This window comes from Cupriavidus sp. DF5525 (assembly GCF_040149425.2).
GTDB classification, from domain to species: Bacteria; Pseudomonadota; Gammaproteobacteria; order Burkholderiales; family Burkholderiaceae; genus Cupriavidus; species Cupriavidus pickettii_A.
The window spans coordinates 1255231-1485916 of record NZ_CP168267.1; the positions used below are offsets into that span (position 1 = coordinate 1255231).

Below are 230686 nucleotides of genomic sequence, written 5' to 3' on the forward strand. Positions count from 1 at the left end.
AGCTCAAACGTGCCGTGCTGACGCTGGGCAGCCGCGGAATGCTCGCAATAAGCTGGCGCGTATACTCATGTGACGGACGCAGAAAAATGTCACTCACATCCCCTTCCTCGACCACGCTCCCGTGTCGCAATACCACCGCTCGGGAACACAACTCAGCCATCAGATCGAGATTGTGGGTGATGAACACAAGCCCAAGGTTCAAGTCCGAGACGAGAGTTCTTAGCAAGTCTACGATCTGCTTCTGAACGGTCACGTCAAGTGCCGTCGTGGGCTCGTCCGCGATGAGCAGAGCTGGCTTGCACACGATCGCGGCAGCGATCATCGCTCTTTGCTTCATCCCTCCACTCAGCTCATGGGGATACGCCTTCATCGCTCGCCGTGGATCTCTGAATCCGACCTGCTCGAGAATTGACTCCACTTCCCTGTCGATTGCCGAGCCTCGCAACTGCCGATGGGCACGCACGACATCAGACAGCTGCGTGCCAATGGTAAACACAGGATTCAGCGCTGTTGCGGGATCCTGAAAGATCATCGACAGCCGACTGCCACGAAGCGTCCGCATACGCAGTTCATTGACCTGAGCTAGATCCTCTCCCTCGAAAGAAATCCTTCCGCCATTGATCCAGCCGGCATTGCCAAGCAGCTTCATCACTGCCAGGGATGCGACACTCTTTCCGGATCCAGATTCGCCGACAAGACCAATAGCTTCGCCGGCTCGGACGCTAAGATTGAGACCGTGCAGCACTTCCGCTGCATCTCGGCCTCGGCCATACGTCACCCGCAGATCTTCAATAGACAGAAGCGTCTTGCTCATTGTGCCCTCCCCGGTGCGTCGAAACCACGCTGGCGGCGACGCGGGTCCAGGATCGTCCGCAAGGAATCACCGACCAAATTGAACGCAAACACGCTCAGGAAGACTGCGGTGCCTGGAAAGATAAAAACCCACCACGCGTCCGAGAAAATCTGTGCGCGAGCGTCGGACAGCATCGCTCCCCAACTCGGCGTCGGCGGTTGTACGCCAAGGCCAATAAAGCTGAGAGACGCCTCAACGATGATCGTGACGCCAAGCAGTAGCGTCGCCTGGATCAGTACCGGTGAGATGACGTTTGGCAGAATGTCAGTCGCCATGATTCGCAGAGAACTCGCCCCTTGCAGCTGACGCGCAGCGACGTACTCTGCCTGGGCCTCAGCCTTGGCCAGGCTAAACGTCAGCCGCGCAAGGCCTGGCGCATACAGGACGCCGATCAGGAGCACGAGCTTTGCTTCATTCGTCAACGAAATGTTGCCTAGCTCCAGCGTGCCTGTTCCCGTGATACCAACCAGCGCGATCGCCCAGATCAACAGTGGAATGGATGCGAATACTTCCATCAGCTTCATCAGCAACTCTTCTACCCAAGTCCCTGCCTTGTAGCCCGCGATAATTCCAACCATTGCTCCCAGGACCAGTCCGATGGAGACTGCACAGACACCGATCGACAACGACGCCCGCGCCCCCCAGATTGTGCGGCTCAATATATCGCGGCCTACATGGTCCGTTCCGAACCAAAACTGAGCACTTGGCGCCTGCAAGCGGTGCTCGACGTAAAGTTGCAGCGGGTCCTGGAGCGGCAGAATGGGTGCGCAGATCGCCAACGCGAGCAGCAGCAAAATCAAGACCAGTCCCGCGAGCCCGGATGGCTCTCGTGCGAGCGTACGGGCTGCGTTGGTGACCCGCCGGACGATGCCAGGGGTAGCCCGGGGGCTTTCCGATGTCGTGGAGCAAGACGAATTGGCCATCATTTTCTATTTGTCCTCGGATCCAGATAACCTTGGAGAACGTCGGCGCAAGTGTTCGATACGATGAAGATGGTCGTGATGACGAGCACGATGGCTTGTACCGTTGGATAGTCGCGCTGAAAAATTGCCGTCAGCAGGGCCCGTGAAACGCCAGGGAGGTTAAAGATCTGCTCGACGATCAGCGCCCAACCAAACATGTAGCCGTAGCTCATCGCAGCGGTACTGACCAACGAGGGGAGCGCGTTCTTCAGTGCATAGGAGCGGATTCGGGATTGAGAAATCCCAAGCGCCCGTGCCGTTCTCACGTAGTCCTGTGAAAGGACATCGACCATGTTGGCCCGAACCAGCCTGCTGAGTACCGAGATATAGTAGACGGAAATTGTCAGCATTGGCAGAACAAGCGCAATCATGTGCTCAACTGCCCCATCGCTCCATGGGCCAATGCCTCCTACAGGAAACAGGGACGTTTTCAATGCGACATAGCGAATCAATATCAGGCCGAGCCAAAATGACGGTATCGATAGTCCGACGATCGCGACAATGCGCAAGATATGATCCGTCAAACTCTCCTCTTTCAATGCCGCGATAGTGCCGAGCGTAACGGATACGAGAACCGTGAATATGAATGATATCGTTACCAGCTCGACCGTCCGCGGAAGTGTTTCGGCGATCTGCGGCCCGATGCTCTCATTGGAAACATAGGACTTTCCAAAGTCGAGCTGCAATGCGCTGCCCAGCCAATTGGTAAACTGGACCACCACGGGCTTGTCAAGGCCATACTGCTGATTGAAGGCCGCAATTTGCTCGGAGGTGGCATCGCTGCCAAGCGTCAGTCGCGCCGGTGAAACAGGCGTTGCGCGACACATTGCAAAGAGCAAGGCGCTTACAATAAGCAGTAGCGCCGCGGACGAAAATAGTCGTGAAATCACTCTCATTTTTTAGCCCCGCACTTCTGCGTCCCGTAGAGCCAGCGAGAAGCCGGTATTGACCTTGAAGTTCTTCACCTCCCTGCGCAAGAGATTCTGGACCTCTAGCACACCAATCCAAACGGCGGGGCAGTCGCGAGCGATCACCTGCTGCAACTTCGCGAAGATTGACTTGAGCTCGTTCGGATCGTCGGCCAGGTAGCTTTCATCGATCAAGTCAAGGAACTGCTTGCTCTCGTATCCGCTTGACTTCCATAGGCTTTCCGTAGGGCGGAACAGCGCGTTGATAAGATAACTGGGTTCCGGAGGAGCGATGTAAGCGCTCAGAACAGCCTGGTGATTGCCCACCATCATTTGCGAAATCATCTGACCAAAATCAAGCGGTTTCAGATTCGCACGAACACCGATGGAAGCCAACTGCGCCTGTACAAACAATGCGGTCGATGATGTGTCAATCAGGTACGCCGGCTGAACATACATCAGATCGAACGAAGCCCCACTTGAGTACTTGGATGCCTTGACCGCGGCGCGGGCCTTTTCCATGTCGAAGTTGATGCTTGCCGCTGAGCCGGCGTCAAACCACGGTGAGTCCGAGGAGAACGGCATACTGCTGGGCTTAACCGCGTTGTAACAAAGGTCGCGGCAGATTTTTGTACGGTCGAGAACGTGCGCGATTGCCCGGCGGAACGAAGGATCGTCAAACGGCGCCTTGCGTGTATTCAGCGAGATCATCAAGGGACTTGTCGGCGAAGGACGGCTTTCCCCGACGATCCCTGGAGCGTTCCTGACCTGCTGGAAAGTTTGGGGCGGCGGTGCGGTGATGATCTGTGTCTGCGAAGACATCAGCGAAGCGAGCCGTGACGACTCTTCTGGGATGATGCGGAAAATGACCCTTTCCCAGTTCGGGAATCGCTTGTCCCAATACGCGGGATTGCGACGGAGCTCGACAAAATCGTTTGCCTTAGCCTGCACGAAGATTCCAGGCCCCGTGCCCACACCCACGGGCGACTGCTTGAAGTGCTCGGGGGAAAGCTTGTCACGACTACCCACCGGGAAGATCCCCATGTACTTCGACATATAGTCCAGCAAGGGCCGGTATGGGCGTTTGAGCTTGATGACCGCGGTTTCGGCGTTCGGGGTCGACACCGACTCGATGACCGTCCAGAAAGGGCGCCGAAAAGCCTTGTTTGCGGGGTCCCGCACGTAATCGAAGCTGTACTTCACATCTGCCGATGTGAATGGCTGGCCATTGTGGAAGGTAACCTCGCGTCGCAAGTCGAAAGTGTAGGTCAGCTTGTCAGGCGACGTTGACCACGCCCGGGCTAGCTGCGGAATACGCTGGCCGTTCACGTCTACGCCAACCAGATTCTCGAAGATGAGTTGGTTGATACCCATCACATCGTGGTTCGGCTGATTGATGGGGTCAAAGGTCTGAGGGTTGCTCGGAATCCCAACCGTCAGCACGCCACCCTTGGCGGCGATGGCCTGGTCTAGAAACGCAAACGGTAACGAGAGGCCTGCGGCGCTCGCGACGCCCGCACGTAAAACGTCTCGTCTCTTCTTGTCGATACTCATGGGGGATTTTCCTTAGCCATCGCGGTGAATCGATTCACCTAGAATAGTTGGACCGGCTGCGCGAGTCAACGGAGCGGGCGGTAGCGAAAACCCTAAGCTCCCCCGGATTTCTGGTGATCGCGGGGTCTCAGCTATCCTTCATGCATTGTTTTGATGCATGTACACGCTCGAAAACGTTCTCCAACGTGCCTAGCTAGTTCCTTTCGTGCATCGGACAACATCGCGCTGATCTAACCCCACTCTAGGTGCGCGCGCAGGAGGGCGAAAGGTCAAGGTCGACACGGTACGGCTATAATTTGGTGCATCGATTCACGCGCGTCGGGCGCTACGAAATCCTTCCCTCTGTCACATGACCAACACAAAAAGAACGAAATCCGAGCCTGCTGCTGTACGAAGCCGCAAGTCTCCGCAAGGTGCTCCTACAGTGCAGGACGTCGCAAGGCTAGCCAAAGTCTCGGTCGGTTCGGTGTCCCGTGTGCTGAACAGCCGAGACAATGTGGCGCCGGAGATTCAGGAAGCGGTGCGGGCTGCGATGGCACAGCTGAACTTCGTGCCTAACGTTGTCGCCCGCAGTATGCGCAAGGGAAGCTCAAGCACCATTGGGTGTCTGATCTCTGACATCGGCCAATACACGGCTGCGCAGATGGTGAGTGCGGCGGAGGAACGGCTACGGGAGCGTGGCTTCGAAGTGCTTATCGCGAACTCTCACTTCGACCTGCAGCGCGAAGGAGCGATTCTTGCTGGCCTGAAGCAACGGCGCCTCGATGGCTTCATTGCCGCAATCTCTGATGACGAAACGCCTGAGTATTACGGCATTCTCCATAAGCTGAATATTCCGGTTGTGCTATGGGAGCGCGATGCACACGGGGAGTTCAACTGTGTCTTGACGGATCATGCTGATGGCTGTCGCCAAGCCACTCGCTTCCTTGCATCCCTTGGACACCGACGAATCGCCCTTGTAGCTGGCCATACTAATACATGGGTGGGACGTGAGATGGTTCGCGGATTTTCGCGTGAGTGCGCCAACCATGGCATTGCCGCAGATCCTTCGCTGATACTGCGGACCGGGAAGTTCGATGCACAGGCATGTCACGATTTGCTAACCAGCTCCACTCGACCGACTGCGGTGATAGCGCCGCTCAATGACGCGGCTACCCTGCTCGCGGTAGCGCATGAGCTTGGGATATCTGTACCTGGCGATCTCTCTGTCATCTCGATTGGTGACCATCAGTACGCTAGAATTTCCTCACCCGCGCTGACAGTGGTTACGCAGGATCCGCGAGCGATTGGTCGGGAAGCTGCTGACATGCTCCTTTACCAACTCGACGGCACACCTCTTTCTGGAATTAAACGATCCATACATCCCATGCACATGATCGTGCGTGAATCATGCGGAGCCCCCCGCACCTCTCTACGGCGAAACCAAACGCATGCGGCATAGCCTTGCTCTTTTCCCGAATAGTTTCCCAATCAGGATTAAGGTCGGCGTAATCAACGCCATCCCGGAACAATGAGGTAAGCGGCGGTGAGTCTTGAGCCAGGTGCGGCTCTTGCGCATCCGCGTGCAGCGCCACTGCCGGCGCTCTCGTCGTGTGCAACGACCGCAAGCTCGTTCGCCTGTTGCAGCGTACCTGCCTCAAGTGCCCCCACGCCGCCGTCGAAGATCTCGATGCCCTCGCCAGATGAGGCATTGATCACAAGCAGATCACCAACTTTGCCCCGTCGGACTGGATCGCAACCGGACACCCCTTAATCGGTTCGCCGACCGGCGTCGGCGAGACCTGCTGGCCTGCAGACTAGCGCAGTACGCCGGCCGCCGCGGGCATTCGGTCGCCTACGTGGCCGGCAGTGTGGGCTGAGCAAACCAGCACTCCTGTGTACGTATTCCGTGCAGATCATCAAAGTTGTCCGATGGACGATGCGTAGCGGTTGGCGAGGTATTCACGCTCTTGGCTCTGGCGCATCACCACTGAAAAAAGGCCCGTACCGCGCGGCAGGGCCATGAATTCCCGGTGAGGTCACGATTGCGCCCCTCAGGGATGGAGACTCATCGGCACTCAGAACTTATGTCGAAGGCCAGCGGCTACGCCGACTTGGCTATTGTGCCCCGGCGACAGGAAGTAACCGTTCGCGAAGCCTGTTGCTGAGGTGTCGAAATTCAGCCCCGAATTCTTCACATAAGCCATTGTCAGATAAACATCCGTGCGTTTGGACAGGTTATAGTCCATCACGAAACTGACTTGCCACGGATTGGCGGGATTGACTGCCGGCGCGGCAGAACTGACCCGTAGTGTCTTCAAGTTGTCGTAGTAGTACCCCAGATTCAGAACTAGTGTCGAGGTCGCCTGGTAGCTCGCGCCAACCCAGTAATAGTCGTCCCGCACTAGCGTGGTGTCCGCTGAATTCTTGGTGTCGCCCCAGCGGTAACCTGCCATGAGCTTTGTCGGGCCAAGTGTATAGCTGATAGCGGCGCCAGCCTTCTTGGCTTTCCCCGCATTGCCGGTCGTCACCGCGGGATTCCATTGGTCATACGCAACAGTTACGCCGAATGGGCCTGAAAAGTACGACACACCCGCACCATAGCCGGTGTTATCGCGGAAATGTCCGGGGACTTCACCCCCGCCTCCTCCTGCCAGAGGGGTTGAAGCAATGGCACCGACACCGGTACCGAAGCTCCAGTGCGCTTCGGCAGTAAGGCCACCGAAGACACCGACATACTTGAGCATATTGTCTTCCCGGAACGCTGGGCCCAACTGCGCCACCGAGGGTTCATACAAGTTCGCGTAAGTGAGTGGTCCGAAATTCGCGAAAACGTCGAACATCGGCGTATATTGGCGGCCAAAGGTCAGAGTGCCGAAACCAGTTTTCTTAAATCCAACATAGGCCGCACGCCCGAACAGTCTTCCCCCTTGTTGCGAGACGCCGTTGTCAACACCGAAACCGCTCTCCAAAGTGAACAGCGCCTGCAGCCCGTTACCCAGATCCTCCACACCACGAAGGCCCCAACGCGGGCCAGCCATTGCGCCGCCGCTCACTATCGAAAAGCGATTGCCACCAGGTTGCTGCGTGACAGCTCCCGTCACGGCATTGACTGTCGGCGGGCTACTCGCCATGTGATTGACATACTCAATTGGTGTATCAAGCACACCATACAGTGTCACACTCGACTGCGCCTGTGCAGTCGCCGCGGAAACGGTACACAGCGCCGTCAGCGCGATCTTTGTTTTACTCATCTCTATGTTTCCTCCAGTGAAATGCCTTCACCGGACAAGACACTGACGTGTCATTCCGGTCCAGCCGCCGTCTTCGAGATTCCCCTCTTGCCCCCTCCTATCGCAGGGAATGGCGGCGGGACAGCGCCCTAGTCGCCGCCCTGGCGACAGGCGAGGCACCAGCCTCATAGAGGCTGGGCGGGGCGCAATTGGAGACTTAAGGGCTCGGCGCCCACGTCGGCCCTCCCTACCTGACTCCTAGTAAGAATTGCTATGAATCGATTCATCGCCGGAAAGATAGGAGGAAGCTGATCCCATGTCAAACGGTATTTTTCCTTAGGAAAGCGAAGTTGCGCGCTGGCACCCATGTCTTGCCCTGTCAATCGCGGCGGCAAGCCGCCCGATGAATGGCGATGGCCGATGGGGTGATGGTGTGAGCGTTTGGGGTGCACGCGGCTCCTTTTCTGTTGCCGTTTACCCGAATAGCTCCCTTGGACCTTCGCAGCTATAGTTTCGTGAATCGATTCACTGCGATGAATCTGATCTACCAGTCCTTGGGCGGTGCACGTCCAGGCGCGCGCAGTTGATTCCGTTCGAGAGCCTCTGACACCCCAGCGTTCCCGGACTCAACCACGAGTCCGGGAACGGAAGCGAAGGGCTGGGTGACGAGTTCCAAGATGTTTCGATCGTATTGCACACACTGGCAGTGTCGCTGCATTTACGACGCGCAGTACGATCATCCAGTCGAGTGAGCTTGATCGCTATTTCCGACAACAGCAGATGAGGACACAATCCACTCTACTACCGTCCCTCATCCGACTTGCTGCGTCTTTCGAGAGCGCTAAGGACGATGTGTAAGCGGTGATTGACATCCAATCCCACGGAAGAGGCGATCGGGATCGTTGGATGACGAATCTGGGTTTTTCCTCGAGGCCAACTTCGCAGTACGGAACTACTGTCTCTGCCTCAGGATATCTCGCAATTGGCACTTGCCGTACGACCGCGACTAACGGAGAAAAAATGAGTAATGATGGCGGGTCGAAATTCTCGATCGAAAGAAGTCTGACCCCAGTGGCGGCTGGTGAGCGTGCGCAGCTACTTAAAAACCCGATCTTCGGTCGGGTGTTCACGGACCACATGGCTACCGCGCGGTACAGCGCTGAGCGCGGCTGGCATGACGCCAAGATCGGGCCGCGTGGTCAATTCAGTCTTGATCCTGCGACGCTTGTGTTCCACTACGCACAAGAGATCTTTGAAGGCATGAAGGCCTATCGTCTGCCTGGTGGAGGTGCGGCGCTGTTTCGCCCGCACGCCAATGCAAGCCGCTTTCGCAATTCCGCGAATCGCCTCGCGATGACTCCGCTGCCTGAAGAACTCTTTCTCGACTCCGTCCGCGAGTTGGTCCGTCTTGACCGAGAGTGGATTCCTACTACGGAAGGCGCGGCCCTCTACCTGAGGCCATTCATGATCGCTACGGAAGTGCTCGTGGGCATGAAGCCCTCGGCCGACTACCTTTACTGTGTTGTGGCATCGCCTGTGGGCTCCTACTTCAAGGGCGGCGCGCCGGGAGTGACCCTGTGGGTATCTGAGCACTTCACGCGAGCAGCGCCTGGCGGTACCGGTGATGCCAAATGCGGCGGCAACTACGCGGCGAGCCTGGCCGCTCAGGCTGAAGCGGCCCGAGAAGACTGCGACCAGGCAATTTTCCTCGACGCTGTGGAGCGACGCTGGGTCGAGGAACTGGGTGGAATGAACGTGTTCTTTGTCTTCCAGGACGGATCGCTCCAGACCCCACCGCTGACAGGCACAATTCTGCCCGGCATCACGCGTGAGTCCCTGATCCTTCTCGCTCGAGACATGGGGTTAACTGTGCGCGAAGAACCGTACGCGATTGACCAATGGCAAGCCGACGCCGCGAGCGGGCGCTTGCGTGAGGCCTTTGCCTGCGGAACCGCTGCCGTTGTCGCTCCCGTTGGAAAAGTGAAAGGGCGAAACTACAACTTTACTGTTGGGGATGGGGGGGCTGGTCCTATCACTGATCGGTTGAAGGCGGCGCTACTGGATATTCAGCAAGGGCGGTCGCCGGACACTCGCGGCTGGATGGACCGGCTGTTCTGACGGCTTTGCCATTCTCCAACAGGTCGCAGCTTGTGCGTGAAGGAGAGCGTGCAAATGTTGGGGAGGCGAATTTAGTCAGGCACCCGGACTCTCCGCAAGCATGTCACGGCTTGCTTTGTTCGGCGACCGGTGCGAGTTCGGCGATGGTGGCCTGGTGGATTGGCTGTGACGCGAGACAGCGAGCTCAAGCGCCGAGATGCGGTTGGGTGAGAGTTCCCCGTTCAAAACCGCGACCCTGACCTGCACCAGGCAATGCGCTCCTTGGTCCGTCCAGCGCATCTGTCGCTTCTTAGCCATGCGATGGCTCACGACTTGGTTCACCGCGGACTCCGCGATGCTACTGATGATTGGCAGGCCCTTTCGATGCCGTGCGCCGTAGTTGACCAACGTAGTTGAGTTGTTCCTCAGGTAGTAGGAGATTTTATGTAGGTGCTCACACAGAGTGCTGGACTCATACCCTGTCCGCGTCAGCAGCTGAGCGTCCAGTGCCTTGATGCGCTCCAAGGCTTTGCGGCCCTTGCCATGCCAGACTAGAAACTTGGCGTGAGTTATTTCAGTCTCTATCGATTCTCGTTCCTCTCGCTCCAGTGCGTCCATCATCTTGCTGCCGAAGACGGAACGCTGCGCTGCGTTGAACTGCATGGCGATGTGGAACCAATCGAGAATCCTGCCGCGAGCAAGTCGACTACCCTGTACGGTCTTCTCAAATTCACCGGCGTCGTCGCTGATCACGGTCACGCATTCATCGGCCGCCACACCGTTTCGACTGAGGAAATGATCGAGTCGCGCTGCAGCCGAGGTGACTTCCCGATGCACATAGGCCTCGCCCTCGCTCGCCGCCGGCGCGCCCCCGCCCAGACGCGCATCACGCGCTATCTAAGCCACGACCTGTGGGAGTCAAAGACACGGTCGCAGCAATGCCGACCGAGACGGCGCGGGAACGCCTGCACGCGGCGCGCTGCCGCTGGGTGCTGACCGTGCTATATCTCGGCTAATTGCGGGCGTCTGAGCTGACGGCCAACCACCATGGGCGCGTTCTTCTGGCGGCGCGATGCCCAGGGAACCGAGCGCTGGTGGCTCGAGGTGACCGGCAAGGGCAACAAGACCCGGCTGGTGCCGGCAACCCGAATTGATCGCCGAACTGGCACGCTACCGCCGCGCCCAAGAGCTGCCGCCGACCCCGCAGTTCGGGGAGGCGCGTTCCCTGGTACTGCCAGTGACCGGAAGAGCGGGCAGCGAGAAACCGCTGTCACGCGGCGCGCTGCACCTGATCCTGAAAGAAGTCTTCGGCAAGGCGGCCGAGCGCCTGCGCGCGCGCGGCCCGAATGGGAAGCACAGGCCGCGATGCTGGCCAGTGCCTCGGCCCATTGGCTGCGCCACACCGCTGGCTCGCACATGACCGACCGGCAGGTTGACCTGCGCTTCGTGCGCGACAACTTCGGGCACAGCTCGCTGTCGACGACGAGCGGTTACCTGCACAGCGAGGCAAAAATCTTTGCGGCTCTGAGCTAGCGCTGCCGCCCGTCGCACGCCTCTTTCGTTCGTTGTTCGATTATAGAAGAATTGCCAACTAAATTCTTGAAATTGCGGCCGTCTCACGCTACTCGTAACATAATAGCTAATATACAGAATGATTACAGAAAACAACACGAAAACTCATTGAGATATAGGAATCCATATCCTATGCTCGAATCTCCGAGTGGGGCGGTGTATATGGAACAAAATTCTTCGATTAAGAACGGCGGAAATACGATCAAACGCCTCATCCGTACGCGAGACAGACAATGCTCGCTGGAAGATCTGGTCGTAAGGCTGCAAATCGAGGTGAGAGATCTGCAAGGTCGATTGCGTGCTGAGCGGAGGCTGATCCAAGAAATGGCCACGCGGTGCCGGACTTTACCTTCCATATTCCAAGGGAGAAGAGGCGAGTATCTAATTGCCGATACCACAAAATGGTCCCTTATGCCATATGCCGCGAAGTTTGATGTGCGAACGCCGGAAAGGGCTAGAATCGAAGTTAAATTTAGCCCAGCATATGATAAATCAAATGAAGATTACTCTGAATGCCGTGAGCGTTATAGTAAGACATTTGTATGGCTATGGCCCAACGTGCTCGGGTCAGCTGCGAGGCCGAAGAGGTATGACTTTCTCGTTCTGATTGGGGAAATGCCCGGCTCTGCCGGCGAAGACCTCCCCCCGCTAGTCTATTTCTTGCTGCATCGCAGTGAAGTTGAGCCCCTAACTACCGTCATTGGCGCAGGCGGGCGCTTGGGGATTCAACTAGGGACGAAATTCGATAAGGTGAAGTCAACAGCTCGCCCTCTCATCCAGCGTCAGGTGAAACTAACTGATTTGGAAGGCTTTGACTGGAAGAAGCTTCGCAGCTAAATGACCGCCGCACCACCACCAATTCGACGGTTTATTTGGCGCTAATGGGAACCGCAAGCGCAGTGCTGGCCAGCCGCCTCGGCGCACTGACTGCGCCACGCGGCTGGCTCGCACATGACCGACCGGCAGGTTGACCTGCGCTTCGTGCGCGACAACTTTGGCCACAGCTCGCTGTCGACAACGGGGCGGCTACCTGCAAAGTGAGATGGATACACGCCCATGAAGCCACGCTGGAGCGGCGCTGGAGCGGCTTGGGCAGCGAAAAAATCGCGAGCCGGCGGCTTATTTCACTATCGTGAAACTATGGAGGCCCCCATAGTTGGAAGCAATGTGTTCATGTTTGGGAACTGCTGGAATGAAAAGCGCAAACCGCGGTACTGGCCAGCGCCTCGGCGCACTGGCTGCGCCACACCGCTGGCTGCATGACCGACCAGCAGGTCGACCTGCGCTTCGTGCGCGACAACCTCGGCCACAGTTCGCTGTCGACGACGAGCGGTTGGGATCCGGCAGAACGGGCCGCCCGTCACTGGCGCGCCGATGCGCCCCACCTCCTTTGACGGCCGCCGCAACCGCCCGCGCCGCACCGCGTACTGACCAGGAACTCCATCTGTCTGACGGTGCGCGAAAGCCACACGATTTTCAGTCTCGCTCTCGTCGGTCATTTGCAAACCTCGGCGCGTCATATCCACGGATAGACTACGAAATCACACCGAGTAGTCGGGCCGCGATCTCGCTTACGCTACCAAGCCCCGCAACTCTCCGAAAAATGGGCGCCGACGTTTTGGACTGCACATCCCCGCTAGCTGCCCATTGCGAGTAGTAGTCGACCAACGGACGGGTCTGCTGCGAGTAGATGTCCAGGCGCTTGCGGACCGTGTCTTCCTGGTCGTCATCGCGCTGGATCAGCGCCTCGCCGGTTTCGTCATCAACGTTCTCCACCTTCGGCGGGTTGTACTTGACGTGGTAGGTGCGGCCCGACACCACGTGCACGCGGCGGCCGCTCATGCGCTCGATGATGGCATCGAACGGCACGTCAATCTCCACCACGTAGTCGATGGCCACGCCGGCTTCCTTCATGGCCTCGGCTTGGGGAAGCGTGCGCGGAAAACCGTCGAAAAAGTACCCCTTCTCGCAGTCTGGCTGCTTAAGACGGTCCTTTACTAGGTCAATAATGATGTCATCCGACACCAGTCCGCCCGCGTCCATCACCTTTTTGGCTTCGATGCCCAGAGGCGTGCCGGCTTTCACTGCGGCGCGCAGCATGTCGCCTGTGGAAATCTGCGGAATGCCGAAACTTTCGCAGAGGAACTTGGCTTGCGTGCCCTTACCAGCGCCAGGCGCTCCCAACAAAACAAAACGCATCACGGGTCCTTTTTATCGTCAAAAATGCGGGGCGGACTCCAAACTCGGTTGGCTCCGTGTCCTCAGCACATCGATGTCAAGCCGTCCATTGATCCACTCCCGCGGGCCTGTCAGTTTTGCCCCTTACTGAAGGGCAGTCGGACGCGGATCACTGGCTGTCGCAGTGACCGAGCCCGAATCGATCTCCCGATCGGCCGCCGATGCCGATCGGCCATGATTCACAAACGCGGTCGCCACCATTGCGATAATGGCAGGCACGGCAATCACCAGGAAGTTCTGTTGGAGGGGCAGCTTCATACTAACCAGTGTGCCGATCACGATCGGGGCGAGAATGGCGCCACTCCGTCCAATGCCGGAGGCCCAGCCAATCCCCGTGGAACGTACAGCCATCGGGTAGAACTGGCCAACGTATGCGTACGCCAGGATTTGAGTACCAATGGTGGTCGCGCCCGCCATCCCGACCAGGAAATAGAGGACCGTCGTTGGCACCGGTTGGCCAAGCATGGAAATGGACACAGCTGCCAGCGCAAAGAAGCCCATCAACACATATTTGATGGGGAAGCGATCAGACAGCCAACCACCACTGATCGCACCGATCACGGCACCGAAATTTAGCACCAGTACAAAGGTAAGAGCGGAACCGAGGCTGTAACCAGCGCTTGCCATCAGTTTAGCCAGCCATGAACTCAATGCGTAGATCATGAACAGGCACATGAAGAACGCAACCCAGAACATGAGGGTGCTGATGCTGCGTCCGTCCTGAAACAGGTGGCGGATAGGGGCATCGTCGGCGTTGTCTGCAACCGGCAACGCAAAGCGATCATCGGCCAGCGGCCGGTACGACGGCTCAAGCCTCGCGACCGTATGACGCAGCTCCTCAATCCGTCCCGATTTGATGAGGAACGGCATCGATTCTGGCATGGCCTTCGCGATCATCGGAATCAACACCACAGGCAAGCCGGCGGCGATAAAGACCGATTGCCACCCATACGATTCGATCAACCCTTTCCCAAGGATTGCCGCCAACATGCCCCCTACGGCGTAGCCACTGAACATCAACGTTACCATTGTGCTGCGGATACGCTTCGGGGAGAACTCTGTCATTTGGGCAACCACGTTCGGCATCACCCCTCCGATACCAAGGCCCGCCATGAACCTCGTCATGCTGAATAGAATCGGATCCTGGGTGAACCCTGCCATCGCTGTGAACACGCTGAACAGCCCGATACAAATCGCAATCGCCTTGCGACGTCCGATCCGATCCGCAATCGTCCCAAGGAAGATTGCCCCGATCATCATCCCGAACAGCGCGGAGCTAACCATGAAGCCGGCGCTTGTGGCGTCGACGCCCATTTCCTTCATGATCGAGGGCAGCGCGATGCCCGCCACGGCCAGGTCATAGCCATCGAACACGATAATGAGTGCGCACCAGAACAGTACGACCGCATGAAATCTATTGAAGCGGGCGTCATCCGCCAGCTTGTGAACATCGATGTGACGCATTGCGTGTCTCCTATGTATGTATGTTATGTATCGACCCGTGAGTCGAGCAAATTTCTCAAAACGATGAAGGGCTGATCGGAAGGACTCGCCACCCTCGGCATGATGGCAAGCAGCTCTCTCGCCAGGCGTGACCGCTTGCTCGACTTCACTGATCGCAGTGCACTGTCCCTGCGACCGCCTCCTCGGCAGACCTCAGGTATGCGGCTATCTGCCTGTGCTGCATGCCGGATCATCCTGATACAACCAAGGCATGAAACACTCCGCGACAGCGAGCCTTGCTCCTTTGCGACAGAAGACTGAGCGTCGCGCCCAGAGGCGCGAGGCGTGCATCTCTGGAACGATGCGACGCGCAAGTCGGAACAGGCGATGTTCACGACCAAGCAGCCCGTACTCAAAAGGCGAACGCTGTACGTTCACGTCGTGGTACAAGAGTGTTGCAAGAGGGCAGTCCCGTAGGCCCTTGATTGCCCGCCACACCCTTACACTGTCTTTGGCTTCAACCAAGGTCCGCGCCACAATGGCGGGTCGACCATCAACGCAAAGCGTGACATCCCGCGCCCACATCGTCGTTGCAATATGCCGGCCCATGACGCTCGCGCTTGCACCAAGTTCGATAAAGTCCTCGAAAAGGACCTCAACCCGGACATCTCCCAGTGTTCGAAGGTGAGCCGTGAGCGAACCCGGACGTCGCAACCAATGCCACGCCGCTCCGCGCCCGTGCCATGCACGCTCAGTACGCCATGCATGTGTTCGTTCCCTGCAGACTTCCAGCATTTGCTCTATTCCTATTCAACCACTGGGACGTTGCGCTCGACACGCGTACTTCCTCGCCTCCGTGTTGATGGCTCATCCCACGAGCAGCAAAGATCGATGACAGTCGGCCGCCAGCACCTGGTAGCGGCGTGTCGCCGCCGCCTTACTTTTAATCTCGACGTCGCTGAGTGCTCGGATCACCGTCGCAGGAAGTCCCCCTACTAGCGAATTCGGCGGAATCAGCATGCCAGCTTTGACAAATGCGGATGCAGCGACAATCGAGTTTTCACCAATGGCGACATCGTCCATCACCACGGCGTTCATCCCAATCAGGCAGTTCTGCTCAACCTTCGCGCCGTGAACGATCGCCCCATGACCGACGTGTGAGTTCGCGGCGAGCCGACAAGCTTCTCCAGGCTTTGCGTGCAAGGTGCACGATTCCTGAATATTGCTGCCCTCTCCCACTTCGATTCCACCAAAATCGCCACGTAGCGACGCAAACGGTGCGATGTAACAATTCGCCCCGACGATGACCTGACCGATCAAGCACGCCAACGGATGAACGAATGCTGTCGGGTGGACCTGCGGCCTGACGCCGTTAAACTCGTAGATCGCCACGTGCGGCTCCCAAGAACACTTACGGTGCGTCTGGAAGGGTTCAGCAGACGTGCGCGCGGAAAGGTCGTCATTGCAATATGGCGACCAATCCACCGGCCGGACGGTACCCAGACAGGCCATCGAGGACCTGCCTGGGACGGCCGTTAGACCCCGCCCATGCAGACGTACTTCACTTCGAGATAGTCTTCGATCCCATACTTGGACCCTTCTCGCCCGAGGCCGCTTTCCTTCACCCCGCCAAACGGAGCGACTTCTGTCGAGATCAAGCCTTCGTTGACGCCGACGATGCCGTATTCGAGCGCCTCGGCGACCCGCCAGACACGACCGATGTCACGGCCGTAGAAGTATGATGCGAGACCGAATGGCGTGTCGTTCGCCATCTCAATTGCCTCCTCCTCAGTCTCGAACCGAAAGATTGGAGCAACCGGCCCAAATGTCTCCTCGGCAAAGATGCGCATATCGCGAGTCGCATTGGCCAGCACAGTAGGAACGAAGAAACTACCGCCGCGCGCATGGTAGTCACCACCAACTACGACGCTCGCGCCGCGTGAGACGGCATCGGCGACGTGCTCCTTGACCTTCTGCGCTGCGGCGACGTCGATGAGTGGACCGATCGTTGTCTCGGAATCCCTTCCGTCGCCGACCACCATCTTGCTTACCTCTTCGGCCAGCCGAGCTACAAAGCGGTCATAGATGCCGTCCTGAACAAGAAGCCGGTTCGCACACACGCAGGTCTGGCCAGCGTTCCGGAACTTGGAGGCCAGCGCTCCCTTCACTGCGGCCTCAATGTCTGCGTCATCGAAGACGATGAACGGCGCATTGCCGCCCAACTCCATTGACGCCTTCTTGACAGTCGCCGCGCATTGCGCGAGCAAAACCTTGCCGATTTCGGTGGACCCGGTAAAGGACAGTTTCCGAACTATCGGGTTTCCCGTGAGCTCCCCGCCGATGGCACTCGCCGATCCGGTGATGCAGGACAGGACCCCGGGAGGCAAACCTGCTCGTTCGGCCAGTACGCAAAGGGCTAGCGCAGAGAACGGAGTCTGACTGGCAGGTTTCAGCACCATCGTGCAGCCGGCGGCAAGCGCTGGACCCACCTTGCGCGTAATCATCGCCGCGGGGAAGTTCCACGGAGTGATCGCTGCGCAGACGCCGATCGGCTGCTTCAGCACCACAATACGCTTGTCGGCCTGATGCCCGGGGATGGTGTCTCCATAAACGCGCTTTGCCTCTTCGGCAAACCACTCAAGAAAGCTCGCCGCATAGGCAATCTCGCCACGGCTTTCGGCCAGTGGTTTGCCTTGCTCCAAGGTCATCAGAAGGGCCAGATCGTCCTGGTGAGCCACCATGAGTTCATACCACCGACGCAGAATCTGCGCCCTTTCCTTGGCGGTCTTTCTGGACCAGGAGCGCAACGCCCGATTGGCTGATTGAATTGCCCGGGCGGTTTCGGCAGCCAACATCCGGGGCACGGTACCGACCAACTCGCCGGTCGCCGGATTGTTGACGCCGAGCACCGTGGCATCATCGGCATCGACCCACTCTCCGTTGAGATAGCACTGCTGCCGGAACAGATCCGGATCTCTTAGCCCCAGCACTTCGCCGGTAATGCTCTGTTGCATGCGTGACTCCTAACTGAAGTTGTTCGCTGGCATTTACACGCCAGCTCTCTTGCAATGCTTACTTGGCGGCACCCATAACAAGGTCCCGCAGCTTGAAGCGCATAATCTTTCCTGAGCCGGTGCGCGGAATGCCCTCAACGACCTGGATGCTAGCTGGCAGCTTGTATGCCGACAGACGACCGGCGCAGTGGTCTTTAAGCGCTTCGGCGTCAACGCGTTCCCCGGCACGGACAACGACGAACGCAACTGGCACCTCTCCAAGCATGGTGTGCGGGATTCCGACAACCGCGCAGTCCGCCACCCCGTCGTACCCCATGATCGCCTCCTCCACTTCCGCTGGTGCAATGTTTTGCCCTCCGCGGATGATGACCTCCTTGAGTCGACCGGTGATGATCAAGTAGCCGGCGGCATCGTGTTTTGCGAGGTCACCGGTGTGGTACCAACCGTCCTTCAGCGCCGCGGCGGTCTCTTCCGGCTTGTTCAGGTAACCCTTCATGACGTTGGGTCCTCGGACAATCAGTTCGCCCTCCTTGCCAACATCCACGTCCTTCCCATCCACCGGATCGACGATGCGCGTCTCCACCCCGGGGATGGGTAAGCCACAAGATCCCATGACACGCGTCCCAGAGTTCCAGTTCATCGTGACCATTGTGGAAGTCTCCGTGATGCCATATCCGTCGAGCAGTGGAGCGCCAAAGCGACGTTCAAATTGCTCGTTCACCGCACCAGGCAGGATGGCGCCCGCACTAAGGCAGACACGCAGACCTTCGAATCGCAAAGTGGGAAGTTCGCGGGTCGCCTCCAGAAGGTAATGGAACATCGTTGGCACACCTGGGAATACGGTGTACTCGCCCGTCTGGAGTAGCCGCAAGGCTTCCGCTGTGGAGTACTTCTCCCCGATGTATTCAGTGGCTCCCACCGCCAGGATGCCTAGGACGGTCAGATTGAGTGCGTACGAGTGAAACAGCGGCAGGAAGGATAGAACCTTGTCATTCTCGTTCAGACCCGCGATAGGGGCCCAGCAAGCAGCTACCACCCATAGCATGCTGCGCGAGGTCAGAAGTACGCCCTTGGCCTTCCCAGTCGTTCCGGACGTATAAACCACGAAAGCTGGCCCATCAATATCGACGGGGTCACGCGGCGCATATCCTGTCCCTTCATGAAGCAATTGCACAAAGGAATTCTCGGACGGTTGCTCGTTGGCGTCCTGCACTTCGATGATCAGTGGCCGAGTGGCGAGATCGCGGGACAGCGCCTCGAGTTGCCCCACCTTTGCAGATATTGCGATTGTCAAGACACATTGTGCGTCCGTCAGGCGATATCCGACCTCCGCGTCCGTGGCCTCAATGCTAATTGGCACTGCTACTGCGCCGGCCCGGAGAATCGCCAACACGCTCACCACCCAGTTGACCGAGTTGGGCAGCATGACCGCAATGCGATCTCCCTGGCTGACGCCGAGGCGTTCGAGGTGGCTCGCCAGATTGGCCGTAGCCGCGTTCAGTTCCGCGTAAGTTATCGCGCTTGCGGCGTCCTGAAACGCGATCTTGTTGCCCCGTTGGGCGGCATGCCGGCGCAGAAGTTCCGATACCGGAACAATCAGTTCTGTATGAATCATGGTTGTCTCCCCAATACTGGGACGGCCCAGCCAGCTTGCCAGCCGCTGAGCCACCCTCCGTCAGACCATGCTGAAGCCACCACTGACACTGACGACCTGGCCGGTGATCCAACTGCCACGTCCAGAAGCGAGCAGGACTACCAGGGGAGCCACATCTGCTGGCTGACCGAGACGACGCAGCGGATAGAGCTTCGTGAGTTTTTCCCGGTTCGCCTCGACGAACTCCGGATCATGAGCTGTCTCGATCAGACCAAGGGCAATCGAATTCGCCGTGGTCCCGGCTCGGGTCTCCCGAGCGACGGACTTCATGAGTGCAATGTTTGCAGCCCGGGCAGCCGCGCCGATAGCCAGGCCGGACTCGCCCACGCGAGAAGAATCTCCCATGATGCTGATAATCCGGCCTGCGCCCTTCTGCTCTTCGAGGTAAGGAAGCGCTGCATGCGTGCAGTTCAACGTCCCATACAGGCAGACGTCAATCTGCTTGCGCCATTCATCGGGATTGGTGTCGGCAAACCGCTTCCGAATCACGAGTCCCGCATTGTTGACGAGAATATTGAGCGCCCCAAAAGCGTCGACAGTCTGGGACACCATCGCATCCACTTGCTTCCGATCGGAGATGTCACAGCCAATTGCCAGTGCGCGGCCGCCAAATTCTTCGATTTCCTTTACCACTGCCTCAGCCGCGGCCTTCGAGCCGTGGTAGTTCACCACGACGCTAGCGCCTTCCTTCGCCAACCCCAAAGCGATCTCGCGACCAACGTCGCGGGCACCGCCCGTGACGAGGGCTACCTTTCCTTCTAGTTCGAACTGCATTTCTCTACTCCTCGTTGGATTCAAACCGGGATTGATGGATCAGCCGAAACATCCGCTCCGGCGTTATTGGTAATTCGGAAATCTCGATGCCGAGTGGGCTCAATGCGTCGGCAACTGCATTTGCAATTGCCGCCGGCGAGCCGATCGTGCCCCCCTCGCCCATGCCACGAAAGCCGCCCAGAGTATTGGGTGCCTCTGTCTTGAGGTGGACCATCTCAAGCGTCGGAACCTCGGGCGCGGAAGGCAACAGGTAATCGACAAGGCTAGCGGTGAGGAGCTGCCCATCGTCGTCATAGACCACCTCTTCGAGCAGTGCGGCACCCACACCTTGCGCGAGCGCGCCACGGGTCTGTCCCGTAACAATTAGCGGATTGATAATGCGACCGCAGTCCTCAGCAATGACGTATTTCTGGATATGAATCGCATAGGTCTGGGGGTCGACTTCAACCTGCACCAGATGCGTCGCCGAGCTGGTTGTTCCCACTACTGGGTCATACACGCGGCTCACACACATCTCTTCTCTTACGTCTGGGGGTACCCGCCCCATCTGTGAGTACAAGGCCCGCGCCAGCTCCACAAAGGACAGCTTGCCATCGCCCAGTCGGACCCGAACGATGCTATCGACAACTTCCAGCTCGTCCACCGTGACATCCAACAGATACGCTGCTACCCGGAGCATGCGCTGCCGCAACTCCCTGGCGGCCAGGATGCCGGCGCCGCTGCTGATCACAGCAGTACGGCTGGCGTAGCTGCCGGTACTATGGGGGACCGCTGCACTGTTGCCGGTCACCACGCGGAGGTCTTCGAGCTTCGCACCCAACTCGTCGGCAAGTACCTGCGCCAGCGTGGTTTCGTGTCCCTGCCCATGCGAAGCGCAGCCGAAAGACGCCGTGATCGCACCCGTGGAATCAAGCTGGATCACGCAGGTGTCGGTTCCCGTGTTGATCGGCATTCCAGGCGAAGCCGAGATGCGCGAGCCGATCCCAGAGAGCTCGGCATAACACGCCACACCGATGCCGACCCAGCGTCCTTCCGCGCGGGCCTGTGCCTGCGCTTGCCTGGCCTCAACGTACCCGAATCGCTCCATCGCCGAGGCCAAGCCTTCGGTAAACGCCGATTGGTCCCAGACAATGCCGACTGCCGTCTTATAGGGGAACTGGTCCGGTTGAACCAGATTCTTGCGCCGGATCTCGGCAGGGTCCATCGCAAGACGCCGGGCAGCCATGTCCATCAGGCGCTCCATGGCAAACGTGGACGTCGGCCGGCCCACACCTCGGTAGGGGCCGGTGGGCGACTTCGGCGTCGTCACCCCTCGGACATGACCGTGATAACAGGGGACTTGATAGGGCCCAGGCATGAAGCTGATGACCTGTACTGGCTCGATCCCGGCTGTCCATGGGTAGATCGAGTACGCCCCTACGTCGCCAATCACGTTGGCGCGCAGGCCCAGGATCGCTCCGTCAGCATCGAGCGCCAGCTCGGCTTCCACACGCTCGTCAAACGCCTGGCTGGTGGAAAGCAGGTCCTCCAGCCGATCGCCAGTCCACTTCACGGCGCGACCAATCTTCCGCGCCAGCGTGCAGACCAGGATCTCCTCCTGGTAGAGCGAGGTCTTTCCGCCAAATCCACCACCAACATCGGGGGCGATGACTGTCAGGCGGTTGCCAGGCATCCCCAGCAGATCTGCCATGGCATCGCGCACAATTCCCGGCACTTGACTCGACGTGTATAACGTCAACGCATCGCGCCCCGCGTCCACCTCCGCGAGATAGCAGCGTGGCTCCATGGCCGCGGACGTCTTGCGATGGAATCGGAATTTCCCTGAAACGACCAGCGCTGCGCTGTCGAAAGCGTTGTCAACTTCACCACGTACGAAGGCTCGCTCGACAAGTACATTGCTCGCGAATCCCTCATGCAGGAGCGGGGCGTCGGCCTGCGCGGCAGCCTCAGGATCGGTCTCGACAGGAAGAGGTTCATAGACAATTTCGATTCCGTCAATGGCGTCCTCGGCCTCATAGCGACTGCGCGCGAGAATCGCCACAACCGGCTCACCGACAAAGTGAACGACACCATTGGCCAGCGCATGGATCGGTGTCGGCTGGTAGCCGCTCATGCGTGAGGTTGCCACTGCGGGCTTGACCAGGGTCGCCAGGTCCGCCCATGTATAGACGCCATGAACGCCCGGCATTGTCCGGGCCGCATCTGCCCGGATCTCCACGATGCGCGCATGTGGCTGGTCGCTTCGGACAAGCGCCATGTGAAGGGCATGCCCTGCCGGCAAATCGTCGACATAGCGTCCGAGTCCTGTCAGCAGCCGCGCATCCTCGACGCGACGCACAGGCTGCCCCACCAGCTTGCGCCCGGGTCTCTCGTCGATATCCGTGCCGGGCACTTCCGGTTGAACGATGCGGCTGTCTTGGTCATTCATACGCGTCAACTCCCTTGCGGAGTTCCTCCCACTGGGCAGCATCATGGCCAAAAAGTACGGTGCTCCCTGCGCGCTCCAAACGCTGGATTTCCCGAATCGATCCCAGGGCCAGATCCGGATCCCACGTGTTGCGCGGCATCACTTCGCGATCGAGGTTCTCTCGCAGCGCGACCGCGTCGGCGGCCAGGAGGAAGCTGCCGTCCCGCGCCAGGTTCACCACGGCGCCGAGCGTACCTGGCGTATGGCCTGGCAAGGGCAGCAGCGTCAGCCGGCCGTCACCGAAAAAGTCGCGCTCCGTGTCAATCGTCACCGTGGGCATTGCGTGCTGCCAGTCCGCCGGGATGTAGCCCCTCTGTAGCGCATCACTGCCTTGCGCTGTTTCAAGCTCCTTGCTATGGCAGAAGATGGTTGCTCGTTTGAAGAACTCGTTGCAGCCACAATGATCGGAATGGAAATGCGAGTTAACGACAACGTCGATGTCCTCCGGTACCAGGCCAAGTGTCGCGAGGCCTGATACGACGTTGTCCTGGGGCCCTCCGATCGGCACCATGGCCTTGGCCATTGCGCCCCAGCGGGCCGCGCTGTCTTCGATCGTGCTAGGGTGACAACCTGTGTCGAACAGAACATTGCCCTGGCTATGACGCAGCAGCACACATGACACCGGTAGATCGATGGTGTCACCGCGCTCCGCCTCAGGCAGGTATACGTTTTTCCTCATGCGCAGCCGACCGCCGCTCAGAATATGCATCTTCATGGGTGGTCTCTTCACGTTTCCTGATTGGTATCTGCTGCCGCGTCGCGCAGTGCATTGCGGGCAGCAACGCACACCCGTACTGCGTCAACAATCCCCTGGTAGCCGGTACAGCGACAGAGGTTGCCGGAGAGGACATCACGGATCTCCTCGTCCGATTCGAGGGGGTACTTTCCGAGCGCATCGGCACAGGTGGCCAGCATTCCAGGCGTGCAGAACCCACACTGCAGGCCATGGTGTTCCCGGAAGGCTTCCTGCAATGGGCTCAAGGCATCGACACTGCCCATGCACTCCACCGTGCGCACGTCGCACCCGTTTGCCCGCACCGCCAGCATCAGGCAGGAGCGCACGCTGTCGCCGTCGACGATCACGGTGCAGGCCCCACACACGCCGTGCTCGCAGCCGACATGCGTGCCCGTCAGACCCAAGTTGTGCCGCAGGAAGTCGGATAGCAGCAGCCGTGGCTCGACCTGACGCTCGCAGACTTCGCCGTTGACCACCATCCAGACCGGCTTGAGGGGAATGTTCGATTCGCTCATGCTTTCACTCCAACTGCACGCTGCCACGCCTTGCGCAGCACGCGTTCCATGAGTACACCGGCAAGATGCCGGCGGAATTCCGGGGATGCATGCAAGTCGACGCTGGGCTCGAGCGTTGCGCAAGCGGCGCGCACGGCCTCGGCGATGACCTGATCAGACAAGGACTTCCCCGCCAGCACTGCTTCAGCCTCGGACCGCCGCAAAGGTGTGTCGCCGACCCCCATCATTGCCACGCGGGCTTCATGAATCGTGCCGTTGCGCACGTCCAGCAGAATGCCCACAGCGGCGAGTGCGAAATCCCCGGCGCGGCGGGCGAACTCTTGAAAGCACCAGCCCATGCCAGGAGGCAGGCCCGGTAACTCGACGCGTATCACCATTTCATCTTCCTCGAGTACGCTGGTTAGCGGTGCCAGGAAGAAGTCATTGGAAGCGATCGTTCGTTCGCCCCGCACGGATCGCGCGACGATCTGCGCGTCCAGCAATCGGGTGAGCATTGGGAGTTCCGCCGCCGGATCGGCATGCGACAGGCTGCCGCCAATCGTTCCGCGATTGCGTATCGCTAGGTGCGCCACATGCACCATCGTCTCTGGGACGATCGGAAACCTGCTCGCGACCAGCGCCGAGGTCTCCAACTCCCGATGGCGGGTCAACGCCCCGATGGTCAGGCCGCCATCCGCGCGCGCCCGCACATAGTCGAGCTCGATCAGCCTGCTGATATCCACGATCAGGCTCGGGCGCACCACCCGGAAATTGAGCATCGGGGTCAGGCTCTGCCCGCCGGCCATGATCTTGGCGTCGCCGCCGTGGGCGGCGAGCAGTTCAACTGCCTCGTCTATGGAGTCCGGCGCGCAATAGTCGAAGGGAGCAGGTTTCATCTCAGTTCTCGTCAGCGGCCCTGGAACTTCGGCTCGCGCCGCGCCGCAAATGCCTCACGGCCTTCACGGTAGTCATCACTGGCGGCGGCCGCTGCAATCAATGCCTCGGCCCGCCCAAGATCGAGTCCTCCGGTGCCCGTAACCATGCCGTTGAGCAGGTACTTGGCACCAGCGATGCTCAGCGGTGCATTTCCGGCCAGCGACGCGGCAAATGCCCTGGCCTCGGCCATCGGGTCACCGCCCTGGACCGGCCGTGCCTTGGCACCCAGCAGTCTTTCCCAGATGGAAAGGGCCGCTTGTTGATTCGCCAATCCAGCAACCCTGTCGACAAAGCCAATGCTCAGGGCCTTGGCAGCGTCGAAGCGCTGAGCGCCGTACAGGATCGTCTTCGCCTCTGAGACCCCAACGAGCGAAAGCAGCTTGCGTGTGCCCTTGACCCCATAGATGATTGACAGCTTGGCTGCCGGGATCCCGAACACGGCATCCGCAGCGGAAAAGCGAAAGTCGCAGGACATTGCGAGATGGGCCCCACCTCCCAGGCAATACCCGCGGAGCACTGCGATCGTCGGCTTAGACAGCCTGGTGATCGCATCGCAGCATGCATCCACGGCAACCTCGTAGGCCGTTGCCTGCGCGGCATCCGCGCGCACTTTCTCGAACTCAGCGATGTCGGCTCCAGCACAGAAATCTTTATCTGCTCCCGTCAGCAATACCGCTCTTACATCCGGATTCCGGTCCAGGGCAGCCAGGATCGCGGGAATCGCCAGCCACATCGCATAGGTCATCGCGTTGCGGCTGGCGGGCCGGTTCAGCGTAACCACGGCGATCTCGTCCGAGATCCAGACCTTGATCTTTTCGGACATCAGCACGTCCATGACTTCGGCCTGCTGCGTAGTGGGACTTGGCGCTGTCTGTGGCGGCGCAGGGGGCGTATCCGTGTGGACTCCGTGCACCGGTTCTGCCGCTGCCTGTCTGGCAGGCTCGGCCTTTTCGGTAGCGCTGCCCGACCCCAGCGGGTGGCTCGCGCCAGCGTGGGCGGTCTCCACCGTCTCCTTCGGCGCGGTGAGCGCTAGTGCGCTGAGATCGAACGTCGCTCCATTGGACACGGGCGCAGCCTTCTCCGCGCGATCATTGACCTGCTTGCCGAACAGTTCGAAGAAGTCATCTGCCGACTTGCGTGCCGCAGCGTCGATCATGCGCGAGCCGAGCTGGGCGAGCTTCCCGCCCACATTGGCTTTGACGCCATACCGCAACATTGTCACGGTAGGCTCCAGCGCATCAAGGGATACCTCGATATCAGCCTTGGCGAACCCTGCCGCTCCGCCGGAGCCTTCACCGGTCAAGGTATAGCTCCTGGGCGGCACCATGTTTGACAGAGTGACCTTGCCGGCAAACCGCGCCTTGATCGGCCCGACCTTTGACACCACTGTCGCTGTAAACTCATTGTCCGCAGTCCGCTCGAGCGATTCGCACCCAGGAATACTCGCCTGCAGCACATCCGGATCGTTGAGCGCCTCCCATACCAACTCGCGCGACGCTGTTAGGCGAGCCTCGCCAACCATTTCCATCTGTTGTCCCTCCTAGGGTTGCCTGTTCTTTCGCAATCAATCCGCCAATGACTGAAGCACCGCACGGACCGCCTCTGGTATCGGAGCCGGCCGGTTCGTGGCGCGGTCGACGTAGACATGGATAAACTGCCCTAACGCCGAGCATTCCTTCTCATCGTTCCGAAAGAGAGCGATCTCATAGCGGACACTGCTCTTTCCCAGGTGCGCGACCTTGAGGCCGACATTGACCATGTCGGGAAACCCCATCGACGAGAAAAAGGTGCAGCGCGTCTCAACGACCAGGCCAACGGTCTCGCTCTTGGCGATATCGAGGACACCATGCTCAATAAGATGCCGATTTACCGCGCTGTCAAAGAACGCGTAGTACACGACGTTATTGACATGCCCGTACGAATCGTTGTCACCCCAACGCGTAGGCATTGCGCAGAAGTGCCGGTACGATTCACGGCCAGTAGGTGCGGGCTTCTCGCTCACAGCGCCTCCTGATACAGGGAGACCGCATCGTCAAAACTGACTTCACGCGGATTGTTGATAAGCAGTCGTGTTTGTTTCATCGCGTCGTCCGCAAGCAGCGCCACATCCGAGGCGGCGATCCCCACATCGCGCAAGCGTGTAGGTAGTCCCAGATCCCCAGCCAGGTCGCCGAGGTACTTGGCGAGGGTGAGCGCCTTCCCCTGCTCCCCGCCCGTCGCGCCAGGTACGACGACAGATGCCAGTTCCGCGTACAAGCTAGCCGCATTCGGCAAGTTGAATCGGACTACCGGCGCAAGAACGAGTGAATTCGAGAGGCCGTGAGGCACGTGGAACCGTGCCCCGATCGGATACGCGAGTGCATGCACCGCGGCCACCGGCGCGTTTGCGAAGGCCATTCCCGCCAGACTAGCGCCGATCAGCATGTTTTCACGCGCCTGCAGGTTAGTCCCCTCGGCACACGCCCGGCTGATAGATCCTGAGAGCAGTCGAAGCGCTTCTCGCGCGAGACAGTCCGAGATTGGATTCTTCAGCCGCTTGCTTGTGTACGCCTCTACCGCATGGACCATGGCGTCGATACCGGTTGCCGCGGTGACATGCGATGGAAGACCCAGCGTCAGTTCAGCGTCAAGCAACGCGATATCCGGAAGCAGTAGCGGTGAAACCACCCCTTTCTTCTCGCCGACACCGGTGGTCACGATCGAGATCGGTGTGACCTCCGAGCCGGTCCCGGCAGTCGTCGGTACCAGAATCAGCGGAAGGCGCGGGCCTTTCGCCTGGTTGATGCCGTAAACCTCCTCGATCGCCTCGCCGCTGCAACCCAGCAAGGCAGCAAGCTTCGCGGCATCCATCGAGCTACCCCCGCCAAAGCCCACCACGCATTCCGCCGAGCAAGCTTGCGCAGCGGCCACGGCCGCCAGGATCACGGCCTCCGGCGGATCGGCCTGCACATCCGAGAACACCGTCGCACGCAGTCCGTGTTTCGCGAATCCATCCAAGGTCTTCTGAAGCATCCCGGCAGCAAGCAGGCCCGGGTCGGTAACGATCAGCACGCTTCTGCAGCCCAGCGCTGCAACGCGCTCATGCAGCTTTGCTGCGCCGCCACATTCAACGACCACTGACCGGGTGTTGTGAAATTCGAAGTTCTTCATGGTGGGATTAAGGTGCGAGTCAGATGCTTTTGTCACTTGCATTATTAGACTATTCGAGTCGGTATGCAAGAAATTTTGTCGCCTGCAGGCTGAGTCATGACCGAAGGTGCACTTGCATTACTACTGAATTCTGAAGTTGGTGCCGGGTCTGTCCCGCCTCACTTCATGGACGTAGGACCGCCCACGCATAGGGGGTACCGAGCATCTTGAGTGAGCGATCCGAGCGCCAGAAGTGAAATGCCGTGGCTAGACGGAGTTGCAGTGCGACCCGGACGTTCTTCAGCACGGTGAGATGCGGAAACACCGCGGATATTTGTAGGGACCGTATCAGGTCGCGCCGGGCAACCCTGGCCGGCGCGACCTGCGTGATATCGACGCCATCGAAGACAATGCTTCCCGCCCTGGGATCGAGGAACTTCGTCAGCAGATTGAAACATGTGGTTATTCCTGTGCCATTGGGGCCGATCAGCGCATGGATCGAACCGCGTTGCTCGAAGCTGACATTGTCGACAGCGGTGGAGCGCTTGAAGGTTCTGCTCAGGTTTCGCACCACCAGGATGGATGAGGACATCATGAATTGACGAAAAATGGGTGACTGGAGTCCCCGCCCGATTGCACATAAGCAATCAGCGTATGGGTCGGGAGCGGCAATTGCGCCGCTCTTGATCGGACAGCTAGGGAGTCGTTACTTCCGAACCAGCGGGCACTTGCTTTCAGCAAGCGGTCGAAAGGCTTGGTCGGCGGGAATGGTCTTCAGCAAGCTCAGGTAGTCCCATGCGTACTTGGACTCACCGGGCCTCTTGACCTGGTAGACATACATGTCATGAACCATGCGCCCATCCGCACGAATGCGGCCATTCGTCGCAAAGAAGTCGTTGATGGGCGTATCCCTCATTTTCGCCATGACAGCGCTTGCCTGGTCAGTACCCGCTGCCTGCACTGCCTTGAGATAGTGCATGGTCGAGGAATAGTCCCCGGCGTCGCCCATATGCGGCATGCGCTTCATTTTGTCGTAAAAGCGCTTCGACCAGGCACGCGTTGCCTCGTTGTAATCCCAATAGAACGCGGTGGTCAGGACAAGTCCCTGCGCTTGTTTCAGGCCAAGCGCGTGCACGTCCGTGTCCCATACCAGCAGCCCGGCAATCGTCTGCTTGCCTTGCGTCAGGCCAAACTCCGATGCCGCCTTCATCGCATTGACAAAGCCCTTGCCCGACCCCGCCAGCGCGACAACCTTTGCCTTGGAAGCCTGCGCCTGAAGCAGAAATGACGAATGATCGCTAGCGTCGACGGGGTAACGAATGGCACCGACAACGTTGCCGCCATCGGCTTTGACGACCTGCACCGCATCGGCCTCGAGCGAATGACCGAAGGCATAGTCCGCGGTGAGGAAATACCAGGAGTCGAGCTTCTGGCCAATCAAGGCCTTTGCCGTACCTGTTGCCAGCGCATAGGTGTCATATGCATAGTGGATGCTGTTTGGCGTGCACGCATCACCGGTAAGGCGGGACGATCCTGAGCCATTTATGATTGCGATTCGGTTCTTCTCCTTCGCGACACTCACAACAGACAAGGCGACGGCGGAATTGATCAGGTTCGCAACCATGTCGACGCCACGCGTATCAAACCATTCACGCGCGCGCGTAGCAGCCACGTCGGGCTTGTTCTGGTGATCGGCAACGACGACTTCGATAGGCTTTCCAAGCACTTTCCCCCCGAAATCCTGCACCGCCATCTTTACCGCGCTCACCGAACCGTCTCCAGATTCGTGCGAGAACTGGCCCGACATGTCCGTCAACACACCGATCCGCACGACGTCGTCTGACAGCTTGGCTTGGCCCAACGCATTGCCGCTTAACGCGCAGACGCACAATGGCACGATAGCGCCTCTAAAAGCACTTTTAATCACTGTTGTCCCCTCTTCTGAAATCCCTCAATGCAAGTAACTAACCTCTCGCAGATACCTATACGGGCCTATCTGTTGGCGTAGCGTAGTCATTTACATCCAGTTATGCAAGTAACATTTGCCCTAGACTCAAGGCCGGGGTGAAGGGTGACGAGGAGCCGTCGCACAGGGGGATTGGAGATCGAATCGTCTCGCTGCCCACGAAGTGGATTGGTTCTTCGGGGCCGGGAAGTCGAATGCGGGCGATTAGTGGTCGCGCGCTCTTCTGAGCGGACAAGTCCGGCAGGGGTGCCGGTGTTACGCAGCAGCGGGGACAGCGGTCTCCAGTTGATAGCGCAGCGTATAGGATGTGTCGCGAGGATCCAGTTCTTCGCCACACTGGTCGCAGACCACCTTCGCGTGGAAATCATGGTCGCAGTTGCCATGGCGCAGGGTCAGCGGAGGCTTACCCCCAGATAGCCATTTGTCCCCCCAATGCATCATCACCAGCATGGACCCGTAGAGGTCGAGCCCCATCTCGGTCATAACGTACTCGAATCGGGCAGGACGCTCCTGGTATTGGCGCTTGGTCGCGATGCCCTCTTCAGTCAGGCGTTGGAGCCTGTCCGCGAGGATATTCGTGGCGATCCCCAGGCGAGACTGAAATTCGTCAAAGCGCCGGACGCCGTAGAAAAATTCACGAATCACTAGGAAAGACCATCTGTCACCGATGATCTGCAACGTGCGGGCAACGGAGCACGGGCGCACACGCTCCAAGACGCCAGGATCCGAGGCCCGCCGCGAACGCTTCCGGGCTTCCGCGCGTACTTCGCTGCCAGCGCCAGGGCCATCGCGGTAACGTACACGCTTGGCTTCGATGTCCTGATTACAGTGGGAACACGCAATGCGTGGAGAGCATGCGGACCCGCAGGTCCTGTGTATGAGTTGCAGCGGCGGCGGCTCTCCGCCAGCGAGCCATTTGTCTCCGAACGCAAGCAGCGCAAGCATGGTCGGATACAGGTCACGGCCCTTGTCCGTAAAGCGGTACTCATGCCGTCCACCGACCGGTACCTTTCTCAGGATATCCAATTCAGTAAGCTTCGTAAGGCGCTGCACGAGCGTAGTGCGAGGGACCTGGAGCAGCGACTGAAACTGCTCGAACCTGCGAACGCCGAAGAAGCACTCCCGCAAAACCAGGAAGCCCCAGGCATCCGATAGGATTTCCACAGTGCGCGCAACCGAGGAATAACGCTCGATCGATGCAAACCTCTTATCACCTGCATGGTGCTCGCCACGCGTTTTTGCCGGTTTCGCCAGTTCCATGATCCTTTCCGCAATTCGCCGCCCAGACAAAGGCAGCAAGCCATCCTGCCATCATGGAAATTATAGTTCAGTTCTGCAAGTGTCTCTCAAGCATCGTGAACGCTACTCTTTTTGGCCTGCTGCCTCATGGCTCGCGATACGCGTCGTCTGACCGAAATGTCGGCAGTGCAGCCATTCGACCTGCCCAAGCCGAATAGCCGAGGGTCGGAAAATGCCGACGATGGCATACCAGGCGAAGGTTCCCCGGCCAGTTACAGCCGGTCGAGCGGCCGGCCCCGACCGGGGTTCGGCAAAAAGCAGAAGCTGAAAGCCTAACAGCAAGAGCGGCGCACGCGTGACTGGCTGCATGGGAAACGGGCTGCGCCACACCGCCGGTTCACACATGACCGACCAGCAGGTCGACCTAGACTATGTGCGGGACAATTTTGTCATGCCGCGATCGCGACCACTCGCGGTGCCTGCACAGCGAAGAGGATGCGCGACACGAGGCAACACAGGAGCGCCTCCTGCAAGCCGACTTCGAGGGGCCGTCCCTCATCTTCAGTAAAGCATCGCGAACATCGGTCATCTGATGCTCACGTTCTTGGCACACATTTCATGTTCGTGAAACTATATCGGGTCTGTTGATAGTCGCCTGCCGGCAGGACCGGAGGGCACTGGCGAGCATTCCACTGGCCGCGGCCCCATTGCTAACGCCCAAGGTTGTTGGCTTATGGCTCTGGCGATTAATTGCATTTAATTAAGCGTGTATGGCACGGCGGGGCAAGCAGTTTGGCAACTACAGCTCGATTTGAAGCGACTCCGGAGCCACGGCCCAAGAAATTCTGCGGTGCTGGGTGAAGCCAAATTACCGCATTCATCATCAATTTTCTCGCTTTGTCGCGCTTTTGTCCGCATTCTGCCGCCTATTTGCCCCCTGAGCGCTAACTTGCCGGACATGAGAAGGCCTCACTAACATCCACACTCCTATTCATACAGTGCTGGCCTTCCCATGAGGCGACCGAGCCGAGGATGATCGAAACAGGAGTTGACGTGGGAAATGCATCCACTTGGGGCCCGAGTGCCAGCATGCTGAAATGCACGCGACGTGCTGGCTGTGCTAACCGCGTAGCGCAGGAGTTCGGGAATTGCTAATTGACCAACTGAACCAGGCCGCGACCGAGCGCGCCGCAGGTGCATTGACGCGCAACCGCCGCACCGCGCACACCGGTTGCGCACCTCACCAGACGGTTAGCGTCAAAGACGGTGAAGCACGTCCTCTGCTGGGCTTTTGCAGCAACGACTACCTCGGGCTGGCAAGCCACCCGGCGGTGATCGCGGCTTTCGCGGAGGGGGCCCAGCGCTACGGCGCGGGTAGCGGCGCTTCCTCCCTCGTCAATGCGCCTTCGCTCGCCCACCACCAACTGGAAACCGAGCTGGCCCGGTGGTTCACGCCAAATATTCCCAAAGTGCAGGCGCTCTACTTCTGCACCGGATACATGGCCAACCTGGCGGTGCTGAGCGCGCTGGGAACGGCCGACGCCACCCTATTTTGCGACAAGCTCATCCATGCCTCGTTGATCGATGGCGCACTGCTGGCTCGCGCTACGATGAAAAGGTACCCACACTGCGACATCACCGCCCTCGCCAGGCAGCTTGCTGCCTGCAACAGCCCGCTAAAGCTGATCGTGACCGACAGCGTGTTCAGCATGGATGGCGACATGGCTCCGCTCGCCGAAATGCTGGCGTTGGCCGAGCACCATGACGCCTGGATCGTGGTGGACGATGCCCACGGCTTTGGCGTGCTGGGGGAGCGAGGCCGCGGTGCCCTGGAGCACCTGGGGCTGACCTCCGAGCGCCTGATCTATGTCGGCACGCTGGGCAAGGCAGCGGGCGTGGCGGGAGCGTTTGTCGCTGCGCACCGGCCGATTGTGGAGCATCTGGCCGACGAGGCCCGTCCTTACCTCCACAGCGCGGCTGCGCCGCCGGCCATCGTCCATGCGCTCCTGAGCAGCCTGGCGCTGATCGCAGGCCATGAAGGACGCGAGCGCCGCTGCCATTTGGTGCAATTGATCGGGCAGTTGCGCAACGGCCTTCAAACCCTTCAGGTCCGGCATCCGCATGCCGGCTGGCAACTCGCCGACAGCAGTACACCCATCCAGCCCCTGATCGTCGGCGACAACGAGGCCGCGCTGTCGCTGTCTCAAGCACTTGAGAACGACGGCATCCGCGTTACCGCGATCCGCCCGCCCACCGTGCCCAATGGGACGTCGCGCCTGCGCATCACACTGTCGGCGTCGCATACCGCAGCCGACGTGACACGCTTCCTGGACAGCCTGTCCGCCATCATGGCCCGGCGGGGAGAGGCATGAAAAATCTCTCGCCTCATTGCCAGCGCTTCCGAACTGAGCCAGACCGAAACCCGACAGTGTTTGGCTGCCAAGACAAGATCCCACGATGACCAGCATTGCCGATAGCACGACTGCTACCAAGCAGACCACCACTCTCACCTCGAGGTCTCTACACCGGTCCAATAGCCAGGCATCGATGGCCGGAGCGTTGAGCACCTGCGACCGCCTGGTCGACAGCGCCTTCCTGCGTGACCCCTACCCGACCTACCACGCGCTGCGCGCGCTTGGCCCTATTCATTGGAGTGAAGAGTTTTTCGGTGGTGCCTGGCTACTGACCCGGCACGAAGACGTAGAAGCCGTGCTGCGCGACCCCCGGTATTCGGCGCGGCGCACGGGAGGCTGGGTGATGCGTGGCAGCGAAGGCGAGCGCCAGGAGCTTTGCCCCTTCCAGCGCTTGTTCAGCCGGGCCATGCTGTTCCTGGACGCGCCCGATCATACGAGGCTGCGACAGGTGCTCAATGCCGGCTTCCGTCCGGCTGCCCTACGCGCTTTCGCCGGCACCATCGAGCAAATGACCGCCGGGCTGGTAGAGCGGCTGGCAGAGTTGGAGGCGTTCGATTTCATGGAATCGGTCGCCAGGCCGCTGCCGGCGATGGTCATTGCGAGGCTGCTCGGCATGGACGCCGAGAACCAGCCGGACTTCCTTGCCTGGTCCGAAGACCTGGCCGCCTTCATCGGCGCACCGGATCCGAACGCTGCGCTGAAACGACGCGCCCAGGTCAGCTTGCTCAAAATGGCGGCAGCATTTGAATCGATGCTGGCACGGCGCAAGGCACAGGACACGGATCTCTCGCAGCCACAACAGCGGGACCTGATCGGGCATCTGCTGTACGCCGAGGCCGAAGGCAAAATCGAGGCTGGTGCCGAATTACTTGCGCAATGCGCGATGCTGCTGTTTGCCGGTCATGAAACGACGCGCAATCTGCTCGGCAACGGACTTCATGCACTGCTGAGCCATCCCGAGCAATGGCAGCGCCTGCAGCAGACCCCGGAACTGCTGCCCAATGCCCTGCGCGAGTTGCTGCGCTACGAGAGCCCGGTCCAGTACACAGGACGTCGGGTTGCCATAGACATGATGCTGCACGGGCGGCAGCTGCGACGCGGCGATCTGGTCGTTGCCCTGATCGGCGCCGCCAATCGTGACCCGGCGCGCTTCCGCAACCCTGACGAGTTGGACATCACTCGACGCGACGGCTCCCACCTTTCGTTCGGGCATGGCCCACATGTCTGCATCGGCGCCGCGCTGACACTGATGGAGGCAGAGATCGTATTCCGGGCGATTCTGCGCCATTTGCCCGCGCTTTCGCTCATAGACGCCGAACCGCACTGGAACGGTAACCCGGTCTACCGGGGTTTGGCCAGACTTACGGTACAAGGGCGGAGCCAGCCTGCCCAACGGACGTAGGCAGCGTGCGCCAGGCGACGGTGATCCTGAACGCTCTGTTCGTTGGGCTGACCGAGGCGGGCTACCTGGCCGGCAACCCGCTCGCCCTCGCGCGCCGCAGGCGCGCCCCCAGCCAGGCGCACATCAGCCGCAATCTGAGCCTGGGAGACGGTCAAGAACGCCGTCGCGGCGATACCGGCCGAGGCGGGCCGGGAAAGGTTGCACACGGCCCGCTGACCTGACCCTGAAAGACCGATTTGGCATTGCGACGGCGCCGTTGGCGCCCCGAGGAAATCGTCGACACGCAGCCGTCGGCCCCGACCGCGACGCCCACCTCGCCTTGCATGGCGGTCAGCAAGCCGACGTAAGCGTTTTCTTTGGCTTTCGGGTTACGTACCGAAGCCGCTGGGTCCCACCGCGAACGGCTTCATGACATGCAGGCCGGCCCGTCAAACCCTGGCGGCCTTTGCCGCTTCCCCTAGCACGTCAGCCGCCGCGCGAATGAACTCGCCGGTGCGTTCGGTGCTCAGCTGGCCGCCGTTCCAGTTCAGCGTGAGGCAGAATGTCACCGGCACTGCGGCCACCAGCATCTGCCCGGCGAAGCACAGGCAATGGAAATTTTCCCAGTCAATGCTGCCGCCTTTGCCGAAGCCCTGCACACCGGCCGGGACAGCCATCCACACAGCATCGGCCATGGCCTGGATGCGCCTGTATTCAGTCAGCGTTGCCGGCTGCGTGAAGTACTTGCCCGCCAGCGACTGCCGGTACCAGTTCACCATCTCGGTCGCGGTGCTCAGCATCGCCTGCTTGTCGTTGATGACATCGGTGCGGGACTTCAGGCCTAGATCCTCGCCGTTGTCTATCCTGACCATACCGTCCCAGCCGAGGTCGACGCCGGATTCAGCCCCGGCCAGGTAGGAAAACAGCTTGCGGGTCGAATCCGGAATACGAGTCCGTGTCAGGCCCGCTTCGGCGATCAGCGTGCGCACACGATCAGGGCCGACGGCCGCGAGCGCGATATCGGTACCGGTGTTGTCGCTGTGCGCGATCATGGCTTCGAGCGCATTGCGGTACGGTGTCTTGCCTGTCAGGCCCACGAACACCGGACTGCCGGGAGAGCGGAACGTATCGCTAACGTCGCAGGCGAGGCTCTCACTCAGTCCGTCGCGGCCGGCTTCGGCGTCGCGCAGGAACTGCGCCAGGATGAAGGTCTTGACGGCACTGCCGACGAACAGCTGCCGGTCCGGATGATAGCCGGCCGACCACGCATTGGCGCCGCTTCCGGCCGGTTCGGCGCGCACCAGGCAGCTAGCCGTATCCGGGGCCAACGCAGCAAAGCGCGCAATCGCGGCCTCAACGTCCGCCGGCACCGCGGCTTCAGCGCTGCCACCGCAGGCGGCGATGGCAGGTAATACCAGGGACGTGGCGGCGAGCTTGAGCGTGCGCCGCTTGGCGAGGTGGAAGGCAGACATGCGAAGGTTCCCGTTCAAAAGACTGGCTGGCAACGCCGGCACGTTGATATGGCCTGTAGCGGCACGAAGTTCCCGCACCAGCACAGGCTGGATGATTTTGAATCAGCCATCCAAAGTAATCAACAGGTCTCGTATACCGAAGCAAGAGTGTCAACCAGTTCGCAAGCAAAAGTGCCACCTCAGTCCGGGAGCGTTAAGAACTTGGGGGGTTGGCTTCAGCCATCCGTCCTAACCGGTCGATCGATACTGCACCGCACCATCGAGTTACACTTCAGCCCATGCACCGGATGGGAGGAAGCGTTCGGCCTTACCGCCACTTGTCTCCTTTTATCCCGGGACTGTCTTGCATGTATTGCATCGGACATCTGGAATCACTAGCCAAAGACGAAGAGACACAGAAACATGAGCGCCGACAAACAATTGCAGTTCACTGTGGAGCGTCACCCCAACCCCACGCCGGCCGACAAGATCGCGGCCGCGCTGGTCGACCCCACCTTCGGACGCGTGTTCACCGACCACATGGTCACGATCCGCTGGACCGAGGGGCGCGGCTGGCATGACGCCAAGGTGGAAGCGCGCCGTCCGTTCCAGATCGACCCGGCCTGCGCCGTCCTGCACTATGCGCAGGAAATCTTCGAAGGCATGAAGGCCTATCGCGACGCAGACGGCAAGATTTCGCTGTTCCGCCCGCAGGAAAACGCCAAGCGCTTCCGCGCCTCCGCCGCCCGCATGTCGATGGCCGACCTGCCGGAAGCCGATTTCCTCCGCGCCGTCGAAGCGCTCGTAGACATCGACCGCGACTGGATCCCGGGCGGCGGCGACGGCAGCCTGTACCTGCGCCCGTTTATGTTTGCTACGGAGACTTTCCTGGGCGTGCGCGCCGCGGCCGAGTATGTGTTCTGCGTGATCGCCTGCCCGGTCGGCCCGTACTTCAAGGGCGGCAAGTCGGCGGTCACGGTGTGGGTGTCGGACCAGTACACGCGCGCTGCGCCTGGCGGCACCGGCGCAGCGAAGTGCGGCGGCAACTATGCGGCCAGCCTGATCGCGCAGACCGAGGCATCGCAGAAAGGCTGCGACCAGGTGGTCTTCCTTGACGCCGCTGAACACCGCTGGATCGAGGAACTAGGCGGCATGAACGTGTTCTTCGTCATGGACGACGGCTCGCTGCTGACGCCGCCGCTGTCCGGCACGATCCTGCCCGGCATCACGCGCGCATCCATCATCGAACTGGCCCGCCGCGAAGGCCTCAAGGTGTCGGAAACCCCATACGCGTTCGACGCATGGCAGGCTGATGCCAACAGCGGCCGCGTCAAGGAAACGTTCGCCTGCGGCACCGCCGCCGTGGTGACCGCCATCGGCAACGTACGCCATGCCGGCGGTGAATTCACGATCGGCAACGGCGGTGAAGGCGAAGTTACCCGCCGCCTCCGCACGCTGCTGACCGGCATCCAGCGCGGCAAGGAGCCAGACACCCTCGGCTGGGTCCACTACGTCGCCTGAGCCCGGCGCCCTGCCCCGGACTGACCGGGGCAGGGCCGGCCCGGCAGCGAGGACACCAGCAAGACCAGGCCTGACGGGCGCTATCATCAGCGAGGTGTTGCGATGGAGCGAAGCGTGCAGCAGATGCCGTTTCAGCGGGAAGTGTTGCCGAATCGCTTGAGGGCTTACTAGGCGCGCCCTGCATCCAAATGGATAGTCACCCCTTCGGGAGTCCGATCATTTCCAGAGACCCTCTGGGTGCTGACCGCTCTGCAGGCGCGGCATCCGCTCTGATCGCATAAAAGCTTCGTTCTTTACTACTTTCCGGCTTATGTGTCATTTCCGGCCTTATCCCGGCATGACCTCGGCTGAGCCCGTGCAATACGGAACTCAGCCCTCCGCTTTCTAGCTCGCCGAATAAATGTGCGACTTTCTGGGGTCACGAAGGCGGCCTAGCAATGAGCGGGAACGCCTCACAGGTCAGCGGGCTGCCGCGGGCGGATGATAAGCTCGCTGCCGCCGCGGATGACGTCGAAAAACTTGTCGGCGCCGGTGTCCGTGAAGATGCGCTTACGGCCATCAAAGGTCGAGACCTCAAGCTGGAGCGACTTGAAATCTTGCGGGATGGGCAAGCGCAGGTCCTCCGTCCAGGTCATCAGACCGGCTTGTGCAGGCAGCTTAGCCTTCACAGTAACCATTCGATAGATGGGCCCCGTCACCGCGCAGTTTTGCCATCCAGGACCCCATTTGATCTCAGGCGGGAAGCCTTTGACAGACTTGATCTCGTCCAGGTGAGCTGAGTGGACAATGCCATCTGCGGTGGATTCACTCTCTTTTACCCCATTGCAGCTGCCGGCCTCACCACCGCCACCGACTTGTTTGAAGGCGGCGACGCCCTGCTCCCAATCCCAACGCCAGCCGGCCTTCGGTGTGGCGACTTTCCTGACATTCTTATTCTTTCCTTCGAACTTCTGCTGCTGTGCGGTCCATATCGCGACTTCCTTCTGTTGCGCTTCAGTTTCGACTACGAAGGTAAATTTCCCTAAGTTTGAAGGCAATGTCACGATGGGTAGTTGCCGCTCCACGGCTTCGCGGGCACCCACGAGCTGATTCCAGAAGCCTTCCTTGGGCGCGGTATAGGTGAGCTTCAGCGGCACAATGGCCAGCTTGTCTGCGTCCCCCTGCAAAGCAGTGACAGGAACGGTGTACAGAACCTCCATCGGCCCCACCACCATGCGGGTTGCGGACCCTTGATTGAGCGCCAGCACTGGGTCTGCCTTGTCCAGATTGACGCCATTTACCCGCAACGTCACGGCATTCTTGGACTGAGCCGGTTTTACGCGTGGGGAATAGCGGGTGACGTAAGTATTGTTACTGAAGGGGATGCTCTCGACCAGTTGGTTAGCCTGATTGACCAGTAACTGGTCGTTTCCAGGCGGTTCGCTACGTCCTGGTTGGCACGCTCAGTCAGTTGCCGGGCATTATTGAAGGTCTGGCGTTGGGTCTCGCTAAGCTCCGAGAACGCTTTGTCCAGGAGTTCTTTGTTTGCCTCTTTCCAGGTTTCAATGACACCTTTCGCTTCAATGGCGGCGCGCATGGTTAGGTAGTCGCCGGCGTCCTGAGCGGAACTGATGAGCTGATCCAAACCACTGAAAATCTGGGAAATGGTTGCGCTCGTTGTCAGCCCCCCCACTGCTGCGGCGACCTGGGCATGAGCTGCCGGCATGGCCGTCAGTGCAAGCGCCAACGATACTGCGGCGCCAATTCGTTGATACCTCAAAATACCCGTCATGATTCTCCCTTCTTATTGATGTTTGAAAAATGCGCGCCTAATGTACCAAGGAGTTCTTTGAGTTGGGTAGCCGAGTGCGTTCTTACAACAATGCCGGTAATTGGAAAAGCGGGCAGCGAGAAAGCGCTGTCACGCGGCGCGCTGCACCTGGTCCTGAAAGAAGTATTCGGCATGGCCGCGGAGCGCTTGCGGGCGCGCGGGCCGAAATGGGAGCCGCAAGCCGCGGTGCTGGCCAGCGCCTCGGCCCATTGACTGCGCCACACCGCCGGCTCGCACATGACCGACCAGCAGGTCGACCTGCGTTTTGTGCGCGACAACTTTGGGCACAGCTCGCTGTCGACGACAAGCGGCTACCTGCACAGCGAAGAGGATGCGCGGCATGAAGCCACGCAGGAGCGGCACCGGATCGGCTGGACTGACAAGACGTGAGGCGCATTCGCCTGCTACGCCTCAGATTGACTTGCCGACCCAACCTCTAAGCGGAAGCACTTTGGGCTGCTAGCGTTGTACACTGCAAGTCCCGTAAGTTCGGCGTTTGAGCGGGATGCGAGCGCACCGGCAGGAACTCCCGCGGCGCGCGAGCACCATGCAGCTTATTCGACGAGCCTTTGCCCGTCCTGATAAGATTTACTTGTGATTCTTGCTGGCCGGAAACGGGGTTAAGCCCTATGCGCTGTGCAAGCTGTGGGTTCGAAAATCCGACAGGCGCCAAATTCTGCGAGGAATGTGGCGCCAAGCTTGTTCGCGTCTGCGCGGCCTGCGGGCAAGAGGCGGCGGCGAACGCCAAGTTCTGCAGCGAATGCGGCGCGGCGTTGAGCGCAACGCCGCCCGTCACGGCACCTGCACCCAGCACCCCCCATCGACTACACACCGCCTTATCTGGCAGAGCGCATCCGCGCGGCGCAGGCGGAGATGGAAGCCCGCGGCGCTGCGGACGGCGAGCGCAAAATGATCACGGCACTGTTCGCCGACATGGCCGGCTCGACCGCGCTGATCCATGATCTTGATCCCGAAGACGCGCGCCGCCTGATCGACCCGGTGCTGGCGTTGATGATGGAGGCCGTGCATCACTATGAAGGCTATGTGGCCAAGTCGATGGGCGACGGCATCCTGGCGCTGTTCGGCGCGCCCATCGCCAACGAAGACCATCCGCAGCGGGCCTTGTTGGCGGCGCTGCGCATGCAGGAGGCCATGCGCCAATACGCTGACGGCGTGCGTACCGCCCAGGGCATCGCACTGCAGATCCGCGTCGGCATCAACTCCGGCGAAGTGGTGGTGCGCACGATCCACATCAAGGATTTGCACACCGACTACGATCCGGTGGGCAATTCGATCCACATTGCTGCGCGCATGGAGGGCATCGCCGTGCCCGGCTCGATTATCGCGAGCGTACATACCCACAACCTGGCCGAAGGCTATTTCGCGTTCAGGCCGCTCGGCGCAATGCCGATCAAGGGGCTGCCCGAGCCGCTGGCGGTATTCGAAGTCTTCGGTCTCGGCCCGCTGCGCACCCGGCTGCAGGTGTCAGCCAGCCGCGGGCTGGCGCGCTTTGTCGGCCGCGCCAGTGAACTAGAGTTGTTGCGCGAAGCGCGGGCGCGGGCGCAGGCTGGACGTGGCCAGATCGTCGGCCTGGTCGGCGAGCCAGGGGTCGGCAAGTCGCGGCTATGCCATGAGTTTAAGCTGCTCGCGTCGCGCGATTGCCTGGTGCTCGAAACCTTCTCGGTTTCGCACGGCAAGGCCTATCCGTATCTACCGCTGATTGAGTTGCTACGGAACTACTGCCAGATCACGGCGCAGGACGATGAGCGCCGGCGGCGCGAGAAGCTTACCGGCAAGGTGCTAACCCTGGACCGCGCGCTGGAAGACAGCCTGCCTTATCTGTTCCACCTGCTGGGGGCCGCCGAACCGAGCTCGGCGCTGGCGCAGATGGACGCCCAAGTCCGCCGGCAACGCACGTTCGAGGCGATCAAGCGGCTGCTGGTGCGCGAGAGCCTGGCACAGCCGCTGGAATTGATCGTTGAGGATCTGCAGTGGCTCGACAGTGAGACCGAGGCCTTCCTCGGCGTTCTCGGCGAGAGCGTGGCCAGCGCCCGAATCCTGCTGCTGGTCAATTACCGGCCCGAGTACCGGCACGACTGGAGCCGCAAGAGCTACTATACCCAGCTGCGGCTGGACCCTCTGGGCGAAGCCGAAGCTCGGGAACTGCTGCGCGCCCTGCTGGGCGACGCCGCCGGACTCGCCCCGCTCGCGCACCGGATCCTGGCGCAGACCGAAGGCAATCCTTTCTTCATCGAGGAAGTGGTTCAGGAACTGGTCGAGGGGCAGGTGCTGCGCGGCGAGCGCGGGCATTACCGGCTCGAACAGGTCCCGGGCAAGCTGCAAATCCCGGCCACCGTGCAGGGGGTTCTCGCCGCCCGCATCGACCGCCTGCAGCCGGCCGAGAAAGTCCTGCTGCAGACCCTGGCGGTGATCGGCAAGGTATTTCCCTGGAGCCTGCTCGCGCGCGTCGTCGAGCAGCCAGAGGACACGACGAAGAGCCTGCTGGCGCGGCTGCAAGCCGGGGAATTCATCTACGAGCAGCCGGCGTTTCCGGAGGTGGAGTACAGCTTCAAGCATGCGCTGACCCAGGAGGTGACCTACGGCTCGTTGCTAAGCGAGCGGCGTCGTGCGCTGCATGAGCGCACGGCCCAGGCGATCGAGGCCCTGTTTGGCACCCAGATCGAGGAGCACTGCAGCGAGCTGGCGTATCACTTCAGCCGCAGCGGCAACGCGCCCAAGGCAGTGGAATACCTGCACTGCGCCGGCCGCCAGGCGGTGCAGCGCTCCGCCAATGCCGAAGCGGTCACCCACCTGACCACGGCCCTGGCCTTGCTCAAGACCTTGCCCGATGGTCCCGAGCGCACACGGCAGGAACTCGCACTGCAGATCACCCTCGGCCCGGCCTGGATGGTCGCCAAGGGATTTGCTGCCCCGGAAGTGGAGGCGACCTACACCCGCGCCCTGACGCTGTGTCGGCAGCTCGGGGAGGAGACGATCCAGGTTTTCCCCGCCTTGATGGGGCTGCGCAATTCTTTCTTAGCCCTTGGGGAGCTGCAGACCGCACGCGAGCTGGGGGAGCAACTCCTGACGATGGCCCAAAAGGCGCAGGACCCTGCGTTGCTGGTACAAGCGCATCGGGTGTTGGGAACCAGCTTGCTCGCTCTCGGCGAGCTGGGCGCTGCCCGTACGCAGCTGGAGCAGGCCTTGGTGCTCTATGCCCCTGGGCAGTACCAGTCGCCAGCCGTCTTCCTGGAGCCCAGCGTGCTGGCGCTGGCCATCGTAACCATGGATCTGTGGCTGCTCGGCTATCCGGATCAAGCTCTTAAGCGCAGCCAGGAGGCGCTCGCCCTAGCGCAGACCCTGTCCCACCCTCCTGCCTCGGCCACTGCCCTGATCTACGCCACCGAGCTTCGTCTGCACCGTGGCGAAACCCAACCAATGCGTGAGTTGGCGGAAGCGCTCCTCGCCCTCGCGACCGAGCACGGCTTCCCGTTCTGGCTAGCTTACGGAACCATCCTCTCGGGCTGGGCGCTGGTCGCGCAGGGACGCACGGCGGAAGGCATCGAACGGATGCAACAGGGCTTGAGCGCCTTCCGGGCCACCGGGGCGGAGATTTGGCGAACGCATTTCCTCGCGCTGCTGGCCGAAGCCTACGGGAAAGCTGGACAGGCCGACGCAGGGCTGCAGATGCTGGCCGAGGCGCTGGCCGTGGTAGAGCGAACGCAGGAGCGCGTGTTCGAGGCGGAGCTGAATCGGCTCAAGGGGGAACTGATGCTGCTGCAGCCGGGCGGCGGGGGCGAGGCGGGCGCTGGCCGGGACGAGGCAGAGGCCTGCTTCCAGCGGGCGATTGCGATCGCTCGCCGCCAGGACTCCCGATCGCTGGAGCTGCGCGCGGTGATGGCCTTAAGCCGACTATGGCGGCAGCAGGGCAAGGGGACCGATGCCCGCAAGCTGCTGGCCAAGAGCTACGGCCGGTTCACCGAAGGCTTCGACACTGCGGATCTACAGGAGGCTAAAGCGCTGCTCGCCGAGCTCGACTGAAGTGGTCCCAGCTGTGCAGGAGGTGTAGAGGATCGTTAATTCTGGGAGTGGAAAGAAGTTTGGGGGAGTCGGATGCAGAGGTCTAAGGTGACGGTACCGCCGAGGCCGCACGCGCGGTGGAAGAAGCGGTGGCAGGACTTGGCGGCATCGACATCTTGGTGACCTCCGCCGGCGCGGCCAAGCGCCGGCCGCCGGACGAGCTGACCCCACAGCTGTGGCAGGAAGCAATGACCGCCAAGTACTTCAGCTACATCAATGTGATTGACCCGGTGGTCAAGCGCATGGCGCAGCAAGGGCGCGGCACCATCGTCAACATCGTGGGCATGGGTGGCAAGATGGCCAACCCCGCCCACCTCGCGGGTGGCGCAGCTAACGCTGCACTGATGCTGGCCAGCGCCGGACTGGCCAATGCCTACGGCAAGCAGGGTGTGCGCGTGAACGCGATCAATCCGTCGGCTACGCATACCGAGCGCCTGCAGCAAGGCATGGAAGTGGATGCGCGTATCGGCGGCATGACAGTGGAGCAGGCGCTCGCGCGCGCCCACGCGCGCACCGGCCTGGGCCGCCTGGCCACGCCGGAAGAGGTGGCGGACGCCGTGCTGTTCCTCGCCTCGCCACGCGCCAGCTATATTTCGGGCTCCATCCTGTCGATCGATGGCGCTACCACGCCGATGGTAGTCTGAGGCTGCCACCCTATCGCGTAGGGGCGCGTGGCCGCGCAGGCCACGCAGGAGCGGCACCGGATCGGCTTGGGAACGCATCGCTAATTCAGGCTACCGCCTTCGATCGGAGCCTGCTCCATCCCAGAAACCCGCCTGATTTCCTCGGTCACGATGGCGATAAACGCCTCAGTGGCCGTGCTTAACGGCCGTTGCGGATGGCTCACGCAGACCAGATGCCGGACGATACGCGGCGCGACGATGGTATGCATGCGCAGCCGGCCATCTTCCACTGCGCGCTGCACCACGATGCGCGGCAGCACCGTGACAAAGCGCGTGGCTTGCACGAACCGCACGATGGTGCCGAGGATGTCGATCTCGAACTTCGGCGCAAGCGTTACGTCCTGCGCCTGCGTGGCCGTGTCCAGCACGACGCGCAGGCCATGGCGCTTGGTCGGCAGCACCAACTCCAGTGCCGGTAGCTTTGCCATCTCCACGGATTCCGGCAGGTCCGGGCCGTGCTCTGCGCTGGTCACCAGCACCATTTCCTCGTCGTGCATCGGCTGCACCTGCAGCGCCAGCCGGCCGCGCTGGCGATGGACCACCGCCGCGTCAAGCTGGCCGGCAGAAACCAGATCGATCAGAGCCGTACTGAAGCCGTCCGCGACCGATACCTCTACGTTCGGATAGCGCGCGTTGAAACGCGCCAGCGAATCCACCAGCACGCTCTCCGTCTCGGACGCCACCATGCCAAGCGTGATGCGGCCGGCCATCTGCTCTTCTCGCTGCATCATCTGCTGCCGAGCGCCGGCGATGTCACGCACGATGGGCAGGAACAGACGGTACATCATGCGACCTGCAGCAGTCGGCACCATGCCGTGCGGGATGCGCTCGAACAGCTTCTGACCGAATTCTTCTTCCAGCCGTGCGATCTGCATGCTGAGCGCCGGCTGCACGATGTTCAGCCGCTTGGCGGCGCGCGTGACGGAGCCGTCCTCGAACAGCGCGATGAAGTATTGGATTTGCTTGAGGTCCATGTGCAGGCAGATATCAATAGAAGTACGGCAACCACATCAATTTCCATGATGGCAGACGCAACCGTGGCGCTGCGCGAAATCAGTTCATTTTCTCGCTCTCCGGGGTCATCAGGCGGAAGTCTATTTATCTAGACATCATAATATTTGATTACGCGGATCAAAAAACAATATTAGTCGTTATATCGGAATCTCTCTAATCTCCGTTTGACGTTGAACGGTTCCGCTGGCCTCCCGGCCCGAGACCGTCTCGCAACACGGAGTCGCAAATGAAGAGATTCGATGCTGGCGAAACGACCGGCACGGTTCAGGAGACACAGGAGATCCGGCGTGCGCCCCACGTTGGCCGCCCGATGCAGCGCGTCGAGGACGCCGCCATCCTGACCGGTCGTGGACGCTATGCCGACGACCTGGGCGTGAGGCCCGGCACCCTGCACGCCGCCATCCTGCGCTCGCCGCACGCGCACGCTGAACTTGGCGCCATCGACTACGCCGCCGCGTTGAAGGCGCCGGGCGTGCATGCCGTGCTGACCGGGGCCGATCTGCCCGGCTGGTCGAGGCCCTTCGTGGTAGGCGTGAAGGCGCCGATGGAGCAGTGGGCACTGGCCATGGAGCGCGTGCGCTATGTGGGCGAGCCGGTAGCCGTGCTGGTGGCCGAGAGCCGCGCGCTGGCGGAGGATGCGCTCGACCTCGTGCGGGTGGAGTACCGCGTGTTGCCGCCGGTGGTGTCGATCGAAGCCGCCGTTGCCGACGACGCGAGCGTGCTGCATTCCGGCCTCGGCAGCAACGTGGCCAGCGACCGCCATTTCCGCTATGGCGACCCCGAGGCCGCCTTTGCCGCCGCGCCGCACCGCGTGGCGCTGACCGCCCATTACCCGCGCAACACCTGCACGCCGATCGAGTGCGGCGTGGTGATTGCCGAACACTTGCCGGCCAACGAGGGCTACCAGGTCACTTCCAACTTCATGGGGCCGTTCTCGCTGCACGCCGTCATGGCAATGGCGCTGCAGGTCCCGGCCAACCGCCTGCGCCATGTCGCGCCGCGCGACTCGGGCGGCAGCTTCGGCGTCAAGCAGGCGGTGTTTCCCTACGTGGTGCTGATGTGCCTCGCCTCGCGCAAGGCGGGCGCGCCGGTTAAGTGGGTGGAAGACCGGCTCGAGCACCTGAGCGCCGCCACTTCTGCTACCGCGCGGCTTTCTACCCTGGAAGCCGCGGTCGAGGCGGACGGTCGGATTGTCGCTCTCTCATATGACCAGCTTGAGGACTGCGGCGGCTACCTTCGTGCCCCGGAGCCCGCCACCTTCTACCGCATGCATGGCCTGCTGACCGGTGCCTACGCGATTCCGAACCTGCTGGTGCGCAACCGCGTGGTGCTGACCAACAAGACGCCTACCGGGCTCGTGCGCGGTTTCGGCGGGCCGCAGGTGTACTTCGCGCTGGAGCGGCTGGTGCAACGGATCGCGGTGGAGCTGGGCCTGGATCCGCTCGACGTCTACCGCCGCAACTTCGTGCCCGCCGATGCCTTTCCTTATCGCGCCGCGGCGGGCGCGCTGCTCGACTCCGGCAACTACCAGCTGGCGATGTCGCGTGCGCTGGACGCGGGTGGCTACGGCGAGCTGAAGCGCCGTCGCGACGCCGCGCGTGCCGAGGGACGGCTGTACGGCATCGGCTTTGCGGCCATCGTCGAGCCCTCGGTGTCAAACATGGGCTATATCACCACCGCCACGCCGGCCGAGGCGCGCCGCAGGGCGGGCCCGAAGAACGGCGCCATCGCCAGCGCCACGGTCAGCGTGGACCTGCTCGGCGGCGTGGTGGTGACCATCGCTTCCACGCCGGCGGGACAGGGCCACATGACCGTGTCGGCGCAGGTCGTAGCCGACGTGCTCGGCATCGATCCGGGCGAAGTCGTGGTCAACGTCGAATTCGACACGCACAAGGATGCCTGGTCCGTGGCCGCCGGCAACTATTCCAGCCGTTTCGCCGGTGCCGTGGCCGGCACCGTGCACCTGGCGGCCACGCGCGTACGCGACAAGCTGGCGCGCATCGTGGCCTCGCACCTGGGCTGCGACCCCGCCGAACTGGCCTTCGCGGATGGCCGCATCCAGCGCCGGGGCGCGCCCGATACCGCCCTGCCCTTTGCACGCGCGGCCAGCAATGCGCCGCACTGGTCGCCGCAGCTGCTGCCGGCCGGCGAGGAGCCCGGCCTGCGCGAAACCGTGTTCTGGTCGCCCCCCAACCTCGACGCCCCGGACGAACAGGACCGCGTCAACACCTCCGCCTGCTACGGCTTTGCTTTCGACCTGTGCGGCGTGGAGATCGACCGCGCTACCGGCCGCGTGCGCATCGACCGCTACGTGACCGCGCACGATGCCGGCAAGCTGCTCAACCCGGCGCTTGCCGACGGCCAGATCCGCGGCGCCTTCGCGCAGGGACTGGGCGCGGCGCTGATGGAGGAATTCCGCTACGGCCCGGACGGCAGCTTCCAGTCCGGCACGCTGGCGGACTACCTGATGCCGACTACGTGCGAGGTGCCCGACCCGCTCATCGTCCATCTGGAGACGCCGAGCCCGTTCACACCGCTCGGCGCCAAGGGGCTGGGCGAGGGCAACAACATGAGCACGCCGCCATGCGTCGCCAACGCGGTGGCCGATGCGCTCGGCGTGCGCGACATCCGCCTGCCGCTCACGCCCGCCAGGGTGATGGCGATGATCGGCTTCGACGACCCGCCGCCGTCGCGTCCTGAACTGGCCGAGGCAGCAAGTGCAGCCTCGGCGAGCGGTAAGGGTGGGGGCAAGAGCGGCAAGGCCCTGAGCGCGCGTGGCACGGTCGACCTGGACGCCACGCCCGCGGCCGTCTTCGCCGTCCTGCTCGACCCGCAGGCGCTGGCCAATGTCGTGCCGGGCTGCCACGCGCTCGTGCCCATCGGCGACAACCGCTACCGCGCCGATGTAACCGTGGGCGTGGGCATGATCAAGGCCCGCTACGAAGCCGAGATCGCGCTGTCCGACCTGGAGCCGCCGCACCGGCTGCGGCTGGCGGGCGCCGGCCTGTCGTCGCTCGGCAGCGCGCGCGGCGCGGGCCTGGTCGAGCTGGCCCCGCACGGCGCCGGCACCCGTCTCACGTACGACTACGAGGCCGAGGTGTCCGGCAAGGTCGCCGCGGTCGGCGGCCGCATGCTCGAAGGCGCGGCCAAGGTGGTGTTGCGCCAGTTGTTCGAATCGCTCGGCCGGCAGGCCGGGGGCAAGCCCGTGCGCAAGCCGGGGTGGATCGCGCGCCTGCTGGCGCTGCTGGGAGTCCGTCATTGAAACCCGCCGCCTTTGACTACCTGCGCGCCGAATCCGCGCAGCATGCGCTGGAAGCGCTGGCCCGTGCCGGCGAGGATGCCCGCGTGCTGGCCGGCGGCCAGTCGCTGATGGCCGTGCTGAACATGCGGCTCGCGCAGCCGCAATTGCTGGTCGACATCTCGCGCACCCGTGACCTGGATACCGTGCGCATGGAAGGCGGCCATCTGGTGGTGGGCGCCGCCGCCACGCAGGGCAGTGTGGAATGGCGCCCGTCATTGGCCGACGAGGTGCCGCTGCTCGCGCTCGCCTTCCCGCACATCTCGCATTTCCAGATCCGCAACCGCGGCACCGTGTGCGGCTCCATCGCCCACGCCGACCCCAGCGCCGAGCTGCCGCTGGTGCTGACCGCGCTCAGCGGCGAGGTGGTGCTGCGCTCGCTGCGCCGCCGCCGCGTGCTGCCGGCCGCCGAATTCTTCCGCGGCATGCTGATGACGGCGCGCGAGCCCGACGAGCTGGTGGAAGCTGTGCGCTTCCCCCTGAGCCGGCCCGGCGCGCGCTACGGCTTTACGGAGTTCTCCGCCCGCCATGGCGACTTCGCGCTGGTGGCCTGCGCCGCCATCGTCACGGACGACGCCATTGCGCTGGCCGTGGGCGGCGTGGCCGACCGGCCGGTGCTGGAGACCTGGCCACGCCTGAAGGGCAAGGCGCTGGCCGAGGCGATCAACGATTACAGCTGGAAGCTGGGCGCGCAGGACGACGCCCATGTCAGCGCGCAGTACCGCCGCCACCTGGTGCGGCAACTGGGCATGCGCGCAATCGAGGAGGCAAGATGAGCAAGACCCCCAATGGCGCACCTCAGGGTGCGCGCCCCGTGATGCAGCGCGACGAGCGCCACTGCATCACCCTGACCCTGAACGGCACCGAACGCAACGGCCTGTGCGCCCCCCGCGAGCTGCTGTCCGACTTCCTGCGCCATGAACTCGGCGCCACCGGCACCCACGTCGGCTGTGAGCACGGCGTCTGCGGCGCGTGTACGGTGCGTGTGGACGGCGTGGCTGCGCGTTCCTGCCTGATGCTGGCAGTGCAGGCCGATGGCCGCGCCATCAATACCGTCGAAGGCCTGGCCCCGCGCGAAGGCCTGGGCGACCTGCAGGAAGCCTTCCGCCGCCACCATGCGCTGCAGTGCGGCTTCTGCACGGCTGGCATCCTGATGTCGTGCGCGGACTACCTGGAGCGGGTGCCCGAGCCGACCGAGGCGCAGGTGCGCGACATGCTGTCCGGCCACCTGTGCCGCTGCACGGGCTACACGCCGATCGTCGCTGCCGTGCTCGACGTGGCTGCCAGCCGCGCGCGGACGCGCCGGCTCGCCGCCCCGGTTGCCGAGGAGCGCTGCCATGCTTGACCTCGGCCGCACCTTCCTGCAGAGCGTGGAGCGCAGCCCCCACGCCCCCGCCATCGTCGACGGTGACTTGCTGCTGACCTACGAGCAATGGCTCGCGCGCATCCGCAGCGTGGCCGCAGGCTTGCTCGACCTGGGCCTGCGGCCGGGCGACCGCGTGCTCGCCATCCTGCAGAACCGCTGGGAGATGGCCACACTGCACTGGGCCTGCCAGTTCGCCGGCGTGGTCATCGTCCCACTGAACTGGCGCGCCAAGCCGGACGAGCTGGACTACTGCGTGCGCGACGGTGGCGTGAAAGTGCTGGTGTTCGAGCCCGTCAGCGCCGACGCCGTGCTGGACAGCCCCGCCGCGCAGGACATCCCCTGCATCGCACTGGACGGCGCGCCGGGCGGCTCGCTCTCGTTCGACACCCTGCTCCACGCCACGCCCCGCCGGGACAGCACGCAGGCCGAAGCCGGCGACATCTCGCTCATGCTGTACACCTCCGGCACCACCGGCAGGCCGAAAGGTGTGCCACGCCGCCACCGGCAAGAACGCGCGGCCGCGCTGGCGCATGTCGCGCAGAACCTGTACCGGCGCGGCGAGCGGACGCTGGGGGTGATGCCGCTGTACCACACCATGGGCGTGCGGTCCCTGCTGGCCATGGCCCTGGTGGATGGCCTGTTCGTCTGCGTGCGGCGCTGGAGCGCGCCGCAGGCGCTGCAGGCCATCGTCAACCATCGCGTGAGCTGCCTCTATCTCGTGCCCACGCTCTACCATGACCTGCTGGCCGAGCCGGGTTTCGACAGCATGCACGTGCGCACCGTCACCAAGCTCGGCTTTGCCGGGGCCGCCATGAACGACGGGCTGCTCACCCGGCTCGAGCAGGCGTTCCGCCCGGAGCTGTTCGTCAACCACTACGGCTCGTCCGAGGTGTACACCTTCAGCGTCGACCAGCACGCGGCGCGCAAACCCGGCAGTGCGGGCCGCGCCGGCCTCAACACGCGGCTGCGCGTGGCGCGGCTTGACGCGGCCTCACCCGACGAGCTGGCCGCGCCCGGCGAGGAAGGCCAGATCATCGCCGACCTGCGCGGCGACGAGGCCTTCGAGGGCTACTGGAACCGCGACGACGCCAATGCCAGGTCTCTGCGCGACGGCTGGTACTTCACCGGCGACATCGGCTACCTCGACGCCGACGGCGACCTGTTTGTCACCGGGCGGGTCGACGACATGATCATCAGCGGCGGCGAAAACATCTCGCCCGCCGATATCGAATCGGTGCTGTCCCTGCACCCCGCCGTGGATGAGGTGGCCGTGGCCGGCGTGCCCGACCCCCGCTGGGGCCAGAAGGTGGTGGCCTTCGTCAAGCCGCGCGGCTGCGTCGATGCCGGGGCGCTGGACGATTACTGCCGCGGCTCCGACCTCGTCAACTTCAAACGCCCGCGCGACTACGTATTCGTCGCCGACATCCCGAAATCGCCGGTCGGCAAGATCCTGCGCCGGAAGCTGTCGGCGGGCGAATACGACGCGCTTTCCTCTCTTCCCCACAGCGACCCCATCAAGGAGTAACGACATGACCCAGCCCTTCGCATTGACCCATCCCGACCAGCAGCGTCTGCAGGATCTCGACGGCTTTTCCGTGGAGATTGATCCGGCCCGCGAGCGCGCGGACATCATCCTGCATCGTCCGCCCTACAACGTGATCTCGATGGCGGCCCGCGACCAGTTGCGCGCCGTGTTCGAGGCACTGGACGCCGATGACCGCGTGCGTGTCATCGTGCTGCGCGCGCAGGGCAAGCATTTCTCCAGCGGCGGCGACATCCGCGGCTTCCTGGAGGCGTCGCCGGAGCATGTGTCGAACCTGGCGTGGAACGTGGCAGCGCCGGCGCGCTGCAGCAAGCCGGTGATCGCGGCCAACCGGGGCTACTGCTTCGGCGTGGGCTTCGAACTGTCGCTGGCGTGCGACTTCCGCATCGCCACTGCCACCACGGAATACGCCCTGCCCGAGCAGAAGCTCGGCCAGATTCCAGGCTCGGGCGGCTCGGCGCGGCTGCAGAAGATGGTGGGCGTGGGCCGCACCAAGGACATCGTCATGCGCTCGCGCCGCATCGCCGGCCGCCAGGCCTACGAGTGGGGCATCGCCGTGGACTGCGTGGCCGACGCCGAGCTGGAAGCCGCCACCGACGCGCTGGCCGACGAGCTGCGCGCCTTCTCCCCGCTGGCCCAGCGCACCGCCAAGAAGCTGCTCAACGATACCGAGGACGCACCGCTGTCGATCGCCATCGAACTCGAGGGGCACTGCTACAGCCGCCTGCGCAGCTCAGATGACTTCCGCGAGGGCGTGGAAGCGTTCCACGCGAAGCGTAATCCCGAATTCCGCGGCAGCTGACCGCGGGCGCAGGCGGGGCTGACCCGCCTGCCGAGCCCGAGAGACGGACGCGTCGACGATGCCCCCGGTGGGCATCGCGGGGAGCCGTTCACTCAAAAAGATAAGGAGACAACGATGGAAGTGCTGGCAAATGACAAGGTGCCGACCAGCGGCGCCCCCGTGGCCGCGAACAACCGGCAGGTGCTGGGCGCGGTGACCGCTTCGTGCATGGGATGGGCGCTCGACCTGTTCGACCTGTTTATCCTGCTGTTCGTGGCGCCGGTGATCGGCAAGCTGTTCTTTCCGTCCAAGCATGCGATGCTGTCGCTGGCGGCGGTGTACGCGTCGTTCGCGGTGACGCTGCTGATGCGGCCGCTCGGCTCGGCGATCTTCGGGGCCTACGCGGACCGGCACGGGCGCAAGGGTGCCATGGTGGTGGCCGTGACCGGCGTCGGCCTGTCGACGGCGGCGTTCGGGCTGCTGCCGACGGTCGCCCAGATCGGCCTCTTCGCGCCGGCGCTGTTCATCCTGCTGCGGCTGGTGCAGGGCGTGTTCGTCGGCGGCGTGGTCGCTTCGACGCATACAATCGGCACGGAATCGGTGCCGCCGTCGTGGCGCGGCGCGGTGTCCGGCCTGGTGGGCGGCGGCGGCGCGGGCATCGGCGCGCTGCTGGCGTCGATCACGTACATGGCAATGACGGCGCTGTTCCCCGGCGACGCCTTCGAGGTCTGGGGATGGCGATGCATGTTCTTCGCCGGCATTGTCAGCTCGGTGCTGGGGCTGGTCATCTTCAACTCGCTGGAAGAGTCGCCGCTGTGGAAGCAGCTGCAGGCGGAAAAGGCCGCCAGCGGCCACGCCAAACCGCAAGCGCATCCGCTGCGCACGCTGTTCTCGCGCGAGTATCGTGGCATCCTGCTGGTCAACATCCTGCTGACCGTGGGCGCAGGCAGCACCTACTACCTGACTTCCGGCTACCTTCCCACCTTCCTCAAGGTCGTGGTCAAGGCGTCCCCCGGCGAGTCCTCGGCCATCCTGATGCTGAGCAGCCTCGGTGTGATCGTCGCGTCGGTGGCAGCAGGGCATTTCAGCACGCTGGTCGGCCGCAAGCGGGCCTTCCTGCTAATCGGCGCGGTCAGCCTGGTGCTGATGCCGTTGCTCTACCAATGGATGCCCGCCGCGCCAACCGCCACCCTGCGCGGCGTCTACGCGGTGGCGCTCAGCATGCTCGGGTGCGCCGGCTTCGCCCCGATCCTCATCTTCCTGAACGAGCGGTTTCCCACCAGCATCCGCGCCTCCGGCACGGGCTTGTCGTGGAACATCGGCTTCGCCATCGGCGGAATGATGCCGACGCTCGCCTCGCTCGCCGCAGGCACGCCCGCCGACCTTCCGGTGATCCTTGGTGTTTTCCTTGCGGTCGTCACGCTGGCCTATCTGGCAGGCGCCGCAATCGTGCCGGAGACACTGGGCCGTCTCGGCGAAAAGTAGACATGCCACGCTTGAGCGGGAATCTATGACGGCCGTGCTGGTGGTCTAGGCAACGCTGGACCGAAACCCGTTGGGGCGCTCGCGGGCGGTCGATCAAGGGATTGGCCGCGGAGTCAACCATCAACGTCAAATCCGCCACGTTGGGATCAGCAAACTGCCGAACGGTGCCGTAGAACAAAGGAAAGTTGGGTCTTCCGCAATTTGTGTGACGACGGCGAACTCGCGTGGAGGACCTTGCCGTCGTCCCCTCACTACCACCATTCTTCTGCTTGTTGAAAACGTCGGCGAGCCCGCCAGGGTTCGTCCTAGCCGTACGAGCTCACCCGCCCGCGATGGCGACCGGACTAGCGTGTCATGCAGGACAAGGCAGGTCTATCAGTTTGGCTTCAATACCCGCAGCCGCAGAAGCTCGATGTTCGCGCGCCCATACATCTGGCGCTTGAGGAACTTGAGCCGGTTGACGTGACCCTCGGTCTGGCCATTGCTGCCATGGCAGCTTGAAGGCCGCCCGCATAGCCGGTAAGTCGGCGCGCAGGCTTTGCGCGAACCTACGCATTTCCGCAGCGTCGCAGCACGACAGACGCTTCAACCATCGATCGAACTGCCGCGGACTTCGCCGGCGCATGAGCCCGAGAAACTCCCGCGCGAGGCTGCGGACCTCGCCCACCACGGGTTCGATCTTGCACAGCGCCTGCACGAAGCGCTCGGGTCCGCGCTCCTGGGCTCCGCGACCGCGAGCTCCTCCATCCTATAAGCCATCCGAATACGCGCCTGGCCGACGGGCACGGCATCGTGCGCACGGGTGCTGGGAAAAGAGCTTCTTGCCCTGCGGAAAAAGGAGGCGAATCACGCAATTCCGAACGGCGGCGCGACTGCCCGTATAGCCCCGCTGCTTGAGTTCCTGCCAGATCAGTTCAGGAAAGCGACAGCCCTGTGCGATTCGCTCCTCGATATAGCTGCGATAGGGATTTAAAGGCGTCGGACCCCGCGCCCTGGGTGCGCGCTCGGGGAATGCCCCCGCGGTGATGAAGTTGCGCACGGTTCGATGGTCGATTGAGAGCTCGTGCCCGATTCCTTTCATCGTGCCGCCCTGGGCGTGTAGCGCCATAACCCGCTCGTACAGCGCCACCCGCGAGGCGCGTCGCTGATCGCTCAGACGCTGCCATGACCACAGTGAGTTGCGGCTCAGCTCCCGCTGCCGTCCCAGGGTCACGCCACCGACCTCGACTTGCTGCGCGGCTTGGCGCAGTTGCGGTCCGAGTCGGCACAGCAGTCTCTCAACGTTGTCGCGCAAGTTGCACAGTAGATGCCAGCGATCCGAGATTTGCGTGGCTGCCGGCAGCGCGATGTCGACCGCCTCGCAGTAGGCCCCAGCCCGGTCCCTGGCGACGATCTCGATCGATGGGTGCGCACGCATCCACGCGGCCACCGCAGTTCCTTCCCTGCCGGCGAACACTTCGATAGGCTCACGCCGCTCCAGGTCGACGATGATCGTTCCGTACTGGTGACCGCGCGCGATCGCCCAGTCATCGATGCCGACGACCCGCGGTCGTGGTTTGCGCTTGCGCTCAGGAGCTCTGCGCAACTCCCACAGCACGGTGTCGGCACTGGTGCGCAAGCCCAGGACGTTAGCAAGCCTGGCTGCCGCCTCACCACCGAGGGCATGGCCCAGCGCGTGCAACGCCCGAGCCTGCGATCGCGTACGACGTTGATGCGGACCGGCTAAGGCGTGGATGTTCTCGGCAAAGGTACGACGCGGGCAGCCGGCGTTTGCACACTTGAAGCGACGCACCTCAACGGCGAGAACGACCCGCTGCTCGAGCATCGGACGTTCTTCCAGCCTGCGCACATAGCTGCCGTGGCGTCGATTACTCCAACGATGGCAGGCAGGACAAGGTGCCGCGCGAACCGTACTGCAGGCTTCGACGGTAATGGTCTCCCCTCGCGCATCGCTGGAGATGACGCGCTTACCCACACGGGCGAGAATACGATCGATCCCACCGAGAACGTGGCTCATGGTAACGATCAACGTAAAGCCAGATCGGCCCGAAATCAAGCCCTTGACGCGGTCGTCACACAAAGTGCGGGAGACCCATCTTTACTACACTTCACGGCAACACGACGGGAGTCAATTGCAAGGCGACCGTCGCCGCATTCGGGCGAGCTATCCCCACCTACACTCCCACGACGCATCGTGTAGTAACGTCGATCGCCGACTTAGCCATGGCCGACCGATTGGGCGCCGATATACGTCATCCACCACGATCGCATCGGCCTGAATGATCGACCTGGATGATGCCCATCGGACAACGCGCCACGACGTTGCCGGGAGGAATGCGCTGTTCCGCCTGCCGAAGCGCTTCCTCCTCTCAAAGAGATGCCCAGCGTCGCGAAATCGTGTCCTACGTCGGTGGCGCTAACGCCGGCCTCCGCACAGCGTTTATGAGGCATGCCACCGGCTGCGACATCCCGCCGGCTTGCACGTGAGCGACCAGCATGTCGACCTGCGCTATGTGTACGACAACTTTGGCCATGCCTCGATCGCCACCACCAGCGCCAACCTGCACAGCAAGAAGGGGTTGGAACCAGGGTTGATTTTGGCTTCCCGCTTACAAACGCGCTGTGCGGTCAAGCACGAAAGTCACTCCGCGATCGCGATAATCTGGTTTAGCTGCTCGCAAACGGCAGCAAAAACCTCCAAGGGCGCCTGCTTCCAGGGGTGAGCCCTTGCGTTTCGGGCTCGCCAGTCAAACGACTTGGGTTGATGGGCCAGAACGTAGCTGTCCTTTCCCTTCGGGCCCTGAAACTTGATCGCAAACGGATTGGTCTCGTTGTAGGCTGCCGTAGTCATCGGCAAGCCAATCACGATACTAGTCCTTTCATTAAACGGCCGCGGTGAAAGAACAAGCATCGGATGCATATCCTTCATCTCGCGGCCGGCTTGCGGATTGCAGTCGATCCAAATAATGTCTCGTCGTTCAGGCGCCCATAGCTTGCCCGCCATTACATGGCCTCCGCGCCGACACGCCGCGTGGCCATGGCTTCGCCGCCGTGCTTGATGGGGTCAAACAGGGCAAGCTTTTCCGCGAGAGTGAGGGCACGACGACCAACTGGTCGAACAGTTACGCCAATCTCATCGACGGATACCTCCACTTCCTGACCCTCGGCGAAATGTGCAGAACGAGCCACCGCAGTGGGGATTCGAACGGCCAAGCTGTTGCCCCACTTCTGAATCGTCAGGGTTGCGCTTTTTCGCATGAAGATGCCTCCAAACAATGTTGATACAAGTATAAACATAACATATCTATGTTTCAACGCGTATCTACTTCACTCCCTCGACGTTGCTCGCCATCGCTGCCAACCAATGATTTTCTCCGCCCTAAAATACACTTGGGCGGCGCCATACCGATGCTGCACTTACACTGCGATAGGCTGCGCGAGCCCCCGGTTTCACCCCAGGCCACGTCTGTATCCAGTATGCGCCCGGCCTGTCGAAGCAACCCACGAGCGCAGCACGCCCCCCCCTGCAATACGTCGACATGGGCGCCGAGCCGGTCGGCTCCGCAGGAGCGGCATCGAATCGGTTGGGGCACCCCGAAGAAGGAAGAACCGTGATTCAACGCAGATCTCGTTCGCGCTATTCCGGGCAGCGCCGGCTATGGCAGCATCCACGGCGACATCGTAGCCCGCTGGAAGCCACCGGACGCGCTGATGACTGCCACGACAGGGAAATCGGTCGCCGCATTGTCGAGCTTGAGCAAGGCAGGCCAGGACCGCACGGCATGGGCAAGCCTTGCTCAAGCGACGATCACTGATCTTTCGAGGAGGTTCCGGCGCGGCACCTCTAGGTCCGTCGACCACATTCCGCAGACACCGCCTGCGAAATTGCCTAGCCACGTGACTTCGCAGACATGCCGGTAACGAAAATTTCGAAGCCCCCCCCCCCGGAACACCGTCCACCGGTCCGCCCTAGGCAAAGCCTTCTCAGTGCCCTAGTCGGCTTTCGGCTGTCTGTGCTCCCAGTGCGCAACGAGATGGCGCGCAAGCAACAGACAGGATTCGTGCCCTTCTTGATTAGATGCTAGATTTGGTGCAAAATTACATCAATTTTGAGGCAAGGAACATGTTATGCGCACCACCGTCACCATCGACGATGCCCTCTATGAACAAGCGCTAGAGGTGGCCGACCCCGGCATGGACAAATCCGACCTTTTTCGTGAGGCCATCAAGACTTTCGTCCGGGTACAAGCGGCCAAGCGCCTCGCGGCACTGGGTGGCGCCGCTCCAGGCATGCAAGATGTGCCACGTCGCCGTATGGAGCCTGAAGCGAAATGAGCGTCCTCGTCGATACCTCTGTATGGGTCGATCATTTTAAGAACCGCAATGACGCACTGGTCAATTTGATCGTGTCGGATCAAGCACTGACCCACCCTATGGTCTTGGTTGAATTGGCTTGCGGGACGCCCCCAGCCCCACGTGCCCGGACACTCGGCGACATCGGACTGCTGCAGCCAGCCAAGCAGGCGAGCCTGGCAGAGGTAATGGCGTTCATCGAGCACGAGAAATTGTATGGGCTGGGTTGCGGCCTGGTGGACGTCTCATTGCTGGCTTCCACTTTGATCACACCAGGCGCACAGCTATGGACCCTCGACAAGCGTCTCGGCGATTTGTCAGTGCGTTTTGGTGTGGCGCATCGACCCAAGCTTCACTAGTCCAATGCGTCATTGAAAAAGCACCCCATTTATGGTTAGATCAGGTGCATGGGAAAAATGAATCTGACCGAGCTCGAGCGTGAACAATTGCTGTCTGCGACTCGCAGCCGAACCATTCGGGCAGCCGACGCGCGCCGGGCCAAGCTGATCCTGATGCTTGAAGACGGTGAATCGCGCGACGCGATCATTGAGCGGCTGGGGTGCGATTCGCGTTTCATCTCGCGTTGGTCGAGTCGGTTTCTGGCGGAGCGGCTGGCGGGCTTGTACGCGCGCCATCCTGGACGAGCGCCCATGCAGCCGCCTGAGAAACTCGAGGCGCGTGTTCTGAGCTACACGCTCAAGCGCAAGCCCTTGGACGGATCGACACACTGGAGCAGCTACAAGCTTGCCGCGGAGCTGGGTGACGTGTCCATCTCGACCGTGCAGCGCATCTGGCGCAAACATGGCGTGCGCCCGCACAGGTTGGAGCGGCACATGATTTCCAACGATCCCAACTTCGAAACGAAGGCTGCAGACGTGATCGGGCTGTATCTGAACCCGCCCGCGCATGCGGCGGTGTTCTGCGTGGATGAGAAGACCGCAATCCAGGCCCTGGATCGCAAGGATCGGATGCTGCCACTGTCGCCAGGACGTGCCGAGAGTCACGGCTTCGAGTACAAGCGTAACGGCACGCTCAGCCTGTTTGCCGCACTCAACACGGCAACCGGGGAGGTGATCGGCAAGACTGCGCCACGTCATACCAGTGAGCAGTTCGTGGCCTTCCTCACTGACGTTGTAGCCAGTCAGCGACCGGAGCAAGAAATCCACGTCATCTGCGATAACGTGAGCAGTCACAAGACCGAGCGCGTGCGCGACTTCCTCAGCGAACACCCCAACGTCCACATGCACCACACGCCGACCTACACGTCCTGGCTCAATCAGGTCGAGAACTGGTTTGCGCGCATTCAGCGCGATGTGATCGCACGAGGCGTCTTCACTTCGGTGAAGGACCTGGATCGCAAGTTGATGCGTTATATCCGTCAACACAACAAAAATCCCAAGCCAATCAAGTGGAAGTACGACGATCCATCGCGGCGAATTCGCCCGGTGCCAATTCAATGACGCGATGGACTAGGACGCGTGAAGCGCCACCACATGCAGCAACGAGGCCCACTCCGCGCGGGAGGGCCTGCCAACAAGGTGCTGGCCACGGAACTGACAGGACACGTGCGCGAACCGGTGTCCGTTCGCGCTACAACTGACGACGCTGGAGAGGGGGCCACAGTGGAGACATTCCGATGCATGTAATGAAGCCAAAAGCCGCGCGCAAAGCCTCGCCGTCTTGGAGCCATGTCAAAGCCAGGCTGACCGACTTCGAGCGTGCCGGCCTGCTGGGGCTAGTGCAGGCCCTGTACGAGGCAAGCAAAGATAACCAGGCCTTCCTGCACGCCCGGTTTGCGTTGGGCGGCGATGTACTCAAGCCATACAAGGTGACCATCGACCGCTGGCTGTGGCCGGATGTATTCAAGAACCAGGACACGTCGGTGGCCAAGGCGAAGAAGGCGATCTCGGACTACAAGTGGGCCATTGGCCGGCCTGATGGGTTAGCCGAACTGATGGTGTTCTATTGCGAACGGGCGTCCGGCTTCAGTGCTGACATTGGTTTCCAGGACGATGGCTATTTCGACGCCTTGGTACGGATGTTCGAGCAGTCGCTGAAAATGATCACTGCCTTGCCAACTACACAGCAGCCGGCACTTTGGGCACGCCTGACCAAGGTGCGATGCATCAGTGACGATTTCGGCTATGGTGTGAGCAATGACATGGACGAATTGCTGGCCGAGTATGGAGTCGATGGCTGACGATGCGCTCGCCGCGCTGCAAGTCGAAAACGCCCGCCTGATCGCGCTGCTGGAAGCGCATGGCATCGAATGGCGCATGCCACCGAAGCCGGCGTCTTGCGTTCAGGAGGCGGAACAGCGCCATCTTTCCACGGGCGAGAAGGTCGCGCTGTTCCGCCGGCTGTTTAGCGGGCGCACGGATGTCTACCCGATCCGCTGGGAGAGTAAATCCACGGGTAAGTCTGGTTACGCGCCAGCTTGCGCCAACGAATGGCACGCCGACGTTTGCGAGAAGCCGCGCATCAAGTGCGGCGACTGCGGCAACCGATTGCTGATTCCGCTCTCTGATCAGGTCATCTACGACCATTTGGCCGGTGAGCATACTGTGGGCGTCTATCCGCTGCTCGAAGACGACACCTGCTATTTCCTCGCCGTCGATTTCGACGAGGCCGAGTGGCAGGACGATGCCCGTGCCTTCGTGAAGTCCTGCGGTGAGCTGGGTGTGCCGGTCGCGCTGGAAATTTCTCGTTCCGGCCAGGGCGCGCATGCTTGGGTCTTCTTCGCGGGCAAGGTCTCGGCGCGCGATGCGCGCCGCCTGGGCACGGCCATCATCAGCCACACCTGCTCGCGTACCCGGCAACTCAAGCTGGCCTCCTATGACCGTCTGTTTCCCAACCAGGACACGATGCCAAAGGGCGGCTTCGGCAATCTGATTGCCCTGCCACTGCAGAAGCGATCGCGTGAGCACGGCTGCAGCGTGTTCGTCGATGCCGATCTTCATCCCTATCCCGACCAGTGGGCCTTCCTGGCCTCAATCCAGCCGATGGCGCCGCACGACATCGAGCCAACCATCTTTCGTGCCACGGGTAGCGTCCACCCGTTGGATGTCACCTTCATCGGCGATGAGGATTTGGTCACGCCATGGAAGCACGAAGCTTCGGCGGCAAAGAAGCTCACAGGCAAGATGCCGGAGTCGCTGACCGTGACGCTGGCCAACCTGATCTATTTTGAGAAGGCGCAACTGCCACAGCCGCTGGCCAACCGCCTGATTCGTCTGGCGGCATTCCAGAACCCCGAGTTCTATAAGGCGCAAGCGATGCGGATGTCGGTGTGGGACAAGCCACGCGTGATCGGCAATGCAGAAAACTATCCGCAGCACATCGCCCTGCCGCGCGGCTGTCTCGATGCCGCGCTGGAACTGCTGCGCGACCATGGCATCCGCTGTGATCTACGCGACGAGCGCTACTCGGGTGAGCCCATCGATGTTGGCTTCGTCGGCACGCTTCGCCTCGACCAGGAGGCCGCCATTGCCGGGATGTTGCAGCACGATGCCGGCGTGCTATGCGCACCGACCGCCTTCGGCAAAACGGTGACGGCGGCCGCCATGATCGCCCGTCGCGGGGTCAATACCTTGGTGCTGGTGCATCGCACGGAACTGCTCAAGCAATGGCAGGAGCGCCTGCAAGCCTTTCTGGGCGTCGGCAAAGGCGTGGTTGGCACCATCGGCGGCGGCAAGGCCAAGCCTTCCGGCCAGATCGACATCGCAGTGATGCAATCTCTGTCGCGGCAGGGCGAAGTCAACCCGCTGGTCGAGCACTACGGTCATGTCATCGTCGACGAATGCCACCATATCGGCGCCGTGTCGTTCGACGCGATCCTGAAACGGACCAAGGCAAAGTACGTGCTCGGCCTGACCGCCACGCCGCTTCGCCGGGATGGCCAGCAGCCCATCATCTTCATGCAGTGCGGGCCGATCCGGTACACGGCGGCGAAGCCGGCCAGCTCACCTCACGCCCTGGCGGTCGTACCGCACACCTGCCTTTCACCAATTGAGCTGCCGACCGAGTCGGGAATTCAGGACGTATTTCGGCATCTGGTCCACAACCAGGCCCGCACTGACGCCATCGCCGCGGAAGTGCTCGAGGCCTTCAGGCAAGGCCGTAAGATTTTGGTGCTGACAGAACGCACCGAACATCTCAACGCCATCCAGGCTGCGTTGGACGGGAAAATTTCCCCACTCTTCGTGCTGCACGGACGGATGTCGAAGCCGCAACGTACCGCAATGATCACGGCGCTCGACGCCCTGCCAGCCGACGCGCCTCGCGTCTTGCTGGCGATCGGCAAGCTAGTTGGTGAAGGCTTCGACCACCCGCCACTCGACACCCTGGTGCTGGCGATGCCTGTGTCGTGGCGGGGAACCCTGCAACAGTATGCGGGCCGGCTGCACCGGGAACATGCCGATAAGACCGACGTACGGATCATCGATTTTGTCGACACTGGTCACGCGGCCTTGCTGCGGATGTGGGACAAGCGCCAACGAGGGTACCGGGCAATGGGGTATCGGATGGTGGGAGGGGCCGGGACAGAGTGATTGTTTCCCAGCTGGGTTCCTACGAGCGCTTCTTCGCCGATTCCCCCACACGCATGGGTTGCCGCCCACGCCACAGCCTGGGGAAAGCCGGCCGCAGGAGCGGCACCGCTTCGTATGGACCAGCAAGCCATAAGGCGCGTCCGCACGCCAAGCGAATGGCATTGCCGCACCGATCAAGGACCGCATCCGAGAATGACGCCCGTCCTGATCGCGCCTCTACGCTTCCAGCCAGGCATGCTGTTCCCTGGCCGTATCCTCGCCGATCTTGGCCGCATGGGCCGCTGCCTGTTCGAGCCAAGGCGCATGCGCCTTGGGAACGACCAGCATCGTCAAACCCAGCCCGTCCATCACTCGCAGGGCGTGCTCAAGGTTGACGCCCTTCCCGTTCTCGAGCTTGGACAGTATGCCGACAGAGACACCGCAATGCCTCGCCGCCTGGTCAATTGGCATCCGTTCCCCTGCCCGGGTTGCTCGAATGCGGTCGCCCAGTTGGTGAATGGTGCGAATCGTCGCGCGCGTCGGTGGCGTCGGATCAGGTAGTGGTCGCGGCATGGAGGCCCGTCCCGTGAAGAAGGCAAGCCAGCGTCCAGGCTGCTGGCCAGATTATTTCATGATAGTGAAATAATATCCGAAACGGAATTGGTTGCCCTCTATGCCGAGGGAAACTGCCTCATGCCAGCCAGCGATTGACGGTTGTAGGCGAAGCTTGGCGATTAATTGCATTTAAACTCCGGCGTAACGGCTTCGGTTGGATCACCGATTGAGATTGCATCGCCGAGGAAGCCAAACATCGCCCTAGAGGGATCGGCAAGGCGCCCACTAGGCAAGCCGGATACATGCATGCAGGGCGTTTCGACATCACCGACAAGAAGCTTGCAAAAGGCGTCGGGTCGATACACGCACCAAAAGTGCGATCACCCCATAGCCGGTGCAGCGACTAAGGCAAGGCCTGTGAGGTTTGCTCGAGCGGATCTGCAGCAGTCGTGTCGATGCGCTGCATCTTGTTGCCCTCAGTGATGTCCTGACGCATCACCGCGCCAGTGACCGGGCAGAACCAGTCGGTGACTTCCATGTGCGAAGGCTCGGACAAGACTTGCTCGCCTGCGATGATCATCGGACCGATCGAAGCCACGCGTATGTAGTGAATCGGCACGCATTCCGAAGGGCCTAGCGCGGTCTGAATCACCTGGCGTTTGCCCACTCGGCGCGAGGCTACTGTGACAGTCGCATGTGGGGCAACTAGCTTGCCGACTTCAACGCCCGAGTCACGGGCATAGATAGTGAAGGAAACGCTGGATTCGACTGTGGCCCCACTAATGACGTCGCCCTCTTGTAGCGGCAAACCGCGGTATTGATAGTCCAGCAGGCCAAGACCATCAATGGTAGTCGTGCCATACAGGCGCGTGTAACGCGCCCAGGCGTTGACCGTGCCGCTGCCAGTTATACCCGGCGGCGCCCCATCTTCAGCTGGCCGCAAGAGTAAGCGCTGCCTCTGCTCCGTGATGACAGGCGGGCCCATCAGCGCCGCCAGTGCCGTCTTGGATTGGATTTCCAGGTCGGTCTGGCATCCTGAAGCTGTGGGCAAGGGAGCCATCTGCGTGGATCGGCGTGACATGGGCATTTCGCCATCGGCTTCCATTTGCAGTCGCATTCCTCGCGGGAACCAGCTCGAGCTACAGACGTTTGCATCCCCTGCCGCCTCCGGCTGGTCGCCCGATGCTGCCATGGCCGCAGTCGCCACGCCCAAAAAGAAACAGGCGATGAGCCAGCTAGCTCGCCACTGCCAATAGAAGGGATCGCGGACTAGCGAGCGACGTCCGCGCCCGGCGGCGCAAACAAGGCATGCAGGCTCTTTGGAACCCAACACGTAACGCAAGCCATGCTCGGACTGCATTGCCGCTCCAGAATGTCGAGATCTGGTGAAAAGCAGCAACGTTGGCTTGGCTGCTTTTCTCCTGGCACTATATCTTGTCAGTCTAGTCCGTCGTGGTCCTCTCGTTGACGACTTGGAGTGTAAAGCCAAGGTCCGGGCTCAGTTCCGTATAGAGATCAAAAACGGAAAGTGCGAAGTCCGTCGGAGTATGGATTGAACTTCTCGGGCGCGCCATCGGCACATGGGTTGAACTGGCCGCGGGCTCCGTCGGCGTAAGGGTCGGCAGGTAGATCGCAAGGGCCAATCCGCCCATGCCGCGCTGGAAATGGCGGCGGCTCTCGTTCTCAATATGAGACCCGTTATCTGAGCCACGACCTGTGGGAGACGGAACATCTAGCCAACGTGGCCCGTCCTTCCATCCACAGCGCGGCTGCGCCGCCGGCCATCGTCCATGCGCTCCTGAGCAGCCTGGCGCTGATCGCAGGCCGTGAAGGACGCGAGCGCCGCGACCACCTGATGCAATTAATCGGGCAGTTGCGCAACGGCCTTCAAACCCTGCAAGGCCGGCATCCGCATGCCCTTTGGCAGCTCGCCGACAGCAGTACACCCTGCAACTGGAAACGGCGAGGATCTCCTCGCCGTTTTTATGCTGCCTTGCCTTCCGCGCCGCGCCGGATGTCCTTCTCCAGCGCCGGACTCGCAATGTCCGAGAGGCTTCGGATGGCCTGCTCGAGCGTGCGGATCAGATCCGGCGTGGCTCCCAGGCCTTCAAAAATGTTCTTCCAGCCCCGTACGGCACCCCATACCCGGCGAATCACGTCGAGCGCCGTAGGCCGGTCCGCCACGAAGGCAGAGAACTCGCTCATCGCATTATCGAGGGTTGCAAGCTTCCCCTGCGTGCCCACGCTCAGGTGCAGGCGGCGCTCCATGGAAACGGACGCCCGCGGCACGACGTCATACAGCGGGCTCAGGCGCCAGCCCTGCAGCTGCGTGTCGTAGGCAAACGCGTGGTTGCGCAGGTGGTCATCGTCGTTGGTCAGGAAGATGTTGAGCACCATGCGGGCAAACAGCTCCTCGTTGTCGGCTCTCACGCACGACGCCACGACCTGCTCGCGAATCGTCTGGGCCAGATCCTTGTAGCCCTTGGCCATCGACTCCATCTCCGGGCATCCCATGAGGGTCAAGGCGCTGACCTGCGCAATGCGGCCCTCCGTATAGCCAGACATGGGCTCAGTGTCGTAGCCGCGCGCCATGGCCGCGAGCGGTTGCCCGGCCGGCGCCCAGTACCGGTCGAACCGACGGATCATCAGCACCGGCTTGCCCCCGACCGCGATCACCTTCACCGGCGGAACGGAAAGCCCAGCGGCACGCGCGATCTCCAGGGCGCCAGCCTCGAGGACTGCCATGTTGAGCGTGTCGGTCTTGGACGGGAACTTGGCCAGCCACAGGACGCCGTCGGCCTCCCGCACGGAAGCTTTCGGGCGGGCGCCGCCGGCCGACGGCACGCCGCCGAGGTATGGCAGCAGGTTCGCCGGAATGGGCTCGCCGTTCTCGACCGCGTCAGCCACCTGCAAGAGGTATGGCAGATCGATCAGACCCCCGGCCCCCTTGTGAGCGAGGCTCTTGGTGTCCTCCCGCACGTCCAGCGCACCAACGCGGTCGCTGCCGGCCTCCAGCAGGTAGGTGAATTCGTCGAGCGAGTTCGGCGCGGCGTTGAGCCCGGCCTCGATGACGCGGCGGCCCCAGGCGTCGGGCGCAGCATCGCGGATCCCCCCAAATTCGTTCACCTCGGGCAGCGGGTACCACACCGTGCCGGGCTCGGCCTGCCGCGCCTGCGCCAAGGTGAGCGCGCGAGGGTCTACCTCAATGGCGTTCGGCCGCTGCAGGTAACGCGTGCCATAGGCGAAGCTGACGGTTTCCCGACCCGCGGACGTCTCGCGACTGAGCAGTCCCGCGGGCACGAAGTGATGCCCTTCCGCCTGATCGGCGATGTGGGCGAATACCGCTACCTTGTTGGGAGCGCGACGAGGGGCCAAGGCTTTTCCTTAGAAATCGAGTTCACGCAGTTCCGCCTTGCTTGCCGAGCGAATGCGCTGTGGCAGCTTGCGCGCATGCAAGGCGATCAATGCCGGCACATCCCCTGCCAGGAGCGCCTGCAGGGTGACTTCCGGCGCCAGGGCATGAACATAGCGCAGGATCTGCGTAAGAGTCCGTCCCGGATCACCTTTTTCGATCAGGATCGCTGTTCCCCGGGAGACCCCGGCGCGCGCAGCTACATCCGCCTGGCGTAGCCTCAGGCCTTGGCGCAGCTGGGTGATACGCGCACCGAGTTGCTCGGCTTCGGTGAACCGGGAAAGAGGCAGAAGTGGAGATTCGTCTCGTTTCATGATGTCCGTAATCCTGAACTATAAGACGATTTAGGTCTGTGATTACGAACATGTTAGCGGTGGTGGCGCTGGTGGTCAAGACCGGCATATGTTCCCAAACTTAGACTTTATCCCGCTTAACGTCCATGATTGTAAACATCTTAGATCGTTTCGATCCTTCCGCCTCACTCAGCTTGACGGATATGACGCAAAAGGCATAAACCTTCTCATCGAGTTGGACCCGGGGAAGGCTTCCTGGACGGCGCTTGCCGAGGAAGTCATGCAGGGCGTTGAAGATGGCCATGCCCTTGCCTGCGTCGGGGAAGCGCGCCTGTTGGCGGTGTAGCCCATACGCCATCCCACCGGCATAGCGCTGGGGGGTTTCGGGTTCCTCAGTGGGCAACAAGACCTGGCTGGTGCCGGCGACCGACGAGCTGATCGCCGAACTGGCGCGCTACCGTCGCGCCCACGAGTTGCCACCTACCCCGCAGTTCGGGGAGACGCGCCCGCTGGTGCTGCCGGTGATTGGAAGCGAGGGTCGCGAGAAACCCCTGTCACGCGGCGCGCTGCACCGATCCTGAAAGAGGTATTCGGCATGGCCGCGGAGCGCCTGCGGGGCTTGCTCGAATGCGGTCGCCCAGTTGGTGAATGGTGCGAATCGTCGCGCGCGACGGTGGCGTCGGATCAGGTCGTGGTCGCGGCATGGAGGCCCGTCCCGTGAAGAAGGCAAGCCAGCGTGGAGGCAGCTGGTCCGACGGTTCAAGCGGCGGCCCTAGCCCCTCCCGCTGGCTACAGGCTGCCACACAGAGCAGTGGGGCCAGCCAGGGGAACACCGGCGCCCCTGCTCACCCGAGACCCAGTATCTCCGAGAATTTGGCCCTCTCGGTACCGTGAATGCGCCAACCGCCGAACTACTTTGCAGCTGCCGGAGACGCCTGCGCTGTACGATGCCGCGCGCCTTTCGAGGCTGCCGCCGCAGCCGTATTGAAACTGTTCTCGGCGACTTCCACGGCCTGCTTTGCCGTCGACTGCATCGACTCATAGAGCGTAGTGGTCGCCTTTACGGCCTCCTGCCAGGCGGCCAGCGGAGCCGTCGAGCCTGATGGGGCGTTGCTCACCGCGCTATCAATGAGACTCTGCAGTTGGCCCTTGCCTGTTGTGTATTGGACTTCGACGACCTTCTCGAACTCCGCCCGCGTTGCAGCAAGGATGTCCTGCAGTTGACGCCGATACGCCAAAACGTTGTCGGCTGCAGGTTGAAATAATTCGATTTGCAGTTCGACGAGCTCTTGTGGGTTCTGGACTGAGAGGGCTTTCATTACGCCCTCCCGGGTCTGCTCCATGGTCGTCTTCATTGTTTGGAGGTTCAACTCCATCACTCTTTCGAAGCCCTCAACCGCCTTGTTGGTTAGTCCGACCAGGGCTTCAAGGCCCGCCAATTGCGTTTTCGTGCATTGTTCTGCTGTCCACTGAGTCATTTTGCATCTCCTAAGTGCGGCCCGTCCCCCGAACTAACCGGTGGCAGGGCGTTATGGTGGGAATCGAGTGAATGACAATTGCAACGTCGCGACCCTTGCGGCGGAGGCCGACAGGGAAGCCCGTGAGAGCGCCAGCGCCGGCAGTCTCTACGGGTTAAAGGAATGAACTCATTGCGAGGCCCGGCATGGCCAAGAATCGCTTGCGCGAACACGCCCGACGGCTCGGAGAAAAGCGTAGCCTTCGATTGTGACCTGAGGTCGGCTGTGGTTGGACCCAAAGCTCTCAAGCCTAATCAGATGATGCGCGAGCAGCGCCTCCACATCCGCGCGGTCTAGCTCCGTTGGGCCAGAGTTGTCGTCTACCAGCATCAGCGTGGCAAACTCATGATGGCTCAGCACAGTCGTGTCGTCTCCTAAGCTGTAGGTCTATTTTTGCTACGGGACATTTCACTGCCGTCCGTGACAGCTGGCCTGGCGCATACAGACCGCTTCTTTCCTCTCGGACGCGAGGTTCTGGCTGGTGAGCGCTTGTATTCGCGCTCCGAAAGAACATCCTAGCTCCTCGCCACCGACAGTTCAATACGAATAGCGGTTATGTTCGGGATAATCCCTAGTGCTCTTTTTGTTCGCCTACCACGTGCGAATTGGTTCGAAATTGATATATCACAACTTGATATGAATTCAAATTTCATGTCGGATGTTTTTCCGACCGACCGGACGGCATGTTTTAGCGCGATGGGCGAAGTCCAGAGAGCGATTGCGCTACGAAATTCGTCGCAGCGGTTAGCCATGCCAATAGGCTACGGCGACCACTCGAGCTTCTGTAAAAAAAGCAGCTTCAAGGCCGCCAGGCCTCTACGAATCACTAGGACGCAGAGACGGTTTGCAGCTGTGGCCGCCGGGGAGAGAGCCCGCGTTGCCGGGTAGTCACGCGCAGGACTTCAGGGCCAACCCATATTGACTTAGAATTTTCTTACGTCAGAATTAAGAGACACTTTGACCAAAATCTTGGGCGAGACTGAACGCTCCCTGTGGTTGCATACGGGGTGGGCGAGGCTGGCATGGGCAACGGGCCTTGCCATTGGTCCAAGTGACCAGAATAACAATGAGTTGAACTCAGTGCGACATAGAAGCGAGCTGGCGGGCCGTGCGCCGGTAGACTTGAACTTGAACGGGGACAAAAATGACGACGGCTCGAGCTGGAACCAAAGACGAAGCGATTAGACTCCTGGAAGCAGCGGGGATAGCACTAGTCGAACTAGACTACGAATCAGGTTGGCAGGATGCCATCGAACTCGGGCGCTTGGGCCAGAAGGCAGGCATCCGCGTGGAGTATCGCGGACATGAGAGTATCGCCGTTAAGTCGCACGCGGCGCTCATCGCCGGCCTCAGTCGACCGAAGGTGTCCTTCCGGCAAAGGAATCTTTACTGCCAGTTCGCATTGGTCGAGCTGCCAGCCGCGGAGTTGGCAACCTTGGAGACTAGGGCGTTGAAGCTTGGAGACTACATCCTGGCCGGGCATCTACTGCGGGACGTCGATACAGTGTGGGGCTGACTAGCGCGCTCATCATCGGCGCGACCTTACGGCTTTCAGCTACTTTTCGCCGATCTTCACTGAGGTGACGGGCTTTTCGGTCAAGGCCATTCCCTGGCTGCTAATGGCTATGGCCTAGCCAACGTCGTCGGCAACCTCATCGTCGGGCGTCTGGCCGACCACGGTCCGCCAACTCATTGTGCTTGCGCTGCTCCTGGGCGATCGCCCCCTTGTACGACAGCCGCAAAGCCAGCATTAACGGCAGGATGGCAACGATGATGCCCGCTGCTACGGCACTTGCTATCAGTGGTCTTCGTCGCATGTACGGAATCTTAGGGCGATAGTGACCAGCAGCGGAATTTCGCTCTATCCTCCCTGTTGGGACGCCCGCCTGCAGGCCGCCATCTTGGCATTACTGCGTGCGTCGTGGGGTACATAATCTGACAACGGCGACACGCCACTAAAACAAAACCGGACCTCGGCGGGTGTCGATGTCCGGCTCCAGCGCACCGAACGCCAAACCACGCAGCAATCCGCTGCGATTCTGTTCTTCGGGATTGTTTAACTACTGCGCTTCCCGGACAATTTCGTCCGCCCGCGCGCAATGAAACACTGCAGTACATCCCCGTGGTAAATCCCCAAACAGTGCTCGCGGGAGCCCCTCTTTTCTGCCCTCTTTGAGCATCTACTCCAATCCGTCGAACCTGCCCTCCTCCCGTGCGTACCTCACCGCGATGGCACCAACAGAACAATTGTGGTAACGACCCTGCCGATGGCGCAAATGCAGGGTGGTGGATAGCGCAACCACAGCGGCGATTTGTGTGCGCCAAAAGGACGTTATCTTGCGCAAAGGACACACGCCACAAACCCGCACAAATGCTTCCAGAAGCGCTGGCATGAGTCGACGCTTGGCTTAGCCGAAGCGCCCCCCGCTCACATGCAGTACCTCGCCAGTGATAAAGCCCGCGCGCTCCGAGGCTAGGAAAGCGACCGCGTCGGCGATATCTTCCGGACGACCCACGCGCTTGACCGGCTGCATCTGCACTGCACGCTCCTTGATGGTCTCGTACGTCGGCAACGCCTGCACCATCTCCGTCTCGATGAAACCTGGTGCAACGCAGTTCACTGTGACACCATAGCGCCCTTCCTCGATTGCCAGCGCCTTCGCCATTCCGATAAGCCCCGCCTTGGCAGCTGAGTAGTTGGCCTGCGTAGGATTGCCCAGGTGCGCGCGCGAGCTGATGTTGATGACGCGGCCCCAGCCCTGTTCGATGAAATGCGGCATCACTGCCCGGGTCGCCAAGAACGCCCCTTTGAGCATAACCTCCATGACGAGGTCCCAATCTTCCTCGCTCATCTTCACCAGAAACTTGTCCCGCGGGAAACCGGCGTTGTTGACCAGGATATGTACCCCGCCGAACTGCGCAATCGTTTCTTTCACCAGACGGTCCACCTCTTCAGCCTTGGTGATGTCAGCGATCACGCAATGGGCTTGCAGGCCATCGGCACGCAGCGCCGCGGTGGTCTCTTCCGCTCGCTCGCGCAGTACGTCTGTCACTACCACTCGCGCGCCCTCTTCAGCCAGCCGGCGAGCCGTTGCTGCACCAAGGCCTCGCGCCGACCCGGTGACGATCGCGACGCGATCTTTGATTAGCAGATCCATTTCCATTCCTCTCGTTAAGCCGTAGCGGCGGATGCCGTCGCGGCGTGGTCGCTGTCTGCAACGCATTGATGGACCATTTCCATCATGCGGCGTCCGTAGATTTTTGAAGCACTGGTGTATCGGCCGCGAGGTCTATGCGCACAATGAAGTTCGCAAGATTGCGAGAGGCCCGATGCGGATACCGCCATGACGGTGCACGCTGCCTGGGCCACAGCTCCTCATCCGATCACGCCCAGCCGATGCGGGTGGAAAAAACACCAGCACCTGCCGGCCTTCGCCAGTCGCCTGTCAGAACGACCGCGGCAGGCCCAGGACGTGTTCGGCGACGAAGGAGTAGATCAGGTTGGTGGAGATCGGCGCCACCTGGTAAAGGCGCGTCTCCCGGAACTTGCGCTCCACGTCATATTCGCAGGCAAAGCCAAAGCCGCCGTGGAATTGGAGACACGCATTTCCGGCCTCCCAGCTCGCCTTGGCCGCAAGGTATTTGGCCATGTTGGCCTGGGCGCCCATGGGCTCGTGCTGGTCGAACAGCTCACAGGCCTTCCAGCGCATCAGGTTTGCCGCCTCCAGCTCGATGAAGGACTCGGCGATCGGGAACTGCACGCCCTGGTTCTGGCCGATGGGGCGCCCGAATACCTCGCGCTCCTTGACGTACTTGGTCACCCGGTCCATGAACCAGTAGCCGTCGCCGATGCACTCCGCCGCAATCAGCGTGCGCTCGGCGTTCAGGCCATCGAGGATGTACTTGAAGCCCTTGCCCTCTTCACCAATCAGGTTCTCCTCGGGGATCTCCAGGTCCTCGAAGAACAGTTCATTGGTCTCGTGGTTGACCATGTTGGGGATCGCTCGCACGGTCAGGCCTTTCTTCTACGCCTCGTGCAGGTCCACCATGAAGATGGACATCCCCTCGCTCTTCTTCTTCACCTCGGCCAGCGGCGTGGTGCGCGCCAGCAGGATCATGAAGTCGCTGTGCTGGACGCGGCTGATCCACACTTTCTGGCCGTTGACGACGTAGCGGCCGTCTTTCTTGATCGCAGAGGTCTTGATCTTGGTGGTGTCGGTGCCGGTGGTAGGTTCGGTCACGCCCATGGACTGCAGGCGCCATTCGCCCGAGGCGATCTTCGGCAGGTACTTGTCCTTCTGCGCCTTGGAGCCGTGCCGCAGCAGCGTGCCCATGTTGTACATCTGGCCGTGGCAGGCACCGGAATTGCCGCCGCAGCGGTTGATTTCCTCCATGATGGACTGAGGCCTCGGTCAGGCCCAGCCCGGAACCGCCGTACTCCTGCGGGATCAGCGCCGCGAGCCAGCCAGCGTCGGTGAGCGCATTGACGAACGCCTCGGGATAGGCGCGCTGCTCGTCCACCTTGCGGAAGTATTCGTCCGGAAACTCGGCGCAAAGCGCGCGCACGGCATCACGGATTTCCTGGAAGTTGTTCGATTGGGTCTGTTCGATCATCGGCGTCGTTGGCGGTCAATGTCATCAGCGCTTGCTGGCAGCAGCAGCGCTCGGTCGGCTATTGGACGGTGTTGCGGCGCAGTGGAATGCGGGTCCTCGCGCCGATCGGTGAGAGGCGCCCCCCGGCAATGTGGAACGCCCGCCTCCTTGTCATGGCCGCAATGGTCGCTGCGTCCGCCCCGCTCGGCAATCAGCCTTTTCCAAAGCGCGCCTTCGATTGAGGTTAAGCCCCCGCTTTCGCAATCGCTAAAGCCCACCATTAGCATTGTCAAATAGCGCAAAACCTGCTTTGGAGCCATGCTTTGCGCAATTTCCTGACGATGACATAGGGACAAAGGACATGGCAGTCAGCTACCACCACCTCAAGCAGCGTCCGTTCTCCCCGGTTCGCCAGCACTACACTGAGCGCGACACCATGCTGTATGCACTCAGCCTGGGGCTGGGCAACGATCCGCTGGACGCGGCTTCCCTGCCCTTTGTCTTCGAAGGCGCCGCCGGCGGCTTGCGCACCCTGCCTGCGCAAGCCGTAGTGCTGGGCTATCCAGGCTTCTGGGCGCGCGAGGCCGACACAGGCATCGACTGGGTCAAGCTGCTGCACGGCGAGCAGCGCATGCGCCTGCACCGCCCCCTGCCGGCCAGCGCCGACATCGTCGGTCACAATCGCATCACCCACCTGACCGACAAGGGCGAAGGCAAAGGCGCCATCATGGTCACCGAGCGACGCCTGGAAACGGGGCAAGGCGAGCTGCTGGCGACGGTGCAGCAGGTAACGTTCCTGCGCGGTGACGGCGGCTACAGCCAGCTGAATGGGGGCCAGCCCAGCGATGCGCCGCTGCCCGCGCTGCGTCCGAGCCCGGAGGACCGTGCGCCCGACTTCACCGACACACAGGCGATCCGCCCCGAGGCCGCGCTGCTGTATCGCCTGATGGGCGACTTCAACCCCCTCCACGCAGACCCGGCGGTGGCCCGGGCCGCGGGCTTCGGGCGCCCGATCCTGCACGGGCTGGCAAGTTACGGCCTGGTGGCGCACGCACTGGTACGCCAATGCGCCGATTACGACCCGACCAGGTTGCGCGCGCTGGACATCCGCTTTGCCGCGCCTGTGTTTCCCGGCGAAACCCTGGTCACCGAAATCTGGCGCATGCCGGAGAACCCGTCCCACTATCAGCTGCGGGCAAAGGTGCTGGAGCGCGACAAGATCGTGCTCAGCCACGGCTGGGCCGAGATCGCCTGAAACGAGAAAGCGCCGCCTGCTTGCCGACTGACTTTTGCCCCGTGGACATGCACACCCTCTCCTCCCGCCTGCAAACCCTGATCCGCCCCGGAGACCACCTCTGGTGGGGGCAAGCAACCGCCGAGCCGCTGACGCTGACGCGCGCGCTGGTCAAACACCGGCATGCGATCGCGCAGGGAGGACGGCTCAGTGTCTTTGTCGGCATCGGGCAGTCAGACACATTGCAGCCGGCCCAGGCCGACGTGCTCGATTTCTTCGGCTATGCCGCCAGCGGCCCGCACCGGCAGCTGGCCAGGGCCGGCGTACTGGACATCGTGCCCAGCCACTATTCGCACCTGCCCGGGCTGATTCGGCAGGGCACGCTGCGCGCGGACGTGGTGCTGGTGCAGGTGTCGCCCCCCGACGAACAGGGGCGCTACAGCCTTGGCTTGGTGCACGAGTACATCCCCGCTGCGCTCGACCGCGCCCGCGTCGTCATCGCGGAAGTGAACCCGGAGGTGCCATGGACCCACGGCAGCCACTACCTCACCGCGGACGATATCGACCTGCCGGTCGAAGCGCTGCACGCCCCGATCAGCCTTGACCGTAGCGCTCCCGGCCCGGCCGAACAGGCCATCGCAAGCCACATTGCCGGCTGGGTGGAGGACGGCGCCACCTTGCAGATGGGCATCGGCAACCTCCCGGAGGCCGTGGTGGCGGCGCTGCATGACCGCCGCGACCTGGGGCTGCACAGTGGCGCGGTCGGCGACGGCATTGCGGCATTGGCTGAAGCGGGCGTGCTGACCAACGCGCGCAAGAGCATCGATGCCGGCGTCGGCATCGCCGGCATCCTGATGGGCAGCGAACGGCTGCGGCGCTGGGCGCACCGCAATCCGCGGCTGCAGTTGCGCGAGACCAGCTATACCCATCACCCCGAGGTGCTCGCCAGCATCGACAAGCTGACCGCCATCAACTCCGCCATCGAGGTCGACCTCACCGGCCAGGTAAACGCCGAAGTCGCCGCTGGGGTCTATGTCGGCGCCGTGGGCGGTGCAGTGGACTTCCTGCGCGGCGCGGCGCGCAGCCGGGGGGGCTTGCCCATCGTCGCCCTGCCGGCAACCGCCAAGGGTGCGAGCCGCATCGTCGCGCAGTTGTCCGGGCCGGTGAGCACGCCCCGGTCCGACGCGGGCCTGATCGTCACCGAGCACGGCGTGGCCGACCTGCGCGGCCAGACACTGTCGCAGCGCGTGCGCCGCCTGCTGGACATCGCCGCGCCGGAACACCGCGAGGACCTGGAGCGCCAGGCCCATGCCTTGCTGCGCCAGTGCGGCGCGGCGTTTGTTGTGCATCCCGTGGCCCTTCCAGGCACGCATTGACCAATTGCCCTGCTTCGCCTACCCAAAATAAATTTCCAAGGAGACTTCCATGCGCCGAGCCGCTATCGTCACCCCCCTTCGCACCCCCGTCGGCACCTTCGGCGGCAGCCTGCGCCCCGTGCCTGTCGAGGAACTGGCCGCCACCGCAGTACGCGCCGTCGTGCAGCGCAGCGGCATCGACCCCGCGCGCATCGATGACGTGGTCTTTGCCCAGTCCTACGCCAACAGCGAAACACCCTGCGTGGGCCGCTGGGCCGCGCTGCAGGCCGGCCTGCCCGTCGAAGTGCCGGGCATGCAGCTGGACCGCCGCTGCGGCGGCGGCCTGCAGGCCATCGTCACGGCCTCGATGATGGTGCAAAGCGGCGCTGCCGACGTGGTCATCGCAGGTGGCGTCGAGAGCATGAGCAACATCGAGTACTACACCACCGACATGCGTTGGGGCGCGCGCTCGGGCAATGTGCGTTTCTACGACCGCCTTGACCGCGGCCGCGAACGTTCCCAGCCGGACGAACGCTTTGGCAAGATCTCCGGGATGATCGAAACGGCCGAGACCCTGGCGCGCGACTACGGCATTACCCGCGAGCAGGCCGACGCCTTCGCCGTGCGCAGCCACGCGCGCGCCGCGGCGGCCTGGGAGGCAGGCCGCTTCGATGCCGAGGTTATTCCCGTGCAGGTGCCCCAGCGCAAGGGCGATCCGCTGCAGTTCGCGCGCGACGAAGGTTTTCGCGCCGATGCTTCGCGCGAAAGCCTTGGCAAGCTGCGCGCCCTGATGCCCAACGGCACCGTCACCGCCGGCAACGCCAGCCAGCAGAACGACGCCTCGGCGGCCTGCCTGATCGTGGCCGAAGACAAGCTGGCCGAACTGGGCCTCACCCCCATGGCCACGCTGGTGGGCTGGGCCGCCGCGGGCTGCGAGCCATCGCACATGGGCATCGGCCCGGTGCCCGCGGTGAAGAAGCTGCTGGCGCGCCTGAGCCTGACGCTCGACCAGATGGACCTGGTGGAACTGAACGAAGCCTTTGCCTGCCAGGTGCTGGCCGTGCTCAAGGGCTGGGACTGGAACGACCAGGATGCAATCGAGCACAAGCTCAACGTGAACGGCTCGGGCATCTCGCTGGGCCACCCGATCGGCGCCACGGGCGTGCGCATCCTGGCCACGCTGCTGCACGAACTGCAGCGCCGCGGCGGTCGTTATGGTCTGGAAACCATGTGTATTGGCGGCGGCCAAGGCATTGCCGCGGTGTTTGAGCGCTGCTGATCCGGCGCAACGCTGTCAAGCCACCGTCGTCCCCGCGAAAGCGGGGATCCGGTGACTTCTAATGACGCCTGGCTCCGGCTCACGTGCCCCAAAGGGGTATTCGTGAGAATGAAGGTAGCGATTGAGCTACCGAACTGTAATTGGGCTGTGCCTGCATTTTCGCATTACGTAGGAGAGTATTATGATTTCCACCTCACGCCGCCACCTATTCTTGTCCGGACTGGCTCTGTGCGCCACAACGCTGGCCAGCGCTCCTGCCACCGCGCAGGGCAACGGCCAGCCGGTCCGCCTCGTGGTCGGCTACGCCGCGGGCGGCCCCGCCGACCAAGCCGCGCGGCTGTTCGCGGTGGCGCTGGGCAAGACGCTGAACGCCAATGTCATCGTCGACAACAAACCTGGTGCCAATGCCACGCTGGCCGGCTATGAAGTGGTACGCGCCAAGCCCGACGGCGCTACGTTGTGGTTCGCCGCCAGCGCGGCGCTGACGGTTGCGCCCAACATCATGAAAAGCTTGCCGTACGATCCGGCCAAGGACCTCACACCAGTGGCACCGGTGGCGCGCTACTACAACATGCTGGTGGCCAACAACAAGGAACCCTTCAAGAGTACGCAGGAACTGGTCGCCTACGCCAAGGCACACCCCGGCAAGCTCAGCTACGGCTCCTCCGGCGTGGGCAGCTCCAATCACGTCGCCATGGCGCTGTTCGCGCGGCAGGCGCAAGTGGAGTTGAACCACATTCCCTACAAGGGCAATGCGCCGGCCATGACCGACACCATCGGCGGCCAGATCGACATGATGTTCGACATCATCAGCACCGCCAGCGGCTATGTACAGAGCGGCAAGGTCAAGCCTATCGCCGTAGGTTCGCCCAAGCGCAACCCGTCGCTGCCCAACGTGCCGACCTTCCGCGAAGCGGGCATTCCTGCCCTGAAGGACTACGAGGCCGGCGGCTGGTACGCCATCTACGCGCCCAAGGGCGTGGCGCCGGAGCTGACGCAGAAGCTGGCGGCGGCGGTGCAAAAGGCCGTGGAAGACGCCGGGCTCAAGAAGCGCTATGCCGAACTCGGCTACGAACAGTGGAGCGGTACCACGCAGGACGTAGTGAACACCGCAGCGCGCGAGCGCACGCAGTGGGCTAGCGTGCTCAAGGGCGTCACGCTGGACTGAGCCCCTTCCCCGGACACCGACCAGATATTTAGGAAGACCTGACATGATCCGCGATAACGACACCCTGGAAGCCTTGCTCGACAGCGTGCGCCGCTTTGTGCGCGAGCGCCTGGTGCCCGCCGAGGCACTGGTCGCAGAAACCGACGAAATCCCGCAGGATATTGTGCAAGACATGCGCGAGATGGGACTGTTCGGCATGACCATCCCCGAGCGCTTTGGCGGCCTGGAACTGACGATGGAGGAAGAGGTACGCGTGGTCATGGAACTGTGCCAGACCTCGCCGGCCTTCCGCTCGCTGCTCGGCACGACCGTGGGCATTGGCTCGCAGGGCATCCTGATGGATGGCACGCCGGAACAGCAGGCCGCCTGGCTGCCGCGTCTGGCCACGGGCGAAATCCTGGCTTCGTTTGCGCTGACCGAACCCGACGCCGGCTCGGACGCCGGCTCGCTGCGCACCACCGCCATCAAGGATGGCGACCACTACGTGGTCAACGGTACCAAGCGCTTTATCACCAACGCGCCTCAGGCCGGCATGTTCACACTGATGGCGCGCACGAACCCCGACATCAAGGGCTCGGCGGGGGTCTCCGCATTCATCGTCGACGCCAAAACGCCGGGCATCAGCTTCGGCAAGCGCGACGCGAAGATGGGCCAGAAAGGCGCGCACACCTGTGACGTGATCTTCGAGAACGTGCGCGTGCCGGCCGCCAACCTGATCGGCCTGAAGGAAGGCCAGGGATTCAAGACGGCAATGAAGGTGCTCGACAAGGGCCGCTTGCATATCGCGGCGGTCAGCGTCGGGGTGGCCAAGCGCGTCCTGCGCGACGCGCTGAACTACGCGCTGGAGCGCCAGCAGTTCGGCCAGCCGATCTGCGAGTTTCAGTTGATCCAAGCCATGCTGGCCGACAGCCAGGCCGAGCTCTATGCGGCCGAATGCATGGTGATCGACGCCGCGCGCCGCCGCGACGACGGCAAGAACGTCTCCACCGAAGCCTCGTGCTGCAAGATGTTCGCCACCGAGATGGTGGGCCGCGTGGCCGACCGCGCGGTGCAGATCCTGGGCGGCTCTGGCTATATCTCCGAGTACGGCATCGAGCGTTTCTACCGCGACGTGCGCCTGTTCCGCCTGTATGAAGGCACCACCCAGATCCAGCAGGTCATCATCGCCCGCAACATGATCCGCGAGGCGCGCGGCGCCTAAGGGCCGCGCCAACATTCAGCAGTACCGCTACCCGTCCTCGTGACAGGGCAGCTAGAAGGAAACACCAGCATTCTCATGACCGATTCCGCCGCTACCCCCATCCCAGACCTGCCGTCCCCTTCGCCGCGCACCGGCGCGCTGAGCCACCTCCGGGTGCTCGATCTCTCGCGCGTGCTGGCCGGGCCATGGGCCACACAGAATCTCGCGGACATGGGCGCCGACGTGATCAAGATCGAGAAGCCCGGCGAAGGCGACGACACCCGCCACTGGGGTCCTCCGTTCTTGTCAGGCGAGGATGGCGCGCCCACCCGGCAAGCGAGCTATTTCACCGCGGCCAACCGCAACAAGCGCTCGGTCACCGTGGACATTTCCAAGCCCGAGGGGCAGGAACTGATCCGCGAACTGGCCCGCCACAGCGACGTGGTGGTGGAAAACTTCAAGACCGGCGGGCTCAAGCGCTACGGGCTGGACTATGACAGCCTGAGCGCGATCAACCCACGCCTGATCTACTGCTCGGTCACCGGCTTCGGCCATACCGGCCCCTACGCGGCCCGCCCCGGCTACGACCTGCTGATCCAGGCCATGAGCGGCCTAATGAGCATCACCGGCCAGGCCGACGGCGAATTGGGCGGTGGCCCGATGAAGGTGGGCGTGGCCGTGATCGATCTGTTCACCGGCATGTATGCCACCACCGCGATCCTGAGCGCACTCGAAGCGCGCCACTTCACCGGACGCGGCCAGCATATCGACATCGCTCTGCTGGATGTGGCCATGGCGGTGCTGGCCAACCAGGGTGCGGGCTTTCTCAACGCTGGCGACGTGCCCCAGCGCCAGGGCAATATCCACCCGAGCGTGGTGCCCTATCAGGACTTCCCCACAGCCGATGGCAATATGCTGCTGGCCATCGGCAACGACGGGCAGTTCGCGCGGTTCTGCGACGCAGCGGGGGTGAATTGGGCTGGCGACGAGCGCTATGCCACCAACACCGGCCGCGTCAACAATCGCAAGGTGCTGATCCCGATGCTGACTGAGCTCACGCGCACCCGGCCCACAGCGGAATGGATCACGCTGCTGGAATCCAATTCCGTGCCTTGCGGCCCGATCAACGACGTCGCCCAGGCCTATGCCGATCCGCATGTGCACTCCCGCGGGCTGCGCATCGAGCAGTCGCGCTATCCGGGCGCACAGCCGCCCACAGGCCAAAGCGTCAACAAGGTGATCACCGCGGCCAGCCCGCTGCGCCTGTCGGAGACGCCTCCCACGCTGCGCTACGCACCGCCGGCGCTGGGCCAGCACACCGAAGAGGTGCTGCGCGACTACCTGAAGCTCGACCCGCAGCAACTGGAAGCGCTGCGCGCCAAGGGCGTGGTCTAAGGCGCCACGCCGCCGCCCCGGGTTGCCACAAGCCATGCGCGTCCAACTGCAAGCCGCCTCGCACGTCCACCTGTCATGCCTGCTGCCGGCCTTCCCGCTGGTGATCGCGGCGACTCGGGGCAAGACCCTGGTGCGGCGGCGGGGATTCGAGCGCTTGGTCGTTCCCGGACAACCAGTGGTGGTGGCGCCGTTCGAGGCGGTCGACCTGCACTTGGACGGCGGCGCGGTGCAGCCGGCCTGTTGCAGCCTGGAAATCCAGCTGCAGCCCGCGGGCGCACCCAGCGTGTCTCTGCATCACCGACTATCGCAGCGTGTCTTTGTGCAGCCGCAGCACACGTGGAGCGCGGCCTTTATCGCCGACTTGCTGCGAGCTTCGCCCACCCAGGTGCGCCGCACGCTGTTCTCGGAAGGCGCGGCCCTGACCGAGCTATGCCGGACCCAGCGGCTGATGCGGGCGCTGTTCGAGGTCCTGCACGACAGTGCCGGCGCTGACGAACTGAAGCGCCGCATCGGCTGGCCGCAGCGCAGCGACCTGGAGGCCGCGTTCTACGACTGCGTCGGCCTGTCATTACACACCCTCAGGCGCTTGGGCTCGGGCTCGGGGCGGACGACCCTCGCCAGCGCACGGGCCGACGCGTTCGTGCCGCAGTGGCCCGAGCAGCAGCTGGCCTGACTCCGCTGGCACAGCCGCCGGCGCGTTCGGCAATCGAGAAATCTCCTTTGCCGATAAGCGATTGCAGCGCACCAGCGGCGCACATACACTGGCGTCGTTCGGCTTGCCGAACGGCTTTCTACCCCGCACAAGGATTTCCGCGAGATGCCCCCGGACCGAGACACCACCAAACGGATCAGCGACATCCCACGCCACTGGGCCGCCCAGACCCCCGACCATGCGGCCGTGTTCGAGGACGGCCGCACCGTTACCTTCGCGCAGTTGTGGGCAGGGATCGAGGACGCGCAACGCTATCTTGAAGCGCAGGGCGTCGGCACCGGCGACCGGGTGCTGGTCGCGGCCGAGAACTGCCTGGCCGTGATCACGCTGGTGTTCGCCTTGTCGGAGCTGGGCGCGTGGCCGGTGGTGGTCAACGCCCGCGTGTCGGAACGCGAGATCGAGGTGATCCGGGCGCATTGCCGACCGCGCCTGATGCTGTTTACCCATGCCGCCTCGCCTGACGCGCTGCGGCACGGCGTGCGCTACCGGGCACGGGAAATCGCCCCCGCCGGCCTTGGCCCGCTGATGGCCGGCGCCGTCGACGCGGCCAGCGAGCGTGAGCCGGAAGCGCTGGCGCGCGAGGTGGCCGCGCTGATCTACACCTCCGGCACCACCGGTCAGCCCAAGGGCGTGATGGTCACGCACCGGGGCCTGCTGCACTTTGCCCGCGTCACGGTGGAATCCCGCCGCATGCAGGCCGACGACTGCGCCTATGCGGTCATGCCGATGTCGCACGTGTTCGGGCTGGGCACGCTGCTGGTCTCGACCTTCCAGGCCGGTGCCAGCCTGTACCTGAGCGCGCGTTTCAATGCGGCCGACGTCACCGCGGCGATCCGTCAAGGTGCGATCACGCTGCTGCAGGGCGTGCCGACCATGTTTAACCGCATCGTCGCGCACGTACGCGCGAGCGGCTTGCCGCTGGCGCCGTCGCCAAGGCTGCGCTACCTGTACACCGGTGGCGGGCCGCTCGACCCGACGCTCAAGCAGGAAGCCGAGGCCATGTTCGGCCAGCCGCTGCACCATGGCTACGGCATGACCGAGTATGCCGGCTCGCTGTTCGTGACGCGCATGGACCGGCCGCGCAGCGATTGCTCGGCGGGAGAGATCGTCGAAGGCGCCCAACTTCAGGTGGTCGGCCCTGACGGCATGCCGGTGCCGGAGGGCGAACCGGGCGAACTGTGGGTCAGGGGACCGGGCGTGATGCGCGGCTACTATCGCGCACCGGAACTGACCGCCGAGGCGCTACGCCCCGACGGCTGGCTCAACACTGGCGACCTTGGCCGGCTGGGTCCTGACGGCGCGCTGTTTATCGTCGGCCGCACCAAGGACCTAATCATCCGTTCCGGCTTCAACGTCTATCCGATCGAGATCGAATCGGTCATCAACACCCATCCGTCCGTGCGCCTGTCCGCCGTGGTCGGCCAGCCGACCCCAGACGGCAACGAGGAAGTGATTGCCTTCGTCGAAATCAAGGATGGTGAGAAGTTTGACGCGGCGGCGCTGCACGAATATCTGATCGATCGCCTGTCGCCATACAAGCGTCCGGAGAAGATCCTGCGCGTGGCCACCATCCCCACCACGGCCAGCGGCAAGCTGCTCAAGCACCAGCTCAGGCAGCTGGTCGCGGAACAGAAGTAGCGGCTGCGGCTGAGGGGCGCCGTCAGTCCTGGCGCCCGAGGCCGTCCTCGACCAACAGGTCGACCAGCTTGCGCGCAAACAGCGGCAAGGCGCCAAGTTCGGCCACGCAGATCTGCAGCTTGCGCTCGGCCCATTCGTCGTTGAGCTTGACGATGCGCAGCGCCATCGTATTGGCGTGGCGCGCGGCGGTGCTCTCGGGCAGAACGCCGACACCGACATTTGCCTCGACCATCCGGCACGCGGTCTCGAAGTTGCTGACCTGGACGCGCCAACGCAGTTCGCGCTGCAGGTCCGCCGCAGCGCGCTTGAGGAAGTTGTGGATCGCGCTGGCTTCCGGCAGGCCGATGAAGTCATAGTCCAGCGTATCGATAAAATCGACGTCAGTGCTCTCGGCCAGCGGATTGCTCAATGCGGTGGCAAGCACTAGACGGTCGCGCCGGTAAGGCATCGCTTCCAGCCCTTCGGTACGTACATTGCCAGCAATGATGCCGATGTCGACCATCCCCTCCTGGACGGCGCGCACGATGTCCGGGCTCAGCCGTTCATGCATGTCGATGGTCACGTCGGGATGGTTGACAAGGTAGGTACGCAGCACGCAGGCAGGAACTCGCTCATCGCGGTCGTGTTGGCAAAAACGCGCACATGGCCCTTCACCCGCCACAAGGGGAATCCCTAATATGGCACTCATCGAATGCCGCGGTGCAACAAGCACTGAACCAAAGGAATGGCATTCACCAGTTTGAAGAAAGGGGTGAGCCATGAATACCAATCGCCGTGCCCTAGTCGCTGTCGCCGCACTCGCTGCCACCCTGGCGGCCGCTCCGGTATTTGCCAAGAGTGGCAAATTCGATACTTACACTGACGGCGCGCGATCTGGGAAGTACGATGTTTATACTGACGGCGCAAAAAGTGGCAAATTCCACACTTATACGGACGGCGCCAGGTACGACATTGCGTCCGACCGCGCCCCCTCTGAGGGCTGCAGATCCCGGTCGGGGACACCCTCCCCCAACCCGCTTCCGCTCTCCCGAACCCTACACTTCCCCAGAGTGCGGGGATTTTACTTTTCGGGAACCAGAACTTTCAGACACCCGACACGGGGGCGTGCCGGGAGAAAGCCTGGAAATGACACATATTCCCAGAAGTAATAAAGAACGTGGCTTTTATGCACGCGACGGCAGCTGCTCGGGCGCGCGCTTGGCGCAGCTAGCCGTACTGTCCCGGCTGCTGAAGCAATCGGAGTGACAGCGAGGCGCGCCCTGCATCCATCAATGGATACTCACCCTCTTGAGGCGTGCGATCATCTCCAGAGACCCACTGGTATTGGGTGCTGGTGCTGACCGCTCCGCAGGGCGCCCAATAGAGAAGGCGATTGATGGTCATCAACGGGCAGCGGCGACGTCGCCAAACGTGTCGGTCGGGGCCCTCGGCCAATCTGCATCCGTCCGATCCGGCATAATGCCCGGCGCACCATGGCGCTACGGGATTGAACTGGGTGATGCAAATGAAGCCGGACAGCTCTCGCGAAGAGACCTCACAAAGCACGGACGGGGGCAACGACTGCCCCTTGCGCTGGTTCGACGCGGATCGGGGTGCATTCGAATCGCTCGAGCGATTGATCGCCGAGCATCCGGCGGATTTCTTTGCGGGCGAGCGTTTTGATCCGGTTGGCGAGTGCGGCACACGCGAGGCGGTGTTCGCGTCGGTTGAGCTGCCCGAGACTCCGACATCGCCGCAAGCGCATGCCGATCATCTGCTCAACGACGTGTTTCGGCACGTGATGCCCGTGGCATCTCCAACTTTCGTCGGACACATGACGTCGTCGCTGCCGTCGTTCATGCCCTCGCTCGCCAAGGTGGTGGCAGCGCTGAACCAGAACGTCGTGAAGCTCGAGACTTCGGGCGCGCTGACAGGGCTCGAGCGCCAGGTCATCGGCATGCTGCACAAGCTGGTGTTTGGGCAGGACAGCACGTTCTATGCGAGATGGCTGCACGATGCCGACCACGCGCTCGGCGCGATCTGTTCTGGCGGCACGGTCGCCAACCTCACCGCGCTATGGGCGAGCCGCAACAACTTGCTGGGCGCGCGTGATGGCTTCGCCGGCATCCATCGCGCCGGACTGATGGCTGCACTACGCCATTACGGCCATGACGGGCTTGCAATCGTCGTCTCGGAGCGCGGACACTACTCGTTGCGAAAGGCAGCCGATGTCCTTGGCATCGGGCGCGACAATCTCGTGCCGGTCGGGGTCGATGCAGACGGTCGCATGCGCATCGACCTGCTGCGCGACACCCTGCGTGACCTGCAGCAGCGCAACATCCGGCCGATGGCGATCGTTGGCATAGCGGGGACGACGGAGACGGGCGCGGTCGATCCGCTCGATGCGATTGCGGATGTTGCTCATGAGGCCGGCTGCCATTTCCACGTGGATGCCGCATGGGGCGGCGCAACACTGCTGTCGGAGCGCGAGCGCTGGCGCTTCGCGGGCATCGAGCGCGCCGATTCCGTCGTCATCGATGCGCACAAACAGTTCTACGTGCCGATGGGTGCCGGCATGGTGCTGTTCCGGAGCCCGGCGTGGACGCAGGAAATCATCCAGCATGCGAACTACATCGTGCGCAAGGGCTCGGTGGACCTGGGGCGCCATACGCTCGAAGGATCGCGCGGCGCGGCGGCAGTCATGCTCTATGCGAACCTTCATCTGCTCGGTCGCAAGGGGTTGGCGCAGTTGATCGATCGTAGCATCGATAACGCCCACTACTTTGCATCCCTGATTGCGCAGCAGCCGGATTTCGAGCTCGACAGCCACCCGCAGCTTTGCATCCTGACCTATCGCCATGTGCCCGAGACCGTGCGTGCCGCGCTGGCAACGGCTTCGGCCGACAGGCGCGAGAAGATCCTGGACGCGCTGGATGCGCTGACCATCAACATTCAGGAAATGCAGCGCGATGCCGGCCGCTCGTTCGTATCGCGCACGCAGTTGATGTCGACTCAGTGGGGTGACCGCCCGATTGCCGTTTTCCGCGTGGTGCTGGCCAACCCGGATACGACGCATGCCATCCTGCAGGACATCCTCGACGAACAGCGCGCGCTGGCGGCGGCCAGCCCATGCATGGCGCCGCTGATGGCGCTGGTCGCGGCGCCGGAAGCCGAGTGAGGCATTTGCAGCTGGCGGGCGCCATTCGTCGACCGTGTGTCGCTGGTAACGGTCCGCCGAGTACCGTCATCGACTGACTCGTAGATTCGGTGGGCTCTTCGGTAGTTAGGCGAATGCAGTGTCAATGGGCGGCTGCAGTTCTGTAGCGACCGGCCAAGGCAGGAGTTCGTTGATCCGGTTGATGGTGAGCGGCGATTCGCACCAGAAATAGCTTTCTGGGTTGAACCCGTTGAGTGTTGCCGTACCAATGACCGTTTACATGACCATCATGACCACGCTCACCTTCACTATAAGCGTGAAGTGTAGATGGAATGGTCGCCTCCCGTCGCGCGTCGCTGGAGACGACGCGCTTACCCACACGGGCGAGAATACGTTGGTCCCACCGAGAACCTGGCTCATGGTAACGATCAACGTAAAGCCAGATCGGCCCGAAATCAAGCCCTCGACGCGGCCGTCACACAAAGTGCGGGAGACCCATTTTTACTTTTACTACACCTCACGTCAGCGATGCGGGAATGGGTGGTTCAGCACAAATTCAGGATCTCGCGAGCCTGGGCTGCGGTCGCGACGGGGCGACCGTACTCCTCGCAAAGCTCGGAAACCTGGCGCACAAGCGCGGCGTTGGACGGGGCGAGCGTATTCTTGTCCATCCGCACATTGTCCTCGAGCCCGGTGCGGCAGTGCCCCCCTAGTTCGAGAGACCAGCGAGCCATCGTCAGTTGATTTCGACCGATGCCTGCGCCGGTCCATGTCGCATCGGGCGAAAGGCGCTTAAGGGTACGAACGTAGAATTCAAGCACTTCGCGATCAACAGGCATTGCGTTCTTGATGCCCATGACAAATTGGATATGCAGGGGACCGACGATCGCGCCGGCTGCCTGCATAGCTGCGGCCTGGAAGATCATCGACAGGTCAAACGCCTCGACTTCGGGCTTGATGCCGTAGGTTTTCATTTCGGCGGCGAGCCAGTCGACCAGGTCGGGCGAATTGTCATAGACCCGGGTCGGGAAGTTGACGGAGCCGGTGGCCAAGGATGCCATGTCCGGTCGCAGGGATAGCATAGCGCCTCTTTCATTGCCGGCCCCGGAGCGGCCACCGGTGGACACTTGGGTGATCATGCCCGGCGCGTGCTTGCGAATGCCTTCTAGCACCAGGGCGAAACGATCGGGATTTGACGTGGGAGTTTCGTCATCGTTGCGTACGTGGAGATGAACCAGGGTCGCCCCGGCTTCGAATGCCGCCTGGGTCGACTCCACCTGCTCGCTCACCGTGATTGGTACAGCCGGATTGTCTTTTTTGCGAGGCAGTGATCCCGTGATCGCAACAGAAATGATGCAAGGCTTGTTCATGCTTGATCTCAGTAGATTAGGTAGCGCGGACGCGGTATTTTTAGGTGCCTTCAGGGTCACCGATAAGGCGACCTCTGCACTGGTTTGGCGCCGTCTAGAACGACCGTCCGTTCTGAATCCGCTGCGCCCTGGCTCGACCTGCTGTCGATCAGCGATGCCGACCGATTATGGTCGATCAGGAGCACAGCCAGCACGGCGATGACAGCAGGCACTGCCATTGCGGCGAAATTCTGCTGGAGTGGCAGGGACATGCTTACCAGCACGCCGATGACAATGGGCGCCAGGATTGCGCCGCTTCTGCCGACCCCGGATGCCCAGCCAATGCCCGTGCCCCGGACGGTAGCTGGGTAGAACTGCCCTGCATATGCGTACGTCACGATTTGCGTGCCGATCGTGGAGGCTCCGGCAAGCGCGACCACGACGAACAAGGCCCCGGTCGGCATCTTGTAGCCAAGCAGCGTGATCGATATCGCGGCGAGTGCGTACATGCCAACCAGCACGTATTTGATATTGAACTTGTCTGCCAGCCAACCACCTCCGATTGCGCCGGCCATCGCGCCAAAGTTCAACACCAGGACGAACGTCAATGCCGAGCCGAGGCTATAGCCCGCGCCAGCCATGAGTTTCGCGAGCCAGGAGCTCAATGCATAGACCATGAACAGGCACATGAAGAAGGCGACCCATAGCATCACGGTGCTGAAGCCCCGGCCATCACGGAACAGCATACTGATGGGAGCGCTGGCCCCTTTCTCGGCCTGCGGCAAGTCGAACCGGTCTGTCATCTGAGCGCGGTAGGTGGGGTCCATCTGGACCAGTACCGCTTTGAGAGTGTCCAGACGATTGCGCTGGATCAGGAAGGGCAGTGACTCCGGCATCAGCTTTAACACAGCAGGGATGATAAGTACGGGAACGCTCGCAGCCAGGAATACCGATTGCCAACCGTACGTCTCGATCAGTGATTTGCCCATGATTGCTGCGAGCATCCCCCCTACGGAATACCCGCTAAACATCAGCGTGACCATGGTTCCGCGGATCTTGCGCGGAGAGAACTCTGTCATCTGAGCGACGACATTGGGCATCACACCGCCGATTCCCAATCCGGCAAGGAAGCGTGTAATGCTGAACGTGATCGGATCATGCGTCATTCCCGCCGCAGCAGTAAAGACGCTGAAGAGTCCGATACAGACTGCGATGGCCTTGGGCCGGCCAATGCGATCGGCAATGGTTCCCATGATGACTGCGCCGAACATCATGCCGAACAGCGCGGAACTGATCATGAAGCCGGCGCTGGTCGCATCGACGCCCATGTCTTTCATGATGGATGGGAGCGCGATGCCCACGACGGCCAGGTCATAGCCGTCAAAGATGATGATGAGCGCGCACCAGAACAACAGGCCAGCATGGAATCTTTTGAAGCGCGCGTCGTCGGCGAACTTGTGAACATCAATATGACGCATGATTTGTCTCCTCCCTTATTCTAGGAATGGTCGCGGCATCCCTGCGGCGTCTGCGGTTCCCACAGGGTTGGCCTCCAGCTCTCTGAGCCTGAAGCGTTGGATCCTGCCGGTCGCCGTCTTGGGCAGCGTGAGCAAAATGTGAATGTGATGGTGCGCGGATACTTGTAGGGAGCGAGACGGTTCTTTACGAAAGCCTTTATGCTCGGATTAGCGCCACGATCAATCTGGCCAGAGACGGACACAGCGCTCCCGACCTTCACAGCAGGCGCGTACCGAATCTCTTTGTGAACCGCTTCCATCCCAGCAGGAACAATGGCTCTACGTTCGTTCACTGTCGCGTCCCCTACCGTCACCTCTTCGACGAGTTCTAGCCGTTGTCGCCGCCCGCAACCGGCAGCACGGCGCCTGTGATGTAGCCTGCTTCGTCAGACGCAAGAAAGAGAATCGGCGCGATTTGTTCGTCGAGTGTGCCGTAGCGTTTGAAGAAGGTGGACTCAGTAACTTGTGTCACCGCCTCGCTCATCCACGTCTTCTCCTGCTCGCTATCTCCAGCCGCGTTGCGAGGCACGCGCCGGGGAGGCGCCTCGGTTCCACCGGGTGCCGCAGCGACCACACGGATGTTGTGCTCGCCATACTCCATCGCAAGCGACTGGGTTAGCGCGTTGACGCCGCCCTTTGCAGCCGAATACGGCACGCGACGGATGCCGCGCGTTGCATTCGAGGAAACGTTGACGATGGTTCCGCGTCCTTGAGCGAGCATGTGCGGAAGCACCGCGTGGCAGCCGTACAAGGTCGGCATGAGCGAACGGCGGATTTCTGCATCAATCTGAGCCGGTTCGAACTCGGCATAAGGCCGCATACGAATGGCCCCGCCGACGCCGTTTATCAGAATGTCAATTCGACCAAACTTCTCCACAGCGAAGGCCATCGTGGAGGCTGCGCCTTCATAGGTCTCGAGGTCGGCAATGAAGCCGGCAGTGTCGGCCCCAACTGCTTCCGCTGCGACCTCGGAGACGAAATCGGCGCGGTCGACAAACAGAACCTTCGCACCTTCAGCCGCAGCGCGTAGAGCGACGCCGCGCCCGATACCTTGGGCGGCACCGGTGACCACCATCACCTTGCCTTCGAATCGCTTGGCGCTCATGGGGTCACCGGGGCTGCGTTGGGCGTGAACTTCTCGTAATGGAAGCTGTTGGGCTTCACACCGTTGTCGTCGAAATACTTGCGCACCGCGTCGACCATCGGCGGAGGTCCGCACAGGTACACGTCAACATCACCATCGTTCAGACATTCAGCCGGCATATGCTGGGTCACCCAGCCCTTGCGGGGATGGCTCGATTCCGCTTCTGCGACCACGGTGCTGAACGTAAAGTCCGGCAACTTCGCGACGTACGCCTCGATAGCCTCAACCTGGACAAGATCGAGGTCTCGTGTCACGCCGTAGATGAGATGCACCTTCTGCTCGGAGTTCGCGCGAACCAGGACTTCCAGCATCGACAGAAATGGGGCCAAGCCCGTGCCGCCAGCCAGGAACAACAAGGGACGCTCCACTGCCCGGAGGTAGAAGCTGCCCAGGGGGCCCGTCAGTTGCACCTTGTGGCCTGGCTGCGCCGATTCGAGCCAGGTGCTCATCACGCCGCCAGGGATTTTCTTGATCAGGAAACTGATTTTCGATGCGCCCGGCGCGGACGAAAATGAGTATGACCGATGCTTTCCGCTGCCGGGGACGTCGATGTTCACATACTGGCCAGCGAGGAAGACCGGAGGGATGCTGTCCACGTCCAACTCAAGGACCACTGCCGCATCATTGTGCTGTGCGACTTTCGTGACCGTCGCAGTGAATTTGCTTTGCTCGGTTTTGCACATCGTCGACGATGCCGGAACTGCGATGACGCAGTCACTCTGGGGAACCATCTGGCACGTGAGCACGAGACCGCCAGCTTTCTCGTCGTCGCTCAACGCGTCCTCAATGAAGTCGTCGCCCAAGTCGTAGCTGCCACTCTCGGCGCGGCACTTGCAGGTGCCACACACGCCGTCGGAGCAATCCATCGGCAGGTTAATCTTGGCGCGAAAAGCGGCATCGAGAACCTTTTCGCCGGCCTTACATTCGACAAAGCGGGTCACGCCGTCTTCAAAGTTCAGTGCGATGTTGTAGCTGGACATGTTACCTCCTGCGTCCTTTCTCATTCCAACCCGTGGCATCAGACGTGGTAGACGTCCAGCACCTGGCGGATATAGTCGTTCTTGAGCGCAATCTTCTTGCTCGAAATCAGCAAACGGTCGTCAACTTTGCGGAAGGTGACGTAGGCGGTGCCGAAATACTGATCCGTGACCTTGTAACGATGGCTCAACGTGTTGAAGTTGTATCGAACGTCGACTTCGTTATCCCGCTCCGCCAGCACTTCGATATTGGTAACGTGGTGGCTGGTGCGCGGCTCCGGCATCGACGCGCTGCTGCGCTCGGTTCTGATACGGAACACCCGGTCTTCCAGGCCGCCGCGGTCCGAGTAGTACATCAGAGAAATTTCGCTTTGCGGGTCTTCGGTGAGCTTGTCATCGTCATCCCAGGCCGGCATCCAGTAGGTGACGTCTTCGGTGTAGCACGCCAACCACTCGTCCCACTGACGATCATCCAGAAAGCGTGCCTCGTGAAAGAGCGCGCTACAGATCTTTTGATAGTCGATGCTCATACGGCTGCCTCCGCCTGTTCTTTCCGCAGGGCTTCGCGCATCACCTGCATCCAGTATTCGTGTTGAACCACAAAGAGACCTTCATCTTCGCTGCGCTCGCCCGAGATAAGCGGGTTCAAGCCCATGCCCTTCGCATTCGCGTCAGGTCCATGGACCCACAACGGCGCCCCGCGCGACATGTCGTTCCACATCGACGTCGTGCTGGCGTAACCCGCCTGGCACGCACGGAACTCTTCGAGGTCGTCGCTGGTGCCCATGCCCGAGACGTTGAAGAAGTCTTCGTATTGACGAATGCGGATCGCGCGGCTTTCTGCGCTTTCGCCCTTCGGTGCGAAGCAGAAGATGCTAACTTCCGTCTTGTCAACACTGATCGGACGGACGACGCGAATCTGGGTACTGAACTGATCCATCAGGAACACGTTCGGATACAAGCACAGGTTTCGTGTCTGATTCACGATGTACTTAGCCTTGTCTTCGCCGACACGAGCAGCGATTTCGTCGCGATTCTGATAGACAGGACGCACTTCAGGATTCATCGTGTTGGTCCAAAGCAGGATATGGCCATGCTCGAAGCCATACACGCCCGCAACCGATTTGCTCCAACCATTTGCATCGACGGCCTTGGTGCCTTCGACATGGCGGCGGCCCATCGTTGCGGCATAGTTCCAGTGCACGGTGCTGACGTGATAGCCGTCACAACCGTTTTCCATCTGCATCTTCCAGTTGCCGTCGTAGATGTACGAAGAGTTGCCTCGCAACACTTCGAGACCATCCGGCGCCTGCGAGACGATTTGGTCAATGATGACCTTCGTCTCGCCGAGATAGTCCTCGAGCGGCATCACGTCTTCGCTCAGGCTGCCAAACAGGAAACCGCGATAGTTCTGGAAACGCGCGACCTTCTTCAGGTCGTGCGAGCCCTGCTTGTTGAACTGCACCGGATACTCGGTGGTCTTCTCGTCCTTTACCTTCAGAAGCTTGCCGGCGTTCGAGAACGTCCAGCCATGGAACGGGCAAGTGAAGCTGCCCTTGTTGCCGTGCTTGCGACGGCACAGCATGGCGCCCTTGTGAGCACATGCGTTGATGACCGCGTGCAACTCACCGGCCTTGTCACGCGTGATGACAATCGGCTGACGACCAATCCACGTCGTGTAGTAATCGTTATTGTTCGGTACCTGGCTTTCGTGCGCGAGATAGACCCAGTTGCTCTCGAAGATGTGCTTCATCTCGAGTTCGTACAAATCGGCGTTCGTGAAGATGTCGCGGCGACAACGGAAGACGCCATTTTCCTTGTCATCCTGAACGGCGTTGCTCAGCAAGTCGTCCAGTTTCCGTGCTTTATCAATAGTTGCGGACATGAGTCGTCTCCCTATGCGGGCTTCGTGGTCAAGCCCTTTGGCATCGGTTCAGATAGTTCGTGCGGGGAAGTCGGCGGCCTGGCGAGAGAGGCCGCCGCGTGAGAGGTTATGCCGTGGCGGATGCGCGAGGGCGATTCACAAGCTGGTTGTCCTTGCCTTGCACCAGTGGAGTCAGCTCGATGTTGAATTCGATTTCCTTGTACGCGTCGCCCTTGAGGCCGAGCGCAGCGCCGCCCGTCTTCTCGACAACGTGCGGCACAAGCTCTTCGCGAGTCGCATAAGCGAAGTCGTCCCAGATCAGCGGATCGCCTTCGATGTTGATCTGCGTCGTGAGCTTGCGAGTCTTGTCGCTCGTTACGAAGAAGTGTACGTGCGCCGGGCGGTTGCCGTGGCGGGCAATCACGTCAAGCAACTGCTGCGTGGCGCCGTGCGGCGGACAGCCGTAGCCAACGGGCATCAGCGTGCGGAACTCGTACTTGCCGTCAGCCCCGGTCTTCACCGCGCCGCGAAGGTTGAAATCGTCTTGCGCGCCGGTCGGATCAAAGTGCGAGTAAAAGCCCTTGGAGTTGGCGTGCCAGCATTCGACGACCGCATCGGCCACGGGCTTGCCGTCCGGTCCGGTCACCGTGCCACGGATGATGAGCGGACCCGCGTCTTCGTCCGCATTGAGATCAATCTTAGAGACGCCATCGCGCACCGGGGCGCCAGCAACATACAGCGGGCCTTCGATAGTGCGCGGCGTGCCACCGTGGATGTCAGCTTCACGGTCCTCTGCATCCATGCGGATGTCGAGATACTTCTCGAGACCAAGGCCAGCGGCCAAGAGGGCCGCCTCACCATCTTGTCCGAGCTTGTTGAAGTAATTCACACCGTCCCAAATCTCGTCGGGCGTCATGTCCAAGTCGTCGATGGCCTTGAAGAGGTCGCTCAGCAGACGATGAGTAATCTGCTTGGTACGAGCGTTGCCATCCTGGCTTCCCAGATTAGCAGCGGCCTTCAGCAGGTCCTGCACTTCCTTCGAGTCGAACACTTTGACACTCATGTCTGCTCCTAAACTTTCTGTGTTTTGGTGGGGTAAACCCTTGTTTCAGGCCGGTCTGAGTGTACTCAGAAGGTATAATGCGGCGACGAAACAGAGCGTGATGGCAGAATAGAGGATGGCAAACAGGTCAGTCCAACACCGTTTTAGTATCGGATCATATCTCGGAGGTATTGTATGGAGCTGCGACATCTCCGCTATTTTGTAGCGGTTGCCGAAGAGCGAAACTTCACGCGCGCAGCAAAGCGGCTCCACATTGCGCAGCCGCCGTTAAGCCGCCAAATACAGCAGCTCGAAGAATCGCTGGGGGTGCAGCTATTCGAACGAAGCTCTCGTCCGCTCAAGCTCACCGAGACAGGCAAGTTTTTTTACTCGCACGCAGTGCATCTCATTGCGCAGACGAACGAGTTGGAATCAATGACAAGGCGCGTTGGCAGCATCGAGCGCAGTCTGTCCGTCGGCTTTGTGGGGTCCACGCTCTACGGCATGCTTCCAAAGATCATTCGGCGATTCCGGGACGAGAACAAGTCGGTCGAGCTCAGCCTCCACGAGATGTCGACGATGGACCAGATTCGCGCCCTCAAGGACGGACGCATCGATGTAGGGTTTGGTCGGATTCGACACGAGGATGCGAACATCCGCCGGGTGATTCTCCGCGAGGAGAAAATGATCGTTGCACTTCCCGTCGGTCATCCGCTCTCAACGTCGAAGCCGGTGCTCGCGCTTCGGGACCTCATCTACGAAACACTCATTGTTTTCCCCAAGGCACCGAGGCCAAGCTACGCGGACCAGGTTCTGTCGGCTTTCCAGGAGCGAGCCCTTACGCCTCGGCGCATCTATGACGTGCGCGAGTTGCAGATTGCATTGGGGCTTGTCGCGGCGGGAGAAGGGATTTCAGTCGTCCCCAGCAGCGTCTATGGGCTGAAGCGCGACGACGTGAGCTACATGGAACTGGACGACCCAACCCTCACCTCGCCCATTATCATGAGTATGCGTGCGATGGATGAGTCGCGTGACATCAAGGAAATGCTGGAACTGATTTATCAACTCTACGAGGAAGAGGCGATTCCCTATGTGCCTCGCACGGACAAGGGGTCATAGAAGGGTCATACCTCCGGGAGGTATGATGGTTTTGGACTGCCAAATATTGCCGGCGCAATACTGCAACCTTCAAATTCGTCGTTCCAGGCACGAACGCCTGAATCACCTCCGTCGAAGCACGGTTCTAGTCGACTTCATGGCGACAATGCAGCAACCAACCATTGGTCAACATCCGCCTGCTTTCGAGCAACGGCTTTGAGGGCATTTGCGAAGACCGGTCGAACAGCCTTTTTAGACCGATGTAGTGGTCAAGTTATTTCGGACAGGCAGATAGGTTCTTTCACTGTCGTTTCCGTCTCGTAGGCGGCGGGCGACAGATAGCCCAAAGTGGAGTGCAAGCGCACCGGATTGTAGAAAGCGATGATGTACTGGTTGATGTCGCGCCGTGCCTCATCGTGGTTGGCGTACTGCCGCTGCCACACGCGTTCCATCTTGAGGTTCAGGAAGAACCGTTCCATCACCGAATTGTCCCAGCAATTTCCCTTGCGGCTCATGCTGCAAACCACGTGATGCTGCTTGAGCAACGCCTGGTATTCATCGCTCGCGTACTGGCTGCCCCGGTCGGAATGCAGGACCAGTCCCGGCTCTGGCCGGCGCTGCTGCAACGCCATGGTCAGTGCCGACATGACCAGTCCGGCCGGCATGGTGGGAGCCATCGACCAGCCAACCACACGACGCGAGTACAGGTCCAGCACGACCGCCAGATACAACCAGCCCTGCGCCGTGCGGATATACGTGATGTCCGAAACCCACGCGCGATTGGGCTCGGCCACGTCAAACTGCCGGTCGAGCACGTTCTCTGCCACAGGTAGCGTATGCCTGCTGTCGGTCGTCGAGACGAACTTGCGCTTCCATCTCGCGCGCAATCCCGTTTCGCGCATCAGCGTGCGGACCCGATAGCGGCCAATACGTAGTCCTTGTGCCCTCAGCGCATGCATCACGCGCCGGCTGCCATAGTTCGCACCACTGGCAGCAAACGCTGCCTTGACGTGGGTCTGTTCCTGCAGGCTCTTTGCGCTCGGCTTGGCACGCCGGTGCGCATAGTAGCCAGAGCGGCTCACCTGCAAAACCCGGCAGGCATTACTGACCGATACGGCCTCCTGTTGCAAGTGAGTTACCACGCGATAACTCACTTCAGTTCTCGTGCAAAGAAGGCCGACGCTTTTTTTAACAGCGCATTGTCCTCGCGCAGTTGTCGGTTCTCCGCTTCGAGCTGCCGAATGCGCTGCTGTTCGGCCGTCAGCGGTTTGCCCTCGCCCGGGCCGCCGGCGCGCTCGGCGTCGTATTGCGCCACCCAGCGGCGAACGGCCGTCTCACCAAGTTCCATCGACCGGCAGACTTCGCTGACCGATAATCCCTGGTCTCGTACCATCCGTACCACTTCCAGCTTGAAGCTGGCGTCAAATTGTCGGCGCCTTCTTGTCATCTAGCTCTTTCCTCGTCGATTCCGGATTGTCCTCCTATCGACCTGTCCGAGGAAATTAGACCACTACACGATCGCGAGGATGCACGCGCCGGCCACGTAGAGGGCCCAACTGCGTCGCTGACATGCATCCCCGGGAAAGAGCGTCACAAGTAACGCCGTTCCCGGGTAGACCAAGCCGTGGTGATGAGTTGCTTCTGCCCAGCTAAGCGTCAGGTTGCGCAAAAAGTCGGCCTGTTCCCTGCAAGCAGCCGTATGATGAGGCGGCATTCCTATCTGCCGCCGACCCAGAACTAGGACACTATGCTTGAGGGGGCTCCGCGTGCTGCAACACCCATTCCACCGCCGTAGAACAAAGGAAAGTCGGGTCTTCCGCAATTTGTGTGACGACGGCGAACTCGCGTGGAGGACCTTGCCGTCGTCTCCCCCGCCCCACTACCACCATTCTTCTGCTTGTGACAAACGTGGGCGAGCCCGCCAGGCTCGTCCTGGCCGTACGAGCTCACCCGCCTGCGATGGCGACCGGACTAGCGGGTCCAGCAGGACAAGGCAGGCCGGTTTAGCGGTATAGCTTGGCTTCAATACCCGCAGCCGCAGAAGCTCGATGTTCGCGCGGCCATACATCTGGCGCTTGAGGAACTTGAGCCGGTTGACGTGACCCTCGGTCTGGCCGTTGCTCCATGCTTGGCTGCCGGCAGCGCGATGTCGACCGCTTCGGAATAGGCCCCGGCCCGGTCCCTGGCGACGATCTCGATCGATGGGTGCGCACGCATCCACGCAGCCACCGCAATGGCTTCCCTGCCGGCGAACACTTCGATCGGCTCACGTCGCTCCAGGTCGACGATGATCGTTCCGTACTGATGACCGCGCGCGATCGCCCAGTCATCGATGCCGACGACCCGCGGTCGTGGTTTGCGCTTGCGCCCAGGAGCTCTTCGCAACTCCCGCAGCACGGTGTCGGCACTGGTGCGCAAGCCCAAGACGTTAGCAAGCCGGGCCGCCGCCTCACCACCGAGGGCGTAGCCCAGCGCGTGCAACGCCCGAGCCTGCGATTGCGTACGACGTTGGTGCCGACCGGCCAAGGCGTGGATGTTCTCGGCAAACGTACGACGCGGGCAGCCGGCGTTCGCACACTTGAAGCGACGCACCTCAACGGCGAGAACAACCCGCTGCTCGAGCATCTGACGTTCTTCCAGCCTGCACACATAGCTGCCGTGGCGTCGGTGACTCCAACAGCGGCAAGCAGGACAAGTTGCCGCACGAACCTTACTGCAGGCTTCGACAGTGATGGTTTCCCCTCGCCCGTCGCTGGAGACGACGCGCTTACCCACACGGGCGAGAATACGATCGATCCCACCGAGAACCTGGCTCAGGGTAACGATTAACGTAGGGCCAGATCGGCCCGAAATCAAGCCCTCGACGCGGCCGTCACACAAAGTGCTGGAGAGCCATCTTTACTACACTTCACGACAGAAGGCCAGCTCTCAGCAGCGTCCGGGACTTAATCTGCACGAGTGCGAGGCGGCACGATGGGCGGAGCGCTAGGGTTGGCCGTCTGGCTGCCGTTTGCTCCGGCGACCAGAACAGGCTGTGCTGCCCTCTTCTTCCCCAATCAGCCAGACGTAGATTGTCGCTGGCACCGAAAGATCGCCGAGAGCCACGGAAAGGTTGGACTGTCTTCCATGCGGCGCTGAAATATGTCGATCTGGGCCGCGGTCGTCTTGAATCAGACTGAAATAGAGTATGCAAGTTCGCTCCAACACACGCGCCTCCAGCTTGGCCACCGGGCGCTTGGGCGCCCTGCCAAGATGGAACGACACCAGACCGGCCAGCCCTTGCGCCTCTTACGCCGACGTCCATCGCGAGATGAATCCGTCGTTGCAAGCAAGCTTGGAGCGAGTCTTACCCGGCGCTCTCCATCGGCCCAAAGTGCGCGTCACGCAAGGGCCGCATTGCCCGTGGCGCTCGCGCATGACGGCTTCCAGGTGTCCGCTCGTCCGCATCGTTCTTTGCATGCCCAAGCATATGGTCACGATACATCCAGTGATTCAATGGACTAGAAGATGCACGCCGCCAGCGCGATGCGCCGCGCTGCCCTCCGAGGTCTTCAGCGTCGGCGTCTGCCTCCGGGCATGAAGCTTCCTTCTAAATGTGCGGTTCATCAGATGGGCGACAGCATAACTGCGCCGAATGAGACCGGCAGCAAGAAGGCCGGACGGCATGGATACCGATTTATGATCGATGGAAAACGGTTGCCGCAGTGGTATGCGTCGATGGCGGCAGCCTGCGGGGCGGGAAACTCATCTCGGGAGGGCGGGTGGAACCCCGTGGACCGCAGTGGAACTATCCCCAGGGGATAGCCCAGGATACGCCGCAGGTGAATCGCCTCGGCCTGTGCCATGTTGCTAGCGCATTCCTTGGCGTGGCAGGCGACGCTGTGGGTCAGGCTGATCTGCATGTTCAGCGCGATGCGCTGCAGCTCCATCGCGTACAGGTCGTCGATCAGCGAGGCCGGTATTGCGGGGTGGCCGAGCAGCGATTCCCACAAGGCCACGCCCGAGGATGAGCGGTCAATATTGCGCCAGCGCAGGACGGTCGTCCCTGCGCCAGTGGTTTGCAGGGCCAGTTGCACATCGAGCAGGTTGAAGGGGTAGGCCCTCGCCTGGGGCAGCACGCGTCGCTGTGCCAGGACGATCAAGCTGTCGCGCAGCGCCAGGCACTGGCTGGCCCAATGCCTCCAGACTCCCCTTACCTTTAAAAGGTTGTAAAAGGCCTTTTAGGTAGGCTGCGTGTTCCAGTCGCTGGAAGTCCACCTGTTCCAGCGCCGTGAAGCGCGTCGGCTGGACGGGCATGGAAGGCTTGGTGTGCCAGCTATCCCGTGGGGATAGCACGGCAGTGTTCGGCTAGTTCATGTAGGGCTGTGGGCGCCATACCCTCTCGAGCTCTGTACCTGGCGGCCCGCTTACCATCCACGTTTCGGCAGCGAAGCTCGAACAGTCGAGCATCATGTACCGCCTGCCCGCTGGCTGCCGCATCCGTACTTGGCGGCCGTTGCGCGGGATGCCGTTTGGAGATTCAACTTACGGCCGCGGCAATGGGCGTCCATCCATCGTACGGCGAATCGCCAGGGCGGCTTAGAGCGGCGCTGGCAAGCGTGAATCTTCACCCTTCAGCCTTCTACAGACGAATATCAACGGAAGTTGGCGTGGCGAATAGCTTGGGTTCCTTGCCGAGCGGAAACCCGATCACGTACAGGACGTTAGCTGGCATTGGCCTGTCCGGGTCCGAGCCCCCCTTCAGCAGCACTTTGCGCTCGGCATAGCATAGCGAAACGCCAAGGGTCTTGAGCACATCGATGTTGGCTTGCATCGTGTCAGACGCCTCGCGCTTCTGCGCTTCGCTGTAGGCGTCCAGGCCATCCCGGTAGTTGCGGAAATATTCCATCAGCGCGGCGAAGCGTTTATCCGCTTCGCCGCCCATCTCGAAGGCCAGCTGCGACATATCCATCGTGCTAGTCTGCGCCAGCTCGGCCAACTGCTTACCCGTGGTCAGCCGAATCGCCGCGAAGGTGACGTGCTCGTGGTCGAACTGTTCCTGCGCAGCCTTGAGTTCGTCTTCGGGTGGAATCGCGAATGGCTTGTTGAGCGCGTCGATGTCCAAGAAATCGAACGCCCTGGCCAGCGCCCGGCAGGTGTCGGGGCCGGCGGGCCAGCCTTGCTCGACGCGCTGAACGGTTCGCACGTTGAGCCCGGCGATCACGGCCAACTGCTCCTGAGTCCATTGCCGGGCGTCGCGGAACACCTTGATGCAGACAGCCAGCTCGGCGGGGGTCAGCAGGCGTAATGGTGGCGTGTTTTCCGTCGCATTCATTTCGTGCTCCTTCGTTATCGACCGACGTGGCCAGCCGTGCTGGCCACGTCATTGCGCATGGCATGGCCGCACCTGGCGAGGGGCCAGAGCGCAAGCGAAAACCCGACAGCGGCCAGCACTGCCACATAGTGAGCAGGCGCCATGGTGTCGTGCTGCAGCCACAGCGTGAGAATCATCGGCGTGAGGCCGCCAAAGACTGCGTAAGACATGTTGTAGGCAAACGAGAGACCGGTGAACCGCACCGGTGCCGGAAAGGCGCGCACGCCGGCAATCGGCACGGTGGCGATGGTGCCGACGAACAGACCCAGCAGTCCGTAGTGCCAGAACAGCGTGCCAGGCGTGCCGGGCAGGCTGCCGTAGAAGAGGTAAGCGGTCATGAAGAGTCCGCCCCAGCCGATCAGCATGACGGCCCGGGTGCCGATGCGGTCGCATGCCCACCCGACAATCATGCAGCCGATGGTCAGCGTGAGGGTGGCGAACGCATTGGTCTCGAGCGCGAGCGCGGCGGGTATGTGGTGGGCCTTCTGCAGGTAGGCGGGTGTATACAGCACGACCACGACGATCGAGGTGGAAAGTACCCAGGTCAGCAGTGCGACGAACAGACTGGCCGAGCGGTGATCGCGCAGCACGGTGCGGATCGGCAGTTCGCGCGCCAGATTGCTGCGGTCAGCCAACTCGCGGAACACGGGGGTCTCATGCAGGAACCGGCGCAGGTACACGGACACAAGCCCGAAGACACCGCCCAGGAGGAAGGGAATGCGCCAGGCGAAGTCGCTCACCTGCTCAGGCGAGTAGTGGCCATTGATGGCGACAGCAACGAGCGAACCCAGCAGGATGCCGCCCGTGATGCCAGCGGTCAGCGTGCCGATGCCGAAACCGTAATGCCGGCTCGGCACGTGTTCGCCGACAAACACCCAGGCTCCGGGCATCTCGCCACCGATGGCCGCGCCCTGTAGCACGCGCATCGCCAGCAGCAGCAGCGGCGCCGCTACGCCGATGCTGGCGTAGGTGGGCAGCAGGCCGATAATCAGCGTGGGCGCGGCCATCAGCAAGATCGAGAGCGTGAACATGCGCTTGCGGCCGAGCCGGTCACCAAAGTGTGCGATCACGATGCCGCCCAGCGGCCGTGCCAGGTAGCCGGCGGCGAAAATGCCGAAGGTCTGCAGTTGTCGCAGCCAGTCAGGCATGGTGGCCGGGAAGAATAGCGCCCCCAGCACCGTGACGAAGAAGACGTAGATGACGAAGTCGTAGAATTCGAGCGTGCCGCCAAGGGCAGCCAGGGCCAAGGTCTTGTAGTCGCGAGCAGCCAGCGTGCGTGCCGGTGCGGGCAAGACGCCGCCCGGTGCGTTCAGAGGTTTCAACTGCGGTTCTTGTTGTGGATTCACGTTCAGTCCTCGTCGGGTAGTGATCAAACGGACTTCGATTAGGGCTCGCCTTCTGAGGCCAAGACCCGGACGGTCGCCCGAGAGCGATGCCGCCCCGGCATCGTCCGATGCGCCACGCCTGCATGGAAACGGCCAGCCGCTGAGACATCAAGCCGTATCTCAGGCGGGGGCTCTTCTCACAGCCGCTCTACCAGCTCGTCAACGAGATATCGCCTAGAGGCGTCAGGCTTTGGATCTTCCGAGGCTCGAGCAAGCGCCTCAGGTCCCGCCTTATCGGTCTTTCCATGTTCTTTGCTCTGAGCAGCAGCGGCGGCCCATGGTGCAACCAATGAGGCGGCGCAGGGCCTCTCGGGCCGGCCTACCAGGGTGGGCCAGCTGGTTCGGTCAGTCGGGGATCGAACCGTCGAGCTGCGCCAGCTGCGCATACGCCGATAGCGGTCGCGTAGGCCGGAAGTACAGGTCGCGAAGAATCGGCCTTTTAAGCGGCCCAACGATGGATGCGAGGTCGGACAGCTTCACATGGCCCAGTTCGGGCATGCCGATACCCACGTCGCACAGACCGTAGGCGGTGTCACCGTCGGCCGGGTCGAGCGCGGCCAGTAGCCAGGTCGCATGCGCATCCAGGGTAAAGAGCCGTACCACCGGCAGCGGGTCGCCAGCGTGGCCGGCTGCGTTTGCCTGGCCGTTTGCGAGCAATTGCGTGCGTTGCTCTGCGGTGATGAGGGTTGGGATCATGGTTACAGTCTCCTGACAGGTTCAGTCCACGGCGGAGCAAGGCGAGACATGGCGCACGCTCATCGCGCGGGCCGTCACACCCCAACCCGGTCCGGTGCGGGCCGGGATTACGGCAAGCGGCGTGCGCCCGCGTTGAGCACTTCCCCGCGGTGGCGTGAATCGCAGTGCGAGCAATCCGATGAGACGCATAAGTAGCACCAAGGGCGGCAAGCGTGCAAATAAACCATCCTCTTCGCTCATTTTATATGAATTAGTATATTTTTAGCAAATTCGAGTCTGGACGGAGGAGTTGCGCACCCGAAAACTGCAAATCTTTGGCAACGAAGTGCAGGATATGAAACTCGAGCAGGCATTCGGCGAAGCAGTAAGGTTCCGACGCAAGGCCATTGGCCTGAATCAGGAAGCCTTGGCCGAACGAGCAGGCTTGCAGACTGCAGCAGTGAGTCGCGTGGAGAGAGGCGACGGATCCCCGAATTTGCGCACGATCGAGCGAATTGCGACAGCGCTGAACGTCCGTGTCTCGCAACTGCTGCTGCAGGCCGAGACGCTGTTGCCGGTCATGGAAAAGGCTGCGCTCCCTGACAAAGAGCCCCCTAGCAAGGCTAAGTAGATGGTGGCTCTGCAAAACAGTGGTGCGAATGACGATATCGTCCGCCCCACTGAGTTGCTAGTGCTCCGCTCGCTCCGGGTTCGCGCCGGCGTGGCGTCGGGAGCGTCCCTGCTTGGCCGCTAACCCCAAAAAACAAAACGGGCCTGCCGACGAGAAATAATCGCCTGCAAGCCCGCGCCAATGCTGGTGGGTCGTGTGTGACTCGAACACGCGACCAACGGATTCAAAGGCCTCTGAATTCTCGAATACGCACTTTCCTGCCGTTGGCGGCTGCAAAAGCCGATCTGCCACCCAATGATTACAAACCGGGAAAAGTGATGTTAACGATACATCACGCCCCGCCAAATCGGTAGCGCTGTGCGCCAGTCCAGCTAATTCCGAATTTCTAGTTCAGCAAAAGCGCACGTGGTCCAGCTAATTCCGGTTTCCTACACTACAGTGGCTGTCGGCCCACAAAATAGTCGGCAAGAGGGGTCTTACAAATCAAAGACCTAGCCACCTTTTCTGTGAATCAAATCTTCACTATTTTCAAAAAAGATGGAAATTTCCTACCGAAGTCACAAAATAGATGACATCGCCCGTAGGAAGAGCTCCCGACGAACTCACTAGCAGGCTGCTGAAGTACTCCCCGCACAAACGGTATGCTTTCCGCCTGTGCAGGTAAGCCCTGCTTGATTTCACAATCCGGAAGCTACGCGCCCCTGAATCGAGTTTTTCGGCTGTTGGGCGCCCATGTCCGGCCTTCTTTGCCCGCTTACTGCAACTGCGGACGGATTTGTCCCAGCGAACGCATGCGCACGAGGTTGTAGGCGGCCATGCTCAGCACGAACATCTGGTCGACTCGCTTCAGTCCGCGCACCATCACCTGGCGCATGCGCCCAACCGTCTTGACCCAGCCGAAGCCTTGCTCGATCAGCTTGCGCTTTTGCTGCGAGATGGCATATCCCTCGCTGCGGGCAATGGCATCAGGAACCGCCGAGCGCCGACCCGAGGTGTTTTGCGCCACATGCGGCGTCACCTTCATCTCCAGGCAGGCCTCAATAAACTCCTGCGCGTCGTAGCCCTTGTCTGCGCCCACTGTGATTTCGGTGTCCGGATTGTCCGTCACCTGCCGGGCATCGTTGAGCATGACTTTGGCAGCCTCGCGCTCGGCGTGTCCATCAGCGGTGCTCACCAGGGCGCTGACCACCAGGCCGTGGCGGTTGTCACTCAACGTATGCCCCATGTAGCGCAGTTCACTGCCAGTCTTGCCTTTGCGATAAAGCTTCGCATCTGGATCGGTACTGGATTGATGCGTCTCGTTGCTGCGCTGGTGCCCCCTGAAGTTGCCGCTATCGTCGTCGCGTAAGCGCCTCACGAAGACCGTTCTGGCGCACTGATTGAGGTCTTGGGTAATTTGGTGCCCACCAAATTATTGCGGACACCAAAGTGGACAAGACGTTGAGTGGGCGCCGTGCTGGCGGCGTGTACAAGCGGCCGAACTTCCCGGCCGAGTTCAAACGGCGGCTGGTCGAACAATCATTTGAGCCAGGCGCGTCGGTGGCGCTGGTCGCGCGCAGCAACGATATCAACGCGAACCTGCTGTTCAAGTGGCGGCGGCATTATCTGGACGGAGCTTACGGGTTGCCGACGTCGGCTGAGGGCGTAGCGACGAAACAGGAGACAACGGTGCCGGCACTGTTGCCGGTGAGCATCGTCGCCGAGGCGGCCGCGCATACGCCGGCGGCGCCGCTCAGTGCAGCACAGCCGTCCGAGAATGTCTGCGAGATTGAATTCGACCGTGCGCGCTTGCGGATTCGCGGCGAGGTGGCGCCGGATATGCTGCGCCTGCTGATTCGCGAGCTGTCCCGATGATTGGCTTGCCGGCGGGCACGCGCATCTGGATGGCAGCGGGAGCGACCGACATGCGCTGCGGCTTCCATGGCCTGGCCGCGAAGGTGCAGACCGCGCTGCAGGAAAACCCGCTGGGTGGCCACGTGTTTATCTTCCGGGGCCGCCGAGGGGACCTGGTCAAGATTCTCTGGGCCACCAGTGACGGACTTTGGCTGCTCGCCAAGCGGCTCGAGCGCGGCCGTTTCGTCTGGCCTCAGGCCGACAGCGGCAAGATCCACCTGACACACGCGCAACTGTCGATGCTGCTCGAGGGGATCGACTGGCGGCAACCGCGCCGCACGGCCGAGCCGCTGTCGATGTTGTAAACGCTGTTGTAAACGGCGCGGCACCTGCGTAAACTGCGCGGCATGCCGGATGCCAACGACCTTCCTGACGACATCGATGCCCTCAAAGCCATGTTGCTCGAGGCCCAGGCGTCGCTGTCGCGAATGCGGCAGGATCTGGTCGAGCGCGATCTGGAAATCGAACAACTCAAGGCGCAGATCGAGAAGCTCAAGCGCATGCAGTTCGGTCGCAGATCTGAGCAACTGGACCGGGAGATTGCACGCCTGGAGACCCGGCTGGAGGACCTGACTGGCAGCCGCGGTGCGGCAGAGGTTCGCGAAGCGCCGGCAAGCGGCGAGAGCAAGGCGCCCAGCCATCAGCGCGCTTCGCGCGAAGCCCTGCCGGACCACCTGCCGCACGAGGAACAGGTGCTTGAGCCCGAGGCGAGTTGCCCCGAGTGCGGCGGCCAGATGCAACCGCTGGGCGAGGACGTGTCCGAACAGCTTGGCCGTATCGCGGCGGCGTTCAAGGTCATTCGCACCGTCCGGCGCAAGAAGATCTGCGCCTGCTGCCGGCACATCGCGCAGCCGGCGGCACCGAGCTTGCCGATCGAGCGCGGCATTGCCCACCCGAGCTTGCTCGCCGACATCCTCGTGGCCAAATATGCCGACCATCAACCGCTGTACCGACAGTCGGCCATCGCCGCACGCGAGAACGTCACGCTGGACCCGGCCAGCATGGGCCGATGGGTCGGCATGTGCGAGGCATTGCTCGATCCGCTGGTGCAGGCCTTGCGCCGCTACGTGATAGCCGGTACCAAGCTGCACGCCGACGACACGCCGATTCCCGTGCTTGCGCCTGGCAACAAGAAGACGCGAACTGGCCGGCTGTGGGTCTATGTGCGCGACGATACCCGGGCAGGCTCGGCAGAACCGCCTGCGGTATGGTTCGCATATTCGCCCAACCGCAGGGGGGAGCATCCTCAGCGCCATCTGAGCGGATTTGGCGGCATTCTGCAGGCGGACGCATACGCCGGCTTCAACGAGTTGTTTGCAGACGGCTCGGTTCGCGAAGCGGCATGCCATGCGCAGTATCCCGAGTACGGTTTTATGCCGAGCATCGATCGGTCGACGCTTTGTACGTGGACTTCGGATGCTCCCGCGTCACCACATAAATCTTATCGCTCACAGCGAACTCAGAAACGCGAGAAGGTCGGGTTTCGGTTTCCATGATCTCGCACGAGCAGGCTCGATCCCAGCATGCCGCCAGAACGTTTCCAGGGCATCGCGCTTCATCTGAAGGTTTGTCTCGATGTAGCGTCCGGTTGTCGCATGCTTGCATGACCAAGATAGTCGCGAATCACCGGCAAGGCGTTACCCGATTGCAGCAATCCGACAGCACAACTGTGCCTCAGTACATGTGGCGTGACCCGCTTATGAGCGAGCGCCGGCAGTTGCTGAGCCGCGGCTTGCACGTGCCGGCGCAGAATGTAGGCAATCCCGTCACGACTTAAACATGACGACATAAGTATTGCAGCATGTATGATTGCGTGGTTACTCTAATGGAGAGGCAGCCATGCGCAGACTCGAGATTGCAGACGCACAGATAATGCAGTTGGCGATTCGACAGGAGATCGAGCGAAGCGAGGAGTCGCGGTATGACCACCGCCTGCACGGGGTGCTGCTGGTCAGCAGCGGTTACTCGTGCACTGAAGTGGGCCAGATGTTCGGTCAAGCGGCCACGACAGTTCAGCGATGGGTCCGACGTTTCGAGCGGGGCGGTTTCGACGGATTGCGGGAAGGTGAACGGCCCGGTCGCCCGCGTGCGTTGAATGACTCGCAATGGCGTCGCATCGAGGCGGATCTGCGCAAGACACCACGCGACTTCGGATTTGAAGCGGGCCTGTGGGATGGGCCCGTTCTATCGGAGCACTTGCGTCAGCGCTATGGCATCAAACTGGGCGTGCGGCAGTGCCAGAGGCTGTTTCGCCAGATGGGTTTCCGGCTGCGCAAGCCGCGCCCGCAGGTCGCCCAGTCTGATCCCGTTCGCGTTGCGGCGGTAAAAAAAACTGCGGCGACTGTCAAAGCGCGACGACATTGAGTTATGGAGCCTGGACGAATGCCATTTCCAGCAACACGGATCGCGCTGTCGCATGTGGGTGGCCCCGGAGATCCGCGATCCGGTGTTGATGCATGCGCCGACGCGAAAGTCGGTGGCATGTTTTGGCGCCGTCAGTCTGAGCACGGGTCGCTTCGTCTGGCAGGTATGCCCTGTCTTCAACGCAGAAACGTTTGCATCCTTTCTTCGCCAACTACTCCGCCATCGACGTCGCGGCAAGCGCATCGTCGTGGTCCTGGACAACGCAAAGTACCACCATGCCGTCCTGCTCAAACCGTTACTGCACAAATACAGGCGGCACATGACGTTGTTGTTCCTGCCACCATACAGCCCGCAACTGGCGCCTATCGAACGCGTATGGAAACTGACACGGCGCCTGGGGTTACATAACCGGTACTTCGCCACCCTCGTAGAAGTTCTCTCGGCAGTCGACGCCTGCTTCCAGCAATGGAAGAGACCAAACGAGGTACTACGACGACTATGCTGCATTATTTAAGACGCTGTGTTTAGCGCCTCTCCATGGCGATTGAGAAAAACATGAGGCTGTGTGTCCGGATGGTTGATCGTTCCTAGCCGGCGAAGCGCATCGGCAGTCTCACGCCACAACGGCAGGAGTCGATCCTTTCGACCTTTACCGTGGAGCCGGACCTGCCGTGGAGAGGCTAGTTGCAGGTCGTTCCAACAAAGACCAGCCGCTTCACTGACACGCGCGCCGGTATTGTAGAGAAACAGAAGTAATGCGTAGTCGCGATGCCCACGAATCGTCTTTGTGTTGGGCGTTGCGAGAATCGCACGGACCTCGTCAGCTTCCAGATAGGTCGCCGGCTGATGTCGTGCCTTCTTTGCCGGAATTGCGAGCGCTCCGGCATACTGTTGCGAGTGGACGATGTCTGTGCGCAGCAGGTGCTTGAAGAAGCTTCGAATAGCGGTACGTCGACAGTTGCGCGTTGCCACCGAGTTTGAACGGTCCGTCTCGAGATGAAGTAGGAAACGGGAAACCGTTGCAGCATTCATGTCACCAAGATCAATAGCCGAAACGCTGCACCCCTTGTTCGTCGCGACGAACTCAAAGAAAAGCTTCAAGGCGTCGCGATAGGCGCGCACCGTATGGATGCTAGCACCGCGCGCGCGTTGCAGGTAATCGGCAAAGAACGACTCAACCCGAATGAACAAGGCTGCGGACGGTGCATTCTTCATTCTGGAGTATGCGCATGGCGCAGATGATTCTCGAGCTGTCTGCTGGCGAGATCCAGCAGTTGTGGGGTCGCCTTCAGGTAGACCTCTGTACCGAGCACGTCCTGGTGACCCAGATAGGCCGATAGCCAGGGTAGCTTTGCGTGGACATCCATTCCGGCAGATGCCCATGCCGTGAGGCGATGCACCGCGAAGGCATGGCGGAATTCGTACGGTCTCGGTCCGATCCTGCCGGCAGGTGGTTTGATCGCCAATTGCCGAAGCAACCGCCGAATTGCCTCGGATGCGGACTTCACCGTAAGTGGTGTGCCATCCAGACGAATGAACAACGCTTGCGGATCCTGGGCGCGACAATTCCGAAGGAGTTGTCGACGTGCCTCCAGGTATTGATGCAGTTCCCTGGCCAGATCCGGTCGAAATGCCACGATGCGGGATCGCCCTTTACTGTGCGACACCAGGAACGTGTTGCGGCGGAGATCTACGTCCTCCATTTGCAGGTGGACCGCTTCTCCCAGTCGCAGGCCAGTGCAGTAAAGCACCAGCATCAATGCGCGAAACATTGGCCCCCAGATCCAGCGACCGCGATGGCTACTCGCTGCATGCAGGAGCCGAAGCACTTCTTCATGCGAGAAGATGTACGGGAGAAACGGCGATTCCTTGACTGGCGCGAGCGCATGTTCGGGAACATATCCCCATGGATCGGTGCGGCGCCTGTAAAGGCACAACTGGCGGACCACCCCGAATTCCTGGCTCACCGTGACGGCCTTGCGTCCGGCGACACGCGACGACCATCTCCGGATAGCCTCATCAAGAGCCACGGTCTGCTCGCCCCATTGTTCGGCAATGAACAGCACGAAGCCTTTGAGCACAAACTCGCCGCGGTGATATTGCACGCCCATGGCGCGCCGGAAGTTCAGAAAGTCCGCTGCGTCACGGGCCAGACCTCTCGCTGTCACAAGTGTCCTCATGATGGCACCGGCAGTGAAACGTCCCGCAACGACTCCGTTGCAATGCGTATGTATGCAGAAATTGAATCCGGGTCACGATGACCAAGAATATCGGAGACTACCTGCGGGTCCGCACCAAGGTCGATTTGACGTGATGCGTTGGAGTGTCGTAGCACATGGCTGCCGAGGTAAGTAGCTGTCAAGCCGGCCACGGTGGCATGCTTGACCACGATGTGCCGCACCGCGGATGCGCAAGTCAGAGGGGCGAATGGCAACTTGCACTGAAGAAATAGATAGCGGGTCGTTGCGTGTGGTGGTCTTCCGTCGCGAAGATAGAGAGCCAGTGCCCTCGCGACGGCCGGCAGCAGCGGTAACGTGAAGGCCGTTCCGGTCTTCGGTCGAATCACCCGAAACGTGGCGGCGCTCCAGTTGATATCGTCAAGTCGCAGCCCGATCACTTCGCCGGCGCCGAAGCCATAGGTGCTCATCATTAGCAGTATCGCGTAGTCGCGCAGACCACATGGATTTGACCGGCTAACGGCATGGAGCAACCGCTGCACATCCTCCCACGGCAGCGCCCGACGTGGACGCTCATACTTTGGCTGTACGGGCGCTATTACTGAATCGGCGAGATTGCGCCGGCTGCGACCCGTGGCAATCAGAAAGCGCGCGAAAGACCGGATGCTGCCAGCGATGTCGGCCGTCGTGGTACGGGCGTATCGATGACTGCAGTCAACGAGAAACGTATCGATATCAACCAGAGTCATGGAGCGCCAGGTCTGACCGCACTTGCGAAGATGCTCCAGAAAATAGCCCATGTGGATCAGCCTCTTGTGCACAGTCGTCTGCGGGCTGCCGCGATGTGCTATGAGGTGATCCGTGTATGCGCGCAGTACCCCCGTCGCAGGGCAACTGGCAACCGGCGCAACCCGCCAGGGCGGCGCTTCCCTTCCGAGCGCGCAATAAACACGATTCAATTCGTGAACCGCAGTCCTAGCGTTCGCCGCTGCGTCGGGACCTATATCATGCCGTCGGGAATACCAATCGACGAAGCGACGTGCACCATAGAGAGTCAACTGGGCTTGCTCATGCAGTCCGCGCTGGTCGCAATATGCCCTGAAGCGCCTGATCCACCGGAGATACACGTAGGCACTGCCGTCCTTTACGGAGCGGTCGTCACGCCACACATGGATGATCTCGCTCGTCGTCGGGGACGGTCTGGATCGGCGTGTATCGCTCGGATCGAGCTGCATAATGTTTGCTCACAGTTGACCGCTGCAGCGTAAATCGTCTCGTGCTTGCCGTCAGGCCCCGTGTCTTGTTGGTCAAGCGCACGACGGATCCATGCGCTTCGCTGCAATCTCAGAAAACCCAGCGGGGCCGGTAGTTCGCTGAGCATCTGTGCTGGGAGAGCATGCCTCAATTCCAGTAGCGTCCAGTACGGGCTGGCTTCGCCGGGCATGCAGCCCCTTTGCGGTACACCCGGCGTTGGCAGTCGCAGGGAAGCTACCGCATGCAGTGCCGCGTCAACCGCGCGTACCCTGCGGCGCAACCAACGTACAGCGGCAGGCAAACTCACGTCGTCCCGTCGTAGAGCATCGGCAGCCGCCTCCATGCTGTGCATACGCGGCAAGCTTGCGACTGCAGCGTCGATCGAGGCAAGCAGCCCAGGCAGCCTTGCGGCGAGAAAGTCAGGCAGGAGACTGAAAGTTCGGTGTCCCTGAGGACAGTACCACCTAGGCGCATCCCTGATGGTGCCGCGCGCCGATAGGTGCCATGGCGAGCAAACGAGCAACCGCCAGAGGGATGCAACGGACAACGGTCCAGACGTGCGATCAGCCATTCGCGATTCGCGACGTAGCTCTCGGCACTTGATTCCGTTCGCAGTGGGATCTGCATGTTCACCGCCCAGACGCCGTACACGCATAGCGTCCAGACAGATAATATGCCGAGTCGCTTGGCCCTTCAAACTCGTCCGTTGGCGCCCGAACGGCGCTCACCCCACATAAAACCGTACTCGGGATACTGCGCAGTATCTGGAGCTCCAGATACTGCGCATGCGCGACGCAAGTTCTACGACATTCACGTGCGCACGCCGTCCGAAACGACTGCCGAGGCACTGCGTTGTATCGGTGAGCTTTACGCCATCGAGGCCGGCATCCGCGGCAAACCGCCGGCTGAGCGGCTGCGGGTGCGCCAGGAGAAAGCCCGCCCTCTGCTTGAGCGCTACGGCGCCTGGCTCAGGGCGAAACTGCAGACGTTGTCGGCAAAATCCGAGACGGCCAAGGCGATCCAATACACGCTCAACCAGTGGGATGCGCTGACGTTGTACTGCGACGACGGGACCGCCGAGATTGACAACAACATCGCCGAGAACGCGCTGCGCTGTGTCGCCCTGGGCCGCAAGAACTTCTTGTTTGCCGGTTCCGACAGCGGCGGCGAACGGGCGGCGGCCATGTATTCGCTGGTCGCCTCGTGCAAGCTCAATGGCATCGACCCGCGCGCCTACCTGTGCCATGTGCTGACCGGCATTGCCGATCACCCGATCAACCGCGTTGAAGAATTGCTGCCCTGGCGTGCCCACGCACACCTGCGGAACCTGCCCACCGCGCCGCCAGGCGCCTGACCAACTGCTGCCGTCTGAATGACCCCGCTTCACGGCTCACGGCGTGGAAGCGCCCCCACTCGCCTGCACAAAACACTCCGTTACCCGGTAACGTGGCTGGGCGCCCGGCGAGCGAAGAAGTACGTGTCCCAATCAGGCGAGTCCGGATCGAGTCTGCGGACAATCGCGTCGTCAGCCCGCACGATCAACCGCTCCAGCATCTCTCGCTTCGTTACCGAGTAACGGCGCGCCAGGCGAGCAAGGGCAAAGTCCGCCTCCGTGGTCACCCACATGCTCAACCGACGCTCTCCGTTACCATCGTTGCCTGTCGTCACGCGCCTTGCTCGGTAGGCGGCTTGCCGCTGTGCCGTCGTTTGTGCCATCTCGCTTCTCCTTTGGCCGTTACCCAGTAACGACCTCGCTGTGCGTTACTGGGTAACGGAACATCCTCAAAGCAGACAGCATCTCGTGATCTATGGGACAGGGGCAAGAACGGTCTTCGTGAGGCGCTTACGTCGTCGCCGTCGCTTCCATCCTTGCGGACAAAGCTCTTGTGGCCTGCCCACGCCTGAATCAGCGTGCCGTCCACGCTGAAGTGCTCGCCCGACAGCCAGTTCTTCTTCTGCGCAAGGGCCAGCACCTCGTTGAAGAATTCGATTACCGCGTCGTGTTGGATCAGACGCGCGCGGTTCTTGGTGAATACCGTGGCCACCCAGACTGCGTCGTCCATCGACAACCCGATGAACCAGCGAAACAGCAGGTTGTACTGCGTCTGCTCCATAAGTTGGCGCTCGGACCGAATGCTGTAGAGCACCTGCAGCAACATCGCTCGCAGCAGCTTCTCCGGCGCGATGCTCGGGCGACCGCCCTTGATGTCGGCCTCATACATCCCCGCGAACAGCCGATCCATCTTCGCCAAGGCCTGATTGACCATGGTGCGGATCGGGCGCAGTGGATGGGACTTGGGCACGAAATCGTCCAGCCGCCGCATGGTGAACAAGCTTTCGGTGAAGGTGTCTGCGCCGCGCATGCGATGTCGGAGAGTGAATCGTGTTGAGTTCTCAGATCAACGTTTCGACCTGTCGATGCGCTGACTCGGGGTCGAGGTACTTCAGCAGCCTGCTAGACTAGGGTGCCGGCGCGATGCTCAGGGCATCGAGCGCTGGTGGCTGGAGGTGACCGGCAAGGGCAACAAGACCCGGCTGGTGCCGGCCACCGACGAGCTGGTTGCCGAACTGGCGCGCTACCGCCGCGCCCACGCGTTGCCGCCTGCCCCGCAGTTCGGAGAGACGCGTCCCTTGGTGCTGCCGGTGATTGGCAGCGAGGAATACAAGAAACCCCTGTCACGCGGCGCGCTGCACCTGATCCTGAAAGAGGTGTTTGGCATGGCCGCGGAGCGCCTGCGGGGGCGCGGGCCGGAATGGGAACCGCAAGCCGCGGTGCTGGCCAGCGCCTCGGCGCACTGGCTGCGCCCACACCGCTGGCTCGCACATGACCGACCAGCAGGTCGACCTTCGCTTTGTGCGCGACAACTTCGGGCACAGCTCGCTGTCGACGACGAGCGGTTACCTGCATAGCGAGGAGGATGCGCGACACGAGGCCACGCAGGAGCGGCACCGGATCGGCTGGACCAGTAAGTCGTAGGCGCGCTAGGCAGTCAGGTCGCAGTTCATCACCACGATGTAGGATATTGTAGAAAGCTCGACCAAGATCGCCGACAGCATCACAACGATCGAAAGCTTCGGTGGACTCGGCGAGTGTCGCGGAGTTATCGGCGTTCTGTTTGACCGTATCGCTGAGTCGCTTAAAGGCGTAAACGTGGGCCAGGCGACCGATCCATTGCCTGGCGCTCTGGCCCTACACGGCCGTTGCCGCTCGGCCTTGCCTCACTTTCGCCCCGATCAAAGGCGGTGCGGTCACGATAGACGTTAGCGCAGGCACGGCCGGCTCGAGCATGGCCAGGTCCGGCAGCGGTCGGCGCAGCGTGGGAATGCCAGCGAATGCCTGCTCCATCGCGTAGGAAATGCCGAGCGTCTCGCGATCCTTGCGGAAGCCGCCTACGGTCTGCAGGCCGAACGGCATGCCCGCATGGTCTCGGCCGCACGGCAGCGACAGCGCCGGATGCGTGGTCAGCGTGACCACATAGGTCAGCGACAGCCAGCGGTAGTAGTTCTCCTGCTTCACGCCGTTGATCGATTCTGCATAGAGCGACGTCCACGGGAACGGCGACAGAGGCGTGGTCGGCGACAGGATCACGTCGTAGTCGCGATACAGTTTCTGGAAGCGCTGCAGGATGCGCGTCTGTTCGGCCTGGGCCCAGGCGCTGTCCACCAGCGACATGCGCGCGCCCATTTCGTAGTTGGCGCGCGTATTGGGGCCGAGCTTCGACGGATCGCGTTCATAGGCATCGTGCATGCCGGCAACGAAGCTCTCCGCGCGCAGCACGTCGAAGCAGCGGTGCGTATCGCCAAGATCGATGTCGATGGCATCGCAGCTGCGGAACAGGTGGCGCATTGCGGCGATCTTCTCGCGGAACGTGCGCCGGATGCCGTCGTCGACATCGCAGCAGCCGAAGTCCTCCGTATAAGCCACGCGCAGGCTGCCCAGGTCCACCGGCATCGGCGTCAGGAACGACAGCGGGTCCAGCGGGTACGTCAGCGGGTCGCCGGCCGAGACACCGGCCGATGCGGCAAGCTGCAGGCAGGCATCGGCAACCGTACGGCCCATCGGGCCAACTACCGAGATCGGCGTCCAGCCCAGGGGCTTGCGCGAACTCGGCACCACGCCTGGTGACGGGCGGAATCCCACAACGCCGCACTTGGCCGCGGGAATGCGCAGCGAACCGCCAGTATCCGATCCGGTACACACGGGCAACAGATCGGCCGCAAGCGCGGCGGCGGAGCCGCCCGACGATCCACCCGCATTGAGATTCGGGTTGAACGGATTGCCCGTGGCGCCCCAGACATCGTTGCGCGAATTGGCGCCTGCGCCCATCTCGGGGATATTGGTCTTGCCCGTGACAATGGCGCCGGCGGCGCGCAGGCGCGCCACCAGTACATTGTCTTCGTCCGGCACGTTGTCGCGATACAGCGGCGATCCGTATGTGGTCAGTAGACCGGTCGTGGCCTCGAGGTCTTTCACGCCCAATGGCAGGCCGTGCAACAGCCCGAGCGGCTGACCATCGAGCACCGCGCGTTCGGCGGCACGCGCTTCCTCGCGCGCGCGATCGAAACACGTAGCCGTGACCGCGTTCAGGAACGGATTCACCTGTTCGATCTGTGCGATGCACGCATCGAGTAGTTCAACCGGAGAGATTTCCTTGCTCCCGATCATGCGCCGCAGCTCGGTGGCCGGGCGCGCTACCAGCTTCCTTTGTTCTTCCATGCCGCTGTCTCCAGGTAAGACGATGGAAACCATTAATTCGCCGTGATGCTCGCACGCTGTGCGGTGGCGCGCATCAGCGGCAGTTCCTTGCTGATCATGGCGCTGACCTGCCCCGGGCCCGCGTAGTTCGGCTCCAGCCCGTTAGCCAGCAGCTTTTGCTGGACCTCGTGGTCTTTCATCGCCTGCGCTACCGCTTTTTCCAGCCGGGCCTTGACGTCGGCCGGCAAGCCGCGCGGCGCCGCGATGGCTACCCACGAGTCGGCGTCGAAGCCGGGATAGCCAGCTTCCGCGACAGTGGGCACGTCAGGCAGCAGCGTGGCGCGGCGGGCGCCCGTGACCGCGATCGGCTTGATCTTGCCGCTGCGGATATGGGGCAACGACGCGGCGACCGTATCGACCGAGAACGGAATCTGCCCGCCGATCAGGTCGGCCACAGCCGGCGCACTGCCCTTGTACGGGATGTGCTGCAGCTTCATGCCCGTGGCGCCCAGCAGCATCTCGCCTGCGAAATGCCCGGTGGTGCCGGTACCGAAAGACCCATAGACATACTTGCCCGGCGCAGCGTTGACCGCTGCAACCATCTGCGGCAGCGTATCCACCGGCACCGCCTTGTTCGCCAGCACAATCAGCGGTACGCGCGCCACCAGCCCGACGGGCTCGAAGCTCTTCACGGGGTCATACGGCAGGCTCGCGTTGATGGCCGGACTGACGGTGAATGTCGAGCCCGAACTGATAAGCAGCGTGTAGCCATCGGCCGCGGCCTTGGCCACGTAGCCGGCACCTACGATGGTGCCGGCACCGGCGCGGTTCTCGATCACCACCGGCTGGCCCAGCGCATCGCCGAGGCTCTTGCCGACGAGCCGGCCGATCATGTCGACCGCCCCGCCGGCCGGGAACGGCACCACGAGCGTGACGGGCCGGACCGGATACGCCGATGCCGCGTGGGCCCCGACGGCGGCAACCGCCAGCGCTGGCAGCGCCAGCGCCCGGGCCGCCACGAAGGCTCTGCGCAGGGACGAATGTAGAGTGGGATTCATCGCAGCACCTCCGTGCGTCGGTCAGCCGTTGCGGAACAGGAAGCTGTAGGCGTTCAGCGCCGGTGCGCCGCCGAGATGGGCATACAGCACGCGCGAGCCTTCGGGGAATTCGCCGCGCCGGACCATGTCGATCATGCCCTGCATCGATTTCCCCTCGTAGACCGGGTCGGTCATCATGCCTTCGTACTTGGCGCTCAGGCGGATGGCCTCGAGCGTGCCTTCGGACGGCAGGCCATATTCGGGGCCGCCATAGCGCTCGTCGAGCACCACGTCGGCGTCGACGATGTCGCGGTCCAGCTCCACCAGCCCCGCCGTGTGCTTGGCGATGCGCAGGATCTGCGCGCGGGTCTGGGCGGGCTTGGCGGAGGCATCGATGCCGATCACGCGATCAGCCCGGCCGTCGGCGGCAAACCCCACCACCATGCCCGCCTGCGTGCTGCCCGTGACCGAGCATACGACGATGTAGTCGAACTTGAAGCCCAGTTCGGCCTCCTGCGCGCGCACTTCCTCGGCAAAGCCGACGAAGCCCAGGCCGCCCAGCGGATGCTCCGAGCAGCCGGCCGGGATCGGATACGGCTTGCCACCCTCCTTGTGCACGCTCTCCATGGCCTCTTCCCAGCTCTTGCGGATGCCGATGTCGAAGCCGTCAGCCACCAGGCGCACGTCGGCGCCCATCATCCGGGACATCTGGATGTTGCCGACCCGGTCATAGACCGCATCGGAGTAATTGACCCAGTTTTCCTGGACGAGCACGCACTTGAGTCCCAGGTGCGCGGCCACGGCGGCCACCTGGCGCGTCTGGTTCGACTGGATGCCGCCGATCGAGACCAGCGTGTCGCAGCCTTGCGCGAGCGCGTCCGGGATCAGGTATTCGAGCTTGCGGGTCTTGTTGCCACCGAAGGCCAGGCCACTGTTGCAGTCCTCACGCTTGGCGTACAGCTCGACTTTGCCGCCAAGGTGGGCAGAGAGGCGCTTTAGCGGCTGGATGGGCGTGGGGCCGAATGTCAGGGGGTAACGCGCGAAACGCTTGAGATTCATGGTGGCAACTCCAGGGTTAGGGTGTTATCCCGTCATCGGTGTGCCTCTCAGCAAGGCCAAACGATGCGGCGACGGACTCTATCCTAGGAAAAAAGCCACGAAACGTGCTTGCAAAGAAGCGTGCTTTTGAACACTATTAATAAGTCTACAAAAATGAAAGCCGTCTAAAATTCTTTGGTAGACCAAATGAAAGAAATAAAATTTCGCACCAAATCCGCCCGCGATGCACCAGTTCAGGCCGCGTCGCAAACGCTGCCATCCACACCCCATGTGGAATCGGCTCGATCGCGCCGACAAGGCGATCCTGCGAGCCCTGCAGCAGGACGCATCGATCTCCAACGTGGCCTTGGCCGCAAAGGTCAACCTGAGCCCGCCCGCCTGTCTGCGGCGCGTGGAACGGCTCAAGGAATTGGGGCTGATCCGCGGCATCGTGGCGCTGCTCAACCCCTCAGCGCTGGATGCGGGAATGCTTGTGATGATCGGCGTGGTGTTGGATCGCTCCACGCCAGAATCCTTCGCGCTGTTCGAGTCTGCCGCGCAAAAGGTATCCGGCTGCATGGAGTGCCATGTCGTGACCGGCGAATTCGATTACTTCATGCTGGTGCGCACAAGAGATAGCGAGAGCTTCAACCGCCTCCACGCGGAATAATTGCTCTACCTGCCGGGTGTCAGGCAGATCCGGTCGTTCATGGTGCTCAAGCAGGTGCTATCGACGACGCAGTTTCCAATCTGATGGACTTGCCGCAGCGGAGTGGCAAGTCAACGACATGTCGGTAGTCCCGCTGGCACGACCCGAGCCCGTGGTCGAAATCAAGGTCACCGCAGCCACGCGCCACGCGTAAGCCTCGCGCGTGAGCGCGAGGCCTTCCGCAACGACTGATCAAGCGGCAACGCGTTGGTCGTAGAACGGATAGTCGACATAGCCGATGTCCGTACCGCCGAAGAACGTCTCACGATCGTACGGATTCAGCGGCGCCTTGCGGCGCAGTCGTTCGGGCAGGTCAGGGTTCGAGATAAAGTCGCGGCCAAATGCAACCAGGTTGGCGTCGCCTGCCGCGATGATCGCTTCCGCGGTGTCGCCCTTGAAACCGCCTGCAGCGATGATCGTGCCGGGGTAAACCGAGCGGATCAGCTTCGCGGCCACAGGGTTCGGGTCCCTGGTGTCGTCCTCGACATTGCCCCGCACGCGCGGTTCGATCAGATGCAGGTAGGCGAGATCGAGCTTGCCCAGCTCAGTGGCAACGTAGGTGAACAGGCCTTCCGGATTGCTGTCGGCCATGTCCCCGAACGAACCGCTCGGGCCCAGGCGCACCGCAACCTTGTCGCTTCCCCAGACAGAAATCACCGCGCGTGTGGCTTCAAGCAGGACGCGCGCGCGGTTCTCGAACGAACCTCCGTAGCTGTCCGTGCGCTTGTTGCTGCCGTCCTGCAGGAACTGGTCGAACAGGTAGCCATTGGCAGCGTGCAGTTCGACGCCGTCGAATCCGGCTGCAAGGCCACGTTCAGCGGCACGCCGGAAGCTCTCAACCAGTTCCGCGATTTCCTGGGTCTCCAGTGCGCGATTCGGCGTGTTGGCAACCCAGCCCGCCTTCGTATATGCCACACCGCCGTGGGCAATCGCCGACGGGCCTACCGGCTGGCTGCCCTCTGGCTGAACTTCCGAATTCGACTGGCGACCGGCGTGGTACAGCTGCAGGAAAATCCTGCCGCCCCTTGCATGCACGGCATCGGTGACCAGACGCCAGCCCGCGATCTGACTGTCGTCATAAAGCCCGGGTGCGCCAAGGTAGCCATTGCCATTGGGCGCAGCGATGGTGGCTTCACTGATCAGCAGCGCACCGGGCGAGGTGCGCTGTGCGTAGTACTCGGCCATCAGCGGGCCGGGGATCGCACCTTCACCGGCACGCATGCGTGTCAGCGGCGCCAGCACAACACGGTGCATGAACTCGTAGGCGCCAACCTTGATCGGAGTGAACAACGTGGACATCAATAACTCCTGCTTATGATTGAATTGACGTGCGCACCATGGAGTGCGCGACAAGGACAAGGTACGAAAGGATGGGATCGCCCGACTCCGGGCGATCCCGTGATCAACCGGCAGCCATCGAGTCGTTGAACTCGTTGACCCAGGCGTGCTCGTTTGGTCCCGGATTGGCGCGCATGTCCACGGCCGGACCCACCAGGATCTCGTTGGCGTCCGTGCCCAGTTGCTCGATCGCGCCCGCGATGAATGTTTCGAGAGGTATCGCGCGCTCCTCCTCGCTGCTGTTCAACAGCTCGGTGCGGACCCATGGTGGCGCGATCTCGATGACGGAGACCTTGCTGTCGCGAAGCAGAAAGCGCTGGGACAGCGTGTATGAGTGCAAGGCCGCCTTGGTCGCGCTGTACACGGCCGTGATGGCCAGGGGCACGAAGCCAAGTACCGAGCTGACATTGGCCACGACGGCGCCTTCCCGCGTATTCAGGTGCTCGATCAGCGCCGAGGTCATGCGGATCGGCCCGAGCAGATTGGTCTCGACGGTGGAGGTCAGCAGCTCGTCGTCGACCGGGCCGGCAGCGCCATCCGGCAACATGATGCCCGCGTTGTTGATCAGCACATTGTGCCCGGGATGCTCGGCAATCAGCCTGGCGGCGACCTTCTGGATATCCGCCGGATCGGTGATGTCGAGCGCTACCGCCTGCATGCCGGGATTAGCATCGATCGTCGCTTGCAAACGCTCCGCGCGGCGGCCGGAGATGATGACCTGGTTGCCAAGCTTGTGCAGCGCTTCGGCAAGACCGCGGCCGATGCCAGAACCGCCGCCCGTGATGAATATGGTGTTACCGGTGAGTTTCATGATGACTCCGATGGAAACAAGGGGGGTGGAATCAGCGCGGAAAGCTGTTACCGAACATGGGCAGGCCGCTCTGCGAATCGGCCTCGGTGGCCTCGTCCTGCAGCACGTCCCAGTGCTCGGCGAGCACGCCGTCCGCAATGCGCAGGATGTCGGCAGCGATCCATGCCGCGGGACGCCCATGGCCTGAAAAGCGCCCGTGCACGATCACGTAATCGCCATCCGCCACGATCACGCCGGGCTCATAGCGCAAGGTCGGCGGCAGCGTCTTGATGAGGTTGAACAGGCCGTCGCGCCCCGGTGCGATATGCGCGCTGTGCTGGAGGTAGTCAGGCGACCAGAAGCGCTCGGCGGCGGCGTAGTCGCGTTGATTGAAGAGCGTGTCGAACGCTTCGAGCACGAGGGTTTTGTTCGCGGCTTCGGTGGGGGTGGTCAAGTTGATGCTCTGGACGGGTGACTTCCGATGTACTTGCCTGGCTTCTGCGAGATGGGCGCGGCCAAAACACGATGGTGATTGACATTGAGTTTTGGCGATCGGCGCCGGAAAGTCAAGGTCGATCACCATCGTGTTTGCGGGGGGCAGCTATAATTGCACTGTCAACGGCTGGGAGGAGTGAGCGATGGGCGTCTCAAAGCAGCAGGCGGAAGAGAATCGGAAGGCCATCCTTGCCGCCTCGGAAAAGCTGTTCCGCGAGCACGGAATCGATGGTGTCGGGCTGAGTGCACTAATGAAGGCCGCCGGCTTTACCCAGGGTGGCTTCTATAACCATTTCGAATCGAAGGAGGCGCTCGCCGCTGAAGTCGTGGCCACCGCGATGGACAAGGTCAACCACGACCTGAAGGAAGCCATCGCGGCGCCGATTGCACCGGGTGGCAACCGCATGAAGCGGCAGGTCGACTATTACCTGTCCGGCGTGCACTGCAGCGATATCGAGCAAGGCTGCGCCGTGGCCGGCCTCACAGCGGACGTGCGGCGGCTTGGCAATGCGGCGCAGTCGCACTTCGCAAGCGGCCTGGAGGTGATGATCGAAACCCTGACAGCGCTGGTTGCGCAACAGCGCCCCGATGCCGACCAGGATGAGGCACGCCGCGCGGCAATTGCGTTCTACAACCAAATGGTGGGGGCGCTCATGCTGTCCCGGGCGATAGCCGGCGCCGATCGCCGGCTGGCGGAAGAAATCCTGGACGCGAGCCGCAAGATGCTGATCAGTAATTTCGCGCTGGACGAGGGGCCGGCGTGAAGTGTAGGCCCAGTTTTACACTTCACGCCAGGCGCACGCCCGCGAAAGTGCGCATCACCCGGTATCTGAGCCACGACCTGTGGGAGACGGTCAAGGACGCCGTCGCGGCATGCCGGCGGAGGCGGCCCGGGAACGGCTGCACGCGGCGCGCTGCCGGTGGGTGCTGACCGTGCTCTATCTGGGCGGCTTGCGGGCGTCGGAGTTGACGGCCACCACGATGGGCGCGTTCTTCTGCCGACGCGATGTCCAGGGCATCGAGCGCTGGTGGCTGGAGGTGACCGGCAAGGGCAACAAGACCCGGCTGTTGCCGGCGACCGACGAACTGATTGCCGAACTGGCGCGCTACCGCCGCGCCCACGAATTGCCGCCTACCCCGCAGTTCGGGGAGACGCGTCCCCTGGTGCTGCCAGTGATTGGCAGCGAGGGTCGCGAGAAGCCGCTGTCACGCGGCGCGCTGCACCTGATCCTGAAAGAGGTGTTCGGCATGGCCGCGGCGCGCCTGCGGGGGCGCGGGCCGGAATGGGAGGCGCAAGCCGCGGTGCTGGCGAGCGCCTCGGCGCACTGGCTGCGCCACACCGCCGGCTCGCACATGACCGACCGACAGGTCGACCTGCGCGTTGTGCGCGACAACTTTGGGCACAGCTCGCTGTCGACGACAAGCGGCTATCTGCATAGCGAGGAGGATGCGCGCCACGAGGCCACCCAGGCGCGGCATCGGATCGGCTGGACCAGCAAGCCGTAGGCGCGCGGAGCATGCCAATCCATGGCCTTTGCACCCGGATATGAGCCGCACCTGCGGCTCAGCGCAGGATACGCGGTTGCTAAAATCGCTCCACGCGATCCACCACTAAATACAATGGGCTTCGAACAACTTGCGGCTCCTAGATCTCGCACACTCTCCTTCACGGTCGACGATTCGCCGAGGCGGGAGGCGACCATTCGATCGACACTTTACGCCAAGCAAGCGCACCTCCTACGACAACGACGCCAACAACTCTTCTGCCTGACGCGCATCCACGGTGTCTGCCCCGTCCGTGAATGCTGCCCGGATCTCGAGGAGTAATTGCCGCGCAGCGGCATCCTTGCCTTGGCGTAGCCATAGCCGCACGAGGCTCAGCACGCATTGCAACTCGATAGACTTGGCTTCGTGGCGACGTGCGAGCGCAATGGCCGTCTGGAACCGCGCCTCGGCATTCTCGTCTACGGCGGACGCGGCCGAAGTGCCCGCATTCTGGCCAGGCAACTGCAGCATCAATTCGCCTTGTAGGCGAATCAGCGTCGCTTCATCGAAGCGCTCTTCCGTCTTGCCCACTAGCGCCAGCGCGTCATCCAGGACGCGAAGCGCGGCTTCAGGCTGCTCTGCCCTGCCATAGGCGTCGGCGAGTAGTCCCAAGAGGGATGGTCGTCCCAATGCGGCACCGGTCGCTTCATGTGCGCCAAGTCCTTGGTGGATATGTGCGATGCCCTCCGCGTGGCTGCCTTGCCTGGCCAGTGCCCAACCCCTCAGGATCGTTGCCCATGCCAAGTACATTGAGAACCCCTGCTCGCTCGATAGTTGGAGCGCGGCATTGGCGAACTCCAGCGTCGCTTCAGGCTCGCCGCGTCGCTGATGCAGTTCGGCCGCAAAGATCAGGGCTAGCGCAAGGCCGAACGGGTCGGACGCATTTCTGGCCATCTCCAGTGCCTCTTCGCTTCTGGACAGCGACTGATCGGGCAAGCCCAGATACCAGAGGACCCAGCTCAGGCTGCTACGCATATGAACCGCGGGATTTCGCACATAGCGCAGCAGATGCCCGTAAGACTGTCGCTCAGGGCGGTGCAAGGTCAGCGCCTGCTCCATGTGGGTACGGGCCTGCCGGAACTCGCCCAGGCGGAATACAGTAGAGCCAAGCACGCGGTGCGCCTCTGCAAGCTGTTCCGGATCCTGTGCATCCTGCGCGAGTCCGAGCAGCCGCTCGGCCAGCGTCTGCGCCGTCTCGAGTTCGGAGCGCAACAGATAGAACGACCACAAGCCGAGCTGTGCAGAGAAGAGCTGCGAGGTTTCCCCGCCTTGCTCGCTGAGGACTAGGGCCCGGGTATAGTTCGCTTGCACCTCCGGTGAACCATAGCCTCGCACGGCCATCCAGGCCGGACCAAGGGTCAGCCGCAACGTGAGTTCCTCGCGACTGCGTTCGGGGGTATCAGGCTGGATTTTCAGGAGATTGAGGGCGGCGCTGAGATGTGTAATAGCCTCGGACTGGGCGGAGCGCTGCAGCGCCTGCTTTCCCGCCAGTTGCAGGTACTCGACCGCCTTCGGCACATTGCCGCTCTGACTGTAGTGGTGCGCCAGCTCGCTGCAATATTCGCTCAGCCTGTCGGGAAACAGCGCCTCAATAGCTTGGGCGGTACGCTCATGTAAAAAGCTTCGCTGTTCCGAGAGCAAGGAGTTGCTCGCTACCTCTTGGGTCAGCGCATGCTTGAACGCGTACTCCACCTCAGGGAAGGTGGGGCGCTCATAGATAAAATCGCCGATCTGTAGGTCAGCCAGCAGCGGGTGAAGCGATGCTTCAGACTGGCCCGTGACATGCCGGATCAAACTGGACGGGAACTCCGCGCCGATGACCGCCAGCGTCTGCAGCAGTTCCTTCTGTGGCAGCGGCAGCCGGTCAATACGCGCCGCCAACACGCCTTGCACAGTCGTCGGAATATGGAGTGCCAACGGCGCGTTCTCGACCCTGTAGTTTCCGGGCGGGCCGAGCAGCGCGTTTTCCTCGGCCAGGGTATGGACAACTTCCTCCATGAAGAACGGGTTCCCCTCGGTCTTTGACAGGATCAGCTGCTTCAGTGGCGCAAGGGACGGGTCTGCGCCCAGCAGTGCAGTAAGCAAGCCCTGCGCCTCCGTCTGGCCCAGCGGTTCCAGATGCAACTGGGTGTAGAAGGTGTGTTGAGCCCAGTCATGCCGGTACTCGGGGCGGTAGTTGACCAGCAGCAGGATCTTGGCGCGCGGCACCTCGGCGATGAGCACATTCAGGAAAGCTTCCGTCTCGCTATCCAGCCATTGGAGATCCTCGAATAGGACCATGAGCGGCTGGTTCTGGCTCTCGCGCACCAGCAAGCGCGCGATCGCCTCGAAGGTGCGCTGACGCCGGATGGCCGGATCCATCGTCGGCAATGCCGAGCCCGGCTCAACGATACCCAGCAGGTAGAGCAAGTAAGGCAGTTGATCCTCCAGGGCGCGGTCCAGAATTAGGAGTCTGCCAGTGGCCTTCTCGCGATAGCGGCGCTCGTCATCCTGTGCCGTAATCTGGAAATAGTTGCGCAGCAAGTCGATTAGCGGCAAGTAAGGAAACGCCTTGCCATGCGACACCGAGAAGGTCTCGAGCACCATGCAGCCTTGCTGCGCGCGTGCCTTGAATTCATGGAACAGGCGCGACTTGCCCACGCCCGCCTCGCCCACCACGCCGACGATCTGCCCCTGCCCTGCCCGGGCCAGTTCGAGCGCCTCGCCCAGGCGCTTCAGTTCGGCCTCGCGACCGACAAACCGGGCCAGGCCACGTTGCGCGCCCACCTGCAGCCGCGTGCGCAAGGCGCCCAGCCCGAGCACCTCATACACGGCCAGCGGCTCGCGCAGGCCCTTGATCTGTGTGCGCCCCAAGGCCTTGAACTCGAAATACCCCTCGGCCAGTTTGTGGGTCGATTCGCTCACGAGGATCGATGACGGGGTCGCGACCCCTTCCATCCGCGCGGCGATATGGATTGTGTGGCCGACCGGGTCGTAGTCCGTGCGCAAGTCATCCTTGCGGATCGAGCGCACCACCACTTCGCCGGTATGGACGCCAACCCGGATCTGTAGCGGGATGCCCTGCTCCAACCGGATCTTGTCGCTATGGTGGCGCATGGCCTGCTGCATGCGCAGCGCCGCAAACAGCGCCCGCAGCGCATGGTCCTCGTGGGCGATTGGCGCGCCAAACAGGGCGAGGATTCCGTCGCCGAGGGATTTGGCCACGTATCCCTCATAGTGATGCACGGCTTCCATCATCAGCGCCACGACCGGATCGATCAGGCTGCGGGCTTCCTCAGGGTCCAGGTCTTGGATCAATGCCGTCGAGCCGGCCATGTCCGCGAACAGGGCGGTGATGGTCTTGCGCTCGCCACCAGCCTCCCCACCCTTCGCCTCCATGGCGGCCTGCTCGGCGCGGATCCGTTCGGCCAGATGGGGCGGTGTGTAGAGAATCGGTGCCGGCAAAGGCGACACCGTGGGCGACAGGCGCGGGGAGGCTGCCGCCGTGTCCGCCAGCAGCGCGCCGCACGCGCCGCAGAATTTTTCAGTGGGACTGGATGCGTGGCCGCATTGCGAGCAGATTAGCGCAAGCCTTTGCCCGCACTCCTGGCAGAACTTGGCTGCCGAGGGGTTCTCGAACTGGCAATTTGTGCAGCGCATCTCGTCTCCCAACTGCCTGTGCCTGCCACGCAGCCATTACAGGCGCATTCCCGGCGGTTGGCAAGGCGGCGGGCAGCCGAAACTGCCCTCTAAGAAGATCATCACCGATTGGGGCGAATACGACACCCAGGATAGACAATATCCGCTGAATGGGCCGACGGTTCGAGCGTCCCCTGGTGGCACATTCGCTTCGCTCTATGGCAACCGGCTGAGCGCTGGGTGCTGGCCGGGGACAAGAAGCTCGCGCGCGGCCATCCGGACTGGCGCCCGTTTGCCGGGCCGCGCCGCTGTCACCCGGCAGCGTCCGCCAGGCGCTCGTGATCCTGAATGCATTGCTCGCCGGGTTGACGAGGCGGGCTACCTGGCCGGCAACCCGCTCGCCCGCCGCCGGCGCGCCCCCACCCAGGCGCGCATCACCCGCTATCTGAGCCACGACCTGTGGGAGACGGTCAAAGACACCGTCGCGGCAATGCCGACCGAGACGGCCCGGGAACGCCTGCATGCGGCCCGCTGCCGCTGGGTGCTGACGGTGCTCTATCTGGGCGGCTTGCGCGCCGCCGAATTGACGGCCACCACCATGGGCGCGTTTTTCTGCCGGCGCGATGCCGAAGGATCGAGCGTTGGTGGCTGGGGGTGACCGGCAAGGGCAACAAGACCCGGCTGGTGCCGGCGACCGACGAACTGATTGCCGAACTGGCGCGCTCCGCCGCGCCCACGCGTTGCCCCTGGCTCGACGCCTTTGCGCGTCGATGACTTGATCTGGAATGAGCGCGGCACTTACAACCTGCTGCCCCCGAATCCAAGGCTGGGACAGAACGGCGGCACGGTGTATCGCGCTGACACGCTCGAGGAGTTGGCCACCAAAGCGGGATTGGACCCTGCGGGCTTCGTGGCCCAGGTACAGGCGTACAACGCCGTAGTAAAGGCCGGCACGCTGTCGGACCTGGTGCCTCGCGCTCGACGCACAAGTTCCGCGCCTATCCGATCGAGAAGCGGCCGTTCTACGCATTTCCAGCCGTGGCGGGCATCACCTACACGATGGGCGGCATTGCCATCGATGCCGACGCGCGCGTGCTCAAGCCCGATGGCGACGTCTTCCCTGGACTGTACGCGGTGGGCTGCGCAACCGGTGGACTCGAAGGGGGCCCCAACAAGGGCTACGTCGGCGGTCTGGTCAAGTCCAGCGTCACAGGCCTGCGCGCGGCCGAAGCCATTCTGGCCTCTGCGTAGCCTGAAGCGGCGAAGCCGGTCCCGTCGGACCGGCCTTATTTGCGCTTGCACAAGGCGATACGTATTTCCGGAATCCGTTAAAAAGCCTTGGACGCCGGGGTGGGTCGGACCGTCCCGGGCTTTTTAACGGCTTACCTCAACACAAGCTGATCGAACAAGGCTGGCTGGGCCAAGACCACCGCTGGCCAGTGCAATGCCGTGCGGCGTGGCACCCTCACGCACCCCGCGTCGGGTGCGGGTACGGGTGGATGTATGCCGAACACATCTTGCAAGCGAACGAAGGCTGTGATCTGGATTTTTCCTCCAGACGCAGTTTGGCGAGAGTTCTGGTGAGCCGCAGATTTTTTAAGGGCAGCAACCGGGGCCGAGAGATCCGCGAACTCTGCGAGACAAGGCCCCTCTAGCTAGCCACCTCGGCAACCGCCCGATTGAACGCGCCTGGGTTGGCAATATTCATGCCGTGAGAGGCTCCGGCAATTGTCTGACGCTTAGCTTGCACGATCCATTCTTGTAGCTTCTCGACCGTGCTACGGAACATGCGCGGACTCTTTTGCCCATCGATCAGCAACGTTCGACACTGGATTTCATCGGCCGCTTCGCGTGTATAGGCGGGCAACGGGTCACGCAGCTGCTTCGGCAGTGTGAGCGCATTATCGAGCGCCATCCTGCGGAAGCTCTGGGAACTCTTGCTCCAAAAACCAGGCATGGTTACCGAGTCTACAAACAGATTCAGACCGGCATCAAATTCGCCTTGCTCAATCAGTGCAGCGGCCTTCTCTCTCAACGCATGGGTGGCCGGCGGCAATTTGCCGGCCTCTGCTTGCGGCGTTGCCTGAAGTGGGCCGCCTGGATCAGCGAGCGTGAGCGTGTTCACCAAGTGAGGGTATTCACACGCCAGATGAAACGCAATGCAACCGCCACGCGAGTGGCCGACCAGATGGACCGGCCCCAGACCTAGCGCGTCGATGAACTCCGCAATCTCCGCGACGTGCGCCTCCCAACTGAAGTCGCCGCGTCCGAACGCACTGGTTTGCGGCCAATAGTGGCCCAGGCTCGGAGCGAAACAGTGGAAGTCCTTCGACAGAGAAGCGAGCTGCGGCTCCCAATAGCGGTAGTCGCACAGCGACCCGTGCACGAATACCATTGGCTCGCCGCTCCCAGCTTCCACATATGGAACGGAGGTGCCGGAGGCAGTGGAAACAAAAGAAGGTTGTGGCCAGGCACCGGCAAGAGCCAGCGTAGTCAGGGGCGCTCGTGCATTCATGTTTAACTCCTTGCCCAGACTTTGCTGCACCGCACTCAAAAAGAAAATCGAATAATATTGATGGAATCTTTCAGATTTTCTGATAGCTCCACATGTCGCGGAGGCACACAGTCTCATGCAAGTGCGCGTCGCCCTCTTTTTTCACAAACTCGCTCAACGAGATTTTCCCCTTGGATCGGCCAGCGACCTGTGTCATGGCCCCTGGCAGAAACCGTTTCGGGCTTGTTAACGGCTTCCGGCAACAGAAACCGAAGCCGGCGAGATCGTCGGGCATGGATGTGCTAGCATTGCAGTCAATGCAAGCATGAGGCTGAGGAGGCTGTCATGGCAACGTTGACTATCCGCAACCTGGATGAAGAGGTGAAGGCACGGCTGCGGCTCCAGGCGGCACAGCACGGCCGCTCCATGGAAGAGGAGGTGCGCGAGATTTTGCGGCGCGCGCTCAGCAAACCGTCTGGCCGTGGCGGCCTGGGCAGCCGTTTGCAACAGCGCTTTGCCACGCTGGCCGATCCGGGGCTGGATCTGCCCTCGCGCGCCGAGCGACCGCGGTCCGCGGATTTGCTCGAATGATCGTGCTCGACACCAAAGTCTTGTCGGAGTTGATGCGGGGCCAGCCTAAGCCGGCCGTCGTCGACTGGCTCGATCGACAGGCACAGGATTCCCTGGTCATCACCGCCGTGACGGTTGCCGAGCTGTTGTATGGCATTGCCCGTCTGCCTGACGGGCGCCGCAAAACCGGGTTACAGGAAGCCGCGCTACAGATGCTCGACCAGGAATTCGAGGACCGGGTGCTGCCTTTCGACGAGGATGCCGCCGTGCACTACGCCGCGTTAGTGGCCCAGCGCGAACGCGCGGGCTGCCCGATTAGCATGGCGGACGCGCAGATTGCAGCCATCTGTCGGCACCACGCCGCCGCTCTGGCCACGCGCAACACAAAGGACTTCGAAGGGGTCGGCATCGTGTTGGCCAATCCCTGGCTGGATTGATACCCGCTGCCTTTGACAGGTATGGCGTTGTCACGCTGGCGAACCCCTCGAATCTGACATGGCAGGACAACGCAGGCCAAGGCTCATATGTTTCGGATCGGCCGGGAAGCGCTGCTGATTCGCAAATCCCAACATCGCCGAACTTGCGCGGCGGCAAAATTATGCTATTGCCACCGTTTCGCCGTTGTCCCACGCCCGCCGGCACGCAGATCGCTGCAGTCGACGATGTCAAGAGCCGAGTCGCTTGGGCGCATCGGTGACCAGCCCGCGGAATTGGAGGTAAGTGGAGGGGCTGCCCCCTCGCCAGGGCGCCTTCGTGCATGTGAACTCAAAAGAAATGGCGAATCGCTGCTCGGATAAGGAGTTGATTCCGATTCGAGGAGACATTGGCCGCCCCGGGGACAAATGCAACGTCAAGCACCGAGCCGGTGGAATCCCCGGCGACGCGTTGGTAGAGGGTCTGAATATAGACATCAGTCCTCTTGGAAAAAGCATAGTCAGCCATCATCCCGAACGAGTGGTAGACAGGATGCTGTTTGCCGGCCGTGGAGTCGAAGCGACCGCGCGTGTAGGTGTACATGGCACCAAGCCAGAACGCTGAGGTGAACTTGTACTTCCCGTTGACCTCGAAGTTCTGGAACCGGAGAGATGACAGCGTACCGGTTGGCGGCACAATCGGCCCTACGTAGCCTGAACTCTGCGGATCATTAACCCGAAGTTCACCAGCCGCCTGGGCGAGTTTCCCCTTTTGCGACAGGCACTTGTCGTGATTCCCGGGTTCCAGTTTCTGTCTACACGCGGATTTGCTGAAGCAATTCCAGAGCCTGCTTCTGTTTCGCGTTTGCCGTGGTGACGAGTTCGAACGTCGGCACTTCAGCGCCAGCGCTGGGTGTGCGGCAGGTGTTACGCACGATCGTGGCGAGTTCGGCCATCAAGCTCGAGAAGCTGTGCACGGGCGTGCCGTCGTCAAGTGTGTGGCGCGCCGCCTTGGCCAGCGCTGCCGCAGAGCGCACGGCAGGCGCCACCGGATCACGCGTGGCCTTGGCGGCCTGATCCGGGTCGGCGAACATCAGTTCGCGCCAAGCCTCACGCATGTGCCATTCGACGTAGTAGGCCAGCATGCACAGCAGGATATGCGCACGCACCCGATCGGCCGTGCGGTGATGGATTGGCCGCACCTTCAGGTCCACCGTTTTTAGCGAACGGAACGCGCGCTCCACGTTGGCCAGCGCCTTGTAGTTGCGCACGCACTCGGCCGAGTCCATCTGCGCCGCACTCACCGAAGTGCGGATGATGTAGAGGCCGTCGAGCGCCGCCTCGCGGGCGATGCCCTCGCTGTTGCGGCTGAACGTGAAGGCCGCGTCGTCGATACTCAGCGCAAAGTGCTTGGCCACCTTGTACTTGTCGATCACCTTGCCCACGCGCAGGCCGATCTGATCGCGCCCGGCAAGCTTGCCCGCCTGCACGCGGGCAACGATCGGCTGCAGGCACGCCTCGGTGGCCGCCAGCAACTCTTCTCGCTTGTGGGCACGTAGCCTGGCCAGTTCCGGATTGCGGCACGCCACCAGCCGCTCGCCCGGATAGTCCGGTGAACTCAGCTCCAGCAGATTGCGCTCGTCGAACAGGCCAAGCTGCAGTTGCCCTTGCTCGAGCAGCGGGCGGATCGAGGCGCTCTTGAGCGCGGTGATCCAGCCCAGGTCACCGCCTTCACGCATCTGGTCGATGGCCTTGCTGGAGATCATGCCGCGATCGCCCACCATGACCAATCGGGAGAGACCAAATTCCTCTTGCAGGCGCCGCACCTCGGGCATGAAGGTCTGGCTGTCGGCCACGTTGCCCTCATGCACCGACACCGCCACTGGGCAGCCGCGCGCATCGGTGAGCAAGCCGTAGTTGACCTGTAGCAGCCCCTTCTTGCCATCGCGGCTGTAGCCAAGCTTGGCCAGCGGGCAGGTGCTGCCCTCGAAGTAGCTGGAGCTCAGGTCATACAGCACCAGGCCACCGGCGCTCAAGTGGCGCGCGGCGAGCTTCTTCTGGATTGTGCCCTGGCGCGCGAGCAGCCAGTCCATTGCCGCGTACAGGTCGTTCTCGTTGGCCTCGGTCACGCCGAAGTCCTCCGCCAGGGTGCTGGTGTGCCACCAGCGCGTGGTGGCCAGCTTCGTGTGCGGCGCCGCGATGCGCGCGGCCACCATCGCCAGCACCAGGTCGCGCTCGCGCGAAGGCTTGGAGGCGATCAGCGAGGCAAAGCCCAGACGCTGCATGGCCGTGGCCACCGCCTGCACGTGGCCGTGAGCGCGCGAGCGTGTCACCTCGAACGCCTCGCCCAGCGGCACGAAGGTCTCGCCCTTGAGTGAGCGGCGGATGATCTCGATCAGTGCCTCGGGCAAGTGGGACAGGTTGCCCAGCGTCTCGTTCTTGACCACGCCGTCCTCGCGGTAACTGCGCCGCAACAGGTGGGTGCGATAGATCTGGTCCTTGTACTTGCGGGTCGTCGTAACGACGTGAGCGGTTCCGTTTCGTGCTGGCATAGCCAGAAGAATAGGAGAAAACCCGCCAATGTCAAGAACTTTTAGTGACTACAAAATGAGGGCATCGAACGCCCCCCGATGAGCCGATTCCTCAATCAGGAAAAGGGCTTCGCGACGCCGCAGCGGCGGCGTCACCATGGAACTTCGGATTAACGTTGGTGTTCGAGTAAGTAAATCCCACATCCACCGGACCCGCTTCGTAAATGACCCCCGCGCCGAAGATTCGCAGCTTGCTGCCCAGGAGGTTCTGGTCACCACTGTTGTTGATGGCGCCATACGACGTCGACGATGGATTGTCGGCCTGCAGGTAGGCCGTAGAAACTAGGACGCTACCGGCCTTGTACTGCGCGCCGAAGCTGAACTGCCGATTCTTCGCAAAGTTCGTATCGTCGCTGAAGCTGTACGTCCCGCCAAACTTGAAGCCGCCCAGAGCGGGACTCGTGTACTTCACGGTGTTGTTGACGCGGAAAGTGTTGATCAGGTTGTCATTGTCGTACGGGTGAGCAAACGCATATCCACCCCATGTTCCCCCGACCGACGTCTGCGCCAGGAAATCAACCACCGCGTCATACTGGCGGCCCATCGTAAGCGAGCCCAGTGCTTGGTCCGAGAGACCAATATACGCCTGACGTCCGAACAACAGACCGCCTTGAAACGCCCGGCCCGTATCCACGTCGAAGCCGTTCTCCAGCTGGAACAAGGCCTTGACGCCGCCGCCGAGGTCCTCCGTACCCTTCAGCCCCCAACGACTACCGTGCGGAAAACCACTCGCCATCTCGACTTGCCGGTGCCCGCCAACATTGTTGGTGTAGTTGATGCCCTCGTCAAGCACGCCATACAGCGTCACCGTGCTCTGTGCAGATGCGGTACCGGACATCGCCACGAGAGCAGCCACCAGCGATAAACGAACTTTCATGTCTCTCTCCTGAATCCTTGTCGCGCTCGACCGTGGCAAGAAGGCGAGCGCGTGCCAGCTGGCCAGTCGAATCTGGCCAGGCTGACCTTTTCAGTGTTGGAATTGGAGCACTGCCGCGGGCAGCGCCGGCCTACTGTTTTTGCAAGCGCTCGTCCGGTTGAGACTGTTTCGACAATGGCGACGGTCTCGTACCCTGCCCTCGTGTTGCAAACCAGCAAAGAATGGAGCCTGCGCAAACCATGGCAGCCCCCTTCCAGAAGGCAAACGAAAGCGGTGCTTGCAGCAGCGCAGCCGCCAAGGCTGCGGACAACACGGGAATGAAGTACGAGGCGCCCGCAAGGATAGTCACGTTCCCGTGCAGAATGCCGACATTCCATGCGGCGTAGCCGAATCCCATGGCTGCCGCCGCCATCGCGAGGTAGAAAATCCCGTGGTAGGTAACCTCTATCCCGCCGCTTTCTGTCGTGAAGTACTTCAGCCACAACGCCAGCGCCGTCAGCGCGAAAAACAGCGTGATGCCATTTTTCCCACCAGCCATCCTGGTTGTCACGGTGCAATAGGCCGCCCAGATCAGCGCACCAGAAAATGCCAGCCCATAGCTGAGGGGATTGGTCTTGATGTTCTCGACCATGCCAACGATGTCCAGCCCCTGATCTCCGCCCAGTACCAGGCAGATGCCGAGAATCGCTACAGCGAAGCCTGGCACGATCAGCCAATTGGACTTCTGTTTGTTGAACGCAATGGCGGCCAGCATCGTGAAGCTCGGCCAGAGATAGTTGACCATCCCGACCTCGATGGCTTGTCTACCGCTGTTTGCATAGCCGATAGACAGCGACAGGCAAAGCTCGTACGCAACGAAAAGGATGCTGCCCCAGAACAGATATCGCCCGGAGAATTGCCGGACCTTTGTGATTCCGACAGTGAAAGACAGCAATATGGCGCCGACTGTATAGATGAGAGCAGCACCGCCGGTAGCGCCGAAGCTTTCACTCACGCCACGAATCAAACCAACAATCGAGCTCCATAGCAGAACTGCGATCAGCCCAATCAACGTTGCTTTTCTCTTACCTTGCATGACAGCACTTACAGTTGTTCATCGAACGAGAACGCAACATCTGCTTCCTCGACGAGGATAGTTGACGACTGATTAACAAGTCTCGACCAGTATTGCGCCCTGGTTGCCCAGCGTGGCGTCGAGGGCAGCGCCATGGCATTGATCCATAACGCCCTCCTCCGACTGCCGCCACCTACTATGCCGGCACATCGATCCAGATGGCTTTCATCTCGGTGTATTGGTCATGAGCCCAAATCGACTTGTCCCGCCCGCCGAATCCCGACTCCTTGTAGCCGCCAAAAGGCGTGGTGATATCGCCTTCCCCAAAACAGTTCACCGTTACAACGCCGGCGCGGATTTCCCGCGACAGTCGAATGGCACTGTTCAGATTGCTCGTGTAGACCGAGGCAGCCAGGCCGTAGACCGAATCGTTCGCCAGCGCAATGGCTTCCTCAGTGCTGTCAAACGTCGTCACAGACAGGATCGGCCCGAAGATTTCCTCCTTGAACAGGCGACTATCCTTGCCCACGCCATCCACCACCGTCGGCTCGACGAAGTTTCCTGCTTGCGTACTTCCGCCAAATGCAACAGACAGATTTTCGTCTGCAGCCTGCTCGATGTAGGAGCGAACCTTCTCGAAGTGCGCTTCGCTTACCAGCGAACCGATGCGGAATTCCGGATCGAGCGGATTGCCCATCTTCCATTCGCGCATATGAACGCCAATGCGGGTCAGCAGTTCGTCCTTGATATCGGCATGAACAATCAGGCGCGAGGAAGCCGAGCAGTTCTCGCCCATGTTCCAGAACGCACCGTTGACGACATGCTGTGCCACGACATCGATGTCCTCGATGTCCTTCATCACGACCGCGGGATTCTTCCCCCCGCATTCGAGAACAATGCGCTTCAGGTTCGATTCTGCGGCGTACTTGAGGAAGAGCCGGCCGGTGGCCGTCGAACCCGTAAAGCTGACCATGGAAACGTCCATGTGCATGCCCAACGGTTCCCCTACTTCCTTCCCACCGCCTGGCAGGACGTTGAACACGCCTGCAGGGACGCCAGCCTCATAGGCGAGCTCTGCCACCCGAAGGGCCGTCAACGTGGTTTCCTTGGCCGGTTTGACAACAATGGAGCATCCGGCCGCCAGGGAAGGACCAATCTTCCAGGCGAGCATCAGCAGCGGAAAATTCCACGGCAAAACGAGACCGACTACGCCAATAGGTTCGCGCACGACCAGTGACAGCGCATTCGAACCGACAGGCGCCGTGCTGTCATAGATCTTGTCGATGAGTTCGGCATGCCACCGGACGGTATGGATGGTCTCCGGGACGTCGGTGTTCTGGCACTCTCGGATCGGCTTACCACTGTCCAGGCTTTCCATGACCGCCAATTCGTGCGCGTGCGCCTCGAGCAGGTCGGCGAACCGCAGCAGCACGGCCTTGCGCTCGCCCGGCGAGCGGCGGTGCCAGCGACCATCCTCGAACGCAGCCTTGGCCTTCGCTACAGCGATGTCGACGTCGCGCGCATCGCAGGCGGAGATTTCCGTCAGGACTTCTCCGGTTGCCGGATTGGTGGTCTGGAACGTTTTACCCGACACCGAACGAACAAAGGCTCCGTCGACAAATGCCTGCGTCGGCAATTTCAACTTCTCCGCCAGCGCGGCATATTCGGAAGCAGTGAGAAGTTTTGCCATCAGAACTTCTCCCCGACGATCGCGGCGACTTGCCGCTTGAGTTCGACGACGATTGCCTGCAGCCGGCGCTTCTCGGCATCATCGAGGTCCTGCAGCGGGGCCCTCACCCCACCCGGGCGCAGGCCTGTCAGCGCGCAGCCATGCTTGATCGACTGCACGAATTTTCCACCTTCCAGGAAGTCCATGAGCGGCATCAGGGCAGACATGATGCGGCGCCCCTTGTCGAAGTTCTTTTCAATTACACAGGCTTCGTACAACGCAATATGCTCACGGGAAATGAAGTTCGAGCCGGCGCAAACCCAGCTGCTCGCGCCCCAGGCAAAGAACTCCAGAGCCTGGTCGTCCCAGCCGCACGAGATATCGATGTCGTGGAACTCCGTAGCCAGCATGTGCAGTTGCGACGTCTGGCCGGAGCTTTCCTTGATGGCCACAAAGTTCTTCGACGCAGACGTAACGGTACGGAAGTACTCGCGCCCCATCGACACGCTCATTCGCCCGGGGTAGTTGTAGAGCATGATGGGCAAACCCGCGGCTTTGTCGATAGCGAGTGCGTGGGCGGCATTCTCCGCTTCGGTAGGCAGCGCATAGGGCGGCGAGCCAACGAGAATGGCGTCGGCCTTGATGGCCTTGGCTGCGGTGGCGTATTGAATCGACTCTTCCGTACGCACAGCACCGGTCCCGACGATGAGTTGGGCCCGCGAACCGATGACCTCCTTGGCGTGCGCGGCGAGCGCCAGGCGCTCTTCCGTCGTGTGCGCATAGTACTCGCCCGTCGAGCCGGCAACGATGATGCCGTGCACGCCTGCCTCGATCAGCGATTCCAGCACTTCTGCGTAGGCAGTATGGTCGATATTGCCTTCCGAAGTCAGCGGCGCGATAGCCGGGGTGTAGATGCCTTGAAATTTCATGGTTGCTCCGTAAAACGGGAAGATGTGTGATGGAATGTTCGGACTAGCGGCTCAGGGAGGCGGCTTCCTGAAGACTCAGCGAGCGGGTCTCGGGAGCAAGTGCCACGGACACGAGCAAGCCAACCAGCGTGACGCCTGCAGCGGCGTACATCGTGAAGCCGATGCCGTAGCTTTGCAGCGCGATGGGTACCAGCCAGGTCCCGATGGCGGCGCCGATCCGAGACAGCGATGCCCCCAAACCTACGGCGGCGGAACGGATTTCAGTGGGGAAGAGTTCGTTGGGATAGACCAGTTGCAGCACCTGCGCTCCGCCAATGAAGACGGCGTAGGCACCGAACAGGACCAGCACGAGCATTTCCGTGCCATCGGAGAAGGCTCCGAGCCCCAGCAGTGCCAGACCGGACCACAGGAAGCTGTGAATCAGCATGCTGCGCCGGCCGATGACATTGATGAGCTTCGTAGCGATATAGCAGCCGACAACGAAGAGCATGGTGATGGCGACTGATCCGTAGGAAGCCCAGGCACCTTTGAGATGCAGCGCTGCCAGCACCGTCGGTGCGAATGCATACACCGCAAACACCGGAATCACGGAGCAGCTCCAGAAGACTGAAACGAAGAGCATGCGTTTGCCGTATCCGGAATGCAGCAGACTGAGAAGAGGTACTTTTTTCTCCGCGGGCTGCTCGGGAAGGTTCTTCAGCGAGAACGAGGACCCATAGACCTTCTTGATGACCCGCTCCGCCTCCGCAGTACGGCCCTTGCTGAGGAGCCAGCGCGGCGACTCAGGTGTACCGAGGCGAACCAAGAGCAGGACAACCCCAATGGCCGCCGGGCTAGCCAGGACCAGGCGCCAGGCGTCGGCTCGACCGGTATCCAGAAGCGCATTACCGACAACGTAAGCCAACGCCGCCCCTGCGAACCACAGGATAGTCAGCATGGCTAGCCGTGGACCGCGATACTTTTTGGGCATGAACTCCACCAGCAGGGAGCCGGCGACGGGATATTCGAATCCCACGCCAATCCCAATTAGGAACCGGAGCGCGAAAAGCTCGATGCCGGAACTCGCCCAGAATTGCGCCAACGAGCACAGGACGAAAATCGTCGGGCCGAAGAAATACAGCTTCTGGCGTCCAAGGCGACCGGTCAGAAGCCCGCCGAGAAAGCCACCGAAGAAGATGCCGATGAGCGCCGACGCCGCAATCATGCCCTGCCAGAAACTTGTCAATTCCAGGGCGGCGGCCAGCGGCACCATGGCGACACCAATGATGCTCAGCACGTAGCCGTCCAGGACCCAACCACCGCCTGAGCGCACGCAGAGCAACTGATGAAAAGCATTGAGAGGAACGTCCTCGACCGACTGATGATTCGCCACGCTTTGTCTCCTGCTAGTGCCCGGAAATCGCGTTGCGCGCGAATCCGAGTCTCGTCAATGAAATAACTGGTTATCCGGTTCCATGAACCGAACGCTATGCGGCTTGGTTTCAAGCCTAGTGAGCCTGGTGCTAGACCTCCCTCCCTGCTCGATGCTGGCCGAGCCAAAGATTGGCGTTCACCCCCAAGGAAAGGAGTGGCTCGGGAGGGTTCTTGTTAGGTTTCGGTGAGGCAAGAAGGAAGTCGATCAGCGGGTCTCGCTTCCCAGCCAGGTGGTCAGCCAGCAGCTTGCCCGTTACGGTTCCGCGGGTCACTCCCAGACCGTTGCAGCAGAGCGCGCCATAGACATTCGGGGCGAGCTGGCCAAAGTGGCCCATGTGATTGCGCGACATCGCCAGTGAACCGCCCCACGTGTACTCAAATGCGACATCCGGCAGCATCGGAAAGCGCCGTTCAAACGAAGTCCGATGGCATTGGACAAACCGGTCCAGGTACTCCTGTTTGCTACGCCCGTCGCGATTGAAGCTGAAGCTGTTGCGGACCAGGATGCGGTTGTCGTGGGTGCGGCGCAGCGTGGTCCCGAACGGGTCGGCAGGAATCAGCCCCCAGAATTCCTTCCCCCCCAGGCGTTCCTGCTCGGCCGTCGTCAGCGGACGGGTAAGGCTGGCGTAGGTGAAGATAGGCAGCATCGTGCCCTGCAAGAAGCCGAAGCGCTGGCCAAAAGCATTGTTTGCGAGCACCAGTGTGTCAGCAATGACGCGGCCATTCGCATGGGACAGAGCGATCTTGTCGCCGTACCCCACGTCCGTGATGGGCGTGTGTTCGTACAGGCTGACATTCGGAGGCAGGCAGTTCGCCAGTCCTTTCACCAGCGCCGACGGCTGGACGAGCGCCGTTCCCGGTGTGAACAAGGCCTTCTTGTAGAACGAAATCCCAATGTGGTCGGGCAAGTCTGCGCCCTCGATCATTTCGTAGGGCTGACCCAGCTTGTCCAGGCCTCGGCGATACGCGTCCAACACCGCGATACCCCTGTCTTCGACCGCTGCCTGGTACTTGCCGGACGGCCGGAGATGGCAATCGATCTGGAATTCCTCGACCAGCGACTTCAGGATCTTCTGCCCAGTCAGATTGAGGCTCAGGCTCTTCTGCGCGGTTGCGATGTCGCCGATGTAGTCGTCAGCCCCAATGTCGTGGGGCAGGTCAATTGCAAAGCCTGCGTTTCGTCCGGACGCGCCATATCCGACTTCTTGCGCTTCCACCAGGACGATTTCGTCGTGCGGGAAGTTGAGGGCCAGCTGCCGGGCCGACGCGAGCCCCGTGAACCCTGCACCGACCACCACCCATCGCGCCTCGGTCGTCCCCGTATGGGACGGCATGGGCTTGCGCGGAGGGCTCAAATGAAACCAACCGCAGGTCGAATCGTCGGCTGGAAGGGCTGTAACTCGCATGGTCTTTCGTCTCGCTCGGATCGCCTTGATGCCCGTCAGACATCCTATCGGCGTTGTGTCTATCATTTGTAGACAGAGAATAGTTCAACGATAGACCAACTCATATCCGGGTTTACGCGCGCAATCTCGTCTCAAATAGTGATGCATTAGCTACTAATTAGATGGATTGCCGGTGAATGCGTGAGGCAGCAGGCAGGTAGCGAAAAGGGCAGCAAGCGCGGCCGGCCACACGGGAGGGACACGGAAGCGGCGTATGGGCCGGGCCGGGCCGCCGCCTCGAATTTGGGTCAGGAGTTGGGCGTCACCCGAACAACCCCGGATTTTTTATATACTGTCTACGATTGATAGACATTGAGCCTCGAATGCCCAAGATCCGAGAACCCTCAGAAGGCGACCCGCAAACGGCGGATAGCTCTGTTGACCGTAAAGCGCTCCTAAGCGAAGCGCTGCGGCGGCGCATTGTCAGCATGGAGCTGGCGCCCGGCGCCGTTGTGGACGAACTGGCACTAAGCGAGGAATTCGGACTATCCAGGCCGCCGGTACGCGAACTCATGCGGCAGATGGCGGCCGAGGGATACATTGAGCTCGAAGCCAATCGGGCTGCTCGCGTGTCCTCGATGAACCATCAGTCGCTGCGGAATTTCTTTCTCGCTGCACCGCTGATCTACGTTGCGACAACGCAGCTCGCGGCCTCAAATGCCACGGCCAAGGAAATCGACGAGCTGAAAGCTATCCAGGCCAAGTTCCGCGAAGCCATTGAGAACAACGATGTCGACAATCGCGTCTTATTCAACGACCAGTTTCACCTGCAGATCGGGAAGATGGCGCACAACCCCTATCTGATGCCCAGCTTGCGCCGCGTCCTGATAGACCACGCCCGGCTGGGGAAACTCTTCTATCGGCATCCAACTTCGACAGACCTGCACCCGGAGATGAACAAGGCTGCGGACCAGCATGACGAAATCATCAGCGCCATCGAACGACATGATGCCGGGGCAGCGGGGGAAATCGTGCGAGCTCATATGGATTTGTCGCGCCGACGAATGACTGAATATGTCGCACCGCCCGCCATGGACGTACCGTTGACGGTCTAGCTCAGGTGTAGTGCTGTTGCAGATCGCCATTTCCGCCAATGGCGGTCACAATTCCCGCCAGTATCGAGATCTGAACGCTTTTACCTACCCGTTGCGCTGACGCTTGCTAATCGCACGTGAGCACCGCAGTGAGGTGGCGGCAGAACCGTAGCGTGCATGGCGGGAGCGTATTCAGTCTATGGCCAGGGACATGGCAGACAGCCGGGGGAGTGTTAAAAACCTTGCCATCCGGAATGGCGCCTGTTTGCCGGGCCACTGTCGCCCGGCAGCGTGCGTCAGGCGATGGTGATCCTGAACGCGCTGTTCGCCTGGCTGACCGAGGCGGGCTACCTGCACAGTGAAGAGGATGCGCGGCATGAGGCCACGCAGGATCGGCACCGGATCGGCCGGACCCGCAAGACGTAAGGCGCATCAGCATGGCATTCCCGCACCAATCGAAGATCGCATCCGAGAATGGCGCACTTCCTGATCAGGCCCAACTCCCCCTACCAGGTAAGTTGTCCGCCGGCCACACCCTCGCAGATTTTAGCCGCATGGGCCGCTGCCTGTTCGAGCCAAGATGCATGCGACTTGGGAACGCCTAGCATCGTCAAACCCAGCCGTCCATTGCACGCAGGGCGTGCTCGAGATTGACGCCCTTACCGTACTCTAGTTTGGAAAGCATGCCGATGGCGACACCGCAGTGCCTCGCCGCCTGGTCAATGGGCATCCCGTCCCCTGCGCGGGTTGTGCGGTCGTCCAGTTGATGAATAGTGCGAATCGTGGCGCGCGATGGCGGCGTCGTTGATCAAAGACGTTGGAAAATGTGCCGCTTTGCAGACCTTATGGGTTCTGCTAGCAAAATTGCTCAGCACAGACGATGGCAGAGCATATTCTCCTCAATAGTCCCTCCAGGATGCGCGGTGTGGTTAGCCCATCCGACAAACCTGAGGCAAGGATCCTGATCGCCGACGATCTGGAGGCCGATGTCCGTTTGCTCGCGCAGATACTGCGCGGGCCGGCTACGTTTGCGTCGTCTTAAAATGGATCTGCGTGTGGTTTGCGAGCTTTGAAGCCAGAACCGCTACGATCTGATCGAGCTAGATCTCCCGATGTCCGGCAGGGATGGGGTCCAGGTGATGGAAGACCTAAAGGAAGTCGAGGCAGACCGCTACCTTGCTGTGATCGTGCTCACCGCCCTACTTGATCGCAAGTTGCCCGCACTACCAGGTGCGAAGGACATTTTCCCCTTGGTACGTCATTTCATGCCGATGCACCAGGCCCGCAAGGAATTCGTGCGGATCGTCGAACCGGCCGCCTTGGCGGTATTCCTCGCCTCCGACCACTCGGCCTCGATGACCGCGACGGCGCTGGCCATGAACGGCGGCTGGATCTGGCACTGAGGGAACGAGACATGTCTACCAACCCCGGAACACGCCACGCAGGCGGCGCCAAGGCCCCCGTAAAGCCCATCACGCTCGCATTGCAGGGCGGGGGTGCCCATGGCGCCTTTGCCTGGGGCGTACTTGACCGCCTGCTCGAGGACGAACGGCTCGCCATTGAAGGCATCAGCGCCACCAGCGCCGGTGCAATGAATGCCGCGGTACTCGCCTACGGTTTGCTCAAGGGTGGGCCGCCTTGCGCTCGCACCGCGCTGCACAACTTCTGGCGAGACGTTTCCAGCACCGCGCAGATCTGCAGCCCGTTCCGCAAACTGCCGTGGGAGACTTGGCTGCGTAGTGGTTACGGACTCGACAGCTCGCCGATGTACCTGCTGACGGACCTGTTGCTGCGCGTACTCTCACCCTACGATTTCAATCCTTTCAACTTCAACCCACTGCGCGACGTTCTTGCCCGCCATGTCGATTTCGACGCCCTGAGCCGACATTGCCCGATCCAGCTCTATCTGTGCGCGACCAATGTCGAAACCGGCAGTTTGCGCGTGTTCTCGCGCGAGGAAGTCTGTCTGAAGGCGGTGCTGGCCTCGGCTTGCCTGCCGTCCCTGTTCCGGGCCGTGGAGATTGACGGCCAACACTATTGGGACGGGGGCTACGTCGGCAACCCCGCCATCTTCCCGCTGATCTATAACTGCGGCACGCGGGATGTGGTGATCGTTCATATCAACCCGATCGTTCGCAAGGGCGTCCCGAAGACCGCGATGGAGATTCTCAATCGCATTAACGAAGTCAGCTTCAATTCCTCGTTGATCCGCGAGCTGCGTGCGATCAGCTTCATCACCACCCTGATCCAGGACGGCAAGGTGGACATGAAGGAAATGCTTATCCATTCGATCGGCTCGGACCAGACCATGACGGCGCTCGGCGTTTCCAGCAAGTTGAATGCGGACTGGGACTTTCTCTGCTACCTACGCACCCAAGGGCGCGATCAGGCCGAGCACTGGCTGGCACAGAACTTCAGTGCGATCGGCGAACGGTGCAGCATCGATTTGCGCAAGGAATTCCTTTAACGCCGCGGTGCGCCCCTGTTCGAGCGACACTGGGCGTACGCGTGTGCCAGCACATTCTCACGATAGCATCACCGAGATTGGGTGCATTCGAGGCCCTGTTGTTCGGCAAACGAGTGTCGATAAAATTGACAATTCAATTTCCCCCACCTTTGGGCGACAAGGGTTCCAGCCGGATACCCCAGTGACAAATTTATTTTGAGATACGCCTGTACGATGGCATCCGTCTGGTATGGACCTGATGCCCCCGCGTCGTTCATCGGGAACCACAATTAGAGCGCACATCGATGTCAGGACAAGTCCTCCAACAGCTCCCTTGCCTGACGCTAATCCACGGTATCAAACCCCTCCGTGAAGGAGCCATGAATCTCGGCCAACCCCTGCCGCGCCGCGCCGCTCTTGCCTTGGCGGTGCCAGAGCCGGGCCAGGCTCAGTGCGCCTTGCAACTCGACTGACCTGGCCCCTCGATCACGGGCGAGAGCAGTTGCCTTCTGAAAACAGGCCTCGGCTTCTTTGGTCCGAGCGGACGCGCAGGCCTCCTCTCCCGGCATCTGCAGCATCAAGTCCCCCTTGAGCCGAAGCAGTCTCGGTTCATCGAACCGCTCGCCGATCCTGCTCACCAGCGCCAGCGCCTCGCTCAGCACGCGAAGCGCCGCTTCAGGTTGCCCTGCCCTGCCATAAGCGTCGGCGAGCAGCCCCAGAAGTGATGGCTGGCCCAGTACCGCTCCGGTTGCTTCGCGGGCGTCAAGATCCTGGTGCATTTGCGCGATGCCCTCCTCATGACTCCCCTGCCTGGCGAACGCCCAGCCGCGCAGAATCGTTCCCCACGCCAGATAGAGTGGGAACCCCTGGTCGCTCGAGAGTGCGATCGCAGCGTTGGCATACCCCAGCGCCGGTTGCACTTCGCACCGGCGCTGATGCAGTTCGGCCGCGAAGATCAGGGTCAGGGCAAGGCCGAACGGGTCAGAGACTTTTCTGGCCAGCTCCAGTGCCTCCTCGCAGCGGGCGCGGGACTGATCCGGCAAGCCCAGATACCAAAGGAACCAGCTCAAGGTGCTCCGCATATGAACGGCGGGGTTTCGCGCATAACGCAGAAGATGACCGTATGACTGCCGGTCGGGCCGGTGCAGCTCCAACGCCCGCTCCATGTGGGTCCGGGCCAGCCTGACCTCGCCCAGGCGGAACACCGTCGTTCCAAGAACACGGTGCGCCGCCGCGAGTTGCTCCGGGTCTTGTGTGTCCCGCGCGAGACCGAGCATCCGCTCCACCAGGCTCAACGCTGTCTTGAGTTGGGAACGCAACAGGTAGAACGACCACAGGCCTAGCTGCGCGGAGAAAGACTGCGGAGTTTCCCCGCCCTGTTCGCTCAGGGCGAGGGCACGCGTGTAGGTCGCCTCCACCTCTGACGCCCCAAAACCTCGCGCGGCCATCCAGGCTGGACCAAGGGTCAGCAGCAGGGTGAGTTCCTCGCGCAGGCGCTCCGGGGCATCAGGCAGGGATTTGAGCAGATCGAGGGCTGCACTGAGATGCCCGATCGCCTCGAGCTGAGCTGAACGTTGCAGCGCCTCCGCCTGGTCCAGCGGCTCCAGGCACAAATGGGTGTAGTAGCGCCTGTGTGACCAGTCATGCCGGTACTCGGAGCGGTAGTTGACGAGCAGAAGCATCCTGGCACCCGGCACGTCCTCGATGAGGACATTGAGGAAAGCCTCCGTCTCACTATCCAGCCATTGCAGGTCTTCGATCAGAAGTATGAGTGTCTGATTCTGACTCTCGCGCACCAGCAAGCGCGCGATCGCCTCGAAGGTGCGCTGACGCCGGATGGCCGGATCCATCGTCGGCAATGCCGAGCCCGGCTCAACGATACCCAGCAGGTAGAGCAAGTAAGGCAGTTGATCCTCCAGGGCGCGGTCCAGAATTAGGAGTCTGCCAGTGGCCTTCTCGCGATAGCGGCGCTCGTCATCCTGTGCCGTAATCTGGAAATAGTTGCGCAGCAAGTCGATTAGCGGCAAGTAAGGAAACGCCTTGCCATGCGACACCGAGAAGGTCTCGAGCACCATGCAGCCTTGCTGCGCGCGTGCCTTGAATTCATGGAACAGGCGCGACTTGCCCACGCCCGCCTCGCCCACCACGCCGACGATCTGCCCCTGCCCTGCCCGGGCCAGTTCGAGCGCCTCGCCCAGGCGCTTCAGTTCGGCCTCGCGACCGACAAACCGGGCCAGGCCACGTTGCGCGCCCACCTGCAGCCGCGTGCGCAAGGCGCCCAGCCCGAGCACCTCATACACGGCCAGCGGCTCGCGCAGGCCCTTGATCTGTGTGCGCCCCAAGGCCTTGAACTCGAAATACCCCTCGGCCAGTTTGTGGGTCGATTCGCTCACGAGGATCGATGACGGGGTCGCGACCCCTTCCATCCGCGCGGCGATATGGATTGTGTGGCCGACCGGGTCGTAGTCCGTGCGCAAGTCATCCTTGCGGATCGAGCGCACCACCACTTCGCCGGTATGGACGCCAACCCGGATCTGTAGCGGGATGCCCTGCTCCAACCGGATCTTGTCGCTATGGTGGCGCATGGCCTGCTGCATGCGCAGCGCCGCAAACAGCGCCCGCAGCGCATGGTCCTCGTGGGCGATTGGCGCGCCAAACAGGGCGAGGATTCCGTCGCCGAGGGATTTGGCCACGTATCCCTCATAGTGATGCACGGCTTCCATCATCAGCGCCACGACCGGATCGATCAGGCTGCGGGCTTCCTCAGGGTCCAGGTCTTGGATCAATGCCGTCGAGCCGGCCATGTCCGCGAACAGGGCGGTGATGGTCTTGCGCTCGCCACCAGCCTCCCCACCCTTCGCCTCCATGGCGGCCTGCTCGGCGCGGATCCGTTCGGCCAGATGGGGCGGTGTGTAGAGAATCGGTGCCGGCAAAGGTGGCCCAACAACGCGCCGCCGGGCCTGAGCCCTGACATCGTCAAGAAGGCCAACGGCGCCCTGAATACGGCGCTGAAGGACCTGAGCGTCGTCAAGAGCATCGTCGATCGTGGCGATGAGCCCGGCGGCGGTACGCCCGAGCAGTTCGCAACGCTGACCCGCACCCACTACAAGATGTGGGGCGATGTGGTGAAGGCAAACAACATCACGGCTGATTAAGACAGCAAAGGCGCTGCACCTCCACGTGGCCAGGAAAATCGGTTTGCCCGGCCACGTGACGCGCCTTGTCCAGCCAGCCTACTTGACGCACGCGAGGTTGACGGCGAGTCCGCCCCAGTCGGTGGCCTGGTTGCTGTCCACCTGGACCTGCAGCTTGTCGTTGTGGAGAATGGTTCCGGAAGGCACCTCACGGGTGCAGTTCTGCAGACCGTTGGTCACCTTGCAGCCCAGGCTGCCGACCTCCGCCAGCTTCACCGCTGCGCCCGCCCCTGTCACCTTGTACACCGAGATGTCCAGTGATCCGTGCACCTTACCGAGCGTGCTGGCCGTGAGCTTGACGCTGCTGCAGTCATAGGGAATCACGACACCGAAATCCGACGGCAGAGGCACCGCGCCGCCCGAGCCGGTCATGGCATAGTGGCCGCGGCTAAGCGTATCCGGCACGTTGAAGTTGCCGTTGTAGACCGTCGCAGTCGTCATTTTCGCGCCGGAGGTTGGCCACTTGCCGTCCTGCTTCGGGCCGTACAGCGTCGATGTCGAGGTATCGAAATAGAAATCGCCATCGACACCGATGCTGTCCGTCGGCGCGCCGCTGCCGTACAGGATGTGGCCGCCATTCCCAACCGTGCTCCCACCGGTTCCACCGGTCCCGCCGGTACCACCAGTGCCACCCGTACCGCCTGTACCGCCAGTGCCGCCAGTCCCGGACTGGCCGGCCAGCGAGACCCCCTGCGGCCACTGGTCGTTGGCCTTGGGCCCGTACAGCGTCCAGGTGTTAGTATCCAGGTAGTAATCGCCGTTGTTTCCGACGCTGTTGTCCGGCGCGCCCGCGCCCGTCAGCACGGTGCCGCCGCCGGGGCCCGACGAGCCGGACCCGCCACCCAACGGGACACCCGGCGGCCAGGTGCCATCCGCCTTGGGCCCGAACAGTGTCGAGGTGGTGGTGTTGATGTAGTAGTCGCCATTGTTGCCGACGCCGCTGGTCGGATCGCCCGAGCCGGACAGCATGGTGCTACCGGCCAGACCCGTATTGCCGCCGGCCCCGGTGTTGCCTTGGGTGCCGCTCCCGCCCACCGGCCCTGCTATCGACACCCCAGCTGGCCACACGCCGTTTGCCTTGGGCCCGAAGAGCATCCAGGTCGCGGTATTGAGGTAGAAATCCCCGTCCTTGCCGATATCGGGCCCCGGGTCACTGGTACCGGACAGCATGGTGCTGCCAGCCGTGGCGGGAGTTGGCGCCGTCGTGGATGTGGACGTGGCCGATCCCGGGTTACCTGTCGTATCCGATCCCGGGTTGCCTGTCGTGGTCGCGGCTGACGTGGCGCTGGCAGGCGCCGAGTCGCCTCCGCCTCCCCCGCAACCGGCGACCGTGACGATCAGACAGGCGAGCGGCACGGCAGCCAGCCTCATGTGGATGCGTTTCATAGAGTCCCCCCTTTCCCGGCTTTTTTAGCCACTTTGAAATCCGATGGCTTGCGCTAGCGCCAACGATGCGTTCAATCTAGGTGGCGGGATTGGAAAGAAAAATCGCCTCTATGGACGAGCGCCGGGTATGCGGCAAGCGCGATCGGACGCCAAAAGGATGCTTAAGAAATGAAACATCGGGCCATCAAAGCGGCGCCCCTCTTGCCATGCATTTACCCCAGCAGAGATGTCAACTGCCCGCAGCCGCCATGCACACGTGAAATGCGCCCGCTTGCAGTGAAGGCCAGCCGACGCACACGACCCTGGCAGTTGTTTCAAAGTCGAATCAGCCTGCATTCCCCTGTTTGAAGGTAGGCGGTCGCCGCCTTACTTTCGAATCTGGACGTCGGCTACGGACTGGGGCAGCTTCGCGATATCACGCTCGATGTCAGCGTCGAGTTGCTTTCCGATAGCGCGAATCCGATTCCGGGTGCCGCTGAACGAAATGCCCTTGTCCAGCGGCAGTACTTCCTTCAGCATAGCCGTGGCCTGCCGGTACGGCAGATGGCTTGCCCACTTCGCCTGGAGGCATTTCAGCTCCGGCGTGGCGCGATTAGTCAGAGCTTTAGACAAGGGATGGACCATGGACCGCGGCGCCCGTTGGCAAGCACACGACCACAGGCGCGGACTATTCACCGTCACCTTGCCGTACACAGTGCGCACCACCGTCGAGCGCCTGTCCTTGTGGCGCAACGCCGCGCCGCAGCACCGACAATGGATCTGGTCCGAGAGCCACTCATCGACTTGCTTCGAAACCAGCTCGACCTGCACCTTGGCCAACAGCGACCGCCCCTCCGCTAGGGAATCGCTGATCAACGAGGTCCTTCGTATGACGCTGCCAACGTCTTTAGCTTTGGCGTCTCACAATGAGGGAGAACTGGCCAGCTTCGCCATGCTTTTCGCTCATTTCGGGCCATTCCTGGCGCGCTTTGCGCGCTCAGGGCGGATTGCTCCCCTGTGAGGCCAACAACAGCTTCCCGGCGAGCACCAGATTCGCCAGACCCAACAGGCTGAACAACTGCGCTGTGTTCTTAACCAGGCCCTTTGATGACGTGGAACGGATGCTCGACCCGCGCCCGGATCTGGGCCTTGGCCCGCTCGACGGCGATCAGCAAGTCCTTGACAGCGCCGTCACGCATCGCCCTGATGTTGCCGCGCTTGACAGGGGAGGCGCAAGCCGCGGTGCTGGCCAGCGCCTCGGCGCACTGGCTGCGCCACACCGCCGGTTCGCACATGACCGACCAGCAGGTGGACCTGCGCTTTGTGCGCGACAACTTCCCTACACCCGCGGGTGCTCGACCCGGACCTGAACCTGATCGAGATTTCAGAACTGATCGACTGAGGGCGCGCTGCCCGCTTGCTGCGCCATAGGCATGATGATGGGGCGCTGATGCCCGTCGCGCTATCGGGCCGGACGGCGCGAGCGCCGTCCCCCCAACCACTCACTTCAAATCACCAAACCGCTTCCCCTGCGCCACCAGATCCGCCAGCAACTGCGCCGGCCGGAAATCCGCCCCGAGCGTTTCCTCATACTGCCGCAACGTCCGCAGCACCTTGTCCAGCCCGATCGAATCGGCATAGCACATCGGGCCGCCACGGTAGACCGGCCAGCCGTAGCCATTGACCCAGATGACGTCGATATCGGACGCGCGCAGCGCCTTGCCCTCCTCCAGGATTTTGGCGCCCTCGTTGATCATCGGGTAGATGCAGCGCTCCAGGATCTCTTGGTCCGATACCACGCGGCTCGCCCTGCCCTGCCGCGCGGCGAAGTCGCGGATGACCTGTTCCACCACCGGCGACGGGCGTGCGTTGCGCTTGTCGTCGTAGTCGTAGTAGCCGGCGCCGGTCTTCTGGCCGCGGCGGTCCATTTCGCAGAGGATTTCGCGCAGGGTCGAGCTGGTGGATTTCTCCTTCACCCAGCCAAGGTCCAGGCCGGCCAGGTCGCTCATCGCGAACGGGCCCATCGGGAAGCCGAAGTCGTACAGCACGCGGTCGATGTCCCACGGCAGCGCGCCGTCGAGCGCCAGTTTCTGGGCTTCGCGCTGCCGTTGCGCCAGCATCCGGTTGCCGACGAAGCCCGGGCACACGCCGACCAGCGCCGCGACCTTGCCGATCCGGCGCGCCAGCTCCATCGAGGTGCGGATCACCGGCTTCGAAGTCTTGTCGCCCCGCACCACTTCCAGCAGCTTCATCACGTTGGCCGGCGAGAAGAAATGCAGCCCGATCACAGTCTCCGGGCGCGAGGTGGCCGCGGCGATCTCGTTGACGTCCAGCGCCGAAGTGTTGGTGGCCAGGATGGCGCCCGGCTTAACAATGCGGTCGAGCTTGCCGAATACCTCCTTCTTGACGTCCATGGTTTCGAACACGGCTTCGATCACCAGATCGGCGTCGGCCAGTTGCTGCAGTTCGAGGGCGGGCGTCAGCAGCGCCATGCGCGCGTCCACCTCAGCGGCGCTGAGACGCCCCTTCTTCATCGTGTTTTCGTAGTTGGCGCGGATGGTGCGCAGCCCGCGGTCCAGCGCCTGCTGCGTCGTTTCGACGATGGTGACCGGCAGCCCAGCGTTGAGGAAGTTCATCGCGATGCCGCCGCCCATGGTGCCGGCGCCGACGATGCCGACCCTGGCGACTGGGATCGCCGGCACGTCGGCGCCGATGTCGGGTACGTTCCAGACCTGCCGCGAGGCGAAGAAGTAGTAGCGCTGCGCCGCCGACTGCTTGCCGGCCATGAGTTCCTGGAACAGTTCGCGCTCGCGCCGCAGGCCCTCGTCGAACGGGAGTTCGACCGCCGCCTCGATGCAGCGGATATTGGCTTCCGGCGCCTCAAAGCCACGGAAGCGGCGCGCGTTGGCCTTGCGGAAGGCGGCGAACAGTTCAATGTTGCCCCGTGCCGGAGCGATCTTGTCATCGAGTTCGCGCACCTTGCGCAGCGGCCGCTGCTCGGCGACCACCTGGCGCGCGAACGCGATGGCATCAGCGCGTAGCGTGGCGTCGTCGGCGAGTGCGTCGAGAAGCCCCATTTCAGCGGCCTCGCCGGCGGGCACATGGGTGCCGTAGGCGACCATCCCCAAGGCCTTCTCCGGGCCGACCAGTCGGGGCAGCCGCTGCGTACCGCCGGCGCCGGGCAGCAGGCCGAGGTGGACTTCGGGCAGGCCGCATTTCGCGCTGCGTGTGGCGATGCGGTAGTGACACACCAGCGCCACTTCCAGCCCGCCGCCGAGCGCGGTGCCGTGGATGGCCGCAATCACCGGCTTGGGGCTGTCCTCGATGACCGCCTGAACGTCCGGCAGGCCAGGCGGCACGAACGGCTTGCCGAACTCGGTGATGTCCGCGCCGGCGATAAACGTCTTGCCAGCGCAGATCAGCACGATTCCCTGCACCGCAGAATCGGCGATGCAACGTTCGATGCCGTCGCGGATGCCGGCGCGCACGCCGGCGGACAGCGCGTTGACGGGCGGCGAATCGATGGTCAGCACGGCGATATTGCCGTCCACGGCCAGGCTGGCCACTGCGTTGATGGCGGTCATGCAAGCTCCTTGAACGCTGTGTTGATGTGGTTTCAACCGGTCAGTCATGCCGGTCCGTCACGTCCCTGGCGATGGCCAGGAAACGGTCGAGTTCTTCGCGGATCTGCTTCTTGTTGTATTTGCCGACGCTGGTCTTGGGGATCTCGCCGGTCATTGCGACCAGCGCCGGCAGCATCCACTTGGTGATCTTGCCGGTGTCGACCCCATGCGTCTTCAGGAATGCGATCACATCGCCCTCGTCGGCCTCGAAGCCGGGCCGCAGTTTGACCAACGCCAGCGGGCGCTCGCCCCAGACGGCATCGGGCACGCCAACCACGGTGGCTTCCAGCACGAAATCGGCCATCGCGATCAGGTTTTCCAGTAGCACCGTCGGCACCATCTCTGCACCGCTGCGAATCACGTCCTTGACGCGGTCGGCGATGGTGATATAGCCATGGCGGTCGACCCTGGCTATATCGCCGGTATGTAGCCAGCCGCCGCGCCACAGCTCGGTGCTGCGTTCCGGTTCCCGGTAATAGGCACAGGTGGCCCACGGCGCGCGCACGACGATTTCGCCCACGGTCTGGTCGTCCCGCGGCACCGGCTTGCCGTCATCGTCCACTACCTCCACGTCGACACCCAGCACCGGCAGGCCGGCCTTGACTAGCAGCCCGTCGGTCTGCGCGCGGTCCAGCCCGGTCAGGTCCTTGCGGATAAACGACGTGACAATGGTCGGCGCGGTCTCGGTCATGCCATAGCCCGAACTCATCCGGAACGACGGCAGCAGTGCCTCCAGCTTGATTTTCAGCCCCAGCGGCAGCGCGCCGCCACCCACGCTGACGCGCACCAGGCTGCTCAGGTCGTATTTGTGCAGGTCCGGGTAGGCCAGCAGCATCGCGGCAATGGTGCTGACGATGCCGACCGAGGTCACCTTCTCGCGCTCCACCAGCTCGCAGAAGCCCTGTACCGTGAAAGTGCCGTGCAGCACGATCTTCTGCGCGCAATAGACCGCCACGAATGGCGCGCCCCATGCGTGGATGTGGTACATCGGCGTATTGAGCAGCAGCACCGCGTTCTCGCCCAGGCGTGCGGCATCGGCGGGGCTGGCGTCGGGCGTATTGGCGATGGCCTGCTGCGCCATCACGTGCACGGTCATCAGGTAGAGCTGCCGGTGCGTGAAGGTGGCGCCCTTAGGTTGGCCCGTCGTGCCGGTGGTGTAGCACAGCGTGGCGTTGACATCCTCATGCAGCATCGGCCAGTCCATCGCGTCCGGCTGGCCGGCGATCAGGTCTTCATAGTGGATCAGGCCGGCGATGCGCGTATCCGGCAGCCCTGGCCGGTCGGACATGTAAACAAAGCGCTCGACCACATCGCTGATCTGGTCGTAGATGCTTTCCACCAGCGGCAGCAGCGTGTCGTCGAAGAACACGATGCGGTCTTGCGCATGCCGGATGGTGAAGATGACATGCTCGCGCGACAGGCGCACATTGACGGGGTGCAGTGTGGCGCCGATGCCGGGCACCGCGTAGTAGAGCTCCAGGTGCCGGTGCGTGTTGAGCGCGAGCGTGGCGATGCGGTCGCCCGGCTCGCCCGGCACGCCAGGCACCACGCCCAGGCCGTTCAGCGCATGGGCAAGCTGGCAGACGCGGCGGTACCACGCAAGCCAGGTGAACCGCGCATACTCGCCGCTGCTCGGGTTGCGGTAGACCACGCCAGGCAGGTCCGGGTACAGGCGGACCGGCCGCTGCATGATGGTGGTCAGCAGCAAGGGGTAGTGGGTGCTGAACTCCGGGTACGTCCTCGCTTCCATCTCTTCTCCTGGTGCCGGGGTTGGAAAGGGCAGCCTGCGCGGCCAGCGTGGGCCGCTGGCATGGCAGCAAATCAGGGAATGTCTCCGGCTTCCAGGCGCCGCTGCAGCCGTGGGTCGGCAATGCGCAGCGCCAGTACGAATGCGGCCGACTTGACTGCGATGGCGGCAACGAACACCAGCGGGAAATACAGCGACTGCGCCAGCAGCCCGCCGATCACCGGCCCGATGGCCATCATGCTGTAGGTAGCGGTGTCGGACACGGCCAGCAGCATCGGCCGGTCCTTGCGTGCGCCGAACTCCATCACCAGGTTGTCCGCGGAAACAAAGAAGCCGCCGAAGCCCGTCCCCAGTCCGCAGAACGCCAGCAGGAAGCCAGGCAAGGTGGCGCACGACAGCAGCCACGCCGTGGCCGCGATCCATGTGGCGATGCTGGCAAGGAACACCAGCCGGTAGCCGCACCGGTCAGCGATGCGGCCCCACACCAGGTTGCTGCCGGTCTGGGCCAGCAGGTACGCCAGGCTGAGGTAGCCGAGGATGGCGCCGTCCAGCCCCAGCAGCCGGCCGGCGTAGATCGCATAGAACGGCATCGCCATCATGCCGAAGGCCACCAGCGCGCGGGCAATGAAAAACCGCACGAAATCCCGGTCGGCAGCCAGCAGTGCCGGCAGCTCGCGCACGCGCCGCCGGAAGCCGGCGGGCATGCGCACATCGTGCAACGCGGGTTCGCGCATGCCGGCCAGCACCGAAATGCCCAGGCTGGTCAGCACAAAGGCCGCCAGGAAGGTGGCGGCATAGCCATTGCCGAACACGTCGTTGCCCACCAGGTAGCGTCCGCCCAGCCACGCCACGGCGGCCGCCGTCAGCCCGCCGAAGAAGTTGCGCAGCGCCGTCAGCCGCCCCCGCCGCGCCAGCGGGATGATCTTGGAGGTCAGGTAGTTGAAGCTGACGTTCTGCACGCCGTTCAGCAGCCCGAACAGCAGCAGGAACGCCGCTGCGGCCGCCAGTGCGCCGCGGCCGCTCAGCAGCAGCGCGGACAAGGCGAGCCCCAGGATCTGGCCGCGCACCAGCCAGCCCACCAGGTAGATCAGCGGCATCACGCGCTGGCGATGCTCGATCAGCGTCGCCCCCCAGATCGACGAGGCCGCCATCCCCGCGTACTGCGCCGCCAGCACCAGCCCCACGGTCAACTTGGAGCCGGACAGCAGGTAGAGGTAGGCCGGCACGAAGGTCGGCGCGGTCACCAGCCGGAAGCCCGTCATGCCGAGCATGCCGTGGACCAGGAACGCTTTGGCGTTGCGCGGCAGGTGCCGGGCGACGTGATCGCGAAAGTGTTGTTCGGCCTGTTCTTGCTCCGCCTCCCCGGTGCCGCGCAGCAGCGTGCCGCTCATACCGGCACGCGCGGCGTAGCGCCCTGCCCCGCCTGGACTGCGCCGTGCGGCGCGCAATTGACCTGCGTTGTCACGTTGTCTCCCACTTTGCGCCAGGTCACGCGGGGGTGCCGGCCGCTTCTTGGTCTCTGCCTGCCCATGGCGCCGCACTGGCTCACGCGCGGTGATTTTGTGGGCGCTGAATAGCTTTTCGTATTTTCGGTATGTCTGCGATGGATGCTAGCACAACCGTTCGTTTTTCAAATGGATCGATGTCATGCCTTTTCGAAATTTAGGATCGGAACCTACGGATCGACCAGGCATGCACGGTCAACGAGCGCCCGGGATGTGGGGCCCGCGCCTTTGTTACTCGCTTATTCCGATATAAATCATGAAATCGCTGCATGTTTCGCTATTTTTTCTGCACTGCATCACTCGCAGAACCACGTACACGGGGGCCGCCGGTTGGTCTTCAGACGCCTTGGGAAGCCGACCGGCTCTGTTACCCGACCCGCTCGCTTTCGGTTTTGGAGTATTGACGTTGCCAGATGCGGCTTGTATAAAAGATCATGCCGCTGCGCTGCCGTCACCGTTTTTAGAAATACTAGACTGCTGCGTCGTGCCCGTGATTCTGGCGCCCCCGGCCCAAGCACAGAACACGGGACTGAAGGCGTACAACCAAGGAGACAAGCTTGGACGAACTGGAGACGTTCCGGCAGCAGGCGCGCGCCTGGCTGGAAGCCAATTGCCCCCCTGAAATGCGCCAGCCGGTGCAGGACGAGGACGACATCTGCTGGGGCGGGCGCAAGTTCCGCTTTCAATCCGATGCGCAGCGGCTGTGGCTGCAGCGCATGGCCGACAAGGGCTGGACCGTGCCGGAATGGCCGCAGCAGTATGGCGGCGGCGGGCTCAGCGCGGCCGAGGCCCGGGTGGTGCGAGCGGAAATGCAGCGCCTCAACTGTCGGGTACCGCTGCAGAGCTTCGGCATCTCCATGCTCGGCCCGGCCTTGCTGAAGTACGGCACCGAGGCACAGAAGCAGGAACACCTGCCCAGAATCGCCCGTGGCGAGATCCGCTGGTGCCAGGGCTACTCCGAGCCTAATGCCGGCTCCGACCTGGCCGCGCTGCAGACGCGCGCGGAAGAGCGCGACGGGCATTTTGTCGTCAACGGCCAGAAGATCTGGACCTCGTATGCCGACAGGGCCGACTGGATCTTCTGCCTGGTGCGCACCGATCTTGCCGCGCAGAAGCACACCGGCATCAGCTTCCTGCTGTTCGACATGGAAACGCCGGGCGTGTCCACCCGCCCCATCGTGCTGATCTCCGGCAAGTCGCCCTTCTGCGAGACCTTCTTCGACGATGTGGTGGTGCCGCGCCACCAGTTGGTCGGCGAGCCCAACGGTGGCTGGGAAATCGCCAAATACCTGCTGACGCATGAACGCGAGATGATCAGCGCGATCGGCAGCCGCGGCTTCCGCCAGCCCGTGGGGCGGCATGCCGCCAAGATCATCGGTGTCGATGCCGGCCATCGCCTGGACGATCCGATGCTGCGCACACAGATCGCCCAGTTCGAGGTCGATGAGGCCGCCTTCGCCGCGGCCGGCGAACGCGCCCGCGACCTGGCCAAGCAGGGCGAAGGCATGGCGGCATTCTCTTCTGTCCTGAAGTACTACGGCGCGGAACTGAACAAGCGCCGCTATGAACTGCTGATGTCGGTGGGTGGCACCGACGCCATCGAATGGGAAGGCCCGCGCAGCCAGGAAGGCGCGCTGGCGCGTGCATGGCTGCGCACCAAGGCGAATTCGATCGAGGGCGGCACCAGCGAGGTCCAGCTCAATATCGTTGCCAAGCGCCTGCTCGGCCTGCCCGGCGCCTGAGGCGCCCTGACTTCCGCCCCGACACCAGACCCGCCGAAGCCACCATGCCCATCGTATTCAATGACACGCAGGAGATGCTGCGCGACAGTGCCATGACGTTCCTGCGCGAGAACGCCCTCATCTCCACCCTGCGCACGCTGCGCGATACCCATGACCCGACCGGCTTCTCGCGCGAGCTGTGGCAGCGTTGCGCCGCGCTGGGCTTCGCCGGCGTGCTGATCGACGAACAATATGGCGGCAGCGGCCTCGGTACGGTCGAGGCAGGGGTGATCGCGGAAGCCATCGGCACCACGCTGGCGCCGTTGCCCTTCATGTCCACTGCCGTGCTCGGTGCCTCGCTGGTCGGCCTGTTTGGCAACGACAGCCAGCGGCGCACGCTGCTGCCGGAAATCGCCGCCGGGCGGCACCTGACGGCCCTGGCGCTTGACGAGGCCGCCAAGCATCGGCCGGACCGCATCGCCACCACGGCGCGGCGCGAGGCTGACGACTATGTGCTGGACGGCAGCAAGGTCTTCGTGGTCGATGGCCACGTGGCCGATACGCTGATCGTCGCGGCGAGAACGACCGGCGCAGGCGAGGCGGACGGCGTCGCGCTGTTCCTGGTGCCGCGCGACAGCGCCGGTGTACGCGTGGAGCGCTGCGTGCTGGCCGACGCCACCAATGCGGCGCGCGTCGCCCTCGACGCGGCCAGGGTGCCGGCCGACGCCCTGCTTGGCACCGCCGGCAACGGTGCAGAGATGCTCGAACTCGTGCTCGACACCGCCCGCGCGGTGCTGTCGTCCGAGTTGCTGGGCATTGCCGATGCCACCTTCGCACACACCCTCGCCTACCTGAAGGAGCGCCGGCAGTTCGGCAAGGCCATCGGCGAATTCCAGGCGCTGCAGCACCGCGCGGCGCACCTGTTTGCCGAGATCGAACTCACGCGCGCCGCCGTGCTGCGCTGCCAGCAACGGCTGGATGAGCGCCAGCCGGACGGGCCCGAGCCGCTGGTCTGCATGGCCAAGGCCAAGGCCGGCGCCACGGCAACCCTGGCGGTGCAGGAAGGCGTGCAGATGCACGGCGGCATGGGCATGACCGACGAGCTGGACATCGGCTTCTTCATGAAGCGCGCCCGTACCGCGCAGGAGTGGCTGGGCGACGCCAACTGGCAGCTCGACCGCTGGGCGGCGCTGCGCGGCTACTGACGCAGGCGGCCCCGGCGGCGGGGCCTGGCAGGACATCACGCAACACCGAGGCGGCAACCGGCGCCCCGGCAAAGGCGCCACGCGCCCATGCCGGCCCGGCCGCCAGGAAGGAGGCAGCATGTCGGCAAGACCCTGGGCACCCGCAACACCGGCAACAGCCGGATCTCAACGACGTTTGTGCGGAGGCCGGCCATGAGCGCCTACCTGTTGCGCCGCCTGCTGGCGCTGGTGCCGACGCTGATGTTCGCCAGCATCATCGTGTTTGCGATCGTGCGGCTGGTGCCCGGCGACGTGGTCGACCTGATGCTGAGCCAGAACGACATCAGCGCCGATACCCGTACCCGCGAAGACCTGGTCCGCGCGCTGGGCCTGGACCGGCCGATCTGGGAACAGTACCTGCACTGGGTTGCCAATATCGTGCTGCATGGCGATCTCGGCCAGTCCCTGTGGCAAGGCGAGCCGGTGCTGACGATGGTGATGGCGCGCATCCCCGCCACCTTCTCGCTGGGCATGCTGGCCCTGACGGTGGCGCTGACGGTGGCACTGCCCATCGGCGTGCTGTCGGCGATCCGCCAGGACAGCGCCGCTGACTACGTGGCGCGTTCATTCTCGATCCTGATGCTGGCGGTGCCAAGTTTCTGGCTCGGCACTATGGTGATGGTCTTTCCGTCCGTGTGGTGGGGCTGGTCGCCGGAAGTGCGCTACGTCCCCTTCCTGGAAGACCCGGTGCAGCACGTGCGCCAGATGCTGGTGCCGGCCATCGTGCTCGGCATGGCGCTGTCCGCGATCACGATGCGCATGACGCGGACCATGATGCTGGAAGTGCTGCGTCAGGACTATATCCGCACCGCCTGGGCCAAGGGCCTGAACGAGCCGCTGGTGATCCTGCGCCACGCGCTGCGCAACGCGCTGATCCCGGTGGTCACGCTGATCGGCCTGCAGGCGCCGCTGCTGATCGGCGGCGCGGTAGTGATCGAGCAGATCTTCGTGGTTCCGGGCATGGGCCTGCTGCTGCTCGATGCCGTGCACCAGCGCGACTACCCGCTGATCACCGGCGTCTTCCTCGTGGTCGGCGTCGCGGTGATGCTGATCAACCTGCTCGTAGACCTGAGCTACGGCCTGTTCGACCCCAAAGTGAGGCACCGCTGATGGCACATCAGACCGTCGATCCGCAAGGCGTTTCCACGTCGCTGCCCGGCGCCCTGCCCCGCGCAACACCGCGGCGGCGGCCGCGGTTCCCGCTGCTGCGGCGCCTGTTCCGCGACAAGCCGCTCGGAGCGGCCGGCGCGGTGATCTGCGCAGTGTTCCTGTTCTGCGGCGTGTTTGCCGACCTGCTGGCGCCGTATGGCATGAACGAGATCAACATGATCGCGCGCATGCAGGCGCCGTCGTGGGCGCATCCCTTCGGCACCGACAACCTCGGACGCGACATGTTCTCGCGCTGCCTGTACGGCGCGCAGCTTTCCGTGGTGATCGGCCTGTCGGCGGCGACGCTGGCGACGGTGATCTCGCTGGTGTTGGGCATCCTGACCGGCTACCTGGGCGGCAAGTTCGACCTGGTGGTGCAGCGCATGGTCGATGCCTGGATGAGCTTCCCCGACCTGGTGATCCTGATCGTGGTGGTGTCGGTGCTGGGCCCGGGCAGCTGGCAGATCGTCTGCACACTGGGCCTGCTGCTGGGCATCGGCGGCTCGCGCATCGTGCGCAGCGCCGTGGTGTCGGTGCGCGAGAACATGTACGTCCATGCCGCACAGTCGATGGGCGCTTCCACCGGCCGGATCCTGTGGCGCCACATCCTGCCCAACGTGCTGCCGCCAGTGATCGTGCTGTTCACCACGCGCGTGGGCACCGCGATCCTGGCGGAGTCGGGCCTGTCCTTCCTCGGCCTCGGCGTGCCGCCGCCCGCGCCCACCTGGGGCGGCATGCTGTCCGGCGACGGGCGCACCTTTATGTTCCAGGGTCCGTGGCTGGCGCTGGCGCCTGGCGCCTGCCTGACGGTGGTGGTCTATGCGATCAACGTGTACGGGGATGCGCTGCGCGACCTGCTGGATCCGCGCATGCGCGGCAGCCGCTGAGCCGCGGCGCCCAAAGGAAACAGGAGCAGCGATACGGCAAGCGGCCAGCATAGGCCGCCATCGGCAGCATGACAGCGAACACGGCCGGCACGGTGAACCGTGCCCCTCATGATCCCCAAAGGAGCAAGCGATGGTGCGCAGCGTGAAGGTGGACGGCAGGACGACGAGGCGGGCTTCGGTCGCGATGGTGGTAGCGGCAGTGGCCGCTGCGCTCGCCTGCGGCACGGTGGCCGCGCAGGCGGAAGCGCCCAGGTACGGCGGCACTATCGAAGTCGGCTCGGTCTATCCCACGATCTCCGCGTTGTCGTGGGACCTGGCGGACTGGAACTGGAAGCAGAACTACGACACCGGCCAGGTCTATGAGCAGCTCTTTGTCGCAGATCTCTCCAAGGCCCGCCGCAACGGCGGCAAGTACGCCTTCCAGGCCGACGCCTGGCTGCCTGAGGACGCCATCCGCGGCGAGCTGGCCGAAAGCTGGAAATGGACCGATCCGCTGACACTGGAGGTCAAGCTGCGCAAAAACGTGCGCTTTCCGGCCAAGCCGGGCGTGATGGACGAGCGCGACCTGACCGCCGAAGACGTGGTGTTCAGCTATGGGCGCCAGGGCGCCAGCGCCAAGAAGATCCCGACTTATTTCGACCACCTGAGCAAGGTCGAGGCGGTCGACAAGCACACGGTGGTGTTCCGCTTCAAGGAGTTCAACGCGGAGTGGGACTACCGCTTCGGCTGGGGCTACTACTCCGGCATCATGCCCAAGGAGGTGGCCACTGCAGGCGCTTCCAACTGGAAGAACGTCACCGGCACGGGCCCGTTCACGCTGAGCCAGTTCGTGCAGGGAAATTCAAGCACCTACGCGAAGAACCCGCAGTACTGGGATACCGAGAAGATCGGCGGCAAGGACTACAAACTGCCCTTTGCCGACAAGGTGGTGCTGCGCACCGTCAAGGATGAGGCCACCCGCAACACCATGCTGCGCACCGGCAGGCTCGACGTGCTGGAACTGGTGCGCTGGACGGCCGTCGACGAACTCAAGAAAAGCGCGCCGCAGCTGAAGTGGTCGAGGTGGCTGTCATACACCGGGCAGTACCTGGCGCTGCGCGTCGACACCAAGCCGTTCAACGATATCCGCGTGCGCCGCGCACTCAACATGGCGGTCAACAAGCAGGAGATCGTCAAGCAGTACTACGGCGGCAATGCGGAGCTGTTCGCCTATCCGCAGCACCCGGACTACACCGGCTACTTCGAGCCGCTGAGCGCGATGCCGGAGTCGGTCAAGGAACTGTTCACCTACAACCCTGAGAAAGCGAAGAAGCTGCTTGCCGAGGCCGGCTATCCCAAGGGCTTCAAGTTCAAAGTCCAGGTGTGCGCCTGCAGCCAGGACCATATGGAGATGCTGCCGCTGATCGGAGCCTACCTGGAACAGGTCGGCGTGCGCATCGAGATCCAGCCGATGGAGTACGGCGCCTTCCTGTCGGCGATGACCACCAAGACCAATGCGCCGGGCTACATGATGAACAACGGCCATACCAACCCCACCACGACGATCCGCAAGAGCTTTGTCGCCGGCCAGGTATGGAACGCCTCGCAGTGGAACGATCCCAAGTTCGACGCCCGCGTCAACCAGGCCTTCCAGATGCGCGACCTGGGCAAGCGCCAGGAAGCGCTGCGCGCCCTGACCCGCGACATCCTGGCGGAAGCCCCATACATCTGGCTGCCGACGCCTTACCTGTTCACCGCCTGGTGGCCGTGGGTCAAGAACTACGACGGCGAGCTGCGCGCCGGTGCCGTGCGCAACGGACCCATCCACGCGCGGGTGTGGATCGACCAGGAGATGAAGAAGAAGCTCGGCTTCTGACCACGCCTGACCACGCCTGACCACCCCTGACCGCCCCTGACCGCCCCATTGCCGTCAACCAGGACGCAACCATGACAGAGCCAATCCTCCAGGTGAGGAACCTGACCACGCGCTTCCGTACTGACCGGGGCGTGGTCACCGCGGTGGACCGGGTCTCGTTCGACGTGGCCGCCGGCGAAACGCTGGCGATCGTAGGCGAATCGGGCTCTGGCAAGAGCGTGACCGCGCTGTCGATCCTCGGCCTGATCCCGCAGCCGCCCGGCGCCATCGAGTCCGGCGAGATTGTGTTCGAAGGACAGGACCTGCTCAAGCTCCGTCCCGCCGCGATGCGCGCCATTCGTGGCAACCGGATCGCGATGGTGTTCCAGGAGCCGATGTCATCAATGAACCCGGCGCTCACGGTCGGCAAGCAGATTGCCGAGCCGATCCACGTGCACCAGCGGCGCTCGTGGCGGGACGCCTACGAAGAGGCGGCGGACCTGCTGGCGCAGGTGCAGATACCGGAGCCGCGCAGCCGCGTCCATGCCTATCCGCACCAGTTCTCGGGCGGGATGCGCCAGCGGGCCATGATCGCGATGGCGCTCGCGTGCAAGCCGAAACTGATCATTGCCGACGAGCCGACCACCGCGCTGGACGTCACCGTGCAGGCCCAGATCCTGGACCTGCTCAAGGGGCTGGCGCAGCGGATGGGCACGGCGCTGATCCTGATCACGCACGACCTGGGCGTGGTGGCGCGCTATGCCGACCGCGTCGCGGTGATGTACGGCGGCCGGCTGGTGGAGATGGCGTCGGCGGAGGCGGTGTACCGCCATCCCGCCCACCCCTACACGCGCGGCCTGATGGCCTGCGTGCCGCGCCTGGACGGCGACACCAGCCAGCCGCTGGTGCCGATCGAGGGGCAGCCGCCGGACCTGACCGCCCTCGGGCCCGGCTGCGCCTTCCTGCCGCGCTGCAAGCTGGCCCATGACCGGTGCCGGCAGACTTCGCCGGAACTGCGCGCGGTTTCCCACCAACACCTCAAGGCTTGCTTCCTCCATGACGCACATTGACACGCCCCTGGCGCGCAGCGTCGCGCCGCCGGACCGGCAGTATGGCAGCGCACGCCCCGACGCGTCCACCACTGGCCGGCCGCCCCACGCCAGCGACGCGATCCTGCGCGTTGAAGACCTGAAGGTCCATTTCCCCGTCACGCGCGGCGTGATGTTCAAGCGCCAGTTCGGCTCGGTCAAGGCCGTCGATGGCGTGTCGTTCACGCTGCGCCGCGGCGAGACGCTGGGCCTGGTGGGCGAAAGTGGCTGCGGCAAATCCACCACCGGGCTCGCCATCATGAAGATGCTGCCCGCCACCGCAGGCCGGATCGCCTTCGACGGCGAAGACCTGGCCGGCTTCAGCGGCGCGCGCGAAAAGCGCTTCCGCCGCAGCGTGCAGATGGTCTACCAGGACCCGTTCGCCTCCCTGAACCCGCGCATGAAGGTGCGCGATATCGTTGCCGAACCGCTGCAGGTGCACGGCATGGCGGGCGGCCGCGGCAACCTGCAGGCACGCGTGGGCGAACTGCTGGAAATGGTCGGCTTGCTGCCCTACATGGCCGACCGCTATCCGCACGAGTTCTCGGGCGGACAGCGCCAGCGCATCGGCATCGCCCGCGCACTGGCCTTGAAGCCGAGCCTGATCGTCTGCGACGAGCCGGTGTCGGCGCTCGACGTGTCGATCCAGGCGCAGGTGGTCAATGTGTTCATGGAGCTGCAGCGCAGCCTGGGCCTGTCCTACCTGTTCATCGCCCATGACCTGGCCGTGGTGCGCCATATCAGCGACCGCATCGCGGTGATGTACCTCGGCCGGATCGTAGAGATCGCCAGCCGTCACCAGCTCTATGCCGAGCCGCGCCACCCGTACACCAAGGCGCTGCTGTCCGCCGTGCCGGTGGCCGACGTGCGCGCGGAACGCCAGCGCCGGCGCATCGTGCTGCAAGGCGAAGTGCCCAGCCCGATGCATCCGCCGTCGGGCTGCCGCTTCCATACGCGCTGCCCTTCGGCAATGCCCCAGTGCAGCCGCGTCGATCCGGTGCTGCGCGACCAGGGCGATGGCCAGATGGTGGCCTGCCACCTGTACGACTGAGGTACGACTGAGCCGCCTGATCCGGCGCCGCGGCCAACGGGGCCGGATCAGGACAGCAGCCCCATCATCATCGGGCGTACGAACAGGTCCGCGGCATTGTCGGAAGACGCGTCGCGGGCCCAGCGGCGCAGTTCCACCGCCGCATTGATCATGCCGTGAACCTGCAGCGCGGCGATCAACTGGTCCAGCGGCCGGATCGAGCCGTCCTGCATGCCTTGCACCAGAAAACGGACAAAGCGTGTGGACAGCCGGCCCATGTCTTTCATCTTGGTCTCGCGCATGGCTTCCGGCAGCGCCCCGTAGATGGTCAGCCGCAGCAGCGGCCCCTGGCTGGAGAACTGGTAATGCACCAGCGCGCGCGACACCGCGCACAGCTTGTCCCAGCCGGTGCCGGGCATCTCGTCGACTAGCGTCTGCGTATCGCGGATCACCGCCGACATGCGGTCGAAACACGCGGAAATCAGATCGTCCTTGTTCTCGTTGTGGTGGTAGAAGGCGCCCTTGGTCAGGTTCAGCCGCGCTGAGATCCGGTCCGCCGATGCGCCCCGGTAGCCCTGTTCGTTCAGCAACTCGGTGGCGGCCCGCAGGAAGGCCTGCTGCGTGGTTTCCGGCTGGCCGAACGCAGGCAGCAGCGCGGCAACGTCCAGTTCCGGCTGCCAGGCGGTGCCCGGCGCGGCGATGCCGTTGAGCAGGAGGTCCACCAGCGATTGCGCCACCTTGGGGTAGTCTTCGGGCTCGTAGCGATCGATCCAGCTCATCGCGCCGCTCGCTAGCGACAGCAGCAGGTGGGCGCGCGCGCTCAGCGCGCTGCGCTGCACCGGGTCACTGGGCACGGACTCGCGCAGCAGGCCGCGGATCTGCCGGAACATGTCGTTGTAGGCAGAGAACGCCACATCGGAATGGCTGGCCGGCAACGCGCGGATCTCGCGGAAGCTCATCAGTTCTGGCCGTTCGCCCACCGCCGTGCGCGCCAGACGTGCGACAAAGAGCGTAATGAAGGCCTCTACGCGTTCGGTCGCGCTGCCGTGCCGCGAGGCCGCGTCGGCAAGGCCGCGCATCTCGTCGATGGTGCGCATCAGGCAGGCCAGTATCAGGTCTTCCTTCTTGCGATAGTAGTAGGTGATGCTGTTGGTGCTCAGGCCGACGTGCTGGCCCACGTCAGACAAGGTCGCGCCGCGCACGCCCTTGCGGTTGAACAGCGCCGCGGCGGCGTCGAGGATGCCCTCGCGCTTTTCGACATAACGGCGGGTCTGCCTGGCTTCCGATTGTTCCGTGAGCATGAGAGGTCGAGTTGCGCCCTGGTGGAGCGAACCCATTTTTCTAATCTTGGGTATGGCGCATTATAGGGAAATGTTGGGATTTTCCCGTTTTGCCGCGCATACCACAAGACCGAGCCCGGTGACCTGGCGCCGAATCGAGCTGGCTGCCAGCACATGATCGAGCGGCAACACCTCTTGCAGGACGTTGACGGTCAGACCATACGACATCAGCGCTGCGAACTTGACCTCGAGATACTGCAGTTCTGGACTGACCCGCTCAGGCAAGCAGTTGGTGACCGGACTGAAGGTGGGGGCGTCGCCCTGGCATTGCCGACAGGGATACAGCCTGGGACTGTCAATTGACAGCCGCCCGAACGCGCTACAGAAGACCAAGTGATGGTGGCCCTTGCAAGCCAACTGTGCACCACACGTGGGACAAACGCTGGTCCGGGCAACTGCCTGGGCAACCTGTGCTGCGACCATCTTGCGCTGCAGTCGACCCAACAAGGATTTCGCCTCCTTGCAGGCCCAGCGAGCCCACATCAAGGCCGTCTCTCTCGAACTGGGCAATTTCGGTGACGGTGGCTGGCACGCCCCGCCATGCGGCAACGACTTCCCAGCCTTTCTAGCCTGCATGCATTCGAAGCGGCCGCGCTGCACCTGAACCTGCGCCGTGCGGCCGCCGACCTGTTCATCACGGAAAGCGCGGTGTCGTGCCAGATTGCATCGCTGGAAAGCCTGCTCGGCGTGCAACTCGACACGCGCCCGATGAGCGAGGCGATGTAGCGTCTGCGCGCCTGGTTGCTGGAGGCGACCCTGACATTCGCGGAAAGACAGGCGTGAAGTGCTGCGCTTCGAAGCAAACCGCGCCGGCCGGCTCACCCAGGCGCCGTGCGAAGGCTTCCGCCCCCCTGCGCGATCCGAGGCGCTTAGCGCCACATTGATCTGCGTCAGACTCAAATCGTGCAGGGCAACTATTGTGTCAATGAGGGCCCCGCGAGTCCCGATATCGCATCGGACTCAACGGTCTGCTTGCCCAGCTTCCCAGGAGGGCGCCATGGCCACCCCGCTCGTCACCTCGCTTCCGACTTCACCTTCCGCCGCGCTTTCCACCCCCAGCCCGACGCCGCTTGCCGCCTGGCATACCGACCATATCCATTTCGCCTCACTGCTCGATCTGCTGGAAAAGCAGGTCAGCACCTTCCATCAGGGCGAGCAGCCCGACTACGGCCTGATGGCCACGATCATCCGTGACATGCGCAACTATGGCGATTGCGTGCACCATCCCCGCGAGGATGTTGCGTACGCGCTGCTCGTGGAACGGGATCCCGGCACGCGGATCATCATCAGCCGGTTACTGCAGGAACATCGCGTGATCGCCACGGTCGGCGCGGAATTGCTCGACCGCCTGCGTGAAGCCCAGAGCGAAGTGGTCACCTCGCGAGCGGCACTGGAAGCGGCCGCCGCCATGTACCTGGTGTACTACCGCAACCATCTGTCCACCGAGGAGAAACAGGTCATGCCGCGCGCCGCCCGGTTCCTGACCGAAGCGGACTGGGCGGAGGTCGCCGCCATCGATCGGGCCAGTGCCGATCCGCTATTCGGCGCCAATGTGGAGAAGCGCGTCGCGACCTTGCGCAAGCAGATCGACAGCGAAGCGAACGCGTCCATGCACTGAACGTCGGTCGCTTCGCGGCACTGCCGGGCCTCGGCTCAGAACTTATGCCGCATATTGGCCTGCGGCGAGTGTCTTGGCCCTGGCAGAAACCGTCCCGGGCCTTTTAACGGCATCCGGCAACAGCAAGGCGCCGCAGTCTCGGGCGGCCAAGGAAGGCAAGGACGCGCTGCAACTGAGCAAACGAAGGACCGGTACGCGCCATGAGCGCGCCCGGTTTCAGCGCGGCCATCATTCCATTTTGAGCCCTACCGTCCTGGTCATGGCCTGGTAGGTCGGCCACGTACGCGCGATGAAGCGCTGCAGGGCTTCGCCGGTCAATGGCGTGTCCTGGCTGCCAAGCTGCTCCCGCACCTTCCTGACGGCCTCCGATTCCGTGACCGACTGCCGCACCAGCGTGGCCAGGCTGTTGACGATGCCGGGTGGCAGCCCCGCGGGGCCCAGCAGCATATTGCATTCGGCCAGGTTGGCGAAGACCGGGTCGGATATGCCCTCGTCCGCCCACGTTGGTATCCCGGGCAATTTCGCGCTCCGCAACCCGGAGATCAGCAGCAGCGGCTTCAATCCGCCGGAAGCCAGGCCGCCCGACATCCCGAGTAGCGAGCCGGCGCCGATATCGATATGGCCGGCCAGCACGTCGCCGATCATGGCACCGGTGCCCTTGTAGTTGATGATGTCGAACTGCGCTCCGGTCAGCTTCTTCAGCTGGGCCACCATCAGCTGCCAGCCCGAGCCGATGCCGTAGTTGCCGACGCTAACCGGCCGCTTCTGCGCGAGGGCGAGCAATTCCTTGAAGGTGTTGGCCGGCAGCCCCTTGGTCGCCACCATCACGCCGACGCCGGTACTGATCGACGCCACCGGCGTGAGGTCGCGCGACGGATCGATGGGCGGCTTTTTCAGCAACACCGGCGCCTGCGCCAGCTGGCTGTGCAAGGTGCACAGCAGCGTGCATCCGTCGGGCTTGGCGCGCGCCACCGCCTCGGCGACAATCATGCCGATGCCGCCGGGCTTGTTTTCCACCACCACTGGCACCTTCAGCCTGGCGGAGAAAAACTCCGCGAATGCAGCGACGCTCGCCAGGCATGGCGCGATCAGCGATTGATGCAATTGATGGCCCACAAGCGCAGCGCATCAGCCGAGTATGCCAACGATTGAGTGTTCCTCAAATCGATTCTTCCCATTTAATAAACGCGCCGCGCACATGTGCAGTCAGGCGCGCTTCTCACTATGCTTGTTTTCGTTGCCTCCGGAACCTGCCCATCCTATAATACTTAGTCTCCTAACAATAGGGCTGGAGGCATGATGGCAGCGCACAATCCAAGGTACTGGCATGACGGACTACTGATCGGTCATTCCGCTATTGACGACGAACATCGACGGTTTGCGGCGCTCATCCAGTCGTTGCGCGAAGCGCCTGTTGAACGCCTGGCGGAGATGCTGGAGGAACTGCTACAACTGGCACGAGCGCATTTCCTGCATGAGGACAGCCTTATGGAGGCAACGGCCTTTCCGCCGCGCAAGTGCCACATCGGCGAACATAAGGCCGTGCTGGCCTCGATATCCGCCGTGCAGGCAAGGCTCGTACGCGGGGAGGTGGCGGTCGCGCGCCGGCTGGCAGAAGAACTGGAGCGCTGGTTTCCCGCGCATGTCCAGCACCTGGATTCGGCGCTGGCGCACTGGATCTGCAAGCAGCAGGTCGGCGCCAAGCCGGTCGTCCTGCGCAGGAACCTGGAAGCCCGTCCCGCCGCGGAGCCGGCGTAAAGCACAGACAAGCCGTGGCAGAATACGCCTTTGCCCTTGCTTCCCGCCCTTATGTCGAAAGCCTCTGCAGTCAGAGAACAGGAAATCGCCCAGCGTGTCCTTCGCCGCTGGCACGACGACGTGCCCAATGATCGCCTTGCGCACCTTGTGAAAGACGCGACGCGGGTCTTCCTGCGCGCGCTGCAACACCGGCTCTCCCAGCATGACGTGCAGCTTGGCCACTGGACCTTCCTGCGCATTCTCTGGGAACGCGACGGCATCACCAAGCGTGAGCTCAGCATCGAAGCGGGCGTGATGGAGCCGACCACATTCGCGGCCTTGCAAGCCATGGAGGCGCTCGGCTATGTCACGCTGGAGCGCCGGCCGACCAATCGCAAGAACATCTATGTGTTCCTCACGCCATTGGGCAAGCGGCTGCGCAAGACGCTGGTACCGTTGGCCGAAGAGGTCAATGCGGTTGCGGTCCAGCATCTCGCCACGGAAGATGTCGCCACCACGCGCCGCGCGCTGCTGGTGATGATCGACAACCTGACCCGCGACCAGCAAGGTATCGAGCAGGCGTAAGCGACTGCACCGGGACTGCGGCTGGCAGTCCTTTTTCCCCAGCACATCTCCAGCCGCCCCCCCTCCTCCCCTCCCCCTCTCAATCTTCCCGGCTACGACCTGCTTCGCCGCCGGCACTTTTTCGCCCTTCCGCCGAGCATCTGGCAAGCCGATGCCTTGCCCCCGTCCGGCCGCGTATTGCGCACGTGACTGTGACGGCGCACGCCCTCTTTTTGTTAGCCTCCTAAGTATTTTCCCTTGGTTTCCCAATCGCGCCTTGCTATCGATGTTTGCTCTGATTATTCTTAGGACACTAAGTATTTTTCAAGCAAAGCCAGAACGCCAGACCGGCCAGCGCCGGGGATGCACTGGCGAGGAGCCCCCAAATGATGACGAAGGAAGAAAACGATCTGTTGTGCCGTGTGGAAGGCGATGCGCCGATGGGGCAGCTGATGCGCCGGCATTGGACGCCGGTCTGCCTGCTCGACGAGGTGACGGAGCCCGATGGCGCGCCGGTGAAGGCGCGCGTGTTCGGCGAAGACCTGGTCGTGTTCCGCGACAGCGACGGCCGCGTCGGGGTGATGGACGAGTACTGCCCGCACCGCAGGGCATCGCTGGTCTTCGGCCGCAACGAGGAAGGCGGCCTGCGCTGCCTTTATCACGGCTGGAAGATGGATGTGGAGGGGAACGTGCTGGAGATGGTCTCCGAGCCCGCATCCAGCGGCATGGCAGAGAAAGTCAAGCACAAGGCCTATCCGGTCAAGGAATGGGGCGGCATGGTCTGGGCATACATGGGACCGGCGGACGTGGTGCCGGAATTCGTGCCGCCACGCTGGGCGCCGACCGAGGACACCCGCGTCAGCATCGCCAAGGTGCTGCTGCCTTGCAACTGGGCACAGGTGCTGGAGGGTGCGATCGATTCCGCGCACAGCTCGAGCCTGCACAGCTCGGACATGGTGCCGGCGCGCGTGGACGGCGCCAAGGCAACCGACAGCCTGTGGCTGCGCCCTTCGACCGACAAGGCGCCGCGGCTGCAGGTGCAGCGCGGCGGCTACGGCTTCCGCTACGCCGCCATCCGCAGGCCGATCCAGCAGGCGCAGACGCATGACTATGTGCGCTCCACGGTCTTCGTCGCGCCGGCAACCGCGCTGATCCCGCCGAACAACCTCTACAACGTCGCCAACATCAACGTGCCGATGGACGACACCAACACGGCGTTCTACTTCATCGCCTGGGGCCATCCGGCGCAAACTCCCGAAACGGAGACGTGGCGCAAGTTCCTGCGCCAGACCGTCGGCGTGGACCTGGACGCCTACTACCGCCCGCTGCGCAACATCGACAACCGCTTCTGGCAGGACCGCCAGGCGATGAAGGCAGGCAACTTCACCGGGATTGCCGGCTTCCCGAACCAGGACGTCGCGATGTGGCTGACGATGGGCCCGATCGCCGACCGCAGCCACGACCGGCTGGGCGCGAGCGATCTCGCCATCGTCGAGTTCCGCAACCAGATGCTGGATGCCGTCAGGGCGTTCCAGCAGGGCGGCGAAGCGATAGGCACGGGTGCCAACGCGATTCCCGCCGACGTCTGCGCGTTCCAGACGGTGGTGCCGAAGACCGATGACTGGCGTACGTTCAACGTGCAATACGTCTGGGCCGGCGGGCAGGACCTGCCCGAGCTGGAGCCGTCGTACTCCGTCACGGCGTGAGGAGCACATCCCCCACATCCCCCGCTGACCGCCACCCGCATTCCCCCGAGCCCCCACTCCATCACCGATGACCAAACTCCGCCTCTCCGTCGCCATGGGCGACTATGACCGTACCCGCGCGCTGCTCGATGGCCGCGTCCAGATCGACGGCGTCGATCCCGTCTACATGACGCTCAACCCGGAGGAAATGTTCTTCCGCGCCATGCGCAGCCAGGACTTCGATATCAGCGAGCTGTCGTTCTCGAGCTACCTGGTCAAGCATGCGCGCGGCGACTGTCCGTACATCGCGGTGCCCGTTTTTCTCTCGCGGGCGTTCCGCCACACCTCCATCTACGTGCGCAAGGATCGTATCGGGCGCCCCCAGGACCTGAAAGGCTGCCGCATCGGCATTCCGGAGTACCAGCTCACCGCGATCGTGTGGGCGCGCGCGGTCCTGCAGGACGACTTTGGCATCCACCCGTCCGATGTGACCTGGGTGCGCGGCGGCATCGATACGCCGGGGCGTCCGGAAAAGGTGAAGCTGCAGCTTCCCGCCGATGTCCGCGTGGAAGCGGCGCCCGAAGGCCGCACAATTTCAGACCTGCTGGACAGCGGCGAGATCGACGGCTTTATCGCGCCGCGGCCCCCGGGCGCGTTGGCGCTGCGCAACGAGAACGTGGGCTGGCTCTTCGACGATCCAACCGCCGAGGCGAAAGACTACTTCCGGCGCACCGGCGTGTTTCCCATCATGCATGTGGTGGGCATTCGCAAGACCCTTGCCGAGGCGCAGCCGTGGTTGCCGGGCGCCGTCTTCAAGGCGTTCAGCCAGTCCAAGGCCCACGCGCTGGCGCAGCTGTCCGATACGTCCGCGACCAAGGTGACGATGCCGTTCGTGGAAGAGATGCTGAAGGCCGCCCGCGAGACGCTGGGCGAGGACTACTGGTCGTACGGCGTGCAGGCAAACCTGCGCACGCTGGAGACGTTCTCCCGCCATCACCATGGCCAGGGCCTGTCCGAGCGGCTGGTGCCGGTGGAGGAGATGTTCCACCCCTCCACCTACGAGTCCTACAGCATCTGACGAACGCGCGGGCGGGGCCATGCCGCGCCCGCGCACCTCCAGGAGCAAAGATGTTCGACTACAACGAAACCCTTGAGCAGGCCCTGCGACGCAATGTCGACGACGCCCTGCGCGAGGACATCGGGCGCGCCGACTGGACGGCGCAGCTCGTGCCTGCAGCCAAGCGCGTGCAGGCGCGCGTGGTGGCGAAGGAAAACGCTGTGATCGCGGGCCAGCCGTGGTTCGACGCATGCGTGGCGCGGCTCGATCCGGACGCCTCGATCGCATGGCGGATTGCCGAGGGCGAGACCGTGCTGGCCGGCTCCGAGGTCTGCCGCATCACCGGTGACGCGCGGGCGCTGCTGTCCGCCGAGCGCCCTGCGCTGAATTTCCTGCAGACGCTGTCCGGCGTCGCCACCGTGACGCGCCACTACATCGAGCGGATCGCCGGGGTGTCGCCCAATCCGAACGGCTGCGCGATGCTCGACACGCGCAAGACGCTGCCTGGCCTGCGCCTGGCCCAGAAGTACGCCGTCCGCGTGGGCGGCGGCGCCAACCATCGCCTGGGGCTGTGGGACGGCATCCTGATCAAGGAGAACCATATCGCCGCAGCCGGCAGCGTGCGCGAGGCGCTCGAACGCGCAGCGCAGCTCGGTGCCGGTGTGCCGGTGCAGATCGAAGTGGAAGACCTGGAGGAGTTGGCGACGGCACTTTCCGCCGGGGCCACCAGCATCCTGCTGGACGACTTCAGCCTCGACGACATGCGTCGCGCCTGCGCGCTGAACGCCGGGCGGGCGCTGCTGGAGGTCTCCGGTGGCGTCGACCTCGAATCGCTGCAGGCCATCGCCGCCACCGGCGTCGACCGGATTTCCAGCGGCAAGCTGACCAAGGACGTGCGCGCGATCGACCTGTCGATGCGCATCGTCGACTGACAGGAATGCGCATCATGACTACCACACCGCTCCATCCCGAGCCCCACGCCGATACGCCGATGCTGCTGCGCATCGCGCGCATCCAAGACGCCGCGCAAGGCATCCGCAGCTTTGAGTTCGTGCAGGCGGACGGCACCGAACTGCCTCCGTTCACGCCGGGCTCTCACATCAAGGTGCAGGTGCCCAACGGCATGCTGCGCAAGTACTCGCTGTGCAACGACCCCGCCGAGCGTCACCGCTACGTGATCACCGTGAAGCGCGACGAACAGGGACAGGGTGGCTCGAAGAGCCTGTGCGACGATGCCAGCGAGGGCGACCTGATCCCGGTCGGCTTGCCCGACAATGCCTTCCCGCTGCTGGAGGACGCCAAAGCATTCGTCTTCATCGCCGGCGGCATCGGCATCACGCCGATTCTGTCGATGATCCGCAGCTTTGGCGAGCTTTCCACCGAAAAATGGCGGCTCTATTACTTCACGCGCTCGCCCGAGAGCACCGCTTTCCTGGACGAGCTGCAGGCGCCCGAACTCAAGGGAAAGGTGAAGATCCACCACGATTTCGGCGATCCCGCCAAGGCCTTCGATCTGTGGCCGGTGCTCGAGCGTCCGAGCGACACCCACATCTACTGCTGCGGTCCGCGCGGCCTGATGGAGGCGGTGCGCGACATGTCGGGGCACTGGCCCGCCACCCGGATCCACTTCGAAAGCTTCAACGAGGGCGGCGGCGTGCGTGCCGACGACAAGCCGTTCGACGTGGTGCTCAGCCGCAGCGGGCAACGCTACGAAGTGCCGGTCGGCGCGAGCATCCTGAACGTGCTGCGCCAGCATGGCTGCAATGTGCCATCGTCCTGCGAGAGCGGCACCTGCGGCACATGCCGTACCGGGCTGGTCTCGGGCGAGGCGGACCATCGCGACATGGTGCTGATGCCGGAGGAGATGGACCATCAGGTGATGATCTGCGTCTCGCGGGCAAAGTGCGCCGAGCTGGTGATCGACCTATGAGCGCTAACGCAACCCGGGAAGTGCGCCTGGGCGTGGTCGGGCTCGGCCGGGCCTTCTCGCTGATGCTGCCTACGTTCCTCGCGGATCAGCGCGTGCGCCTCGCCGCCGCCTGCGATCCCCGCGAGGCGGCACGCCAGCAGTTCGCGCGCGATTTCAATGCGCCCGTCTATGAGGACCTGGCGGCCATGGCGGCGTCGCCAGACCTTGACGCCATCTACATCGCGAGCCCTCATCAGTACCATGCTGCGCATGCGTGCCTGGCAGCGGAACACGGCAAGCACCTGCTCGTGGAGAAACCGATGGCGATCTCGCTGGCCGAGTGCGACCAGATCATCGAGGCTTGCGAGCGCGGCGGCGTACGGATAATCGTGGGGCATTGCCACAGCTTCGATTCGCCATACCTGCACGCGCGGCAACTGATCGCGTCAGGGCGCTTCGGCGCAGTGCGCATGATCCACGCGCTGAACTACACCGACTTCCTGTATCGCCCGCGGCGCCCCGAGGAATTGCAGACGGAGGCCGGCGGCGGCGTGGTGTTCAGCCAGGCCGCGCACCAGGTCGACGTGGTGCGATTGCTGGCAGGCGCGCCCGCCACACGTGTGCGGGCGACACTGGGCAGATGGGACCCGGCACGGCCGACCGAGGGCGCCTATAGCGCCATGCTCTGGTTCGAGGACGGTGCCTACGCGTCGCTGACCTACAGCGGCTATGGCCGTTTCGACACGGACCCGTGGAACGGCGGCTTCAGCGAAATGGGATTCGCCACGCACGAGGAGGACTACGGCCGCGCACGGCGCAAGCTGGCGTCGATCGGCTCGGCGCAGGCGGAGGCGCGCCTGAAGACGGATGGCACCTACGGCGGCCCGTCGTGGCAGGCCCCGGCCGGCACGGCACGCGCGCTCGCCAACCAGCACTTCGGGCCGGTCATCGTGAGCTGCGAGCATGCCGATATCCGGCCGATGCCGGACGGCATCTGGGTCTACGCCGACACGCAGCGCGAGCACATCCCCCTGCCGGCACCGGCGGTACCCCGCTTCGAGGTCATCGACGAACTGGTCGATGCTGTCATCCATGGCCGCAACCCGCTCCATGACGGCGCGTGGGCGCGGTCCACGCTCGAGGTCTGCCTGGCGATGCTGACCTCGGCGCGCGACGATCGGGACGTAACGCTCACGCGCCAGGCGAGGGCTTCGCCACATCCGGTCGACGTATCACCGGTCGCCTGAACCCATGGCTCGCCCAAGACCACCATCCGGATAACCCTCGCGCAGCGAGCCCACGAATGCCGTCGTCAGAACGGCATCGCCAAGGGCCGCCGCATGCACTACGATCGTAAAGTGGAGACAACACATGAACCGCCCCCAAATCCGGCTTGCACGACGCAGGCTTTGCCTCAGCCTGGGCCTCGGCCTCGGCCTCACCGCAGCATTCGTTCCCGCATTGGCCATGGCCAGCACCGATGCCTGGCCCACCAAGCCCATCCGCTTTATCGTTCCCTACGCGCCCGGAGGCTTGCCTGACACCGTTGCGCGCGTTTTGTCCCAGCAACTCACCCAACGCTTGGGCAAGCCGGTCGTCGTTGACAACCGGCCCGGCGCCAATGGCGTGGTCGCCGCCCAGGCGCTCATGACGAGCCCTGCCGACGGCTACACGTTCCTGGTGACCGACGGCTCGATGATGTCCATCAATCCGGCGATTTACAAGAACCTGTCGTATGAACCCAAGCGCGATTTCGTACCCGTCTCGCTTGCCGCCAGGTCTCCGCTCTTCCTCGCCGTCAATGCACGCGTTCCAGCCAACTCACTCAACGATTTTGTCGCGCTGGCGAAATCCAAATCGGGCACGCTGAACTATGGATCTTCCGGCATCGGCAGCACCCATCACCTGTCGATGGAAGCACTGAAAACTGCCCTCAAGCTGGATATCAAGCACGTACCGTTTCGTGGCTCCGGCCAGTCCGTTCCGGCTTTGATCGGGGACCAAGTCCAGGTGGTGTTTGCTGCCTTGCCGTCGCTATCGGGCTTCGTCAAATCGGGCCAAGTCAAGATTCTCGGCACCAACTCCCTGAAGCGCTCCGCTCTTGCGCCGAAGATTCCGGCGATCTCCGAGGTGGTGCCAGGATACGACTTCGCTGTGACGGTCGGGTTGCTTGCCGCAAAGGGAACCTCGGACGCCGTGGTTAAGAAAATGGCCAACGCGGTTTCCGAGGCAGTCAATATGCCCGAGGTGGTCTCGCAGTTCCACGTTGCCGGTATCGAACCCGTGGGAGGATCCAGCGCGGACTACGCGAGGGTCATTGACGACGAGGCGGCTCGCTATGCGCAGACCATCAAGCTTGCGCATGTCGTGGCCGAGTAAGTAGCAAAGTCCATCCGACGCTATTCCTGAGCCTAATGACCAGGCTCAGGATTCACGCCAGCTGTTGGCGCTCACTAATTCTGCTAGCGGCGCCCATATGTGCGCTAACGGGCGCATCGTAGCCTGCTGCGGCCGCGACCGTGGGTGCCGCTAGTCAGAGAGCGGCGTTCCTGGCCTGCTCGATACATGGCAAGACGTTTATCGGCCGGCTCAAGCCCTTTCGCACCGCTAGCATCGCCAGTGCAGACAGCGCGGCCTGAATGCCCGTGCACTCGGCTAAAAAAACGATACCATGCTTTACTGCGTACAGATGGACGTAAAGATCCCCGACTCTCTCGCGCCGGAGCGCGCCGAGGCCATAAAGGCTGCCGAGAAGGCGCGCGCTATCGAGATCCAGAAGTCTGGCAAGTGGCCGCACCTGTGGCGCATGGCCGGCCGCTATGCCAACGTCAGCATCTTCGATGTAGACATCACCGCGCTAACGGTACCTGCAATTGGGAAATTCAAAATGGATGAAGAGCGATAATTGTGTCAAATATATTGGCTTGAAAAAATTGAAATTTTTTTACATCAGTTTTTTTCATGTAGCACTAGGCAAAAGTTTCGCAATTGCCCGCCCGCGCGGGTTCGTTTGCGGGAAACGCTGGTCGTACACGTTCCACCGTACGACAACCAGCCGCCTCGGCAGGCAGCCTGCTCATCTGGTACGGCTCCGGCAAGCGCTCCGGCCGCGCCGACGGTGCGTGGTCGACGGCATCGAGATCGGCGCAGTGCTTGAAGTCGCTCTCTGCCAGGCGCATACCTAGAAACTTTCCGAACGCATCGAGTTGAACCTGCGACGTCATTCCGGCGCTGCCGCCGATAGCCGGGCAGATGATCCACGTCGTCCCGTCTTTGGTAAAGAGGCGCAGGCGCCTGACTTGGTCTGCCGGCTGGAGTGCGTACTCTTCGCTGGCAAGCCCGCCTAGCGAGAAGGCTTCGATATATTCGTCCGTATGGCGATGGCTTAGGCAAATGACCGCCTTCGGGCGCCAGCGGGCGCGAGTCTTTGCGAGAAACCGGAAGCGTTCGCCATGTCGGCACAGACTCAAGTAGCGTGACTGTGGGATAAGTTCAGGCTGACCTCGGAACGCCTTGGACCACGTCGTTCGCCCGTCGACATGGGCAGGCAGCGGAAACAGGCTGAGCCTGAACTCGGCACCCCGTGGCGAGTAGAGATGGTGCCAGTAGTATTGTTCCCAGTCGTTGTCGCCGAGCCGAACGCGCAGCGCCTCAGCCCGCGCGGCGGCCATGATACGCGCCACGCACTGATGGCCGAACCACTTGCCCATGTCTTCCCGGTGCTGGTGGCGGAACACGGCGTCCCAAGCTGGTGGTGCCATACGCGGCTGTAGCGGTGCCACGAGTGGCTCTGACCACGCAGGGCTTCGGTCGCATATCCAGACGGGAGCCCTTGGGTTGCCTCCTTCCATGCCAACGTAGGAGGCAAAATATCGGTCCAGTTCCTGACGCGCGAACACCTGTGAATGCTGCATATTATCCCTTGTTGCTTAGTGGGACCCCCGATAATCAATGCCGCAGCATGCCGCCGCCTCCGGGGCGAACGTGCTGCTGCGGTCTTTCACAAATCTTTATTTCGCAGGCAGGGTGCGAAGGATTCAGTGCGCCGCCGGGGGCGGCATCCTTGCGCTGATCGGGTCTTTTCTAATGCCCTGAACTTCCTGCTTGAATGATGGGGCTAGACTCGTACTCGCATGCGGCGCCATCGGACATGAAAATCCAGTCATGGGGCGGCCGAACGCAATCTCGACTCGAGAGGAAACTGTGAACCTGCGCTATCCCTTAACCAAGGATAATTACTGTCATTATGTGAATTTTGCCATGTAGAAAAACTGACTCCATTGGCATTGCACGCTTAGCGACAATTGACGCCAAAGATAATATTAATATTCATCCAAACGTGCAGCTCCGCGACTTTCATTCCACTGATATAGCTATCTACAGATCTTTTTTCGATTGAATTAATTCTAACCAAATCTTCCTAACTTAGGAATTTCAATCTTCTAAGGTCTGACATAAGTGGTCTTGCTGCGATGCAATATTTTTGGGATTTTCTGTTTTCTATCCCCTCACCAGAGGGGATAGAAATGTGCTGACAGGCCCTGGAAATAGGAGGCAACTGCCATCGCCCGCGACCGTCTTCTATGAAGTGGCATCCGCCAACGCCCAACGAAGCCCTGAAGAGTGAACCCGCTCGCTAGGAACTGCCCAGCGCACCAACTACGTGCGCACCGCTCCAAAAAATCGTCCATCGGTTGGCTCGTAAGCGATGTTCTGTGGAGGATAGCTTGCAAGATGGCCGCGCCGGGGCTTGAACGACTCCTTGATCCTTCTGTCCACAAGCTCGTCTGGGTGGCCGGCTACACAACGGGTCGACAGGCGCTGAAGTGTCCACGAACCGGTCACAGGCCGCGTCGTGCAACGTAATCTCAATCAGTGCCGTGAAGATCTTGGATCTCAAACTCAGAACCCGGAGAAACGAATGCCGATCGAGCCATAGCCGTAGTACCGATCCAGCTTGCCCGCGGTCGTCGCGTTATAGAGGAATGGGATAGTGCCGACGAAGTTGTACAGCGACGCCTGGCCGCGCAGGAACACCTCCACGTTCTTCACTACCGCATACGATAGCTCCAGACCCAGCGTATGGTTGGAGCGGATCGGCGAGTTGCCATAGGTTTGCGTGCGGCTATCGACATTGCTGCGCAGCAGGTATTGGAACTGGTATCCGAGCCGCGCCGAAAATCGCTCGTACTTCCAGCGCCATGACCCGCCCAGGTTCAGATAGCCGGCCGTGTAGTTGAAATCGTCGTTGAAATTCAGCCCGAACTGGCTGGCGTCGACCGCGAACGACGCCGATTGGAGGGTAACGTTGCCCACGTTGCACGGCGCAGCCAGTTGGCCATTGGCGAGATTGTCGGAGCCGATGGCAACATTGAAATTGCAATTGCCTCGCTGCAGGCGCGTATTGATGCTGCCGATCGTCACGCGGCTGATGCCGAGCCCGATGAAGCCGGTGAGCTGGTTGCGCTCAGTCAACTCGCCGGAGAAGATGACGTCGGCCTGGGCCTGGACATCATTCGCGTTATTCACAGTGAGGCTGTTGAACGTCGTATTGCGAACCAACACTGGCGACGAGCGGTTCAGGCTGCCGGAGTGGTCGCCCCATAGTGAGAAGCGCAGCATGATGCGATCGCGAGCACCGGGCTCGGCCAGAGGGTCGTAGTGCATCGCCAACATCCAGGTATCGATCTGGTTGTGGTCTTGCCCGTAGTCAATGCCACGGCGCCAGTAGGTGGCCGACCCCGACCAGTGCGGCGAGAATTTGTAGCCCAGCATCAGCTTGCCACCTCGATAATCGCCGGCATTTTCCGACACGGACCCCTGCCGGCCGCGCAGGTTGAAGACATCTACGGTGCGATCGACCATGTCGTAGCTGGCCTCCACCCGCACCGAGGTGAATTCGCCGGTGGTGGGCTCGGCTTGCATGAACACATCGTCCGGGGCGGCACTGGCCGCACCCGCGCACGACAGGCCCAGCATCAGGGCGCAGGCGTGGTCCAGCCGGCGCTTGCGAGATAGCTGCATAGGAAACTCCGAGGCCACTGGGCAAGCCTCATGCGTGGCGCGCTCCGGGGAGGCGCACGACGCAGACACAAAAGGAACCCGGTCACCCGCGGCACAGCATTGCGACACGCGTTCGGATGACCGGGGGCCTGGCCTTCCCCATCCGGGCGGAAGGCACCACGGCGCCACTACTCGCCGGTCACGGGTTGAGCGTAACCGTCGTCTTAAGGCCGTCGCCGACCACCATCTGGGAGTCAGTCTTCACCAACGCCGTCTTGGCGAACTCCACGCCGCCGTTGACCAGCATGCCCAGCCTCACATCCCTGCCGTTGACACCGGTGGTTGTCGCAAACGTCACGGGGAACGTGCTGACCGCCTTTGGCGTGAGCGCGTCAACCTGCGCCTGGCTCAACGCCCCGGCAGACCTGAGCTTGCCAAGGAACACCGTGAACGGCAGGTTCAGCGAGCCGCCGTTGGCGCTGGAGAACAGATTGTCGGCAACGCTATTGGTCAGGCTTGCCGCGGCCGACAGGTTGCCGCTGATCCGGAACGAATACGCGGTGTTGGCCGGCACCACCGCACCCACCAGTTGTGACCCGTTAAACGTCAGCGTCACGTTCTCGATGATGACATCGACCTGATTGCCGCCGTAGGTATAGCTCAGGCCGGCGCGCACTTGCGACGGGCCGCCGTTGAAGGCATCCCCATTCTGCGTCAACGCAACCTGGATCGCGCCCAGCGTGCCACCCGTGGCCGAGATCGTGTCGGTGATCGGGTAATTCGTGCCGTTGATCGTCAGGTTTGACAGCAGCAGGGAGTTGTTCAGCCTGACCGCGTTCGCCACGCTGTTGATCGCGCCAGCATCCACCGCGCTGCCCAGGCCCACAGCTGCTTGCTGGATCTCGGCAGTATTGCCGGTCGACACTGCATCACCGAGCTCTGCCAGCTTGGTCGTGTTCGATGCATCCGTCAGCCCGTCAGGGGTCACTGCCTGGACCAGCGCCGTGGTCGTCGTGGACTGGGCGCTCGCGGTCACGACGTTGATCGATCCACCCTCCGTCAGGGCCGACAACGTCTCGGCTGGGCTGCTGCTCAGATTGATGGCCTCCAGCGCGGTGCTCACGCTTGTCACCTGGCTCGTGATCACCGGGGCGGCCAGTGCGGCCACATTGGCTGCCACGGCGCCGATGTCCGACTGGAGGCTGGCGGGCAGGCCGGATTGGGCGTTCTGTACAGCGCTAGACACCACGCTCGTAACTAACGCGCTACTGGTCAGATCAGCCGTGCCCGATGCGCTGGCCACGGCGCCGGCGACCGCCTTGGAGGCCGCTGCGGCCGTATCCGCGGGAGTAAGCGTTCCGCCAGTGCCCAGACCCGTCAGTGTCTTAGCGACGTGGTCTACCAGTTGCTGAACCACGACCGCCGCCCGCAGCGCGGTGGCGTCCTGCATCGGGTCGAGCGTGGCCAGGTCCTTGCCTGCCAGGCCGAGCCCCGTCGCGAGAGGTACGGCCTGGCCCGAGCCGAGTTGGACCGCCAGCGTGGTCAGCGGCGAGACCACCTGAATCACGCCCTCCCTATAATCCTGCGCTTGTGCCTGCAGCAATCCGGTGAACGGCTGGTTGGTACCGATATCGGTGCCGCCGGTCACTCTCAGCGCGCTCTTGGTGCAACCTGCCGGGAAGGTAAAGTCCCCGGTTGCATTCGTGGCCGCGGTCTTGTTGTCGCAATCGAGGAAGGTGACAGTCGAGCCGGACAGATAGAAGTCCACCGCCTTACCGCTCACCGTGGCAGAAGGCTGGGTAGGCGAGGACGAATCGTCGCCGCCACCGCAAGCCACCAGCGTTGCTGCGGCAGATGCCATGATGCCAAGGATGAAGATGTTCCGGGTTTTGCTTTGCACGCTGCTCTCCTGAGATCAATACTTCGATACAACGAAACATGGTGGGGAAACCTGCGACGGGATACTGCCGCCCACAGTCTTCAGCGCCCTACGCTGACTCTGGCGCCACGCACGAATTTGTGAGCGGATCCTGCAGCAGCCGCTTGCAAATCGCGCCAGCACGCAGATAAACGCATCCACCAAACCGTGTCACCCCTACTTGGCGGGGGAAAGTCAATCCGTTGCCAGCGCAGATCCCACAGGCAGGCCAGCGGGATCAACGCCCCACGCTCGCCATGACTCATGATGGCCTCGCTATCGGTTCGACTGCGCCAGTGGAGCGTCCGGGAAAATCGTCCGGCTGCAGCCAGCGCGTGATGTACTGCCCCATCGCGTCAAGCAACACATCGGACATCAGTCCCGCTGCGCCAGCCAGTGGCGGACAGATGAGCCACGTGGTGCCGTCTCGCTCGAGCACGCGCAAGGTCTTGGGCTGATCGGCGGGCTGCAGGACGTGGTCGGTGGCGCGCACCTTCGCGAGAGCGAACGCCTGCACGAAGTCGTCGGCGTGCCGCTCGCCCAGGCATATCACCACCTTTGGCTTCCAGCGTCGGCGAATCGCATCGATGAAGGCGAAGCGCCGACCATCGCGGCAAAGGTCAAGGTAACGCTGCTTGGGCAAGAGCTCCGGCTGGCCGCGAAACGCCTTCGACCACGGCGTCTGGTTGATCAGGCGCGCGGGCAGCGGAAACAGACTGAGCTTGAACTCGGCGCCGTGCGGCGCGTACAGATGATGATCGAAGTAATGCCTCCAGTCCTGCTCGCCTATGGCCTTCTTGAAGACCTGTGCGCGCGCTGCTGACATGATCCTGGCAATCTTCTGGTGCGATTGCCAGCGCTCCATGTGGTGGCGATACTTGTAGCGGTATGCAGCATCCCATGCGCCAGGTTGTACATGCGGAGCCAACGGGGCCAATAGCGACGCCCCGCTTGGATGCGGGGCGCTATCGCAGAACCATACTGCAGCGCCCGGGTTGCCGCCTTCCATCCCTACGTACGACGCGAAATAAGAATCCAGCTGCTCCCGCGTGAATACCGTATGTGGCTCTGTCTTCTTTCTCATTTCATTACCGCGGTTGACTGAAGGATGCACGGATGCCGAGCCGCATCAACTTTTCATGCGCATCCCACGAACTTCGGCGGTCCCGAATCTGCTCGCGAACGTTTTTATTCTCACCCCCAGTGCGAGGGGTGCGCTGCCTTCTCGCTTCCCTCCTTGAGCGGGGTAACGCTCAAGTCAGTTGCACGGCATCTTCGCGCGCGAAAATCGACGAGGGCCATCGCGAATAGCAGGGGACAGCTTCAACACGAAGGCAACTCGACCAAGCCCGGGCTTTCCCTTCTCATGAAGGGTACCGACGCATTTCGCTGCATCGCACTATTCGCTCCTGAAAACACGGAGCACGCCGGGGCCATCAGCGCACCGGCAGTAAGAGAGCGTTGCAGTTCCATGGACGGCCCTCAAGGATGCGGCCAGTGGCCGGTCAGCAGCTGACCGCTGCCACGCCATGGAACCGGCTGCCGCGAAGCAGTCCCGCACGACTCTGCTTTGTTCACACCATGAGCATGCGCAAAGACGATGCATGCCAACGTAACGAGCCTGGCCGCCACTATGCGCGGACTGCAAGTTCGGAGGAGACAACAAGGGCATGGGCACTCGCTTGAGCGCCCATTACTCGAACGCTTCTGGGGGAAGCAATTGGGTATCTATCGCGATATGTTTGCCAGGCACCACGATCAGCTCGCGCTGATGGCTCGCCTGCTCGACGCCGGCGCCATCTGGCTTGCGGCAATCCTGGCCAGTGAAGTGCGGTTTGCCACTGCGCACGCGCCGATCCACCAGTTCATCCAGTACTTTGGTTGTGCGATCGCCTTCATCGTGCTGCCAGGGTTCGACGTCTACACGTCCTGGCGTGGCCGCAGCCTGATCTCACTCGCTGCGCGCCTGCTGTCTGCGTGGAGCCTGGCCTGGCTGGTGAGCCTGCTGCTGACCTACCTGCTTCACCAGGCCGATTCGCTGTCCCGCTTGTGGATGGTGTACTGGTACGCGTTCTCGCTGGCCGGCCTGCTGGGCTTGCGTGTCGTCAGCCGTGCCGTGCTCAACCTGCTGCGCGTTGCCGGCGCCAACAACAAGCGCGTGATCATCGTGGGTTTCGGCCGTACCGGTCAGGAGATGTACCGCCGCGCGACCGCCAGCCACACCACCGGATTCAAGATCAGCGGCATCTATGCCCCGGAAGGCGAATCCACGCCAGAAGGACGGCCCCGCATCACCGACAGCGCCCACATCGCGGATTTCGCGCGCGAGCGCGGGATTGCCGAGATCTGGCTCACCCTGCCGATGAGTGAGTATCGCCTGATGCAGGAAATCGCCTTCTCCTTGCGCAACGACTTCATCGACATCAAGTGGATGCCGAGCGTGCTCGACTTTGACCTGCTCAACCACAACGTCGGCAACTTCCTGGGCATGCCCGCGGTGGAAATGAACAAGCCACCCTCGCTCGGCGTGCGGGGCACCATCAAGGCGATCTTCGATCGCGCCTTTTCCGCGCTCGTGCTCATCGCGCTGTCGCCGCTGTTCCTGCTCATCGCCATTCTGATCAAGCGCGACTCGCCGGGGCCAGTCTTCTTCAAGCAGGAACGCCTCGGCATGGATGGGCGCGTCATCCACGTCTATAAGTTCCGCAGCATGAAGGTGCATAGCGAGCACGGCGTCGTCACGCAGGCCACCAAAGGCGACAGCCGCGTGACGGCAATTGGCGCTTTCCTGCGCCGTACCAGCCTGGACGAACTGCCACAGTTCATCAACGTGCTGAAGGGCGAAATGAGCGTGGTAGGCCCCCGGCCGCACGCCATGGCGCATAACAATATGTACAAAGAACAGCTGGACTTCTACATGCTGCGCCACCGCGTCAAGCCCGGCATCACGGGCTGGGCCCAGGTCAACGGCTATCGCGGCGAGACCGACACCCTGGACAAGATGGCCAAGCGGGTGGAGCACGACATCTTCTACATACGGAACTGGTCATTCTGGTTGGACCTGCGAATCATCTTCTGGACCGCGTTCCGGGGCTGGGTGGGAAGCAACGCTTACTGAGGCCAGCGGCCACATCCCGATAGGCAATCCGATGCGCAATCCGATGCGCCCCTGAAACGCACCTTAAAACGCACCTTAAAACGCAACCCGATGATCAAAGTCCTGCATGTGACCGAATGCCTGGGCGGTGTCGAGACTTACCTCCACCTGCTGGCATCCCATATCAATGTCGAGAACATCAGCTTCCACTTCGCCCTGCCGAAGCAATGCTCCATCTCGGCCATTGCAGAAGCGCGCAACTTTGGAGTCAGCTACGTGCCGATTCCCCGCAAGCTCGATCCGGTGAACGACTTGAAGGCGGCGCTCAGGTTGCGGGCGCTGGTGAAAGGCGTTGCACCGCAGATTGTTCACCTGCACAGTTCGAAAGCGGGACTGGTGGGGCGGCTGGCGTGCGTCGGATTGAACGTGCGCGTTGTCTATACTCCCCATGCCTATTACTACCTCGGTCTGAGCGGGATCAAGCGGCGCGTGTTCCTGATGGCGGAGCGGTTGCTGCATCGTCTGACGGACGTGGTACTGGCGACCTCTCCGTCGGAGCGCCATCGGGCCATCCATGAGGTCGGGCTGCCGCAAGAACGCGCGCATTCGATACTGAATGCCGTGGAGCCACGACTGCCGCCGGTCAACAGGCGGCTGGCTACCGGCGTCAAACGCGTGATCATGGTGGCGCGCATCAGCCGACAGAAGAACATCCCCATGTTCCTGGACGTGGCCAAGCTGTTCCAGGGGCGCTCGGACATCGAGTTTATGCTGGTTGGCTACGGCCACTATGAGGATGACCGGGCTACGCTCGATGCACTGCTGCAAGAGCGCCGCCTGGTCGAGGGCAAGGATGTGACGACCATCGCGTGGATGAGCCGCTCCGATCTGCTGGCGCTGATGGGTTCCGCCGCAGTCGTGGTGCTGACCTCGCACTACGAAAGCTTCGGCTACGTGCTCGCGGAGGCCAATGCCCTGGCCATCCCAGTGGTCGGCACCGACGTCGACGGCATCAAGGACATCATCGTCGATGGCAGCAACGGCTTCATCGTTCCGGTTGACGATGCCCCCTCCATGGCAAGCTGCATTGAAGCCATCGTCGGGGACGCCAAGCTCTGGCAAACCATGTCCGAGCGAGCCGCGTCGCGTGCGAAGTCCGAGTTCAATATCGTGACCCAGGCCAGGAAATTCGAATCCTTCTATTCACGCGAAGTCCTTGCCTAGCGCGGCCACCGACTCTGCTGGTCAGGGCGGCACCGCGCCGCCTGCCAAACTGACCAGCAGAATCGCCCCATTGGCAAGCTCAGCATCGGCCTGCCGCATCGCCGAGCAAGGCCGCGCCCCGGTGGACGTCCCCAAGGCCCGGACCTTGCAGCCCTCCGCCCTTCCTTTGTCCAGTTCCTCGAGCATCATGGCCTTGCTTTGTGGTCCCCAATAGATGCGGTGGACCGCGCCCTCCTTGCGCAGGGTCAGGACGAAGCTTCCGTTACGCTCGCGCCACTCCGCATCCTTCGCACCAACAAGGACGCCCAGCAAATCGCGCAGCACGGCAATGACGGGCTTTTCCGACCCATCCGCCCGCAGCAGACCGAAATTTGCCTCTCGGTCCCACCGGGCCTCGCCCCGATCGCGCCACGCATAGATGCCCAGCATGGGCACTTCGGCAATGACGCCGGAGAGCACCTGCCTGGCGATCAACGCGGCCTGCGTTGCCTCACTGCGCACCGGAAGGTACGAGGCATAGCCCCATTCGCTGACAATCAGCTCGGCAAACGGACGTGTTGAGTTGCGGACCCGGCCGCTCAGTTGCCGATAGTCCTGCAAGAGCGTCTCGGGCATGGCCCGGTATGGATGAATGCTCAAGCCCTTAAAGCAGCTCAAGCGCGGATCCGTCAGCCATCGGGAAAATGACAGCTCCGCGGCCGGGTTCTCTGGCCTCGGCAGCCGCGCAAGACCGAACATGTAGAGAGATGGCAGCGGAGCGATGCCCTGCTGCGCCAGCACGTCGCAAATCCTGCCGGCGGTCGAGATCAGCCGTGAGATTGGTACCGAGGGATGCAGGAAGGTCCGGTTGTCCGGCTCGTTCCAGAACTCGTACGACAGATCCGGCCCTTTGTTGCGCCGCATGAACTGGACTGCGAACTCGGCGAACTTGGCCTCATTCGCGTCACTCGAACCGTCTTCGCCAGTATCCCCCCAGATAAACCGTCCGCCGTAAAGCGTGATCAGCAGGTGCAGGCCGGCCTGGCGCGCCTGGCCAATGACCTGCAAGTAGCGCTGCGGCGTCAAATGCCCCTGGACCACCTCGGGCCGCACGCCGAAGCGCACAAGCGAGAATCCCAGGCTCTTGATCGTGGTCAGGTCGCGATAGGACACCGTGGCGGGATCGATCTGCACGGCAAAGGCCGGCATCGATGCAATCCGCCTCGGCGCCTCGCGCAGTCCGGCGTGCGCCTGCTGACAAAGCAACAGACCAAACACCGCCACGTGCGCTGCCAGGGCCAGCGCGCGCGCCAACGCACGGCCGCGCAAGCCCCTATTCGAGGCCATGCCTGCGAAGCACGCCCATTGCGAGCGCACCAGTCTGGATCAGCGCAATGGTGAGGAACGACACCAGCATGATCTGCGCTGCCACGAGGTAGTCGAGCTGAGGATAGCGCCATGCCCCAAGGCCGATTCCTGCCAGCAGGCCGATGCTCGCAGCAAGGAAAATGGCGCGGGCCATGTCGAAGGATTTCAACAAGGTTCTCAGACACATGACGACGGCGAACACGATCGGGAACAGCGAAAAGAAGCGCACATCGAGATCCCCATACGCCGCGCCGAACAGCATGACGACGAGGTGATCGCCGTACAGCAGCAACAGCACGCTCAGCACACCGGCCAGCGCGACGCCGCCCAGCACGAATATGACAGACGTCTTGGTCAGCGTCAGGGCGTCGTCCTGCTTGAATGAGGCCGCAAACTTGGGCATCAAGTGATAGCCAAGCGCCATCAGGATATATTGGGCTGGCAGCAGGACCGTCAGCAGAATCCGGAATTTTGCCGAGTCGGCAAAGTGTCCCAGCGAGCCCAGCAGCACGACCAGGCCCGGGCCGACCAGCCAGCTCATCAGCTGTGCGCTGGCTGAACTTGCACCAAATGCCAACCACTTCCGCGGGGAGGCCGGCCTTCCCGAGATAATTTCGATCCGCCCATCGCGCTGGATGGCACCGGCCCCGAGCAGCGTGGGGAGCAGGATCGCAGCGGCCAGCATCAGCATCACCGCGGGCGCCTGCTGTATGTTGGACGCCAGGCCAATCATGGCAACGCCGCCACCGATCAGCGTGTGGCAGACCAGCAGCCCGGTATAGCCTCTCGCCTTCGCGCCTGCGGTCCGGAGCACCCAGTATGCGGTGTAGCTGGCGAACAGCACGGCGGCCGCCGCACAGGCCGAGGTGCTCAGGCCATGCCCGTACAGGTAGAGGATCGAACCCGCAGTGACCGGAAACACGGTTAGCACGGCAACCTCCATCGAGAAGCCCACGCGGAACTTTATCCCCTCAATCAGGGCCGGCTCATGAAGGAAGGAGACATAGAAGATATTGATAAACACCACCAGGGACAGCACAACCGCAACCAGGCCGTAGCCAGCCACGTCCATAGACCGGGCGAGCGCCACGTTAATGCCGAACTGCACTGCCGTGTACGCGGCCTGTTCGAACACCGCGCCAAGCGCTGACAGCATGCGGCGCATTATTGCCCTCCCTCACGCGAAGGCGCCGCCTTGATCTCTGCCTGGGGCGCCGACGATGGGCTCGGCATCGCCAGCGTCTGACCGAAAAGCAGGGACAATCCATGCGTAATGTCGTGGTCGAGCCGCGCCGATCGTTTGAACTGTGCTGCGCCCAAAGATCGAGCGTACGCCAGCCTTTCGATCAGGTCGTCAGCGCAGGCCGTCTGCCGCACCGCGAAATCACCGCGCCCGCTCAGCCTGAAGAACGAGGCGACCTTGGTGTCCCAGACAATGCCAACGGACGGCACACCGAAACTGAATGCGATGATGTTCGCATGCATTCTGTGGCCAACCATGCTCTGACATCCCGCAATGATCGAGACCAGTTCCGCCGGGGATCTGGGCAGGATGAAGTCAACACCACCAACGCCGAGCCGGTCGCAGACCGAAGTCGCCGCGATATTGTCTTCCTCCGCGCCGTTGGTGAACAGCACAACACTTTGGCCGCTGCGCCGCAGTTTGGTCACCAGCTCCACGAACATGCCCATGCCCCGGCCCTGCTCCGATACGGTGGCCAGATCCGCGTTGTAGTTCAGTGATTCGACGTCCGATACACAGATACCCACATCCCAGCGCTTTTCCAGCCCCTTGTCCGCATAGAGGGCCGAGCTCAGGATGGCGGGGTCGGGAATGATGGTGACGTCGGAACACGTGCCCCCGGCGACGCGGACAAGATTGCGACGGGAATTCTCGTCCCTGACGGAGATGAATTGCGGTGTCGCCTGCTTTATGAATTTTGAGAGGAGATATCTCCCCACCTTGGACCAGCTGCCCGCCACGCCTACCGATACCAGGGCGACCGTCGCGTTCTTCCCAAGGCACTGGGCCAGAAGGTAGAGCTTTAAGGGGAAATTGAGGTCTACATCGCACAGTAGTTGACCGCCGCCAATCACGACGACATCCGCGTCGGCCAGTTGCTGCTTCCATCTGGCGCGCCACAGCCGCCGGTATTTCATCCAGATGGCAAGGGTCAACGCAGGAATCCGTGCCCAGCCAGGCAACCTGGAGAACACTCGCATCAGGCGTCCCTTCTTCAGTGAGCTTTCACCGAGCTGGGTGCGTCCCGCGATGTCGAGGTAACTGATGCGACAACCCGGCAAGGTCTGACGGATCAGGAAGCCCAGTGTTTCGGCGATCACGGCATCGCCGAGGTTGTCACTGAACGGCACCGCACATATGACGACGTGCTTCATCTTGATTGGCCGAGGGCAAAGTTAGCAGAGGAATGAGAAACAAGCTGACCGATGTGAGATGGCGAACATAGCTTCCCAGGTCCGGCTCGAATATGAACTGCACCAGGATATGCGCCACAATCAGCGTGGCAAACCAGCGGCGTTTGCGGTATTCCTCACCCGCCGGTAGCGTCCCGGACAAGCCGTGCAGGGCTACGCGGATTATCGCAAAGTGCATGAGCATCATGGCAAGATCGACCGGCGCGCGAAAGCTGATCACCGGCAACACAAACATGGCGGCCGCATACAGGTAATTGACGATGAAATTGACACCCGAGGTAGGCGGATAAAGATTCCAGATCATCGTTCTGTTGTCGCTACCGATGCTCAGCGCGTAATTGTTGGAGATATCCCTGGGCGACTGGAGGATGTACAGGATCTCGGAGGGCGCTACCAGGATCGCGCCTAGTAGGCAGACCAGCACGACGCCTTTCCATGCCGGGGTAAGCCGTGCCGACGCGCGGATGCCGAGCGCGAGCACCAGGATCATTGCGTAATAGTTCCGGATGAATAGGGCATAGCATCCGTAGAACACGATGCTCATGACGACGAGGCCGCGGGAAGACACCGACCGGGACATGCCGCATGCGACAAGAATGATCGACATGGCGATCACGACGGTCTCCTTGCCGGGTGCGAGTAGGTTCAGCAGCATGCAGGGCAGGACGAACAGCCAGCGCGCAGCCAGGTCACGCAAGCTCGCGACGCGGCTCGACGCCACCACGAGGTAGGCAACGCCAACGCTGGCGGCGACGACGTTCACATACTCCGGGCCAAAGAAGGAAAACACCCTTGCGGTGGCGGCGAAGGAATCGTCGAAGTTGGACGAGCCGGTTACGAGGAATTCCAGCATCTTGTTCGAATCGGTCACCCACTTTTCAGGAAGCGATTCGCGACCGAAGAAATAGATTGTCAGATAGAGAAGGCTCAACAGCATGCTGGCGACGGTGGCCAGCCCACGCTCCGCAAGCATCCAATCGCGATCCAGTTTCGTGGCGTGCATTTCGATCTCTTGCTATCGGAGTGTCCCGATGGCCAACGCGTTAAGGTTTCACGATTTCTCGCTTTGGGAGTAGCCGTAGTAGGCATAGCGGTAGCGCCCATATTTGGAACCGTAGCCATAGCGGAAGGCATTGGCATCGAGTCCATTGAAGATCACCCCTTTCACGCTCACATTGACCTGCCCCAGTTGCTTGGCACACTCCGATATCTCCCCAATCGAACTCTTGCCAAAGCGCGTGACCAGGAAGACCGTGCCGCACCGCTCAGCCAGAATTGCCGCATCGGCGACGGCCAGCACCGGAGGCGTGTCGATCATGAGCAAGTCATAGCGGTCGCTGAGGCCTTCGAGCAACTTGACCATGCGCTCGTTGAGCAGGAGCTCAGCTGGATTGGGGGGTATCGTCCCTGTGCCGATGAAGTCGAGCCCCTGGACGACGTCGCGGTGAATGACCTCTTCCAGTGTAAGCTTCCCGGCCAGCACGTCGGACAAGCCGGGCTCCCGGTCCTTGCCAAAATATTGATTCAGGTAGCCCTTGCGCAGATCGGCGTCCACCAGCAAAACGCGCTTGCCGCCCGACGCCATCAAGGCCGCCAGATTGACCGAGACGAAGGACTTGCCCACCCCGGCGGTCGCGCCGGTCAGCAGCACGCGGTTGTTGGTCGCATCCAGCATGGCAAACTGCAGCGATGTCCGCAGGCTGCGCAGGCTTTCCACTGATGGCTCGTTCGGATAGCGATCCGCCAGAAGATACTGGCCTCGCTTACGCGAATGGATTTCCTTGCTGAGGGTTATCTGGTGCTCGGACTGGGGAACGGTGGCATACACATTGAGACCGGTATGTTCCTCGATATCCTTGGGGTCCGTAATCCCACCGAACAGGGCGTTGCGGACAAAGGCCACCACCGCGCCCGCCAGGACGCCAAGCATCGCAGCCAGGACGATGACGAGGGCCTTCTTGGGCTTGACCGGCTCTTCGGGCACCGGCGAGCTATCCACAAGGCGCACACTGCCAACCTTGCCGGCCTTCACCAACTTGAGCTGCTGCATATTGTTCAGCATGCCAACGTAGAGGTCATTGTTGACCTGGACGTCGCGCATCAGGCGCAAGGTATCCTGCTCCAGATTGGGCAACGCTTTCACACGACTGGCGATCGATCCCACCTTCGCACCGAGCGCGGCGATCTGCTGGTCTATGGCCTGCATGGAAGGATGACCTGGCGCAAAGCGCGTCACAAGCTCGGCACGCTTTTGCTTGAGTTCGAGCAGCGAGGTTTCGGCCGTCACGCTCTCCTGCAGGAATGCCTTGCCCTCTTCGCTGAGATTGAAGGTGCCCCGCTCATTGCGCATGGCGTTGTATTTGACTTCGGCACGTTCGAGCTCACCCTTCAACTGCGGCAGCAGATTGTTCAGGAAGATCAGGGACTTTTCCGCTTCCGCCGCCTTGCGATTGATGTTCTGCGCCACGTACGCGTCACCAATCTCGTTCAGAATGGCTGCGGTCAACTTGGCATCATTGCCTTCGAGCGAGGCGCCGATCATGCCGCTCTGCTTGCCCTTCTCCGCGATATTCAACTGAAGCTGCAACTGCTCCAACGTCTTCAGGCGGGAGTTGCGCACAAGGTTAAAGACAATGCCGGGCTTCGCCTTCAGTGCGCTCACCAGCAGCCGGATCTTGCCAACGCCATGCTCCGCCTCGACGGTTTCCCCCACACGGCCCTCGATAGGCTTATCAAGACTGCTCTGCTCCAGCCTGTAGCGCCCATCGCCCAGGCTCACCAGTATAAAGCTCTCGCCTTGCAGCTCCTCGGGGACGTCGAACGTGGAAACCGCGATGGAATCCGAACCCCAGGCGTATCCCCCCATGCCAAACAGGCCCGGCTCGGAAAGCCCCTTCGACTGGCTTGCGATCCAGGCCCCGAGCAGAGGGAAATACTTCGGCTTCGCATCGATATAGAGTCGCAGATTGTCCACTGCCTTGCCGACAATCATGCGCGAGCGCAAGATCTCGATTTCCGCGGTCGCCTGCGTCTTGACATCGAATAGCGAGGAAACGTCGCCCAGCAGGCCATTGGGACTGTTCTGGCTGTCCTCAACCTGCACGAGGATGTTCGCCTCGTAAATCGGCCGCGCCAGGAACGCGTAGGCCACACCAAGCGCAAAGATGGCAATGCCAATCGCCGCAATGAGCCAGCGGCTTGCCACGAGTACGTCCAGATAGCGAACGAGTGCGATCTCTTCCGACTGACTGGGCGCCACGACAGGAACGTAAGTGGATTGGTTCATTGGAGGCAGGACAGTATCGGTTCAACCCAAGGCCCGGATGCGGGGCACCCAGGATTCCACACCGCGCTGGATCAGCTGCAGCGCGTTCTCGAATGCCGGACGTGGCCGGCGATAGGGATCAGGCACATCAAACTTTCCCAGTTCGCCCAAGCGGAATACCCGTCCTGTGGTAGCGGGGTGCAAGCGCTGAATCTCTTGCCGCTGGGCACCGTCCATGACCAGTATCAGATCGGCGCGCCTGATCATGACGTAACTGAGTTGCTGGGCGCGATGGCCGGAAATATCCACCCCCTGATCAGTCATGAGGTCCACCGCTTCTGGATCGGCAGCCTGTCCAGTAAGCGCCCCCAGCCCGGCGGAGGCAACGTTGCCCTCGGGCAACGCCCGCTTGAGCAGGCCCTCTGCCATCGGGCTGCGGCAGATATTGCCGATACAGACGACGAGTACGGTCTTGATCATTTGACTGCGTTTGCCGTGGACGTAAAGAAGTTTCCGCTCGGCAGCAGTTGGTTGATCACGCGGCTCCAACGAACTACGCCTGCGGCATCCACGTAGACAACGTCCCGCGGCTTCAATTCGAACGCTTCGGCCAGGGCAAAGGCGACAGGGGACTTGCCGTCCAGGTGGAACACCTCGGCTTGTCCGTCCGCGCTCTTGCGGATCACGTAAAGTTCCTTGGCGTTAGCCGAGTTGGGGTTCAGGCCGCCAGCTTCACCAATGGCTTCACTCAGCGTGAGCCGGCCGTTTCGCGGCATCACCGGAGTAGGCTTCACGACTTCGCCGGTCACGAAGACCTTGCTGTCCTCACGTTGCTCCACGCGCACGATGTCACCGTTGCGAAGCAGGATGCGGGCCGGGTCGATGCCTTGCTGCAACATTGCAGGCAGGCTGACGAAGTAAGTCTTGCCGTCCCGGGCGATGCGAATGCGGCTGTTGTCACCAGTCAAGACGTTCACGCCACCAGCGCGGTTGAGCGCTTCGACCAGCGTCATGGGCACATCGTCGATATTCTGCGGGCCAGGCGTCTTGACCTCGCCGTCGAGGTAGACACGCTTGCTGCGAAAGGCGAGCACGCGTACGGTGACCTGTGGCAAGGTGACGACAGGCTTTAGCTGAGTGCTCAGTTGCCCGCGGATTTGATCCGGAGTCTGGCCGAGAACCTTGAGCACACCGGCATAAGGAAACTGAATGGTGCCCGCGGGACTGACGACGTAGCCCGGTATGTTGGCAGCCCCGCTGTAGTTCGGAATCTCGTAGGCGGCCCCGATCGAGTAGGTTTGCGTGGGGAATACCAGCTCCGGGTGGTCCCACACAACGATCGAGAGAATATCACCGACGCCTACGGTATAGGGCTTCGGCTCGGCGAATAGCTCCTCCACCCCGGCGTTCGCTGGTGGTGTGGCGGCCTTTAGCGTACGCACCAGCGCCGGTGTGATCTGTGTGACTTTAGGCACCGATTCGGGATCCTCCGGATCGAGTGGGCGCTGTGGGTCGAAGCGCATTCCCGGCGCGAGTGCGCAGGAAGCCAGCAACGGAACGATCCCCAGGCACATGGCGGCCCTGCCAAACCTCAAGCTGCTTGAAAGCTTTAGCACGTCTCGATGATTCCCTTGTTTGCAAGAAGATCCGTATTCCCCGCCGTCTCCTTAGCGGGTTGAGTCGCGGTGATTCCGCTTGTTCGACATGGCACACGTAGGTGCCTTTCCGCTTGTTGGCACTGCCTGCGGACTTGAACCTGGCGGTGTTAGCTTCGTGTTACCTGGCGCGAAGGTGCGCTCTTTTTGCACTGCGTCATTTCGCAAATGACCGGCGAAGTTTATGGCGCGTGGGACTACATCTTCAAGGCTGAACCGGCATTTTTAGCAAGTTTCCTATCCCCCCATCAGAGTGGAAACGAAATAGGGAGGGCCGTCACCGAAGCGATATCGGGGCGCAGGTGTGCCGCGCTGCGCTTGGAAGAAATCCGTCACGCGTGGCCTCGCATCGCATATTGGGAAGCCCGTTTGCTGCCTGGTTCGGGCCCTGCGCCACCGCTGATCCGACGCATACCTGCCCTCCTTCTATCCGGCCGTCTCTGTACTTGTTCCCTGTTTCCCGCAGATTGCGAAAAGCACAAAAAAAGAGGGTGTAGCCGCGGGGAAGCGCCTACACCCTTACGGGAGCGGCAACGGGGTCAGTGCTTGCCGGCTCTGATTATTGGTGGGGAAGTGGACCGGGTCTTACCCCGCTTCGGTGGGCCCCACACTGTGGTGGGGAAAGTTCAGAGTCGGCACTGACGGTTGGTTTTCGTCATCTACGTTCGGCATGCGCGATGGTCGGCGCTAATAGCTACCGCGATTTCGCAAGCGCCAAACGTTGCGCTATTTTGGCAGCACCGCAGTTGGTCGTGACGAAACTGATCAAGCTGGCCGGCGATCCTTTTCGCCTACAACCACGTCTTTTGCCGCATGCAGTCCCAACGCTTGGGGGGTACCGCGGATGCTGCGACGCAGCACAATTCCGAGCGGCACCCCGTTGCCGCTTAAGGGTGTAGGCGATTCCCTGTTGCGCCTACACCCTCTTTCTTTACCGTCAGAAAAATGTCTGACGGTGTCGGTATGCGAGAGACGCAGCATGCTTGTTTAACCCAGAAGTGAGTATGTTTTAAGTCCGAAAATCTAAACGGCTCGGAACGGGGAAATCCCTCAGCGTCGAAACCAGGCATGCGCATCCGCACTGCCGGAGTGCTTCATCGTTTCAAGGCCGTCTCAGCTTTTTCAAACTTTTAGAAGGGAGCAACTGAAATGACGAGTCGCGTTAGCAAAGCCGTCTTCCCGGTGGCGGGCCTGGGAACCCGGTTCCTGCCCGCCACCAAGGCCAGCCCGAAAGAAATGCTGCCGGTGGTAGACAAGCCACTGATCCAGTACGCCGTAGAAGAGGCGATGGCCGCCGGCATCACCGAGATGATCTTCGTCACCGGCCGCTCCAAGCGCGCCATCGAGGACCATTTTGACAAGGCGTTCGAACTGGAAGTGGAACTCGAAGCCAAGAACAAACGGGCACTGCTGGACGTCGTGCGCTCGATCAAGCCCGCCAACGTCGAGTGCTATTACGTGCGCCAGTCCGAAGCGCTCGGCTTGGGCCACGCCGTGCTGTGTGCGGCCAAGCTGGTTGGCGACACGCCGTTCGCGATCATGTTGGCCGATGACCTCATCGATGGCAACCCGCCGGTGATGAAGCAGATGGTGGACACCTACAACCACTACAATTGCTCTGTGCTTGGGGTAGAAGAGATCTTGCCGGAGCAGAGCCGATCCTACGGCGTGGTCGAGGGCCGCGAGTGGGGCGAAGGCGTGATCAAGGTGTCTGACATTGTGGAAAAGCCCGCTCCGGAAGAGGCCCCCTCGAACCTCGGCGTAGTTGGGCGCTATATCCTGACGCCACGCATCTTTGACCACCTGCGCGCACTGAAGCCCGGCGCCGGCGGTGAGTTCCAACTGACCGACGCGATCGAGTCGCTGCTGGGTCAGGAACAGGTGCTGGCCTATCGCTACCAGGGCACGCGCTACGACTGCGGCAGCAAGCTGGGCTACTTGAAGGCAACCGTCGAGTATGCGCTTAAGCACCAGGAAACAGGTGCAAATTTCCGCAGCTACCTAGAGGAGCGTGGCCATCACCTGTCTGACAGCGTGATTGCCTGACAGTACCGCCTCCAATTTGGCACGGTAAAGAGCCACCGGCTCTTTGCGGCACGGCTACGCGGTAGGCGTCGATTGTCGGCGTGCTCCGCGTAGTCGCGATCCGCACACACGCTCGGCTCGTGTGCCGCAGTGGCACGGCGAGCCGCCCGCCACTTCAACAAGGTCGAGGTCGTACAGCAGGTGCGACGATCCTCGCTCCGCTCGAGCATACTGGAGACACCTGGATGTCGGCACAATGCGAAATTGCCAAAGCCCTCAAGCAATGGCTCGTTCACAACTCCTGGTACAGCGCACGCCCTGTCGATGAGGGCAGGTTCTACCGCGCGATGGCTGAGGTCATTGCCCACGCTGGTACGGTTTGGACCGACTCCGAGTTCGAGGAAGCCATCTACGATGTGATCGGCAGGGACCGAAAGGCGGTGTTCGCAGAATTCGTCTACGAGTACACCAGCATCGCGATGCGTATTCGCGACTACGAGACGGTTCGGCCTGATCAATTGTTTGCTTATGGCGTTAGTGGCTTGTTCGCTCGCTCATAAGCTAGATGCCCGTTGAGGGCCGCTCAGGGCCGCTCAAGGCCGCCTTGGCCGCTCTAGCACCCCATTCGAGGCGTCGCCGTCGCGGAGTGCGCGGGCCTGTGCCGTGGGAGGTCAGGTGCGTCTCGCTTGACGTGAGCCGACTTCGCGTCGGTTCTCATGCGCGCTGACCGCTTCCCTTCCGAACAGCAAGTCAACCAAAAAGGTAGCAGCCACATGATTGACTGGATACACCTGGGCAAGGCGTTTTTTCTCGGCATCCTTGAAGGCTTGACGGAATTCCTGCCGATCTCAAGCACAGGACACCTGATCCTGATCGGAGGTTGGATCGACTTCGCGTCCCATGAGGCGCGCGTGTTCGACGTGGTGATCCAGCTCGGCGCAATCCTGGCCGTCTGCTGGCTGTATCGTGCCAAGATCACGCATCTGTGTGCGGGAGTCGTCCGGCGGGATCCGGACGCGCTACGCTTTGCCACTGCGGTACTGGTCGCCTTTCTGCCTGCAGCAGTCATCGGCGCACTGTTCATCGGGCCCATCAAGCACCGACTCTTCGATCCCGCTGTCGTCGCGACGGCATTGATCGTGGGTGGCCTGATTATCCTCTGGGTAGAGCGGCGCAAGGCAGTCCCTCGCATTCACACCATCGAAGATTTCGGCTGGAAGCAAGCCATCGGTATCGGCTTCGCGCAGTGCGTGGCCATGATTCCCGGCACGTCCCGCTCGGGAGCCACCATCGTGGGAGGAATGCTGTCTGGCGTGTCCCGACAAGCCGCAACCGAATTCTCTTTTTTCTTGGCAATCCCCACTATGCTGGGCGCCGCCACCTACGACGCGATGCGGCACTACCACTTACTCAGGACGGAGGACCTCTGGGCGATTGCCGCTGGCTCTATTGCTGCCTTCATCTCGGCGCTGTTCGTTGTCAATGCGATGATTCGCCTTGTGGCGCGACATTCTCTGCGAGTGTTTGCCTGGTATCGCATCGCGCTGGGCTTGCTGATTGCAGTCCTGACGGCTGTCTCCTCACTATGAGCCTCGGATGCTCACTGGGCGCCCACCGTTACCGTGAAGTGTAGTAATGATGTTCCGTTTGCGTAGTAAAGTTGATATGCGCCTTGATTACGCCTATTTCACCGTCTCACGGCTATCCTTCACAGCTGCAGTTCGGGGAGCGCATGTCCCCGCGCTCCTACTCTCATGCCGCGACAATGCTGCCTTTTGGTTCACCGGCTTAGATTGCGGCCTATTTTAGCCATGACGCGCGAGAATGCTTCTTTTACTCAACGAGATCGGAGCCGCGTAGTCAGCGTGAAATGTAGTTACTCAGCAGTCCCAAATATATGCGACAGATGGGACATCGAAGAATGATCGAACCAGGCTCCGCTTTCTCTGCAGCCCGCGCAGTTGTTGCTCGACGCGAATCTCCAACTTCTCGCCTGCGCGCAGCGGGTTGCGCGCCACGCCGGTGCGCTTGATGTGACTCCACACCAGCTCGTCCGGATTGAGGTCCGGCGCGTAGCCTGGCAGGAAGTGCAACGTCAATCTGCCGCCAGTGGATTCGACGTATTCGCGCACGCTTGCCTTCTTATGGGCCGGCAAGCCGTCAACGACAAGATGCACCGGCTTGCGCCGGCCCTTCATCATCTTCTTGAGCAATTCGACGAACAGTTCCGCGGTGAGCGCTCCCTTGTACGTCGCGAACCAGAAGCCGCCCAAGGCGTTGACCGCCGAAGCTGCCGAAACTGACTGGCGCTGGCCGGGCCGCTCGATCACCGGGCTCTGCCCTTTGAGCGCCCACGTCTTGCCGTGCACCGTGTCAGCGCGGAAGCCGGATTCGTCCCAGAAGTAGATTTCGGCCCCGCTGCGCCGGGCAGTTGACGCAATGTCGGGATAGGTCTCACGCTGCCAGCGCTCGATCGCCTGAGGATCGCGCTGGTAGGCGCGCTGCAGTGGCTTTTGCGGCGTCAGGCCCAAACGCGCCAGCAATCTCCCCACCGCCGTCAGCCCCATGCGCACACCAAACTTCTGGTCAATCAAGGTGGCCACGATTTGTCGCGTCCACAGCCCGAAGTCCAGTCCGTATTGCCTGGGATCCTTGCCGTTGATCCAGCGCAACACCTGCGCTTGCTGGCGCGCTGTGAGCTTGGCCGGTCGGCCGGTTGCCCGCCGCGCGGCCAGCGCGCGTTCCCCCTTTCCGCGTCCGCAGGCAGCTTTGATCCACCGGTAGATCGAGGTGCGATTCATCCCCAGCGACTTCACCACCTCCGACGGCTTCTCGCCTTCCCTCACTCGGCGCAACGCCAGCAACCGAAATTCCTCCTGCGTCGCCCGATCCAGTTTGCGGCCATCTCGTTTCATGCCTCATGAGACTACCGTCGATCCCTTGCGTTCAACTTTTGTCGCTTTATTTAGGGACTGGTCAGTAAGATGCGACCAAGCGACGGACCTGCGATAGTTTCAACATTACTTCACGCTGCCTGATGGTACTAACCTGCACCTTTTCCAGCAGCGATCGCCCCTCCGCGAGGGTCAGGCCCAGTTGTGCAAGACTACAGTCACGGCGCTCAACCACGGCCAGAACGCCGTCAACGTCATGGCCAGTTCCGCTGTCGGCCAATCTGGCTTCGATGATCAACCGCATGGTTTGGTTTGCTCCCACCGTCGCGATACCGATCAGCGCAGTCCACACGGAGCCGGTGCCGCGCCCAATTTTTCGAGCGGCCACCCCTTGGGAGCCTACCTAACCTTTGCAGCTATCAAAGGCAACGCCACCATTTCGCCCGTTTCGCTCGGTAACCCTACCGGCGGCGCATCCTCGACTGTTACCCGGGTGGGCAAGACGATGGCCTGGTGAAGGAACGGTCGGTATTCAAACGCTATCTGAACTGTATAGGGGCCTTTCACGCGACTTGTGGATACAGGCCATGCACGCGGCCAAACAAGCGTGCCAGGCCGAACAGAATGTCGGTGCACGGGGTCGCGATGCCCAGCCGTTCGCCGATCTCGCGTACTACTCCGACGATGGCGTCGAGCTCGATGGCACGACCGGCATCGGCATCCTGCAGCATCGAGGTGCGGAAGGCGCCCAGCCTGGAGGTGACTTCGTGGCGGTCCTCCGGGCTTTGCGTGATCGGGCAGCCGATGCGTGCGCCGATCTTCTGCGCCTCTGCCATCGCGGCGGAGCAGAATCCCCGGACCAGCGGGTCCGCGAGGATGCGATCGCCGGTCGCCCCGGTAATGGCGCTGACCGGATTCATGGTCATGTTGCCCCACAGCTTGTACCAGATGTCGAAGCGGATATCGGTCGAGTGCGTGGCGTCGAAGCCCGCCTCCGACACCAGGTCCACGATGCGCTGCACGCGTTCGCTCGTCCCACCCACCGGCTCGCCGACGATCAGACCCTGGCCTAGCTTGTGCTGGACCAGCCCCGGCTCGGACACCGAGCTGCTGGCATGGACCACGCATCCGATCACCTGTTCGAAGGGAATGGCGGCGTTGACTTCCCCGGTCGGATCGACGCTGCGCAGCGTCTCGGGAAATCCCGCCACCCCGCGGCAGAACCACCACGGCACGCCGTTCATCGCCGGCATCACCAGCGTTGCGGGCCCGATCAGCGGACCGATGCCGCGCACGACGTGCGCCAATGCCGGCCCCTTGACCGCGATGACGACAAGGTCCTGGACGCCCAGGTCGCCGGCGTGTTCGCTTGCCGCGGCGAGCTCTGATTGCAGCAGGCCCTGCGCGGTGTTCAGGCGCCAGCCGTGCGCGCGCAGCGCCTCAAGCGTCGCGCCCCGCGCCAGCGCGCTCACCTGCGCGTGTCCGGCCGCGGCCAGCTTCGCGCCGATGAAGCCGCCGATAGCTCCCGCGCCAACGATGCATACCTGTGTCATATTCTCATCTCCGCGGACGGTGCTCCCCACGCGAAGGCAGTGTGGGCCAATGACCGCGCACAAACAAGGGGATGGTGTGTTGCGGCGCCGTCAATCCAACGTCACGCCGGCCTTGCGGACCAGTTCCGCATAACGCGCCTGCTCTCGCGCGAACAGCGCTGCGGCCGCCTCGGGTGTCGTGGGGCGAAGGATGTTCTCCTGCTCGGCCATGGCCTTCTTCACCTCCGGTGAAGTCCAGGCTGCCACGATGCCATCGTGCAGTCGCTTCACTTGCGCCGTGGCAAGCCCGGCCGGTCCGATCGCGGCAAGCCAGCCGCCCACGGTCACGTTGAGACCCTGCTCCTGCAGCGTCGGTATGTTCGGCAGCGAAGGCACCCGCGTGGCGCCAGTCGCTGCCACGGCACGCAAGGCGCCGGCTTTCAGCTGCGGCTGCACGGCGGGCACGGCCAGCACACCGAAATCGACCTGCCCGCCGATCAGGTCGGTAATCATCGGCCCCACCCCCTTGTAGGGAATGTGGCGGGCCTTCAGCCCTGCGGCGTCCAGGAACATCTCGGCGGCAAGATGGAGAATCGTGCCGTTGCCGGAGGAGGCGAAGTTGTAATGGTCGGGTTTCGCCTTGAGCAAGGCCACCAGTTCCCTGGCGTTCCCGGCTGGCAGCCGGTTGGGATTGACTACGAGCACGAACGGCGTCTCGGCCAGTATCGCGATTGGCGTGATGTCTTTCAGGCTGTCATACGGCATCTTCTTGTAGACGGCCGGATTGACGACGTGGTTGTTTGAGACAAAGGCGATGGTATTGCCGTCCGGCGCCGCCTTGACAAGCTGGTGCGTGCCGATGATGCCGCCGGAGCCCGGCAGGTCCTCGATCACGACGGGGCGTCCCAGCGCCTTGCTCATCGCGTACTGTGCGGACCGGACCATCACGTCCTGCCCGGAACCGGCACTTGCGGGAACGATGACGCGCAAGGGGGGGGTGCCTTGCGCTGACACATAACCTGGCAGCGCGAGCAGCGCCGCGGAGGCGGCCAGGCCGCCGATGAAATGACGTCGATGGATCGATGGCATGCTTGTCTCCTGAATGTTTTCTGGTTGCTGTGGCCGCGCTATTGGTCGAACGCGACGCGCAACTGTTCGAAGCTCGTAATGCGACCGGCGACGGCACTTGCCGCCACCGTGGCCGGGCTCGCCAGCCACACCTTGCCGGGGCCGGAGCGGCCGGGGAAATTGCGGTTGATGGAGCTGATGGTGACCTGTTCGGCGCGCTCGGAAACGCCTGGCCCGGCATTGACGCAGGCACCGCAGCCGGGTTCGATCAGCTCCACCCCAGCGCGGGCGAACACATCGAGCATGCCCTGCTGCACGCAGAAGTCGCGCACGTCCTGGCTGCCGAACTGGAGGATAAGTCGCACCCCTGGTGCCACCTTCATACCGCGTTCGACGGCCCAGGCCAGCACTTCATGGCAGTGGCGCAGGTCTTCCCGCTTGCCGCCCGTGCACGAACCGCCATAGGCGATATCGATGCGCACCGGTTCGTCCAGTTCGGCAATGCTCAAGCCGCTACCAGGGTCGCCGGGCCGGGCCAGCATCGGCTGCAGCGCAGCGCAGTCGATCTCGATCGTGTGCGCGACTTCCGCTTCCTCGTCGCTGCGCATCCAGGACTCGATCTGGAAATCGATGCCACGGCGTTCGCGCAGGAACCGGCGAGTCTCCTCGTCAGGCGCGACCAGGCCCGTGATGCCCCCCATTTCCGCCACCATGTTGGTCAACGTGGCGCGCTCATCGGTTGGCAATCCGACCAAGGCCTCGCCGGTGTACTCGAAGACTTGCCCGATTGCGTGGCCATCGCGGACGTAAGGCGTGCGTAGCAGGTGGAGGGCGATGTCCTTGGCTTCGACGCCGATGGGCAAGCGGGCGGTCAGCCGCACGCGACAGGTCCCGGGAACCCGCATGGGTACCTCGCCTGTCATCCACGCGGCGGCCATCTCGGTCGAGCCGGCACCGAAGGCAAACGCGCCGAGCGCGCCGCAATGCGGCGTGTGTGAGTCGGTGCCAATGGTAACTTGCCCGGGCAGGACGTAACGCTCGGCCATGATCGAGTGGCTGATGCCCTCGGAACCGTCGCGGTCTTGCAAGAATCCATGCAGCTTAAGGCCGTGCTGCTCGCAGAAGCGCTGCTGGACTTTCGCCATGGCTTGCGCCAGATCGAGCAAACCCAGCTTGCGGCGCTCGGGCGGCATACTGCGATGGACGAAGGTCAGATGGTCCGAGAAGAAGACGATCGAAGCTGGGTCGTGGAGCACCACCCGGCCGGCCATTTCACGCTCCAGGGCGACGATGGCGAGCGGTGAGCTGTATTCGTGCGCATAGCGCCAGTCGACCCTTGCGAACACGGGATCGCCGGGGCGTACCGGCTGGCCACCGCTGGCGCGGGCAATGATCTTCTCCGCGTAGGTCATTGGCCTCGGTCCGCTGAAGTGAGCCGCAGGCACCCACCCCTGCTTGCGCGCCCGCATCAGATTGAACAAGCCGCCCCGGCGGATAAGTTCGGCAGTCAGTTCATCCTCTCCACGGGTGAACTCCTCGATCGGAATGGACTCGCCGCGGCGTATGCGGTCGATCAGGCCGAAATCGGTTGAGGTGAGGATACCGAGGTTGCGGCAATTCTGGCGGTAGATCCGCTCGAAGCTCTCTGCGATGACCAGGCGGATTCCAGCGCACCACTCGGCATAGGGGCTGGCTTCGCGCGAGGACCCTTTGCCATAGCGCCGCCCTGCAACGGTGACGGCGAAGCCGCCTGCCCTGACGCTGCCAGCGGCAACCGGAAGGGCTTCGCCGCACTTCAGGCCAAGATAGGGAAACTCGCCCAGTTGTTCGTCGTAGTGGTAACAGATCCAGGCCGGGGTGATCTCGTCGGTGGAGACGTCCGTGCGGAGCGGCAGCGCCTCTTCGAGCGAAACCTCCTGGCCGGCGAGCTGCCGTTTCACGACTTGCGCATCCTGCGACAGGAAGAGAATGCGGCCGTTGAAGCGCAGGCGGTGGGGAACAGTGGACAACTGCACTCTCCTTTCATAAGTTAAAGTACTGTGACTCGCCTGGTATTCTTGTTGCTGCGCCCCTCTTCTACAAGTTAGCGCTCCTGATGCTTTATAAGTTCACCTAATGTCATCCCTTCCGCTCACAGCCTTGCGCGCGTTCGAGAAAGTCGCCGAACACCTCAGCTTCACCCGCGCCGCTGAGGCCCTGCATGTCTCGCAGAGCGCCGTCAGCCAGCAGGTGTCCCAGCTCGAAGAGCGCGTAGGCAAACGCCTGGTGGAACGCAGCGGCCGTACCTTGCGGCTCACGCCACATGGGGAGTTGCTGGCTGCCGCTAGCCAGCGCAGTTTCACTGCGCTGGAACGGGTGCTGCAGCAGATTTCGCGCGGCGGCAGTCAGGCATTGCAGTTCAAGGTGCCACCCACGTTCGCGATGAAGTGGCTGATGCCTCGGCTGCCAGGGTTTCAGGTACTCCACCCGCAGCTTGAATTGCGTATCAACACCAGCGTGCAGCCCGTGGACTTCGAGTCCGAGGATGTCGACATCGGGATGCAGCGTTCGGCGCAGCCGGATCCCGGGCTGCATGCCATCTCCGTCATGGATGAAACCGGAATCCTGGTTTGCTCGCCAAGGCTATGGGGCAAGCGCAAACCGCGGCTGGCCGAACTGGAGTCGATGACCCTGCTTCACAGCGCCAACCGTCCTGAGGACTGGCCGCTCTGGCTCAAGCTCATGGAGGTGCCGGACTTGCAGCCAGCAAACCAGATCGAATTCAGTTTCTCGCTGTTGATGTACCAAGCCGCACTCGAGGGTCTGGGTGTCTGCATTGCGCAGCCGGAATTCGTGGGAGAAGATCTCGCGTCGGGCCGACTCATCGCACCGTTCCCAGAGATCGTTTCGACGGGAAGAAAGCACTTCCTCGTCTGTCCGGAGCGGCGACGTCACGATCCCGCTGTCGCGCGCTTTTTCTCCTGGATACAGTCGGGTGCAGAGGCCCAGCCGGCGGGACGTGTGCGCTGACCGCATCCGAGCGTTATGAGCACCATTACAATTGACGCGATGATCGCTGCCGGCGCACCTGGACTGGTCGAAATTGGGCATCATCACGAAATCTATTTGAGTGACCCGCGCAAGATTGCTGCCGAGAAGCTTAAGACGATTTTGCGTAAGCCCGTGCGCGACGAAGAGACACCTCGCGAGCTTAGCGATGTTTATCGCATGGGCCGCTGCCTGTTCGAGCAACGGCCCATACGCCTTAAGAACGACCCATCGTCAAACCCGTAAGGAGTCGGCTGGACCCGCTGCGCGAATCGTCGCTGACTCATCCACTAGCGTTGGAACGGATCGAGGTTAAGGAACGGCTTAAGGCCGGTGCTCGCGCCCCCCGCTCCCACCGCGCTAATGCATTCCGTGTTGTCCACGCCGTTCCCGGTGCTTCCGTCCTGCAGCAAGGCTCCGGAAGAGCTGACCTTATGCCCCTGGGGGAAGCAGAGCGAGGGGTGATCGAACGGCGCTTTGCGATAGCGCACACGGTCATCACTCAGGGCAAGCATGAAAACCACCAGGTCTTGCTTGTCCGACTCCGTCAGGCCGAGCGGCGCAATGCCCCGATCCAGATTCGCCCTGTTGACGTCCGCAAAATCCCCGCCACGGTTATAGAAGTCCACCACCTGCATCAGGGTAGATTTTCCGCCGTTATGGAAATACGGGCCGGTAAACTCCAGATTGCGCAGACTTGGTGTCTTGAAGGCACCGTCAACCGCCACACGCTGGGTCTCGCCGACTGCCGTCTCCTTGGTGGTATCGAAGCCGTTGCCCAGCAACTGGGTCTTGCCCTGCTGCGCCATCCGCGTTTCGGAGAACGGATTGCCGAACGGATCGATGCCGCCGACGCCGAGATCCTCTGCGGTCGGTTGCACGCCGATGTTGTAGAAGCCGTTGTCATAGACAGCTTCCAGCCCATCTCCCATTGGCATCCGCCTGAGCCGCTGCGCGGTCACGCTGGAGAATGAGGCGGCAGTGAGTTCAGCACCCGAGTGACAGCGGCTGCAACGCCCGGCCCCGGTGAAGATCCTGGCGCCGCGTAACTGCTGCTCATTCAAGGCTCCGGTCTGGCCGTCGAGGTAACGGTCGACCGGCGTATCGTTGGCAATCAGGGTGGACTCGTAAAGCTGAACGGCGAGGCCGAAGAAGAGCGCGAAGTTGGCCTCCATCTGGCTTACCTCGAACTTCTCGTTGCTGCGCTTGAACGGGCGGGCGGGCAGCAAATCCATCGAGCCGACTTTCACCTCATCCGCAGCCGACATGCGCATCAGTGTCGGTGAGGCCCAATACTCGGGGCGGAATGCCTTCTTGACCAGCTCAGAGTAAGTCGGTAGCTGATCGTTGTTGCGCAGTAACTCCAAGGGGCCAAGTACGCTGTCGTCCGCAGCGATGGTCTGGCCGGCCAACGGCCGCTGGCCAAGCAGCTTCTTGCCGAGCTTCATGAATGACCGGCCCGCGCAACTCATCTCGACCGCGCTCAGGGGCGGCCCGTCACTCTGCGACGCCAGGGAGGCGCCTGGAATGGCCACCTGGATTTGCCTGAGCACGCCACCCTCGTGCTTCCACACAAGGGCATTGGGATTCCTCATGCCAAACGGATCGCCGCCGTTGTACATGTTGTTGGCGCGCCCATCCCAGAAGTTGCGGAAATTGAATACCGCATTGATCACGGACGGCGTATTGCGTCCGGTCACTTGCCGCGTGTTGACGCCGTTGAGGTTGAAGCCTGTACCGCCGTGGAAGATGTCGTCGGAAACCGTGGCGCAGACATCGCCTGTCTTGCCCGTGCCGAATTCAACGAAGTTGCGGGTGAATACCCCCTGCGAGCCAGAAACCTCATTGACGTTCGAGAGTTGCGGCTGCGCCTGGTTCACGTCCACGTGCTTGGTGAACGCAAAGTCTTCCGGCTTCAGGGTGTAGTTAGGCCGGCCCAGCTGGAAGGTCTTATCGCCGCCCAGCAGGCCTGGAGAGAGCTGGTTCGTGATGCGGTTGTCGACACCGGCATGGAAGTGGCAACTTGCACAGGCGGTCTTGTTGTCGCTGCCCACTTTCATGTCCCAGAACAGCGCCTTGCCGAGCTGGATGGCGGCCGCCTTGTCCTTGACAAACTGATCGAGAACTTCGGCAGGCGGACCGGGAACCACAGCGGTCTTGAGCGACTTCAGCCCCGCCAGGGGATCTACCACTTGCGCCTGCAGTAAGCGCCACATCAGAACTGGTGTCCCCAACAAGATGGCGACCATGAGCATCGCCTTAAGCGGTGCCTGACCGCGTTGCCTTTGGCGGCGCAATTTTCCAGCGCCCGGGGACGAGGAGCCGGCGCCGTCGATGCGTGACGGCAGGCAATCACCGGACTCGGGCGCATGAGCCCGGGATCGCGACTGCGCCGGGTCGGGGTTGGTATCACAAGCGTGGCTATTGCTGTTGTTGTTGGGCATATCTTTCACCTGGACCGTAGGCGCTACAGCACATGAGTTTGAGCGGCGTTGTCGTGGTTCCCGTCGCCAAGGCATCGCCTCGCGCCAGGACTGCGCTCGGCCTCCTCACGCGTTGGCTGCTGCCTTGCAGGAGGACCCGCAGGAACCACGTCCAATCATATGTAGCTGCGACAGGGTGCAACGTGAGCCGTCTATGTGCGTTACCGCATAGACATTGCCGGTCACGCCACGGCACCAGAGCGTCGAGCAGGTCAGCTGCCTGGCCAAACGGGTCCTGCCGTGGAGCATCGCCTTAGCAACAATGAGACGGGGAGCCGCCCTGCGAGACACGATCGTTCTCGAGTTCGACGACGGCGATGGAATCGCGGTCAAGCGGATCGAGGTAATGCGGTTTCACCGCCTCGCTGGGAGTCACGCCTCGGGGAGGTCGGATTGTCCTTGGCTGAAGGTAAGGTCACTGATCAATTGCACCCAGCGGGAATTTATCGTCGAGCAACTCGATCGCTTTCGCCCGTCGCAGAGAGCATGCAAGGCATGCAGCGTGCACCGTCGCCTGCACGACGGTCATTGCTTCGAGCTGAAGGCCACACTCGGGAGGGTCTTTTACCGCCATAGACCAAATCGCGGTAGGAATACCAGTTGCCCGGTACCCCGCGCACATAGATCCCGGCGTGCTCCATTCGGGCACCGTATGTGCTTACCCACATACGGTGCCAGGAACTCGCGCGCAGTCATCCGGACTGGCGCCCGTTTGCCGGGCCGCTGTCACCCGCCAGCGTGCGCCACGCGATGGTGATCCTGAACGCGCTCTTCGCCTGGCTGACCGAGGCCGGCTACCTGGCCGGCAACCCGCTCGCGCTCGCGCGGCGCCGGCGTGCCCCGCCCCGGCCGCGCATCACGCGCTATCTGAGCCACCAGCTGTGGGCGACCGTCAAGGAAACCGTCGAGGCGATGCCGGTCGGCACCGTGCGCGAGCGCCTGCATGCGGCACGCTGCCGCTGGGTGCTGACGGCACTCTATCTGGGTGGGTTGCGCGCGTCGGAAGTCGCGAGCACGCCCATGGGAGCGTTCTTCTGCCGGCGCGACGCCCAGGGCATCGAGCGCTGGTGGCTGGAGGTAACCGGCAAGGGGCAACAAGACCCGGCAGGTACCGGCCACCGATGAACTGATCGCCGAACTGGCGCGCCCACGGACTGCCATCTAGCCCGCAGCATGGGAAACGCGCCCGCTGGTGCTGCCCGTTATCGGCCGTGAGACGGGTATCTTGGCCCTGGCAGAGACCGTCCCGGGCCATTTAACGGCTTCCGTCAACATCTGGCATGCGATGCAGTCGGTCCCGAAGGTGTCCCGGCGCGGGCCGGTTAAACCGCTACGCGCCGGCGCGTGAACTGCCGGGCTCAGCCCGAATCGAGGCCAGTTTCACGTATAACGTACTCCTCGAAATACCCAGTGTCCGGGCGGCCATAGACATGTTTCCATGGGCATTCGCGATCGCGTCGAGTATCGCTTGCCTCTCCATTTCCTCAAGACGACCAAATGAAACAGGTACTGACGTCGAGGTTGATACGGAAAGGGAGTCCTTTGGCGTCTGTGCGATGCTCGGGGGGAGCAGAGAAGTATCGATGATGTTGCCTTCGCTGAGCGCGAACATCACCTCGAAGACATTCTGCAGTTCACGTATGTTACCCGGCCAGCGATGGCTCAGAAGCGCCTGGCGCACGGCGGGTTCAAGCTGCTTGGGCGCACAGCTATACTTGCGTGCCAGTTTGCTGTTGAGATGCTCGATGATTGCCGCGATATCGCCCGGCCGGTCGCGCAGCGGCGGTAGCGGCAGGCTGACCACGCAGAGGCGGTGGTACAGGTCTTCGCGGAAGCGCCCGGCGGCGATCTCCTTCTGCAGATCACGGTTCGTGGCTGCGACGACGCGCACCGAAACGCGCCGCTCGCGGGTATCGCCCAGGCGGACCACAACGCCATCCTGCAGCACGCGCAACAGGTGGGGCTGCATGTCTAGCGGCAGCTCCCCAAGCTCGTCCAGGAAGAGCGTGCCGCCGTCGGCCTGCTCAAACTTCCCCGGAAGGCCACCACGACGGGCACCTGTAAAGGCTCCCTCGGTATAGCCAAAGAGTTCGCTGGCCAGGAGCTCACGGGTAAAAGCGCCGCAATTGACGGCAATGAATGGACCCTCGGGGCGCTTACCCGCCCGATGCAGCGCCCGGGCAAAGAGTTCTTTCCCTGCTCCGGTCTCGCCGAGGAGCAGTACGGGCAGATCCAGAGGGGCGATACGACGGGCGCGTGCCTTGGTCGCCTCCAGCACCTCACTTCCCCCGATGATCTCGCCAAACGCATCGTTTCCGGCCATTGTCGCCGTGACAGTGGCCGTAGCCGTGGACAGCGATACAGCGCTTCGGTTCTGGCGCGTCCCGAGCGGGATCACCAGCATCGTACCCAGCATCCCGTCATGGTCCTTCACCGGGTGCAGCCATTCGGGGCGCAGCCATTCCGGGCGTTGGCAGGACCGATCGATCTGGGGCAGTGCAAGGTTGAGTCCCGGCACCTGGCCGCCGACTTCCAACGGCAGCCGCACGTCATAGCTCTCCCGCGCCACTTGTGCATTTCCGTTAGCACGGACAATGCGTCCACGGCTGTCGACAAGCACAACATAATCGCTCGCGTAACGGATGAAATGGTCGATGGCTCGGGTCAGCAATCGCTCGTGGAGTGCAACTTCGCGACGTGCCAGTTCGCTTTCGATCTGCCTGGCTGCAGCCACCACCAGCCCCAAGGTGTGCCCATGGAAGGTTTCCTTGACGCCAGAAACATCCACGACTCCCAGCAGGGTGCGACTAAACGGGTCAAGAATGGGAGCCGCGGCGCAGGTCCAGCGCTTGACGTCCAGGCAGAAATGCTCGTCGGCATGGATCTGAACCGGAGCGGCGGTGGCGATCGCGGTGCCAATGGCATTGGTGCCGATGACATCCTCATTCCAGCAGCCACCGGTGGCCAGGTTGATCCCCTCGCCGATGCTCCGGGCCCTGGTCTCGCCATTGAGGTGGAGAACGGTGCCGCCCGGGTCACAGAGCATGATGAGGGTGCCGCATTCCCGCAGGATATCGCGCAGGCCCTCGAGTGCCGGACGCGCGGCCTCGCAGAGCTCCCGGTTCTGCCGCTGCAACTGACGGACACGTTCGGTGGCAGCTCCCGGTGCGGAGTGCCTGGCAGGGTCAACGGCCTCGGAACGACACCGCTGCCACGACGCCAGGACGACGCTGCGCACACCTGCCACTTCCAGGGGCTGGTCCTGCACAAATCGCTCCCAGGCGGAGGCCACGACGGGTTCGTCGCCGAGGCGGGGGATCAGGGTGCCGCAACGAGAAAACGGCATGGGACGATCGCTCTCAATTGACTGGAGTAACCGTATCCGCGTGCCATCGCCAAGTCAATAAATCTCTTTTCAAATCAATAATTTGTGCTTTGCAGCATACCAACGGAAGGTGTCCGGTTTCCGGCCATCGCAGCCAAAAGTGTCCGGAAACCGGACAGCGACAGCAGCGCTCTCAGACAAGCGCGGTAGCGGCGACCGCAGCCGCCACGAACGGCCGCCCGTATGCACGGCGGCCGCTGAGGCGTAAGCCAGCATGTCCTGGTCTTTCCCGATGCGACACAGGCACGGGCTCACGATAACGATTGCGTTGAATTCGCGAACGTCCCGCCCTTGAATCCGACTCGGGAAACCGCTCGCAGCACGGACACACTTCGCAAGGCCGTGACCGTGAGCCGCCCGACAGCTTTGCACCCGCCAGCCAGCACAGCGCTTGCCCAAGACTTCCATACGTCGACCTGATCACTGCGGCTCTCGCCATATAGGCACCACATACAGAAGTGCTCACAGTTGTTGGAAATCAGGCGATAGCGGTCCTCGCCGATGCGGGAGTAGGCGCGTTGGACAGCTTCCACACCGGCGAACCTGGCACCGGGGCTTTGCCGGACCCAGACCGGATGCCCATGCGCGAATTCTGCGAGCGTGACTTCGAGCACCGGGGCGCGACGCAGTGACAGCGACAGCCCAGCGTAATGCACGACCTTGCCGGCCCCCGCATAGACGCCATGATGCGTGTACCAGAGTCGATCGGTGACGAGATGGGTTCCGATCGCCAGGTTCGTGTCGGCAGCCGCTTCGAAAGCTTCGACAATCAGGCGCCTTGACCTCATTGAATTCTTCATGGGCTTCACCACGTTCCGCTGCCATTCGTGTGAAGCCAGCGCATAGCGCGTGCCAGCGCTACAGCGATCTGCGCGGCGGAGCCCAGGAACGTCAGGGTCCATCGGCGTCCATCGCGGCAGCGACAGGGCAGACCTCCATGCCGCCCACGCCTGGCGCGATCCGCGTTGGGCAATCGTCAATGCTCCAACAGCTAAATGCCGGGGCTTGCCGAAGGCAATCGCATCGATCGCTGGCCAGAGAGCGTCCGATTCCCGGACACCGCTGCGCAGGGCGTCGTGAATCCGGACACCGACGCCAGGCATGCCGCGACCAGCGACGTGGTCAGGCAATGCCGGCAACTCGTTGATTTCAATCGCTTGCCGGGGTTGCTCCCTGGTGCCAGCCAGGCCTGGCACAAGCTTTGCCATGGATGAGTCGTGGGAGATCCCACCATGACTACACCAACGACAGGAGGCAGTATGCAACCGCAGTCCACCGTACAGGTGATGGGCATCGATGCTGGTGGCACGATGACCGACACATTCTTCGTTCGCTCGGATGGCCGCTTCGTGGTCGGCAAGGCGCAGAGCAATCCCGGCGACGAATCCCTTGCCATCTACAACTCCTCCGAAGATGCCCTCGCCCACTGGGACCGGACAGTGGACGACGTCTATCCGGAACTGGTGACTTGTGTCTATTCCGGTACGGCCATGCTCAACCGCATCCTCATGCGCAAGGGCCTCGCCGTCGGCCTCATCTGCAACCGCGGCTTCGAGCAGATCCATTCAATGGGCCGTGCGTTGCAGAGCTATCTAGGCTATGCCCTGGAGGACCGCATCCACCTGAACACCCACCGCTACGACGAGCCGCTGGTGCCCGTCTCGCGCACGCGCGGTGTCACCGAACGTACCGACGTGCAGGGGAAGGTGGTCATCCCCCTGCGTGAAGACGAGGTCCGCCAGGCTACCCGGGAACTGGTGGAGGCCGGCTCGCAAGCCATCGTCATTTGCCTGCTGCAATCCCACAAGAACGAATCGAGCGAGCAGCGCGCCCGTGACATTGTGCGAGAGGAGCTGAAAAAGCTGAAGGCGGATATCCCAGTCTTCGCCTCGGTGGACTACTACCCGTCGCGCAAGGAGAGCCACAGGATGAATACCACCATCCTCGAGGCTTACGGCGCAGAGCCTTCGCGCCAGACCTTGAAGAAGGTGAGCGACCGGTTCAAGAAGCACGGCGCCAGGTTCGACCTGCGGGTGATGGCCACGCACGGTGGCACTATCAGCTGGAAGGCCAAGGAACTCGCACGCACGATCGTCTCCGGCCCCATCGGCGGTGTCATCGGCTCCAAGCTGCTGGGCGAGTATCTGGGCGACGAGAACATAGCCTGCTCCGACATTGGCGGCACAAGCTTCGACGTGGCCCTGATCACCAAGGGCAATTTCGCCATCAAGTCCGACCCCGACATGGCCCGCTTGGTGCTCTCCCTGCCCCTGGTGGCAATGGACTCGGTCGGCGCCGGCGCTGGCAGCTTCGTGCGCCTCGACCCCTACAGCAAGTCGATCAAGCTTGGCCCCGACAGCGCCGGCTACCGCGTCGGCACCTGCTGGCCGGAAAGCGGCCTCGACACGGTGTCCGTTTCCGATTGCCACGTCGTGCTCGGCTACCTGAACCCGGAGAACTTCCTGGGCGGTGCCATCAAGCTCGACGTTCAGCGCGCCCGCGACCACATCAAGGCGCAGATCGCCGACCCGCTCGGCCTGTCGGTCGAGGATGCCGCCGCCGGCGTCATCGAACTGCTCGATCTCACCCTCTCCGAGTACCTGCGCGCCAACATCAGTGCCAAGGGCTACAACCCGGCGGAATTCACCTGCTTCTCCTACGGCGGCGCCGGCCCGGTGCACACCTACGGCTACACAGGGGGCGTCGGCTTCAAGGACGTCGTCGTGCCAGCCTGGGCGGCAGGCTTCTCGGCTTTCGGCTGCGCCTGCGCCGACTTCGAGTACCGCTACGACAAGTCAGTGGACCTTGGTGTTGCCCAGCACGCCCCCGACGCCGACAAGGAAGCCGCCTGCAAGAGCCTGCAGGAAGCCTGGTCTGAACTGGCAGTCAAGGTCATCGACGAATTCGTCCTCAACGGCTATAAGCCCGAGGACGTGCTGCTGATCCCCGGCTACAAGATGCAATACATGGGCCAGCTAAATGACCTCGAGATCGTCTCGCCGGTGACCAGCGCCGCCACCGCCGTCGACTGGAACCAGATCGTCGAGGCCTTCGAGAACACCTACGGCCGCGTCTACGCGAGCTCCGCCCGCTCGCCGGAACTGGGCTTCTCGATCACCGGCGCCATCCTGCGCGGCACCGTCGTGACCCAAAAGCCCGTGCTGCCGGAAGACCCGGATGCCGGCCCCACGCCGCCCAGCGAAGCATATCTTGGCACCCGTCCCTTCTACCGCCACAAGAAGTGGGTGGATGCCGCGCTCTGGAAGATGGAAGCCCTCAAGGCCGGCAACCATATCGTGGGTCCCGCCATCATCGAATCCGATGCCACGACCTTCGTCGTGCCCGACGGCTTCGAAACCACGATCGACAAGCACCGCCTGTTCCATCTCAAGGAAGTGAAGTAAGGAGACCCGCCATGAACATGATGAGCAATAAAGAAATCGGCTTCGCCGACCTGCTGCAGAACGGCCAGACGCTCAAGCAGCACCGCGACGGCATCATCGAGCGCACCAAGGCCACCGGCCACTACAACGGCCTCGAGAAGCTGGAATTCCGGGACAGCGACCCGATCGGCTACGAGAAGCTATTCTCCAAGCTGCGCGGCGGCCTGGTGCACGCCCGCGAGACCGCCAAGAAGATCGCCGCCAGCCCCATCGTCGAGCAGGAAGGCGAACTCTGCTTCACGCTCTACAACGCCGCAGGCGACTGCGTCCTGACCTCGACCGGGATCATCATCCACGTCGGCACCATGGGCGCGGCGATCAAGTACATGATCGAGAACAACTGGGAAGCCAACCCCGGCATCAACCCCGGCGACATGTTCACGACCAATGACTGTGCCATCGGCAATGTCCACCCCTGCGACATCGCCACCATCGTGCCGATCTTTTGGGAACGCCAGCTGATCGGCTGGGTCGGCGGCGTCACCCACGTGATCGACACCGGCTCGGTGACTCCGGGCTCAATGTCAACCGGCCAGACCCAGCGCTTCGGCGACGGCTACATGATCACCTGCCGCAAGACCGGCGTGAATGACGAGCCGCTGCGCGACTGGCTGCACGAGTCCCAGCGCTCAGTGCGCACGCCCAAGTACTGGATCCTCGACGAAAAGACCCGCATCGCCGGCTGCCACATGATTCGCGACCTGGTCGAGGAAGTGATTCGTGCCGACGGCATCGAGGCCTACGAGAAATTTACCTACGAGGTCATCGAAGAAGGCCGCCGCGGACTGCAGAGCCGTATCAAGGCCATGACCCTGCCTGGCAAATACCGCAAGGTCTCCTTTGTCGACGTGCCATACAAGCACGAGGACGTGCAGGTTTCCAACGCCTTCGCCAAGCTCGACTCCATCATGCACTCGCCGGTAGAGATGACCATCAAGCCGGACGGAAAGTGGCGCCTCGACTTCGAGGGCGCGAGCCGCTGGGGCTGGCACACATTCAACGCCCACCAGGTGGCATTCACTTCCGGAATCTGGGTGATGATGTGCCAGACCCTGGTGCCCACTCAGCGCATCAACGACGGTGCCTACTTCGCCACCGAATTCCGCCTGCCCAAGGGCACCTGGTGCAATCCGGATGACCGCCGCACCGGCCACGCCTACGCCTGGCACTTCCTGGTGTCCGGCTGGGCGGCCCTGTGGCGCGGTCTCTCACAGTCCTACTTCAGCCGCGGATATCTGGAAGAGGTCAACGCCGGTAACGCCAACACCTCCAACTGGCTGCAAGGCGGCGGCATCAATCAGGATGGCGAGATCCACGCGGTCAACAGCTTCGAGGCCAGCTCCTGCGGTACGGGTGCCTGCGCCGTCAAGGATGGCCTCAACCACGCCGCAGCCATCTGGAACCCGGAAGGGGACATGGGTGACATCGAGATCTGGGAGATGGCCGAGCCACTGCTCTACCTCGGCCGGAACGTCAAGGCCAACTCCGGCGGCTATGGCAAGTACCGTGGCGGTTGCGGGTTCGAGACGCTGCGCATGGTGTGGAACGCCCAGGACTGGACCATGTTCTTCATGGGCAACGGGTTCATGAACAGCGATTGGGGCATGATGGGCGGCTATCCCTCAGCCACTGGCTACCGCTTTGAGGCGCACAAGACGGGGCTGGACAAGCGCATAGCCATCGGCGATTCCTTGCCCCTGGGCGGCGACATCGATCCGGGCAACCCGGACTATGAGCGCCACATCGATGCCACCGCCGTGGTCAAGCGTGACAAGCAGTGCATCACCACGGAGGACTGCTACGCCAACCACGACCTGTACCTCAATTACCTGCGCGGGGGCCCAGGCTTTGGTGACCCGATCGACCGCGATCCGAAGGCCGTCGAGGCGGACCTCAATCAGAAATTCCTGCTGCCGGAATATGCGCGCAAGGTCTATGGCGCCGTCTTCACCCAGGACACCAAGGGCGTGTTTACGGTGGATGCGGGCAAAACCCAGGCCCGCCGTGCCGAGATCCGCAAGGAACGCCTGGCCCGGTCACTGCCAACCCGCGAATGGATGAAGGAAGAGCGCGAACGCATCCTCAATAAGCACGCGTCCGTCCAGGTGCAACACATGTTTGCCACCAGCTTCGCCCTGTCGGAGAAGTTCACGCGCGAGTTCAAGGCATTCTGGAACCTCCCCGCGGACTGGCAGTTGCTGGAGGAAGAACTGGGCGTGCCGTCCTACGGCGCCAAGCACCGGATGGACCTCTCCCTGCTGCCCGACGTCACCACCGTCGTGCAGGTCGAAGAGTAATCACCGAATCAAGGAGCTGAACAATGTCTGCCTACACCAATGAACAGGTTGCCCACCTCGTCGGAGGCTCCCTGGACTGGGAAACCACCTTCCGCATGCTCTCGATGCCCAAGGATGACAGCCGGTTCGAGCAGTACCTGGCTGCCCTGCAGGCCAAGGTGAGCTTCCCGGACCGTATCGTGCTTCCACTCGGCCCGCACATGCATATTGTGCAATCGGCCGGCACCAGGAAGTGGGTGGTCAAGTGCGATTGCGGCCACGAGTTCTGCGACTACCGGGAGAACTGGAAACTGCATGCGTCGATCTACGTGCGTGACACTGAGGAAGCGATGACCGAGGTCTATCCCAGGCTCATGGCCCCTGACACCCAGTGGCAGGTATATCGCGAGTACTACTGCCCGGCGTGCGGCACCATGCACGACGTCGAGGCGCCCACGCCGTGGTATCCGGTGATCCACGACTTCGAGCCAGACATCGAGGCCTTCTATAAGGAATGGGTGCAGCTACCGGTCCCGGAGCGCGCTCCGGACTGATCGGAGGGTGAAGAGCGGGGCAGACACCGTCTGTTCCCCGAGCCCAAGCGACAGGAACTATCGGCAAGAGCCAGGCAAGCGCCACGTCAGCGCTTGCCTGGGCGGGAGCGATGATGCTTTACGGCTTCATGGCCGCGTCCTCTCGGCACCGAGCCGCTATGTACCTTCGAGCAGTTTGCCGAGGGAGCGTTAAGTACCTTGGGGTATCGGGGATGGGCGCCTAGCAATGAGCCGCTATTCGCCTGCCGGGGTCCGAGATGAAAGTCATAATTCGCGTGGAGACCATCACCGATTGGGGCGAATGCAACACCCAGGAGAGGAAATGCCCGCTGAAGTGGTCGAGTTCCTCGACCGGTTAGGACGGATGGCTGAAGACGAACCCCAAGGTTTTTAACGCTCCCGCGAGAAGATGTGGACCAAGGTCTGGACGCTCGCGGGCATCGCTTCCGATATCCCGAATGCTGGCGACTGGTTCAAATATGATCTCGGCAAGGAGAGCTTTGTCGTGGTGCGCGGCGAAGATGGAAAGATCCGAGCCTTCTATAATGTGTGCCCCCATCGCGGGAAAGTGGACAATGGCCCGGAGTATGCGGATAAAGCCGTCACGGGTGGCCAGAAGACTCAGCCGGGGTATAGGCGTTGGCCGCCGCCATGGAGCTGATGCCGCGCAGCCTCAATTCCTTCACCAGCCGGTCCTGCAGCATGCCGTTCATTTGCTCGACACGACCCTTGGCCTGGCTCGTGTTGGCACACAGGATGTCGATGCTAAGTTCGAAAAGCGCCCGCACGAACTGCGTGTAGCCGCGGCATTCCATGTTGGCACGCGCGTTGACCCGGAGATGTCGGCCTTGTCGGGGTTCGGGGAGCAATGGAACAGCCAACCGACTTAAGCCGATAGTTTTGCGGTAAACAAGGCAACTTTGCCATGTTGCCGCACGCTAACCTTGGCGAAATATCGGGCCAAGGCAGATTCGAGACCAGACAGCGTATCGTCCCGGTTTCCAAAGATTCCCCTTTTGTTATACAGCTTCATCAGCCGACGCCCCAGCCAGTTGTGGGCAAATTGATCGCCAAGAATGGTCGCACCATACAGTGTGCCATCCGCAGTCAAATGCCGTTGCAATAACTCAAAAGCCGCTGTTGCTTTTTCTACCATATTGCCTGGCAAGCAATGTAGCAAATAGAAAAGTGATATGGAATCGAACCTTTGGTGCCCTAGGGAATTGCTGATCAATAGCAGCGGCGCTGGAGGTCGACGGATGTTTGGTGCCTGATTTTCACCATGCGGAAGAAGAGAGAGATCTGAGCCTCATTTCGCGCCGCATGCCCCTCATCTCGTGCCCTTTCGGGCTCGATTTGCTTGTTCAAGACGGATTGCTCCCCTGAAACGCCAGCAACGGCTTTTTGGCGATCACCAGATTTGCGAGACCGAACAGGCTGAACATCTGTGCGGTGTTCTTGGCCAAGCCCTTGTAGCGGGTCTTCTTGTGACCAAACAAGTTCTTCACCACGTGAAAGGGATGTTCCACCCGCGCCCGAATCTGGGCCTTCTTGCGCTCCACTGCCTTCGTCAGGTCCTTCCACCGACCTGCCGGCATCTTTTCAACCTTGCTGCGCTTTGCCGCTACGTGCCAGCTTATGTCAGCGCGGATCGTCCCTTGCCCTTGGGCTTGTTTGATCTCATCCCTGCGCTCCACACCTGTGTAACCCGCATCAAGATGCACTTGGCTTTCCTCGCCATGCAGCAGGTGATGGGTGTGAGCGATATCGCTTTCGTTAGCCGCCGTCGTGTGTAAGCTGTGCACCAGTCCCGAGTCGGCGTCGGCGCCGACGTGCGCCTTCATCCCAAAATGCCACTCGTTTCCCTTCTTCGTCTGGTGCATTTCCGGATCGCGCGACTTGTCCTTATTCTTGGTCGAACTCGGTGCCGCGATCAGCGTGGCATCGACCATCGTGCCCTCTCGCATCAGCAGCCCCCGCTCACTGAGCACGGCCTTGACCTCATCGAACATCGCGGCAGTCAACTCGTGCTTCTCGAGCAACCGGCGAAACTTGAGCAGCGTAGTCGCATCCGGCGCCGACTCTTGCGACAGATCCACACCCACGAATTGACGCAACGCCTGGCTGTCGTAGAGGGCGTCTTCCACGGCTTCGTCACTGAGACTGAACCACTGTTGCAGACAGTACATCCGCAACATCCTCTCCACGCCAATCGGCTGCCGCCCAACACGGCCGCTCGTCGGATACAGCGGCTCAATCAACGCGGTCCACCGTGCCCACGGCACGATCCGATCCATCTCACCGAGAAACTTCTCGCGCCGTGTCACGCGCTTCTTCTTCGCGAACTCAACATCGGCAAAGCTCGTTTGTTTCATCCTTGTCTTTGTTTTCAACGCCTTCACCTTCAACGCGCCATGCTTTCCGTCAGATGACCTGTGGGTGAATTGATCAGCATTTCCCTAGTGCACCACTAGGTTTGAGGATGTCTTCCTGTATCAACAACGGCTGTAAATGTGTAATCGGGGAGCATGCAGATTCAAGACTGTTTCGGTTCAAGTCAAGCAAAGCAATCTTTTGGTTCTCAGGGAATGAACTATGTGCCAGATAATAGCCAGTGCCCACACCAATATCGAGGTGGTTCGCACTGAGGTGTTTCTGGAAAAACGGAAGAAGAACAGAACGAGTTGGACACTGCCATGCATATCGGTTAGAAAACCCAAGTACCCACCAATCGTATATTTTCAGGACCAGCGGTGAGTAAACCGCTGCGCCGTTCTGGGTATTGTGATCTAGCTTGTTTCTCATACGTTGAGCCGCCTGAACGCCTGCTTCATGTTCTTTCGCGTCAGCGCCGCTGCCAGCAGCGCCGACCCCGTGTCCTCCGATCCCTGTCGCGGACCACCGGCTTCGTCGCAGGCGGGGCCGGCTTCAGCTACCCCCTCCCGCCCCGCTCGCGCAGGCTTCTGACGCAATGCCTTCGGTATCGGCATGGCTTCGAACACTTCCTCTCGTTTGGCCCTTCGCCCGCAGCCCCTAGCCTTGCCGGCCACGGGTAAGAACGCACTAGTGCGCCCACGCTGGGCGCACCAAAGAAGCGTTCGACCTGGTTCAGCCACGAACTGCTAGTCCGATCGCAGCGTTCTCCTCTGGTGTCGCCAGCCAGTAGCCGGAACGAATGGCTGTTGCCACAAAGTGCTGGATGGCTTCTGGAGTGGGAGGCATCGGCTCATCGTTCGCGGAGACTGGGCGGCCTATCTCTTCAAAAAAGCGGCCGAGCACGGCCGTCGTGGTGGCGAGGCTGACCGACGGTTTATCCGATAGATTTCGAAAGGCGTGTTTCGCTTCGCTTGGTACCTGGATGAAATCGCCAGGCGAACACAGGGTCCAACTGTAGGTCCTGTTCGTCTCGACCAGGACCTCTTGTTCTCCGGACAACATCAGGAAGCATTCAATGCCCGCGTGACTGTGCAAAGGCACCACACCTCCAGGCGGAATGACACATTGCATCACGCAGTGTGTTTCGTCCGTCTCGGCGGGCGCCGTGAGGAACTGAACGGTCGGACCGAAAACGTCCAGCACGGGGTTGGCGATTTTTTTGTACACACGTACCGAGGGCCGATGGGGCGATGACTGATTCAATTTAGGTACTCCGTTTCAACATCTGTAGTTGGGGTAGATTAGCGCAGGGAAGAACGGACAAATGGTGTGTCTAAATCCAGAACGAGGGATGGCCGGGATTCGTTAAAAATCCGCCACATCTCGACCTGAGAGGCTGATTTGAATGCAGAATCGATGGTCGGATCAGAGCGGTGAAACGGGACATTGAAGATCCAGCAGATAGTCCCCCAGCCGGTTGATGTGCTCCTATGGCGACAGCACCTTGCGCTCCTCAGAATGGATAGTAAATCGGTTTGTCCAGCGCACTCACCCATTGAGTCTGCGTGAACTCATGGAAGTTGGCTGGTCTGCCAAACCTTCCTCCGTTTCCGGATGCGCCCATACCACCAAATGGAACATGAAACTCGTTGTTCACCGTTTGGTCATTGATATGAACCATGCCTGCGCGGATACCGGACGAAAAGGCGAGGCCGCGCGAAAGGGAGGCCGTATATACCGCTGCAGCAAGCCCGTATTCGGAGGCATCTACCAAGGCTACCGCTTCGTCAGCGTCCTCGAAGACGGTGATTGTTGCAGCCGGTCCGAAGATCTCTTCCGTGAATGCCGGCATATCGGGCGTAACATCCGTGAGTACCGTCGGTTCGTAGAACAGCTTCTCATAGTTTCCCCCCCACCAGCCTGGCACCCGCAGCGCTCTGCTTGACGATGCTGTCGATCCGGTCAAGCTGCTTCTGGTTGATCAACGGGCCGAGATGCACCGGATTGCTACGCGGGTTGCCAACGACCAGTTTTCGCGCGCGCTCCGCGAGCCTCGACACATACTGGTTCGCCACGGAACGATGCACCAGATGACGGCCTGTCTGCATACAAATCTGACCCTGATGGAATGATCCCCACGCTCCGCCCGACGTGGCTGCGTCGACATCCGCATCGTCCAGCACGATAATCGCATTGTGGCCTCCGAGCTCCAGGGCAACCTTCTTCAGCATCTGTCCGCAGATCTGGCCTATCGAGCGACCGACGGCAGTCGATCCCGTGAACGAGATCATCCCTACCTTGGGGTGCCGATCAATCGACGGGGCTGGCCAGTACCTGCGCGTTGCTTGTCACCTGCACGCTGGCAGATTGATGAAATGTTGTACCGACGCAATGTTGATGCGGGGCGGATGCATGGGTCTCCTGCTATGCACGGCATGTCGTGTTGGCGCTGCGTAGTGCCGTCGATCGTGCGAGCTCCGTGACGGCGGTGACGGAATTCTCGTTCCGGGCTTCTCATTCCGCAATCAGATTACGGGAATGATGTTCATGAACGAGATGAATAACTTCAACATGAACCTGCTGCGCGGTTTTGACGCGCTCGGCCGCGCAGCGGAGGAGGATAGCGTGCAATAGATGGAGGTCGATTTCGTCAGGCGCCCTGATTTACGGCGAGGATGTCAGGGTTAATTCTGTTCGTTGGCCGGTGACGGTTTGGCGATGCTGGCCCGAAGGATTTGCTGTGACGCGAGGCGGCGCATTGTCACGTTGGCCAGTGCAAAGCGTAAGATCCAGCGACGCAAAAGAAAAAGTCGCACTATCACGGCCATCGATTCTCGGCTGCGGTCATCAGCCAAGCGGTGCGCTGGTACTTTCGCTTTCAACTGAGTCGCGCGATATCGAGGAATTGCTGTTCGAGCGCGGCGTTGTCGTCAGCCGCGAAACGATCCGGCGATAGTGTGACAAAATCGACGCGGGCTTCGCGCATCACGTCAGATTCGCACGCCGCAAGCCGGGCTCAACTTGGCATCTCGACGAGGTGTTCGTGACGCTGCGCGGCGAACCCTACCTGCTGTGGCATGCCGTGGCGCCGAACCCGACATCTTGCTGCAGAAGCGCGGGATAAGGCCCGCTGCGAAACGGTTCTTCAAGCGTGTGACGGCAGCTTGTTCCGAGGCCAGACCTGTTCATCAAAGCCAGCGCTCGCGTGAATAACCGTGCTGAGAACCGACCACCAGCCCACACGCGAACGCGAACGGCGCATGCGCGGTTTCCGGCTGGCTGACCAACTCAGGCTTTCCTCTAGAGCTTCGGCCCGATCCCAGCACTTTGCCGTCAAGCGGCATCTGCTACACGCGTCACTTTATCGCAAACAGCTCGCCGCACGATTCGATGCGTGGCGTCTTTTTTACCGGCGCTACCCAAAATCCGTCTGGCGTCTTCTGAGCGGAAGGGCTGACCGTGTGCCCGTTGCATCCGATTCCCTCAACATGACACCCATTAGCCGGCCGAAGTCAAGGTGCAAATCCTCCCCATCGCCAGATTGCCATGATGATGGTTATTTTCATCCTCATGGCAATCTGGCGAAATTCCTTCCGTTATCCTGTCGCGGCTGCCTGCAGGGGCGGTATCGCATCCGTTTTCTCGCGGCTGGTTGCGAACCGGATCGCACCAGACACCCATCGGGATCAAGCGATCGGCGATGAATTGTCGATCACCCTGGCGGCGGTGCCGCCCCAGAGAAACGTTGGTGCCAGACAAGGTCCAATGGGTTTCAAAACCGTGGCTGTTGCCTGCGCAACGCCAGTCAAGCGTGGCTCATTGTCTAGGCGACCCGGCTATCTGCAAACAGGAGGCGGGGCAAAGGGAGGACCCAATCAAAACCATGGCTTTTCACCAGTCACGTTACCGGGCTCGTTCCCCTTGCACCGCCTTTTAGCCAAAGCAGCGGGTTACGTCAAATGGCTTGTGCTCCCGAAGCATGTGATAGCAGGCGCGCGCCAGCTTGTGCGCCAGCGCCTTGATCGCGACAATCCCGTTACGTGCGCGTTTCTTGCGCTCGTAAAAGCGTCTAGCTTCCGGGCACGAACGCATGGCGAAGTTGGCCGCCTCGACAAATGCCCACGCCAGATACTTGTTGCCGTTCTTTGTGTTGCCTTCGCCTTTCTTCCTGCTGTTGCTTTCGCGCCGGCTGTCCACACAGCGGCAGTACGAACTGAAATCACCAACCTCGGTGAAACGCGAGATGGTTCCGGTTTCCAGCATGATCGTGGTTGCGAGAACCGGACCAATGCCAGGCACCGAGTTCAGCAACACGTAGTCGGGTTGCAGTTTCACCCGCTCCATGAGACGCTTCTCGAGGATTCCGATCTGCTCCTGCAAGGTTTGCATCACCGCCAGATTGGCCTTCATCGCGAGCGCTACGTCCGGTGCAAAGCCGAATTCGCTGACCTGTGTCTTATCCAGATGCTTGACCTGTTCACCCCGCATCTGCCCACCAGTGTGGCGTGAGAACAGGTTCTCGATCGCGAGGATCTGGGCCGTACGACACTGCACCAGTTGCATGCGCTTGCGCGAGAGATCGCGCACCGGACGTTCTTCTGCTGGATAAATGTAGCCTTCTGGCAATAGCCCCAGACGCAGCAGTTGTGCGAGATGGGCTGCATCCGCGAAGTCCCCACTATATTTCAGCCCCTCGTACTGCTTGATCGCTGCGGGGTTCGCCAGATGCACCTGGTAGCCATCTTTCATCAGGTCATCAACCAGCCAGTACCAATTAAACGTGGCTTCGATTACCACCCCCACCAGCTCGTCACGATGCGGCGCCAGGGCCGTCCGGATCTGGACCGGATCGTTTGGTAACCGCCGCTGGTAGATAACCCGGTCAGCTTCATCGCTGACCACAACCACACTGTTGTTCGAGTGCAGGTCGATTCCACTAAACTTGTTCATGCCGGCCTCCTGTGCGTCACGTCGGTGTTCGCATCTCGACTCTACGCCAGCCGTTCGACCCGAACGGAGGGGAGGCCGGCTATATGATTATCAAAGCCGTCGAATTGAACTACCTGATGACGGATCCGCTGATCATGGACGACTCGGCGCTGCAGCGGCTGGTCGGGCCGATCCGCAAAACATCCTATGTCGAGGGCAACCGCCAGACCCTGGCCGCGGTGCGCACAACCCAATCCCCGACCATCGCTGCTGCCTGAAACGCCATCCTGAGCGCCCCCGTGGTTTCTGTCGGCGCCAAAGGCGCCGTATCCCACATATGCCAAAGCCCACGATTGTGGCTCGCCCGGCTGCATCATTGTTCCTATAGTCGTATGGGGAATCAGGCCGAGCCTTCGTGGCATCGGTTTAAGCACGGGCCGCTCCGCCGAAGACCTACGGTGTGTCGCCATGTTTGGCGAGCCGTATTCATCCACAAACAGGAGTCCAGGTCATGAGCGATAAGCCGACGATTGTGTTGGTGCACGGATTCTGGGGCGGTGCCGCGCATTGGCGGAACGTCATCATTGAGTTGGCGCGCGAGGGCTATACGTCCCTTCGCGCCGTCGAGCTTCCGTTGACCTCGCTGGCTGACGATGCCGAGCGTACCCGCAAGATGATTGCCCAGCAGACAGGCCCTGTCCTGCTGGTGGGGCATTCGTACGGCGGCGCCGTGATTACCCAGGCGGGTGACCAGCCGAATGTGGTCGGGCTTGTGTATATTGCGGCTTTTGCTCCCGACGCGGGGGAGAGTCCCGGCGGCATCACGCAGCAGCATCTTCCTGTCGCGGCGCCGAACCTGGTGCCCGACAGCGATGGCTACCTGTGGCTCAACCCCGACAAGTTCCATGAGAGCTTCTGCCAGGATCTGTCGCCCGACGAAGCGCTGGTGATGGCGGTGACGCAGAAGGCGCCGCTTGCCAGCACCTTTGGCGATACCATCACTGCGCCAGCGTGGAAGAAGAAGCCGTCCTGGTACCAGGTCTCCAGCGAAGACAGAATGATCGCCCCGGAAAACCAGCAGAGGATGGCGGCCCGGCTCAATGCCAGGAAAGTCATGACCCTGGCGGCAAGCCATGCTTCGCTTGCGTCGAAAGCAGCAGAAGTCGCGGCCTTGATCGACGAGGCTGCAACCGAGGCCATCAAGGCGTAGCTTCTGCCGCCTCCCCTTGTGCCGGTATGGGGGCGCTTGCCGCCCCTTCAGTCGCTACAGAGAAGAGGTTTCCCGTACAATCAAGGCTTACTTCGGAACACCGCGCCACCGATCCGGACCTACCCGATCCCGGCAACAAGGTATGTGTCCAATATGCTGCAAGGTCTACCCCACAGCACTGCGCCGGACCTGGTTGCAGTCGACAAGTTTCTTCCGCCTCGAGGCCCGGCCCGTGTCCTCGCGCGTGAGCGGCTGCTGACCCAGCTGCTCGAAGCGCGGCACAAGCGTTGCCTGGTACTGCAAGGCCCAGCCGGCTGCGGCAAGAGCACCACGGTGGTAGCCTGGCGGCAGGCGCTGCTGGGGCTGAACTTCGACGTTGCCTGGCTGACCCTCACCGAGGATGACAACGAGCCTGGGCACTGGCTCGACAGCCTTCTGGCCAGCCTGGAGCAGGCCGATCCCGCCATTGCGCGCGAGGCGGCCCCACTGTCGGGACGAGCCACCAACACCGAGGTGGTGGAATGCGCCGTGATTTCGCTGCTGCACGGCATCGCAGCCCATCAGCGCGACCTGACGCTGGTCCTGGACGACTTCCACCACCTCACCAGCGCCCGCATCCACGAAGCATTGCAATGGCTGCTGGACTACGCCCCGCCCAATTTCCACCTCGTGCTGCTGTCCCGTGCCGCCGTGCCCCTGTCTCTGGCCCGCCTGCGCGACCAGGGACTGGTACTGGAGCTGGACCAGCGCGACCTGCGCTTCACGCTGCCGGAGTCCGAGCAGTTCCTGAACGCCCAGCTCGACCACATCAGCCCTCGCGACGCCCGCACCCTGCATGAACTGACCGATGGTTGGGTGGCAGGCCTGCACCTCTTCGTGGCGCACTGGAAGCGCAGGAAGCAAGCCACCGGCGGCGCATCGCTGGCTGACAGCCTGGTGCGCGCGCATGTGCAGAACGCCGGGGCGTTCACGCAATATTTCGAGCGCGAGGTGCTGGCGCGCCTGTCACCGAGCGAAACCGCGCTGCTGATCCGCGTGGCGAGCAGCGACCGCTTCTGCACCGCGCTGTGCGCGGCGCTGACCGAGCCCCCCCAGCCGCCTGCCGAGGTGGCGGCGCTCCTGGCGCGCCTCGAATGCGACAACCTGTTCATCGTGCCGGTTGAGGGCACCGAACCCGGTTCGTGGTATCGGCTCCATCCCTTGCTGCGTGAAACCCTGCTCGAACGCTTCCATGCCTGGAGCGAAATCCAGCAGCGACAGGTCCACGTAGCCGCCTGGCACTGGTGCCGCACGCATGGCCATATCGAAGAAGCCGTGCGCCACGCCGTGCTTGGCGGCGAATCCGACGCTGCTGCCGATCTGGTGCTGCAAAGCGCCCGGAGCCTGTTCAGCCGGGGCGAACTGCGCCGGGTGGTGCAGCTGGTCCGGCTGTTGCCGCCGGAGCAGATACAGGCGCGCATCGGGCTGCGGCTCTGGAAGCTGCGGATGCAACTCTACGCCCGCGAGTTCGATGCGGCCGCGGCCGCAATGGATCGCCTGCAGGCCGATATCCCGTCCGACGACAACGAATCACGCGTCACGCTGACCGTGCTGCGTGGCGTGCTGGCCTTGCAGCGGGACGACACGGATGCCGCCATGTCGGTCCTGCCGGAGCTGCTGCAGGCGTCCTCGCATGACGATGCGATCGTCACCGGCACGCGCCGTGCGCTGCTGTCATGGCTCTACATGCATCGGGGCGAATATGAGCGCGCGCGCAGCTTCCAGTGCGACCGGCCGCCCTTGCTGCTCGACGGCACCCCGCTCACCGGTTCCACCGCCGGCAGCCTGAGCGGGCGCAGCCTCATGGGCTTCAGCTACGCGCTGGAAGGCCAGATGCTGCAGGTCGAACGCATCAGCCGCGACGTGCTGCGCGAGGCCGAACAGCAAAGCAACCTGTGCTCGGAGGCCGCCTATTTCTCGGCTGCACTACTCGCCGACGTCCTGTACGAGCACAACGACGCCGCAGGCGCCATCCGGCTGCTCGAAGAGCGGGTCGATGTGCTCGAGCGCGTGTCGATCCCCGACTCCGTGCTGAAGGTCCTGGCGACCCTGTCGGCCGCGCACTGGGCGGCTGGCCACCCGATGGACGCGTTCGCCTATCTCGATCGCCTCGAAGACTATGCGACGCAGCTGGGCCTGGACCGGCTGCTCGCCCATGCGCTGGCCGGGCGGGTCACGCGCCATCTGTCAGGCGGCGAGCTGGATGCGGCTGACGCCTGCCTTGCGCGGCTCGATGCTATTGATGCGCGCTACGACCAGCCAGGCCCAAGTGCGCTGGACGAGATCCGCGCAGTCACCCAGCAGGCCCATATCCGCCGCTGCATCGCGCATGAGGACTTCCACGGCGCGCATATCCGGCTCACGTCCCTGATTGCCCGCTGCGAGGCCCGCGGCTGGCAGCGGCAGGTGGCGCAGCTGCGCTTGCAGAATGCCCTGGTCGAGAGCCGCCGCGAGCGCCCGGATGCGGCGCGCGAAGAAGTCCTGGCCGCGCTGCGCCTAGGCCATCGGCTCGGCCTGGTCCGCAGCCTGCTGGATGCGGACCAAGCGGCCATGCCACTGATCGCCAGGCTGCTGCCGGATATGTCGCAGGAGCAGCCCGATCCGGTGCTCAGCTTCTATGTTGCGCGCCTGCAGGCCGCGCAGCAGGCCAGTTCAACCGCGCCGGCGGCTGCCGGCGACGGGCAGGGCCCGCTGCGCCTGCCGACGCTGGACCTGAGCGAGCGCGAAGCCGACGTGCTGCGGCTGCTGGCGCAAACGATGCCGAACAAGAAGATCGCGCGCGCGCTCAGCCTGTCGCCCGAGACGGTGAAATGGCACCTGAAGAAGATCTACGGAAAGCTGGGCGTCACCACGCGCGATGAAGCCGTGGCGCGCGCGCGCAACCTGGGGTTGGACCTGGGCTTGCCGGCGGGCGCACCGCCGCCGTAGCCACAGATGCACGTCCGAGGCGCTCGCCTCGAGCGCTGCCGTCAGGTCGGGGTGAACATGGGAACCATGTGGCCACCTTCGGCGGGCATGAAGCAAACCCTGACCCGGTCGCCGATGCGCACCGCATCCAGGTCAGTATCGACGATATTGGTCAGCATCGTCACGCCCTCTTCCAGTCGGACATAGGCAATGGCATAGGCAACGGGCCCTGCCTTGCGCGTCACGCTGATGCTGTAGACCGTGCCGTGGCCACTGGCCTGCTGCCATTCGGTGTCGCTCAGGCAATAGGGGCAAAGCGGACGGGGATACCAGTGATGCTTGCCGCAGGCCGGACAATGCCCGATCAGCAGGCTGCCTTGCGCGGCCGCGCGCCAGAAGGGCTCGTTGGCGACGTCGATGACGGGCGCCCCGAGCGGGCGCTCCTGATAGATCGTGGTCATGTCTTAACTCTCCCGTTCCAGGATCAGCGTCGCGCTGCCATGCCGCGACCCCAGCAGCCCACCGGTGCCTTGCGCCAGTGCCAAGCGGCAGTCTGGCACCTGCACTTTCGGATGCGCTTCGCCGCGCAGCTGCCTGACCGCCTCGATGACCTTGGTGATGCCGCCCCGATTGGCTGGATGGTTGTTGCAGAGCCCGCCCCCATCCGTATTGAAAGGCAGTTTGCCGACGCCGGAGATCAGGTTGCCGTCGGCAACGAAGCGCCCGCCTTCGCCCTTCTTGCAGAAGCCCAGGTCCTCAAGCTGCATCAGCACGGTGATCGTAAAACTGTCATAGATAGACGCGTACTGGATATCGGCGGGCGTCACGCCCGCTTCGGCAAAGGCAAGCGGCCCGGACACCGCCGCGCCCGAATAGCTCAGGTCCACCTGTCCGTTGCTCTGGCCCTTGACGGTCTCGCCCGCGCCCAGGATATTGACGACCGGACGCCCGAGCGAGCGGGCGATTTCCGGGCGCACTACCAGCAGGGCCCCGCCGCCATCGCTGACCACGCAGCAGTCGAGCCGGTGCAGCGGGTCTGACACCATGGGCGACTCCAGCACGTCGCTGACGGTCACCGGCTCGCGCAGCATGGCATTGACGTTGTGCTGGGCGTGGGCGGCGGCGGCGACCTTGATCCAGGCCAGCTGCTCGCTGGTGGTGCCGAACTCGTACATATGCCTTGCCGCGGCCAGCGCGTACATATTGACGGTCAGCGGCCCGTACGGCCTTTCGAAGGCAACGTCCGGCGTGGCCGTGCTGGCGGTGCGCGGTACCAGTCCGCTCGAGCCCTCGCTCCTTGGCCGGCCGGCGAGCGTGATCAGGGCGACATTGCACTTGCCTGCCGCGATCGCCTGCGCCGCATGCGCAACATGGATCAGATAGGAAGACCCGCCGGTCTCACTGGAATCGATATGCCGCACCCGCAGGCCGAGATAATCGACCATATTGAGCACGCCCAGGCCCGGCGCGTCGCCCGCGCAGAAATAGCCGTCCACGTCCTGCAAGGTCAGGCCGGCATCCGCGAGTGCGCCCCTGGCGCATTCGGCGTGCAGCTGCGCCACCGTTTTGTCCGGCGCCTTGCGCGTCGGGTGTTCGAATGCGCCTGCGATGCAGGCACGTCGCTTGATGCTCATTCAGGGGTTCCTCCCGTCAGGTCCACAACGCCCCTCAGAAGGCTGTATCGCCGGCGAGCAGCCGGCCAGCCACGGTACGGCGCTGGATCTCCGCCGTGCCATCCGGTATGCGCATGGTTCGCGCCAGCCGGAAGCCCGCCTCCAGCCGCAGCTCGTTGGTCAGGCCCATGGCGCCATGGATCTGGATGCAGCGGTCCATCACGCGATTGAGCATCTCGGTGGCGAATGCCTTGGTCATCGAGACCTCCTTGGTGGCAGGCTCGCCGGCATCCACGCGGGCCGCGCAGTTCTGCGCCATGCATTTGGCGGCATAG

At 62.3% G+C, this 230686-nt stretch carries 178 protein-coding genes and 34 pseudogenes (2 of these 212 running past the window's edge); 95 read left to right on the plus strand and 117 right to left on the minus strand.

Annotation, left to right across the window (positions count from 1 at the left end; translation table 11 throughout):
- The 4 genes from ABNX08_RS40370 to ABNX08_RS40385 form a co-directional block, all read right to left on the minus strand.
- Positions 1-814 carry the 5' portion of an ABC transporter ATP-binding protein gene (locus ABNX08_RS40370; RefSeq protein WP_349606471.1) on the minus strand. It extends 2 nt beyond the left edge of the window, so only the first 814 of its 816 coding nucleotides appear in the window; its start codon is at positions 812-814; only part of the stop codon is in view: it crosses the left edge, with 1 base visible at position 1.
- Positions 811-1653 carry an ABC transporter permease gene (locus tag ABNX08_RS40375; RefSeq protein ID WP_349606473.1) on the minus strand — a complete coding sequence of 281 codons (843 nt, stop codon included), beginning with the start codon at positions 1651-1653 and terminating at the stop codon, positions 811-813. Before ABNX08_RS40375 ends, ABNX08_RS40370 begins: the two co-directional genes overlap by 4 nt.
- Before the next feature lie 122 nt (positions 1654-1775).
- Positions 1776-2711, minus strand: a complete 936-nt coding sequence (locus tag ABNX08_RS40380; protein ID WP_349606475.1) for an ABC transporter permease — start codon at positions 2709-2711, stop codon at positions 1776-1778.
- A gap of 3 nt (positions 2712-2714) precedes the next feature.
- Entirely contained in the window at positions 2715-4277 is a 1563-nt protein-coding gene (locus ABNX08_RS40385; RefSeq protein WP_349606477.1) for an ABC transporter substrate-binding protein, read from the minus strand.
- A 424-nt stretch (positions 4278-4701) separates the two neighbouring features.
- Here ABNX08_RS40385 and ABNX08_RS40390 point away from each other — a divergent pair, with 424 nt between their 5' ends.
- The gene (locus ABNX08_RS40390; protein ID WP_349606479.1) at positions 4702-5718 is read left to right on the plus strand and encodes a LacI family DNA-binding transcriptional regulator; all 1017 of its coding nucleotides are present in this window, start codon (positions 4702-4704) and stop codon (positions 5716-5718) included.
- Between the two features lie 616 nt (positions 5719-6334).
- Here the strand turns inward: ABNX08_RS40390 and ABNX08_RS40395 are convergent.
- The gene (locus ABNX08_RS40395; protein ID WP_349606481.1) at positions 6335-7510 is read right to left on the minus strand and encodes a porin; all 1176 of its coding nucleotides are present in this window, start codon (positions 7508-7510) and stop codon (positions 6335-6337) included.
- 999 nt (positions 7511-8509) lie between these two features.
- Here ABNX08_RS40395 and ABNX08_RS40400 point away from each other — a divergent pair.
- Positions 8510-9607 (plus strand): branched-chain amino acid aminotransferase, encoded by a 1098-nt coding sequence (locus ABNX08_RS40400; RefSeq protein ID WP_349606483.1) that lies wholly within the window; start codon positions 8510-8512, stop codon positions 9605-9607.
- A gap of 75 nt (positions 9608-9682) precedes the next feature.
- Here ABNX08_RS40400 and ABNX08_RS40405 read toward each other — a convergent pair whose 3' ends face one another.
- Positions 9683-10423 carry a hypothetical protein gene (locus ABNX08_RS40405; RefSeq protein WP_349606580.1) on the minus strand — a complete coding sequence of 247 codons (741 nt, stop codon included), beginning with the start codon at positions 10421-10423 and terminating at the stop codon, positions 9683-9685.
- Between the two features lie 6 nt (positions 10424-10429).
- Between ABNX08_RS40405 and ABNX08_RS40410 the strand changes: the two are divergent.
- The 4 genes and pseudogenes from ABNX08_RS40410 to ABNX08_RS40425 form a co-directional block, all read left to right on the plus strand.
- A pseudogene (locus ABNX08_RS40410) lies at positions 10430-11119 on the plus strand (tyrosine-type recombinase/integrase); the annotation flags it as partial.
- 171 nt (positions 11120-11290) lie between these two features.
- The gene (locus ABNX08_RS40415) at positions 11291-11995 is read left to right on the plus strand and encodes a hypothetical protein (RefSeq protein WP_349606485.1); all 705 of its coding nucleotides are present in this window, start codon (positions 11291-11293) and stop codon (positions 11993-11995) included.
- 72 nt (positions 11996-12067) lie between these two features.
- Positions 12068-12294: pseudogene (locus tag ABNX08_RS40420) on the plus strand (tyrosine-type recombinase/integrase); the annotation flags it as partial.
- A gap of 60 nt (positions 12295-12354) precedes the next feature.
- Positions 12355-12552 (plus strand): annotated as a pseudogene (locus tag ABNX08_RS40425) (integrase); the annotation flags it as partial.
- Positions 12553-12691: 139 nt separating this feature from the next.
- On the opposite strand, the gene adk reads toward ABNX08_RS40425, so the two are convergent.
- The 17 genes and pseudogenes from adk to ABNX08_RS40510 form a co-directional block, all read right to left on the minus strand.
- Positions 12692-13357, minus strand: coding sequence for an adenylate kinase (gene adk / locus ABNX08_RS40430; RefSeq protein ID WP_349606487.1), 666 nt, complete (start codon positions 13355-13357; stop codon positions 12692-12694).
- 123 nt (positions 13358-13480) lie between these two features.
- The gene (locus ABNX08_RS40435; protein WP_349606489.1) at positions 13481-14860 is read right to left on the minus strand and encodes an MFS transporter; all 1380 of its coding nucleotides are present in this window, start codon (positions 14858-14860) and stop codon (positions 13481-13483) included.
- 204 nt (positions 14861-15064) lie between these two features.
- Positions 15065-15634 (minus strand): chorismate lyase, encoded by a 570-nt coding sequence (locus ABNX08_RS40440; RefSeq protein WP_367576169.1) that lies wholly within the window; start codon positions 15632-15634, stop codon positions 15065-15067.
- 72 nt (positions 15635-15706) lie between these two features.
- Positions 15707-16231: a transferase hexapeptide repeat family protein gene (locus ABNX08_RS40445; RefSeq protein WP_349606491.1), complete on the minus strand. Its 525-nt coding sequence runs from the start codon at positions 16229-16231 to the stop codon at positions 15707-15709.
- Between the two features lie 143 nt (positions 16232-16374).
- On the minus strand, positions 16375-17853 hold the full coding sequence (gene gabD / locus ABNX08_RS40450) for an NADP-dependent succinate-semialdehyde dehydrogenase (RefSeq protein WP_349606493.1): 1479 nt from the start codon (positions 17851-17853) through the stop codon (positions 16375-16377).
- Between the two features lie 58 nt (positions 17854-17911).
- Complete coding sequence (locus ABNX08_RS40455; RefSeq protein WP_349606495.1) at positions 17912-19468, minus strand: AMP-binding protein; 1557 nt, start codon at positions 19466-19468, stop codon at positions 17912-17914.
- A 60-nt stretch (positions 19469-19528) separates the two neighbouring features.
- Positions 19529-20281, minus strand: coding sequence for an SDR family oxidoreductase (locus tag ABNX08_RS40460; protein WP_349606496.1), 753 nt, complete (start codon positions 20279-20281; stop codon positions 19529-19531).
- A gap of 4 nt (positions 20282-20285) precedes the next feature.
- A complete protein-coding gene (locus ABNX08_RS40465) occupies positions 20286-22709 on the minus strand; it encodes a xanthine dehydrogenase family protein molybdopterin-binding subunit (RefSeq protein WP_349606498.1) in 2424 nt (807 codons plus the stop codon).
- On the minus strand, positions 22702-23463 hold the full coding sequence (locus ABNX08_RS40470) for an N-acyl homoserine lactonase family protein (protein ID WP_349606500.1): 762 nt from the start codon (positions 23461-23463) through the stop codon (positions 22702-22704). Before ABNX08_RS40470 ends, ABNX08_RS40465 begins: the two co-directional genes overlap by 8 nt.
- A gap of 11 nt (positions 23464-23474) precedes the next feature.
- Positions 23475-23999 (minus strand): (2Fe-2S)-binding protein, encoded by a 525-nt coding sequence (locus ABNX08_RS40475; RefSeq protein ID WP_349606501.1) that lies wholly within the window; start codon positions 23997-23999, stop codon positions 23475-23477.
- Entirely contained in the window at positions 23996-24874 is an 879-nt protein-coding gene (locus ABNX08_RS40480; RefSeq protein ID WP_349606503.1) for a xanthine dehydrogenase family protein subunit M, read from the minus strand. The genes ABNX08_RS40475 and ABNX08_RS40480 overlap by 4 nt, the downstream gene beginning before the upstream one ends.
- A gap of 11 nt (positions 24875-24885) precedes the next feature.
- Positions 24886-26442 carry an enoyl-CoA hydratase-related protein gene (locus tag ABNX08_RS40485; protein WP_349606505.1) on the minus strand — a complete coding sequence of 519 codons (1557 nt, stop codon included), beginning with the start codon at positions 26440-26442 and terminating at the stop codon, positions 24886-24888.
- Positions 26443-26478: 36 nt separating this feature from the next.
- Positions 26479-26862: a thioesterase family protein gene (locus tag ABNX08_RS40490; RefSeq protein ID WP_349606574.1), complete on the minus strand. Its 384-nt coding sequence runs from the start codon at positions 26860-26862 to the stop codon at positions 26479-26481.
- Between the two features lie 50 nt (positions 26863-26912).
- Positions 26913-28064 carry an iron-containing alcohol dehydrogenase gene (locus ABNX08_RS40495; RefSeq protein WP_349606507.1) on the minus strand — a complete coding sequence of 384 codons (1152 nt, stop codon included), beginning with the start codon at positions 28062-28064 and terminating at the stop codon, positions 26913-26915.
- 199 nt (positions 28065-28263) lie between these two features.
- Positions 28264-28638 (minus strand): annotated as a pseudogene (locus ABNX08_RS40500) (ATP-binding cassette domain-containing protein); the annotation flags it as partial.
- 111 nt (positions 28639-28749) lie between these two features.
- Positions 28750-29934, minus strand: coding sequence for an ABC transporter substrate-binding protein (locus ABNX08_RS40505; RefSeq protein ID WP_349606576.1), 1185 nt, complete (start codon positions 29932-29934; stop codon positions 28750-28752).
- Between the two features lie 330 nt (positions 29935-30264).
- Positions 30265-31269, minus strand: coding sequence for a helix-turn-helix domain-containing protein (locus ABNX08_RS40510; RefSeq protein ID WP_349606509.1), 1005 nt, complete (start codon positions 31267-31269; stop codon positions 30265-30267).
- A gap of 358 nt (positions 31270-31627) precedes the next feature.
- Here ABNX08_RS40510 and ABNX08_RS40515 point away from each other — a divergent pair.
- The 4 genes and pseudogenes from ABNX08_RS40515 to ABNX08_RS40530 all read left to right on the plus strand — a co-directional run.
- Positions 31628-31841 (plus strand): annotated as a pseudogene (locus ABNX08_RS40515) (hypothetical protein); the annotation flags it as partial.
- Between the two features lie 555 nt (positions 31842-32396).
- Complete coding sequence (locus ABNX08_RS40520; RefSeq protein WP_349606511.1) at positions 32397-33620, plus strand: 8-amino-7-oxononanoate synthase; 1224 nt, start codon at positions 32397-32399, stop codon at positions 33618-33620.
- An 85-nt stretch (positions 33621-33705) separates the two neighbouring features.
- A complete protein-coding gene (locus ABNX08_RS40525; protein WP_374063753.1) occupies positions 33706-35064 on the plus strand; it encodes a cytochrome P450 in 1359 nt (452 codons plus the stop codon).
- Positions 35065-35069: 5 nt separating this feature from the next.
- On the plus strand, positions 35070-35285 hold the full coding sequence (locus ABNX08_RS40530) for a hypothetical protein (RefSeq protein WP_349606513.1): 216 nt from the start codon (positions 35070-35072) through the stop codon (positions 35283-35285).
- A gap of 207 nt (positions 35286-35492) precedes the next feature.
- Here the strand turns inward: ABNX08_RS40530 and ABNX08_RS40535 are convergent, their stop codons facing one another.
- Positions 35493-36515 carry a serine hydrolase gene (locus ABNX08_RS40535; protein WP_349606515.1) on the minus strand — a complete coding sequence of 341 codons (1023 nt, stop codon included), beginning with the start codon at positions 36513-36515 and terminating at the stop codon, positions 35493-35495.
- Between the two features lie 402 nt (positions 36516-36917).
- Between ABNX08_RS40535 and ABNX08_RS40540 the strand changes: the two genes are divergently transcribed.
- Positions 36918-38015: a branched-chain amino acid aminotransferase gene (locus ABNX08_RS40540; RefSeq protein WP_349606517.1), complete on the plus strand. Its 1098-nt coding sequence runs from the start codon at positions 36918-36920 to the stop codon at positions 38013-38015.
- A 452-nt stretch (positions 38016-38467) separates the two neighbouring features.
- Here the strand turns inward: ABNX08_RS40540 and ABNX08_RS40545 are convergent, their stop codons facing one another.
- The gene (locus tag ABNX08_RS40545; RefSeq protein ID WP_349606519.1) at positions 38468-39307 is read right to left on the minus strand and encodes a hypothetical protein; all 840 of its coding nucleotides are present in this window, start codon (positions 39305-39307) and stop codon (positions 38468-38470) included.
- A gap of 23 nt (positions 39308-39330) precedes the next feature.
- Complete coding sequence (locus ABNX08_RS40550; RefSeq protein ID WP_349606520.1) at positions 39331-39786, minus strand: hypothetical protein; 456 nt, start codon at positions 39784-39786, stop codon at positions 39331-39333.
- A gap of 90 nt (positions 39787-39876) precedes the next feature.
- Between ABNX08_RS40550 and ABNX08_RS40555 the strand changes: the two are divergent.
- From ABNX08_RS40555 to ABNX08_RS40565, 3 pseudogenes are all read left to right on the plus strand, one after another.
- A pseudogene (locus ABNX08_RS40555) lies at positions 39877-40215 on the plus strand (tyrosine-type recombinase/integrase); the annotation flags it as partial.
- A 239-nt stretch (positions 40216-40454) separates the two neighbouring features.
- Positions 40455-43866, plus strand: a pseudogene (locus ABNX08_RS40560) (AAA family ATPase).
- Between the two features lie 110 nt (positions 43867-43976).
- Positions 43977-44549 (plus strand): annotated as a pseudogene (locus ABNX08_RS40565) (SDR family oxidoreductase); the annotation flags it as partial.
- 80 nt (positions 44550-44629) lie between these two features.
- On the opposite strand, the gene ABNX08_RS40570 reads toward ABNX08_RS40565, so the two are convergent.
- Positions 44630-45562, minus strand: coding sequence for a LysR family transcriptional regulator (locus ABNX08_RS40570; protein WP_022540364.1), 933 nt, complete (start codon positions 45560-45562; stop codon positions 44630-44632).
- 266 nt (positions 45563-45828) lie between these two features.
- Between ABNX08_RS40570 and ABNX08_RS40575 the strand changes: the two genes are divergently transcribed.
- From ABNX08_RS40575 to ABNX08_RS40605, 7 genes are all read left to right on the plus strand, one after another.
- Positions 45829-48864, plus strand: coding sequence for a molybdopterin cofactor-binding domain-containing protein (locus ABNX08_RS40575; protein WP_022540365.1), 3036 nt, complete (start codon positions 45829-45831; stop codon positions 48862-48864).
- Positions 48861-49676, plus strand: a complete 816-nt coding sequence (locus ABNX08_RS40580; protein WP_022540366.1) for a xanthine dehydrogenase family protein subunit M — start codon at positions 48861-48863, stop codon at positions 49674-49676. The genes ABNX08_RS40575 and ABNX08_RS40580 overlap by 4 nt, the downstream gene beginning before the upstream one ends.
- Positions 49673-50245, plus strand: coding sequence for a (2Fe-2S)-binding protein (locus tag ABNX08_RS40585; RefSeq protein WP_022540367.1), 573 nt, complete (start codon positions 49673-49675; stop codon positions 50243-50245). Before ABNX08_RS40580 ends, ABNX08_RS40585 begins: the two co-directional genes overlap by 4 nt.
- Positions 50238-51791 (plus strand): AMP-binding protein, encoded by a 1554-nt coding sequence (locus ABNX08_RS40590; protein ID WP_022540368.1) that lies wholly within the window; start codon positions 50238-50240, stop codon positions 51789-51791. Before ABNX08_RS40585 ends, ABNX08_RS40590 begins: the two co-directional genes overlap by 8 nt.
- Before the next feature lie 4 nt (positions 51792-51795).
- Positions 51796-52611 carry an enoyl-CoA hydratase/isomerase family protein gene (locus ABNX08_RS40595; protein ID WP_022540369.1) on the plus strand — a complete coding sequence of 272 codons (816 nt, stop codon included), beginning with the start codon at positions 51796-51798 and terminating at the stop codon, positions 52609-52611.
- A gap of 114 nt (positions 52612-52725) precedes the next feature.
- The gene (locus ABNX08_RS40600; protein WP_022540370.1) at positions 52726-54075 is read left to right on the plus strand and encodes an MFS transporter; all 1350 of its coding nucleotides are present in this window, start codon (positions 52726-52728) and stop codon (positions 54073-54075) included.
- A gap of 354 nt (positions 54076-54429) precedes the next feature.
- Positions 54430-54576 carry a hypothetical protein gene (locus ABNX08_RS40605; RefSeq protein WP_022540371.1) on the plus strand — a complete coding sequence of 49 codons (147 nt, stop codon included), beginning with the start codon at positions 54430-54432 and terminating at the stop codon, positions 54574-54576.
- 247 nt (positions 54577-54823) lie between these two features.
- On the opposite strand, the gene ABNX08_RS40610 is transcribed toward ABNX08_RS40605, so the two are convergent.
- Positions 54824-56092 carry an ISL3 family transposase gene (locus tag ABNX08_RS40610; protein WP_349606525.1) on the minus strand — a complete coding sequence of 423 codons (1269 nt, stop codon included), beginning with the start codon at positions 56090-56092 and terminating at the stop codon, positions 54824-54826.
- Between the two features lie 430 nt (positions 56093-56522).
- On the opposite strand from ABNX08_RS40610, the pseudogene ABNX08_RS40615 reads away from it, so the two are divergent.
- Positions 56523-56798 (plus strand): annotated as a pseudogene (locus ABNX08_RS40615) (hypothetical protein); the annotation flags it as partial.
- On the opposite strand, the gene ABNX08_RS40620 reads toward ABNX08_RS40615, so the two are convergent.
- Together ABNX08_RS40620 and ABNX08_RS40625 are read right to left on the minus strand one after the other, a co-directional pair.
- A complete protein-coding gene (locus tag ABNX08_RS40620; RefSeq protein WP_022540374.1) occupies positions 56717-57079 on the minus strand; it encodes a type II toxin-antitoxin system PemK/MazF family toxin in 363 nt (120 codons plus the stop codon). The pseudogene ABNX08_RS40615 and the gene ABNX08_RS40620 overlap by 82 nt on opposite strands.
- Positions 57079-57333 (minus strand): AbrB/MazE/SpoVT family DNA-binding domain-containing protein, encoded by a 255-nt coding sequence (locus ABNX08_RS40625; protein ID WP_041682425.1) that lies wholly within the window; start codon positions 57331-57333, stop codon positions 57079-57081. The genes ABNX08_RS40620 and ABNX08_RS40625 overlap by 1 nt, the downstream gene beginning before the upstream one ends.
- A gap of 870 nt (positions 57334-58203) precedes the next feature.
- Between ABNX08_RS40625 and ABNX08_RS40630 the strand changes: the two genes are divergently transcribed.
- From ABNX08_RS40630 to ABNX08_RS40650, 5 genes are all read left to right on the plus strand, one after another.
- Complete coding sequence (locus ABNX08_RS40630; protein ID WP_022540376.1) at positions 58204-58410, plus strand: type II toxin-antitoxin system VapB family antitoxin; 207 nt, start codon at positions 58204-58206, stop codon at positions 58408-58410.
- A complete protein-coding gene (locus ABNX08_RS40635) occupies positions 58407-58787 on the plus strand; it encodes a type II toxin-antitoxin system VapC family toxin (protein ID WP_022540377.1) in 381 nt (126 codons plus the stop codon). Before ABNX08_RS40630 ends, ABNX08_RS40635 begins: the two co-directional genes overlap by 4 nt.
- Before the next feature lie 48 nt (positions 58788-58835).
- The gene (locus tag ABNX08_RS40640) at positions 58836-59888 is read left to right on the plus strand and encodes an IS630 family transposase (RefSeq protein WP_349606529.1); all 1053 of its coding nucleotides are present in this window, start codon (positions 58836-58838) and stop codon (positions 59886-59888) included.
- 176 nt (positions 59889-60064) lie between these two features.
- Entirely contained in the window at positions 60065-60628 is a 564-nt protein-coding gene (locus tag ABNX08_RS40645; protein WP_022540378.1) for a hypothetical protein, read from the plus strand.
- Positions 60621-62978 (plus strand): DEAD/DEAH box helicase family protein, encoded by a 2358-nt coding sequence (locus tag ABNX08_RS40650; protein WP_022540379.1) that lies wholly within the window; start codon positions 60621-60623, stop codon positions 62976-62978. Before ABNX08_RS40645 ends, ABNX08_RS40650 begins: the two co-directional genes overlap by 8 nt.
- A gap of 216 nt (positions 62979-63194) precedes the next feature.
- Here the strand turns inward: ABNX08_RS40650 and ABNX08_RS40655 are convergent, their stop codons facing one another.
- The 5 genes from ABNX08_RS40655 to ABNX08_RS40675 all read right to left on the minus strand — a co-directional run bounded on the left by ABNX08_RS40655 (position 63195) and on the right by ABNX08_RS40675 (position 67521).
- Positions 63195-63428 carry an XRE family transcriptional regulator gene (locus ABNX08_RS40655; protein WP_349606532.1) on the minus strand — a complete coding sequence of 78 codons (234 nt, stop codon included), beginning with the start codon at positions 63426-63428 and terminating at the stop codon, positions 63195-63197.
- Positions 63429-63915: 487 nt separating this feature from the next.
- Positions 63916-64617: a hypothetical protein gene (locus tag ABNX08_RS40660; protein ID WP_022540381.1), complete on the minus strand. Its 702-nt coding sequence runs from the start codon at positions 64615-64617 to the stop codon at positions 63916-63918.
- Positions 64618-65495: 878 nt separating this feature from the next.
- Positions 65496-66887: a type II toxin-antitoxin system HipA family toxin gene (locus ABNX08_RS40665; RefSeq protein WP_349606535.1), complete on the minus strand. Its 1392-nt coding sequence runs from the start codon at positions 66885-66887 to the stop codon at positions 65496-65498.
- Between the two features lie 9 nt (positions 66888-66896).
- Positions 66897-67238: a helix-turn-helix transcriptional regulator gene (locus tag ABNX08_RS40670; protein ID WP_022540384.1), complete on the minus strand. Its 342-nt coding sequence runs from the start codon at positions 67236-67238 to the stop codon at positions 66897-66899.
- A gap of 100 nt (positions 67239-67338) precedes the next feature.
- Positions 67339-67521: a hypothetical protein gene (locus ABNX08_RS40675; RefSeq protein ID WP_349606537.1), complete on the minus strand. Its 183-nt coding sequence runs from the start codon at positions 67519-67521 to the stop codon at positions 67339-67341.
- A 91-nt stretch (positions 67522-67612) separates the two neighbouring features.
- On the opposite strand from ABNX08_RS40675, the pseudogene ABNX08_RS40680 reads away from it, so the two are divergent.
- Positions 67613-67833: pseudogene (locus ABNX08_RS40680) on the plus strand (integrase); the annotation flags it as partial.
- A gap of 295 nt (positions 67834-68128) precedes the next feature.
- On the opposite strand, the gene phaP2 reads toward ABNX08_RS40680, so the two are convergent.
- Positions 68129-68695 carry a TIGR01841 family phasin PhaP2 gene (gene phaP2, locus ABNX08_RS40685; protein WP_022540387.1) on the minus strand — a complete coding sequence of 189 codons (567 nt, stop codon included), beginning with the start codon at positions 68693-68695 and terminating at the stop codon, positions 68129-68131.
- Positions 68696-69878: 1183 nt separating this feature from the next.
- Here phaP2 and ABNX08_RS40690 point away from each other — a divergent pair.
- A complete protein-coding gene (locus tag ABNX08_RS40690; protein ID WP_349606540.1) occupies positions 69879-70250 on the plus strand; it encodes a PHA-granule associated protein 4 in 372 nt (123 codons plus the stop codon).
- Between the two features lie 892 nt (positions 70251-71142).
- On the opposite strand, the gene ABNX08_RS40695 is transcribed toward ABNX08_RS40690, so the two are convergent.
- Positions 71143-71892: a beta-ketoacyl-ACP reductase gene (locus tag ABNX08_RS40695; protein WP_349606542.1), complete on the minus strand. Its 750-nt coding sequence runs from the start codon at positions 71890-71892 to the stop codon at positions 71143-71145.
- 288 nt (positions 71893-72180) lie between these two features.
- Positions 72181-73348: pseudogene (locus tag ABNX08_RS40700) on the minus strand (acyl-CoA dehydrogenase family protein).
- A gap of 340 nt (positions 73349-73688) precedes the next feature.
- Between ABNX08_RS40700 and ABNX08_RS40705 the strand changes: the two are divergent.
- The 8 genes from ABNX08_RS40705 to ABNX08_RS40740 all read left to right on the plus strand — a co-directional run bounded on the left by ABNX08_RS40705 (position 73689) and on the right by ABNX08_RS40740 (position 83288).
- Entirely contained in the window at positions 73689-74582 is an 894-nt protein-coding gene (locus ABNX08_RS40705; RefSeq protein ID WP_349606544.1) for a MaoC/PaaZ C-terminal domain-containing protein, read from the plus strand.
- Positions 74583-74629: 47 nt separating this feature from the next.
- Entirely contained in the window at positions 74630-75937 is a 1308-nt protein-coding gene (locus ABNX08_RS40710; RefSeq protein WP_349606546.1) for an acetyl-CoA hydrolase/transferase C-terminal domain-containing protein, read from the plus strand.
- Between the two features lie 49 nt (positions 75938-75986).
- Positions 75987-77195 carry an acetyl-CoA C-acetyltransferase gene (locus ABNX08_RS40715; protein WP_349606548.1) on the plus strand — a complete coding sequence of 403 codons (1209 nt, stop codon included), beginning with the start codon at positions 75987-75989 and terminating at the stop codon, positions 77193-77195.
- A 181-nt stretch (positions 77196-77376) separates the two neighbouring features.
- Positions 77377-78363 (plus strand): tripartite tricarboxylate transporter substrate binding protein, encoded by a 987-nt coding sequence (locus ABNX08_RS40720; RefSeq protein WP_349606550.1) that lies wholly within the window; start codon positions 77377-77379, stop codon positions 78361-78363.
- Between the two features lie 43 nt (positions 78364-78406).
- On the plus strand, positions 78407-79564 hold the full coding sequence (locus ABNX08_RS40725) for an acyl-CoA dehydrogenase family protein (protein WP_349606552.1): 1158 nt from the start codon (positions 78407-78409) through the stop codon (positions 79562-79564).
- Positions 79565-79639: 75 nt separating this feature from the next.
- Complete coding sequence (locus ABNX08_RS40730; RefSeq protein WP_349606554.1) at positions 79640-80938, plus strand: CaiB/BaiF CoA-transferase family protein; 1299 nt, start codon at positions 79640-79642, stop codon at positions 80936-80938.
- 34 nt (positions 80939-80972) lie between these two features.
- A complete protein-coding gene (locus ABNX08_RS40735; RefSeq protein WP_349606556.1) occupies positions 80973-81611 on the plus strand; it encodes an AraC family transcriptional regulator in 639 nt (212 codons plus the stop codon).
- A 144-nt stretch (positions 81612-81755) separates the two neighbouring features.
- The gene (locus tag ABNX08_RS40740; protein WP_349606558.1) at positions 81756-83288 is read left to right on the plus strand and encodes a class I adenylate-forming enzyme family protein; all 1533 of its coding nucleotides are present in this window, start codon (positions 81756-81758) and stop codon (positions 83286-83288) included.
- Between the two features lie 22 nt (positions 83289-83310).
- On the opposite strand, the pseudogene ABNX08_RS40745 reads toward ABNX08_RS40740, so the two are convergent.
- A pseudogene (locus ABNX08_RS40745) lies at positions 83311-83942 on the minus strand (LysR substrate-binding domain-containing protein); the annotation flags it as partial.
- A gap of 850 nt (positions 83943-84792) precedes the next feature.
- On the opposite strand from ABNX08_RS40745, the gene panP reads away from it, so the two are divergent.
- A complete protein-coding gene (gene panP / locus ABNX08_RS40750) occupies positions 84793-86445 on the plus strand; it encodes a pyridoxal-dependent aspartate 1-decarboxylase PanP (protein ID WP_349606560.1) in 1653 nt (550 codons plus the stop codon).
- 524 nt (positions 86446-86969) lie between these two features.
- Here the strand turns inward: panP and ABNX08_RS40755 are convergent.
- The 9 genes and pseudogenes from ABNX08_RS40755 to catA form a co-directional block, all read right to left on the minus strand.
- Positions 86970-87794: a 3-keto-5-aminohexanoate cleavage protein gene (locus ABNX08_RS40755; protein ID WP_349606562.1), complete on the minus strand. Its 825-nt coding sequence runs from the start codon at positions 87792-87794 to the stop codon at positions 86970-86972.
- Positions 87795-87850: 56 nt separating this feature from the next.
- Complete coding sequence (locus tag ABNX08_RS40760; protein ID WP_349606564.1) at positions 87851-89251, minus strand: aromatic acid/H+ symport family MFS transporter; 1401 nt, start codon at positions 89249-89251, stop codon at positions 87851-87853.
- 15 nt (positions 89252-89266) lie between these two features.
- Positions 89267-89451, minus strand: a pseudogene (locus ABNX08_RS40765) (hypothetical protein); the annotation flags it as partial.
- A 9-nt stretch (positions 89452-89460) separates the two neighbouring features.
- Positions 89461-89583, minus strand: a pseudogene (locus tag ABNX08_RS40770) (RidA family protein); the annotation flags it as partial.
- A gap of 35 nt (positions 89584-89618) precedes the next feature.
- Positions 89619-90395 (minus strand): benzoate diol dehydrogenase BenD, encoded by a 777-nt coding sequence (gene benD / locus ABNX08_RS40775; RefSeq protein ID WP_349606566.1) that lies wholly within the window; start codon positions 90393-90395, stop codon positions 89619-89621.
- A complete protein-coding gene (benC, locus tag ABNX08_RS40780; protein WP_349606568.1) occupies positions 90392-91414 on the minus strand; it encodes a benzoate 1,2-dioxygenase electron transfer component BenC in 1023 nt (340 codons plus the stop codon). The genes benD and benC overlap by 4 nt, the downstream gene beginning before the upstream one ends.
- 38 nt (positions 91415-91452) lie before the next feature.
- Positions 91453-91941: a benzoate 1,2-dioxygenase small subunit gene (gene benB, locus ABNX08_RS40785; protein WP_022540407.1), complete on the minus strand. Its 489-nt coding sequence runs from the start codon at positions 91939-91941 to the stop codon at positions 91453-91455.
- Positions 91938-93296, minus strand: a complete 1359-nt coding sequence (locus ABNX08_RS40790; RefSeq protein ID WP_349606570.1) for a Rieske 2Fe-2S domain-containing protein — start codon at positions 93294-93296, stop codon at positions 91938-91940. Before ABNX08_RS40790 ends, benB begins: the two co-directional genes overlap by 4 nt.
- Positions 93297-93402: 106 nt before the next feature.
- Positions 93403-94338, minus strand: coding sequence for a catechol 1,2-dioxygenase (gene catA / locus ABNX08_RS40795; RefSeq protein WP_349606572.1), 936 nt, complete (start codon positions 94336-94338; stop codon positions 93403-93405).
- A 174-nt stretch (positions 94339-94512) separates the two neighbouring features.
- On the opposite strand from catA, the gene ABNX08_RS40800 reads away from it, so the two are divergent.
- The gene (locus ABNX08_RS40800; protein WP_022540410.1) at positions 94513-95436 is read left to right on the plus strand and encodes a LysR family transcriptional regulator; all 924 of its coding nucleotides are present in this window, start codon (positions 94513-94515) and stop codon (positions 95434-95436) included.
- A gap of 248 nt (positions 95437-95684) precedes the next feature.
- Here the strand turns inward: ABNX08_RS40800 and ABNX08_RS40805 are convergent.
- From ABNX08_RS40805 to ABNX08_RS40830, 6 genes and pseudogenes are all read right to left on the minus strand, one after another.
- Positions 95685-96862 (minus strand): IS3 family transposase gene (locus ABNX08_RS40805; RefSeq protein WP_374063754.1). Its coding sequence is split into 2 segments (ribosomal slippage): positions 95685-96595 and positions 96595-96862, totalling 1179 coding nucleotides; the frame shifts between segments, so codons are not numbered across the junction.
- A 575-nt stretch (positions 96863-97437) separates the two neighbouring features.
- The gene (locus tag ABNX08_RS40810) at positions 97438-98040 is read right to left on the minus strand and encodes a transposase (protein ID WP_349606204.1); all 603 of its coding nucleotides are present in this window, start codon (positions 98038-98040) and stop codon (positions 97438-97440) included.
- Positions 98041-99197: 1157 nt separating this feature from the next.
- Positions 99198-99711: pseudogene (locus ABNX08_RS40815) on the minus strand (DUF3158 family protein); the annotation flags it as partial.
- 325 nt (positions 99712-100036) lie between these two features.
- Positions 100037-100729, minus strand: a complete 693-nt coding sequence (locus tag ABNX08_RS40820; RefSeq protein ID WP_349606205.1) for a helix-turn-helix transcriptional regulator — start codon at positions 100727-100729, stop codon at positions 100037-100039.
- Positions 100730-100743: 14 nt separating this feature from the next.
- Complete coding sequence (locus tag ABNX08_RS40825; RefSeq protein ID WP_374063755.1) at positions 100744-102090, minus strand: MFS transporter; 1347 nt, start codon at positions 102088-102090, stop codon at positions 100744-100746.
- A gap of 408 nt (positions 102091-102498) precedes the next feature.
- On the minus strand, positions 102499-102849 hold the full coding sequence (locus ABNX08_RS40830; protein ID WP_349606207.1) for a DUF2958 domain-containing protein: 351 nt from the start codon (positions 102847-102849) through the stop codon (positions 102499-102501).
- 289 nt (positions 102850-103138) lie between these two features.
- On the opposite strand from ABNX08_RS40830, the gene ABNX08_RS40835 reads away from it, so the two are divergent.
- A complete protein-coding gene (locus ABNX08_RS40835) occupies positions 103139-103459 on the plus strand; it encodes a helix-turn-helix transcriptional regulator (protein ID WP_349606208.1) in 321 nt (106 codons plus the stop codon).
- A gap of 754 nt (positions 103460-104213) precedes the next feature.
- On the opposite strand, the pseudogene ABNX08_RS40840 reads toward ABNX08_RS40835, so the two are convergent.
- Positions 104214-104801 (minus strand): annotated as a pseudogene (locus tag ABNX08_RS40840) (transposase); the annotation flags it as partial.
- A 164-nt stretch (positions 104802-104965) separates the two neighbouring features.
- Here ABNX08_RS40840 and ABNX08_RS40845 point away from each other — a divergent pair.
- From ABNX08_RS40845 to ABNX08_RS40855, 3 genes and pseudogenes are all read left to right on the plus strand, one after another.
- A pseudogene (locus ABNX08_RS40845) lies at positions 104966-105059 on the plus strand (transposase); the annotation flags it as partial.
- Between the two features lie 250 nt (positions 105060-105309).
- On the plus strand, positions 105310-105657 hold the full coding sequence (tnpB, locus tag ABNX08_RS40850; protein ID WP_022536743.1) for an IS66 family insertion sequence element accessory protein TnpB: 348 nt from the start codon (positions 105310-105312) through the stop codon (positions 105655-105657).
- Positions 105658-105699: 42 nt separating this feature from the next.
- Positions 105700-106704 (plus strand): annotated as a pseudogene (locus tag ABNX08_RS40855) (IS66 family transposase); the annotation flags it as partial.
- A gap of 203 nt (positions 106705-106907) precedes the next feature.
- On the opposite strand, the gene ABNX08_RS40860 reads toward ABNX08_RS40855, so the two are convergent.
- Positions 106908-107141: a tyrosine-type recombinase/integrase gene (locus tag ABNX08_RS40860; protein ID WP_367576177.1), complete on the minus strand. Its 234-nt coding sequence runs from the start codon at positions 107139-107141 to the stop codon at positions 106908-106910.
- Between the two features lie 50 nt (positions 107142-107191).
- Here ABNX08_RS40860 and ABNX08_RS40865 point away from each other — a divergent pair, with 50 nt between their 5' ends.
- Positions 107192-107716, plus strand: coding sequence for an IS630 family transposase (locus ABNX08_RS40865; RefSeq protein WP_374063752.1), 525 nt, complete (start codon positions 107192-107194; stop codon positions 107714-107716).
- A gap of 10 nt (positions 107717-107726) precedes the next feature.
- Positions 107727-108230 carry an IS630 family transposase gene (locus ABNX08_RS40870; RefSeq protein WP_267606345.1) on the plus strand — a complete coding sequence of 168 codons (504 nt, stop codon included), beginning with the start codon at positions 107727-107729 and terminating at the stop codon, positions 108228-108230.
- Here ABNX08_RS40870 and ABNX08_RS40875 read toward each other — a convergent pair.
- The 3 genes from ABNX08_RS40875 to ABNX08_RS40885 are packed head-to-tail and all read right to left on the minus strand — an operon-like array spanning position 108227 to position 110693.
- A complete protein-coding gene (locus ABNX08_RS40875) occupies positions 108227-108931 on the minus strand; it encodes a tyrosine-type recombinase/integrase (protein ID WP_349608159.1) in 705 nt (234 codons plus the stop codon). The genes ABNX08_RS40870 and ABNX08_RS40875 overlap by 4 nt on opposite strands.
- Positions 108928-109896, minus strand: a complete 969-nt coding sequence (locus ABNX08_RS40880; protein ID WP_349608161.1) for a tyrosine-type recombinase/integrase — start codon at positions 109894-109896, stop codon at positions 108928-108930. Before ABNX08_RS40880 ends, ABNX08_RS40875 begins: the two co-directional genes overlap by 4 nt.
- The gene (locus ABNX08_RS40885; RefSeq protein WP_349608163.1) at positions 109893-110693 is read right to left on the minus strand and encodes a site-specific integrase; all 801 of its coding nucleotides are present in this window, start codon (positions 110691-110693) and stop codon (positions 109893-109895) included. The genes ABNX08_RS40880 and ABNX08_RS40885 overlap by 4 nt, the downstream gene beginning before the upstream one ends.
- A gap of 1127 nt (positions 110694-111820) precedes the next feature.
- Between ABNX08_RS40885 and ABNX08_RS40890 the strand changes: the two genes are divergently transcribed.
- A complete protein-coding gene (locus ABNX08_RS40890) occupies positions 111821-112501 on the plus strand; it encodes an IS66 family transposase (RefSeq protein WP_374063824.1) in 681 nt (226 codons plus the stop codon).
- A 310-nt stretch (positions 112502-112811) separates the two neighbouring features.
- Here the strand turns inward: ABNX08_RS40890 and ABNX08_RS40895 are convergent, their stop codons facing one another.
- A complete protein-coding gene (locus ABNX08_RS40895) occupies positions 112812-113510 on the minus strand; it encodes an IS5 family transposase (protein ID WP_374063756.1) in 699 nt (232 codons plus the stop codon).
- Positions 113511-113613: 103 nt separating this feature from the next.
- Between ABNX08_RS40895 and ABNX08_RS40900 the strand changes: the two are divergent.
- Positions 113614-114124, plus strand: a pseudogene (locus tag ABNX08_RS40900) (tyrosine-type recombinase/integrase); the annotation flags it as partial.
- A 213-nt stretch (positions 114125-114337) separates the two neighbouring features.
- On the opposite strand, the gene ABNX08_RS40905 reads toward ABNX08_RS40900, so the two are convergent.
- The 3 genes from ABNX08_RS40905 to ABNX08_RS40915 are packed head-to-tail and all read right to left on the minus strand — an operon-like array spanning position 114338 to position 117939.
- Positions 114338-115864 carry an amidase family protein gene (locus ABNX08_RS40905; RefSeq protein WP_349608733.1) on the minus strand — a complete coding sequence of 509 codons (1527 nt, stop codon included), beginning with the start codon at positions 115862-115864 and terminating at the stop codon, positions 114338-114340.
- A gap of 32 nt (positions 115865-115896) precedes the next feature.
- Positions 115897-116901, minus strand: coding sequence for a tripartite tricarboxylate transporter substrate binding protein (locus tag ABNX08_RS40910; protein WP_349608731.1), 1005 nt, complete (start codon positions 116899-116901; stop codon positions 115897-115899).
- Positions 116902-116922: 21 nt separating this feature from the next.
- Positions 116923-117939, minus strand: coding sequence for a 1-aminocyclopropane-1-carboxylate deaminase (locus tag ABNX08_RS40915; RefSeq protein ID WP_349608729.1), 1017 nt, complete (start codon positions 117937-117939; stop codon positions 116923-116925).
- A 223-nt stretch (positions 117940-118162) separates the two neighbouring features.
- On the opposite strand from ABNX08_RS40915, the pseudogene ABNX08_RS40920 reads away from it, so the two are divergent.
- A pseudogene (locus ABNX08_RS40920) lies at positions 118163-118672 on the plus strand (Lrp/AsnC family transcriptional regulator).
- Between the two features lie 147 nt (positions 118673-118819).
- On the opposite strand, the gene ABNX08_RS40925 reads toward ABNX08_RS40920, so the two are convergent.
- From ABNX08_RS40925 to ABNX08_RS40935, 3 genes are all read right to left on the minus strand, one after another.
- Positions 118820-119926, minus strand: a complete 1107-nt coding sequence (locus tag ABNX08_RS40925; protein ID WP_349608735.1) for an alkene reductase — start codon at positions 119924-119926, stop codon at positions 118820-118822.
- A gap of 103 nt (positions 119927-120029) precedes the next feature.
- Positions 120030-120776, minus strand: a complete 747-nt coding sequence (locus tag ABNX08_RS40930) for an SDR family NAD(P)-dependent oxidoreductase (RefSeq protein WP_349608727.1) — start codon at positions 120774-120776, stop codon at positions 120030-120032.
- Between the two features lie 31 nt (positions 120777-120807).
- Positions 120808-121338, minus strand: coding sequence for a nuclear transport factor 2 family protein (locus ABNX08_RS40935; RefSeq protein ID WP_349608725.1), 531 nt, complete (start codon positions 121336-121338; stop codon positions 120808-120810).
- A 55-nt stretch (positions 121339-121393) separates the two neighbouring features.
- Between ABNX08_RS40935 and ABNX08_RS40940 the strand changes: the two genes are divergently transcribed.
- Both ABNX08_RS40940 and ABNX08_RS40945 read left to right on the plus strand, forming a co-directional pair.
- The gene (locus tag ABNX08_RS40940; protein ID WP_022540423.1) at positions 121394-122014 is read left to right on the plus strand and encodes a TetR/AcrR family transcriptional regulator; all 621 of its coding nucleotides are present in this window, start codon (positions 121394-121396) and stop codon (positions 122012-122014) included.
- A gap of 29 nt (positions 122015-122043) precedes the next feature.
- Positions 122044-122756 (plus strand): annotated as a pseudogene (locus ABNX08_RS40945) (tyrosine-type recombinase/integrase); the annotation flags it as partial.
- A 231-nt stretch (positions 122757-122987) separates the two neighbouring features.
- On the opposite strand, the gene ABNX08_RS40950 reads toward ABNX08_RS40945, so the two are convergent.
- Complete coding sequence (locus ABNX08_RS40950) at positions 122988-126434, minus strand: adenylate/guanylate cyclase domain-containing protein (RefSeq protein ID WP_374063757.1); 3447 nt, start codon at positions 126432-126434, stop codon at positions 122988-122990.
- 201 nt (positions 126435-126635) lie between these two features.
- On the opposite strand from ABNX08_RS40950, the pseudogene ABNX08_RS40955 reads away from it, so the two are divergent.
- Positions 126636-127159 (plus strand): annotated as a pseudogene (locus tag ABNX08_RS40955) (integrase); the annotation flags it as partial.
- 259 nt (positions 127160-127418) lie between these two features.
- Entirely contained in the window at positions 127419-127664 is a 246-nt protein-coding gene (locus ABNX08_RS40960; protein ID WP_374063825.1) for an FAD-binding protein, read from the plus strand.
- Between the two features lie 400 nt (positions 127665-128064).
- On the opposite strand, the gene ABNX08_RS40965 is transcribed toward ABNX08_RS40960, so the two are convergent.
- The gene (locus tag ABNX08_RS40965) at positions 128065-128928 is read right to left on the minus strand and encodes an alpha/beta hydrolase (protein ID WP_349607441.1); all 864 of its coding nucleotides are present in this window, start codon (positions 128926-128928) and stop codon (positions 128065-128067) included.
- 324 nt (positions 128929-129252) lie between these two features.
- Between ABNX08_RS40965 and ABNX08_RS40970 the strand changes: the two genes are divergently transcribed.
- A complete protein-coding gene (locus tag ABNX08_RS40970; RefSeq protein WP_349607439.1) occupies positions 129253-129498 on the plus strand; it encodes an Arc family DNA-binding protein in 246 nt (81 codons plus the stop codon).
- A complete protein-coding gene (locus ABNX08_RS40975) occupies positions 129495-129914 on the plus strand; it encodes a type II toxin-antitoxin system VapC family toxin (RefSeq protein ID WP_349607437.1) in 420 nt (139 codons plus the stop codon). Before ABNX08_RS40970 ends, ABNX08_RS40975 begins: the two co-directional genes overlap by 4 nt.
- A 328-nt stretch (positions 129915-130242) precedes the next feature.
- On the opposite strand, the pseudogene ABNX08_RS40980 reads toward ABNX08_RS40975, so the two are convergent.
- From ABNX08_RS40980 to ABNX08_RS41015, 8 genes and pseudogenes are all read right to left on the minus strand, one after another.
- Positions 130243-130635 (minus strand): annotated as a pseudogene (locus tag ABNX08_RS40980) (porin); the annotation flags it as partial.
- 70 nt (positions 130636-130705) lie between these two features.
- Positions 130706-132442 (minus strand): IS1634 family transposase, encoded by a 1737-nt coding sequence (locus ABNX08_RS40985; RefSeq protein ID WP_022534593.1) that lies wholly within the window; start codon positions 132440-132442, stop codon positions 130706-130708.
- Positions 132443-132593: 151 nt separating this feature from the next.
- Positions 132594-133358, minus strand: a pseudogene (locus tag ABNX08_RS40990) (porin); the annotation flags it as partial.
- Between the two features lie 130 nt (positions 133359-133488).
- A complete protein-coding gene (gene yddG, locus ABNX08_RS40995; RefSeq protein WP_349608745.1) occupies positions 133489-134433 on the minus strand; it encodes an aromatic amino acid DMT transporter YddG in 945 nt (314 codons plus the stop codon).
- 175 nt (positions 134434-134608) lie between these two features.
- Positions 134609-136102, minus strand: coding sequence for an aldehyde dehydrogenase (locus ABNX08_RS41000; RefSeq protein ID WP_349608743.1), 1494 nt, complete (start codon positions 136100-136102; stop codon positions 134609-134611).
- Positions 136102-137010, minus strand: a complete 909-nt coding sequence (locus ABNX08_RS41005) for a dihydrodipicolinate synthase family protein (RefSeq protein WP_349608741.1) — start codon at positions 137008-137010, stop codon at positions 136102-136104. Before ABNX08_RS41005 ends, ABNX08_RS41000 begins: the two co-directional genes overlap by 1 nt.
- A 43-nt stretch (positions 137011-137053) precedes the next feature.
- Positions 137054-138382, minus strand: coding sequence for an MFS transporter (locus tag ABNX08_RS41010; RefSeq protein ID WP_022540438.1), 1329 nt, complete (start codon positions 138380-138382; stop codon positions 137054-137056).
- A gap of 130 nt (positions 138383-138512) precedes the next feature.
- Entirely contained in the window at positions 138513-139829 is a 1317-nt protein-coding gene (locus ABNX08_RS41015; RefSeq protein WP_349608739.1) for an FAD-binding oxidoreductase, read from the minus strand.
- Positions 139830-140191: 362 nt separating this feature from the next.
- Here ABNX08_RS41015 and ABNX08_RS41020 point away from each other — a divergent pair, with 362 nt between their 5' ends.
- The 4 genes and pseudogenes from ABNX08_RS41020 to ABNX08_RS41035 all read left to right on the plus strand — a co-directional run bounded on the left by ABNX08_RS41020 (position 140192) and on the right by ABNX08_RS41035 (position 143369).
- A complete protein-coding gene (locus ABNX08_RS41020; RefSeq protein WP_022540440.1) occupies positions 140192-140923 on the plus strand; it encodes a GntR family transcriptional regulator in 732 nt (243 codons plus the stop codon).
- 225 nt (positions 140924-141148) lie between these two features.
- A pseudogene (locus tag ABNX08_RS41025) lies at positions 141149-141260 on the plus strand (integrase/recombinase); the annotation flags it as partial.
- Between the two features lie 781 nt (positions 141261-142041).
- Complete coding sequence (locus ABNX08_RS41030) at positions 142042-142305, plus strand: hypothetical protein (protein WP_349608737.1); 264 nt, start codon at positions 142042-142044, stop codon at positions 142303-142305.
- 11 nt (positions 142306-142316) lie between these two features.
- Entirely contained in the window at positions 142317-143369 is a 1053-nt protein-coding gene (locus ABNX08_RS41035; RefSeq protein ID WP_022540444.1) for a patatin-like phospholipase family protein, read from the plus strand.
- A 323-nt stretch (positions 143370-143692) separates the two neighbouring features.
- Here ABNX08_RS41035 and ABNX08_RS41040 read toward each other — a convergent pair whose 3' ends face one another.
- Positions 143693-146215 carry an adenylate/guanylate cyclase domain-containing protein gene (locus ABNX08_RS41040; protein WP_374063758.1) on the minus strand — a complete coding sequence of 841 codons (2523 nt, stop codon included), beginning with the start codon at positions 146213-146215 and terminating at the stop codon, positions 143693-143695.
- 33 nt (positions 146216-146248) lie between these two features.
- Here ABNX08_RS41040 and ABNX08_RS41045 point away from each other — a divergent pair, with 33 nt between their 5' ends.
- Positions 146249-146503: a hypothetical protein gene (locus tag ABNX08_RS41045; RefSeq protein WP_374063759.1), complete on the plus strand. Its 255-nt coding sequence runs from the start codon at positions 146249-146251 to the stop codon at positions 146501-146503.
- Between the two features lie 78 nt (positions 146504-146581).
- On the opposite strand, the gene ABNX08_RS41050 is transcribed toward ABNX08_RS41045, so the two are convergent.
- The 3 genes and pseudogenes from ABNX08_RS41050 to ABNX08_RS41060 all read right to left on the minus strand — a co-directional run.
- Positions 146582-147928 (minus strand): hypothetical protein, encoded by a 1347-nt coding sequence (locus tag ABNX08_RS41050; protein WP_041682321.1) that lies wholly within the window; start codon positions 147926-147928, stop codon positions 146582-146584.
- Positions 147929-148294: 366 nt separating this feature from the next.
- Entirely contained in the window at positions 148295-148783 is a 489-nt protein-coding gene (locus tag ABNX08_RS41055; protein WP_349605801.1) for a hypothetical protein, read from the minus strand.
- Positions 148784-148904: 121 nt separating this feature from the next.
- Positions 148905-149130: pseudogene (locus ABNX08_RS41060) on the minus strand (IS5/IS1182 family transposase); the annotation flags it as partial.
- Positions 149131-149134: 4 nt separating this feature from the next.
- On the opposite strand from ABNX08_RS41060, the pseudogene ABNX08_RS41065 reads away from it, so the two are divergent.
- A pseudogene (locus ABNX08_RS41065) lies at positions 149135-149245 on the plus strand (integrase); the annotation flags it as partial.
- Between the two features lie 164 nt (positions 149246-149409).
- Here ABNX08_RS41065 and ABNX08_RS41070 read toward each other — a convergent pair.
- From ABNX08_RS41070 to ABNX08_RS41080, 3 genes are all read right to left on the minus strand, one after another.
- Complete coding sequence (locus tag ABNX08_RS41070; RefSeq protein ID WP_349605800.1) at positions 149410-151491, minus strand: 3-hydroxyacyl-CoA dehydrogenase NAD-binding domain-containing protein; 2082 nt, start codon at positions 151489-151491, stop codon at positions 149410-149412.
- A 40-nt stretch (positions 151492-151531) separates the two neighbouring features.
- Entirely contained in the window at positions 151532-153280 is a 1749-nt protein-coding gene (locus ABNX08_RS41075) for a long-chain-fatty-acid--CoA ligase (RefSeq protein ID WP_349605799.1), read from the minus strand.
- A 71-nt stretch (positions 153281-153351) separates the two neighbouring features.
- On the minus strand, positions 153352-154668 hold the full coding sequence (locus ABNX08_RS41080; protein WP_349605798.1) for an MFS transporter: 1317 nt from the start codon (positions 154666-154668) through the stop codon (positions 153352-153354).
- Between the two features lie 671 nt (positions 154669-155339).
- On the opposite strand from ABNX08_RS41080, the gene ABNX08_RS41085 reads away from it, so the two are divergent.
- The 7 genes from ABNX08_RS41085 (at position 155340) to ABNX08_RS41115 (ending at position 163756) form a co-directional block, all read left to right on the plus strand.
- A complete protein-coding gene (locus ABNX08_RS41085) occupies positions 155340-156524 on the plus strand; it encodes an acyl-CoA dehydrogenase family protein (protein WP_349605797.1) in 1185 nt (394 codons plus the stop codon).
- Positions 156525-156568: 44 nt separating this feature from the next.
- Positions 156569-157708 (plus strand): acyl-CoA dehydrogenase family protein, encoded by a 1140-nt coding sequence (locus ABNX08_RS41090; RefSeq protein ID WP_349605796.1) that lies wholly within the window; start codon positions 156569-156571, stop codon positions 157706-157708.
- A 192-nt stretch (positions 157709-157900) separates the two neighbouring features.
- The gene (locus ABNX08_RS41095) at positions 157901-158857 is read left to right on the plus strand and encodes an ABC transporter permease (RefSeq protein WP_349605794.1); all 957 of its coding nucleotides are present in this window, start codon (positions 157901-157903) and stop codon (positions 158855-158857) included.
- Complete coding sequence (locus tag ABNX08_RS41100; protein ID WP_349605792.1) at positions 158857-159783, plus strand: ABC transporter permease; 927 nt, start codon at positions 158857-158859, stop codon at positions 159781-159783. Before ABNX08_RS41095 ends, ABNX08_RS41100 begins: the two co-directional genes overlap by 1 nt.
- A gap of 130 nt (positions 159784-159913) precedes the next feature.
- Positions 159914-161638: an ABC transporter substrate-binding protein gene (locus ABNX08_RS41105; protein WP_349605791.1), complete on the plus strand. Its 1725-nt coding sequence runs from the start codon at positions 159914-159916 to the stop codon at positions 161636-161638.
- A 71-nt stretch (positions 161639-161709) separates the two neighbouring features.
- Positions 161710-162687 (plus strand): ABC transporter ATP-binding protein, encoded by a 978-nt coding sequence (locus ABNX08_RS41110; RefSeq protein WP_349605789.1) that lies wholly within the window; start codon positions 161710-161712, stop codon positions 162685-162687.
- On the plus strand, positions 162674-163756 hold the full coding sequence (locus ABNX08_RS41115) for a dipeptide ABC transporter ATP-binding protein (protein WP_349605787.1): 1083 nt from the start codon (positions 162674-162676) through the stop codon (positions 163754-163756). The genes ABNX08_RS41110 and ABNX08_RS41115 overlap by 14 nt, the downstream gene beginning before the upstream one ends.
- Before the next feature lie 47 nt (positions 163757-163803).
- On the opposite strand, the gene ABNX08_RS41120 is transcribed toward ABNX08_RS41115, so the two are convergent.
- Both ABNX08_RS41120 and ABNX08_RS41125 read right to left on the minus strand, forming a co-directional pair.
- Positions 163804-165036 carry a TetR/AcrR family transcriptional regulator gene (locus tag ABNX08_RS41120; RefSeq protein ID WP_349605785.1) on the minus strand — a complete coding sequence of 411 codons (1233 nt, stop codon included), beginning with the start codon at positions 165034-165036 and terminating at the stop codon, positions 163804-163806.
- A 108-nt stretch (positions 165037-165144) separates the two neighbouring features.
- Positions 165145-165607 (minus strand): annotated as a pseudogene (locus ABNX08_RS41125) (ISKra4 family transposase); the annotation flags it as partial.
- Positions 165608-165615: 8 nt separating this feature from the next.
- Here ABNX08_RS41125 and ABNX08_RS41130 point away from each other — a divergent pair.
- Both ABNX08_RS41130 and ABNX08_RS41135 read left to right on the plus strand, forming a co-directional pair.
- A pseudogene (locus tag ABNX08_RS41130) lies at positions 165616-165771 on the plus strand (LysR family transcriptional regulator); the annotation flags it as partial.
- Positions 165772-166072: 301 nt separating this feature from the next.
- Entirely contained in the window at positions 166073-166693 is a 621-nt protein-coding gene (locus ABNX08_RS41135; protein ID WP_349605783.1) for a hemerythrin domain-containing protein, read from the plus strand.
- 228 nt (positions 166694-166921) lie between these two features.
- Here ABNX08_RS41135 and ABNX08_RS41140 read toward each other — a convergent pair whose 3' ends face one another.
- Positions 166922-167797 (minus strand): tripartite tricarboxylate transporter substrate binding protein, encoded by an 876-nt coding sequence (locus tag ABNX08_RS41140; RefSeq protein ID WP_349605781.1) that lies wholly within the window; start codon positions 167795-167797, stop codon positions 166922-166924.
- Positions 167798-167992: 195 nt separating this feature from the next.
- On the opposite strand from ABNX08_RS41140, the gene ABNX08_RS41145 reads away from it, so the two are divergent.
- The 9 genes from ABNX08_RS41145 (at position 167993) to ABNX08_RS41185 (ending at position 176550) form a co-directional block, all read left to right on the plus strand.
- Positions 167993-168451, plus strand: coding sequence for a hemerythrin family protein (locus tag ABNX08_RS41145; RefSeq protein ID WP_349605779.1), 459 nt, complete (start codon positions 167993-167995; stop codon positions 168449-168451).
- A 51-nt stretch (positions 168452-168502) separates the two neighbouring features.
- On the plus strand, positions 168503-169015 hold the full coding sequence (locus tag ABNX08_RS41150; protein ID WP_349605778.1) for a MarR family transcriptional regulator: 513 nt from the start codon (positions 168503-168505) through the stop codon (positions 169013-169015).
- Between the two features lie 365 nt (positions 169016-169380).
- Positions 169381-170700, plus strand: coding sequence for a Rieske 2Fe-2S domain-containing protein (locus ABNX08_RS41155; RefSeq protein ID WP_349605776.1), 1320 nt, complete (start codon positions 169381-169383; stop codon positions 170698-170700).
- A gap of 67 nt (positions 170701-170767) precedes the next feature.
- Entirely contained in the window at positions 170768-171757 is a 990-nt protein-coding gene (locus tag ABNX08_RS41160; RefSeq protein WP_349605775.1) for an ABC transporter substrate-binding protein, read from the plus strand.
- Between the two features lie 50 nt (positions 171758-171807).
- Complete coding sequence (gene nadC / locus ABNX08_RS41165; RefSeq protein ID WP_349605774.1) at positions 171808-172668, plus strand: carboxylating nicotinate-nucleotide diphosphorylase; 861 nt, start codon at positions 171808-171810, stop codon at positions 172666-172668.
- Positions 172669-172682: 14 nt separating this feature from the next.
- On the plus strand, positions 172683-173666 hold the full coding sequence (locus ABNX08_RS41170) for a PDR/VanB family oxidoreductase (protein WP_349605773.1): 984 nt from the start codon (positions 172683-172685) through the stop codon (positions 173664-173666).
- Positions 173663-174892, plus strand: coding sequence for a Gfo/Idh/MocA family oxidoreductase (locus ABNX08_RS41175; protein WP_349605772.1), 1230 nt, complete (start codon positions 173663-173665; stop codon positions 174890-174892). The genes ABNX08_RS41170 and ABNX08_RS41175 overlap by 4 nt, the downstream gene beginning before the upstream one ends.
- Before the next feature lie 124 nt (positions 174893-175016).
- Positions 175017-176024: a tripartite tricarboxylate transporter substrate binding protein gene (locus tag ABNX08_RS41180; protein WP_349605771.1), complete on the plus strand. Its 1008-nt coding sequence runs from the start codon at positions 175017-175019 to the stop codon at positions 176022-176024.
- Positions 176025-176316: 292 nt separating this feature from the next.
- A complete protein-coding gene (locus ABNX08_RS41185; RefSeq protein WP_349605770.1) occupies positions 176317-176550 on the plus strand; it encodes a muconolactone Delta-isomerase family protein in 234 nt (77 codons plus the stop codon).
- Positions 176551-176614: 64 nt separating this feature from the next.
- On the opposite strand, the gene ABNX08_RS41190 is transcribed toward ABNX08_RS41185, so the two are convergent.
- The 4 genes from ABNX08_RS41190 to ABNX08_RS41205 all read right to left on the minus strand — a co-directional run bounded on the left by ABNX08_RS41190 (position 176615) and on the right by ABNX08_RS41205 (position 182650).
- Positions 176615-177355 (minus strand): transcriptional regulator, encoded by a 741-nt coding sequence (locus tag ABNX08_RS41190; protein WP_349605769.1) that lies wholly within the window; start codon positions 177353-177355, stop codon positions 176615-176617.
- A gap of 1192 nt (positions 177356-178547) precedes the next feature.
- Complete coding sequence (locus ABNX08_RS41195) at positions 178548-179669, minus strand: hypothetical protein (RefSeq protein WP_349605767.1); 1122 nt, start codon at positions 179667-179669, stop codon at positions 178548-178550.
- Positions 179670-179847: 178 nt separating this feature from the next.
- Positions 179848-181548: a hypothetical protein gene (locus ABNX08_RS41200; protein ID WP_349605766.1), complete on the minus strand. Its 1701-nt coding sequence runs from the start codon at positions 181546-181548 to the stop codon at positions 179848-179850.
- A gap of 280 nt (positions 181549-181828) precedes the next feature.
- Positions 181829-182650 carry a transcriptional regulator gene (locus tag ABNX08_RS41205; protein WP_349605765.1) on the minus strand — a complete coding sequence of 274 codons (822 nt, stop codon included), beginning with the start codon at positions 182648-182650 and terminating at the stop codon, positions 181829-181831.
- A gap of 654 nt (positions 182651-183304) precedes the next feature.
- Here ABNX08_RS41205 and ABNX08_RS41210 point away from each other — a divergent pair.
- Together ABNX08_RS41210 and ABNX08_RS41215 are read left to right on the plus strand one after the other, a co-directional pair.
- Positions 183305-184684: an undecaprenyl-phosphate glucose phosphotransferase gene (locus tag ABNX08_RS41210; protein ID WP_349605803.1), complete on the plus strand. Its 1380-nt coding sequence runs from the start codon at positions 183305-183307 to the stop codon at positions 184682-184684.
- A 108-nt stretch (positions 184685-184792) separates the two neighbouring features.
- Entirely contained in the window at positions 184793-185887 is a 1095-nt protein-coding gene (locus ABNX08_RS41215) for a glycosyltransferase (protein ID WP_374063760.1), read from the plus strand.
- A 21-nt stretch (positions 185888-185908) separates the two neighbouring features.
- Here the strand turns inward: ABNX08_RS41215 and ABNX08_RS41220 are convergent, their stop codons facing one another.
- The 7 genes from ABNX08_RS41220 to ABNX08_RS41250 are packed head-to-tail and all read right to left on the minus strand — an operon-like array spanning position 185909 to position 194551.
- Positions 185909-187195, minus strand: a complete 1287-nt coding sequence (locus ABNX08_RS41220; protein ID WP_349605763.1) for a hypothetical protein — start codon at positions 187193-187195, stop codon at positions 185909-185911.
- A gap of 4 nt (positions 187196-187199) precedes the next feature.
- The gene (locus ABNX08_RS41225; protein WP_349605762.1) at positions 187200-188399 is read right to left on the minus strand and encodes a polysaccharide efflux transporter; all 1200 of its coding nucleotides are present in this window, start codon (positions 188397-188399) and stop codon (positions 187200-187202) included.
- Entirely contained in the window at positions 188399-189631 is a 1233-nt protein-coding gene (locus tag ABNX08_RS41230; RefSeq protein ID WP_349605760.1) for a polysaccharide pyruvyl transferase family protein, read from the minus strand. The genes ABNX08_RS41225 and ABNX08_RS41230 overlap by 1 nt, the downstream gene beginning before the upstream one ends.
- On the minus strand, positions 189594-190673 hold the full coding sequence (locus tag ABNX08_RS41235; RefSeq protein WP_349605759.1) for a hypothetical protein: 1080 nt from the start codon (positions 190671-190673) through the stop codon (positions 189594-189596). The genes ABNX08_RS41230 and ABNX08_RS41235 overlap by 38 nt, the downstream gene beginning before the upstream one ends.
- Before the next feature lie 48 nt (positions 190674-190721).
- The gene (locus tag ABNX08_RS41240) at positions 190722-192956 is read right to left on the minus strand and encodes a polysaccharide biosynthesis tyrosine autokinase (RefSeq protein ID WP_349605758.1); all 2235 of its coding nucleotides are present in this window, start codon (positions 192954-192956) and stop codon (positions 190722-190724) included.
- Between the two features lie 21 nt (positions 192957-192977).
- A complete protein-coding gene (locus tag ABNX08_RS41245) occupies positions 192978-193415 on the minus strand; it encodes a low molecular weight protein-tyrosine-phosphatase (RefSeq protein ID WP_349605756.1) in 438 nt (145 codons plus the stop codon).
- Complete coding sequence (locus ABNX08_RS41250; RefSeq protein ID WP_349605754.1) at positions 193412-194551, minus strand: polysaccharide biosynthesis/export family protein; 1140 nt, start codon at positions 194549-194551, stop codon at positions 193412-193414. Before ABNX08_RS41250 ends, ABNX08_RS41245 begins: the two co-directional genes overlap by 4 nt.
- Positions 194552-195739: 1188 nt before the next feature.
- Here ABNX08_RS41250 and galU point away from each other — a divergent pair.
- The 3 genes from galU (at position 195740) to ABNX08_RS41265 (ending at position 198204) form a co-directional block, all read left to right on the plus strand.
- Positions 195740-196636, plus strand: coding sequence for a UTP--glucose-1-phosphate uridylyltransferase GalU (galU, locus tag ABNX08_RS41255; RefSeq protein WP_349605753.1), 897 nt, complete (start codon positions 195740-195742; stop codon positions 196634-196636).
- Between the two features lie 224 nt (positions 196637-196860).
- Positions 196861-197175 (plus strand): hypothetical protein, encoded by a 315-nt coding sequence (locus ABNX08_RS41260; RefSeq protein WP_349605752.1) that lies wholly within the window; start codon positions 196861-196863, stop codon positions 197173-197175.
- A 213-nt stretch (positions 197176-197388) separates the two neighbouring features.
- Complete coding sequence (locus ABNX08_RS41265; protein ID WP_349605802.1) at positions 197389-198204, plus strand: undecaprenyl-diphosphate phosphatase; 816 nt, start codon at positions 197389-197391, stop codon at positions 198202-198204.
- 291 nt (positions 198205-198495) lie between these two features.
- Here ABNX08_RS41265 and ABNX08_RS41270 read toward each other — a convergent pair whose 3' ends face one another.
- From ABNX08_RS41270 to ABNX08_RS41290, 5 genes are all read right to left on the minus strand, one after another.
- The gene (locus ABNX08_RS41270; protein WP_029307886.1) at positions 198496-199530 is read right to left on the minus strand and encodes an IS630 family transposase; all 1035 of its coding nucleotides are present in this window, start codon (positions 199528-199530) and stop codon (positions 198496-198498) included.
- A 61-nt stretch (positions 199531-199591) separates the two neighbouring features.
- Positions 199592-199813 (minus strand): hypothetical protein, encoded by a 222-nt coding sequence (locus ABNX08_RS41275; RefSeq protein WP_349605750.1) that lies wholly within the window; start codon positions 199811-199813, stop codon positions 199592-199594.
- A 259-nt stretch (positions 199814-200072) separates the two neighbouring features.
- Complete coding sequence (locus tag ABNX08_RS41280; RefSeq protein ID WP_349605748.1) at positions 200073-201062, minus strand: 2-dehydropantoate 2-reductase; 990 nt, start codon at positions 201060-201062, stop codon at positions 200073-200075.
- Positions 201063-201152: 90 nt separating this feature from the next.
- Complete coding sequence (locus ABNX08_RS41285; RefSeq protein WP_349605746.1) at positions 201153-202130, minus strand: tripartite tricarboxylate transporter substrate binding protein; 978 nt, start codon at positions 202128-202130, stop codon at positions 201153-201155.
- A 38-nt stretch (positions 202131-202168) separates the two neighbouring features.
- Positions 202169-204118, minus strand: coding sequence for an aconitase family protein (locus tag ABNX08_RS41290; RefSeq protein ID WP_349605745.1), 1950 nt, complete (start codon positions 204116-204118; stop codon positions 202169-202171).
- A gap of 106 nt (positions 204119-204224) precedes the next feature.
- Between ABNX08_RS41290 and ABNX08_RS41295 the strand changes: the two genes are divergently transcribed.
- Both ABNX08_RS41295 and ABNX08_RS41300 read left to right on the plus strand, forming a co-directional pair.
- On the plus strand, positions 204225-205118 hold the full coding sequence (locus ABNX08_RS41295) for a LysR substrate-binding domain-containing protein (RefSeq protein WP_374063761.1): 894 nt from the start codon (positions 204225-204227) through the stop codon (positions 205116-205118).
- 15 nt (positions 205119-205133) lie between these two features.
- Positions 205134-205382, plus strand: a complete 249-nt coding sequence (locus ABNX08_RS41300) for a hypothetical protein (protein ID WP_022540454.1) — start codon at positions 205134-205136, stop codon at positions 205380-205382.
- A 44-nt stretch (positions 205383-205426) separates the two neighbouring features.
- On the opposite strand, the gene ABNX08_RS41305 is transcribed toward ABNX08_RS41300, so the two are convergent.
- Positions 205427-207580 (minus strand): cytochrome-c peroxidase, encoded by a 2154-nt coding sequence (locus ABNX08_RS41305; RefSeq protein WP_374063762.1) that lies wholly within the window; start codon positions 207578-207580, stop codon positions 205427-205429.
- 319 nt (positions 207581-207899) lie between these two features.
- On the opposite strand from ABNX08_RS41305, the pseudogene ABNX08_RS41310 reads away from it, so the two are divergent.
- A pseudogene (locus ABNX08_RS41310) lies at positions 207900-208187 on the plus strand (ISKra4 family transposase); the annotation flags it as partial.
- 107 nt (positions 208188-208294) lie between these two features.
- Positions 208295-208835: pseudogene (locus tag ABNX08_RS41315) on the plus strand (integrase); the annotation flags it as partial.
- A 114-nt stretch (positions 208836-208949) separates the two neighbouring features.
- Here the strand turns inward: ABNX08_RS41315 and ABNX08_RS41320 are convergent.
- Together ABNX08_RS41320 and ABNX08_RS41325 are read right to left on the minus strand one after the other, a co-directional pair.
- On the minus strand, positions 208950-210965 hold the full coding sequence (locus ABNX08_RS41320) for a sigma-54-dependent Fis family transcriptional regulator (RefSeq protein ID WP_022540457.1): 2016 nt from the start codon (positions 210963-210965) through the stop codon (positions 208950-208952).
- Positions 210966-211255: 290 nt separating this feature from the next.
- Complete coding sequence (locus ABNX08_RS41325) at positions 211256-212212, minus strand: lecithin retinol acyltransferase family protein (RefSeq protein ID WP_349605738.1); 957 nt, start codon at positions 212210-212212, stop codon at positions 211256-211258.
- 51 nt (positions 212213-212263) lie between these two features.
- On the opposite strand from ABNX08_RS41325, the gene ABNX08_RS41330 reads away from it, so the two are divergent.
- The 4 genes from ABNX08_RS41330 (at position 212264) to ABNX08_RS41345 (ending at position 217938) form a co-directional block, all read left to right on the plus strand.
- The gene (locus tag ABNX08_RS41330; protein ID WP_349605737.1) at positions 212264-214408 is read left to right on the plus strand and encodes a hydantoinase/oxoprolinase family protein; all 2145 of its coding nucleotides are present in this window, start codon (positions 212264-212266) and stop codon (positions 214406-214408) included.
- A gap of 11 nt (positions 214409-214419) precedes the next feature.
- The gene (locus tag ABNX08_RS41335; protein ID WP_349605736.1) at positions 214420-216744 is read left to right on the plus strand and encodes a hydantoinase B/oxoprolinase family protein; all 2325 of its coding nucleotides are present in this window, start codon (positions 214420-214422) and stop codon (positions 216742-216744) included.
- A gap of 23 nt (positions 216745-216767) precedes the next feature.
- Positions 216768-217277: an acetone carboxylase subunit gamma gene (locus ABNX08_RS41340; protein ID WP_349605735.1), complete on the plus strand. Its 510-nt coding sequence runs from the start codon at positions 216768-216770 to the stop codon at positions 217275-217277.
- A 409-nt stretch (positions 217278-217686) separates the two neighbouring features.
- On the plus strand, positions 217687-217938 hold the full coding sequence (locus ABNX08_RS41345) for a Rieske 2Fe-2S domain-containing protein (RefSeq protein WP_367576163.1): 252 nt from the start codon (positions 217687-217689) through the stop codon (positions 217936-217938).
- Here ABNX08_RS41345 and ABNX08_RS41350 read toward each other — a convergent pair.
- From ABNX08_RS41350 to ABNX08_RS41380, 7 genes and pseudogenes are all read right to left on the minus strand, one after another.
- A pseudogene (locus ABNX08_RS41350) lies at positions 217904-218080 on the minus strand (ISNCY family transposase); the annotation flags it as partial. The gene ABNX08_RS41345 and the pseudogene ABNX08_RS41350 overlap by 35 nt on opposite strands.
- Before the next feature lie 83 nt (positions 218081-218163).
- Positions 218164-218433: a hypothetical protein gene (locus ABNX08_RS41355; RefSeq protein ID WP_349605733.1), complete on the minus strand. Its 270-nt coding sequence runs from the start codon at positions 218431-218433 to the stop codon at positions 218164-218166.
- A 208-nt stretch (positions 218434-218641) separates the two neighbouring features.
- A complete protein-coding gene (locus tag ABNX08_RS41360) occupies positions 218642-219652 on the minus strand; it encodes an IS5 family transposase (protein WP_349605742.1) in 1011 nt (336 codons plus the stop codon).
- A gap of 426 nt (positions 219653-220078) precedes the next feature.
- Entirely contained in the window at positions 220079-220279 is a 201-nt protein-coding gene (locus ABNX08_RS41365; RefSeq protein WP_349605732.1) for a hypothetical protein, read from the minus strand.
- Positions 220280-220385: 106 nt separating this feature from the next.
- The gene (locus ABNX08_RS41370; RefSeq protein ID WP_349605731.1) at positions 220386-220916 is read right to left on the minus strand and encodes a cupin domain-containing protein; all 531 of its coding nucleotides are present in this window, start codon (positions 220914-220916) and stop codon (positions 220386-220388) included.
- 250 nt (positions 220917-221166) lie between these two features.
- Positions 221167-221505, minus strand: a complete 339-nt coding sequence (locus tag ABNX08_RS41375) for an aldehyde dehydrogenase family protein (RefSeq protein ID WP_374063763.1) — start codon at positions 221503-221505, stop codon at positions 221167-221169.
- Positions 221506-221551: 46 nt separating this feature from the next.
- Positions 221552-221944, minus strand: a complete 393-nt coding sequence (locus ABNX08_RS41380) for an aldehyde dehydrogenase family protein (RefSeq protein WP_349605727.1) — start codon at positions 221942-221944, stop codon at positions 221552-221554.
- Between the two features lie 555 nt (positions 221945-222499).
- Between ABNX08_RS41380 and ABNX08_RS41385 the strand changes: the two are divergent.
- Positions 222500-223097: pseudogene (locus tag ABNX08_RS41385) on the plus strand (transposase).
- Positions 223098-223151: 54 nt separating this feature from the next.
- Here the strand turns inward: ABNX08_RS41385 and ABNX08_RS41390 are convergent.
- A complete protein-coding gene (locus ABNX08_RS41390) occupies positions 223152-223412 on the minus strand; it encodes a hypothetical protein (protein ID WP_374063764.1) in 261 nt (86 codons plus the stop codon).
- 174 nt (positions 223413-223586) lie between these two features.
- Positions 223587-224603 (minus strand): IS110 family transposase, encoded by a 1017-nt coding sequence (locus ABNX08_RS41395; protein ID WP_374063765.1) that lies wholly within the window; start codon positions 224601-224603, stop codon positions 223587-223589.
- A gap of 98 nt (positions 224604-224701) precedes the next feature.
- On the opposite strand from ABNX08_RS41395, the pseudogene ABNX08_RS41400 reads away from it, so the two are divergent.
- The 3 genes and pseudogenes from ABNX08_RS41400 to ABNX08_RS41410 form a co-directional block, all read left to right on the plus strand.
- Positions 224702-224860: pseudogene (locus ABNX08_RS41400) on the plus strand (epimerase); the annotation flags it as partial.
- 233 nt (positions 224861-225093) lie between these two features.
- On the plus strand, positions 225094-225792 hold the full coding sequence (locus tag ABNX08_RS41405; RefSeq protein WP_349607540.1) for an alpha/beta hydrolase: 699 nt from the start codon (positions 225094-225096) through the stop codon (positions 225790-225792).
- A gap of 153 nt (positions 225793-225945) precedes the next feature.
- On the plus strand, positions 225946-228759 hold the full coding sequence (locus ABNX08_RS41410) for a LuxR C-terminal-related transcriptional regulator (protein WP_349607542.1): 2814 nt from the start codon (positions 225946-225948) through the stop codon (positions 228757-228759).
- A gap of 41 nt (positions 228760-228800) precedes the next feature.
- On the opposite strand, the gene ABNX08_RS41415 is transcribed toward ABNX08_RS41410, so the two are convergent.
- The 3 genes in view from ABNX08_RS41415 to ABNX08_RS41425 are tightly spaced (at most 34 nt apart) and all read right to left on the minus strand, a layout consistent with a single transcriptional unit that may run on beyond the window.
- Positions 228801-229199, minus strand: coding sequence for an OB-fold domain-containing protein (locus ABNX08_RS41415; protein ID WP_349607544.1), 399 nt, complete (start codon positions 229197-229199; stop codon positions 228801-228803).
- 3 nt (positions 229200-229202) lie between these two features.
- On the minus strand, positions 229203-230372 hold the full coding sequence (locus tag ABNX08_RS41420; RefSeq protein ID WP_349607546.1) for a thiolase domain-containing protein: 1170 nt from the start codon (positions 230370-230372) through the stop codon (positions 229203-229205).
- Positions 230373-230406: 34 nt separating this feature from the next.
- Positions 230407-230686 carry the end of an acyl-CoA dehydrogenase gene (locus tag ABNX08_RS41425; protein WP_349607548.1) on the minus strand. The gene runs 956 nt beyond the window's last position, so the window shows 280 of its 1236 coding nt (coding positions 957-1236); its start codon lies beyond the right edge, outside the window — the gene reads right to left on this strand; its stop codon occupies positions 230407-230409.

Excerpts from the sequence above, each read along its gene's own strand:
- ABNX08_RS40380 (WP_349606475.1), bottom strand. The coding sequence starts at position 2,711 with ATGAGAGTGATTTCACGACTATTTTCGTCCGCGGCGCTACTGCTTATT.
- ABNX08_RS40385 (WP_349606477.1), bottom strand. The coding sequence starts at position 4,277 with ATGAGTATCGACAAGAAGAGACGAGACGTTTTACGTGCGGGCGTCGCG.
- ABNX08_RS40395 (WP_349606481.1), bottom strand. The coding sequence starts at position 7,510 with ATGAGTAAAACAAAGATCGCGCTGACGGCGCTGTGTACCGTTTCCGCG.
- ABNX08_RS40400 (WP_349606483.1), top strand. The coding sequence starts at position 8,510 with ATGAGTAATGATGGCGGGTCGAAATTCTCGATCGAAAGAAGTCTGACC.
- ABNX08_RS40415 (WP_349606485.1), top strand. The coding sequence starts at position 11,291 with ATGCTCGAATCTCCGAGTGGGGCGGTGTATATGGAACAAAATTCTTCG.
- adk (WP_349606487.1), bottom strand. The coding sequence starts at position 13,357 with ATGCGTTTTGTTTTGTTGGGAGCGCCTGGCGCTGGTAAGGGCACGCAA.
- ABNX08_RS40435 (WP_349606489.1), bottom strand. The coding sequence starts at position 14,860 with ATGCGTCACATCGATGTTCACAAGCTGGCGGATGACGCCCGCTTCAAT.
- ABNX08_RS40440 (WP_367576169.1), bottom strand. The coding sequence starts at position 15,634 with ATGCTGGAAGTCTGCAGGGAACGAACACATGCATGGCGTACTGAGCGT.
- gabD (WP_349606493.1), bottom strand. The coding sequence starts at position 17,853 with ATGCAACAGAGCATTACCGGCGAAGTGCTGGGGCTAAGAGATCCGGAT.
- ABNX08_RS40455 (WP_349606495.1), bottom strand. The coding sequence starts at position 19,468 with ATGATTCATACAGAACTGATTGTTCCGGTATCGGAACTTCTGCGCCGG.
- ABNX08_RS40460 (WP_349606496.1), bottom strand. The coding sequence starts at position 20,281 with ATGCAGTTCGAACTAGAAGGAAAGGTAGCCCTCGTCACGGGCGGTGCC.
- ABNX08_RS40465 (WP_349606498.1), bottom strand. The coding sequence starts at position 22,709 with ATGAATGACCAAGACAGCCGCATCGTTCAACCGGAAGTGCCCGGCACG.
- ABNX08_RS40470 (WP_349606500.1), bottom strand. The coding sequence starts at position 23,463 with ATGAAGATGCATATTCTGAGCGGCGGTCGGCTGCGCATGAGGAAAAAC.
- ABNX08_RS40475 (WP_349606501.1), bottom strand. The coding sequence starts at position 23,999 with ATGAGCGAATCGAACATTCCCCTCAAGCCGGTCTGGATGGTGGTCAAC.
- ABNX08_RS40480 (WP_349606503.1), bottom strand. The coding sequence starts at position 24,874 with ATGAAACCTGCTCCCTTCGACTATTGCGCGCCGGACTCCATAGACGAG.
- ABNX08_RS40485 (WP_349606505.1), bottom strand. The coding sequence starts at position 26,442 with ATGGAAATGGTTGGCGAGGCTCGCCTAACAGCGTCGCGCGAGTTGGTA.
- ABNX08_RS40490 (WP_349606574.1), bottom strand. The coding sequence starts at position 26,862 with ATGCCTACGCGTTGGGGTGACAACGATTCGTACGGGCATGTCAATAAC.
- ABNX08_RS40495 (WP_349606507.1), bottom strand. The coding sequence starts at position 28,064 with ATGAAGAACTTCGAATTTCACAACACCCGGTCAGTGGTCGTTGAATGT.
- ABNX08_RS40510 (WP_349606509.1), bottom strand. The coding sequence starts at position 31,269 with ATGGAACTGGCGAAACCGGCAAAAACGCGTGGCGAGCACCATGCAGGT.
- ABNX08_RS40525 (WP_374063753.1), top strand. The coding sequence starts at position 33,706 with ATGACCAGCATTGCCGATAGCACGACTGCTACCAAGCAGACCACCACT.
- ABNX08_RS40535 (WP_349606515.1), bottom strand. The coding sequence starts at position 36,515 with ATGTCTGCCTTCCACCTCGCCAAGCGGCGCACGCTCAAGCTCGCCGCC.
- ABNX08_RS40540 (WP_349606517.1), top strand. The coding sequence starts at position 36,918 with ATGAGCGCCGACAAACAATTGCAGTTCACTGTGGAGCGTCACCCCAAC.
- ABNX08_RS40550 (WP_349606520.1), bottom strand. The coding sequence starts at position 39,786 with ATGACGGGTATTTTGAGGTATCAACGAATTGGCGCCGCAGTATCGTTG.
- ABNX08_RS40570 (WP_022540364.1), bottom strand. The coding sequence starts at position 45,562 with ATGGACCTCAAGCAAATCCAATACTTCATCGCGCTGTTCGAGGACGGC.
- ABNX08_RS40575 (WP_022540365.1), top strand. The coding sequence starts at position 45,829 with ATGAAGAGATTCGATGCTGGCGAAACGACCGGCACGGTTCAGGAGACA.
- ABNX08_RS40585 (WP_022540367.1), top strand. The coding sequence starts at position 49,673 with ATGAGCAAGACCCCCAATGGCGCACCTCAGGGTGCGCGCCCCGTGATG.
- ABNX08_RS40590 (WP_022540368.1), top strand. The coding sequence starts at position 50,238 with ATGCTTGACCTCGGCCGCACCTTCCTGCAGAGCGTGGAGCGCAGCCCC.
- ABNX08_RS40595 (WP_022540369.1), top strand. The coding sequence starts at position 51,796 with ATGACCCAGCCCTTCGCATTGACCCATCCCGACCAGCAGCGTCTGCAG.
- ABNX08_RS40600 (WP_022540370.1), top strand. The coding sequence starts at position 52,726 with ATGGAAGTGCTGGCAAATGACAAGGTGCCGACCAGCGGCGCCCCCGTG.
- ABNX08_RS40605 (WP_022540371.1), top strand. The coding sequence starts at position 54,430 with ATGCAGGACAAGGCAGGTCTATCAGTTTGGCTTCAATACCCGCAGCCG.
- ABNX08_RS40610 (WP_349606525.1), bottom strand. The coding sequence starts at position 56,092 with ATGAGCCACGTTCTCGGTGGGATCGATCGTATTCTCGCCCGTGTGGGT.
- ABNX08_RS40620 (WP_022540374.1), bottom strand. The coding sequence starts at position 57,079 with ATGGCGGGCAAGCTATGGGCGCCTGAACGACGAGACATTATTTGGATC.
- ABNX08_RS40625 (WP_041682425.1), bottom strand. The coding sequence starts at position 57,333 with ATGCGAAAAAGCGCAACCCTGACGATTCAGAAGTGGGGCAACAGCTTG.
- ABNX08_RS40630 (WP_022540376.1), top strand. The coding sequence starts at position 58,204 with ATGCGCACCACCGTCACCATCGACGATGCCCTCTATGAACAAGCGCTA.
- ABNX08_RS40635 (WP_022540377.1), top strand. The coding sequence starts at position 58,407 with ATGAGCGTCCTCGTCGATACCTCTGTATGGGTCGATCATTTTAAGAAC.
- ABNX08_RS40640 (WP_349606529.1), top strand. The coding sequence starts at position 58,836 with ATGGGAAAAATGAATCTGACCGAGCTCGAGCGTGAACAATTGCTGTCT.
- ABNX08_RS40645 (WP_022540378.1), top strand. The coding sequence starts at position 60,065 with ATGCATGTAATGAAGCCAAAAGCCGCGCGCAAAGCCTCGCCGTCTTGG.
- ABNX08_RS40650 (WP_022540379.1), top strand. The coding sequence starts at position 60,621 with ATGGCTGACGATGCGCTCGCCGCGCTGCAAGTCGAAAACGCCCGCCTG.
- ABNX08_RS40655 (WP_349606532.1), bottom strand. The coding sequence starts at position 63,428 with ATGCCAATTGACCAGGCGGCGAGGCATTGCGGTGTCTCTGTCGGCATA.
- ABNX08_RS40660 (WP_022540381.1), bottom strand. The coding sequence starts at position 64,617 with ATGGAAGCCGATGGCGAAATGCCCATGTCACGCCGATCCACGCAGATG.
- ABNX08_RS40670 (WP_022540384.1), bottom strand. The coding sequence starts at position 67,238 with ATGAAACGAGACGAATCTCCACTTCTGCCTCTTTCCCGGTTCACCGAA.
- ABNX08_RS40675 (WP_349606537.1), bottom strand. The coding sequence starts at position 67,521 with ATGGCCATCTTCAACGCCCTGCATGACTTCCTCGGCAAGCGCCGTCCA.
- phaP2 (WP_022540387.1), bottom strand. The coding sequence starts at position 68,695 with ATGACTCAGTGGACAGCAGAACAATGCACGAAAACGCAATTGGCGGGC.
- ABNX08_RS40690 (WP_349606540.1), top strand. The coding sequence starts at position 69,879 with ATGACGACGGCTCGAGCTGGAACCAAAGACGAAGCGATTAGACTCCTG.
- ABNX08_RS40695 (WP_349606542.1), bottom strand. The coding sequence starts at position 71,892 with ATGGATCTGCTAATCAAAGATCGCGTCGCGATCGTCACCGGGTCGGCG.
- ABNX08_RS40705 (WP_349606544.1), top strand. The coding sequence starts at position 73,689 with ATGGCAGTCAGCTACCACCACCTCAAGCAGCGTCCGTTCTCCCCGGTT.
- ABNX08_RS40710 (WP_349606546.1), top strand. The coding sequence starts at position 74,630 with ATGCACACCCTCTCCTCCCGCCTGCAAACCCTGATCCGCCCCGGAGAC.
- ABNX08_RS40715 (WP_349606548.1), top strand. The coding sequence starts at position 75,987 with ATGCGCCGAGCCGCTATCGTCACCCCCCTTCGCACCCCCGTCGGCACC.
- ABNX08_RS40720 (WP_349606550.1), top strand. The coding sequence starts at position 77,377 with ATGATTTCCACCTCACGCCGCCACCTATTCTTGTCCGGACTGGCTCTG.
- ABNX08_RS40725 (WP_349606552.1), top strand. The coding sequence starts at position 78,407 with ATGATCCGCGATAACGACACCCTGGAAGCCTTGCTCGACAGCGTGCGC.
- ABNX08_RS40730 (WP_349606554.1), top strand. The coding sequence starts at position 79,640 with ATGACCGATTCCGCCGCTACCCCCATCCCAGACCTGCCGTCCCCTTCG.
- ABNX08_RS40735 (WP_349606556.1), top strand. The coding sequence starts at position 80,973 with ATGCGCGTCCAACTGCAAGCCGCCTCGCACGTCCACCTGTCATGCCTG.
- ABNX08_RS40740 (WP_349606558.1), top strand. The coding sequence starts at position 81,756 with ATGCCCCCGGACCGAGACACCACCAAACGGATCAGCGACATCCCACGC.
- panP (WP_349606560.1), top strand. The coding sequence starts at position 84,793 with ATGAAGCCGGACAGCTCTCGCGAAGAGACCTCACAAAGCACGGACGGG.
- ABNX08_RS40755 (WP_349606562.1), bottom strand. The coding sequence starts at position 87,794 with ATGAACAAGCCTTGCATCATTTCTGTTGCGATCACGGGATCACTGCCT.
- ABNX08_RS40760 (WP_349606564.1), bottom strand. The coding sequence starts at position 89,251 with ATGCGTCATATTGATGTTCACAAGTTCGCCGACGACGCGCGCTTCAAA.
- benD (WP_349606566.1), bottom strand. The coding sequence starts at position 90,395 with ATGAGCGCCAAGCGATTCGAAGGCAAGGTGATGGTGGTCACCGGTGCC.
- benC (WP_349606568.1), bottom strand. The coding sequence starts at position 91,414 with ATGTCCAGCTACAACATCGCACTGAACTTTGAAGACGGCGTGACCCGC.
- benB (WP_022540407.1), bottom strand. The coding sequence starts at position 91,941 with ATGAGCATCGACTATCAAAAGATCTGTAGCGCGCTCTTTCACGAGGCA.
- ABNX08_RS40790 (WP_349606570.1), bottom strand. The coding sequence starts at position 93,296 with ATGTCCGCAACTATTGATAAAGCACGGAAACTGGACGACTTGCTGAGC.
- catA (WP_349606572.1), bottom strand. The coding sequence starts at position 94,338 with ATGAGTGTCAAAGTGTTCGACTCGAAGGAAGTGCAGGACCTGCTGAAG.
- ABNX08_RS40800 (WP_022540410.1), top strand. The coding sequence starts at position 94,513 with ATGGAGCTGCGACATCTCCGCTATTTTGTAGCGGTTGCCGAAGAGCGA.
- ABNX08_RS40810 (WP_349606204.1), bottom strand. The coding sequence starts at position 98,040 with ATGCTCGAGCAGCGGGTTGTTCTCGCCGTTGAGGTGCGTCGCTTCAAG.
- ABNX08_RS40820 (WP_349606205.1), bottom strand. The coding sequence starts at position 100,729 with ATGAATGCGACGGAAAACACGCCACCATTACGCCTGCTGACCCCCGCC.
- ABNX08_RS40830 (WP_349606207.1), bottom strand. The coding sequence starts at position 102,849 with ATGATCCCAACCCTCATCACCGCAGAGCAACGCACGCAATTGCTCGCA.
- tnpB (WP_022536743.1), top strand. The coding sequence starts at position 105,310 with ATGATTGGCTTGCCGGCGGGCACGCGCATCTGGATGGCAGCGGGAGCG.
- ABNX08_RS40860 (WP_367576177.1), bottom strand. The coding sequence starts at position 107,141 with ATGTCGTCATGTTTAAGTCGTGACGGGATTGCCTACATTCTGCGCCGG.
- ABNX08_RS40865 (WP_374063752.1), top strand. The coding sequence starts at position 107,192 with ATGCGCAGACTCGAGATTGCAGACGCACAGATAATGCAGTTGGCGATT.
- ABNX08_RS40875 (WP_349608159.1), bottom strand. The coding sequence starts at position 108,931 with ATGAAGAATGCACCGTCCGCAGCCTTGTTCATTCGGGTTGAGTCGTTC.
- ABNX08_RS40880 (WP_349608161.1), bottom strand. The coding sequence starts at position 109,896 with ATGAGGACACTTGTGACAGCGAGAGGTCTGGCCCGTGACGCAGCGGAC.
- ABNX08_RS40885 (WP_349608163.1), bottom strand. The coding sequence starts at position 110,693 with ATGGGCTATTTTCTGGAGCATCTTCGCAAGTGCGGTCAGACCTGGCGC.
- ABNX08_RS40890 (WP_374063824.1), top strand. The coding sequence starts at position 111,821 with ATGCCGAGTCGCTTGGCCCTTCAAACTCGTCCGTTGGCGCCCGAACGG.
- ABNX08_RS40895 (WP_374063756.1), bottom strand. The coding sequence starts at position 113,510 with ATGCGCGGCGCAGACACCTTCACCGAAAGCTTGTTCACCATGCGGCGG.
- ABNX08_RS40905 (WP_349608733.1), bottom strand. The coding sequence starts at position 115,864 with ATGGAAGAACAAAGGAAGCTGGTAGCGCGCCCGGCCACCGAGCTGCGG.
- ABNX08_RS40910 (WP_349608731.1), bottom strand. The coding sequence starts at position 116,901 with ATGAATCCCACTCTACATTCGTCCCTGCGCAGAGCCTTCGTGGCGGCC.
- ABNX08_RS40915 (WP_349608729.1), bottom strand. The coding sequence starts at position 117,939 with ATGAATCTCAAGCGTTTCGCGCGTTACCCCCTGACATTCGGCCCCACG.
- ABNX08_RS40925 (WP_349608735.1), bottom strand. The coding sequence starts at position 119,926 with ATGTCCACGTTGTTCACTCCGATCAAGGTTGGCGCCTACGAGTTCATG.
- ABNX08_RS40930 (WP_349608727.1), bottom strand. The coding sequence starts at position 120,776 with ATGAAACTCACCGGTAACACCATATTCATCACGGGCGGCGGTTCTGGC.
- ABNX08_RS40935 (WP_349608725.1), bottom strand. The coding sequence starts at position 121,338 with ATGGTGATCGACCTTGACTTTCCGGCGCCGATCGCCAAAACTCAATGT.
- ABNX08_RS40940 (WP_022540423.1), top strand. The coding sequence starts at position 121,394 with ATGGGCGTCTCAAAGCAGCAGGCGGAAGAGAATCGGAAGGCCATCCTT.
- ABNX08_RS40950 (WP_374063757.1), bottom strand. The coding sequence starts at position 126,434 with ATGCGCTGCACAAATTGCCAGTTCGAGAACCCCTCGGCAGCCAAGTTC.
- ABNX08_RS40965 (WP_349607441.1), bottom strand. The coding sequence starts at position 128,928 with ATGAATGCACGAGCGCCCCTGACTACGCTGGCTCTTGCCGGTGCCTGG.
- ABNX08_RS40970 (WP_349607439.1), top strand. The coding sequence starts at position 129,253 with ATGGCAACGTTGACTATCCGCAACCTGGATGAAGAGGTGAAGGCACGG.
- ABNX08_RS40975 (WP_349607437.1), top strand. The coding sequence starts at position 129,495 with ATGATCGTGCTCGACACCAAAGTCTTGTCGGAGTTGATGCGGGGCCAG.
- ABNX08_RS40985 (WP_022534593.1), bottom strand. The coding sequence starts at position 132,442 with ATGCCAGCACGAAACGGAACCGCTCACGTCGTTACGACGACCCGCAAG.
- yddG (WP_349608745.1), bottom strand. The coding sequence starts at position 134,433 with ATGCAAGGTAAGAGAAAAGCAACGTTGATTGGGCTGATCGCAGTTCTG.
- ABNX08_RS41000 (WP_349608743.1), bottom strand. The coding sequence starts at position 136,102 with ATGGCAAAACTTCTCACTGCTTCCGAATATGCCGCGCTGGCGGAGAAG.
- ABNX08_RS41005 (WP_349608741.1), bottom strand. The coding sequence starts at position 137,010 with ATGAAATTTCAAGGCATCTACACCCCGGCTATCGCGCCGCTGACTTCG.
- ABNX08_RS41015 (WP_349608739.1), bottom strand. The coding sequence starts at position 139,829 with ATGCGAGTTACAGCCCTTCCAGCCGACGATTCGACCTGCGGTTGGTTT.
- ABNX08_RS41020 (WP_022540440.1), top strand. The coding sequence starts at position 140,192 with ATGCCCAAGATCCGAGAACCCTCAGAAGGCGACCCGCAAACGGCGGAT.
- ABNX08_RS41030 (WP_349608737.1), top strand. The coding sequence starts at position 142,042 with ATGGAAGACCTAAAGGAAGTCGAGGCAGACCGCTACCTTGCTGTGATC.
- ABNX08_RS41035 (WP_022540444.1), top strand. The coding sequence starts at position 142,317 with ATGTCTACCAACCCCGGAACACGCCACGCAGGCGGCGCCAAGGCCCCC.
- ABNX08_RS41040 (WP_374063758.1), bottom strand. The coding sequence starts at position 146,215 with ATGGAGGCGAAGGGTGGGGAGGCTGGTGGCGAGCGCAAGACCATCACC.
- ABNX08_RS41045 (WP_374063759.1), top strand. The coding sequence starts at position 146,249 with ATGGGGCGGTGTGTAGAGAATCGGTGCCGGCAAAGGTGGCCCAACAAC.
- ABNX08_RS41050 (WP_041682321.1), bottom strand. The coding sequence starts at position 147,928 with ATGAAACGCATCCACATGAGGCTGGCTGCCGTGCCGCTCGCCTGTCTG.
- ABNX08_RS41070 (WP_349605800.1), bottom strand. The coding sequence starts at position 151,491 with ATGACCGCCATCAACGCAGTGGCCAGCCTGGCCGTGGACGGCAATATC.
- ABNX08_RS41075 (WP_349605799.1), bottom strand. The coding sequence starts at position 153,280 with ATGGAAGCGAGGACGTACCCGGAGTTCAGCACCCACTACCCCTTGCTG.
- ABNX08_RS41080 (WP_349605798.1), bottom strand. The coding sequence starts at position 154,668 with ATGAGCGGCACGCTGCTGCGCGGCACCGGGGAGGCGGAGCAAGAACAG.
- ABNX08_RS41090 (WP_349605796.1), top strand. The coding sequence starts at position 156,569 with ATGCCCATCGTATTCAATGACACGCAGGAGATGCTGCGCGACAGTGCC.
- ABNX08_RS41095 (WP_349605794.1), top strand. The coding sequence starts at position 157,901 with ATGAGCGCCTACCTGTTGCGCCGCCTGCTGGCGCTGGTGCCGACGCTG.
- ABNX08_RS41100 (WP_349605792.1), top strand. The coding sequence starts at position 158,857 with ATGGCACATCAGACCGTCGATCCGCAAGGCGTTTCCACGTCGCTGCCC.
- ABNX08_RS41105 (WP_349605791.1), top strand. The coding sequence starts at position 159,914 with ATGGTGCGCAGCGTGAAGGTGGACGGCAGGACGACGAGGCGGGCTTCG.
- ABNX08_RS41110 (WP_349605789.1), top strand. The coding sequence starts at position 161,710 with ATGACAGAGCCAATCCTCCAGGTGAGGAACCTGACCACGCGCTTCCGT.
- ABNX08_RS41115 (WP_349605787.1), top strand. The coding sequence starts at position 162,674 with ATGACGCACATTGACACGCCCCTGGCGCGCAGCGTCGCGCCGCCGGAC.
- ABNX08_RS41120 (WP_349605785.1), bottom strand. The coding sequence starts at position 165,036 with ATGCTCACGGAACAATCGGAAGCCAGGCAGACCCGCCGTTATGTCGAA.
- ABNX08_RS41135 (WP_349605783.1), top strand. The coding sequence starts at position 166,073 with ATGGCCACCCCGCTCGTCACCTCGCTTCCGACTTCACCTTCCGCCGCG.
- ABNX08_RS41145 (WP_349605779.1), top strand. The coding sequence starts at position 167,993 with ATGGCAGCGCACAATCCAAGGTACTGGCATGACGGACTACTGATCGGT.
- ABNX08_RS41150 (WP_349605778.1), top strand. The coding sequence starts at position 168,503 with ATGTCGAAAGCCTCTGCAGTCAGAGAACAGGAAATCGCCCAGCGTGTC.
- ABNX08_RS41155 (WP_349605776.1), top strand. The coding sequence starts at position 169,381 with ATGATGACGAAGGAAGAAAACGATCTGTTGTGCCGTGTGGAAGGCGAT.
- ABNX08_RS41160 (WP_349605775.1), top strand. The coding sequence starts at position 170,768 with ATGACCAAACTCCGCCTCTCCGTCGCCATGGGCGACTATGACCGTACC.
- nadC (WP_349605774.1), top strand. The coding sequence starts at position 171,808 with ATGTTCGACTACAACGAAACCCTTGAGCAGGCCCTGCGACGCAATGTC.
- ABNX08_RS41170 (WP_349605773.1), top strand. The coding sequence starts at position 172,683 with ATGACTACCACACCGCTCCATCCCGAGCCCCACGCCGATACGCCGATG.
- ABNX08_RS41175 (WP_349605772.1), top strand. The coding sequence starts at position 173,663 with ATGAGCGCTAACGCAACCCGGGAAGTGCGCCTGGGCGTGGTCGGGCTC.
- ABNX08_RS41180 (WP_349605771.1), top strand. The coding sequence starts at position 175,017 with ATGAACCGCCCCCAAATCCGGCTTGCACGACGCAGGCTTTGCCTCAGC.
- ABNX08_RS41185 (WP_349605770.1), top strand. The coding sequence starts at position 176,317 with ATGCTTTACTGCGTACAGATGGACGTAAAGATCCCCGACTCTCTCGCG.
- ABNX08_RS41190 (WP_349605769.1), bottom strand. The coding sequence starts at position 177,355 with ATGGGCAAGTGGTTCGGCCATCAGTGCGTGGCGCGTATCATGGCCGCC.
- ABNX08_RS41195 (WP_349605767.1), bottom strand. The coding sequence starts at position 179,669 with ATGCAGCTATCTCGCAAGCGCCGGCTGGACCACGCCTGCGCCCTGATG.
- ABNX08_RS41205 (WP_349605765.1), bottom strand. The coding sequence starts at position 182,650 with ATGAGAAAGAAGACAGAGCCACATACGGTATTCACGCGGGAGCAGCTG.
- ABNX08_RS41210 (WP_349605803.1), top strand. The coding sequence starts at position 183,305 with ATGTTTGCCAGGCACCACGATCAGCTCGCGCTGATGGCTCGCCTGCTC.
- ABNX08_RS41225 (WP_349605762.1), bottom strand. The coding sequence starts at position 188,399 with ATGCGCCGCATGCTGTCAGCGCTTGGCGCGGTGTTCGAACAGGCCGCG.
- ABNX08_RS41230 (WP_349605760.1), bottom strand. The coding sequence starts at position 189,631 with ATGAAGCACGTCGTCATATGTGCGGTGCCGTTCAGTGACAACCTCGGC.
- ABNX08_RS41235 (WP_349605759.1), bottom strand. The coding sequence starts at position 190,673 with ATGCACGCCACGAAACTGGATCGCGATTGGATGCTTGCGGAGCGTGGG.
- ABNX08_RS41240 (WP_349605758.1), bottom strand. The coding sequence starts at position 192,956 with ATGAACCAATCCACTTACGTTCCTGTCGTGGCGCCCAGTCAGTCGGAA.
- ABNX08_RS41245 (WP_349605756.1), bottom strand. The coding sequence starts at position 193,415 with ATGATCAAGACCGTACTCGTCGTCTGTATCGGCAATATCTGCCGCAGC.
- galU (WP_349605753.1), top strand. The coding sequence starts at position 195,740 with ATGACGAGTCGCGTTAGCAAAGCCGTCTTCCCGGTGGCGGGCCTGGGA.
- ABNX08_RS41260 (WP_349605752.1), top strand. The coding sequence starts at position 196,861 with ATGTCGGCACAATGCGAAATTGCCAAAGCCCTCAAGCAATGGCTCGTT.
- ABNX08_RS41265 (WP_349605802.1), top strand. The coding sequence starts at position 197,389 with ATGATTGACTGGATACACCTGGGCAAGGCGTTTTTTCTCGGCATCCTT.
- ABNX08_RS41270 (WP_029307886.1), bottom strand. The coding sequence starts at position 199,530 with ATGAAACGAGATGGCCGCAAACTGGATCGGGCGACGCAGGAGGAATTT.
- ABNX08_RS41275 (WP_349605750.1), bottom strand. The coding sequence starts at position 199,813 with ATGCGGTTGATCATCGAAGCCAGATTGGCCGACAGCGGAACTGGCCAT.
- ABNX08_RS41280 (WP_349605748.1), bottom strand. The coding sequence starts at position 201,062 with ATGACACAGGTATGCATCGTTGGCGCGGGAGCTATCGGCGGCTTCATC.
- ABNX08_RS41285 (WP_349605746.1), bottom strand. The coding sequence starts at position 202,130 with ATGCCATCGATCCATCGACGTCATTTCATCGGCGGCCTGGCCGCCTCC.
- ABNX08_RS41295 (WP_374063761.1), top strand. The coding sequence starts at position 204,225 with ATGTCATCCCTTCCGCTCACAGCCTTGCGCGCGTTCGAGAAAGTCGCC.
- ABNX08_RS41300 (WP_022540454.1), top strand. The coding sequence starts at position 205,134 with ATGAGCACCATTACAATTGACGCGATGATCGCTGCCGGCGCACCTGGA.
- ABNX08_RS41305 (WP_374063762.1), bottom strand. The coding sequence starts at position 207,580 with ATGCCCAACAACAACAGCAATAGCCACGCTTGTGATACCAACCCCGAC.
- ABNX08_RS41320 (WP_022540457.1), bottom strand. The coding sequence starts at position 210,965 with ATGCCGTTTTCTCGTTGCGGCACCCTGATCCCCCGCCTCGGCGACGAA.
- ABNX08_RS41325 (WP_349605738.1), bottom strand. The coding sequence starts at position 212,212 with ATGGCAAAGCTTGTGCCAGGCCTGGCTGGCACCAGGGAGCAACCCCGG.
- ABNX08_RS41330 (WP_349605737.1), top strand. The coding sequence starts at position 212,264 with ATGCAACCGCAGTCCACCGTACAGGTGATGGGCATCGATGCTGGTGGC.
- ABNX08_RS41335 (WP_349605736.1), top strand. The coding sequence starts at position 214,420 with ATGAACATGATGAGCAATAAAGAAATCGGCTTCGCCGACCTGCTGCAG.
- ABNX08_RS41340 (WP_349605735.1), top strand. The coding sequence starts at position 216,768 with ATGTCTGCCTACACCAATGAACAGGTTGCCCACCTCGTCGGAGGCTCC.
- ABNX08_RS41345 (WP_367576163.1), top strand. The coding sequence starts at position 217,687 with ATGTGGACCAAGGTCTGGACGCTCGCGGGCATCGCTTCCGATATCCCG.
- ABNX08_RS41355 (WP_349605733.1), bottom strand. The coding sequence starts at position 218,433 with ATGGTAGAAAAAGCAACAGCGGCTTTTGAGTTATTGCAACGGCATTTG.
- ABNX08_RS41360 (WP_349605742.1), bottom strand. The coding sequence starts at position 219,652 with ATGAAACAAACGAGCTTTGCCGATGTTGAGTTCGCGAAGAAGAAGCGC.
- ABNX08_RS41375 (WP_374063763.1), bottom strand. The coding sequence starts at position 221,505 with ATGCCGGCATTCACGGAAGAGATCTTCGGACCGGCTGCAACAATCACC.
- ABNX08_RS41380 (WP_349605727.1), bottom strand. The coding sequence starts at position 221,944 with ATGATCTCGTTCACGGGATCGACTGCCGTCGGTCGCTCGATAGGCCAG.
- ABNX08_RS41395 (WP_374063765.1), bottom strand. The coding sequence starts at position 224,603 with ATGAACAAGTTTAGTGGAATCGACCTGCACTCGAACAACAGTGTGGTT.
- ABNX08_RS41405 (WP_349607540.1), top strand. The coding sequence starts at position 225,094 with ATGAGCGATAAGCCGACGATTGTGTTGGTGCACGGATTCTGGGGCGGT.
- ABNX08_RS41410 (WP_349607542.1), top strand. The coding sequence starts at position 225,946 with ATGCTGCAAGGTCTACCCCACAGCACTGCGCCGGACCTGGTTGCAGTC.
- ABNX08_RS41415 (WP_349607544.1), bottom strand. The coding sequence starts at position 229,199 with ATGACCACGATCTATCAGGAGCGCCCGCTCGGGGCGCCCGTCATCGAC.
- ABNX08_RS41420 (WP_349607546.1), bottom strand. The coding sequence starts at position 230,372 with ATGAGCATCAAGCGACGTGCCTGCATCGCAGGCGCATTCGAACACCCG.